Genomic DNA, 197,914 nt, shown 5'->3' on the forward strand with positions numbered 1-197,914 from the left:
AAGGGTCAGGCGCAAAACCTATCGGACCAGAAGACAGGCTCGCGCCGATGTGTTCGATTACATTGAGAGGTTCTACAATCCAACGCGTCGCCACTTGACCATCGGCTATCTAAGCCCTATGACCTTCGAGGAGCGAGCTATGAAAGCTTAAGTTGCCGTCCACGAAACCGGCAGCAGCTCACGCCCTTCTTCATGCCCAAAGCATCCAGGTGGTGGGGCCGGATGACGGTCCGCGCCCCCATGTGGATCAGGCCTATAACGGCACGACAGTCCTCAACATCGGTACACCCAACGGGGCGGGTGTCTCCCATGACATCTATACCGAATTCACGGCAGGGGATCTGATCCTCAACAACTCGGCCACCAATGTGAGTACCCAGCTCGGGGGATGGATCGAGGGCAACCCGAATCTTGCGCCGGGCCGGGTGGCGGAGCTTTGGATCGGCGAGGTCGTGGGTGGCAGTCAGACCCGGCTCAACGGCATTCTCGAAGTTGGCGGCCAGAGCATGGATGTGGTGCTGGCCAATGAGTTCGGCATCACCTGTAACGGTTGCGGTTTCGTGAATACGGGGCGCACGACGCTTACGACCGGGACACCGCGCCTTGGCTCGGATGGATCGCTTTCGGGCTTTGATGTCAAACAGGGCACGGTGACGATCGGATCGGGGGGGCTGAACCCGGAAGGTCGTCTGTCTCTGGCCGATACCTCCCGCGTCGATGTGATTGCGCGTGCGGCCGCCATTTATGGCGCGATGCGGGCGGACCAGCTGAACGTGGTCGCAGGTGCCAATGTCGTCGATTACAACTGGTCTTACGATCCGCAAACCGGTGCGGTCACGGGCATTGTGGAACAGGCGGGAACCGGCACAGCGCCGGCTCTGGCTGTGGACGTGGCGGCTCTGGGCGGCATGTACGCCAATGCCATTCAGATGGTGGCGACCGAGAATGGGGTAGGGGTGCGTCTCGACGGGGAAATGGCCTCTTCCACCGATATCGCGTTGCGTGCGGATGGCCAGCTGACCCTTGGCGCGCCTTCGGGTGGGCATGTTCCCCAGATCAAGGCCAAAGAGCGGATAATCGTTCGCAATCAGGGCCCGCTGCTTCTGGAGGGGTCGATCACCTCCGAGAATGGCAACCTGATTGATATTCGCACCTCGGATGGCACGCTCACCTTCACCGGTCAGGCCGATGGCGGGGCGATCACGCTCGAAAGTGCGGGGCTTGCCAATATCACGGCGGCGATCACCGCCTCGGAAGCGTTCCGGGTTACATCGCTTGACGGGGCTGTGACCCTGGGCGAGGGGTCTGAGCTGTCTGCGGCTTCCATGGATGTCGATGCGGCGGCAAGCGTTGCGCTGAACGGCAAGGCTGCGGCCACGGGAGCGATCACGGCTGATGCGGGCATGGTGCTGACCACCGGAACAGCTTCCGAACTGTCCGGCAACAGCATCGCCCTGAGCGGACAAGGCGTTGCGAGCTCCGGGAATGCCTCGGCGTCAGAGGCGCTGACGGTCGTGGCAAGAACCGGCGGGATCAGCAACAGCGGTTCTCTGTCCGGCACGGATGTGACGCTCAGCTCTGCGGCAAGTCTGCAAAACAGCGGCAAAATCTCGGCGAGCGATCTGGCCCGGCTGACGGCGGCCACCACGCTTGTCACCGGAAGCGCGTCCGAGGTCTTTGGCGCCGATGTCACGCTCTCCGGCACCTCGGCAAAGCTTGATGGGGTGATGAAGGCGGACGATGCGCTGGATATCGTGACGACCCTCGGGGATATGATTGCGGATGGCACTCTGGCCGGGAACACGGTGGTGCTGACCTCAGCCGCCGATCTGACCAATAATGGTGCGATTGCCGGAACGGTTTCCGCCGCACTTGTGGCAACGGATGCGTTGAGCACGAGCACCGGCTCGGAAATCTCGGGTGGCGATATTGATCTGGTCGGGACTTCGATCTCCACGCATGGCGATGTCGTTGCGGCCATCACCCTCACTCTCGATGCCGGGACCGGCGGGATTGACAATGGCGGCGCACTGATCGGGACCGTCACAACGCTTACGTCGGATGCGGGGATCGTGAACCGTGGCACGGTGACGGGGACAAACAATGCAACCTTGACCGCTGTCACCTCGCTGCAAACCGATGCGGGGTCTGCTGTTTACGGCGATGCCATCGCCCTGAACGGGGCGAGCGTCACCACCGGTGGAGTGGTGAATGCCGGGCAAACGCTTGCCGTAACGGCAGGTTCCGGCGGGGTGACCAACAGTGGCAGTCTGAGTGCGACCCACACCACGATCACCTCCGCCAGCACGATCGGCAATACCGGCATCGTCTCGGCTGGAACGTCCCTGACGCTCGATGCCGCAACCTCTGTGACCAATGCCGCCACACTGATATCCGGTGACGATCTGGCGATCTACGCCGATCATATCCTCAACAATGGCGGGGTGATCTGGGCCAATGACAGCATCACTTTGGCTGCCAATGCCGCCCTTGATCCGGCGGGTCTGGTTCAGAACACCAATGGCCGGATCGAGGCCTTTCAGGGCGATCTGACGATCCGCGCCGATGAGGTGGCCAATCTGGGGACCGCTCCGACCATCGGGGCAAGTGAAATCATCAAATGGCTTGAGCAGGGGAACAGTGAACCTTTTGATCCCATTGCTGAACTCCTGACCTTGGTTGATCCGGTTTATCTTGATGCGGACGGTCAAATCTTGCCGGCATACGCTGCGCAATACGCCGCGCTGTTTGCCGATCTGATCAATGGCGGAGAGAGCCTGTCGTCTGCGGCGCAGTCCATTCTGCGCGCCGATGTAACGACACCGAGCGGGACGGCCCTGAGCAGTGAGTTTGCAGGCCGCTGGGGCGCGTTGACGGCCAAGGCCAATTCTGCCGGGGTTTCCGATCCCGCTGCGGATGTCATGTCCTATGTCGACCCGGCGATCTTCGGTGCCGATGGCGCTGTGTTGCCTCAGTATGCACAGGCCTATGCCGCGTTCTGGGATGTTCTGGCTTCCGGCGGCACCAGTGTCAGCGACGAGGTGAAGGCGATCCTCGATCCGTCCGCACTTATGGTGGAGAGCAGCACGACGGATCCGGTGACGGGCGTGGTGACCACGGTCTACTCCAATGATCTCGTGAGCGACGTGACCGATGTCTGGGCCGAGATGACGCTCGGGTCCAGTGCTGCCTATGACATTGTGAAGATCCTCTATCAGGACCGGTTCAACGACGATGGTGTGTTGGCCGAAATCGTCGCGGGCGGCACGGTCGATATCGAGGCCGGTGAGGTGCGCAATATCTTTGGCAACATATCTGCCGGAGAAGACCTGTTCATCACGGCCAACACGGTGACCAATCAGGCCATGGGCGCCAGTCAGGTTCTGTTGGAGGTCCATAAAAAACCGGGTTGCTTCACCTGTCACGAGGGCGAGGTAGATTTTTACGATACCTTCGGAGGACGTATCGAGGCCGTTGGCAATGTTTCCATTGCGGGCAGCCTGACCAATGTGACCCTCAACTCGTCCGAACTGACGTTGCAGGACGTCATGGATGAGATGAATGCGTATCTCCAGGCACAGCAGGCGGCAGGCGATGCCGATCTGGCGGGTGTTCCGCGGGTGTCCGGGAAAAATCTGGAGTTCCACGATCGGCGTACGGATGATTACACGGCGCCGGTCGAGGGTAACGGCACGGATATCCGGGATGTGGCGGCGGTCGATATCGGTTCCTCGACAACCGTCGATACAGGTGGTGGCACGCCCACGGTCATTCCCATTGATCCGGGTCGCTACAGCACCACCGTCGAAACCGTGACTTCGGTGACACCGTCTCTCACTCCGACCGCTCCGTTGGAGGCGCTTCTGGCGGCGGGTCTCAACACTATTGCCGAAACGGACCCGGAGTTCACGCAATACGGCAATTACATCACGTCTAACTACATGATGGATGTGGATCGTCTTCAGTACCGTGACGATCTGATCAACAACACATCCGAAACCATTCTGGCCGCTCTGAGCAAGGCGGATGTCATCGCGGATGTGGGAAACCTCGATTATCTCAATCAGCCGATTGAAGTTCCGTCACGTGATGGGACCGGCCTGACCACGATCTATCCTGCGGCCACCAGCTTTGAGCTCGATGGCACAGGGGCGCTGATCCGCGGGACCAATGTGGTGATCTCGGGCGATGCCATTGACAATTCGGGCGCGATCCAGGCCTCGGTCGATGCCTCCATCACGGCCAACACGATCACCGGCACAGGTGGTTCCATTACCGCAGATGCCGGGGAAGTGGCGCTCACGGCCCTTGGCAGCATCGCCTTTGAAGATGTGAAGATCGACGGGGCCAGTGTCGATATCATCGCGGGTCAGGATTTTACCGGCAAGGGCGTGTCGATCTCGTCTGAGACAGACACATCCATCTTCGCCATCACGGGGGTGACGCTCACCGCCCTTGAGAACGACTATGAGATCAATCGTGGAAACACGGTTACCAATCCGTTTACCGGGCAAACCACGACCACCACAACCTCGACCCTGACAGCCACCGAGCAGGTCACCTCGTCCCTGACCACCGGCGGTGATCTCTCGATCATCACCTCGGGCGATCTGACCTTGGCCGGGTTGCAAGGTGAGATCGGCGGCAATACCACGCTTTCGGCGGGTGGCGATCTGCTTCTGACAGCCGTGCAATCCACGGCGGAGTTCCATTCCGGCAACCGCAAGAACGGCACCGACATCCAGTCCGTCACCAGCCATGTGACCACGCTGAACACGGGCGGCGATTTTACCGCCAGCTCGGGCGGGTCCGCTATTCTCGTTGGCACACAGATCGACGCAGGTGGCACTGTCCAACTGGCTGCGGCCGAAGATGTGGTGCTCGCCGCCGCGCAGGACATCTACACCTATGAGACGCGCAGCTCGAAAAAGAGCGGCCTCTTCGGTTTCAAGAAGAAATCCTCCTCCCATTCCATCACCGAGATCACCAATGAAGGCGTGCGGATCGCGGCCTCGGGCAATGTGGATATCATCGCGGAAACGGGCGATCTGACCACGGCGGGCACGGCCTTCGTCTCCGGCAATGGCGATATCAGTCTCTCCGCCGTGGAGGACGATATCTATGCGGGCACCTACACGGATGTCTTCCAGGAAGAAAAGAAGAAATCCAGCAGCCTCTTCTGGGGCCTGATCAGTTCGTCCAGCCAGAAGAACTCCGTCGATCAGTTCAACACCGGCACCGATGCGCTGGCCGCGCTCGATCTGAGCCTGGTCTCCGGCGCGGACACGACCCTTGTGGGCGCAACGCTTTCTGCGGGCCAGAATCTCAACATCGACACCGGCGGCGACTTCTCCGTGCAGGCCGCCATCGACAGCCAGCGCTCCGAATTCTTCTCGTCGAACATGGGCCTCGTCACCATGACGACGATCCAGGAGCGCAGCTTTGTCGAAACCGCGGTGTTCACGCAATTGCTCGCCGGTCAGGCGCTGAACCTCGGCATCGGCGGGCAGGCGGAGCTGACGCTCTATGAACAGGCCGGCGTCGATGCGCCCGCGCCCGAAGACCTCTACCCCGAGGAACTTCTCGCCCTCGAAGGCCTCAACCTGCTCACGCAAGACCTCGCGAACGAGTATTTCTACGACGAACAGACCCAACTCAGCCCCGCCTTCAAGGCGCTGGTCAGTATTGCGATTGCTGTCGTTGCTCCGCAGATCATTGCGGGGCTAGGCAGTGTAACAGGTGTCACGACAGCGGCAGGAACGGTTGCCGGAACGACTGTGACAACCACGACGACCGCCTTTGGAACCACGGCGGTCACGACGTCGGCCACGGGCGCGGTCCTGTCGACCACCTACAGTCTTTCCGCTCTGGGGTCGGGCGCGAGCGCATTCGCCTCATCCTTCATCGTGAACACCGCTGACGGGATTGTCTCCGGCGACTTCGACCTCGGTGAAATCCTTGAGGGCGCCGTCTTCTCCGGCGTCTCGGCAGGGCTTGCCGCCGGGATCAATCTTGATACGACGTTCAATATAGAGACCAGCGGTCTGGGCGACATCATTCCGGGGTTCGGGTCGGGGCAACTGAGCTGGGGGGAACTTCTGGAAAACGGTCTGGACGGGGTGATTTCCTCGGGGCTTTCCAGCGCGGTCTACGGCACGGATTTCGGTGAGGGCGTTCTCAGTTCCATCGTGAGCTATGTGGCGAACGGCGTCGCAGGCGCGGCGATTGAGGAGGTCGCGACTGTCTACGGGCACGACATCTTCAGCGTCGAAAAGCTGGTTGCCAAGGCAACGATCAACTGCCTCGCCGCCGAAGCCAAGGGGGCGAGCTGTGCGTCGGGGGCGCTTGGATCGCTGGTCACCGATTTCGTTGTGGGCACGGGGTCGGGTCTTGGTGCGAATTCTGTTGAAGAATACCGGGATCGTCTGGAATTGATTGCTGCAATTGCCGGGTATTTCACCTCTGGCGGGGATGCTGCCAACGTACATGCTGCTGCCGATGCCGCACTTCTTGACCTCGATAACAATGCTTGTGGAACAGGAATATGTGTTCTCATCGTGGCGGCAATTGTCGCCGCGCTGACTGCGGCCGATTATGCGCTCACCGCTTACGATGCCTATCAACTGACGGAAAAAGGTCTGGCCTGCGACGCCGGGGATCAGGCGGCCTGTGACGCAGTCGCGGAGATGGTCGTTCAGTTCGGCATCGAGACGTCAATCGAAATGACTGCCGGGCAGATTATCCCGGGCAGCAAGGTCGGCATGAAGATCATCGCGGCCATTCGCAAACGCGGCGATTCGGATTTGATCTATGCGGCGGAACGGGCTATTGATGAGGCGGGAGGGGCCACAAATACGGGAGCGATACCTGACGATTGGCGACCGATCAGTGGTGTGGGCGCGCAGGTAAATACTCCCAGAGGATTCGCGTCATACCGTACTCCTGATGGTGACATTGTTCACGTTTCGCCGGAGGGCCTGCGGTATGGAGCCGATCCGAAGTTTGGAAATCGTGTTGACCATGTACTTGACCATACGACCCCCAACCCAAACAAACCGGTTCACTCAGTGTTCAATGTGCAGGGTGATGATGCATTGAGCCTTGTTGATGAGGCTTGGACGAACAGGACTGGCGCGGGAACGCTTCAGGCCAATGGCAACCGAACTTGGACAGTTGATCTTGGACGCCCTGTCGGAACGAATGGTCAGACTTCTGTGCAAATAGTTGTCAGGGACGGTACTAGCGAAATAATTACGGCGTTTCCACAATGACTGATATCATTTGTCCATTTTGCCATGAAGATCGGGTTTGGCGTGTCGCTTTAGCTAATGAACCGGGGGATGCCTTTCCTCACGCCTTTTGCTATGAATGCGACACGTTTTGGGAGAACGGTGATGTAATCGATGATACATCAGGGCGCACATTCAAGCTTTATATGCAGGAGCGGGGGCGTGTGATGGATTACGGTCTAATAAAGCGAGGCCCACCAGCTGTTGCGCCTGAAAAACCCAACCCTCATTCTTCGTCTTGAGGCTGTTCTTGCACACCGTCAGGTTCAGGCCCTGATGTTTTGGCGTAGCGATCGCACAGTAATGCGTGCCTTGGTTAACTCCCGCCTCCACATCTTCCTGACATACCTTCTTACCCTTCTCACAGCGGTGCATCTGGCGTTTATGCCTGCACAGGCTGGGGGATATCGGCTGTCCGGGCCCGCCGCCGGGATTGGTCTTGAAGACATCCTTGGCGAGATCCCTGAAAACTCCGTTTTGAACAATGCGCTGATTTCGGGGTTCGGCAATGGCAATCTCACCATGGCCAATATCCTCGAAGGCGCGTTGGACGGGGCGATTTCCTCCGGGCTTTCCAGTGCGGTCTACGGCACGGACTTCATGGAAGGCTTCTCAAGCTCTCTCGTCAACACAGTTGTGAACCTCACCCTCGCCGACGTGCAGTTTGAAATCGGAGAGCTGTTCAAGGGCGGCGCGAACGGTGGAGAAGGCTCTCTCGGCCACGCGCTTCTGCACGGCCTCGCAGGCTGTGCGGCCGCCGAAGCCCAGGGCGCCGATTGCGCGGCAGGTGCCGCGGGTGGGATCGCAGCAAGCCTGATTTCAAAGATGTCTGAGGCTGGCGATCTCTCAGTCGAGGAGACACAGCGCCTTGCCTCACTATCTGGCGCGATTGCCGGGTTCGTGTTTTCCGGTGGAGAGGCACAGAATGTCACGGCTGGTTCTTCAGTCTCCGTGTCAGCGGTTTTGAACAATTACCTCAAACACACTGATTTGGCCGAAATGCTCGAAGAGCTTGCTGAATGCCGTGCACAGGAAGGTGGGTGTTCTCGAGACGAGGAGCGGGCCATTGCGCTGCATTACGCGAATGTCGGCCTGATGAATGACAAAGAACTGGCCGCGACTTGCTACACGAATGAGTGCATCGACCGCTTCATGGCGGAGGCCGCGACATATGACGAGGTGATCTCGGCCTTGCGGGATAACAGCCCGATTGCCGCCAGCTACCTGAGCCATTCGGGAAGCCTCTTCGTCTCGGGGCCGGCACAGGAACAACTCGCCCGCAACATCGACTTCATGAACGGTTATGAAGACTATAGCGCGGTGCAGTGCGATGCCCTGTCAGAAGAGGCCTGCGCAACGGCGTATACGGAAGCTTATGCGGACTATCTGGGCGATGCTGAAATCGCCGAAACGGTGAAGGAGTTTATTGCTTTTGTCACAGGTGCTGCGGTGCTCGGCCCCTCCGTGTGCCGTGTCACGCCGCGCGTGTGTCTCGCTCTCGGAGTTGCTGATGTGGTTGAATGCGCTTCGGGCAACCTTCTGGCCTGCTCTCCTGGCCCCAGCTTCCCAAAGACGCGCGTGGGTGCTACAAATAATGGAGGAGCGCTTCGTGTGACTGCCGCCAACCCTTCGGTAAGCGAGTTACGGGCTGCTGAACACATGGCTGGTCTAGGTCGAAACGTTGAGCTTCGTGATCCAGTTGGGACGCGAGCAGGGGGAGGCACGTCGGACTTGTTGGTAGATGGCGTACCTTACGATGTCTATACACCGACATCGGCCAACCCAAACCGGATCATATCTGCTGTTGCGAAGAAGAATGATCAAGCTACTGGCGTTGTGGTTGATCTTTCGAATTCGCCAGTAACCCGTGAACAATTGGGCGATGTACTTGCAAGGGTGAACGGTGCTGGCGCAACGAACATTACTGACATTGTGATCATTGGGAAGTAAGCGAAATGCCGTCAATCGCATGCAAGTGTGGATACCGATTGGATTTTGGGCAGGTGCCCAACCCAACCGAATGGCTGGTGATCTCAGATACCCGCTTTGAAGGATTTGTTGGTAGTGTTGATGCGGAAGAACTCTACGCAGAATTTGAGCACTTCTTGAAATGTCCGAAGTGTGGTCGTCTTTGGATATATTGGGATGGGTTCAAAAACCCGCCTACGTGCTATGATCCTTCGGGTGAATAGGTTGCCCGAGTTTTAGATTGCGTCGTTGAAGTTCGTGGTATCGAGGTTCTGTTTATGAAGTAGACGGCCCCGCTGCCTGCGAGCGCATTCGCCTCATCCGTCATTGTGGACACCGCTGACGGCCTTGTCTCCGGCGACTTCGACCTCGGTGAAATCCTTGAAGGCGCCGTCTTCTCCGTCGTCTCGAAGGCGCTTGTCGCCGGGATCAATCTTGATACGACGTTCAATATAGACACCAGCGGTCTGGGCGACATCATTCCGGGGTTCGGGTCGGGGCAACTGAGCTGGGGGAGCTTCTGGAAAACGGCCTGGACGGGGTGATTTCCTCGGGGCTTTCCAGCGCGGTCTACGGCACGGACTTCATGGAAGGCTTTTCCTCGGCGCTCCTCGGGTCCGTCGTCAACCTCACTGGTGCCTCGTCTGCGGGAACAGCTGCTGTTCCACCTGATCGGCAAGTTCTACGAGCGCAGGTTGATCATCGTGTCAACCAATCAGGCCTTCGGCGAATGGCCCAGCGTGTTTGGTGACGCAAAATGACAACCGCGTTGCTCGACCGGCTTACGCACCGCGCCTGCGGCTTGCTCCGATCGTCGAAACCGGGAAAGAAAGCTGGCGCTTCAAGAACTGAACCGCTCCCCTCTAAACCCCCCAGGCCCGGCGCTGTGTCGTTTTCGTTTAACGCAGCGGCGCCGGGCCTGCTCAACACAAAGGGGGCAATGGTGCACGCCGAGAAAGGGGCAAGCTTCAATGCCGATTGATAATTAAGTATTCTCGTGTGCTTGGGGGATGGTACTGAATGGAGCCGCTCAAACCGCCATTTTGAGCTACGATCCTTTTCCTCAGAAGCCTGCATCCTGCGCCGAGCGCTTCGGGGTGTGTGAGGAGCGCAAAACTTGCAGATTTGCATTTTTCAGCACAATGATTTTGCATGTTTTGCAAATCTGCCAGAACTTGCTTTGAAAGAATATTTCGCTGTCATATGGTGCCCGCGAAATGACGAGGAGGCTTACCCGTGAAAGACATCATTAAAGAACTTCACGATCGCCGCGACGACGCCCGCCTGGGAGGGGGACAGCGTCGCATCGACAGCCAGCATGCCAAGGGCAAGCTGACGGCGCGTGAACGGATCGAACTTCTGCTCGACGAGGGCAGTTTCGAAGAGTTCGACATGTTCAAAACCCATCGCTGTGCCGAATTTGGCATGCAGGACAGCAAGTTCTACGGCGATGGCGTGATTACCGGTTGGGGCACGATCAACGGTCGCATGGTCTATGTCTTCTCGCAGGACTTCACCGTGTTTGGCGGCTCCCTGTCGGAGACACACGCGGAGAAGATCTGCAAGATCATGGATATGGCGGTGCAGAACGGCGCGCCGGTGATCGGTCTCAACGACTCGGGTGGCGCTCGGATTCAGGAAGGCGTCGACTCGCTGGCGGGCTATGCCGAAGTGTTCCAGCGCAATATCATGGCCTCGGGCGTGGTGCCGCAGATCTCCGTGATCATGGGGCCCTGTGCGGGCGGTGCGGTGTATTCCCCGGCGATGACCGACTTCATCTTCATGGTGCGCGACACGTCCTACATGTTCGTCACTGGTCCGGACGTGGTGAAAACCGTGACCAACGAAGTGGTGACCGCCGAGGAACTGGGCGGGGCGTCGACCCACACGAAGAAATCCTCCGTTGCCGACGGCGCGTTCGACAATGACATCGAAGCCCTCACCGAAGTGCGTCGTCTGGTCGATTTCCTGCCGCTCAACAACCGCGAGAAACCGCCGGTGCGCCCGTTCTTCGATGCGCCCGACCGGATCGACGATGCGCTCGACACGATCGTCCCGGACAATGCGAACACGCCTTACGACATGAAGGAAGTGATCCACACGATCGCGGACGAGGGCGATTTCTACGAGATTCAGGAAGATTACGCGAAGAACATCATCACCGGCTTCATCCGCCTCGAAGGCCAGACGGTCGGTGTGGTGGCGAACCAGCCGATGGTGCTCGCGGGCTGCCTCGACATCGACAGCTCCCGCAAGGCGGCGCGTTTCGTGCGCTTCTGCGATGCGTTTGAAATTCCGGTGCTGACGCTCGTCGATGTGCCGGGCTTCCTTCCGGGCACCTCGCAGGAATACGGCGGCGTCATCAAGCACGGTGCGAAGCTGCTATTCGCCTATGGCGAAGCGACCGTGCCGAAAGTGACCGTGATCACCCGCAAGGCCTATGGCGGTGCCTATGACGTGATGTCTTCGAAACACCTGCGGGGAGATTTCAACTACGCCTGGCCGACCGCCGAGATCGCCGTGATGGGCGCGAAGGGCGCGACCGAGATTCTTTATCGCTCGGAACTGGGCGATCCGGAGAAGATCGCGGCCCGTACCGCCGATTATGAAAACCGTTTCGCCAACCCGTTTGTGGCGGCCGAGCGGGGCTTCATCGACGAGGTGATCCAGCCGCGTTCCACCCGTAAACGTGTGGCCCGTGCTTTTGCTGCCCTGCGCAACAAGAAGCTCGAAAACCCGTGGAAGAAGCACGACAACATCCCGCTCTGAACGCGGGGGTCTGACCTCATGGCCTGCCAACGCTGGCATATCCTGAAAGAGCAGGGCGCGCTGACTTTGGCGCGCCGTCTACCCGCGCGTTTCGATGTCGCCGTCATGGCGGTGATCGAAGGCGGCGCGGGGCTGCGCAAATCACGCATTGCCGCGCAGGTGCGTCAGGATATGTGGCGCAGCCTGCAAAACCTCCGGGGCTTTGCTCCGGTGGTGCGGGTGGCGGAACGTGGGGGAAACCTTGAGATCACCGCCGGCGGTACGGTCGCCGGACGGTTCCCGAAATCCGAAACCGAGGCGTGTATTCGCACGCTTCTCGAAAGTGAAGACCACCGCGCCCGTTGGGTTCGGTTTGCCAGGGAGGCCCGAAGATGATCGCACGTTTGTCCGCGCTTGCCGCGCTGGCCTCCGGTATGGCCTTCGCCGCCTTTGCCGAACTCGCTCCGCTTGAGGCGCAGGAGTTGAGCGTGCCCTCGGGCCAGCCGGTGGAATTCTATGAAGCCGTGATGGATCAGCCAGCCATGGGGCTGACCGCCCGGTTCCGTTTCCTTGCGCCCGAGTTGGCCACCTATCTGGAGCGCCTGTCTTACGAAGAGCTGGAGGCCGATCTGGCCGCGCTCTGTGTGAGCTACGCTCTGCCGCGCATAGGTACGCCGGAAGCCGCGATGATCGTGATTTCCCTGTCTTCTGCGCCCACCGAATTCGGCACCCCCGACCCGGATGTGGCGCAGGTTTTTGAGGCCTATCGCCCCGCAGGCGACCATTGCGAATGGGAGGCGTTCTGAGATGGCCCCAAAATTCCACATGTTCTCTAACGGTCCGCGTCCGGTCGCGCCGTTTTCGCATGCGGTGGAGGACGATGGCTGGGTCATCCTGACTGGCCAGATGCCGACCGACCCGGCGGCCCCCGATGCGCCGCTGCCCGAAGGCATCGCGGCCCAGACCCGGCGGGTGATGGACAATCTCCTGCTTATTCTCGGTGAATTGGGCCTTGGTGCCGAACATATCGTGCAGTGCCGCTGCTTTCTGACCGCGTTCGAACGCGATTACGCCCTGTTCAACGAGACCTACAAAAGCTACTTCTCCCCTGAGAGGCTTCCGGCACGCACCACGGTGGGCGTGACCGCGCTGGCCGTGGGGGCGCTGGTCGAGATCGACCTGATCGCCCGCAGACCGCAGGAGGGCGAAAGCTGATGGCACGCGATTACATATTGAAACACAAGGGATTTCCGGGGCGGCTTCCGGGTACGGATTACCAATTCACGATCCGGCGGGCAAACCCTAAGGGCGTAACGCCGCTCAAGGGGCTGGAACGCTACAAGGACCGCAAATCGGCCGACAAGCGTGCCGACGCGGCCTTTATGGCGGCGCTTTGGGCGCATTTCGGCGAAGAGGAATTCGAACGCGGCAATCTCGATGCCGGGCGGCTCTCGTGGCTGTTTGGCCGCGAGGTGGTGCCGGCCGATCCCGAAGATTTCGATCCGGCCTCCTACGAGGCGCTTTTGAAAATTGACGTCAAGCGGGCCATGGCCGCTTTCCCGGAGGTGTTTGCCGAAGGTGCGGATGACGAAGGCGAGGAGATGCCGGACTGGGACGCCATGTGGAATGGCGACGACATGGATGATGACGGGGAGTTGAACGGCTGATGCGCGGGTTTTCGCTTGGCATTCCGGGGTTTGCGCGAACTGCTGCCGAAACGGGCGAGCAGGGCGGAGCGACCCTTGTGAGCACAGGCGGACTGCCCCATCTTGATCACAGGGCGCACGGGACCAGCAACCCGGCGACCTGTTCTGAAAACCGTTACCCTTCCCCTCTGGCGAGGTCCGTGCTTCCCCCGCATGGCCCTCGCCATTCTTTCTTCGGCGCATGGCCGGGGGCGGGCTTTGGGGCGGCTCTTGTGTGTGGGCGTTCTTCCGCCGAGGGGCTTGACGCGGCATTTCGCGTCTATGCCTCCGCTGCGGATTGCGCTAGAATCTGCCCAGTTACAACCATCTCAAGAGCAGAAAAATGCGCAAATCCATTCTCATTTCCGCCTTCGTCTCCGTCGCGGCTCTCGCGGGTTGCATGCAGACCGACGGTGAACGTGCCCTCGCAGGCGCGGCCGCAGGCGCCGTCGTCGCCGACGCAACTGACAACAACGTGCTCACCGGTGCTGCCCTCGGCGCGCTCGCGGGCACCTATTGCGACGACGCGGGCGTTTGCCGCTAATTCCATTCGTCTGACCGGCGCGGTTTCGCGCCGCGATGCCATGAAATCGAAAAGCTCTCCGGGCCTGTCGGTCCGGGGGGCTTTTTTCGTGACTTTAACCCATGATCCGAGTTCTGGCCCCGCGCATGCGGCCCGTCGGAGAGGACTGATTTGAGAAAGGGAGAGGGCAGGACATGTTCGACAAGATCCTGATTGCGAACCGCGGCGAGATCGCTTGCCGGGTGATGAAAACCGCCAAGAAAATGGGGATCAAGACGGTCGCCATTTATTCGGACGCGGACAAGAACGCGCTTCATGTGGCGATGGCCGACGAGGCGGTGCACATCGGTCCGCCGCCGGCGAACCAGTCCTATATCGTCATCGACAAGGTGATGGACGCGATCAAACAGACCGGCGCGCAGGCTGTGCATCCGGGCTACGGTTTCCTGTCCGAGAACTCCAAATTCGCCGAGGCTCTGGCAGATGCGGGCGTCGCTTTCGTTGGCCCGCCGGTGAAAGCCATCGAAGCCATGGGTGACAAAATCACCTCGAAAAAGATCGCGCAGGAAGCCGGTGTGAACACGGTTCCCGGCTACATGGGGCTGATCGAGGATGCCGACGAGGCGGTAAAGATTTCCAAGGAAATCGGCTATCCGGTGATGATCAAGGCCTCTGCCGGTGGTGGCGGGAAAGGTATGCGGATCGCGTGGAATGACGAGGAGGCACGGGAGGGCTTCCAGTCGTCCAAGAACGAGGCTGCCTCGTCCTTCGGCGACGACCGGATTTTCATCGAGAAATTCGTGACCCAGCCGCGTCACATCGAGATTCAGGTGCTGTGCGATGCGCATGGCAACGGCATTTACCTCAACGAGCGTGAATGTTCGATCCAGCGCCGCAACCAGAAGGTGATCGAAGAGGCGCCGTCGCCCTTCCTCGATGAGGCGACACGCAAAGCCATGGGCGATCAGGCGGTCGCGCTCGCCAAGGCCGTGGGCTACACTTCTGCCGGGACTGTGGAATTCATCGTCGATGGCAAGCGCAACTTCTACTTCCTCGAAATGAACACCCGTTTGCAGGTAGAACACCCGGTGACAGAGCTGATCACCGGTATCGACCTGGTCGAACAGATGATCCGCATCGCCAATGGCGAGCCGTTGTCGATCACTCAGGACGATGTGAAGATCAACGGCTGGGCGATGGAAAGCCGTCTCTATGCCGAGGACCCGTATCGCAACTTTCTGCCCTCCATCGGGCGCTTGTCGAAATACCGTCCGCCGGAAGAGATCGCCACGAAAACCAACATCGTGCGCAATGACACCGGCGTCTACGAGGGCGGTGAGATTTCGATGTATTACGACCCGATGATCGCCAAGCTCTGTACCTGGGGGCCGAACCGCGAGACGGCGATCGAGAACATGCGAAATGCGCTCGACGCGTTCGAGGTCGAGGGCATCGGCCACAACCTGCCGTTCCTTTCTGCCGTGATGGATCATCCGAAATTCGTCTCGGGCGACATCACCACGGCCTTCATTGCCGAGGAATATCCCGACGGCTTCCAGGGCGTCGATCTGCCCTATGAAGAGCTTGAGCGGATCGCTGCGGCGACGGCGGCGATGTACCGGGTGGCCGAGGTGCGCCGTGCGCGGATTTCCGGTCGGATGGACAACCACGAACGCCATGTCGGCGGTGACTGGGTGGTGCAGATCGGCGAGTACGATTTTCCCGTGCATGTCGAGGCGGACAAGCGCGGTTCCACCGTGCTGGTGAACAACACCCGCCACCGCATCGAAAGCACATGGACGCCGGGTCAGACCCTTGCCCTGATCGACATGGAACATGGCACTCTGACCCTCAAGGTCGGCAAGATTCCGGGCGGTTTCCGCATCCGCAACCGTGGCGCGGATCTCAAGGTCTACGTGCGCAGCCCGCGTGCGGCCGAACTGTCGAAATTCATGATCGAGAAGCTGCCGCCGGACACCTCGAAACTTCTCCTGTGCCCGATGCCGGGGCTGCTGGTGAAGGTCAATGTCGAGGTTGGCGACGAGGTCCAGGAGGGCCAGGCGCTCTGCACCGTCGAAGCAATGAAAATGGAAAACATCTTGCGCGCCGAGCGCAAGGGGATCGTCTCCAAAATCAACGCAGGGCCGGGCGACAGCCTTGCCGTCGATGAAGTGATCATGGAGTTCGAATAATCCATGACGGATGTGATGGAATACTGGTTCTTATTCGCGTGCTTATACGTGATTGTCCTTGTGGCTGTCTTCAGCGGCCACAAGGACGGTCAGGTCGCGGGATCCGTATTCCATCGCTTCATCTGGCTGATCTTGATTCCGCTGTTGGGGCTTATGCTTGCCTTGTTCGGCGGAATTAAAGTCGTGCTCTCGCCCGACGAAAAACTGTGGCAGGCCATCATTGCCGGGTCTGTCATCGCGGCGGGGTGGTTGACCTCGGCGATCTTCAATGAGCTTTCGAAAGCTCAAGGCAAAGAAGAGCGGTTGCGCGACTATCACAAGGCGATCTTTGCCGAGATTGGAAATGTCCTGTCCACTCTGTCTCAGGATGACGGAATTGAAACGCTCACGAAGATGAAGCAGAACAGTTCGTTTATTCCTTTTGTCCCCAAGGAACACCACGACCACATCTTTGATGCCCTTGTGACGGATATAGACGTTCTCCCCCGCCAGACAATTGACGTGATTGTTGCGTATTATTCCGTTGTAAAAGGTATTTCGGCGCTTGCAGAAGATATGCGGGGAGAGAAGTTTGCCAATCTGGAGCAGGACAGGCGTATCCTGATTTATTCCGATTATCTGGAAATGCGCAAACAAGCACTGGCATATGGTGAATATGCTCTGCGCTTGATCAAAGCCTATGCCGAAGGGGGAAGTGTCGCTGCAGATCGTGAGATTGCAGCCGTGAAGCTTAGTAACCGGGGCGCGGACCTGTCCGCCCGGTCACAGGGATAGGGGTGTAGGGGATGTCTTTTTCATTCGCCATATCCGCGTTCTCCTGTGAATTGGGGTATAACCGCCGTTACGCTTCTCTTCCTCATATAAGTGAATATGGGGTGTTCATCAAGCGAACTCAAGAAGTGCCGGGGGCGCAGAGCGTCGCGTACCTGCGGCACTTTGCGGGAACGGCTGGACAAATGTTCTCCATTTGTTCTAATCTTGGCGCAGCGTCTCTCTCCTGTCTGCCCGGTCATGTCTCAGCTTCCGCCTCTGCGCGTCTCAACCCTGTTCTTCGATATGAACAGCTACTACGCCTCCGTGGCGCAGGCCGAGGAGCCTGCGCTGATGGGGCGGCCCGTGGGGGTTCTGACAACGGATGCGCCGAACGCCGCCTGTATCGCGGCGAGTGTCGAGGCGAAACGACACGGCGTGCGCATGGGCACGCGGCAGGACGAAGCGCGCAGGCTCTGTCCGGGGATCGTCTTTCGTCCGGTCAAACACGATATCTGCGTCGACTATCATCATGCGATTTTGCAGGCGGTCGAAACGGTCATTCCGGTGCACCGGGTCTGGTCGATCGACGAATGCTCCTGTCTTTTAACCGGTTCGGAGCAGGAATTGTCGCGGGCTCTGGAAATCGGACGGGATTTGCAGCACGCGGTACTGACACAAGTCAGCCCGGCCTTGCGCTGTTCCGTCGGTTTGGGGCCTACCCGGCTCTTGGCGAAAGTTGCTGCCGAGTTGGAAAAGCCGATGGGGCTTCACTGGCTCACACCGGAGGTTCTTCCCGACAGGATCGCACATCTGGCGCTGGACGACTTGCCGGGGGTGTCCTGGCGGATGAAAGCCCGGCTGGAGGCCGCCGGAATTCCGGATGTGGTGACGCTCTATCGCATCGCACCGAAACGCGCACGGGCGATCTGGGGCAATGTCGCGGGGGAGCGGTTCATCCGCGAGTTGCGCGGCGAAACGGTGGTTTGGCCGGAGACCAAACGTGGCATGATCGGCCATGGGCAGGTGCTCACAGGGCCGAATGCGACGCCCGAGGGCGCGCGGCTCGTCACCCGGCGTCTGCTGATCAAGGCCGCATCCCGTCTGCGCCGGGAAGGGTTCTGCGCCCGCAGCCTGTCGGTCAGTGTGAAATGCAAATCCGGGTCACGGCAGCGTCGGGACGGCACGATCCGGGCGACGCAGGACACGTTCTTTCTGCTGGATGTTCTGGCGGGCTACTGGGCGGAACTGCTCCTTTGTCCACGTCCGAAAGCCGTCTCTGTCATGTTGGGCGGGTTGATCTCGCAAGCGCGGGTGATGGACGATCTCTTCGCGCCCTCAGAGGACCGCGCACCACTCTGTCTTGCCATCGACCGGCTCAACCAGCGCTTCGGTCAGGATACGGTGCGCTATGGCCTCTTGCCGCCGCACCACGTGCCCTACACGGGGGCGAAAATCGCCTTCGGGCGCATTCCTCTGGCGGAGGATTTTCGCGAATAGCACCTGCGCCCGTCACGATCCGTTGTTTGCGGTACGTGACGGTTGGTGAAGCCGATGTGCGGGAGGCTTCCCATGGCTGACGTCGCCCTGAAACCGGTGCAGGACAGTGCCACCGTCGGTGGCGGTCTGGATTTTGTGACGGTGATTTTCCGCACGGAACTGGAGATGTTGCGCTTGCAGGCACGCTCCATGGCGCGGTTTCTCAAGCCCGAAGATGTCAATTCCATCCTGATCGTTCTGAACGACGAGGATGAGGAGGCTTGCCAGCGCGGGGTGGAGGCTATGCTGGCGGAATGGGGGCACTTGGCCGAGCGCGTGCAGATCATTGCCGGATCATCCTTGCTGCGTCCGGTGAAGGGCGGCGTGCTGGCGCATCTGGAACGGTTTTGGGCCAGCGGCCCGCGCTGTGCCTGGCGGCCGTATCGGGACCGTATTCAGGGCAAGCCACGGGTGGTCTATGGCTGGGCGCGAAACAATGGCTGGCTGATGCAGCAGGCCTTCAAGCTTTTGGCTGCTTATCGGGCGACGGGGGATTATATCGTCATTCTGGATGCCAAGAATTTTTTCATCCGCTCCACAGATGCCTCGGAATTCGTGGATGCGGACGGACGTCCCCGTGTCGAACCTGCGACGCAAGAGACGAATTACCTCGAATGGGCCGCGAAATCCGCCCGGCGAATTGGTTCAGCCGTGCCGCAAAGAACGTCGATTCCGCCCTCCCTGACGCCGATTGTGCACCGGCGGGAGGACATGGTCAGGGCCGTCGGGCGTCTGGAAGAAACGCTTGGCGCTTTGGAATGTTTCTTTGCGCGACGCAGTGCGAAATCGACGGAATTCATGTTGTTGTATGCCGCGATGTCACCCGACAGTTCCGACTGGATGAAGGCATTTTCAGTGCGTCGGGATGCACCGATTTACCGTATCTTAAATACTGAAGAGGTCGGTGCAACACTGGATGCGATTGCGAAAGAGCCCCGCGCGCTGTTGTCATTGCATCGCAAATATTTGCGATCCCTGGACGCCGAAACGCAGGAAAGGCTGTTGTCCTACCTGCGCGAGATCGGTCTGGTGCGGGATGGGGAAGCGACGGGAGGTTTCTTCGATGTTTGAGACCTACCGCCCGCTTTCGATCTCCTGTTGCCGCAGCGGTGTCTTGTCGATGGCGCGGGTGATCTCGCGCACGTCCCAGGGTGCTGGTTTACGGAGCATCACGCGCCCGTCCTTGTCGACGATGACAAGGGCGAAGCCACGCGGGCGGAGCGCTGTGCGGATCGGGGCGCGGGCGTCTGGGTCGGTGTCGGTGAGGATCACCACATCGCGGTCCAGAAGCGGCTCGGGACGTGCTTCCAGCAAAAGGAGCTGGTCGCTGAACGATGGGTCCAGCGGACTGTCGGCGAAGACGACGAGGACGCGGTTCTGCCATTTGAACTCGGAAAGTTCGGTGTCTCCGGCGCTTTGGATTAGCGGTGCGTCTGCCACGTCTTCTTGCGCCAGAAGCGGGGCGGGGATCAGGAAAAGCGCTGCGATGGCGGCGAGATAGATTTGTTTCATCGGTCCTCCCGGTGTGCCTTCTATATAGGGGGACGGGACGGCCAAACCAAGGTTGAACGTGCCCCTTCGGGGGGGACGATGCGAAAACGGGAAGGAGCCTGACGATGACGGACAGGAAAAAATGGGAAGAGGTGGCCGAGAAGGAGCTTCGAGGCAAGCCGCTTGAGAGCCTTGAGTGGAACACACTTGAGGGGATCAAGGTCAAGCCGCTCTATGCCGAGGACGACCTTGAGGGCATGGATCATCTCGGCAACACACCGGGGATGGAGCCTTTCACCCGGGGTGTGAAGGCGACGATGTATGCGGGCCGCCCCTGGACCATCCGGCAATATGCGGGCTTCTCGACCGCCGAGGAATCGAACGCGTTTTACCGCAAGGCGCTGGCCGCCGGTCAGCAGGGGGTCTCTGTTGCTTTCGATCTGGCCACGCACCGGGGCTACGATTCCGATCACCCGCGCGTGGTGGGCGATGTCGGCAAGGCCGGTGTGGCGATCGACTCTGTCGAGGACATGAAAATCCTGTTCGACGGCATTCCTTTGGACAAGGTCTCCGTGTCGATGACGATGAACGGCGCGGTGATCCCGATCCTCGCCAATTTCATCGTGACGGGCGAGGAACAGGGCCATGATCGCGCGTTGCTTGCGGGGACCATTCAGAACGACATTCTGAAAGAATTCATGGTGCGCAACACCTATATCTACCCGCCGGAACCCTCGATGAAGATCATCGCGGACATCATCGAATTCACCGCGAACGAGATGCCGAAATTCAACTCGATCTCGATCTCCGGCTACCACATGCAGGAAGCGGGGGCGAACCTCGTGCAGGAACTCGCGTTCACGCTTGCCGACGGGCGCGAATATGTCCGCACCGCGATCAAGGCGGGGATGGATGTGGACAAGTTCGCCGGTCGTCTGTCGTTCTTCTTTGCCATCGGCATGAACTTCTTCATGGAGGCTGCGAAGCTGCGCGCCGCGCGTTATCTCTGGACGCGCGTGATGGAGGAGTTCGAACCGAAGCTCTCCAAGTCCAAAATGCTCCGCACTCACTGTCAGACCTCGGGCGTGTCCTTGCAGGAGCAAGATCCCTATAACAACGTGATCCGCACCGCCTATGAAGCGATGTCGGCGGCACTTGGCGGCACGCAATCGCTGCACACCAATGCTCTGGACGAGGCCATCGCGCTTCCGACCGAGTTCTCGGCGCGCATTGCCCGGAACACGCAGCTCATATTGCAGGAAGAGACCGGGATCACCAACGTCGTCGATCCGCTCGCGGGGTCTTACTACGTTGAGAGCCTCACCAAGGAACTGGCCGACAAGGCTTGGGCTCTGATGGAAGAGATCGAAGAGATGGGCGGCATGACCAAGGCCGTCAACTCCGGCATGCCGAAGCTTCGGATCGAGGAAACCGCAGCCAAACGTCAGGCCATGATCGACCGTGGCGAAGAGGTAATTGTCGGCGTCAACAAATACCGCAAGGACAAGGAAGACCCGATCGACATTCTCGACGTGGACAACGTGGCCGTGCGCAACAGCCAGATTGCCCGCCTCGACAAGATCAAAGCCAGCCGCGATGCCGCCAAGGTCGAAGAGACGCTTGGTGCGCTGGAGCGGGCGGCGAAATCCGGCGAGGGCAACCTCCTCGCGCTGGCGGTCGAGGCCGCCCGTGCCCGTGCAACCGTTGGGGAGATTTCGATGGCCATGGAGAAAGCATTCGGACGTCACCGGGCCGAGGTGAAAACGCTGGCGGGCGTCTATGGCGCCGCCTACGAGGGGGACGAGGGTTTTGCCCAGATCCAGAAAGACGTCGAAACCTTCGCCGAGAAAGCCGGGCGTCGTCCGCGCATGCTCGTCGTCAAGATGGGTCAGGACGGCCATGACCGGGGCGCGAAAGTCATCGCCACCGCCTTTGCCGATATCGGCTTTGATGTCGATGTTGGCCCGCTGTTCCAGACGCCGGAGGAGGCCGCGCAAGACGCCATCGACAACGACGTGCATATCGTGGGCATCTCCTCGCAGGCCGCAGGTCACAAGACCTTGGCGCCGAAGCTCATTGAGGCCCTGAAAGAGCAGGGCGCCGAAGACATCATCGTGATCTGCGGTGGTGTGATCCCGCAGCAGGATTACCAGTTCCTCTATGACGCAGGCGTCAAGGCGATCTTCGGGCCGGGCACCAACATCCCGGCGGCGGCGCGTCAGATTCTCGACCTGATTTCGACGGAATAAGCGTCTGAGCTGAGTATTTCAGCCAAGAAAAAGGGCCGGGGGATCGTTCCTCCGGCCCTTTCGTTTTGCAATGAGAGGCACTTAATGTGCGGGTTCCTGCACCTCAGAGGCGGTGACTTCGGCCTCTTTCAGGGCCGGTTTGGCATCCGCCGCAGGGGCGAGTTTGAGCACGACAAAACCGATGATCGCGGAGATGATCGAGCCGGAGAGCACGCCGATGCGCACTTCGTTCATATGGAACGCATCCTCGAAGGACAGCCCGCCGATGAAGAGCGACATGGTGAAACCGATCCCCGCCAGCGCCGCGACACCATAGATATGGAGCCAAGTCGCGCCGAAGGGTTTCTTGGCTACGCCAAATTTCACCAAAATCCAGGTCATTCCGAAGACGCCGATCTGTTTGCCAAGGATGAGACCCAGAGCGATGCCCCGCGGCAGCGGTGAGAACACATCGGCAAGGGTCACGCCCGAGAGCACCACGCCCGCGTTGGCAAAGGCGAAGACCGGCACGATCAGGAAGAACACATAGGGAGAAAGCGCGTTTTCAAGCGCATGCAACGGCGACTTGCCCCATTTGTCCTTGATCGGGATGAAGAAGGCGGTGATCACGCCCGCGAGCGTTGCATGCACGCCGGATTTCAGCACCAGCACCCAGAGCACCGTCCCCAACAGGATGATTGGCGCGATCCGGTGAATGCCGGAGCGATTGAGGTAGAACATGATCGCCAAGGGGATGACCGCGAGGAACAGGTAATCGAGATGCAATTCGGCGGTGTAGAAGAACGCGATGATCAGGATCGCACCGAGGTCATCGAGGATCGCCAGCGTCAAAAGAAAGACCTTGAGCGACGATGGCACCCGATCCCCCACCAGCGCCAGAATGCCAAGCGCGAAGGCGATGTCAGTCGCTGCCGGAATGGCCCAGCCGGAATGGGTTTCGGGCGAGGAGATATTGAGGGCGAAATAGACTAGGGCGGGCATGATCATGCCGCCCACGGCGGCCATGCCGGGCAGAACCACGTCGCGCGGGTTCTTGAGTTTGCCTTCCATCAGTTCGTGTTTGAGCTCAAGTCCGACGAGCAGAAAGAACACCGCCATCAACCCGTCGTTGATCCAAAGGATCAGGGGTTTGGAGAGGCCGGTGTCTCCGAGTTGAACGGTGAAATACGACGACAATGCGCCATCGTAATACGGATAAAGCGAGGAATTGGCCACGAACATGGCAGCGACGGCGGCTACCATGAGCACGATACCGCCTGAAATCTCACTGTCGAAGAACTGTTCCAATTTGCGCAGGAGCATTGTCTTTTTCTGGTCTTTCCTGAAAGTTGAGTTAAGGGTGGGTCATATGGAGATGGGGACTCGTTTCCCCGGTTTCAATAAGGGCAATAGCAATGACCTACCGGATTGATCATCTGGTGATTTCCGCTTCCGATCTGGAGCAGGGCAAGGATGCGATGGAGGCTTTGCTCGACGTCGAATTCGGCCCGGGCGGGGTGCATAAGGACATGGGAACGCATAACGTGCTGCTGGCCATGGCGCGCCCGGATGGCAGCGATGCCTATCTTGAGGTGATCGCCCCCGATCCGGCGGCGAAGCGTCCCGATTTTCCCCGTTGGTTCGATCTCGATAACTTTGGCGGGCCGCCCCGGCTTACCAACTGGGTCGTGTCCTGCCCCGATCTCGAAGAGGCCTGGGAACTGGCCCCCGCCGATGTCGGGCGGATCATGTCGTTTCAGCGGGGTGCATATGCCTGGCGAATGATCGTGCCGGAGACGGGCGTTCTGCCTTTTGACAATTGTTTTCCGGCGTTGATCGAATGGCACTCGTCACGGCCCGTGCCGGGGCTGCCCGATCCGGGACTGGCCTTTCGTCGACTGAAAATCATGCACCCGGAACCGGAAGAGTTGCGCGAGGCGCTCGCGCCTTTTATCTCCGCCATGGAGCATGTTCGAATTGTGCAAGCCGAAACGCCGGGCCTTATGGCCGAGATCGGCACGCCGTCAGGGGAGATCTGGGTCGCATGACAGAAAAACCGCATTTGCGTGTGGCGCGGGCGGATGACGCCCTCGCACTCAGGGCCATCATGGCACCGGTGATCGCGGAGTCTACCGCGTCGTTTTCCTCTGTGGAGCGCGACGAAGCGGGCTGGGTGGCGATGATCGGTGATCGTCTGGCGCGCGGTCGGGCGTTTTACGTCGCCAAGATCAGGGGCGAGGTGGTGGGCTACGCGACTTATGATCAGTTCCGTCCGGGTAACAACGGCTATCGCTTTACCATGGAGCATTCCGTCTATCTGAGCGACGCGGCGCAGGGGTTTGGTCTTGGGCGGACGCTGATGCTCATGGTCGAACAGCACGCGCGCGAGGCCGGGCATCATTCGATGATCGGGGTCATCGACGCCGACAATGCCGCCTCCATCGCCTTTCACAAGGCGCTCGGCTATGTCGAAGCAGGGCGTATCCCGCAGGCGGGGTTCAAATTCGACCGCTGGCTCGATGTGCTTTTTCTACAGAAATTCCTTTGAACTCACGGATTTGTCGCGGGACTTGACCGGGTTTCCCGGATAAACTGCCCCCATGTCGATCTGGACCCGGATATTGGATGCGCTCAAGGCGCTTCGGGCGGGCGAAAGCCTTGCCTCGGTGTTCGAGCAGTTCCGCTCGGACCCGGAACGGCGCGTGGGCTTTACTATTGCGGTGATCGCGCTGGGCGCGAAAATGGCCAAGGCTGACGGGCTTGTGACCCGCGACGAGGTGACGGCGTTTCGTGAGGTGTTCCAGATCGCGAAAGAGGACGAGGCCGCCGCTGCGCGGGTGTTCAACCTCGCCCGTCAGGACGTGGCAGGCTTCGAGGATTACGCCAAAAGCGTCAAGAAGATGTATGGCGATGAATGCCGCCCGCTGATGGATCTCATGGACGGGCTGTTCCATATCGCCATGGCCGATGGCGAATATCATCCGGGCGAGGACGCTTTTCTGACCCGTGTGGCGGAGATTTTCGACGTTGACCCGCGTGCCTTCCGGGCGCTTCGGGCGCGCTACGTGCCTGACGCGGTGCGTGACCCTTACGATGTGCTGGGGGTCGATCCTTCGGCCTCGTATGATGAAATCAAGAAGGCCTATCGCGCCCTTGTGCGTGAAACCCATCCTGACCGGATGATCGCCCGCGGTGTGCCGGAAGAGGCGGTCAGGCTCGCCTCCGACCGGCTGGTGGAAATCAATGCCGCCTGGGAAGAGATCGAGGCGGAGCGGGCGGCATGAAAATCAGGATCGCCACCTATAACGTCGAATGGTTCGACAACCTGTTCGACAACAAGGGGCGGCCTCTGGCAGACGATGAGTGGTCGGCGCGACACAATGTGACGCGTGAGATGCAACTCGAAGCTCTGGGCAAGGTGTTCACTGCGATGGATGCCGATGCGATCATGGTGATCGAAGCCCCTGACACTAACCGCCGTCGCGACACGCGCCGGGCGCTCGAACAATTTGCGGATTGGGCGGGACTGCGAGCGATGGCGGTGGAAATGGGCTATGTGAACGAAACCCAGCAGGAAATCGCGCTGATGTACGACCCGCTGGTGCTGCGCGCGCGGCACGATCCGATGGGCGCGCCTGCGGGATTGGGCGAGGCCTTTGAGCCGCCTGCGTTCAATTCGATCTATCGGCTGGACCTCGACACCGACCGGGATCGCGAAGAGGTGCGATTTTCCAAGCCGCCGCTGGAACTGGCGATGGAGGTGCGGGAGACCGGCTTTGCCTTTCGCATGATCGGAGTGCATGTGAAATCCAAGGCGCCTCATGGCGCGCGCAGGCGGGACGACGTGATCCGCATTTCCATCGAGAACCGGCGCAAGCAACTGGCGCAATGCATCTGGCTGCGTGAACGGGTGGAGGGACATCTGGAGGCGGGAGAGTCCCTGATCGTTCTGGGGGATTTTAATGACGGTCCGGGGCTCGACGAATATGAAAAGCTCTTCGGGCGCTCGGGCGTCGAGATCGTCATGGGGCGCGAGGACCCGGATGTGCCACCGGAGATGCGGCTTTGCGATCCGAACGCGACCGAGGCGCTTGCCAGACGCGGCAATCAGGGGCCGACCTCCGCGCGTTTCTATATCGACGAGGAGGAGCGTTACCTCTCCGCTTTGCTCGATTATGTGATGATCTCACAGGACCTGAAAGACGGTGCGAAATGGCGCATCTGGCACCCGTTCGACAATCCTCTGTGTTTCCAGACACCGGAATTGCAGCATGCGCTCCTGACCGCTTCGGACCATTTCCCGGTGACGGTTGACCTCGATCTGCCCTGAGATCTGCGACACCGGGGTGAAATCGTCATGAAGAGCGCTTATATGAGAGCCATGAAACGGATTGCTCTGATCATGATGTTGCTGGCGGGGCCTTTGGCCGCGGAAGACGCCGCGCCTTCCGAAGGATCGGAAGGCTGGAACATGCTGCGCGAGGGCTCAAGGCTTTTGTTGCAACAGTTGTTCGAGGAGATGGGACCGGCGCTTGAGGACCTTGAGGGTTTCGTCGACGATCTAAACGCCTATGAAGCGCCTGAGATTTTGCCCAATGGCGATATTCTGATCCGGCGCAAGCCGGACCGACCGGAGGACGAAGCGCCGGAACGCGTGGTGCCCGATGCGCCGGAAGGGGCGATTGACATCTGAACGTCACGCCTGAGTGTGACGCACTTCCGTTTTGGCCCCGAGACTGGCGGCCAGCGATTGGAAACGGGCATCGGTGACCTCGCCGAACAGGTCCTCCGCCTCGGGGGTGAGTGTCAGGATCAGTTCTTTCTTCTTCGGGAAATAATCGAGCTTCGCCAGATTGTTCGGGGCATCCACGGTTAGCATCGCACCAAACCGCATGGCTTTGCCAAGAACCTCCGCATCGCGGATTTCCCGGTCCGACAGCATATCGATCAGATCGGCAAAGGGCGTGTTTTCGCGTGAGTTCTTGTAGCGATGGAGCAGCGCCAGCCCGAGGAAAATCCGTTCGTTATGAGTTAGCCCGCCGAGATTGGCGCGCGTGGCATTGTCGAAACAGACCTCCGCCCGGTAATCCGGATGCGCCCGCCATGTCACATCGTGTAAAAGGCAGGCGGCGCGGATCAGCCGCATCTTTTCATATTGCCGGGCGCGGAATATCGGTTCGATGAAGGCATGCAGACGCTTGCCGAAACCCGGCATGCGCGCGTCCTTCTGTTCGGAAAACCGGCAGGCCTCGATCAGCGGGTCGCGGGCGCGCACGCTCTCGGGCATCTGCTCAAACAAAAGCCCCTCGCGAATGCCGTAGGAGGAGATGCAAATCTCTTTCGGATGAAAGGTACGCACGAGCTGGCGCAGCACCTCGGCGGCAATCGGTACAAGCGACATGCGGGCCGAGGAGGTGCCGGTTCTGGCGCGCAGATCGGCCATGTCGCTTTTGCGGATGAATTTGATCGTGTCGGTGACCGAGCGGCTCGACATCCGGTATTCGTGGAGCACATGCAGCGGATAATTGCGCCGCTCCATGTCGATCCGGGCAATGGCACGCCATGAGCCGCCCACCAGATAAATCCGCTTGTGATCTGTGCCCATGGTGGCGGCCAGATCCTTCATGATCGGTGCGATGTGGTCTTTGAGCCCTTTACGCCCGCCCTTGAGCCCCTGAAGTTTCAGCGGGCCGAGCGGTGAGGTGACACGTTTTCCAACGGTGCCTTTCGAGACGATCGCCAGTTCCATCGAGGAGCCGCCGATGTCGCAGACGAGCCCGTCCGCCTCCGGCCAGCCCAGAAGCACGCCCTGCGCCGTGAGCCGCGCCTCTTCCTCGCCGTCGATGACCCAAAGGCTGAGGCCGGTCTCCCGCTCGATCTCCTCCCGAAACGCGGGACCGTCCTCAGCCTCCCTTACCGCGGCGGTCGCAACCGCCGTCAGTGGTGGGATTCCCATGCCTTGCGCCAGTTTCTGAAATCGGCGGATCGCGGACAGGGCGCGGATTTTGCCCTCCGGGTTGAGCCGTCCGGTTTCCCGAAGCCCCGCGCCCAAGCCGCACATGATCTTTTCGTTGTAGAAATAGGCGGGGCTGCGCGCCGCGCCGTCGAAGACGACCAGCCGTACAGAGTTAGAGCCGACATCGACCACGCCGACCCGCGACAGGGCTCGGGCCTCTTGGTCGAGAAACAGCGGACGCCCGAAAATGCCCCAATCCTGTTGCGCAGGCTCGGTGCGAGGAAGGTCGGTCATATCAGTCACAAGCGTGTCCTCTGGCTCATCCAAGGGGACAGTGCCAAATGCTCCGGCCTTCGTCAATCGCATGATTTTTGAGCGAAAACAAAACTTTCCGGAGAGTTCAGTCGTCTTTCGGGAAAAACTGTGCCGCGAGGCTGCGGGAGATCGGTTTGCCCGACCGCAGCGCGGCGTCGTCCAGCGTTTCCACCAGTCGGCGCGCGGCCTCCGCCGAGCGTTCCATGCGCTTGACCAGCCATGGGATCAGCGTGCCGGGCACGGCGATCTGCCGGTCGTCGAACTGTTTGACCAGCATGGCGGTGAGCAGCATGTCGTCGGGCGCTTCGATCCGCGCCACCGTGGTGCCCTGCATGCGCGACGCCAAATCGGGCAGGCCGAGCGTCCAGTGGTTCGGTGCGCTCTGGGCGGTCAGCAAAAGCCGTCCGCCCTCGGCGAGGGTGAGGTTGTGCAGATGGAACAACGCCTCTTCCGCGCGGCGCGGATCGGGCAGGGTGGAGAGACGGTCGGCATCCTCGACCACGACGAAACGACGTGCGGCGAGGGCGGGGATGTTCGCGTCGTCCAAGGTGTCGCCGGGAACGATCACGGCCCCATGGTCGCTGGCCCAGACATGCGCCATATGGGTCTTGCCGGCCCCCTCCGGGCCGACCAGCACCAGCTTGCCCGAGGGCCAGTTGTCCACGGCGTCGAGGGTGGCCATGGCCACGGCATTCGAGGGCGAGACGAAAAACGCATCGCGCCCCAGCGCCTGACGCACTGGCAAATCGAGGATGAGCTGTTCGGCCATGTCAGAGATCGTCGTCTGTCGGGGGCGGGGCGTTGGCTTCGAGGCCACGGTAGAGCCGACTGTCGTGGTATTGGTCGATGGCGAAGCGTGCAACGACCCCGAGGGCTGCGGCGACAGGGACCGCGACCAGCATGCCGACGAAACCGAAGAGCGTACCGAAGGCCGAGAGGGCGAAAATCAGCCAGACCGGGTGCAACCCGACCGAGGAACCGACGAGGTTCGGGGTCAGGATATTGCCCTCGACGAACTGGCCGACGGCGAAGATTGCCGCGACTGCGATGATCCACTGCCATTCGCCCCAGAACTGGAACAGTGCAAGGCCGATGGACAGGATGCCGCCGACGATGGCGCCGACATAGGGGATGAAGGTCAGAGCACCGGCAATGGCGCCCGCGACGAGACCGAATTTCAACCCAACCAGCATGAGCCCCACGGCGTAGAACGTACCGAGGATCAGACAGACCGTCCCCTGACCACGGATGAAGGAGGCGAGCGTGCGGTCGATGTCGGAGGCGAGACGCCGGATCACCGGGGCGTGGTCGCGTGGCAGGAGTTTGTCGACTTCCGCCACCATGCGATCCCAGTCCATCAGCAGGTAAAAGGTGATGACAGGGACGAGCACGAGCAGCATCACCACGTTGAACAGGCTCATGGCCGAGGCCAGCGCCCCCGAGAGCAACTCGCCGCCTTTCGACTGGATGGTCTCGCCGATCTGCGCCAGTGTCTGACGCAACTGGCTGCTTTCATCGAGCAGGACGGGGAATTTTGCGGTCAGAAAATTTTGCAGGTTGTTGATCAGGTCCGGTGCGGTGTTCACCAGATCCGTGGCCTGTTTGACCAGGGTCGGAATGACGAGCAGCGCAGTCAGGACGAAGAGTACCGCGGCGACAAGTGTGATCACGATGGTCGCCGCGATCCGGCTCAGCCCCCATGATTCGAGGCGATCCGCCACCGGATCGAGCATATAGGCCACCGCCATGCTGAGCACGAAGGGCAGGATGACATCCCCCATAAGCCACAAAAGCGCTAGGAAGACCACCGCAGCGATGCCCCAGTACCTCATCTGATCCCGAACAGGTAACGCCATACTCGCCTTTCCATGTTTCCCTTCATATCGCCCGCGCGGAGATGGGTTTCAAGGGGAAGTACATATGTAAGGACAAGTCTCTTTTAACCGGCTTGACGACAGGCCGAGCGGTGACGGCTTTGGGGCGGTCCTGACTGGAGCATCCGGGCAAGAGTGTCGGATTGAGGTGTCTGAGGCGCGAGAGTAAGCGGAAGGAATGGGATCTGATCCTGATATACACGTTTCGTGCGCAAGTTTCCCGTCCCCTGCGGCTTGTCTGACCCAAGGCGATGGCATAGACCGTTGCAAACACTGATCACTCAAGGGCTTTCCGCATGCGTCTGTCGCGCTATTTCCTTCCGGTTCTGAAAGAAACTCCCGCCGAGGCGTCGATTGCGTCGCACCGTCTGATGCTGCGTGCTGGCATGATCCGGCAACAGGCGGCGGGGATCTATTCCTGGCTGCCTCTGGGCTACAAGGTGCTCAAGAAGGTCGAGCAGATCGTCCACGAAGAGCAACAGCGCGCGGGTCATATCCCGCTTCTCATGCCAACTCTGCAATCGGCGGACCTGTGGCGCGAAAGCGGGCGCTATGACGATTATGGCGAGGAGATGTTGCGCATCACCGACCGTCAGGGGCGCGAGATGCTTTACGGCCCCACCAACGAAGAGATGATCACCGACATCTTCCGCTCTTATGTCAAGTCTTACAAGGACTTGCCGCTGACGCTCTATCATATCCAGTGGAAATTCCGTGACGAGATGCGGCCCCGGTTCGGTGTCATGCGCGGGCGCGAATTCCTGATGAAGGACGGATACAACTTTGACCTGACCGTCGAGGATGCGTTGCATGCCTACAACCGCCACCTCGTCAGCTATATTCGCACCTATGAGCGCATGGGGCTTCAGGCCATTCCGATGCGTGCCGACTCCGGTCCGATTGGCGGCGATGACACCCATGAATTCCTCGTGCTGGCCGAAACCGGTGAATCTGAGGTGTTCTACGACAGCGCGGTGACCGACATCAAACTCGGCAAGCGCGAGATTGATTATGACAGCGTCGAGCAATGCCGCGCCGTGATGGAAGAATTCACCTCGCTTTACGCACGCACCGACGAGACCCATGACGAAACGCTGTTCAACGAGGTGCCCGAAGAGCGCCGCCGCGCCGCGCGCGGGATCGAAGTCGGGCAGATTTTCTTCTTCGGCACGAAATATTCCGAAGCCATGGGCGCGACCGTGCAGGGGCCGGATGGTAAACCCGTGCCGGTGCAGATGGGGTCCCACGGGATCGGCGTCTCGCGTCTTTTGGGCGCTCTCATTGAGGCGAACCATGACGACAAGGGGATCATCTGGCCAGAAGGCGTGACGCCGTTCCATGTCGGGATCGTCAACCTGAAACAGGGTGACGACGCGGCCGATGCGGCCTGTGAGGCGCTGTATAAATCCTTTGAAGCGCTGGGACTTGAGCCGCTTTACGATGACCGGTCCGAACGCGCGGGCGCGAAATTCGCCACCATGGACCTGATCGGTCTGCCCTGGCGGATCACCGTCGGGCCGCGCGGGCTTGCGAACGGCGTAGTCGAAGTGACCTCGCGCCGCACCGGCGAGAGCGAAGAGATGACGCCGGAAATGGCGGTCGAGAAGATTGCGAAAATCTACGCCGGGCTCTGAGGCTTTATCGGCGAGAATTCGCACGTTTTGAAATCGGGGGCGGGGACGGGTTTGTCTCCCGCCCCCGAATCCTTTTAGCCTCTCTGCATCAATTTCCGCACAAGACGGAAGAGAGGCAGCCATGTTGAGAGCAATCGCCCTTGCGGGCGGCCTGTTGGGGGCCGCCGTTGTGTCCCAGTTTCCCGAGTTCACCCAGCAATATACGCAGCGCCTCGCCGGTCAGGTCGAGGCTCTCGGTGTCGTCATCGCCGATTTCGACGCCTCCGCGCACAAGGCGGAAATGACCCGGGAGGAAGCGCTGGCCTCCATGGGAGGATCGGTGTTTCTCGAAAACCGCCGCCGGGACATGCGGGAGACCATCGACCGGCATGGGCGCCTGTCTGAGGATCTCACCGCATTGCGCACCGCCTCGCCGCTGGAGCGGTTGACGATGCCGCAGCGGGTTACCGATACGAAACTCGCTCGCGCGACGTTCGACGACTTCCGCCCGGCCTTGCCACTTACGCTTGAGGGCGGAATTTCCGCGCTTGCGGGGTATTTCGGTGGCTGGGCCCTGCTCACGGGGCTTCTGGCGCTTCTGCTTTGGCCGTTCCGGCGGAGCAAGTCGCGCGCCGGTCTCACCTTCTGATCTCACAATGATCACCGCAACTCACGCAGGCGTCACCCCGCCTGCGCTTGACCTTTGGTGCGTCAAAGGGTTTGGTCTGGCAAACCTGTGAGGAGCCTCCCCGTGGACGCGGCCAGAACGACCAAGCCCTTTTCCCGCTTCGAGTGGAAAATCGCCTTTGCCTATCTGCGCGCGCGGCGCGAAGAGGGCGGCGTGTCGGTAATGACATGGATTTCGCTGATCGGCATTACGCTTGCCGTGGCAGCACTGATCATCACGCTCGCCGTGCGCACCGGGTTTCGAAACGAATTCGTCGATACGATCCTCGGTTCCAACGCCCATGTGACGGTCTATTCCTCGATCTACGTGACGCCGGAGGGGACGACCTCGCGCGCCATCGAGGACTATGACGACTGGGCCGCCAGGCTGCGCGACGTGCCGGGGGTGACCCGTGCCGCCCCTCTGGTGCGCGGACAGGTTATGGCCTCTGTGAGCGGGCGCAATGCCGGGGTCGAGGTCTATGGGATTTCGCCTGAGAACCTGATGACCATCCCGCGCGTGGCAATTTCGCCGGACGAGCATTGGGGGGATGTCTCGCGGTTTTCCGAGGGCATCGCCATCGGGTCCGGCGTGGCGCGTGAGTTGGGCGTTTCGGTCGGCGACAAGATCAAGCTGATCTCCCCGGACGGTGCCAAGACTGCTTTTGGCACAAGCCCGCGCGTGTCCTCCTTCGAGGTCGTCTATGTCTTTTCCGCCGGGCGTTATGATATCGACAAGACACGCGCTTACCTGCCTTTCGCAGAGGCGCAGAAGTTCTTCAACCGCGATGGTGCCGCCGATGAGATCGAGGTGATGATCGAGCATCCGGATCAGGTCGACGAGATCACCGTGCCGCTCCTGAAGGCGGTCGGTGAGCGTGGCATGGTCTGGACCTGGCGTGATGCCTCGGGGACCTTCCTGCGCGCCCTCGACATCGAGGACAATGTGATGTTCGTTATCCTCTCGGTGCTGGTCCTCATCGCCTCGATGAACATCGTTTCCGGGTTGATCATGCTGGTGAAGAACAAAGGCCGTGACATCGGCATCCTGCGCACCGTGGGGCTCACCGAAGGCTCCGTGTTGCGGGTGTTCTTCATCTGTGGCGCGATCACCGGTGTGCTCGGCACGATCTTCGGTGTGATCCTCGGTTCGCTCTTTGCGATTTATATCGACCAGGTGCTGAGCTTCGTGAACTGGCTCAATGGCGGCGGGGCCTGGGACCCGTCGATCCGGGGCATTTACGAACTGCCCGCCGAGCTGCGTTCCGTCGATATTTTCAAGGCGGTCGCGCTGTCGCTCGGTCTGTCTTTCATCGTCACGATCTTCCCGGCCCGGCGCGCGGCGCGGATGAACCCTGTGGAGGCGCTGCGTTATGAGTGACATGCTGTCCCTGAACCAGATCCGAAAGACTTATAATGCTGGAAAACCCAACGAAGTCGAGGTGTTGCGCGGGGTCGATCTGACTGTCGCACGCGGCGAGATCGTCGGGCTGATCGCGCCCTCGGGGGCCGGGAAGTCGACGCTTCTGCACATTGCGGGGCTTCTCGATCTGCCCGACAGCGGTACGGTGCAGATTGCGGGTCAGGACATGACCGGGCAGGGCGACAAGGCGCGCACCGCCATGCGCCGTGCGGGGGTGGGCTTCATCTACCAGTTCCATCACCTGTTGCCGGAGTTCACCGCGCTCGACAACGTGATCCTGCCGCAGCTCGCCAATGCCGTGCCGGAGCGGGAAGCTTCCGAGCGGGCCATGGGGTTGCTGGAGAAAGTCGGGGTTGGCAAACGCGCCTCCCATCGGCCTTCGGCGCTTTCGGGCGGCGAACAGCAGCGCGTCGCCTTCTGTCGCGCGCTGGCCAACACGCCGGGGCTTCTGCTTGCGGACGAGCCGACCGGGAACCTCGATCCGGAGACTTCCGATCTGGTGTTTGACGTGCTGATGGGGCTGGTGCGTGAAGAGGGGCTTTCGGCGCTGATCGCCACGCACAACCTCGCACTGGCGGCGAAAATGGACCGGGTGGTGCGGCTCGATGCGGGGCAGATCGTTCCGGCCTAGGAGGTTTCCCTGAGAAAGCGCGCCCGTTCATGTGCATAGCCCAATCCGCCCCCGGCATGCAGCTTGCGCGCCAGTGCAAGGCCGCTGAAAATCGGGAATGCGTGCGCGGCCTCTGAGGGAGGCACAAGTGTCAAAAGCGGCTGCGCGATCTCGTCTGTCAGTCCGAATTCGCTATGTTCTGCAATCCCTTGCGCAAAACAGGCGATGTCTTCGATCACCGCATTGGCGCGTCGCCCTGACAGATCAATCGCGGTGACACCATCGGGGCCAAGGATCAGGTTGCCGGGCCAGTAATCGCCATGACCGCCGCTGATCGTCAGAGATTCGGGGGTGTCCTTGAGCATGGTGCGTACCTGTGCCACCACATCAGCCGCAGGACCCTCGGCGCAATCCGCGAGCTTGCGCAGGATACGTTCCATCGGAAACGGGCCCTCGCGCCGATCCGTGCGCGTGGCTTCCGACAACCACAGTCGCCCGGCCTCCACCACCTCGGCAATGGTACCGCCCGCGCGCAGGTGCTCCAGCCCGTTTCGACCTGCGATAAAAGACATGACGAAAAACCCGGCTTTCGGGGCGATATGAAGGACTTGCGGAACATGAGCCGAGCGGCCCTTGAGGATTTCCGCCATCTGCCTGAGAGCCGATGTCTGACCGTTCACTGCGCGGATTTTTTCGCTGTGCCAGATCAACTTTGCAATCGCCGGACGGCCGTCCCAGGTGAGACGAAACACGGCGCGCTGGCCATAGGTTTGAAAGGCTTCGACATCTGTCGCGCGTACGGCCAGATGGGGCCGCGCGTCAAACAGGTTTTGTAACCGCCGGTGGGCGGCCACCAGATCGAGCGTATCAAAGGAACGGGCCATGGCGCGACTATGGCGGGCGCCGACCGGAGCGTCAAAGGCTTTGCTCCCCGGTCGGCACAAGGTCGGACCTGTGTCGGGCTTTTGTCTCCACCCGCGCGAGGGCATGCAGGATTGCCCGTGTTCAGTTGCCCACGATGTTGTTGTAAATCCCCATCGCGGAAATCACGATGGCGGCGTCGCGGGCGATCTTGTAGACCGTGTCGCCGGAGACCACGTAGCGGTCGCCTTTCGGATCGGGAAGGCCGTAGCGGTCGTAATCGCGGATCACCCGGTAGCCGTCGGGCAGACGGTCGCCGCGCCCGTAACGGTGATGGGCGGCCTGTTTGCCATAGCATTGTTGATCGAGCCCGGGAGGCAGAGTGCTGCGCTTGCCCTCGCGGATCTGTTTCGCGATCCCCGGCGGAAGGTCGCAACCCGCCGGAATATGGCCCGGATTGTGAGCGACGATACGGTCGGCGTGCTTGTTCTTGTTCGGATTTGCAAACGTCGGGCTCGCCGCCAAGAGCGAGAGCGCGATGAGAGCAGTGGTTTTCAAGCGGGTCATGGAACGCCTCTGAATATTGTTTTCAGCAGGTATAACGTGCCGCAAGGAAAAAGGGTTCCTCCGATTTTCCGGTGGGCGGAAGGGTGCTAAGGAGCGGGGATTTTTGCCGGCGCTCAGTCTGCCGGAGTGATCGGCGTGATCTGTGCGGTGGTCTTGGTGAACTGCGGGCTGTGCAGCGGATCGTCGGACTCGGCCAGCGCCGGGAAGGACATTAGGGCGGCGAAGGTGAGGGCGAGGGATTTGAGAAAGTTTTGCATCGAAGGGACTCCTTGTGTGCAAGCTCTGTGTGAGCGTTAACACGAGATAAGGCGATTGTGGCGGATTGACGCAAGTAGGCGCGCGGGAATGTGAAGGCAGGGTGAGGTTTGTGTGAGAGGGCTTTGAGAGGAGCGGTGTACAGCACGGGGTGCCCTTGCGATTGCTTCAGCAATCGCCAAGCATCCTGCCCGCCATACTATGTGTTGTTTGCCTTCGGCAAAACGGCGGGATGCTTGCGTACCCCACCACGGGCAGGAGGCTTGGGGTCAGGCATTGAGTTCGTAAAGCTCGCCTGTTTTTTTATGCTGAATTAGTGGCCGTGGAATACGCTGCGCAAAATTTGGAACGAGCAGCCTTTGTCTAGATGAACCAAAGCCGATTCCAGCAACACAATTCACTAGTTTTGCACCAGCTATCTTGTTTGTTCCGAAGTTGGTTGAAGTTGGAGAAAACCGAAATATTTGCGCCCTAATTTCCAATTCTGTATTTAGTTCGGCCACAGGGTTTCGAAAGTCGATTTCTAAAAACTTTTTACCCTTCTTCTTCCGAAAGGTTGCGAGATTGTGATGAAAGTCGATGTCCCAAAAGTTGTTAGGGTTAGCAGCAATTTGGTTGTTAGTAATTCGAAGTTCTGGCCAAAATTTGTTGTCAGGAAAATAAAGGCTTAGTGAACGTTCACCTTCAATAATGTCGTAGGTAATTAAAGGGAGATCATAATAGGTGAATATTTTCGGAGTATTGATGTAAGTATTTCCGCCGACGATAAAACTTGGTTCAGTTTCAGCGGAGATTAGTGTCCCACGAATCTGACCAGTTTTTATGTTGTGAGGAGTGAATTTCAGGTCATATTGCTTTTGTCGCGTTAGCTTTGCGACTTCCGTATGATGGGAAGGACATAGAGCAATCATATGTTCGGGATCATTATGTTGCTTTTCTGACCAAGGTATAATGTGATGGTATTCGACAAAGGGTGCTCCGCAAACGCAGCAGCCGAAACCAGCTTCTTGACGGAGTTGGCGTCTAACTCCCGCAGGAATATATCTCTCCATCATTCCCCTTCTCGAAAGTAAGACTTTCGAGAATCCTAATTACACATCCAATTCCTCAACAAACCGTGCATTTTCCTGAATGTACTGGAACCGCAACTCCGGTTTTTTCCCCATCAGACGCTCCACCAGATCGGCGGTTTCGCCCGGTTCGTCTTCGTCAATCGTCACCCGGATCAGTTTACGCGTGGCCGGGTCCATCGTGGTTTCTTTCAAATCCTTGGCGTCCATTTCACCGAGGCCTTTGAAGCGGGAAACGTCAATTTTGCCTTTGCCGCCAAGGCCTTTCTCAAGCCACATGTCCCGTTCCGCCTCGTCGAGGCAGTAGACGCGTTTGGCCCCCTGAGTCAGGCGGTAGAGCGGCGGGCAGGCGAGAAAGAGGTGGCCCTGGTCGATGAGCGGGCGCATCTGGGTGTAGAAGAAGGTCATCAAAAGCGAGGCGATATGGGCGCCGTCGACATCGGCGTCGGTCATGATGATGACGCGCTCGTAACGCAGATCGTCGACGTTGAACCGCGTGCCCATGCCGACACCGAGCGCCTCGCAAAGGTCGGAGATTTCCTGATTGGACGTGAGCTTGTTCGAGGCGGCGCCCAGCACGTTCAAAATCTTGCCCTTCAAAGGCAACAAAGCCTGCGTTTCGCGTTTGCGCGCGCCCTTGGCGGAGCCGCCGGCGCTGTCGCCCTCGACGATAAACAGCTCGGTGTTGGAGCGATCTTTCGAGGTGCAGTCGGTGAGCTTGCCCGGTAGGCGCAGTTTCTTGGTCGCGGATTTGCGCTGGGTTTCTTTTTCCTGACGGCGGCGCATGCGTTCTTCGGCGCGCAGCACGAGGAAATCGAGGATCGCACCGGCGGATTTGGTGTCGGCGGCGAGCCAGTTGTCGAAATGGTCGCGGACGGAGTTTTCGACGAGGCGGGCGGCCTCGGTGGTGGCGAGGCGGTCTTTGGTCTGGCCGACGAATTCCGGGTCCGCAATGAAACAGGACACCAAAGCACAGCCGCCGGTGAGCAGATCGTCGCGGGTGATGTCCTTGGCTTTCTTGTTGCCGACAAGTTCACCATAGGCGCGCACGCCCTTGAGGACGGCGGCCCAGAAGCCCGCCTCATGCGTGCCGCCTTCGGGGGTGGGGACGGTGTTACAATAGGACTGGATGAACCCGTCGCGCGACGGCGTCCAGTTGATCGCCCACTCGACCTTGCCGGGCACACCGAAGCGGGGCTGGAACTCGACCACACCGGCGAAGGGGCGGTCGGAATAGGTGGTCACCGCGCCGAGCGTCTCGGACAGGTAATCCGCCAGTCCTCCGGGGAAATGGAACGTGGCCTCGGTCGGCGTCTCGCCATCGTCGATCTCGCTCTTCCAGCGGATTTCAACGCCGGAGAAGAGGTAGGCCTTGGAGCGCGCCAGCGTGAAAAGGCGCTTGGGTTTGAAGCGGTGATGACCGAAAATCTGCTCGTCGGCGTGGAATTTCACCGAGGTGCCGCGCCGGTTCGGGGCGGCGCCGATTTTCTCGACCGGCCCCTGCGGGATGCCGCGGGAGAAGCGTTGTTCGAACAGTTCCTTGTTCTTGGCGACCTGCACCACCATGAGATCGGAGAGGGCGTTCACCACAGAGGAGCCAACGCCGTGCAGACCGCCGGAGGTCTGATAGGCTTTGCCGGAGAATTTACCACCGGCGTGGAGCGTACAGAGGATGACTTCGAGCGCGGATTTGCCGGGGAATTTCGGGTGCGGATCAACGGGAATGCCTCGACCGTTGTCCACGATGGTGACGGAGTGATCGGCGTGCAGCGTGATCTCGATGCGATTGGCGTGACCGGCGACGGCCTCGTCCATGGAGTTGTCGAGAATTTCGGCCACGAGGTGATGCAACGCGCGTTCGTCCGTGCCGCCGATATACATGCCCGGGCGTTTGCGGACGGGTTCCAGACCTTCGAGCACCTCGATGGAAGAGGCGTCATAGGCGGGTTCGGAACCTGTGAGTAGATCGTCGGACATGGGGCTTTGCTCGATTCTTATGTTTGCCGGGTTGGTCAAGGATTAGACCATCGGGCGGCAAAAGGCGCAAGCGGTTGAGGGGATAAGGCTGAAAACCTTGCCTCAGATCAAGGAAAGGGGAAGGGTTTTCGTGTAACAGGGATGTGACAAGCGCACAGTTTGCCAAACAATGGAGATATGCCCATATGACGACGTCCAACACGCCCGCCACCGAAACCTCTGTGTCCGTTGAAACCGTCAATGGCACATCCGCCGCGCCGCAATCCTCCGTGGCAACCGACGTACAGGCCGAAGCACAGGCCGGGGCGCAGGATACAGCCGTTGTGCAGGGCGGGCCGAAGCATTTCCCGACAGTGACCCCGGACAAGATCCGCGCAGCGTTTGAGAGCGGCAAATATCCATACCGCAAAAAGATGACCCGCACGGAATACGAGCGCACCAAGGTGGCGCTTCAGGCGGAGCTTCTAAAGGCGCAGCTCTGGGCCCAGCAGACCGGGGACAAATATGTGCTTCTGTTCGAAGGGCGCGATGCGGCGGGCAAGGGTGGCACGATCAAGCGCTTCATGGAGCATATGAACCCGCGGCATGCCCGTGTCGTGGCGCTGAACAAGCCGACGGAGACCGAGAAGGGCCAGTGGTTCTTTCAGCGCTACATCGAACATTTGCCGACCTCGGGCGAGTTCGTGCTCTATGACCGCTCGTGGTACAACCGCGCAGGCGTGGAGCGGGTGATGGGGTTCTGTACGCCGAACGAATATCTCGAATTCATGCGTCAGACGCCGGAGTTCGAGCGGATGCTGAGCCGCTCGGGGATCAAGCTCTACAAATACTGGTTCTCGGTGACGCAGGCCGAACAGCAACGCCGGTTCAAGGCACGGGAAACCGACCCGCTGAAACAGTGGAAGCTGTCGCCGATCGACAAGGCCTCGCTGGACAAATGGGACGATTATACCGAGGCGAAGGAGGCGATGTTCTTTTACACGGACACGGCGGATGCGCCCTGGATCATCGTGAAATCGAACGACAAGAAACGCGCTCGGATCGAATGCATGAAGCATTTCCTGATGACGATCGACTATCCGGACAAGGACGAGGCGCTGATCGGCGAACCCGATCCGCTGATCGTCGGTCACGCGGGCCATGTGGTGCACAAAAGCGAGCACATCCTAGGTACGGCGCTGCATCCGGATGCACGGCGGGGCCGGAACGGTAAGGCGTAAGGTCAGTCATATTTATATTTGGATGCGGCCAACTGTAGGAAAGCCCCGTCTCGGTCGAGGCGGGGCTTTTGTCGTGTTCATTCGTATCGTGAAAGCATTTCGCGAAAGGTTTGAGTGGAGGCTTTTAACGATCGTTTTTGCGGGAGGCTTGAGCAATCGCGGCTTTCCAGAACCCCGGGTCTTCGTAGTCGGTCGGATCGGGAATGCCTGCGAGGTGAAAGGCTTCTCGGCGCTCGACACAGGTGCCGCAGCGGCCACAGTGACGCGTGCCGCCTTTGTAGCAGGACCATGTGTCGGCAAAGGGTGTGTCCACGGCGGTCCCGGCTGTCACGATATCGGCTTTGGTTTTATGAACGAAGGGCGTGGAGAGGCGGATGTCGGCATAGCCGTCCAGAGCTGCGCGTTGCATGGTCTCAAAGCTTTCCGTGAAGGCCGGGCGACAATCGGGATAAATGAAATGATCGCCGCCATGAACTGCCGTGGCGACGGCTTCGTCACCCTGCGCCGCAGCGACCCCGAAAGCGATGGTCAGCATGATGGCGTTGCGATTGGGGACGACCGTGATCTTCATCGTCTCTTCGGCGTAATGTCCGTCCGGCACATCAATATCATCGGTAAGCGCGGAACCGGTGAGCGCAGCACCTATGGGGCGCATGTCGATGATCTGATGCGACACATTGAGGCGCTGGGCGGCGCGTGCGGCATAGTCCAGTTCCTTGGCGTGACGCTGGCCGTAGTCAAAGGAGACAAGACGAGAAAGATCGCCCTTTGCAGCAAGCACATGGGCGAGGGAAACGGAGTCCAATCCGCCGGAGCAGATGACGAGGGTTTTCATGGTGCGGGTCCTTGTTTTGTAACCGGGTAGGCTGCGACCGGTGGAGCTTATGTGCGGGTCCAGAGGACGAGATGCAAGCGGGATCACCCGTTTGCGGCGGCGAATTTGCTCATCAGGTATGGTCCGGAGGTTACGCTGCCCGAAGCTGGACCTGAGAGCGGTTTGATTTCGGCATGCCAGTTCGGTTGATGGAAATAGGCAATCGACATCCGGGTTTTGGTGGCCCAGTCGGGCGGCGTGACGACCCGGTGCAGCGTCGAGGTCCAGCGCCCATTGGTCCAGAGCGCCATCAGATCGCCGATGTTGATCACGAAAGCGCCGTCCACCGGCGGAATGCCGCGCCAAGTGCCCTCGGGCGTGAGGATTTCGAGACCGCGCGAGCCGGGTTCGGGCAGGAGGATGGTGAGGGAACCGTAATCCGTATGCGCTCCGGCGCGGAGCTGGTTCTCTTTGGGTGCCTTGTCCTGTGCCGGGTAGTTCAGCGCGCGCATCCCTGAGATCGGCGTCGAAATAAAGGGTGCGAAATGATCGGCGGGCAGGTCGAGCGCCACCGCGAAAACCTCCATGATCCGGGCGGCGAGGGTTTCCATCTCGGCATAATAGGTGCGCCATGCGTCCTTGAAACCGGGAAGTGCGGGGAAGGGCGTTGGTGCATAGCAGAAGGCCAGCGCATCCGGGTCGGTCTCTCCCGGCGGAATGGCGGCAGGGCCACCGTTGAAGCTTTCCTTGAGATCGGGCGGCGTGTCCTCTCCGCGGGATTTCGCCAGAGCCTCGGTGCCGGGGCCGAGATAGCCGTAGGGGCCACCGGGGGTGGGGGCGACCTTGTGTTTGTCCTCGGGCGATTGTGCGAAAAAGGTGCGGGCGTGCGACCAGAGGTTTTCGATCACCTCGTCGGGCACGCCATGGCCCGTGACGGCAAGAAAGCCGGTTTCGCGACAGATGCGATCCACTTCGGCTCCGATGGCGGCGCGGCCCTCCGGATCGGCGGCAGCGAAGGCAGCGAGGTCGAGCAAGGGGAAATCGGTCATGGTGTGGGCTTTCTGTTGTGTTACCTCGATAGAAAAGCTGCCGGTAGAGACTGTCAATTTGTTGCATGCCGCGCAGCCTGCACAGGGCGGTTGCGCTGCGGGACAGGCCCCATAATTGAGCAGGTCTGGTCCCATGACAGAGCATTGCGGAGTGTGGATGAGTGCGGCGCATGAATGGACAGACGAACCTTATCCTGCGCGCAGCCACATCCGGGGATGTGTCAGACATCACAAAGCTGGTGACGGAGGCCTTCGCGCAATACACGCCGCTGATCGGTAAACCGCCGGCCCCTGCGCTCTACGACTATGCGGAGATCGTCGCGCGGGGACGCGTGACGCTGGCGCTTGCCGGTCAGGCGATGCTGGGCGTGATCTACATCTATCCGGAAGAGGAAGGGGCGATGATGCTCGACGTGCTCGCGGTGTCGGAAGCGGCTCGGGGGCGGGGGATTGCGACAGGGTTGATCCGGGCCGCCGAGGATCAGGCCCGCGCGGAGGGAGCGCGGCTCATGCGGGTCTATACCAATGTGGCGATGACGGGGCCGCAGGCGCTCTATCCGAAGCTTGGCTACCGTGAGACCCATCGCGGAGAGAGCGACGGCTATAGTCGCATTCATTACGAGAAGGCGCTTTGAGCGGTGTCAGTCGTCTTCCTCGCCAAACCCATGCATGCGCTTGGCCCATTGAAAGGCCACGATCATCCCCTTGAACCGCGGTAAAAGATAGAGCGAAAGGGCGACCGTGCCGGTGGCGAAAATCGCGACAAGCACGAGAGGGTCGGGGCGGAAGGCCACGAACACCCAGCCGAGCAGGGGCGCCATCAAATGGCCGACGATCAGGATGGTGAGATAGGCCGGCCCGTCATCGGCGCGGTGATGCGACAGGTCTTCACCACAGACCGGGCATTCGTTGCGCACGGTCAGATAGCCTTTCATCATCGGCCCGCCACCACAACAGGGACAGCGGCGTTTCCAGCCACGCAGCAGCGCCGGGCGCAACTCGCGCTCGCCATCGGCGGATTGGATCGGGTCGGTCGAATAGCCCTGAGGGATATCGGTCATAGTATGTGCGCCTTCATGTGCGGTTCGGGCGAAAGTCTAAGGGAAAGCAACATCCATCGTGCCGCGCAGATTGTCCTTGCGGCGCGATGTCGCGCGGGGATTTCCGCCACGCTCTCCTCCGCAGGCCAGCTTGGCATGTTTTTTTTATCGAGGCTACCGTTCACGGCGCTGTGATGCGGGATTTCGCCGGAGGGGCGACGGAAACACCGGGAAGGTGCGTTTGTATCTCTGAAAGCGCGGCTTGATGGGGAGTTCAAAAGGGCCGCGTGAGGGTAGCTTTGAATGAGGATGAAAGACATGAAACGTAAAAGCATTGTTTCCGCCGTCGCACTGATCGCCGTTCTGGGCGGTTCCTCCGTGGCACTGGCCGCGGGCATGGGGCAGCAGGATCGGATGATGCGCATGGGTGGCGCTCATGGCCAGATGGGTCAGATGGGCCAGATGAACGGTCAGCGGGGCTTTGGTCCCTTCGGCCCGGATTTCGATTTCGCGACGGTCGATGCCGATGAAGACGGCAAGATCACCCAAGAGGAAATCGACGCCTTCCGCGCAGCGCAATTCGCCAAGGTCGACACCAATGGTGATGGCACCGTGGACGCGGACGAGCTTTATGCCCGTCAGGAGGCCCAGCGGGTCGAACGGATGAAAGCCCGTGCCGCGGCAATGATCGAAGCGCGCGACACCGACGATGACGGTCTGTTGAGTGCCAAGGAAATGCAGGGTCCGGGTAAGGGAACTGTGTTCGACAGGCTCGATCGCGACAATGACGGCGCTCTGAGCGAAGAGGAACTCTCCGCGATGACCCGTGGGATGCAGGGCCGCCAAGGTGGTCAGATGCAGGGTAAACAGGGCCGCATGGGTGGACAAATGGGCGCTCAGATGGGTGGCCAGATGCAGGAAGGCCGCATGGGCATGATGGGCCATCCGGGCATGGGCTACGGCCCAATGAATGGCCAGGGCTACGGTCCGATGTACGGCCAAGGCTACGGTGCGATGCAAGGCCAACCGGGCATGGGCTATGGCCCGATGAACGGGCAGGGTTATGGCGCTATGCAAGGGCAGCCGGGCATGGGCTATGGCCCGATGAACGGGCAGGGCTACGGTGCGATGCAAGGTCAGCCAGGTATGGGCTATGGTCCGATGAACGGGCAGGGTTATGGGCCGATGTATGGCCAGCAGGCGCCGATGATGCAGCAAGCCCCGGCGCAGGACGCGCCTGAGGCGGAAGGCAACTGAGGCCGATGAGACAGGATCGGGGGCGTCCGCGCCCCCGGTCAAGGACGTGATGGACCTGCCCCTACGTTTGCGCTACGCAGAACCGGTGATGACCATGCCCTTCGACGCCCTCAATGATGTTTCCGACGAAGCCCTGCTCGTTGCCTTCGGCAATGGCGACAGGGCTGCGGCCCGGGCCTTGACGCTGCGGTTGACGCCGCGGGTTGTGGGTTATGCCGCACGGCTTCTGAAAGATCGCGAAGAGGCCGAAGATGTGGCGCAGGACGCCATGCTGCGGCTCTGGAAGATCGCGCCTGAGTGGCGCCAGGGCGAGGCGCAAGTGACGACATGGCTCTACCGTGTGGTCACCAACCTGTGCACCGACCGGCTGCGGAAGCGACGTGGCAAGGGGCTCGACGAGATCGCCGAGCCGGAAGACGGGCGGCCCTCGCAGGACGCGGTGCTGATGCAGCGTCAGAGGGTCGATGCCTTGCAGATGGCGCTCGACAGCTTGCCGGAGCGGCAGCGTGAGGCGGTGGTATTGAGACATATCGAAGGTCTGGGCAATCCGGAGATTGCCGAGGTTCTGGAGATCAGCGTCGAGGCGGTCGAAAGTCTGACCGCCCGGGGCAAGAGAGCGCTGGCGGCGGCCTTGGCCTCGCAACGCGAGATATTGGGGTTCGAAAATGACGGATCGTGACGACAAACGGATGGTTGAGTTCCCGGAGCGGGAACTGGAAGCGCTTTTCGCGGAGGCGCGGCGTGAGACGATGTTGCCGTCTGGCGGGCTAATGGAGCGTATCCTCGCCGATGCCGAGGCCATGATCGACACGCGCGAGGCGACCGAGGCGGCGCGTCTCAAGACCTTGCGCGGAACCCCCGCGAAACCGCGTCATCCGCTGGTTGCGGCCATGGTGGCGGCGCTGGGTGGCTGGCGTGCGGTGGCGGGGCTGGCAACGGCAGGTGTGGCCGGTCTGGCGATCGGTCTCGGGACGCCTGCGGCGGTGACCTCGCTTGCGACGGGAGCCTATGTGTCCGGGGAAGAGAACTATGATACGGCGACGAGCGGTTACGGGATCGACGCCCTGCTCCCGAGCTTTTACGAACTGGCGGTGGAAGGATAAGCGATGACGGATGAGCGAAACCCCACCCCCACTGCGACCGGAAAGGGCGTGCATTGGAGCCGCATCGTGCTGGTGCTGTCTCTGGCGTTGAACGTCGCGATTCTCGGGATTGTCGGTGGGGCCTTGTTGCGTTGGAACGCCGGTATGGACCGGGCGCGGACGCTGCAGGCACGCGATTTCGGTTTCGGCCCGTTCGTGGGCGCGTTGGAGAGCGGGGACCGGCGGGAGCTTGGGCGTGCATTTGCTCACAGCGCGGGCGATCCGCGGGCAGCGCGGCAAAAGGTCGGGGCGATGTTCGATGCAATGATCAGTGCGCTGAAGGCCGACGATTTCGATGCGACGGGTTTCGAGGCCCTGCTTTCCGAACAACAGCAGGAATTCGCTCGAGGACAACAGATCGGTGCTCGCCTCGTGGCGCAGCAGATCGCAGAGATGAGTGTCGAGGAGCGCAAGGCCTATGCCGCCCGCCTCGAAGCGATGCTGCGCAACCCGCCACGCCCGCCGCATGAGGCAGGTGAGCGGGGATCGCGAAACGGTCCGAGCCATTGATATGGTCGTCTGAGATGGCAAGGGCGCCTGTTTGAGGCGCCTTTTCCATGTCCTAAGGCTGGTTCAGGCGGCGTAGGAACCGAGCGTGACCTGATTGCGGCCCTCCGCCTTGGCGGCATAGAGCGCACGGTCGGCGATGGCGAGCAGCGTGTCGACATCCGGTGTGGCCGCACCCTGATCGCCGCCCATGGCAAGCCCGATGGAGACGGAGATGCTGATCGGGGCCTGGTCCGGGGCGAGCGCGATCGGGCGTGCACAGATCCCGGCACGCATCCGCTCGGCCACGGCGCGGGCTTCCATCAGCGAGGTCATCGGCATGCAGATCAGGAATTCTTCGCCACCGAAACGGGACACGAGATCCATGCTGCGCAGGTTGTCGGACAGTCGCCGCGCCACCTCGATCAGAACCGCATCGCCCGTGGCATGACCCCAGGTGTCGTTCACGGATTTGAACCGGTCGACGTCGATCAGCATGAGGGCGAAATGCTGGCCGCTCTCGCGCGCCTCGCGGGCGATCTTGTCCAGATGGGGCAGGGCGTAATGCCGGTTGTAAAGCCCGGTGAGCTTGTCCCGCGTCGCCAGTCGCAGCCCCTCGTCGAGGGTCAGGCGGAGCAGGTCGGTCTCTTTCTTGCGCCGCATCTGACTGCGCAGGCGCAGGGCCATTTCCTCAGGATCGGCGCCGCGCACGATCAGATCGTTGGCCCCCAGATCAAGTGCCATAAGCGCCTCGCGTCGGTCCTGCGGGCCATGCACCACGACGATACCGGCATCGCGTGTAGCTTCGCGGGCGCGCAGATCGGAGATCAGCCGCAGCCCGTCACCGTCCCCCGCCCCGGTGGAAATCACGTAGAGATCGGCAATGTCACCATGATAGATGCTTTCGAGAAGATGATCGGCGCGTTCAATAGCGACCTCGTCATGCACCATGCCCTTGAGCCCGGCGCGCCAGCCCATCGCCTCCTCGGCGGTGGTCCCGATCAGGATGATCTTGCCGGGGGCTTCGTAATGTCCATGCGCTTCGGAAAATCCGAGAGCATGGGCGGTTTCGTTGCGCCGGCGCAGTTCCTCGGACGTGGCGGAGGCGCGCATCAGGGCACGCACCCGCGCGGTCAGGGTGAGTTCGTCGAGCGGTTTGGACAGCACTTCGTCGGCCCCGGCTTTCAGCGCGGCGATTTTTGCCTCCGGGTTTTGCGCGGGCGTCAGGATGGCGACGGGAATATGCGCGGTCACCGGATCGGCCTTGAGCCGTGTGCAGGTCTCGAACCCCGACATGTCGCCGAGATCGACATCCAGCAGGATCAGATTGGGCCGCTCCGCACGCGCCTGCGTGAGCGTCCCCGCGCCGGTTGTGGCCTGAGAGACGTCATAGAAGGCGGACGCGAGCTTGACCTTCAGGATGATCCTGTTGGTTGGCACGTTGTCAGCGATCAGAATTCTACCCGCCATTGGGGTTCCTTTTGTGCTGTGGCTGTGGTGTCTATGCACCATGGCTCATCTGATTTTTGTTGTGGTTCGGGTGTTGCGTTTGGTTAATAAGTGTCTCTGACAAAGGTTAAAAAAGTGTTTCCATCCCCTTGGAGTAATCCCCAGATGCAGCAGGAATCCGCCGAAGTCATCGGCCTGAAAGTCTTGGCCTGGCTCGCCTCGGAAGAGGAGATTTTTCCAGTTTTTCTGGGCTCTAGCGGTGTTTCGGCGGGAGAGTTGATGGCCCGGGCCGGAGAGGTTGAAATCCTGACGGCGGTTCTCGATTTCGTGACCATGGACGATGCCTGGGTGCATGCCTGCGCGGCGGCTACAGGGCTTGATCCACATGATCCGATGCGCGCACGTCAAGCCCTGCCGGGCGGGGCGCAGATCAACTGGACCTGAGGGCGTATGATGCGTGCGATTGAGGCGATCCTGTTCGACAAGGACGGTACCCTGATGGATTTTCAGGCCAGTTGGGGGCCTTGGGCGGCCTCGGTGATCGCTCGAATCTGTGGGGAGGATACGGTACTCAGCGATGCGGTGGCGCAGGCGCTCGGCTTCGATTCCATGGCCCGGAGATTTCATCCGGACAGCGCCGTGATCGCGGGCACGCCGCAGGAGGTGCTGGACCTGCTCGGTCCGTTTTTTCCGGACGCCTCGCTGGAGACGATCCTGTCATGGCTGGAACCGGACCCGGCGGATTTCGTCCCGTCCCCGGTGGCGGGGCTGGTCGAGACCTGCGGAATATTACAGGCGCGGGGGCTGCGTCTGGGTGTGGTGACTAATGATTTCGAGGCGGCAGGGCACGATCATCTGAGGCAGATGGGCGTTGCGGATTTCTTTGCCACCGTGGTCGGTTACGATAGTGGATTTGGCGGCAAACCGGAGCCGGGACCCTGTCTCGGGGCGGCGGACCGTCTGGGTGTGGCGGCGGGGGCCTGTGTCATGGTCGGCGACAGCTTGCACGATCTGGAAGCGGCCCGCCGTGCGGGGATGATCCCGGTCGCTGTATTGACCGGGGTGGCCGGAGCGGAGGAGCTTTCACCCCATGCGGAGGTGGTGCTTGAGACCGTTGCAGGGCTGCCAGGGTGGCTGTCGGGGCGGTAGTATTGTTGCCGGGGAATTCTGGAATTCGACCGATTTCCCGGCGAATTTGAAATAATTTTAAGCACATGGTCCACGGCATGTCCGGAGGTATTGGTAATTTCTTAAGAGAGCAGCCGTAACAATCCCACCTGTAGTTCTGGGAGGCATGGGTATCATGCATGGGATGATCAATCGCGCGATCCAGTGTTTCATGCGCGATACATACGGTGGACAGACCTGGCAGGCGGTTGCGGAAGGTGCCGATCTCGGTTTCGACAATTTCGAGGCCATGCTGAGCTATCCCGATCAGTTGACGATTGACGTTCTGGGCCGTGCGGCGCGCCAGCTTCACAAACCTGTCGAGACCTTTCTAGAGGATCTGGGAACCTATCTCGTGTCCCATCCGAATGTCGAGGCGATCCGCCGTCTGCTGCGTTTCGGTGGCGAAAACTTCACGGAATTCCTGTTTTCCCTCAATGAACTGGAGGGACGCGCGAAACTCGCCCTGCCGGATCTGGAAATGCCGACGCTGCGGGTCGAGGACTGTGGCGATGGCACCTTCCGGCTCAGTTGTCTGAGTGCAATGCCGGGGTTCGGCTATGCGATGGTGGGCGTGATGCGGGCCATGGCGGACGACTATGGCGCGCTGGTGTTTCTGGAACATCAGGGTTGGATGGATTCGGGTGAGGAAATCATCACGATCAACCTGCTTGAGGCCGCTTATGCGGAGGGCCGTGCTTTCGAGCTGTCTGAACGGATCGGAGGTGAGGTGTGAGGGAGATGAGATTCGATCCGACCCCGCTGATCGCCTTCATGCCGATGAGCCTGATGTATGACGATGCGGGGACGATCCGGTATGTCGCGCCGACGCTGGCGAAGCTACGCGATCCCGAGACACTGATCGGGGCGCATATCTCTGACGTGTTCTCCGTGCGCGACAACGGGCGCGGCAATGGCGAGGGTCCGATCCCGGTGGGAACAAAGCTCTATCTCAACTTCCTGTCGGGCATTTCGACGCCCCTTAAGGGGATGGCGGCGGCAATTCCGGGCATCGGACTGAACCTTCTCAACCTGTCCTTCGGCATTTCCATTGTCGATGCGGTGGCCGATTACCGGCTGACCTCCGGCGATTTCGCCCATACCGATCTGGCGATCGAGATGCTTTATCTGGTGGAGGCGAAATCGGCGGTCCTCGAAGAGACGAAACAGCTGAACGCGCGCTTGCAGGGGGCAAAGGTTGCGGCCGAGGAGCAGGCCTATACCGACACGCTGACTGGTCTCAGGAACCGCCGTGCGATGGATCATGTGATGGAGCGGATGCTGCGCTCGGGCGTGCCCTTCGCGATCATGCATCTCGATCTCGACTATTTCAAATCGGTCAATGACACGCTTGGTCATGTGGCGGGCGATACCGTGTTGCAGCGGGTGGCGAAGATTCTTCTGGAAGAGACCCGGGGCGACGACATGGTCGCGCGTGTCGGCGGCGACGAATTCATCCTGATCCTCAACAAATTCATGGAGCATGAAGGCCTCATGCGCACGGGAGAGCGCATCATCGCGCGGCTGCAAGAGCCGATCCCTTATCAGGACGAATTGTGCCGGATCTCGGGCTCTGTGGGGATCACCACCACGGAGTTCTACGATGCCCCCAATGCAGATGCGATGATCCACGACGCGGATCTTGCGCTTTACAGTTCGAAATACGAGGGGCGTGCGCAGGCGACCATGTTCGACCCCAAAGTGCATCAGGGCTGTGTGAGCGATCACGTGCCACAGCATGCGCGTGGGGAATCCGCTGCATGAGCGCGCGCCGATCAGGAGAAATGCGTGTTTCGCAAATTTTTCCCTTGCACGCCCCCCGCGCATCTCATAAATACCCGCTCACGCCAAGCGCGGTCCGTTCGTCTATCGGTTAGGACGCCAGGTTTTCAACCTGGAAAGAGGGGTTCGATTCCCCTACGGACTGCCACTTTCCCCGATTTTTACATCGAACCAAAACGCTGAAATGCGCTGCACGGTGCTTTTTGCTCTGTGTCTATCAGGAGGCGTGCTCCGTAACATGCGCGGTGGGGGCATGGTTTTGTGGCGGGTTAGATGAGATGCGGCCTGTCCATTGCTCGGGATAGGAGATGTCTCCCAGAGCAACCTGGATCGGAAGCCGCCCACGGCGTTCTATGTTAAGGGACATATGTCCGAAACGAAAAGCATGTAGTTGCATGGCAATCCGCAACCCAAATGACAGTCGCTTCTGACGGTCATGCCGGATTGGCGTGAAATACAAGAGTACCTGCCAACCCAAAAGCTGAACACTTTCCAGTCGAAGCGTCGTTATGGAATGCTGTCAGGAAAACTGTACCAGCCAAACCGGGTCCTTCAGGGCGTGTGCCATGCTTCGCGCCGATGGTCATTGGCCAGAGTTATCGCCACGGCATTCCTTCCCTTTCGACCACCAGTTGCGATGAGTCGGGCCGGACCGCGAGAGGTGGGGCCATGTAGCACCCGATGACACTCGCGAAACGCACCGCCGTTCACAACGGGATCTATTCTTCGCGACAACGACCGGTCACTTCGCGACATTTCCATGTGAATTCGAGGGGAGAAAGGTACAGTTTACGAAGCTTCTCCCGGCAATTGGCGCTGCGACCGCATAGATAACCAACCGATATAGATAACCAAAGCAAGTGCCTTGCCGGGCTGTCGAACAGCACCCGTGTCGGCGCAGGTACCCCCCGCACCGCCGGGGTTTTACCAGTAGAGGAATAGAGACCCATGCCCATCCATAAACTCTTGGCGTATAAGCTGCCTCTGCAATGGAACCAAGCTCCAGCGACTGGCACACCACAGCCCAGCTTCACCTATTCGTCCGCAACGATGCCGACCGATACGCTGCTTATTGACGACAGTAACGGCACTGCCGACGATACCTTCAATGATGAAGCTCCTTCTTCGGTTCCGGACCCGTACGATTATGGAACCCAAGTGGTCCAGGCCGATTTGTTCGGCTATAATGTCACCGGCGGGGTGGCGTCCTCCCAAGCGTACATAACTTTGACGGGAAGCGATGGCTCGGTGATCAAAGCCTATGCCATCACAATAAACGCAGGCAGGCTTACAGGATCAGGGGAAACGGTTACTTATCTCGAAAACATCTATGTGACCACGGAGCCGCTTGTGGACGGGGTTACCTATACCAGAGAGCCTATCACGAATTTTATCGACGCCGCCAACGGCACCGTCGCCTATGCGGATCTTGTTGCCTGCTTTTCCTCCGGCACCGAAATCACGACGGAAACCGGCGTGATGCGGGTAGAGGAACTGCGCGTCGACGATATGGTCCTGACGGCAGATCACGGTTATAGACCGGTGCGCTGGATCGGGTCGCGCCGCCTCGGCGCGGCGGATCTGGCGCTGCGCCCCAACCTGCGACCGATCCACATCGCCACAGGCGCGCTCGGTCGGAACCTGCCCGAGCGCGATCTGACCGTCTCGCCCCAACACCGCATGCTGGTGCGCTCGCGCATTGCCGAACGGATGTTTTCCAGCCGCGAGGCGCTGATCGCGGCCAAGCATCTGTTGGGCCTGCCCGGGATTTCGGAGGCCGACGGGTCCGACGGCGTAACCTACTGGCACATCCTGTTCGACGACCATGAGGTCATTTATGCGAATGGTGCGCTGACCGAGAGCCTCTATACCGGACCCGAGGCGATAAAGATGATGACGCCCGAGCAAAAGGCGGAAATCACCGCGCTCTTTCCCGCGATTGTCGGGATCGACCCAGCGAAGATGCAGGGCAACCCGCGTCCACCCCGGCGGCTGGTCCCCGGTCGCCTCGGTCGGAGCTTTGCCCGCCGCACCGCAAAAACAGGCCACGCCCTCATCGAATGAGGCGTGCTAAAGCGCCCTGCCGTTGATCTGAGCTATCAGATAAAGGCGAGGCGCGTGCGGCGTTTAGATGTTGCGTGGCGTCCACCCAAAAGCTGAGATCGAGGCTTGTGCGGGTTTGGCCGGACAAACTGACACAACTGCGGACAAAGTCGAGCGGGAACAGAACACGGCTTTCCCGAACTGTTACGGGGGTCCTATGCAATGGGCCAAGTGCCGCAAGGTTCCGGAAGGATTGTGTGCAGCTAACCTGAGGGGCCTGTTTACACGGCACGACGCCGATTCTTAAATGTCATGCTCTCAACCTTGACCGATCATGAGGCTGTGCCGCAAGCGGCTGCGGTTGACTTTCCTCTGACCTTCGATCCGGGCGATAAGGTAAGAAAGGCAAAGCGTGAACGGTGTGTCCGCATGCCTCTGCGGCTTGTATCAACAAGTTTTTATTTCAAAGGCTTATTGGGAAAAATGGCAGTCCGTAGGGGAATCGAACCCCTCTTTCCAGGTTGAAAACCTGGCGTCCTAACCGATAGACGAACGGACCGCGCTTGGCGTGAGCGGGTATTTATGAGAACCGCGCGGAGCGTGCAAGAGGGATTCTCACAGAAATTTGCAGTTTTTTTGACAGGGGTGTTTTGACCCGGAGCATCAGGCCTCCGCAGCGTCTTCGAGACGGAGCTGTACAGACTGCCGCCCGCCCCATGTGTTGAGTTCGAGCCGGCCCGCAAGGTGAAACCGCGCGCCGCCATGGCGTTCGAGCGTCGGGCCGAGCGGGCTGTCGAAAGCGCCGAAACAAATGGCGTCAAGCCGGGGGCCTTGCCCTTCCGAGAAACTGATTTTCAGGTGGTTTGCGCCGACCCGCTTGGCGAAATGGAGCGCGCAGGAGGGGAAGGCGAAACGCGGAGCCGGGGCGGATGCGCCATAGGGGCCGGCGGCCTCCAATTGGGCGATCAACTCAGGTGTGGCGGCGCCGGGCATGAGCAAGCCATCGAGTTTCAGGTCCGACGGTCCCATCTCTCCTGCCCCCTGCTTTGCCAGAAGTTCGGCCAGCCGTTCCATCGCGGGTTCCAACTGGTCGCGCATCACGGTGAGACCGGCGGCCATCTTGTGCCCGCCGCCCTTGACCAAAAGCCCCTCAGCGGCGAGGCGCTGGATCGAGGCCCCGAGATCGACGCCCGACACGGACCGCCCGGAGCCTTTGCCGACGCCATCCTCATCGAAACCGATGACCACGGCGGGGCGGTTTGTGGCCTCCTTGAGACGGGAAGCGACGATGCCGACGACGCCGGGATGCCAGCCGTTTCCGGCGGCCCAGACCAGCGGGGCGTCGAGCCCGCGCTGTTCCGCTTGCAACAGCGCCTCGTCGCGCACGGCGCTCTCAATCTCGCGGCGCTCGGTGTTGAGCGCGTCGAGCCGTTCGGCCAAGGCCTGTGCCTCATGCGGGTCGTCGGTGGAGAGAAGGCGCGCGCCGAGGTCGGCGGCCCCGATCCGCCCTCCGGCGTTGATCCGGGGGCCCAAAAGGAAGCCGAGGGAATAGGACGTGGGGGCCGTGTCCATCCGCGCGACATCGGCAAGCGCGCGCAGGCCGATGCGATTACGCTGCGCCATGACTTTGAGACCTTGCCGGACGAGCGCACGGTTCACCCCGATCAGGGGGGCGACATCGGCGACGGTGGCCAGTGCCACGAGGTCGAGCATGGCCATGAGATCGGGGCCTTTTTGCCCGTCGGCGCGCATTTGCCGTCCGACCTCGACCAGCATGAGAAACACGACGGAGGCGGCGCAGAGATGTGCCAGATCGCCGCTTTCGTCCTGTCGGTTCGGGTTCACCACGGCCACACAGTCGGGCAGGGTCTCGCCGCCCAGGTGGTGATCCAGAATCACGACATCCGCATTCTTTGCGGCGGCGATGGCATCATGCGAAAGCGTACCGCAATCGACACAGACGATCAGGTCGTGGTCGCGGGCAAGCCCCTCCATCGCGGGCTCATTGGGACCATAGCCCTCGTCGATCCGGTCGGGGATATAGAGCGTCGCAGGGCGGCCCATCTGGCGCAGCCATGTGATCAAAAGCCCCGCCGAGGTGCCACCATCCACATCGTAATCGGCGAACACCGCGATTTTCTCGCCGCGTTTCACGGCGTCCAGAAAACGCGTGGCGGCCACGCCCATGTCCTTGAGTGTGAGAGGGTCCGGTAAAAGATCCTTGAGTTTCGGATCGAGGAATTGCGCGGCCTCTTCCGGAGCCACGCCACGCCGGGCAAGCGTTTGGCACAGGGCCAGAGGCAGACGGGTCTGCTGCGCCAGAAGCTCCGCCTGACGATCGAGATCGGCGGAGGGGCCGATCCAGCGACGGCCGGTGAGAGAAGCGGAGACATTGAGAAAATCGGTCATATCCCGACTATATCGCCGACGGAGCGGGCGGATGCAAACTCGCCGTGCAGATGACTGACGGCGCTGTTGTGAATCTCTTCGGCGTTCATGGCGGGCAGGGCAGCCCAGGAGGTGTCCGCATTGGCCGCAAAGGCGGCGCAGGCGTCATGGGCCAGCGTGACGGAAAAGCCGAGATTGGCCGCCATGCGGGTGGTGGTGGACACGCAATGCGGGGTCGTGAGCCCACAGATCACCAGATACGTTTCGCCGAGTGCGGTGAGCCGGGATTCGAGATCGGTGCCGATGAAGGCGGAATTGACGGATTTCTCAAGGATGGCTTCACCCGGTTTCGGTGTGACCTCGGGTTTGAAGGTCAGGCCCGTGCCGGAGAGGGGCGAGCCGGGCGTTTTCGAGACATGGCGGATGTGAATGACGGTCCAGCCGGTGGCGCGGGCGTGGATCAAAAGCCGCCCGGCATTGGCTTCGGCATCTGGATTGTTGCGTGCGCCCCATACGGGATCGTTGAAGCCGGTTTGAATGTCGATGAGGATCAGTGCGGTCATGAAAAACTCCCGCCAGCGTCGGGCTGGCGGGAGTGATCTTGGCGGGTCTTACCGGTGAGGGCAACGCCCCGATCCGCGTTAAGATCAGTCCTGACGCGGCTTGGTCGGGTTGCGATAGGTCATGCGACGGATCGAACCGGTTTTCGACCGCATCAGGATGGTTTCCGTGGTGAGGAAGCCCGGTTCGCGTTTGATGCCGTGGACGATGGAGCCGTTGGTCACGCCGGTGGCGGCGAAGATTACATCGGAGGTGACGAGTTCATCGCGCGCGTAAATCTTGTCAAGATCGGTGATGCCCGCCTTGGCGGCGCGGCCCCGTTCGTCATCGTTGCGGAACAACAGCTTGCCCCACATCTGGCCGCCCATGCATTTCAGTGCGGAAGCCGCGAGCACACCCTCGGGCGCGCCGCCGGACCCCATGTACATGTCGATGCCGGTGGAGGGCTCGGCACAGTGGATGACCCCCGCGACGTCGCCATCGGTGATCATGCGGATTGCGGCGCCGGTGGCGCGCAGCTCGGCGAGCATCTCTTCGTGACGGGGACGTTCGAGCACGCAGAGCGTGATGTCCTTCGGTGCGACACCCTTGGCCTTGGCCAGCGCTTCGACGCGCTCGGTCGGGGTCATGTCGAGGGAGACGACGTCTTTCGGATAGCCCGGCCCGATGGCGAGCTTTTCCATGTAGACGTCGGGGGCGTGCAGAAGCGTGCCGCGCGGGGCCATGGCGATCACGGTGAGTGCGTTCGGCATGTCTTTCGCGGTGAGCGTGGTGCCTTCGAGCGGGTCGAGGGCGATGTCGACGGCCGGGCCGTTGCCGTTGCCGACATTCTCGCCGATGTAGAGCATGGGGGCTTCGTCGCGCTCGCCCTCGCCGATGACCACGACGCCCTGAATGTCGAGCTTGTTGAGCTGATCGCGCATGGCGTTGACGGCGGCCTGGTCGGCGGCTTTCTCATCGCCGTGACCGACGTAATCGGCAGAGGCGATGGCGGCCTGTTCCGCCACGCGGGCGAGGCCAAGGGAGAGCATACGGTCGAAGAAATTGGGCGCTTGCGACATGAGTCTTACGGGTCCTTTTCGGGCGGACGGAGATTTTTGTTCCTCTTCATGACCACATGTTCCGGGGCGGGGCAAGGCGGGCGCGGGCCTGTGTGCGCTAACACCTGAATTGTTTGCGCTAACGCATTGGCGCAGCGTAACAATTTCGCGTCGCTTGGGTAAAATTTTCATGTTGAAGCGCAAAAAGAGGCCGCGGAAGCGGCTCCTTGAAACCTTACCGGGCCGGGTGGGATCAGACGTTTTCGATGCGGATCGCGACCGGCTCGGAGGCCAGCACGGAAGTGGCTTTCATACCTTCGAGCGCGGCATCGAGTGAGGCGCGGGAGGTGGCGTCGGTGACGATGAGCACGGGGGCGACCTCGGGGTTGGCGTCCTGGCCGTATTGCCGCATCCGGTCGATGGAGACGCCCGCATCGCCCAACGCGGCGGCGATTTTCGCCAGCGCACCGGGTTTGTCCAGAAGCGACATGCGCAGGTAGAAGGGAGCGGGGGTGGCGGCCACGGCAGGGATGGCTTTCTCAAGGGCTGCGGCGGGCACACCGAAGGTCGGCACGCGGATGCCACGGGCAATATCGAGCACGTCGGACATGACGGCGGAGGCGGTGGGGCCTTCACCTGCACCCGCGCCGCGCAGCACGATCTGGCCGACCTCGTCGCCTTCGAGCACCACCATGTTGGTGGCATTTTCCAACTGGCCGAGGGGAGAGAGTGCGGGCACGAGGCAGGGAGTCATGCGCTGTTCAAGGCCCCGGCCGGTCATCTGGGCGATGCCCAGAAGTTTGATACGATAGCCCATGTCGGCGGCGTGGCGGATGTCCTCGATGGTGATGCGTTCGATCCCTTCGAGCACCATATTGTCGAAATCCACCTGCGTGCCAAACCCGATGGCGGCCAGAAGCGCCAGTTTATGCCCGGCGTCGATCCCGCCCACGTCGAGAGTCGGATCGGCTTCGAGATAGCCGAGAGCCTTGGCGGCCGCGAAGACCTCGTCATAGCTGAGGCCCTCGTTCTCCATCCGGGTCAGGATGTAGTTGCAGGTGCCGTTCATCACGCCCGCAATGCGTTCGATCCGGTTGCCGGCAAGGCCCTCGGTCAGCGCCTTGATCACCGGGATGCCGCCTGCGACGGCAGCCTCGAAGCGCAGCACGGCGCCTTTCGCCTCGGCCTTCTCGGCCAGCATCTGGCCGTGATGGGCAAGCATGGCCTTGTTGGCGGTGACGACATCCTTGCCAACGGCGAGCGCGGCCTCAGTCGCAGCTTTGGCGGGGCCGTCGGAGCCGCCCATGAGTTCGACGAAAAGATCGACATCCTCGCGAAGCGCAAGCGCGACCGGGTCGTCCTCCCAGGCATAGCCGGAAATATCCACGCCGCGGTCCTTGTCGCGCGAGCGGGCGGAGACGGCGGTGATCACCACGGGACGACCGCTGCGTTCGGCAATCAGATTGGCCTTGCGCTGAATGATCTTGATCACGCCTACGCCGACGGTGCCAAGACCTGCAATGCCGAGGCGCAGGGGGGCTTGGGGTGACGTTGATTTCGGCATGGGAGGCTCCGCTCAAGGATGTGTGAAAAAACCTGTCCGCCGTGATAGCGGCGAATACGGGGGGGTGCAACTGTCCGCCGCCGGGGCGAAGGCTCAATTGTTGCGGGCAAGCGTGGCCAGAAGCCGCGCGCGGTCGGTTTCGTTCAACACGGCGGTGGTCGAGAGGGTTTGAGCGCGGGCAGTCAGCGCACGGGCGCGTGCCTCCGTGGTGGTGGCGGACTGCACCGCGCCGTCATATGCGGTGTCGTTGTCGACAGGGGCGAGCGCGGGTGTCGAGATCAGGGAGGGCCAGGGCAACGAGGTGTCGGCGGAAGCGATCCGTCCTGACAGATCCGGGCGCTCGGCACAGGCGATCAACGCGGCCAGAGGCAGGGCGAGTAACGAAAGGCGAAAAGCGGAGCGCGTCATGTGAAATCCGAAACCTGTTGCGAAGGGAGCTTACAGTGCGGCGCGGGCGGGGACAATGCGGCTTTCCCTTTGAGACGAGGCGGGCTAAAGCGGAAAGGCGTTGAAGGAGTATGCCATGACCGCGATCCAATCCGATCTGTTTCTGACGCCCTCGCCGATGCGCCGGGGCAGCGCTGTGGCCTTGCTGGGCCTGCTGGGGGCGCTGCTGCTGCGGGTTGCGCTCGGCGCTGAGGAGATGGAGGGAGGCTGGATGGTCATGCTGATCGCCATGGCCGCGGCGGTGCTCTGGGTTGCCTGGCGTCTCTGGCAGGCGACGGGCGTGCGGCTCGTGCTCACGGAGGAGTATCTCAGAGAAGAGGGCGGGCGCGTTCTGTGTCGTCTCGACGAGATCGAGAAGGTCGAACGCGGCACTTTTGCCTTCAAGCCGTCGAACGGGTTTCTGATCCGCCTGAAAACGTCGGGCGCGCGGGTCTGGGCGCCGGGGCTGTGGTGGCGCTTCGGGCGGCGTTTGGGAGTCGGTGGTGTAACCCCCGCAGGTCAGGGCAAGGCGATGGCGGATGTGATCGCGGCGCGGATCGGTGGGGCGGGGCGGATCGACTGAGGCGGTTGCGCCGGGGGATTACCACCACCAGTAATAGCCGCCGCCGCCGTGACGATCAGACCCACCGCCGGAAGTGTTCGTCCCGGTGTTGGAGCCGCTTGTGTCGACGTCGCTGTCGTCGGAATCCTCATGGGTGGCATTGTTCACCTCTTCCGTGCCGTCGTCATAGATCACCTGAGAGGCGAAGCGCGGTTTCGTGGTCACGATATCGGCAAAGGCCATCTCCGGCAGGCCGACCCGGAACAAAGGCGTCCATGTGCGTTGGGTCTCCACGACCAGAACTTCCTCACCATCGGCCAGAAGCGGCAGGCGGCTTTCGACCTGAGACAGAGAGCCATCGGTAAGTTTCGTGTAGCTGCCGGTCGCATAGGACCAGACCAGCTCGTGGCTTTCGTCGCCTTCGTCGTCGACGATGAACTTGACGGCGGAAACACGCATGTCGATGTCGCCATCGTTGTTGAGGAAGCGGTAAAGATCTGCGAGCCCCCCCATGAAGGTGTCGTCGATCGTGTCGGTTTGACGTGAGAGATAATCGGAGATGGTGTAATTTGCCTTATTCGCGCGCGCCTTGGCCTCGAAAGCGGCGAAGAAGGTATAGCAGAACATCAGGGTGATGATCAGTGCCGGCCCCACGAAGATGGCTTCGAGGGCGACCGAGCCGTCTTCGTCGCGGGAGAACCTGCGGGCGAAGGGGCGAAGGGGATTTTTCGGGAGAAACGGGTGAACGGAGAACATCATCATCTCCCTTAGCTGTTGGGTTCGTTCACGAAACCGGAGGTGGCCACGATGGCGTAGCCGGAGCCTTCGGTCCGTTGCATGGCGGCCCCGAGCCAGGTGGTCGGAAAGATCGGATCGACGTTGACGCAGGCGCGTACCAGCATGAGCTCGTTTTCCCCGCCGTCCGAGAAGGTTGTGGAGGGAACTACATTGGCGGAGCGGTCGATGCATTCGGCGATGTAGGTTGGGCGGGAGAAATTCCACGCATCGACCGGTTCGAGCGCGATGTGAATATTGTCCTCGCACTTGCGCACGTAGCGGGAGTATTCGCAGGTGGCCGCTTTCAGTGACTGAAGCGTGACATTTGGCATATTCCCGAGGCGCACATCACGCACAGCCCGGTCGAGGCCGCGGTCCAGCATGGAGGAAGAGACGGTATAATAGCCGATCTCATAACCGCCCATGATGATAAAGGCGAAGATCGGAAAGATCAGAACGAATTCGATGGTCGAATTGCCGTCCTCATTGCGGGCGTGACGTCGGCGAACCCGGTTCAGTTTGCGCAGGAGTTTCATTCGACCAGCCTCAGTTCGGTGATTTTGCTCGCGATGGCGGAGAAAGCCTCGGAAATTTCAACCCCGTCTACGTCATAGTAATGCGCATCCGAGGAAGCGCAGGATTGCAGAACCTGCTGGCCCGCGCTCGGGGCCTCGAAACCGATGGCGAAGATGATGATGCCTGCCTCTTTGGCGGCGGTGCAAATCTCATTCAGACGGTTGTTCTTGGTCGAGGTGCCGTAGCTGATGCGTGTTTTGTCCCGCCAGTCGTAATAGTCGTCGCTGTCGCCGGAGGCGAGGTAGCGGGCATAGGCATGGTTGTAGACGGTCATCTCCGACCAGACTTCGGCCCATGTCATTTCCCGGATGTTGCCGGAGGCGAGCGTGTAGGGCAGCGAGGTCGAGACGTTTTTGTTGTCGATGCGGGTGTAGCGCATGGTGGTGGTGCAGTTGTAACCGTAATAATAGGAGCAACTGGTACGTTCCGCGCTGACGTAGATGCGACCGTTTGTGTCCTCGTAAACGCCGGTCGATTCGTCGTCGTCGCGATAGGGGTCGGGAATGAGATACTGGTTGGTGTGAGATCCGTCCGTCATCACCACCATGTATTTCTGGGCATCCGCATTGGCGGCCGGGTGGGCGCTGGCCGTGGTGCCTGCGGTCACGGTTTGCGCGCTCTCATCAAGCAGGGCCGCGCCCCATTTCACGCCAAGGTCGATCGAGGTGTTGCCATTGGCCGTGAGCGACTGAATGAATGTGTCGATGGTTGATTTGTCGTTGGAGAACGGCAGGATTTCACGACTGCTTTCCGGGGGGCAGGTTTCCTGCGACAGGGCCATATCGAGATTGTTCCAGTCCGAACTGAAAGCATCGAAATCCATCGTCTGATCATAATAGCGTCCGGTTCCGCCGGAGGCATAATCTATTGCCGTCGTCGAGAAATCGTCTTCTTCGAAATTGATGCAGTGGGATTGGTGATGCGCATTCAGCAGGTCGAGCTTGTCGAGAATGCTGCGACCGGCATTCACCTGTGTGGCATAGGGGATGACCGAAATCGCGATCTCGTCGCTTGCGGCATTCTCGAAAACGGTCTGGGTGAAATCTGTGGCCGCGGATTTCAGGTTGCTCAGTCGGCTGTAGCTGTTCATCGACCCCGACACGTCGAGCACGAGGGAAATTTCCAGACCGGAGAGACCCTGTTCCGCAACGCTTTCGCTTGCCATGGAGAGGGAATCGACGGAGGCGAATTTCATGAAATAGGTGGGGATCGTGGCTGCGATCGAGGCGGAAACCTGACGTCCGTCGCCTAGCGGAACAACGGAAATTTCATCTTCCAGCAAATATTGGCTCAGCCCAGCTTTCGCGAAATAGTCGATGATCACGTCCTTCGGATCGTTGGTGTTCTCGAGGTTGGTAGCCGCAAGTACGGCGCGGTCGAGCGTATTCTGCAATTCGGTTCGAAGCGTTTCATGACGCACGATGTCGATGCCGATCCCGGCCAGAAGCAGCAGGATGACAAAGGAGAACAAACCAAAAATTGCGAGCGAGCCCTCCTCGTCGCGCATATGGCTCTGCGCATCGAGTTTGCGCAGGTGATGGGACGTGGCCCGCAAGACTTCCGAGACCGGCGCGTGTCGCATGTTCTGACGCTCCGCGCGGCCGGTGGCATGGCCCCGGCCCGTGTAAAAATGCCCCGCTTCGCGGCGCGTGATCCTATTCAACATGACACCGTCTCTCAATCGGAGTGGCGCCCCCATATTCCCCAGTGTGCATGGTGTCCGGCCGGGGTTGTCCCGTGCATGACAGACGCCACACGCCGGTATTCTGATCCGCCGGAAACCACGGGTAAAGCACGGAAGGGCTCTGCCCTGAAATGGTCATATTGGGTGGTGCATCGCGGGAAAATTCCGGGAAAGCCATCGGGGGCTTTGGTGGCGCGTCTCGCGCGGTCTTGGTTTTGCCGCATTTCGACAAGATTGCGCCGAATTTGCGCCGTGATTTCGCCGTAATGCGATTCGGAGCCGGTTTATGGACGTCCCCGTGCGGGGACTCTGGACGTTGCGCGGGCGAGGGGCGATACTCGCGCCATGTCACTGCCCCCGGGATTCTTGGATGAGCTGCGATCGCGCCTGTCGCTGACCGATGTGGTCGGTCGCAAAGTCATGTGGGATCAGCGCAAATCGAACCCCGGCAAGGGCGATATGTGGGCGCCGTGCCCGTTCCACCACGAGAAGACCGCCTCTTTCCATGTGAACGACAAGGACGGTTACTATTATTGCTTTGGTTGCCATGCCAAGGGCGATGCGATTACCTTTGTGCGCGAGACGGAAAACGTCGGCTTCATGGAGGCGATCGAAATCCTTGCGCAGGAAGCCGGGATGCCGGTGCCGAAGAGCGACCCGAAAGCGCAGGAGAAATCCGACAAACGTGCGGAACTCGCCGAGGTCAACGAGGCGGCGAACCGGTTTTTCCGGCTCTGCCTGTCGCAACAGGGCGGCACCGCGGCGCGTGCCTATCTCGACAAACGCGGCATGAAGCCCGAGACGCGGGAACGCTTCGAGATTGGTTTTGCGCCTTCGGGCAATGCGCTTTTGCGCGCACTTAGGGATCAGGGCATCTCCACCGAACTGGCGGTGGAGGCCGGGGTGGTCGCGAAGCCCGACGACGGACGCGAGCCCTATGATTTCTTCCGCGACAGGATCGTCTTTCCCATTCGCGATGCGCGCGGGCGGCTGATTTCCTTCGGCGGGCGGGCGATGGACCCGAATGCACGGGCGAAATATCTCAATGGTCCCGAGCGGCTTTTGTTCGACAAGGGCAACGCGCTTTACAACCACAAAGAGGCGCGCGCGGCTTGTGGGCGCGGTCAGACGCTTGTGGTGGCCGAGGGCTACATGGACGTGATCGCGCTGGCCGAGGCGGGGTTCGAGGCGACGGTTGCGCCTCTGGGAACGGCGATCACCGACCGGCAATTGCAGCTCATGTGGCGGATGTCCGACGAGCCGGTGATTGCGCTCGATGGCGACAAGGCGGGGCTTCGGGCCGCGTATCGGGTGATTGATCTGGCCATGCCTTTGCTTGAGGCCGGGAAGGGGCTGCGCTTTGCCATTCTGCCGGAGGGGCAGGACCCCGATGAGTTGATCAAGGCCAAGGGGCCGGACGCGATGCAGGAGGTGCTCGATGGCGCCCTGCCGATGGTCGCTCTGCTGTGGCGGCGGGAGACCGAGGGCAAGGTGTTCGACAGCCCGGAACGACGTGCCGCCCTCGACAAATCCCTGCGCGAGACCATCCGGCCCATTACAGACGCTTCGATCAAACGCCATTACGGCGAGATTCTCAATGACATGCGCCGCGATCTGTTCCGCGGCAAACGCGACGATGGCCCGCGTCGGGCCTGGACGCCGAACGGGCGCGGGCGGTTCGGGAAACAGGTTGCGGTGCCGACCGAGGGGCTGAAGGCCTCGCTGATTGTTTCCGGCGACGAGGCGCAGGCCGACCTGATGCGTGAGGCGGTGGTGCTTGCGGTGCTGATCGCCAATCCGGGGTTGGCGTTGGAATTTTTGTCGCAACTGGAGGCGTTGACGCCCCGTTCGGAGGATCATGCGCTGTTGCTCCACGCGGTGCTGACCCATGCCGAAGAAGAGGATGTCGGGGCACTCAGGGAAAATGTGATCGCGATGGCGGGGCAGGGGGCTCTTGACCGGTTGATGTCGCATCCCCATGTGCAAATCGCGCCCCCTGTGCGACGGCCCGACCGCGAGGTGGCGCAGATGTGCCTCACGGAGGAGCTGGCGAAGCTCAAGGCGCGACGCGGCTATCAGGCGGAGTTGGCCGAAGGCTTGGAAGAGATGCTGGCCGCCGATGATGAAAAGCTGACCTGGCGTCTGCGTCAGGCGGCCGAGGCGCGCAACCGGGCCACGAAGGCGGAGGCGGAAGACAGGACGGAATTCGACATCGCGGAAAACGGGCTTGAGCTGTCGCGGGACGAGCGGGATGCGTTTCGGGCACTTTTGAACCGAATCGCACCGGAACGTGGCAAGTGAGCCGCAAAGACAGCGGGCGTTGCGTGGAGACGCCCTGTGCCACTGGTGCAGGGATGGTTAAGGAAATATGGGTATTCGGGTGGCGAATCATTGATTCGCATGACATGATTCGGGTTTGAGCAGGCGCTGAGTCGGGCAAAGGTCTTGTGGCGGGCGGGTAAACCCGCATCGACAGGGCCGCTGACACGCCAGTGACAGGGCCATCGGGACCGCATTCGGAACCCGCCAGAGTTTAGGGGAGAGCCGCATGGCAGCCAAAGACAATGACGACGCCAAGAGTGACGATCAGGACCAGGACGTGATGCTCGACGTGAGCCAGACCGCGGTCAAGAAGATGATCGCCGAGGCGCGTGAGAAAGGCTACATCACCTACGATCAGCTCAACAAGGTCCTGCCACCGGAGCAGGTGAGTTCCGAGCAGATCGAGGACGTGATGTCGATGCTCTCCGAGATGGGCATCAACGTCATCGAAGACGAAGAGGTCGAGGACGACGACAGCGCGGATGGCGGAGATGCCAAGGGCGGCGAACTCGTGGCGACCAGCGGTTCGCGCGAAGTCGCGATGGCCTCTTCCGAGACCGAAAAGCTTGACCGCACGGATGACCCGGTGCGCATGTACCTGCGCGAGATGGGCTCGGTCGAACTGCTGTCGCGCGAGGGCGAGATTGCGATTGCGAAGCGCATTGAGGCCGGGCGCAACACGATGATCGCGGGGCTGTGCGAAAGCCCGCTGACCTTCCAGGCGATCACCATCTGGCATGACGAACTTCTGTCCGAGGACATTCTTCTGCGCGATGTCATTGACCTTGAGGCCACCTTTGGCGGCGGTGTCGATGAGGACGAGGATGAGGAAAATGTCGTCGAGGGACTGAATGCCGAAGCCTCCGCCTCCGACACTAAGGAAAAGGAGCAGGAATACGACGCCGATGGAAACCCGATTTCCTCCGATGAGGATGACGAGGACGACGAGCAGGCGAATATGTCGCTCGCCGCGATGGAAGCTGCGCTGAAACCGCAGGTGCTTGAAACGCTCGCGCGGATTTCCGAAGACTTCGCCCGTCTCTCCGAGATGCAGGACCTGCGGATGTCGGCGACACTCAACGAGGACGGATCGTTTTCGGAAGGGGCGGAGGCCGAGTATCAGAAACTGCGCTCCGAGATCGTGGTTCTGGTGAACTCGCTGCATCTGCACAACAACCGGATCGAAGCGCTGATCGACCAGCTCTACGGCATCAACAAGCGCGTCATGTCCATCGACAGCGCCATGGTGAAGCTCGCCGATCAGGCGCGGATCAACCGGCGCGAATTCATCGAGGATTACCGCGGCTCGGAACTGGACCCGACCTGGCTTGATCGCATGGCGGAAAAGCCGGGGCGTGGCTGGCAGATGTTCATCGAACGCTTCTCCGACAAGGTCGAGGAGCTGCGCTCCGACATGGCCATGGTCGGCCAGTATGTCGGTGTGGATATTTCCGAATTCCGCCGCATCGTGGCGCAGGTCCAGAAGGGCGAGAAAGAGGCACGTCAGGCCAAGAAGGAAATGGTCGAGGCCAACCTGCGTCTCGTGATCTCGATTGCCAAGAAATACACCAACCGCGGGTTGCAATTCCTTGATCTCATTCAGGAAGGCAACATTGGCCTGATGAAGGCGGTCGATAAATTCGAATACCGTCGCGGCTATAAATTCTCCACCTATGCGACCTGGTGGATCAGGCAGGCGATCACGCGGAGCATCGCGGATCAGGCCCGCACGATCCGTATTCCGGTGCACATGATCGAGACGATCAACAAGTTGGTCCGGACCGGTCGCCAGATGTTGCACGAGATCGGTCGCGAACCGACGCCGGAAGAACTGGCCGAAAAGCTGCAAATGCCGCTCGAAAAGGTCCGCAAGGTGATGAAAATCGCCAAGGAGCCGATTTCGCTGGAGACGCCGATCGGCGACGAGGAAGACAGCCAGCTTGGCGATTTCATCGAGGACAAGAACGCGGTCTTGCCCTTGGATGCGGCCATTCAGGAGAACCTCAAAGAGACCACCACCCGCGTGCTGGCCTCGCTCACGCCCCGCGAAGAACGCGTGCTGCGGATGCGGTTCGGGATCGGCATGAACACCGACCACACGCTCGAAGAGGTGGGTCAACAGTTCAGCGTGACGCGGGAACGTATCCGTCAGATCGAGGCGAAGGCTTTGCGGAAGCTGAAGCACCCGAGCCGGTCGCGGAAACTGCGGTCGTTCTTGGATCAGTAAGTATATATGCGCAAAGTTACACCTCTGACGCGCAAGCGTGCCTTTGCCACCATTAAGGTCGTGGCAAAGGCGATGATGGAAGGTGAACATGCGATTTCATATTCTGATTTAGCCGTAAGGTTAGGGATGCCGAATGAAACGGGAAGAGGACTTGGGCCTATTCTCGATGAAGCTGCTCACATGTGTATTGAGCATAACTTGCCCGATGTTTCTGCTGTAGTGGTCACTAAAGAGAGTTTGTTGAGGGGAGAACCCATGCCTTCGATGGACTCCTTTGTTGATGGTATGTGGCCAATTACTGGAGTGATGATCGAGGATGTTCCCATAATCCAAGCTCAAGTTAGAGAATTTAATTGGAGAGAAGTGCGCCAATTAAATTTGTAAGTGCTGACGACGCTAACTGGTGCGCGGAACAAGGCCGCAAGCCGCCGCGCATCGGTCATGCTGAAAGCATGCCTTCGGCATGACCCGTCCGGCGGTCTGGCGATTTTGTAGGCGCTACGCCACGTTCAAATGTCCGACGGATTTGGCGGGCATAAAGCGCCCTGTGCAACCGTTTCATCGCCAGCCCCCGGTCAGGCGATGCGCGGCTTGCACTTGGGCGGCAAGGGCTTCAAACTGCCGCCCAAACAGGAGGTTCCATGTCCCTTTTCTCGAAACTCTTCGGTGGCAAACCGCAACGCGACGCCGCCCAGAAATCCTCCGCAAAGCCCGAGCTGTACGGCAAGGATTACCGCATTTTCCCGGAGCCGCAGAAAGCGGAAGGCGGTTATCGCATCGCGGCACGGATCGAGAAGGAGTTCGACGGCGAGACACGCGCGCATATGATGATCCGGGCGGATACGATGAGCGATCTGGATGATGCGCGGCAGGAAAGCCTGCGCAAGGCGCAGATTTTCATCGACCAGATGGGCGACAGTATTTTCGACGATCCCCGGATGTGAGGCCCCGCCCGGGCAAGGGCTGGGCCTGAGTGTTCAGAGCGCGGCTTTGACCGTCTCGGCGATCGGCTCGGTCGGGTGGCCGATCAGTTTGGACAGCGTGTGGCTCGCGTCGAACAGCGCGCCTTTGGCGGCTTTCGCATCCGAATCCGCGAGAATGGCGGCGAAACCGGCGGGCAGACCTGCGCCGACCAGTGCCTCCGCGAAAGCGGCCTCAGTCATGTCGGTGTATGTGATCTCTTTGCCGGAAGCTTCCGACACGATGGTGGCATATTCCGCAAGCGTGTAGCCCTCATCCCCCGCCAGTTCCAGAACCTCTCCGTCATGACCGCCCGCAAGCACGATGGCCGCCGCTTCGGCGTAATCCTTGCGCGGGGCAGTCGAGAGTTTTCCCTCACCGGCGGCGCCGAAATGTTGGCCGAGGTCGAGGTCCTGCCCCAATGTCATGGTGATGTTCTCGGAATACCAGCCATTGCGCAGGAGCGTGAAGGGGAGGTCGCTGTCCTTGAGCATCGCTTCGGTCGCGAGGTGCTCTTCGGCCAGTGCCATGCCTCCAGTGTCCGCTTTCAAGAGCGAGGTATAAGCGATGAACCCCACGCCCGCAGCCTTCGCGGCCTCGATGACATTGCCATGCTGGACCGCGCGTTGGCCGACTTCTGACGACGAGATCAGGAGCAGACGATCCACGCCGTCAAAAGCGGTAGTGAGGGCGGCGACATCGGTGTAATCGGCGCGCCGGGTGGCGATGCCCTTGGCGGCATAGGCGTCGGCGGCTTTCTCGGAGCGCACGAGGGCAAGGATGTCGTCTTTGGAGACGAGGGTGGCGAGATGATCGACGACGAGTTGGCCAAGCTGGCCGGAGGCGCCGGTGACGAGATAGGTTGTCATATCCATTCCCTTTTGGATTCGTTTCGAGTACAAGTCTCAGATAGAGACCTTATGTTTCCCTGAAAAGGAGGCACTTTTTCGGGACAAGGTAACATGAAGGTAACCCCTGAATAGGAACCCAAAGCGATGCGCGACATTCCGATGAGCCGTCTGGAAGAATGGAAGGCGATGGGGTTCGACCCGCAAAACTGCCCTGTGCGGCAGGTGCTCGACCATGTGGCGGCGAAATGGACTTCGTTGATCCTGCTGGAACTGGAAAATGGGCCGCAAAGGTTCAATGCGCTGGGACGTGCCCTGCCGGATATTTCCAAACGCATGCTGACACGATCCCTGCGCGAACTGGAGCGCGACGGGTTGGTCGCGCGCGAGGTGTTCGACACGAAGCCGCCCTCGGTCACGTACCGGCTGACCGATCTCGGGCGTTCATTCCTCGGGCCGCTGCATGGGTTGATCGACTGGGCCGGTGCGAAAATGCCCGAGATTGAGGCGGCCAGGGACGCTTTCGACCGAAACTGACCGCTTATCCACAAGAAATTCGGCAATATTGAAACTCGATTAAGCTTTCGTGCGTTGGTCTGGGACAACTGCACGGGAGAGCTGTCATGACACGTATCGCCAAGGCGTTAATCGCCTTTTCCATCGTTCTTTCCGCCGTCGCCCTGTTTGTGCCCTTCGGCAGGCTGGACAATGTCGTGCAGGGGGCGTTCGTGGTGAGCGATGCACCGTTGACACAGGCCGAAAGCGGTGAGGATGTCATCGTCATCAAGGTTCCTGCCGAAGATTTGCAACGCTGTATCAACACGCTGGATCAGGTATTTCTCGGGCCGGTCACGGATGCATCGGTGCAAAGCGTCTCCCTGAGCGCGGACCAAAGCGGGCCGATTGTGCGTTGCGAAGCGGAAGGCTGATCCACACGTTTCCATTGTAAGCCCGTCAGGGTAAACAGTCCTCAAGGTTGTGCGGAGGGCTTCGAAATGACGTGCGTATGGAACTGGAAGATAGGTGGATCGACAGGCGTTTTGGGTACCGTCGTTTTGTCTGCAATGCTCACGGGCATTGCGCCCGCGCAGGCAGAAGATGAGCCTCTGTTCTCCTGCGCCTTTTCCAATGGAAAAGCTGTGACGCTGATGGCGGATGAGCAAAGGGTAACCTATATTTTCGGACACCCGGACCAGCCGCCGGAGCTTGTACTGCAACGCCCCTATGCAGAGGTAGAGGTGACGCCCTGGCCTGGGGTCGGTGGGGCGATCTGGGAGGAATTGCGTCTGATGAATGGCGATGTGAGTTATATGCTCTGGGGTGCGCTCGACCGGATGACGGATGAGCATGAGCGAAGCGCGGGAATTGTCGTCGAGCGGGACGGGGAGGAATTGGCCCGTTTCGAGTGCTTGCCGGAGACGCTCGACTATGCGGTTTTTACCTTCGCCGATGCCTATGAGGCGGCGGGTTATTGCTGGGATTTCGATGCGCAAATCTGGCAGGAGAGCTGCGAATGAGCCACCGTCTTTTTGAGATCGCGACTTCGGGTCCCGGTCTTTATGAATTCACCGCCGATCTAGGGCGCTGGGTGGCAGGGGAGGGGCCGATGGAGGCCCTGCTCACACTGATGGTGCAGCACACCTCCGCCTCTTTGCTCATTCAGGAAAACGCCGATCCGGAGGTGCAGACGGATCTTCGGGCCTATTTCCATCGCCTCGTGCCTCCGACCAGCGATCCGTCCATGTCTTATCTGACGCATACCTATGAAGGGCCGGACGATATGCCGGCTCATATCAAGGCGGCGCTTCTGCCAACGACATGCACAATTCCCGTTCTGAATGGACGTATGATGCTTGGAACATGGCAAGGAATTTACCTTTTCGAACATCGGGACAGGCCGCATGTGCGCCGGGTTATGGCGCTCCTCCGTTGAATTGACGTATTCCACAACATCTAGCGCTGAAAATTTGATCTACCCAAATTCTGGGCGACCCCCTATAGTGCCTGTGGATAACTGGGGCGAAGACCCCAGACGAGGCGGTGAAGAAGTGATGAAGGGGACGCCAGGATGCGTTGTCCGTTTTGCGGAAATATAGATACCCAGGTGAAAGACAGCCGTCCGGCCGAGGATCATGTGGCGATCCGGCGGCGGCGGTTCTGCCCGGCCTGTGGTGGGCGGTTTACCACTTATGAACGCGTTCAGCTGCGCGATCTGGTGGTGGTGAAATCCAACGGGCGGCGCGAGGATTTCGACCGTGACAAACTGGAACGGTCGATCCGTATCGCGGCGCAGAAACGTCCGATCGAACCGGAGCGTCTGGACCAGATGATCTCCGGCATCGTGCGACGTCTGGAGAGCATGGGCGAAACGGATATTCCGTCGAAAACCATCGGCGAGATCGTCATGGAAAGCCTCGCCCGGATCGACACTGTGGCCTATGTCCGCTTTGCCTCGGTCTACAAGAACTTCCAGGCTGCCGATGACTTCGACAAGTTTGTCAGTGAGTTGCGTCCCGACGCCAAATCCGACGAATGAACATCCCTGACGATTTGCGCCATATGCGCCACGCGCTGTCTTTGGCGGCGCGCGGGCTTGGTCGCACTTGGCCGAACCCGGCGGTGGGCTGTGTCATTGTGCGCGACGGGCGTGTTGTCGGGCGTGGCTGGACCCAGCCGGGCGGACGTCCCCATGCCGAGGTTGTGGCTCTGCGTCAGGCGGGCGAAGCCGCGCGCGGAGCGACCGCTTATGTGACGCTCGAACCCTGTTCTCATCACGGAAAGACGCCTCCGTGTTCCGAGGCGCTGATCGCGGCGGGCCTGTCCCGTGTCGTGGTCGCGCTGGGGGACCCCGATCCTCGCGTGAACGGGCGGGGTTTTGAGATTTTGCAAGATGCGGGGGTCGATGTGGTGACGGGGCTTTGCGAAGACGAGGCCCGAAAGCAACAGCAGGGCTTTCTGTCGAAAGTGACTTTGGGGCGCCCGATGGTGACGTTGAAACTCGCCATGTCATGGGACGGGCGGATCGCGACGTCGAGCGGCGAGAGTCAGTGGATCACCGGTCCGATGGCCCGCCGCCGCGTCCATGCGATGCGGGCCAGCCACGATGCGGTGCTGGTCGGTGGCGGGACGGCGCGGGCGGACGATCCGACGCTGACGATCCGGGGGCTTGGTGTCGCGCATCAGCCGGTGCGGTTGGTGATGTCGCGCAGGCTCGATCTGCCGCTCGACAGTCATCTCGCGCACACGGCGGGCGAAGTGCCGGTCTGGATCCTGCACGGGTCGGATGCCGCACCGGAACGGGTCTCGGCCTGGACCGGGCTTGGGGCGGAACTGATCGAAGTGCCGGTCACGCAGGGTCAGCTCGATGCCGAAGCGGCCTTGCAGGCTTTGGGTGCGCGCGGTTTGACGCGGGTGTTTTGCGAAGGCGGCGGGGCGCTGGCGGCCTCGCTCCTCTCTGCGGGGCTGGCCGATCATGTCGTCCTGTTCACCGCGGGCCTCGGCATCGGGGCGGAGGGACGTCCGGGGTTGGGCGCACTTGGACTCGACCGCCTGGCGGATGCACCGCGTTATCGGCTTGAAAAGATTGAACGGGTAGGGCCGGATGCCCTGAGCCTGTGGTCGAAACTTAGCTGAGCCCCAAGGTGGCAGCGCGGAGTTGACGCAGCTTGGCCAGCGCGGTTTGCGCCCAGCGGCTGCGACCTTTCGGGGCCTGCGCCAGATACTCCAGTGCCTCTTCCGGGGAGAGCGGCGCGCCATTTTTCGGATCGAAATAGCGCGGATAATCAATGAGAACCGCATGGGCGAGGCTCATGAGATCGGGCCGTACGGCGCGCCGTGCCGGTATAGGGCCAATATCTGTGGTCAGCCCCCATCCGGCATAAAAGGGCGCGCCGGTGCAGGTGACAGGCTTGCCGCGTAAAAGCGCCTCGAAACCAATGAGCGAGGTCATGGTCCAGACTGCATCGCAGGCGTCGATCAGAGCGAGCGGAGCGACTTCCGTTGCGATGACATCGGCGATCCGGGCGGCCTCAGGCAGCTTGCCGCGTCGCAGACCGGCTTCGACATCCGGATGGGGTTTGTAGACCAGCACCGCTTCGGGATGTGCGTTGCGCGCTGTTTGCAAAAGCGCAAGATTGCTCGAAACCTCCCCTGCGCCGAGGGTGATCGAGGCATCGTCTTCGACCTGTCCGGCGACGAGAATGCGGTAGCCTGCAGGCAGGGCGGGCAGATCGCCCCCGACATTGTATTTGCTCAACCGCGATGCCTTGAGACGGGAAAGAAAGCGTTCGACCCGGGCGCGCTGCGCGTCGCTGAGCGGGCTGCGTTCGGCAATCAACGCCTCAAGACGGGAGGGTCGGGTTGGATCGAAGTAAATCCCCTTGTCATCGAGCACGAGGGAGAGCGGTCGCACCAAGGCGGCCCCGAGACCGCGCGAACGCAGGAAACCGTCTTCGAGCCGCAGATCGGCACCGGCGGCGGCCCCCCATGCGATGTGGCGCCGGCCCTCGGCCTTTTCGCGGGCGATCACGTCGGGGTCGTCGCTGATCGTCAGCGAGGCCCGCCCAAGATAGCGCCGCAGAAACCCGTGTTTCCAGCGCAGGATTCCGGAGGCGACATAGCCCGACGTGTCTTCGCGCGTCGCACGTTCGCGCGCTTCGAGTCGGGCCAGAACGTCTTCGATCTCAAGCGTTGTGTCGCCCGAATGCCATGTGGTGGCCTGCATCAGTGCGGCGAGAAACAGTTGCGCGCGGGTCAGGCGATGGGTGCTGTGCGGGTCCGGGCTTTCGTCCTCCGTCAGCCCGAATCCGCCATACCAGGGCCGTCCGAACACGCGGGGTCGGTGCCCGGCAAGGATCGCGTCGAACCCGTAACCCGACGAATGGGTGTAGACGGCGGTGGAGGCTTCGAGCAGGCGATAGAGATTGGCGTGAGCGGGTAAAACCGTGAGGCGCGGGTCTTCCGTGTCGCTGAAATAGCCGTCGTCGCAGCCGAGAATGACGACACGGGCGTTCAGAAGTTCCGTTTGGGCAAAGACCAGCATTTCGGCCATGTCGGCCTCGGACGGGGCGTTGCCTGTGCTGCGGGGCTGGTCCAGAACCAGTACGAATGGAACATCCGGGGTCAGATCTGGATCGCATATGGCGCTGGATCGGGACAATTTCAACGAAACCAGCCAGTCGATTGCCTGACGCGCGCGCGCGAGTGCCGCGCTGTCGTCCAGCGGAGTGTCGCGTGCCAGATCGTGCCAGCTCAAGGGGGCACAGGAGAGATCGGTTTCGGCGTGAAGGCGTTCAATCAGAAGCGGAGGCTGAAACGAGAGCCGCCCCGGCGGGGAGGCCGGGGCGGAAGAATTGCGGTCGGTCAACAGGCCGACCATGTGATCATTCGCCGAGGGAGGCGAGGGTGTCGGCGGAACTGACCGTGCCGGTGATCGCTCCCAGAGTTTTCTGCCACTGGGTGAACGGCGCTTCGGTGACATAAAGGGTGTCGCCGTCGCGAATTAGGAAGTCGCGGGCCAGGAACAAGCCATTCGGCTGGGTCAGGTCGAGCACATAGATCAGGCGTTGGGCACCCACGATGTCGTCACGCCCGAGCACCTGTTTGGCAATGGTTTCGGGTTCGTTGCGGAAGACGAAAACACCGGTCGGGTCGGCAGAGTTCGTACGCAGACCGCCGACCTGTGCTATGGCTTCGAGTGCGGAGAGATTGCGGCTTTCGAAGGGGATCACGCTTTGCCCGCCGGTGGCGCCGAGCGCAGTGAAAGAGCGCGGATCGGCCTCGACGAGGATGCGGTCGCCGTCACGTAGCGGAATGTCGTATTTCGGATTGTCGTAGAGATCCTGAAACCAGACCACCCCGGATTTCGTGCCACGGATCACCTTGACCTGCGCGACATCGGGTTCGACGGAGGGACCGCCCGCATGGGCCAGCATGGAGGTGAGGCGACGGGTCGGGCGCTGGATCGGGTAAACGCCCTGACCGGAGATTTTGCCGGTGATGGTCACGGTGGCCCCATCGCCCGCCGCACGGGTCACCATGACCTGCGGATCGGGGGTTTGCGTGTCGAGTTTTTCGGTGATCAGCCGACGGATCGCTTCGGGGCTGTTGCCAGCGGCTTTGATGCGCCCGGCATAGGGCACGAAGATGAAGCCTGCGCCATCGACCTGTACCTCGGACAGGACGGTGGCATTGGCGCCTGCTCCGGCGAGCAGTCCGTCATCGACATTTTCCCAGATGGTGAGGGAAAGCACATCGCCTGGCGCGATGGTGTCGGAGCCGATCACACCGGCGTTCTGGAAGGCGGCGGAGAAGCCAAGCTGCTGATTGATCGCGGTGACGGCGTTGACGCGGTCGTTGACGGAAACCACGAAGGCATCGCCCTGTTCCAGCACGGAGCCCGCGAAAATCTCCTTCTTGGTCGGGCCAGAACGGGGCAGGGCACAGGCAGACAGGCTTGCCGTCACGGCGGCCAGCGCAACGGCGCGGGTCATGCGCGATGTCAGAATCTTCACTGCTTGATCTCCTCTGCCCCATATTTTTATCGGGTTTGGTCGGGAGATTAACCAATGCCGAGTCGAAAATCCACTTTTTGTAGAGCGATGGAAGGCGCAGTGAAGGTGGTGTTGCGAGAAGGTCGCGCCTGTCGCAGAGGCTGTGTCAGCCGTGAAACCCGCCTCAGCATCTAGTGGTGCGCGCGGGGTTTTCCGGGCACAAATCGGCCATGATTGTACTGAATTGCACTTATTTGACGAGGCGCAGCGGTTGGCGTGGTGGGGTCTTGCCGCTCAGGAGGGCCACATCGGGGGCCTCGGGGGCCAGCATCAGATCGACCACGAGCCGCATGAGTTGGCGCCGCCCGCGCTTGGAATAGAAACCACCGGGCACCTGCGAGGTTTCGAGAAGAAACTGACGATAATCGCGATAGGCGCGTGTGTCGGGTCGTTCGGGATAGGCGAAAAACGCCTCAAGCGGCTGATGTGAAACGAATTCCGGCTTGTCGTAGACCGCACGGCCAAGGATGCGCAGCGGGATGCCGAGAGAGAGCACTTGCTGGCCCGCGGTGGAGTTGACGGTCACGGCGGAGCGCGCACTCAGCAGCAGCTTTTGCAACTTGCCGCCTCGCACATAATGCACCCTCTGCTCGATGCCGTATTCGGCGGCGATGCGCCGGATCTCATGGCGCAGGTTGCGTCGGTCGTTCTCCAGCGGATGGGCCTTGAAGACAAGGTGATGGTGGCGCGGCGCGCCTTTGGCGAAGCCTTCGATCACATCGGCGACGAATTCCGGCATGGTGGAATAGGGGCTGTGGACCTGAAAACTCGTGTCATGTTCGAGTTGCAGAAGCGCGATGTGGAACGGGTGGCCCGCCCCGAGAATGGCACGGGTGTGTCTGGCACGAGAGACCCAGTGTTGCGGCATCAGGATCAGGCGTTTGAAGTACAACAGGAATTCGCGCGTCACCGGTAATTCGCGATGTCCGCGGTAATGGCGAAAGGCAGAGTTCCGGAACATCACGAACCAATGGTAGAGCGCGCCGTAAAAGATGTGCTGGCGCATGTCGCCCCATTGTGCGGGCGGGTCGATATTGTCGTGGTCGATGTTCTCAAGGGCTGTGCGCATCTGAGCGACCGAAAGGGACATGAGCGCGGAATTGCCGTTGGAACCGCCGCGCTCGTAGGTGACCCAATAGGGGCGAATATAGCCCTCTTCGAAGACATGGATGGTCAGGCCGAGGGCGCGGGCGCGCTCGATGGCCAGCGCATGAACCGGGCGGGTGTCGCCATAAAGCACGATGTCGGTGATGCCCTTGTCGCGGACAATCTTTTCGAACCTCTCGGGCCAAATCTCGGGCGGGTCGGTGTAGGCGATGAAGCTTTTGGTTGAAAACCAGAAGGCGCGGTCGCCGGCGTTGAAGCCCACACGCCAGACCTGAGCACCCGCCGCCATCAGCATCTTGCCCAGCCCCCAGAAAAACGGCCCGTGCGGTCCCTGAAGCATCAGGAACACGCGGGTGTCGGCGTTTTTCGTGGGGGCTTGGTTCGGCATGGGGCGGTTTTGCGGTACTCGGTTGCGGTTTGTCGTGGTTAATCTGTGATTAGCTACAAATTCGGGCGGATTTGTGACCCGAAGGGCGCAGGTGTGGGGCTTGCGTGCCCACTGTAGCGTCGAAGCCGTTAACAAAGCCTCTGCACGCTTGCGGGCAGGCGGTTGGGGCGTTACCTCTGAGCGCAATGAAAAGACACAGCGCATGGAGGCGTCATGTTCACAGGGATCATCACCGATGTCGGCACCGTGCTGGAACTGGAGAAGCGCGGCGATCTGCGGGCGCGGATCGGTTGTGCCTATGATGTGGACGGGATCGAGATCGGCGCGTCGATTGCCTGTGACGGTGTATGTCTGACGGTGATCGCGCTCGGCACCGATCCTCAGAACTGGTTCGACGTGGAAATTTCCGCCGAAAGCGTGTCGAAAACCAACATCGGCGGCTGGGAGGTCGGCAAGCGGTTGAACCTCGAACGGGCATTGAAGCTGGGCGACGAACTGGGCGGGCATATCGTGTCGGGTCATGTCGATGGGGTAGCGGTGATCACCGAGATGAAAGACGAAGGCGACAGCACGCGGATCACCTTTGAAGCTCCCGAGGCGCTTGCGCGTTTCATCGCGCCGAAAGGCTCGGTGGCGCTCAATGGCACCTCCCTGACGGTGAACGAGGTTGAGGGCACCTCCTTTGGCATCAACGTCATCCCACACACGCAGGAGGTCACGACATGGGGCGTGGCCAAGGTGGGCGATAGGGTGAACCTGGAAATTGACACGCTGGCGCGTTATGTTGCCCGGCTTCAGGAGTGGCAGGCATGAGCGCTCCGATGCATGGCGTGGGGCACAACGGTGGTCCCTCGATGGAAGGTGGCGTGAGCTATCGTCGGTTTGTGTGGAAGAAGGCGCGCAAGGGCCTGATGGGAGAGAGCCTGCCCATCGAGGTGATCCGCATGCGTGTGCGCCGGGCCGAAGAACTTGGCCTGCCGTATAAATCCTACGCCTCGATCCGGGCATCGACCGGGCGCGATGTGGTGGGTTTTCTGTTCTCCTCCAACGCGCTGCGACTTGTGCGTCTGGGAGACCGGCTTGCTCCGGCCTATGCTGACAAGCTGGCGCGGATGAAAGCTGAGCGCATTGTGGCCGCGCATCACCCGTTGGTGCCGGAACTGATCGAGGAATTTGAGGGCATCGACAGGGCCGGGCAGGCACCGCGTCCCTATGCGCAATGGGGGCAGCAAAAGGCCGTTTTGGCCAAGCTCCTAGGACCAAAGCTGCCGCGTGACGGGCTTGTCCTCATCTCGGAAGCGCCGTTCGAGGCGGAATGGGTCGAGGCAGGCAAACTCGCCGGTCGGATCGACGGGCCGCTGTTTTTCGGAAGCTGAGGCGGCACGCGCGCGAATTGCGCAGAAATGCCGGACGATTGTGCGTGGCATGAGGCTGGCCTTTGTCCGCGCAAAGCTGTACGGAAAAGCGACCGAATTCCCAGAAGGCCCGCCGAGACGACCATGTCCGAGACACCGAAGACCGACAGCGATAGCTATCAAGACGCCATCTCCCCGATTGAGGAGATCATCGAAGACGCCCGCAACGGGCGGATGTTCATCCTTGTGGACCATGAAGATCGCGAGAACGAGGGCGATCTGGTGATCCCGTCGCAAATGGCGACGCCCGAGGCGATCAATTTCATGGCCACTTACGGGCGCGGGCTGATCTGTGTCACTCTTACCGGCGAGCGGATCGACGCGCTGGGGCTGCCGATGATGGCGTCGAACAACTCCTCGCGTCACGAAACCGCCTTCACCGTATCCATCGAGGCGCGCGAGGGCGTGTCGACCGGCATTTCTGCCCATGACCGCGCGCGCACCGTCGCTGTGGCGATTGATCCGTCGAAAACCGCAGCCGACATCGCAACACCGGGGCATATCTTCCCGCTGCGTGCCCGCGATGGCGGGGTTCTTGTGCGGGCGGGACATACCGAGGCCGGTGTGGATGTCGCCCGTCTGGCGGGGCTTCTGCCCAGCTCGGTGATCTGCGAGATCATGAACGAAGACGGCACCATGTCGCGCCTGCCCGATCTTGTGAGTTTTGCCCAGAAGCACAATCTCAAGATCGGCACCATCTCCGATCTGATCGCCTATCGCCGTCGCCACGACAACCTCGTGACGAAATCCTCCTCCCGCAAGGTCACTTCGGCTTTTGGCGGCGAATGGGATATGCAGCTCTATACCGACGATCTTCAGGGAGCCGAGCATATTGTGCTCTCGAAAGGTGACATCACCGATGGCGCGCCGGTTCTCGTGCGGGTGCATAACCTCAATCCGCTCGAAGACGTGCTGGGCATCGGGCGCACCTCGCGTGAGATGGAAGGCGCGATGGAGCTGATCGCCGAGGAGGGCCGGGGTGTGGTTGTGCTTCTGCGCGACACCACGATGAAAATGGTCGAAGAGGGTGAGGCCTCGCCACAGACGCTGCGGCAATACGGGCTCGGCGCGCAGATCCTTGCGGCGCTCGGCCTGCACAAGCTCATCCTCGTCAGCGACAGCCCGCAGCCGAAAGCGCCGGGGCTTGAGGCTTTCGGGCTTGAGATCATCGGCATGCGCAAGATCACGGAAGGGATGTGACCCATGGCCGCCAATGAACAGCATTACACACTCGACCTGCCGTCTTTCGATCAGCCGGTAAAAATCCTGATCGTCGTCGCCCCTTACTATAAGGACATCGCCGACGAACTGGTCGCGGGCGCGAAGGCCACTGTGGAGGCCGTGAACGGTACTTGGGAGCTGATCGAAGTGCCGGGCGCGCTCGAAGTGCCGACCGCGATTTCCATCGCGGACAAACTGTCGAATTTCGACGGTTACGTGGCGCTGGGCTGTGTGATCCGCGGCGAAACCACCCATTATGATACTGTCTGCAACGACAGCTCGCGGGCGCTGCAACTGATGGGCCTTCAGGGTCTGTGCATCGGCAATGGCATCCTGACCGTCGAGAATCGCGAACAGGCGGTGGTGCGGGCGGAAGCCAAAGGCCAGAACAAAGGCGGCGGAGCTGCGGCTGCGGCCTTGCATCTCATCGCGCTTTCGCGCAAATGGGCCGCTCCGAGTAAGGGCGTGGGATTCCATACCGACGCGATCAAGCTTGCCGGCCAGCCTGACGAGAGCAAAAAAGCATGACTGACGAGAACGAACACCTGAAACCGCCGACGAAGCGCGAGATGAAATCCGCCGCCCGGCTCTATGCCGTGCAGGCACTGTTTCAGATGGAAGCGGCCGATATGACCGTGGATAAGGTGCGCCGTCAGTTCTACGATCATTTCTTCGGGTTGAAGACCGAGGAAGAGGGCGAATTCATCGACGGCGACAGCGATCTGTTTCACGAGATCACCGAGATTGCGGTGAACGATCAGGCCAGGGTCGACCAGATGACCGATCGGGCTCTGGTGGCGAAATGGCCGATCGCGCGCATCGACCCGACGCTTCGGGCGCTGTTTCGGGCCGCAGGCGCAGAGCTTCTGTCCGGGCGCACGCCGCCGAAGGTTGTGATCGTCGAGTTCGTCGATGTGGCGAAAGCCTTCTACCCCGACGGGCGCGAACCGAAATTCGTCAACGCGGTGCTGGATCATATGGCCCGCGAAGCGCGTCCCGAAGCGTTTTAACGCGAAGGGAAGACTCGCGAGCACTCGAACATGTGAGGCTCGACCGAAGGCCTTTTAAGGCCGCGTGAGAATTTGTCTCACAGAAACAAACGCCCCCTCGCCGGGGCGTTTTTCGGTTTCGGGATGTGACGGAATGGAACTGGAAAAGCCCGCTTCTTGTGCTACAATTCTTGAATATGTTCCCGGTTGGAGTGCTGCCATGCCCAAGCTTGTCAAACTTTACATCACCCAGGTGCTGATCGGCTTTGCCATTGCGGCGGCTTTCGTTGGCGCGCTTCTCTATTTCAACGTCGCCAATCTCTGGCATCTGGTGACCCATAACGAGGCCGGTATCATCGCCGTGATCGTGCTGTGGTTTGCCAATGGGATCGTCTTCTCCGGCGTGCAATTCGCCATCACGATCATGCGCATGGCGGAACGTGAGAATGACGGGCAAGGCGGCAAGCGCGACGAGATTCCCCTCATGGCAATGGAGCCGATTCCGGTCGAGGCGAAACGTCGCCATTGAGGTCGTCGCTGAGTCTTTGATCTGCAATGAAGAAAAACGCGTCCTTTGGGGGCGCGTTTTGCATTTTTGCCTTTGTGGTAAAGGCGGTATGTCGAATGGCCTTCAAGGAAGGCGGCGGGGGACCACAGCATCCGTAGCAGCGCGTTGCTCCCGAAGCCTGAATAATCAGGTGGGCGCCAGGTAACCGGACCAGGGCCCGGACAGAGCCAGCTCCCATTCGGTTGCGTAAGGCCACCGGAGTCTTGCGCCCATGTGTACGAGAAGAGCAGATCCCGCCTGAGCCCCGAGATAGGGCTTTGTCGAAGTGACGACAAGGGGTGGGCGTTGAAAATCCCGCGAGACTGCGGCAGGCTCTCCGTTATGACCGACAGCTTCCTCATCTCCGCCCAACCCGGCCAGCTTTTGGCGCGCGGCGTTTGCCGCCATCTGCGGTCGCACGATTTCGCCTGTGTCGAGGAATGGGTGCCCATCAGGGGCCTGCGCGTCGATGTGCTGGCGCTCGGGCCAAAAGGCGAGGTCTGGGTGATCGAATGCAAATCCTCGCGCGCCGATTTCATGACGGATGCGAAATGGCAGGGCTATCTCGATTGGTGCGACCGATATTTCTTTGCCGTCGATCTCGATTTCCCGACTGAGATTCTTCCACCCGAGGCGGGATTGATCCTTGCCGATGCCTATCAGGCGGAGATCATTCGCATGCCGGAAGAAGACAAACTGCCGCCTGCGCGGCGCAAATCGGTGCATCTCAAGGCCGCGCGCGATGCGGCGGCGCGTCTTCAGGGCTATCGCGATCCGGGTGTTGCTGCGCTGTTCGGGGGAGAGGGCTGACCCGCTTATTCCGCCAGTTTACTTCGCGAGTTTTCTGGCCTGAGCGGCGGCGGCCATCAGTTCCTCGGCGATCTCTTCGGCTTCTTCCGGTTCGAAATCCATCGGTATCTCGATGCCACCCGTGGCCTCGATGAACATGCGCACCATGCCGAGCGAGGTCGGCCCGATTTGCAGATTGGCTTCGATGTCGCGTTCCGAATTAATGCCCATGGATAATGGCTCCTTTTGCATTGAATAGCGTTTAAGGCTTTGGCCCTTTCGAGGCAAGGGGAGGTATATACTTGACTCAGTCAATTAAATGCCACATCCCTCTCCTATGGATCATGTTTCTGCCCTGCGCGCGTTCAACCGTGACTACACCGTCAAACTCGGTCTGCTCGACCGTTCATATCTGGACTCCGGCCTTACCCTGTCTCAGGTTCGGGTGTTGCAGGAGGTCGGTTTTGCGGGGGAGGAAGGCGCTCTGGCCCGCGATATCGCCCTGCGGATCGGGGCGGATGAGGGGTATCTGAGCCGTATTCTCTCGGGTTTTGTCGCAAAGGGTTGGGTGTGTCGGGCGGCGGACCCGGAGGACGGGCGGCGCAAGCGGCTTTGGCTGATAGTGGCGGGGCAGACGGCCTTTGCGCCACTGGAGGCCGCGTCGCGCGCCAGTATGGAGGCCTTGCTCGCACCTGTGACGGAGGCCGGGCGGGACCGTATCTGTGCCGCGTTGAGCGAGGTGCAGACCCGGTTGAACGCCACCCCGACGGAAATCACCGTGCGCGGACTGGAAAGCGGAGATCTCGGCTGGGTGGTCGAGGCGCATGGACGGCTCTACGCCCGTGACGAGGGATATAACCTCGAATTCGAAGGGCTGGTCGCCGGGATACTCGCCGATTTCATCGCCCATCCGAAGCCGATGGACCGGGCGTTCATTGCCGTCGATGCGTTGGGGCAGCGTCTGGGGTGCACCTTTGTGGTGGAAGACGTGCCGGGCATCGCACGTCTGCGCCTCGTCCTGCTGGAACCGCAGGCGCGCGGGCAGGGGCTGGGGCGACGATTGCTCGACATGGCGTTGGATCATGCCCGGGCGCAGGGCTGTCACAAGATGGTGCTTTGGACCCATGAAAGCCACCGTGCCGCCTGTGAGATGTACGCGAAAGCGGGATTCACGCTGGTCTCTTCCGAGCCTGCACAGGCCTTTGGCACGCAGGTGGTCGATCAGGTCTGGGAGAAAGAGCTTTTGAGCTGAGTGGTATTTTCTCGCAATCTGCCTCTTGCATTCATCTGCCCGTCTCGTTAAATCCCCCGTCAGTGCCGCCTTAGCTCAGTTGGTTAGAGCGCCTGATTGTGGATCAGGAGGTCCCCCGTTCGAGCCGGGGAGGTGGTACCACCCTTTTTCCCTTACATAGTTCAAACACAGTTCGCTCCGAACTGGGTTTTCGCTTGGCCTGTCCTGTTGTGGCTGGGTGATCGGGCACTGTTTGCAGGAAATCTGCAATCGCAGCTTTTGAGCATTGCTGCCAACGCGCTGTGCGGTGTGACAGGGCGGGGTCTGGGCTCATCTCCCCATTATCTCTGAAAAATTCGAGTGCGACAAAATGTAGCAGAATGGAAAAATTTGTGTTATCCTTTCAAAAAGGGAGGAAAAAATGCATCTTTATTTCGTGGGGTTCGCCTACGCGGCCCTTGTCATGTCTCCAGTTCTGTTTTTCACGCTGGCTGCGCGCGAGTTGAACTGGGGGCGACAATAGACCGAAGGCACTCCGGCAGTGCGCATGGCGCTGCTTTTATGGCACTTCGGGTCGGACAAACTTGATCGGGGGGGACGAGCGCCGCAGGCTGAGGGAGGAGCAGCCTCGGCGCTCGGTTTTTACTGCGCTGAGCGTTTCAGGGGCTGACGGAGATGCGCTGGCGCAATGCACCGCTGTCGGCTTCGAAAATCAGAATCTCATCACCGGATACCACCGCGATCCAGTCGGAGCCGCGGGTCACGGCCTCTGGCGTGATGCCCTCGGGCAGGGCCAGATGGTCCGGCCAGGGCACGGACGGTGCATCCATCGACGGGAAACGGGTGACAAGGAGCGCGATCAGCACTAGAAACCCGGCAATCATCACCACCAGAAGTGTCGTGACCAGCCGCCGCAGAAGCGTCAGCCGGGCCGCGTCTTTCGGATCAATCTCAAGGTTGCTCATGCCCGTGTCCACTGTCGCATTCACCATCGCGGAAAACCCGCCCAAGCGTCTTGATAAGGCGATTGCCCGCGATGTGCCAGAAGAAGCGGTGCTGTCACGCTCGCGTCTGGCGAAATTGCTGGCCGATGGAGCGATCAAGGTGAACGGCGCGGTGGTGACGGATCAGAAGGGCAAGGTGACGGAAGGCGACCGGGTCGAAATCACGATCGAAGAGGCCGCCGAGGCGGAGGTCGTGGCCGAGGACATCCCGCTCGATGTGATCTATGAGGATGACGATCTGATCGTGGTGAACAAGCCGGTGGGCATGGTCGTGCATCCGGCACCGGGCTCGCCCTCCGGCACTCTGGTCAATGCGCTGATGTTTCATTGCGGTGACAGCCTGTCGGGGATTGGCGGCGAAAAGCGTCCGGGCATCGTGCACCGGATCGACAAGGATACGTCGGGGCTTCTGGTCGCAGCGAAATCCGACAAGGCGCACCAGGGCCTTGCCAAACAGTTCGAAAAACACACGGTCGAGCGCAAATATGACGCGCTGGTCTATGGTGCGCCGGACCCGATGGATCCGCGTCTGCGCGGTGTGAAGGGCGTGAGTTTCGAAGGGTCCAACATTCTGCGCATAACCTCCTTTCTGGGCCGTCATAAAACGGATCGTCAGAAACAGGCGGTGTCCTTCACCGAGGGCCGTCATGCGGTGACGCGGGCGCGGGTGGTGGAACTGTTTGGCACGCCGCCGCAGCTTGCGCTCGTCGAGTGTTGGCTGGAAACCGGGCGCACCCACCAAATCCGGGTGCATATGGCGCACGCGGGGCATGGGTTGGTCGGCGATCAGACCTATGGTGGACGGCGCAAGCTGAACCACAAGGCGCTGTCCGAGCGGGCGCGGGCGGCGGTGGAGGATTTTCCGCGTCAGGCGCTCCATGCCGCCGTTTTGGGTTTTGTCCACCCGGTCACCGGCGAAGAGATGCGTTTCGAGGCACCGCTGCCGGAGGATATGCAGGTGTTGATCGACAGCCTGTGAGAAGCCTGTAACAGAGACCACTTTGGCGTGATTTCTCTGAAATCTGCTGGCTGGTCAGCGGAACTGCGGTCATCATTCGTTCAGACCTTATGAACAGGAAAACACTCACACGCCTCTTGAAAGCGCTAACAGCCCTTCCCAAATGGGATGTTAAGCCTTATAACATAGGCGTATGATGTGGGAGAGATGTGAGACATGAGTAACTATGCAAATCTGCCGGCTCCGAGTCCTGAACAGGGGCTGAACCGCTATCTGCAGGAAATTCGGAAGTTCCCGATGCTGGAACCCGAAGAGGAATACATGCTCGCCAAGCGCTGGGTCGATCACGAAGACAGCAGTGCAGCCCATAAGCTCGTGACCTCGCACCTGCGGCTCGCGGCCAAGATTGCCATGGGCTATCGCGGCTACGGTCTGCCGCAGGCGGAAGTGATCTCCGAGGCGAATGTGGGCCTGATGCAGGCCGTCAAACGGTTCGATCCGGAGAAGGGTTTTCGTCTGGCGACCTATGCGATGTGGTGGATCCGTGCGAGCATTCAGGAATATATCCTGCGTTCCTGGTCTCTGGTGAAACTCGGCACCACTTCGGCGCAGAAGAAGCTTTTCTTCAACCTGCGCAAGGCCAAGGCGCGGATCGGTGCTTTTGAAGAGGGCGATCTTCACCCGGACAATGTCAAACAGATCGCGCATGATCTGGGCGTGACAGAGGACGAAGTGATTTCGATGAACCGCCGTATGTCGGGCGGCGATGCTTCGCTGAACGCCACGGTCGGCAGCGACGAGGAAGGCTCCGCGCAATGGCAGGACTGGCTTGAGGACGAAAGCGCCAACACCGCCGCCGAATACGAGGCGCGTGACGAGATGGAAACCCGTCGTGAATTGCTCGCCCGCGCAATGGATGTGCTCAACGAGCGTGAGAAAGACATCCTCATGGAGCGTCGCCTGAAGGATCAGCCGATGACGCTTGAGGAGCTTTCGAGCAAATACGACGTGTCACGCGAACGTATCCGCCAGATCGAGGTGCGCGCCTTCGAGAAACTGCAAAAACGCATGCAGGAACTGGCGCGGGAACAGGGTCTGTTGGAGCAGGTCTGAGATCTCTCACGCAGAATATACAGGGGCGGTCCAACGGGCCGCCCTTTTCATTCGGTTCATGGCCGCGCATGATGGGGTGTCATTGCGGAAAGGGAGGAGACGATGAGCAAACCTCTGCGTTTTGGTGTCCTTGGGGCATCGGACTTTGCGCTGCGTCACATGGCGCGGGCGATTCATGAGGCGGAGGGCGCGGTGTTTGCGGCACTGGCCACCTCATCGGAGGACAAGGCCACACCGTTTCGCGCCTTCGCCCCGGATATCGCGGTTTTTACGGATTACGATGCGATGCTGGCCTCGGAGGGGATCGACGCGGTCTATATCCCGCTGCCCAACCATCTGCATGTGGACTGGAGCCTGAAGGCGATGGAGGCAGGCAAGCATGTGCTCTGCGAAAAGCCCATCGCGATGAAGGCCGCCGAGATCGACCGGCTGATCGCCAAACGCGATGAGACCGGGCTTTTGTGTGCGGAGGCCTTCATGATTGTGCATCACCCGCAATTGCAAAGGGTGCGCGATCTGTTGGCGGCGGGGGAGATCGGCCGGCTGGAGCGGGTCGAGGTCGGGTTTTCCTTCGACAATCCGGATGTGACCAATATTCGCAACCGGCCGGAAACCGGCGGCGGGGCCTTGGGTGACATTGGTGTCTATGCCTTTGGCTGTGCACGTTTTGCGACCGGGGAGGAGCCCGTTGCAATCACCCATGCGGAGATCACCCGCGAGAATGGCGTCGATGTCACGGCGGAGGTTTCCGCGCGCTTTCCGTCCTTTGGCTATCACGGGTATGTCTCCATGCGCATGGCGCCGTTTCAGGAGGCGCGGTTCCATGGTCGCAGTGGTGTGATCGTTGTGAAAACGCCATTCAACGCCGGGGTGGCCGGGCTGGCGGAGATCGAGATTACGGACGGGCAGGGCACACGCCGGGTCGAGAGCTTTCCGACCGTGCGGCAGTATGTAATGCAGGTCGAGAACTTTGTGTGCTCCGCGACGGAGGGGGCGTCGTACCCGTGGAGCCTTGAGGATGCCAAGGGCACACAGGCGATGATCGACGCGGTTTTCAAAGCCGCATTTGATGCGGATCAAGGCTGAACCGGGCGACTCGCGCTATTCTTAAGGTGTTGGAAAGGCAAGAAAAGGAGGACACATGAAAATGTTCCACGCTTCTGGCTCTAACAACAAGGAGGATCCGCCGCAATAACCGGCACCTCCGGCTTAGGTCTCTCGGATCCGTGGAGGGATGTCCGAGGTCAGGGCCGGGGTAGACGGTTCAAGGGATCCGACGGGTGCTGCCGATTGAGGCTTTGAGACCCCGGATGAAGCGAGACGGAGGAGCATGTGCCCCCTCGCTCAAAGGGCCAACACCCGGAAGATTCCTGTCCCGTGAGGGGGGAAATCCTCAGGGAGGTACACGTGGTAAGGGCGCCCAGTTCGGGCGCCCGTGTTGTTTTGGAGCCTGTCGTGTGGGACGGCTCTTGTTCCATCCTTGGCGCAGCGCCATATGAGAGAGATGACACGTTTTCCCGTCTTTGCGTTCAGCACGATTATCGGATTGGTCCTGAGCCTGCCCGCGCAGGCTGAAGACACGCAAGAGGCGCGGTGTGTCATCCTGTTGCATGGTTTGACGCGGACCGATGCTTCCATGCGGATCATGGAGCACGCGCTTGAAGCGGTGGGGTATAAAACCGTCAATCAGGAGTACCCGTCCCGCGAGGCCCCTGTCGCCATTCTGGCCGATGCGGCGCTGCGCGCGGCGCGGGACGGCTGCGCCCCGGACACCGCGCCCGATGTGGTGACCCATTCCATGGGGGCGATCCTGTTGCGCAGTTTCGCCGCCGACCATCCGGAGATGGACTGGGGGCGCGTGGTCATGCTCGGCCCGCCCAATCACGGCTCGGAGATCATCGACACCTTCGGGGATTATGCCGCCTTCGCTGCCGCCAACGGTCCTGCGGGATTGCAACTCGGAACCGACGGTTTGCCGGACAGCCTGCCGCCCCTGCCTTTCGAGACCGGGGTGATCGCCGGGAGCCAGTCGATCAATCCCGTGCTCTCAGCGGTGGTCGAGGGCGAGGACGATGGCAAAGTCTCCATCGAGAGCACGAAAGTGGACGGAATGACGGCGCATCTCACCTTGCCGGTGACGCATACCTTCATGGCGCAGAACCCGCGCGTCATCATGCAAACGATCAGCTTCCTTGAGACCGGCGCTTTCGAGCCCGATCTGAGCGCGGGGGAAGCGCTCCGCCGTCTTTGGGCGTTGGGGGTCGAATAAAGTTTCGAGTAAAGTTTACTGTGGCAGAACCTGCCGCAGCACCCGCATCATATTGTCACCCATGACGGCGGTGATTTCCGTCTCCGACAGCCCCTGATCCAGCATTGCCTGCGTCAGGGTCGCCAGTTCCGAGGTGTCGAACTCGGTTTCCACCGCCCCGTCGAAATCGGAACCGAGCGCCACATGGTCCACACCCACGACGTCAATGGCGGCTTCGATGGTTTTGGCGATGCCCTGAGGCGAGGCGTCACAGGTCACATCCTGCCAATAGCCGATGCCGATCACACCTCCGGTCGCGGCGATCTCGCGCATCAGATCGTCGGGGAAATTGCGCTTGACCGGGCAATGGGAATGGATGCCGGAATGCGAGACAATCACCGGCCCATCGGTCATCGCCAGAACATCGCGCGCCATTTGCGGCGAGGCGTGCGCGAGGTCGATCACCATGTGTTTTTCAACCATGCCTTCGACCACCGCACGGCCGAAATCGGTCAGCCCGTGATCCTCCTCGCCATGCAGCGACCCGCCAAGCGCGTTGTCAAAAAAATGCGTGAGCCCCATGAGGCGAAAGCCCGCGTCATAGATGCGGTCGAGATTGGCGATCTCTCCCTCAAGCACATGCCCGCCCTCGGCGCCCAGAATGCCGCCAATCACTTCGGCCCCTTCCGCGCGCGCGGCCAGAACGGCGTCCAGATCGGAAACGCTGCGGATCACCCGCACCTGATCGGGGGCTTTCTCCGCGTAACCGTTCAGCCGGTCCGCCATGTAAAGCCCGCGCTCGGTCAGATCGAACCAGCTTTTCGCCGGCCAAAGCTCGGCCACCGCCAGAAGCGTGATATTGTCGCGTGCTTCCGCCGAATTGTGCTCGTAATTCTGCCCGGCGGGGCTTTTGGTCACGGTGGTGAAAACCTGCACCGCGACATTGCCTTCGTGCAACCGGGGAATGTCGACCTGGCCGCGGTCGCCGCGTTTCAGGAGATCGCGATTCCACATCAGGCTGTCGGCGTGCAGGTCCCCGATCACGAGGCGGTCGTGCAGCGCCTGTGCCTCCGGCGAAACGGGGTAGGGCGCATGGGCCACCACGGGGTTTTGTCCCTTTTCTACGATTCCCGGCAACACGCCGAAAAACACCACCGCCGCGATGACGATCAAAGCCGCGATGATCCGTCCGATCCATTTGAGCATGAAATTTTCCTCCCGTTTTGACAAAGCCTAGGAGGTGTTGCTCCGGCGACAAAACGAAACCTCGCGTCAGCATGGGGTTGCGTGGATGATTTTGGTCCGTCGCCGTTCACGCTAGACTGTGTGGAGAGAGTAAAGGAATCACTCAAAGGACATCCTATGACCGACCCGCATGAATTCGATCACGTGATGCCCGATCTCGGCGGCAAAAAGGCGAAGCGACCCGAGGAAATCTCCGAAAACATGGGCGCACGCATTCTCTATTCGCTCATCATCTGGGTGATGATGAGCTTCGCCTCGACTATCATCGGTGTGCTTGCCGTGTTGCAGGCGATCATCATGCTGGTCAACGGCAAGAAACCGAACGAGAGGGTGGCCGATGCGGGGACCGATGTGGGCATCTGGTTTGCGAAAGCCACGCGTTATATTACCGGCGACAGTGAGGTGAAACCCTGGCCCTGGACGGAGCTGGACTGATCCATGGCGGGGGGCTGGGCCAAAGACGGGGCGGTGAGCCAACAGATCGAGGCCTCGATCAGCGACGAACTGGCCCGGATGAAGCAACAGCGCGCGCCTGTGGGCGAGAGTTTCACGGAATGCGCCGAATGCGGAGAGGAGATTCCGGAAGCGCGCCGCAAGGCGATCCCCGGCATCAAACTCTGCATCGAATGTCAGCGCGAACGCGATAGCGCCTATAAACCGCGCGGCGGCATCAACCGGCGAGGCTCGAAAGACAGCCAGTTGAAGTGATCAGGCGAGGTCCAGCCGCATGATGTGCTGCGGTCCGAACCCGCCGTCGAGATAGAGCGCGCCGGTGTCGAAGAACCCGCCCTTGAGATAAGCCTTGCGTGCATTCGGATTGCGGCAATTCACGGTCAGGTAACAGGCGTAAGCCCCCGGATATTGCGCTTGCAGATAGGGTTTGAGCGCCCGGCAGGCGGCGGAGGCATGGCCCTTGCCCTGTGCGGCATGGTCGATCATGAACTGGCGCAGGCCGATGACACCTTCGGGCGCGAAATCGTGGTGATCGGCATAGTCCCTGTCGATGGCAAAAAAGCCAACGGGCTTCCCGTCGGACAGGATCACATGACCGTCACGCGCTGCGCCCGTGGACATGGTGATCGTGGGTAGATCGGCAAAGCCCGCCTGATCGGGCGGCAAGGAAAACCCCGCGAGACGGTTCAGGTCTTTGCCGGGGAGGGGGGAAAGCGTGACGCTCACTCCATCGCTTCCAATTCATCAATGAAACCGGAGATCATCGACAGGCCCTTGTCCCAGAATTTCGGGTCGGAGGCGTCGAGGCCGAAGGGCTTGAGAAGTTCCTTATGGTGTTTCGAGCCGCCGGATTTGAGCATGTCGAAATACTTGTCCTGAAAACCCTCGGGTTGCTCGGTATAGGCCGCATAGAGCGCGTTCACCAAGCCGTCGCCAAACGCATAAGCGTAGACGTAGAAGGGCGAGTGGACAAAATGCGGGATGTAGGACCAGTAGACCTCGTATTCCGGCATGAATTCGAACGCCGGGCCGAGAGATTCGCCCTGCACCGACATCCAGATTTTGTTGATGTCCTCAGGCGTGAGTTCTCCGCCGCGCCGCGCCTCGTGCAGTTTGCATTCGAAATCGTAGAAGGCGATCTGGCGCACGACCGTGTTGATCATGTCTTCGACCTTGCCAGCGAGCATGACCTTGCGCTCGGCCTCGGTCCTCGCGCCCTTGAGCATCTTCTGGAAGGTCAGCATTTCGCCGAATACCGAGGCGGTTTCCGCAAGCGTCAGGGGCGTATCGGCGAGCAATTCGCCTTGCCCTGCGGCCAGAACCTGATGCACGCCATGGCCCAGCTCATGCGCCAGCGTCATCACATCGCGCGGTTTGCCGAGGTAGTTGAGCATCACATAGGGGTGCGCGTCGGTCACGGTCGGATGCGCGAAGGCCCCCGGCGCTTTGCCCGGTTTCACGCCCGCGTCGATCCAGCCCTTGGTGAAGAACGGCTCGGCAATCTCCGCCATGCGCGGATCGAAACCGGCATAGGCGTCCATCACGGTCTTGCGCGCCTCGTCCCAGCCGACCGTGCGGGTTTCCTCCATCGGCAGCGGCGCGTTGCGGTCCCAGACCTGCAATTTGTCAAGGCCGAGCCAGCCGCGTTTCAGCTCATAGTAACGATGTGACAGTTTCGGATAGGCCGCGACTACCGCGTCGCGCAGCGCTTGCACCACCTCGGGTTCGACATCGTTCGACAGGTGGCGGCCCGTTTGCGGTGTCGGCATGCCGCGCCATTTGTCCTCGATCTGGCCCATTTTGGCCAAAGTATTGTGAACACGGGAGAAAATCTTGATGTTCTCACCAAGGACCTTGCCGATCTCGCGCGCCGCCGCCTCGCGCACGGAGCGGTCCTGTTCGGTCATCAGCGTGGTGGTGGCCTCGATCCCGAGCGTCTCGCCGTTCACCTCGAATTTCAGGTCCGCGACGGTTTCGTCGAACAGCTTGTTCCAGGCGGACGCGCCGACGACCGACATATCGTGTTCGTAGCGCTCAAGCTCGTCGGAAAGCTGATAGGGCCGCATCTTGCGCATCCGCTCGAAAATCGGCCGGTAGCGCGCGAGCCCTTCGTGTTTCAGCATCGCTTCGAGCGTTTCGTCAGGGATGCGGTTCACTTCGAGCGAGAAAAACACCAGAGGGGCGGTGAAACTGGTGATCTTGTCCTGAATGTCGGAAAAGAATTTCGCCCGCGCGCCATCGACGGTGTTCTGATAGTAGAGCAGCCCGGCGAAGGAGCCGAGACGCCCGGCCACCTGCGAAATTCGCTCGTTGCGCAGGATGCATTCATACATCCCTTCGCCATCGAGTTCGGCGAGCTTGCCCTCGTAATCCTTGGCGAAACTGGTGCAATGCTCTTCGAGCCAGTCGAGATCGCGTTTCACCTCCGGCGCGTCGGTCGCGGGGTAGAGATCGGTGAGGTCCCAGTCCGGCAGGTCTCCGAAAGCGTTATGCCCGCTCTGGGCGTTCTGATCGAAAACCGGTTGGGGAAAGGTGAACCGCATCGCATCGCTCCTCATGTTGTTTTCCAACAGATAGGGCGTCCGGTGCGCGGATGCAAAGGATCAGGCGGATTGCCCGGAAAAAAGCGCCGCAAGACGGTCGTAGAAGAGTTCGCGGATCGCCGGGTTCTCCATCGGAATCTCGTGCCGCCCGCCCGGAACCTCGACCAGTTCGCAGGATGGCCAGCGCGCCGCGAAATCGCGTACCGCAGCGGTGTTGACGATTTTCTCGTCGAGACCGAGAAAACACAGGCCCGGCACCTCGGGCAGGGTCTGCTCGAAAGCCCAGTCGTTTTCCGCGATGGCCTGCGTGACCCATCGTGATGATGGTCCGCCCAACGAGAGATCGGGGTGCTCCACCACCTGCCGCGTCATGTAATCGAACATGTCACGATCTGAGGTCAGAAGATTATCGGGAAAGCCGTGCCAGACCATGTAGCTTTCGGGCCGGGTGCCCGGCGCGCGCATGTTTTGCAAGCCAAGAGTATTCAGCACCGGGGAGACAAACCGCACCAGCAATTTTTGCCAGGCCGACAGGCCGATGCCCCACATCGGCGCGGAAAATCCGGCGGCCTTGAAGGGCTTGCCTTCGATCAGTGCCCGCACCCCGATGGCTCCGCCCATGGAATGTCCGATCAGGAACCAGGGCTTCGGCATGGCTTTCTCTTCGGCCAGTTCGATGACCGCATCGAGGTCCTTCTGGTAGTCCTTGAAATCCTCGACATGGCCGATGCGGCGGTCTTTCAACAGACGATCCGCGAGGCCTTGACCGCGCCAGTCGATGGCCAGACTGGCAAAGCCGCGGGCGGCGAAATCCGCCGCGCCGCGTCCGTATTTCTCGACGCATTCGGTGCGCCCGGGCAGGATGAACACCGTGCCCTTCGCACCTTCGTGGGGCCAAAGCCCGACACGGATGCGCACCCCGTCCGAGGCGGTGAGCCAGAAGGCTTCGCCGCCTTCCGGCCCGTCTGCCAGATCGTGAAACAGGGGGGCGCGTTCTGCCATTACGACAGCGCAGAGCCGAGTTGCATGGCAAGACCCATGTCGCCGTCGATCGACAGCTTGCCCTGCATGAAAGCCGCGGTCGGGTTGACGTCGCCTTCCATCATACCCTGAAAGGTGTCGAGATCGGCGGTCAGCGTCACATCGGCGGCGTCATCGGCGGCGCGCACACCGTCCGCGTCGACCATGATGGCGCCTTCGCCCTCGATCACGAATTTCGCAACGCCGGCGCTGAAACCGTCGATTTTCTCGGACAGGGCTTCCACGGCCTTGGTAATGATGTCGCTCATGTGTATTTCCTCCGGTTGTCTGGCGCGCCATGCGATCAGGTCTGCCACTTATTTGTGACTATGAACATGGGCCCCAGAAAGCTACAATCCAGATCGTTATGAAGAGATTACGACAGTTTCTCAAATGTGCCGTTGCGTTCTGGCTCTTTTTCGGGGCGTCGGTTGCTTTTGCCACGGATGCGGCGCGGCTCGATACGCTGTTCGGGGAACTGTCGCAGGCCGATCCCCATGACGCCTCCCGCATCGAACAGGCAATCGCGCTGGAGCTGTCGCGCTCCGGCTCCGATGCCATGGATCTTTTGCTGGAGCGGGGCCGTTCGGCGATGGAGGCGGGAGATATTCATGGTGCCATCGGCCATCTGACCGCACTTGTGGATCACGCTCCGGAGTTTACCGAAGGTTACAATGCCCGCGCCACCGCCTATTTCATGGCAGGTCTGTACGGTCCGGCGCTTCAGGACATTGGCGAGGTGCTGTCACGCGAGCCACGGCATTTCGGGGCGCTCTCCGGCCTTGCTCTGATTCTCGAAGAGACCGGTGACGCGGCAAGGGCCCTGGCCGTTCTGCGAAAGATCGAAGAAATTCATCCGAATATGGAAGGTCTTTCGGCCCGTATCGCCGGGCTTGAACTGGCGCTTGATGGTGTGGCGCTCTAAGTATCCTCTGAAACGATAAACAGGACGACACCCGATGGGGGATGCGATGGGCGGCGGCCGGATCACGGCTGTGCTGGGCCCGACCAACACAGGCAAGACGCATTACGCAATCGAGCGGATGCTGGCGCACCGCACCGGGGTGATCGGTCTGCCTCTGCGGTTGCTGGCGCGCGAGGTTTACGACCGGATCGTTGCCGCGCGTGGGCCGTCCGTTGTGGCTTTGGTCACGGGCGAAGAGCGCATCGTGCCGCCGCGCACGCAATACTGGGTCTGTACGGTCGAGGCGATGCCGACCGGCATGGGGGCGGATTTTCTCGCGGTCGATGAGATCCAGCTCTGCGCCGATCCCGAGCGCGGCCATGTGTTCACCGACCGCCTTTTGCACGCGCGGGGCCTGCACGAGACCCTGTTCATGGGCTCCGATTCCATGCGCTCCGTGATCGCCCAGCTTGTGCCGAAGGCGCAGTTCATGCGCCGGGAGAGATTCTCCCGTCTGACCTATTCAGGTTCGAAAAAGATAAGTCGAATGCCCGCGCGGGCGGCCATCGTCGGGTTTTCTGTTGATGATGTCTATGCCATCGCCGAGCTTTTGCGCCGTCAAAAGGGCGGGGCAGCGGTGGTCATGGGGGCGTTGAGCCCCCGGACCCGCAATGCTCAGGTCGAGATGTATCAGAACGGCGATGTGGATTACCTCGTCGCCACCGACGCCATCGGCATGGGGCTCAATCTCGATGTAACGCATGTCGCCTTTTCCTCGACGATCAAGTTCGACGGACGGCGGATGCGGTATCTCATGCCCAACGAACTGGCCCAGATCGCGGGTCGGGCCGGGCGCTATCAGACCGACGGCACCTTCGGGGTGACGGGGGAGGCGGAGCCGTTCGACGCGGAGGTGATCGAGGCCATTGAGGAACACCGTTTCACCCCGCAGAAGAAACTCAACTGGCGCAACCCGCGGCTGGAATTCGGCACGGTCGACCGGCTGATCGCGTCTCTTGAAATGTCGCCCACCAACCCGGCGTTGGTGAAAGCGCGGGAGGCTGACGATCTTCTGGCGCTCAAGACGCTTTCCACCCTGCGCACGGTGCGCCCGCGTCTGCGCACGGCGCGGGATACGAAACTTTTGTGGGACGTATGTCGCATTCCCGATTTCCGGGGAATCAGCCATGGTGAACACACGTCGCTTCTTGAGCGGATATTTGAATTTTTACACGAATATGGGCGGGTTCCCGACGATTGGCTGGCCACACAGGTCAAACGCATTGACCGAACCGAGGGCAATATCGACACTCTGTCTAAAAGACTCGCCTATATCCGGACTTGGACCTATGTTGCGCAGCGCGAAAACTGGGTCGATGACGAAAGCCATTGGCGCGAGGCGACCCGCGCTGTAGAAGACCGATTGTCGGATGCGCTGCATGGCGCACTGACGCAAAGATTTGTGGACCGGCGGACGAGTGTGCTCCTTCGGCGGCTCAAACAGAAGGAGGGCCTTGTGGCCGACGTGAACGACAAGGGTGAAGTGACGGTCGAGGGCGAATTCGTCGGCCGTCTTGAGGGGTTCCGCTTTATTCAGGATAAAGCCGCCACCCCGGATGAGGCGAAGACCCTCGGGCAAGCCGCCATGGCCGCACTTGCGCCGGAATTCAATCTGCGCGCCGACCGGTTTTACAATGCACCCGACACAGAAATGGACTTCACCGATCAGGGTGGTCTGATGTGGGGTGAACATGCCGTGGGCAAGCTGGTGGCGGGCGACGATGCCCTGAAACCGCGTGCCGTAGCGTTTGTGGACGAGGGCGTGGCAACGGATGTGGCCGAGAAGGTCCAGCGCCGCTTGCAGCATTTCATCGACCGCAAGGTGGCGACGCTGTTCGAACCGCTTCTGAACATGTCGCGCGACGAGACGCTGACCGGGCTGGCCCGTGGTTTTGCTTTCCGCCTGGTTGAGAACCTTGGCGTGATCCCGCGCGAGCAGATCGCACAAGAGGTCAAGGAACTGGATCAGGACGCCCGTGGCGCGCTGCGCAAGCACGGTGTGCGGTTCGGTCAGTACACGATTTTCATGCCGCTTCTCTTGAAACCCGCGCCGACGCGTTTGCGACTTCTGCTCTGGGCACTGAACGCGAAATTCGATGAATTCCCCGATGCGCCGCCGCCGGGTCTGGTGACCATTCCCGCTGTCGATCACGTGCCGGATGGCTATTATCCGATGTCCGGCTACCGGCTTTCCGGCCAACGTGCGATCCGTATCGACATGCTGGAACGTCTCGCCGATCTCCTGCGCTCGCAGGACAGCCGGGCGGGGTTCGAGGCCAACCCGGACATGCTGTCGATCACCGGTATGACGCTCGAACAATTCGCCGACCTGATGGAAGGTCTGGGCTACAAAGCCGACAAGAATGAACGCGTCAAGATGAAGACGGTGGATCAGGTCCTGTCCGACGACGCCATGCCTGCTGGCGAGCCCGAAGTGCCGGAGGCTGCCGATCTTTCCGGTATGGCTGCCGAGATCCCGGACGAGGGCGAAGCGCCATCGGCGGAGATTGCGGACCCTGTACCCGCCGAGGACGAGGCCTCCGAGTTCGATGAGACCGAACTGCCCGAAGGCGTGGCGGTGGATGCCGGTGTCGTCGAGGAAGAGACGGAAATCTTCTACACGTTCACCTGGGGCGGCAATCGCAATGCCAACCGTGGTCCGCGTCGTCAGCAGTCCGGCGGCGAACGTCCGCAGGGCAAGAAGGGGGGCGGCAAGCCGCAGGGCAAGAAAGGCGGCAAGCCGCGCCGCGACGGGAGCAAAGGCCAGAGCGGCAACCAGCCCAAGACCTTCTCCGCCCGTCCGCCGAAGAAAGAAAAAGCCATCGACCCGGACAACCCGTTCGCGGCTCTGATGGCACTGAAGGACAAGAAGTAAGTCCCTATGGAAAAGCGGGAGACCATTCGTCTCGACAAGTGGCTTTGGTATGCCCGCTTTTTCAAGACGCGCGGCCTTGCGACGAAGACCGTCACCGGTGGTCATGTGCGGGTCAATTCCACCAAAGTGGCGAAAGCGGCGACCTCTGTGGGCGCTGGCGATGTGCTGACCTTCCCGCAGGGGCGTGACATCCGGGTGATCCGTCTTGTCGCCTGTGGCACACGGCGCGGACCCGCGCCCGAGGCACAAACGCTTTACGAGGATATCAGTCCGCCCGCCCCGTCGAAGGACCCTGTTCCACCCGTGCCACGGTTCGAGGGAAAAGGTCGTCCGACAAAGAAAGATCGTCGCATGACGGACCTTTCGCGCCCGGACATGCTTGATTGATGGCCCGCTTGGGGCTAGCTAGGGCGCAAGTAATCAGATTTGGATGAGCCGCAATGACCTACGTCGTTATCGACAACTGCATCGCCTGCAAATACACCGATTGCGTGGAAGTCTGCCCCGTGGATTGTTTCTACGAGGGCGAGAACATGCTGGTGATCCATCCCGATGAATGTATTGACTGCGGTGTCTGCGAACCGGAATGCCCGGCCGATGCGATCCGTCCGGATACTGAGCCGGACATGGAGAAATGGGTCGAGCTGAACCGTAAATATGCCGAGCTCTGGCCGGTGATCCTCGAAAAGAAAGACCCGATGCCGGGTTACGAGGAAAGAGATGGCGAGACCGGAAAGCTGGAGAAATACTTCTCCGAAGCACCGGGCGAGGGCTCCTGAAACCGGCTTGTACCGTCTTTTCACACCGTCATTATTGCAGGCGTAAAGCTGATTCGCCTGAGTGAGAGGGGCCTTGCGGCCCCTTTGTCATGCCCGGTTCCGCGCCAGAGCGGACATTAACACCTTGGAATCTCATGTAACCCCCTGAAATGCGGGGGGAACTCCTTGGCAAAGTTGCGCGACTCTTTCTTTTGGCCGGATTTTGTGGTATCAAGGGTAAACCATGACAGGGCATATCGACCTCAACCCCCGAAAGCAGAGCTTTTTTAGGGGATTGAGTTTTTCGCGCCTCATACCCGTCGCCAAGCGCTTTGAAAAAGAGTGTGCGGCGACATTGTTCTTTGGACCTTCGGGTTGGCGGCTTTTGTGTGTGCCGCGAGGGCTGGGAATGGGACGGGAAAGCGTGTGCCCGCGTGGTGAGAACGGTCCCGTCTGAGGAAAAAACCTGCAAATGAGCAAGACCAAGAAATCCGAATTTCGTCCCAACGATTTCGTTGTTTACCCGGCCCATGGCGTCGGTCAGATCATGTCGATCGAGGAACAGGAAATCGCGGGCATGTCCCTCGAACTTTTCGTCATCGCCTTTGAGAAAGACAAGATGACGCTCCGCGTGCCGACCAACAAGGCCGTCGAATCCGGGCTGCGCTCGCTGTCCTCGCCGGAACTGGTACAGGACGCGATGAAGACCCTGAGAGGCAAGGCCAAGGTGAAACGCGCCATGTGGTCCCGCCGTGCTCAGGAGTATGAGCAAAAGATCAACTCCGGCGATCTGATCGCCATTGCCGAAGTGGTGCGCGATCTGCACCGCACCGACGATCAGCGCGAGCAGAGCTATTCCGAGCGTCAGCTTTACGAGGCGGCCCTCGACCGCCTGACCCGCGAAGTGGCTGCCGTTTCGGGCACCAACGAGACGGAAGCCCAGAAGAAGGTGGACGACGTGCTTGTAAACCGCGCCGCCTGAGGCACGGGTGTTTCGACTTGAAAACCGCCGCCGGGGAGACCTCGCGGCGGTTTTTCCGTTACAGCGCCGAGAAGACGGTGAGTGCGGCGATCTCGGTAATCAGTTGGGTCGCGCCAAGTACATCCCCGGTTTGGCCGCCGATCTTGGTCTTGGCGATCCGCGCGGCAACATAGGTTGTTACCACGACGGCAGAGGCGGCGGCGACCGTGGGGGCGAACCCCACGACAAGCCATGACAGCATGAACGCCACCACGGCGCCGAGGCTCGCGGCATCGCGCGGCGGGCGACCCGTCGTGACCGACAAGCCGTCGCTGCGTGCGGGCGGCATCAGGGCCATGAGATAGGGCAGGGCGGCGCGCGAAAGCATGGCGCTGGCTATCATTGCGGTGACGATCAGGTCGTCATGGGCCAGCGTCGAGAGCGCCGTGAAGCGCAGGAGAAGCGCGAGAATGAGAGCGATCACGCCATAGGCACCGATCCGGCTGTCGCGCATGATCTCAAGACGCCGTGCGCGGTTGAACCCGCCCCAGAAACCGTCGGCGCAATCGGCCAGCCCGTCCTCATGCATGGCCCCCGTTGTGATCACCAGAGCGGCCAGCGCCAATCCCGCGATCATCCCGGCTCCAAGCCCCAGCCAGCCGGCAATGGTGGCCACGGCCCCGGCCACGAGACCGACGGCCAGACCTGCCAAGGGAAAGGCCCATGCGGCCTCGGCGCTGCGCGTGAAGCTGGCCCGCACCGGAATACGGGTCAGGAGAGCAAGAGCGGTGGCGATATCGGCGGTTTCGGGGCTGAAACGTCGGGTCATGACGTCCTCCTCCTTAATCGGTTCTGTCCTTGGGCTCTTTCCGGGGATAGAAGCTCGATGAGCCAAAGACAATGAAGGAGATTTGGGGCATGGCATTTTCCGATCTTGCGGGGTTCGAAGCGCTTCTGAAAGCGGCGCCGGGGCCGGATTTGGAGGCAAAGGCCGAGGCAGAAGCCCGCAACGCTCAGTTGACGAAACCGGCGGGCTCGCTCGGGCGGCTTGAAGAGATCGGGATCTGGTATGCCTCCTGGCGCGGCGCGGCGCGACCGAAGGTGACCCGCCCGCAGGTGGCGATTTTCGCGGGCAATCATGGTGTGACGGCGCGCGGCGTCTCGGCCTTCCCGGCGGAGGTCACGGTGCAGATGGTGGCGAATTTCGAACATGGCGGCGCAGCGATCAACCAACTCGCGCGCAATGCGGGCGCGGTCATGTCGATCCATCCCATTGAACTGGACCGCCCGACGGCGGATTTCACCGAAGCACCCGCGATGAGCGAGGCGGAATGCGTGGCTGCGCTCAAGGTCGGCTGGGATGCCGTCGATCCGCAGGCCGATCTGCTGGTCGTGGGCGAAATGGGCATCGGCAACACCACATCGGCGGCGGCGATTGCCAATGCTCTGTTTGGTGGCACGGCAGCCGACTGGGTCGGGCGCGGCACCGGTGTCGATGACGCCGGGTTGAAGATCAAGGAGGAGGTCTGTGCTGCGGGCGTGGCGCTTCATGGGGACAAGACGCCTTTGGAAATTCTTGCGGCTCTGGGTGGGCGCGAAGTGGCGGCCATGGCAGGCGGCATCGCCCGGGCGCGGCACCTGCGCATCCCTGTGGTGCTCGACGGTTTCATTTGCTGTGCGGCTGCGGCAACGCTGGAGCGGGCGGTGCCGGGGGCGCTCGATCACTGTCTTGCAGGTCACGTTTCGGCGGAGGTGGCGCACCCGGCGGTGCTCCGCGCCCTTGTCAAGGAGCCGCTTCTGTCCATGAGAATGCGCCTCGGTGAAGGCTCGGGGGCGGGGCTCGCGATCCCTCTGATCAGGGCGGCGGTCGAATGCCTGTCGGGCATGGCGACCTTTGCCGAGGCGGGTGTGTCGGGCAAATAAGCGCCTCTAAGGCTTTCCAGACAGCGCGGCACCTCAGGCCGCGCTGTTCTTATTGCGGTTCCGTTCGAGCTGGCTGACCAGTGCCGCTTCGAAATCCTTGTCGAGCGTTTTCGCGCGTTCGATATAGGCGGCGTTTTCCGAAACCGGGATATTGGGTTCCCAAAGTTCCGCCAGAGCGCGCATGGTTTCGCGATCGTGCTGATAATAGGCCTGTTCGGTCATTGCTGCGTCATATTCCGAAAAGCCCATTTCTTCGAGCACATAACGCCCGGCGCGCAGACTACTGTCGAACATTTCACGCACGATCTTGTCGGCCCCGGCCTTGTAAAGCTCGTAAACATGCACCCGGTCGCGGGCGCGAACGATGATAAAAAGGTCGTCGCGCAGCGACCGGGCGTATTTCACAAGCTGGGTCGAAGCGGCTGGATCGTCGAGGGAAATCACCAGAATGCGGGCGCTGTCGATCCCGGCGGCATGGAGCAGTTCGGGACGTGTCGGATCGCCGAAAAAGCCTTTGAAACCGAATTTGCGCATCAACTGGATGGTTTTGAGATCGTGGTCGAGCACGGTCGTCTGAAACCCCGAAGCCTGCACCAGACGATTGACGACCTGACCGAAGCGACCGAGACCGGCGATGATGATCTTTTGCTGATCGTCGATTTCATCGGCGGGTTGGTCCTCCGCCCGCTCGGAGAGTTTCGCCCGCAGGTAATCGTGCAACATGAAGAACAGCGGCGTGAACAGCAGGGACAGGGCAATGACCAGCAGCACGCGCTCGCCAAGATAGGATGTCAGCACACCCTGTTGCAGCGAAAACGTGGTCAGAACCATGCCGAATTCCCCGGCTTGCGCCAGCGACAGGGTGAAAAGCCATTGCGCCCGTTTGCGCAGTTTGAAAATCCGTCCGATGGCGTAGAGGATCAGCCCTTTCAGGACCATCAGCGCCACGGTCAGGCCGACGATGGTCAGCGGATCGCGAAACAGTACGGTGAAATTGATCCCCGCGCCCACGGCGATGAAGAACAGGCCCAGAAGGAGCCCCTTGAACGGCTCAATGGAACTTTCCAGCTCATGCCGGAATTCCGAGTTCGCAAGCACCACCCCGGCCAGAAATGTGCCGAGCGCAGGAGAGAGGCCGACCGCATTCATCAGAAGGGCGATGCCGATGACGATCAAAAGCGCGACGGCGGTGTAGATTTCCCGCATATTGGCGGCATGGATATAGCGAAACAACGGGCGGGTGAGGAACACGCCCGCAAGGATGATCGCCGCCACCGCGCCAAGGGTCACCAGCGTCACCCCCCAACCGGGCAGACCCGCCACAAGAGAAGCGCCATGGCCCACGGTATCATGCGCGGCCTCGGAACCGCGACGGATCGAACCGTCCGGGTTGAGCGACAGTTGCGAACTGGTGGCGAGAAGAGGCATCAGCGCCAGCATCGGGATCACCGCGATGTCCTGCATCAGCAGCACGGAGAAACTTGCGCGACCGCCGCTGGTGTGGATCAGTTTCTTCTCCGAGAGGGTCTGGAGCACCACGGCGGTTGAGGACAGAGACAGGATCATGCCGAGTGCCAGACCCGTTTGCCAACTCTGCCCGACCCAGATCGCCACCCCCATGATCGCCGCTCCCGTGACGATGATTTGCAGCCCGCCGAGGCCCAATAGTTTGTGCCGCATGTTCCAAAGGGCGCGGGGATCGAGTTCCAACCCAATCAGAAACAGCATCATCACCACACCGAATTCGGCGAAATGCAACAGATCGGTGGTTTCGGAATGCTGGATCATCCCGAACAGAGGCCCGATCGCCATGCCCGCCAGAAGATAGCCCAGAACAGACCCGAGCCCGAGACGCCGCGCAAGCGGAACGGCCACCACCATGGCGGCAAGATAGATCACGGCTTGCGTCAAAGCGCCGTCCATTGAGGGGTCCTTTCGTCGGGCCACAGGGGATTTGTGCACCCATAGTTGCGTTTCACCACACAGAGGTAAAGGTTTCCCGGCCATCGGCAAGCGTCAGATGACATTTTCCGAACATGCAGGAGATGGGAGTGTATGGGTGGAGCTTATCCACCGATCTCAAGCGTGACTGCGCGACCGTTTTTCACATAGGTGAGGTTGTCGGAGCCGATGGATTGCACACGCCCGCCATCGAGCTTGTCGCCCACCTTCACCTTGGCGAACCGTCCCGAAGGCAGACGCACCAGCGCGCGGCGATCCGAGCTCGATCCGTAAACTCCCATCAGGTTCAGTTTGCGCAGGTTGATCGCGTTGCTGACCGTTGCGGCGCGGGCGACATTGGCGGGACCAGCCTGGGGAATGGAGGTTGCGGGCACCTGGGCGGTGACCTTCTCCGCCGTGGAACTACGGGGCGTAGCGGCATCGGCAGCGGCCGCAGCGGCAGCTTCGGCGGCGCGGGCTGCGGCCGCGAGCTTGTCGAAATTCTGGGGCCGGGCTTTCGGAAGCAGCGAGGCTGTGACCACGGGCGCGGTACGCGCCGCTTCGTTTTCGCCTGAGGCGCGTGCATCTTCCTGAGCGATTTCCTGAGCCGAGGCGGGGCGCAGATGCGGCGCGATCCGTCCCAGCTCCGCACGGGTCAGACCGCCGAGATTGGCCTTCTCATTGTTCTCGACCAAGGTTTCGGGGCGCAGTCTGGGGCGGAACTCCGCCAGAGCCTGCCGGACCGGATCGTTTTCGTTTGCCAAAGGCGGGGCAAGCGCGGCTTCCACCGCCTCATTCACAGCACTGCCGGGGCGCGGTTTCGGCGTGGATGCCGGGCGACCGGCGTAGACCACGATGCCGTCCGGTGTCACCGTGCCTTCGGGTGTGGCGCGGATGAAGCCGTCTTCGTCGTAATTGTAGCGCGTGCCCGGCGGTGCCGGAGGCAGGGCGGCGCGCGGTGCCGCCTCGCCGATATGGCGGGCGGCTTCGGGCAGGGCCACGGCATCCTGAGAGGCAATGTCATGGTCGATGGAGGCGGTGTAGAGCGCGGAGAGATCGTCCTCGGCGCTGTCGCCTGTATCGGCTTCGGGGGCAAGAGGCCAGATGCCGGTCGCCGCATAACGGGCGACAAGGGCCTCCCGGTCGAGAGTGTCGTCCACGATGGTTTCCGCAGGCGGCGCGGGCACGGTGGCCTGTTCCAGAAGCTCAGGCGTCAACTCGGGTTCTTCTTCGTCCGCCGACACTTCCGTCATGCCGTCTGTCTGTGCCAGATCGGTTTCCCCGGCACTGTCCGCCGTGTTGTCCTGAGCGGGGGCGTCGCCGGGCAGAACAGTGCTGGTCTGGGACGTGGAACTGGTTTGTTGCGGCTCATCTTCGGGCAAAAGACCTGCGATCAGCCCGACCAGAAGCAGAAGGGCGACCAGAGCCCCGGTCAGCATCAGACCAAGATGGCGCGGCTTGTTGCGGATCTCGCGGTTGCGGCGACGCGCACCGAAAACGGTCAGCGCCTCCGCCTCGTTCTGGGTGTTTTCCACCCGGTCGAGACCTGCGGCGCGATCCGACAGCGGGGCAATGTCATCGCCTGCGGTGATCGCGACCCTGGGAAGGGGGGCTGTTCCGATGTCGGCGGGAGGCGTGGCCTTACGGGCTGTCTGAGCCGTTCTTTTCGCTGATGCCTTCGGCGCAAGCGCCGAGAGAGATTTCAGAGCACCGAACGCGGCTGTGCTACGAGGGGGCGTCGTCGGTTGCTCGACCACAGGCTCGACCGGTTTGTGCGCCGTTACTGGGGGCACCGGGGCTGGCATCGGCGGCGGTTCGGGTAGCGGATCGGTCTTGCCCGGACGCGGTGCCTTCAGTTTCGGTTCTTTCGACTCGTCAACCGGCACCTCGCCGGAGGTCACTGCGACATGGGGATGTTCGACGATCTTTTGCGCCGGTGTGTTTTCCGGATCGGGGGCCTGTGTCTCGGTGGTTTTTTGCGGTGCGTCTTGTTGCGGGACCTCGGCTGCCTTGCTGGCCGGGCCAAGCGGTTTGCTCGTCGCGCCTTTCGCCGGGACCGAAGACAGAGACGCTAGGACGCGCGAGGGTCGAGCCAGAAGGCGTGGTGCCCTGGGCTCGCTCGGGGACTCGGCCGCCTTACCCTCGCTTTCGCGACGGCTTTGGAAAGGTGTCGCGTTTGCCGTATTTTCGGTGCCGAGCGTTTCGGCCTTTTCATCCGACCTGCTGTCTTCCGACGGGAAGCCCGTCGCACGCGGCGACGGCGTGTCTTCGAGGGTTTCCGGGGAAGTGTTTTCCGGGGCGTCGGTTTTGGCGTCGGTTTCCGGGCGCACCGCCACGCGGACAGGTTCCGGCAGCGGGGGGATGCCGGATAGCAAATCTCGTTGTTTCGGGGGCTGTGTGTCCTCTGCCTCGGGTGCGCTTGCGTCAGTGGGGAACACCGGTTCGGGAAGGCTCTTGACCGTTTCGGTGGTCTCGGTTTGGGGGTCTGTTTCCATCTCCGAGGCGCTGTCCTCCGCGAAGAGCTGAGGCGCCTCGGGGGCCACGCCGGCAGGCGTCAGGAGCTCCGGCAAGCTCAGAGGTTCGGGCGGCAGGATAGGGCGCTGCGGCAGGATGCGCATTGCTTCGCGGTCCGGCTGAACGGCGGTGTCCGGTCCGATCAGCGCATCGGCACTGCGCGCACGTCCGAAAAACGGCTCCCCCTCGAAATCGCCCGCCTCCGGCATGGCAACGAAAGATATCGGGTTGAAGCGGTGTTCCGTTGCAAAATTCTCGGCCTCATCGAGCGTCTCGCGGGCAAGTACGGCGATCTGCAGGGTCTTGCCCGTCACGGTGCTGTCCCAGACCAGTTGGTCGAGCGCATAGGGCGTGGCCCCGTCAAGCGCCGTGCGGATTGCGGTATCGCGGGCCTGTGGCCCGGGATCGGGCAGCGCGCGATAGAGAATCTGGCTGTTGGGGATCAGCAGCTTGGTGGCGAGGCCTGCCGTGGAAACAGAGGTCGCCCGCTTGCGCAACTCGGCCAGTTCCGCCGCCATGTCGGGCGCATCGAGCGCCACCTCTCCCATGACCAGCCATCCGCTTGATGTGCGGTGCAAAAGCGTAATGCCGTCATGGCTGAGATTCAGGGCAAAATTCGGTTTCATTTCCGTGTGCTGGCTCGACTGGTCCCGGGGTCACGGCGCACCCTAACGCAGCTTGCCGGGCATGCAAAGGGAAACCCGGTCACGGCAGGTGCAGAGGCGCTCCGTCTGGCGAAACCTTGCCGGGTCAGCGCATCCACAACCCGGCTTTCTTGATCTGATTGCGGATCATCTGTTCGCGGCGGGGCAGATTTTCGCGATCGAACATGGCGCGGATTTTCTCGCCCTTCGGCTGATAGACGAGGCGCTTGATCGGCTCGTATTCCTTGAGCACCTTCTTGATCCAGTTGGGATGGGTCACCTCGCGCAGGACCTCGACCACGCGATCGTCTTCCCGCGCGAACAGCAGCGGGAAGGTGCGGTAATGACAGGAAATCGCCCCGTCGAGCGTGTCCTCGGGCAGCGTCCGCCGCGCGCCGCCGAAGGAATGGATCACCAGCGGCAGGGCAACCTGATCGAGCCAGGGATCGAAGACCTGAAGGCTCGCGGCCTCGGGCGGGTTGTCGCGGATTTCCAGAGCGTAATCGAGAAACCGCTGACCGAATTTGCGCGGGCACTCATAGAAAAAGAACCCGGCATTGAAATAGAGATAGCGCTTCCAGTATTCGTCCGGCTGATCGAGATCGAGCGAGCTTTCGAAATCGAGTTCGAAGAGGTCGTAGAGCGATTTCCAGATTTCGGTATAGCCCGGCCCGTAAAGTTCGATCTGCGGCCATGTGCCCTCGACCTTGAGCGAGGCGCAGGGGCGGGAGAAATCGAAGGGCACCGATGAGAGCGGCCCGGTGATCAGCGTGTCGCTGTCGAAGAACACGAACGGCTCGCCCTCGGGCAGCGCCAGAAGCGCTTCGATCTTGTTGCCATAAGGGTAGATCTGCCCGAAATGCCGGCTCTCGAAGGGCAGTATCTCCGCGTCGAGCCGTTTGAACGCGTCCAGAAGATCGGCCTGTTTCATCCGGGGATCGTCGGCCCATTTTTCGCCCGGTTGCGGCTCTGCGATGAAGAGCTTGCCTTTGAAACCGGGGTCCATTGCTCTGAGCGAGGCCGCGAACAACAGCGCCTCATACATCAGCCGACCGTCCTGACCGATAACGACAACGTTGAACGATGTGGGGTTTTGGGGCTTACTGGGCATGGAAGAACTCTGATCGGGACAGCACATTGGAACACCTGCGGGAGACTATAGGGCGGATCACTATTGATCAAAAGGTGCTAATTCCCTCGAAGTAAAAGGATTGTTTCCATGTTGCCAGTAAGGAGCACGGTTTCGGGCGTTTTGGCTCTTTGCGCGCTCGCGCAGGGCGCTTTCGCGGAGAATTTCACCACCGCCGCAGAGGTCAGGCCGATCCTGCAAGCGACCAGAGCGCAATGGTTGGCGGTGCGCAACTATGATGGCAAGGACCTGTTGTATTTCACCAATCTGCTGAGCTGGCGCTGCGGGCTGACGGAGATTTTCTATTCGGTCAACGGCGCGGAGATGGTCTCTTTCGCGATGGAGCCCTGCTATCTCGACACGGCCCAGCCCAATACGCTCAAGGCGGAAACACTCGACGCAATTCTGGTCAGTTTCCCGCCCGGCACGGTCGAGACCGTCGATCTCAATGTGATCTTCGACGACGGCACAGCGGAACAGGCGCATTACGAGCGGGCGGCGATTGAGATTCAGTGAGCACAGGTGCGCAATACAAGCAGCGTATGAGAAAACAGTATCACACACGCACTGTTGGCGATGAGCGTCACACATGGGATGTGCATCGTCTGCTCCGCCTTGCCAGAGGGCGCCAGACGGAGACGATACCGCTCTCCGCGATCACTGAACTTGACGCGCTTTGGTGGTATCGGGAGGTGGACGATCTTCCGACTCCTCGCTCCATTGCGCATCACATACGACTTATGCAGGAGGCCGATCTGCGCTGGCCGATCCTGCTCTGCGCGGACGGACGGCTGATGGATGGCATGCATCGCGTGCTCAAGGCTCTGGTCGAGGGGCACAGGGAGATTCAGGCCGTGCGCTTTGATCCGACACCAGAGCCCGATTTTGTGAACGCCGATGTCGATGCGCTGCCATATCCCGATGAGGAGATTTGACCGTTCGCGTCAATCTCAGCGGAAAATCTCTTCCATGAAAGCCACCATCGCGCGCCAGCTTCGGGCCGTGGCCTTGGCGTCGAAGCCGAAGCCCGGTTGTGCGCCCGGTGTGGCCGCAGGATTTGTGAATGCGTGCCCGGTGTGACCATAGGCATGCACCTGCCAGCGCGCGCCGCGCTCGGTCATTTCCTGCCCGAAGGCCAGCACACTTTCCGGTTTTGCCAGCGGATCGTCCCAACCGTGCAGCACGAGTACCTCTGCGGGGATTTTCACATCCGGCGCGCTTGCGGCGCGGTCGAGAATGCCGTGGAAGGACACGACGCCGCCGATCTCGACGCCCTCGCGCGCCAGATCGAGCACGGCCTTGCCGCCAAAGCAATAGCCGATCGCGGCGGTGCGTTCGGCATCCACGAGTTCCTGCGCCTTCAGCGCCTCAAGCGCCACAACCATACGCGCGGCGAGCATCGCGCGCTCCGCGTCCAGTCGGTCCTTGGCGGCATGGGCCTCTGCCGGATCGGTGGTGGTCCAGCCCTGACCGTAATAGTCGATGGCGAAGCCGACATACCCCAGAGCGGCAAGCTCCTGCGCGCGCTGTTCCTCGAATTGCGCACGACCGCGAAACGCCGGGGCGACAAGCACGCCGGGCCGCGGGCCCTCAATGGCGGCGTCCCAGTGCAGCGTGCCGATGAACGGGCCACCGATGTCGCCTTTGCCGCCATCATAGCGAATTTCCATGCTGCGCAGATCCATGCCCGTTCCTTCCCTGTGGTGTCACGCGCAGTCTGAGGGTTTTCGTTGCGGTTTCAAGCTTCTTCACGAACTGGCGCAGGGGCTGTGTGCATGGCCCCGTCCGGATCGCTGACGGGATCGGCGGCGGTGTCGAGCGACAGCGCATGGATCAGTCGCCCATCTGGCAGACGCAGCGTTTCGCAATCGGGCGCGCTGTCGATCCAGTTCGCGCCGGGGGTAAACCCCTTGAGAGCAAGAGACATGCCGCGGCGCGAAAGCGTGGCCCCGAGATGTTCAATCGCATGGGCGAAACTGTCGCATCGTGTCTCGAAAACAAACTGCCGCCGCATGGGCACCCGGCGCTTGCGGAGCGGGTCAGGCGCTTACTGGTAAACAAATTGGGGGTAGCCGGCCTCCTGAGGTTCTCACGCTGGTCTTGTCGTCACCCGCAGAGAGCGTTCTGGACGACTTGGCAGGCGAGGGGCTGGCCGATATCGGCCTTTACGCCGTGGCCTGCCTCTGTCTGCCCCTGTGGGTACTGCCGCCGATCTTCGACCGACCGTCGCGGATCTGTGCAAGCACCCGTGACGACACCCCATTGCGACGGCGCGGCGTGAACTGCGGTCACGCCCCTTCGCATAGGCGCGACATGGACCGCGCCGAACTTGGCCGCGTCTTCGGGCGCGGCCATTTTTCGTATCTACCGGAAGATTTCGCCGGTATTTGCGTTCAAATACAGGCGGTTGGCGACCGTCGCACCGCCGCAATAGGTGAAGTAAATGGGTTGGTTGCGATGGTTGGAAGACTTCACCCAGCCGCCTATGTCGCGGAAGTCGCGTTCGGTGCATCGGCGTTGAGCGATCAGCAATTGGGCCGCTTCTGCGAACGCGGTTCGGTACCGCGCGAAGTCGTCGGACCCGGCTACCAATTCTTCAATTCCCGAAGCATCCGCAGCTGGATCGGGCGGGCGGGTTTCGGATAGGTATTCCATCGAAACCCATTCGGCGAACTGCCCGTCAGCAATGCCGTTTGCATCGTCGCACGCGGCGTTCCCTGTATCGACGTATTCGCTTCGGCCACCGACGCACGACGCGTCGTAGGGCTGCGTGACCCGCGCCCAACCGTCGTGTTCTTCATGCACGGTCACACCTTCGCGGAAGAACAATCGCCCAACGACACCGCAGCTTTCCGACGGGCATGTGCGACGGTTCAAGCGTTCGGAAGCAACCCAAAGCCGTTCGTCACCTTCCGGCGCAGCCCATGGGCGCTCATTCACTTCCGGCATGGCAGTTTTCGCAGTTTCCGGCGATGGCCCGGTCACGCCGATAAGAACGAAGCAACCGACGAAAGACGCCAAAGCAACCCAACGGCTCTTGAACGGCTTGAAAGGGTAGATCACCCCCGCCAAAGATACGATTGACGCGAGCGCCAACACTAAAACAACCACAGAATTCCCGCCCAAGCTCTTATCCTCTATAGTGATTCAATGCTGTGACCCTAACGCGGATAACGTGTTTGCTTGGCGTTTTACGGGCGAAGCTGGAAGGCACCCGACTTTGCGGAGTGCGACGAGAGATCACGCTTTCGTGAGCGTTCGTCGTGCCGATGCAGGGAACTGACGCGTTAGGCGGCGATTAGACAACGCAGCCTTCCCGCCAAAATATCCAATGAAATCAAAGATAAGTGGTGGGCGACCCTGGAATCGAACCAGGCATGAGTCTCCTCGGCGGAGTTACAGTCCGCTGCCGCACCTTGCAGCCCGTCGCCCACTTTCACGCTGATCCGCGATTATTCACCGACCGTTTGCGTTCGTGTGGGCGGTGGATACAAGTGTGGTCGGGGGGCGTCAACAGGAAAATTGCTTGTGCTCGGAGATTGCGCGCGGCAGGAAGGGGAAACACGTCAAAGCGGGACATCAGAGCCATGAAAAAACCCAAATGGGTCGTCGAGAAAGAGCAAGCCAAACGCAAGGCGGCGCAGGAAACCGTCTGGCTTTTCGGATTGCATGCGGTGCGCGATGCGCTTGCGAACCCGGCCCGCGAAAAGCTGCGGCTTCTGGTGACGAAAAACGCGATGGCCAAGCTCGAAGCGGAGATTGCGGCCTCTGGTATCACCCCCGAGGAGATCGACCCGCGCAAATTCCACGATCCGCGCAACCACGGCGTGCCGGTCGATCCGGCCTCGGTCCATCAGGGTGCGCTCCTTGAGGTGAAACCTTTGAGTTGGGGTTCAGTCGAGGAAGTCTGCCTCGCGGCGGGCGAGGGTGCGCCGACGGTGGTTCTGCTCGATCAGGTGACCGATCCGCATAACGTGGGGGCGATTTTGCGCTCCGCCGAGGTGTTCGGCGCCGAAGCCGTCATCGCCACCGCACGCCACGCCGCCCCCGAGACCGGGGCGCTCGCGAAAACCGCCTCCGGCGCGCTGGAGCGGCAGCCCTACCTGCGGGTGCGCAATCTCTCGGAGACGATCGTCAAACTTCAGGAACTGGGGTTCACCTGTCTCGGTCTCGATGGCGAGGCGGAGGTGACGATTGATGCGGCGCTGGGCGATCTTAAGGGGCGTCCCGTGGCATTGGTGATGGGGGCCGAAGGGCCGGGGCTGCGGCAGAAAACCCGTGAAACCGTGGACGGGCTGGTGAAAATCCCCTTCGCGCGGGATTTCGGGTCGCTCAACGTCTCGAACGCCGCTGCTGTGGCGCTTTATGCCGCGTCCATGCGGGGCTGAAACACCGGGGAAAGCGCCCTGAGTTCACCATCGAGTTCACTCTGTGTTCACGTTTTTCTTACATGCTCTTCCATGTCGGGAACGACCACCTATTTGATATGGTGAGACGCGCATATTGGAACACGCGCGTTGTTCTCACTGTCCCTCGTTCCATACCTGTGCCCGGGCCTAGCGCCCGGGCTTTTTTTGTCAGTTTTGCCAGGGCACAAATTAAACCCGCGCCGGAGCTTTTTATACCTGAATGCAATCGAAGCTGAGGCCCGAGTTTTCTGTTTCGGCATGTTGGGGCTGACTGCGACACAGTCGGGCTTTTTTCTTTTTCAGAACGCGCTACTATCCTCACCATGCAACATGTTGACCAATTGACCGACACCGATATCGCCCGCATTCTCGGAGACACGAAAGTGATCGCCCTCGTCGGCGCGTCGCCCCGGCCCGAACGTCCCTCGCATCAGGTCGGGGAGTTTTTGGCCGCACGTGGGTATAAGGTGATCCCGGTCAATCCGGGACAGGTGGGGAAAGAGCTTTTCGGCCAGACCGTCGTCGCCTCTCTGTCGGAAATCGACGAGCCGGTGGACATGGTGGACATCTTCCGCCGCTCCGACGAGGTGATGCATGTGGTCGAGGATTCGCTTAAGCACCTCAAGGGGCTGAAATACATCTGGATGCAGCTTGGTATCGTCAACGACAAGGCCGCCGCTCTGGCCCATGCGCAGGGGGCCGAGGTGGTGATGGATCGCTGCCCGGCGATTGAAATTCCGCGGCTGGGGCTTTGAGTATTTAAACCATCAGAAAGCCAGCAGCATCAGCCGCGTGAGGCTTTCTCTGCGATGCCCGAAAGCCCTTGGCGACGGGCAAGCTCAGTCAGCACATCGTCAAGCGGAACATCGCGCGCGGCCAGCATGACCAGCATGTGATAGAGCACGTCTGCGGCCTCATAAGTGAGGTTTTCACGGTCGTTTTTCACTGCGGCGATGATCGCTTCCACGGCTTCTTCACCGAATTTTTCGGCGCATTTCTCCGGCCCTTTGGCGAGGAGTTTTGCGGTCCAAGAGCTTTCTGGATCGGCGGATTTTCGGGATTTGATGACCTGTTCGAGATCGTGCAACACAGACATATATGGTCCTCAGTTGAGACGCATGGGGATGCCCCGGGCGGCCATGTATTCCTTGGCCTCCTGGATTGTATAATCCCCGAAATGGAAAATGGAGGCGGCGAGCACGGCGCTGGCGTGGCCTTCGGTGACACCCTCGACCAGGTGATCGAGATTGCCGACGCCGCCGGAGGCGATGACCGGGATATTTACGGCATCGGCAATGGTGCGGGTCATCGGGATATTGAAGCCTGCCCGTGTGCCGTCGCGGTCCATGGAGGTCAACAGAATCTCGCCCGCGCCCTTCTTCTCGATCAGTTTGGCAAATTCCACGGCGTCAATCGGGTGACCGTCCTTGTCGAGCGCGGCTTTGCGGCCGCCATGGGTGAAGATCGCCCATTTCGTCGGGTTGCCCTCGGTATCCCACTCGATGGTCTTGGCGTCGATGGCGCAGACGATGCACTGGCTGCCGAAGTGATCGGCAGCACGCGCGATCACGTCCGGATCGGCCACGGCGGCCGAGTTGAATGACACCTTGTCGGCGCCTGCGAGCAGGAGGTTGCGCACGTCTTCGGTGGTGCGCACGCCGCCGCCGATGGTGAGCGGCATGAAACATTGCTCGGCGGTGCGGGTGGCAAGATCGTACATCGTGCCACGGTTTTCGTGCGTCGCGTGGATGTCGAGGAAACACAGCTCATCCGCGCCCGCCGCGTCATAGGCGCGCGCGCTTTCAACGGGATCGCCCGCGTCAATCAGGTCCACGAAATTCACGCCTTTCACCACGCGGCCATCGGCCACGTCGAGGCAGGGGATGATGCGGGTCTTGAGCATGCGCGTTTGCCTTTGAATTATAGGGCAGGGGGTACTCGCACCCCCTCTGGCCTTCGGCCATTCACCCCCGAGGATATTTCGGGACGAAAGAAAGACGGGTTCGTCTTAGTCCCCGGGGCCGGGCAATGCAATCGCCTGTCAGCTTTTGAGGATTTTGAGTGCTTCTTTCAGGTCAATCGCTCCATCGTAAAGCGCGCGGCCTGAGATCGCCCCGTTCAAAGGCGCGCCGCAGTTTTTGAGGTTTTCGAGATCGGCAATCGAGGACACGCCGCCCGACGCGATCACCGGGATCGACACGGCATTGGCGAGTGCTGCGGTTTCCTCAATGTTCGGCCCCTGCATCGCGCCGTCGCGGTTGATGTCGGTGTAGATGATTGCCGAGACGCCCGCGTCCTCGAAGCTTTTTGCGAGATCGGTGGCGTTCACATTGGTCTCTTCGGCCCAGCCCTTTGTCGCGACCATGCCCTTGCGCGCGTCGATGCCCACGGCGACATGGCCGGGGAAGGCGCGTGCCGCTTCGCGCACCAGATCGGGGTTTTCGACCGCCACGGTGCCGAGGATCACACGCTCAAGCCCCTTGGAAAGCCACATCTCGATGGTCTTCATATCGCGAATGCCGCCGCCCAATTGCGCGGGAACCTTGCATTGCTTGAGAATTTCCTCGACCGGGGCGGCGTTCACCGGTTCGCCCGCAAACGCGCCATTGAGGTCAACGAGGTGCAGCCATTCACAACCAGCCGCCACGAATTCCAGCGCCTGCGCCGCCGGGTTCTCGTTGAACACCGTGGCTTTCTCCATCTCGCCTTTGTAAAGCCGCACGGCGTTGCCGTCTTTCAGGTCGATGGCGGGGTAGAGGATCATGGGCGGGCGCTCCTGTCGTGAAACTGTTGCGCTCCCTTTGGCATGATTGTGCCGGAAATGCAAAACCCGCTTTGGCGCAATGTGCCGTTGCGTTAGTCTTGCCAGGAAACCGGTGTCCCGATCAGGATGCGGGCATCTCTGTGAGATATATTGGGAGGATATATCATGAAGCGATTTGCAACCGCAGCTCTGGCTGCGCTGACCCTTGCGGTCCCTGCCTTTGCCGCCGATCCGGTGGAAGGGACCTGGAAAACCGAGGTGGACGACGGGCATTACGCCTATATCGCCATCAAACCCTGTGGGGCGCAGATTTGCGGCACCATCGCCAAGGCGTTCGATGCCAAAGGCCCGGTCCAGTCCGACAATATCGGCAAACCGATCGTCTGGGACATGGTTCCGCAAGGCGGCGGCGCTTACAAAAATGGCAAGATTTGGCAGCCCTCGACGGGCAAGGTCTACAATTCCAAAATGACGCTGTCCGGCAATACCCTGACGGTCAAAGGCTGCGTCGGGCCGATCTGCAAGGGGCAGACATGGAGCCGTGTGCAGTAAACGCTTGATTCGAAACATGAAAGGGGCCTCTCGTGGGCCCCTTTGTCTTCTTCATGGTCTAAATACTCGCTCTCTACGGTTTCCAGCCGAGGAAGTTCGACACGATCCGGAGACCTGCCCGCTGGCTTTTCTCAGGATGAAATTGTGTACCGATCATGTTGCCCTTCGCCACGATGGCGGTGACTTCCTCGCCGTAATTCACATAGGCCAGACGATGCGCCGGGTCCGCCACCTTGAAATGGTAGGAATGGACGAAATAGGCGTGATCACCGGTGGCCACGCCGTTGAGCACCGGGTGATCCCCTTCGATATGCAGGTTGTTCCAGCCCATATGCGGCACTTTCAGCGCCGGGTCGGAGGGAGTGATCTTGACCACTTCGCCCCCGATCCAGTCGAAGCCCTTGGTTTTTTCATACTCAAGACCGCGAGTCGCCAGCATCTGCATGCCGATGCAGATGCCCATGAAGGGGCGGCCCTTCTGGGTCACCGCCTCCGAGATCGCTTCAAAAAGCCCTGTGTAATCGAAGAGCTGTTTCTTGCAGGCCGGAAAGGCGCCATCGCCCGGCAGGACGATGCGGTCGGCTTTCGCCACCACATCGGGTTCCGAGGTTACGACGATGGTGCCCTCACCGCGCTCGCGCGCCATGCGCTCGAACGCCTTGTGGGCAGAATGGAGATTGCCGCTGTCGTAATCGACGAGTGCTGTCAGCATGTCTTTGTCTCTTCAGGTGCGGATGCGCTCAGAGTGCACCCTTGGTCGAGGGCAGGCTGTCCGCCATACGCGGGTCGATTTCAAGCGCCATGCGCAACGCACGGGCGACCGATTTGAACGCGGCCTCGGCGATGTGGTGTGAATTGATCCCGTGGACCTTGTCGATGTGTAGGGTGATGCCGCCGTTCGTGGACAGCGCCTGAAAGAACTCGCGCACCAGTTCCGTATCAAAAGCGCCGATCTTGTCGGTCGGGAAATCGACATTCCAGACAAGGAAAGGCCGAGCCGAGAGATCGAGCGCGCAGGCGACCTGCGTGTCGTCCATGGCAAGCGCGAAGTGGCCGTAGCGATAGATGCCCTTCTTGTCGCCGACTGCGCGTGCGAGGGCCTGACCCAGCGCGATGCCCGTGTCCTCGACCGTGTGGTGATCGTCGATATGCGTGTCGCCCTTGGCGCGGACGGTCATGTCGATCAGCGAGTGGCGCGACAACTGGTCGAGCATGTGGTCGAAAAATCCCACGCCCGTCTGGTTGTCGTATTTGCCCGTGCCGTCGAGGTCGATCTCGACGGTAATCTCGGTTTCCGCGGTCTTGCGGCTGATCGTGGCTTTGCGCATGGGCTGTCCCTTTTCTCGCTTCATGCCGCTTATACGCGCCTCATGGCGGATTTGCCAATGGGCACGCCGCTTAAAGCGGTATGCATAAGGGGGCAGTATTTCTGGGCGTTTGGCGGGAGTGTTCGTGAAAATCAAAAAGCCTCCCGGAAGGGAGGCTTTTTCGAAGAATTGGAGCGGGTGATGAGATTCGAACTCACGACATTTACCTTGGCAAGGTAACGCTCTACCCCTGAGCTACACCCGCTCGCGTCCAGCCTGTGACATCGGCTCGGTTATGTCTCTCCGGTGGGTGACCGGAGGGAAGTTGGAGCGGGTGATGAGATTCGAACTCACGACATTTACCTTGGCAAGGTAACGCTCTACCCCTGAGCTACACCCGCGTCCTTCGGGTGAGGCGTGAGATATGAAATCCCGCCGGGTGCTGCAAGAGGAAAATCGCGCTTTCGGCGGATTTTTTCGCCCCGCGCGCAAAGGTCCCGGCTTTGGATCGAATATGTCAGCCCGCGCACGCAGCCGTGACCGGTGCGGCCAAGCTGTCGCAGGGACTTATGATATTTTTTGAATATATCTTTGATGTGGATTAAGGACAGAGCCCGCAAGTCGGGGTCTGATCCGGATCGGTTTCAAGCTCCGGCCGCCCTGGCCAGACAAGATTTCTCAGGTGCCCTCATGACGACCTCTAAAACCCATATCATGATCCTCGGCAGCGGTTTCGGCGCGCTGACCGCCGTGCGCGAAATCCGGAAAAAGAAGGTGCGCGCGCGCATCACCGTGGTGTCGCCGAACAACCATCTCACCTATCTGCCCAGTCTGATCTGGATGCCCTCGGGGCTTCGGAGTGCCGCCGACATCGACGTCGATCTGACGAAATTCTTTGCCCGCGAACAGGTCGACTGGCTCAAGGGACGGGTGGTCAATGTCCGCGACGAAGGCCGTACGGTCGACGTGGAGACAGATCGGGAGACCATCGTCGTCACCAATGACGTGCTGATCATCGCAACCGGCGGACGCTATCTCAAGAAACTGCCGGGCCTCGCAGAACATGCGATCATCCCCTGCGAAGGGGCCACCAAGGGCCAGCTTATCCACGACCGCATTCGCGACATGGAGGGCGGCACCATCGCCATGGGGTTCGGCACCAACCCGAAAGAGCCGCAGGCGGTGCGTGGCGGGCCGATGTTTGAATTCCTCTTCGGCATCGACACCATGCTGCGCCAACAGGGGCGACGGGACAAATTCCGCCTCGTGTTCTTCAACGGTTCGGACCGTCCGGGTCAAAGGCTTGGACCAAAGGCGGTCGACGGGCTTTTGCGCGAGATGTGGAAGCGCGACATTTCGGTGCATATCGGGGCCAAACCCCTGCGTATCGAGGCCGACAGGATCGTCACCGAGCGCGAGGAAATTCCCGCCGATCTGGTGCTCTTCATGTCCGGGCTGACCGGGCCTCTGTGGCTCGACAATACCGATTTGCCGCGCTCTTCAGGCGGGTTCATTCAGGCGGATGAGAAATGCCGGGTGGTCGGCTGGCCGAAGACTTATGTGGTGGGTGACACCGGGTCATATCCCGGCCCCGAATGGCTCGCCAAACAGGCGCATCAGGCCGATCTTCAGGCCGAGGCGGCGGTGGCCAACATCGTCGACGAGTTGGCGGGACGGGAACCGAGCCATAATTTCAAGGCGGAGCTTGTCTGCATTGTCGACTCGGTCAACAAGGGCATCCTTGTCTTCCGCAATCACAAACTGGCACTCACCCTGCCAAAATGTCGGGTGTTCCACTGGGCCAAGCGGTTTTTTGAGCGGCATTATCTCAAGGCCTATCGGAACTGAGAAAAGGGGGCCAGGCGGCCCCCTTCGTTTAGAAAATCGCCATCAGGATGTCAGCGACCGAGAGCACCAGAAGCAGGGCGAAGGTTGAGAGGATGCCGTATTTGCGGCCCCATTCCTTGTCGCCGCCCTGCATCCCGTAGGCGTGCAGCGCACGGGAGACGATCAGGACGATCCCGGCGAGATGAACGAGGAGGGCAGGTGCGCCCATGACCTCGAAACCCGCGATCAGGATCAGTGTCAACGGCGCATATTCATTGAAATTGCCATGCGCCCGGATGCGGCGATTGAGCGTGTCATCGCCGCCGTCGCCAAGCGCCTGTCGCAGGGTAATGCGCTGTTTGATCACGTAGAGCGACAGGTAAAGATAAAGCAGTCCGGCGAGGCCGGCGTAGAAAGCAGTCAGTGTCAGGGTCATTTCGATGTCTTCGGTTGGAGGATATCTGAACGATTTTTGTGCGATTGTAGCGAAACATATGCCGAAATCATTGTGTGTTGCCGCACAGTCCATGCGCAGGGGCTGCTCCGTGACCTGTCGTCGCGGGGCAGTTCTGGCCGTCGTCTCAGCCGTCGCTCAGCGACGTGCGCGGGTAATGGATCGTGTTGTGAAACTGCGCGATTTCGCCGGTGAGGTTGCGGTAACCATGTGGCTGATCGGCTGCAAAGCGCAGGCCATCGCCTGATCGCAAGACCTGCCAGTCGCCGTCCCGGAGCACCTCCATCGCGCCACGGGTGACGAAGACGTCTTCGACCACACCGCTGTCGTGCGGTTCCGAGACATGGCTCTGACCGGGTTCGAGCGTCATCAGGAAGGTTTCGGACCCGAAGACAGGGTCGAAGGGGAAGACCGTCTGATAGCCGATCGTCGCACCGAGCGCTTTGGGATGGGGCAGGGCGGGGGTGAAGCTTCCGGTGGTCTGCACCCGGTCTTCGAGAAAGGCGGTGAGCGGCAGGTGAAACCCTTTCGCGATCTTCCAGAGTGTTGCAAGCGTCGGAGAGGATTCTCCGCGTTCGATTTGGCCCAGCATGGCCTTGCTCACCCCCGTCATCTCTGCGGTCCGGGCAAGGCTGAGGCCTGCACGCATACGGGCAGCCTTGAGATTGATCTGGATTTTCTCTTCGCTCATGAGGGTCCGTGCGCGGCTCTCGCATTGTCTCTTGTGCGCTATAACGTCCATACGTTATAGCGATCATGGCCGTTATAACGCACGACTTGCGGCCTGCCAAACGCTTCCTGCCCAAACCTCGTGGAAAGGCTGCCCATGTTCGGACTGAAACTCTCTCATATCGTCGCGGGCGCGGTCGCCGTGCTTCTGGGCTATACCAGCAGCGCGGCGATCATCTTTCAGGCCATCGACACGCTCGGCGCGACACAGGCCGAGGCGAACAGTTGGATGCTGGTGCTGGGGCTCGGTATGGGACTGTCGACCCTGATCCTTGCGTTGCGCTACCGGATGCCGATCCTCACGGCCTGGTCGACACCGGGGGCGGCGCTTCTGGCGGTCAGCCTTGCGGGGGTGTCTGTGCCCGAGGCCATCGGTGCCTTTGTCTTTTGTGCCGTGCTTCTGACCCTGACCGGCGTCACCGGCTGGTTCGAGAAAATCTCCCATCTGATCCCCGAGGCCATCGGCAATGCCATGCTCGCGGGCATCCTGTTCCGTTTCGGTCTCGGCGTGTTTGCGTCGATGGAGGAGAACCTGCCGCTGGTGATCTCCATGTGCGCCACTTATCTCGCCGGGCGGCGGTTCTTTGCGCGCTTCGCCATTCCGGCGGTGCTTCTGGTCGGGGTCGTGTTCTGTGCCCTCACGGGGGCGTTCGACACCAGTCAGCATGTGGCCTTCGAGATCGCGAAACCGGTCTTTGTCATGCCGGAGTTCTCGCTGGCCGTGCTGATCGGGGTGGGGGTGCCGCTTTATATCGTCACCATGAGCTCGCAAAACGTCCCCGGCGTGGTGACGCTCAAGGCCGCGGGTTACGCGCCGCCGGTCTCAAACGCGATCACGGTGACGGGGCTGACCTCCCTGATCCTCGCCCCCTTCGGCGGCTATGCCTTCAACCTCGCGGCCATCACGGCAGCCATCGTTGCCGGACCCGAGGCGGATGAGAACCCGGTGACGCGCTACAAGGCCGCCGTGGCGACCGGTGTGATCTATTGCATCGTGGGGCTTCTGGGGGCGGCGGTGATCGGTCTGTTCCTGATCGCGCCGAAAGCTTTGGTGGTCACTGTCGCGGGGCTGGCACTTTTGAACACGATCTCCGCCAGCCTCACAGCGGCGCTCAGGGAGCCGGATCAGCGCGAGGCCGGTCTTGTCACCTTCATGACCACAGTTTCGGGGATCACATTCCTTGGCATCGGCGCGCCGCTCTGGGCGTTGATCTTTGGCGGGCTGACATCCTTGGTGCTGACACGCAAGACATGAAAAAAGCCCCGCTTAAAGCGTCCTGCCTTTAACCTGAGACATCAGATAAAGGCAGGGCGCGTGCAACGTTCGTATGATGCACGGCGTTCGGCCAAAAGCTGTGCTTCAGTTTTTTGGTCGAACGCTTTAGCGGGGCTTTTCCTTTTATCGTTCTAAGTCTCACTCGAACTCGACCAGCAAATCCTTGGCGTCGATCTGACTGCCCGGGGTGACGTGGATCGCCTTGACCGTGCCGTCCTGATCGGAGGTGATCGAGGTTTCCATCTTCATCGCCTCGATGGTCAGGAGCACATCGCCCTTCTTCACCGTCTGGCCGGTCGTGACCGCAACCGTGGCGACAACGCCCGGCATCGGCGCGCCGATGTGTTTCGGGTTGCCGACCTCGGCCTTCGGGTTCGCCTTGACGGAGGCGACGGCGGAGCGGTCCTTGATCCGCACCGTGCGCGGTTGGCCGTTCAGTTCGAAGAACAGTTTCACCTCGCCCGTCTCGGTGATGTCGGAGATCGCCTGACAGCGGATTTCAAGCGTTACGCCGGGGTCGATGGTGGCGGAAATCTCCTCGCCCTCTTCCATGCCGTAGAAGAAGTTCTTGGTCGGCAGGGTGCGCACCGGCCCGTATTGTTCGTGGCGGGTGACGTAATCGGTGAAGACTTTCGGGTACATCAGGTAGCCGTTGAAATCCTCGTCGTCGAACTCGACATCCGGGAACTTCGCGGCAAGTTCGGCGCGCAGCGCGTCGAAATCGGCGGGTTTGAGGTGTTTGCCCGGACGTTCGAGATTGGGTTTCTCCTTGCCCAGCACTTTCTTGACGATGGTGTCGGGGAAACCGCCCGGCGGCTGGCCGAGATTGCCGCGCATCATGTCGATCACGGAATCCGGGAAGGCCACATCGACCTTCGGGTCCTCGACCTGCGCGCGGGTGAGGCCTTGCGACACCATCATCAGTGCCATGTCACCCACGACCTTGGACGAGGGCGTCACTTTCACGATATCGCCGAACATCATGTTCACATCGGCATAGGCTTGCGCCACCTCATGCCAGCGCTCTTCGAGACCCAGAGAACGGGCCTGCGCCTTGAGATTGGTGAACTGACCGCCCGGCATTTCGTGCAGGTAGACCTCGGAGGCGGGGGCCTGAAGGCTCGATTCAAAGGCTGCGTAATGGGCGCGCACGGCCTCCCAATAGTTCGACATTTCCCGGATCGCGCCGACATTGAGCCCGGTATTGCGCTCGTGGAAGCGCAGCGCTTCGACGATGGAGCCAAGCGTCGGCTGGGAGGTGTTGCCGGAGAGCGAATCCATCGCCGCGTCCACCGCATCGACACCGGCCTCGGCCGCCGCCAAAACGGTCGCGATGGCGGCACCCGAGGTGTCATGGGTGTGGAAATGGATCGGCAGGCCGACCTCTTCCTTGAGCGCCTTGACGAGCATCCCTGCCTGTGTCGGTTTCAACAGGCCCGCCATATCCTTGAGGCCCAGCACATGCGCGCCTGCAGCCTCAAGTTCCTTGGCCATTTTGACATAGTAGTCGAGCGTGTATTTCGGTCGTGTCGGGTCCAGAAGATCGCCGGTATAGCAGATTGTGCCCTCACAGACCTTGCCGGATTCAATGACCGCATCCATTGCGACGCGCATGTTCTCGACCCAGTTGAGACTGTCGAAGACGCGGAACACATCGACGCCGGTCTCGGCGGCCTGGCGCACAAATTCCTGCACCACATTGTCGGGGTAGTTGGTGTAGCCCACGCCGTTCGAGGCGCGCAAAAGCATTTGCGTCATGATGTTCGGCATGCGCTCGCGAATGTCGCGCAGGCGTTGCCAGGGGCATTCCTGCAAGAAGCGGTAAGCCACATCGAACGTCGCCCCGCCCCAGCATTCGACGGAGAACAGCTCCGACAGGTTCGCCGCATAGGCGGGGGCGGCGTTGATCATGTCGATCGACCGCATCCGGGTCGCCAGAAGCGACTGGTGTCCGTCGCGCATCGTGGTGTCGGTGATCAGCAGTTTCTTTTGCCCGAGCATCCAGTCCGCCACCGCCTGTGCACCGTGCTCATCAAGCAATTGCCGCGTGCCCATGGGCGGGTTTTCCGCCCTGAGTTTCGGCACCACGGGTTTGCGGGCATCTGCGGCGGGTTTGGCGCGACCCAACGTCTCCGGGTGGCCGTTCACCGTGATCTCGGCGAGATAGGTCAGGATTTTCGTCGCCCGGTCGCGGCGCTGTTTGAAGTCGAAAAGCTCGGGCGTCGTGTCGATGAATTTCGTGGTGTACTCGTTCGACAGGAACGTGGGGTGTTTGAGCAGGTTTTCGACAAAGGCAATGTTGGTCTGCACGCCCCGGATGCGGAATTCGCGCAACGCCCGGTCCATGCGGGCAATCGCGGCTTCGGGCGTGCGCGCCCAGGCGGTCACTTTTGTGAGCAGGCTGTCGTAATAGCGCGTGATCACAGCCCCCGAATAGGCTGTGCCGCCATCGAGACGAATACCCATGCCGGTTGCGGAGCGATAGGTGGTGATCCGGCCATAGTCGGGGATGAAATTGTTCGTCGGGTCCTCGGTCGTCACACGACATTGCAACGCATGGCCGTCGAGCTTGACGTCATACTGGCTGGCGACGCCTGTCGCTTCCATGAGGCTCTTGCCCTCGGCAATCAGGATTTGCGCCCGAACGATGTCGATGCCGGTGACCTCCTCGGTCACCGTATGCTCCACCTGCACGCGGGGGTTCACCTCGATGAAGTAGAACTTGCCGCTTTCCATATCCATCAGGAATTCGACGGTGCCCGCGCATTCGTAATTCACATGCTCACAGATGCGCTTGCCGAGGTGACAGAGCTCTTCGCGCTGCGCAGGCGAGAGATAGGGGGCAGGGGCGCGCTCGACAACTTTCTGATTGCGGCGCTGTACGGAGCAATCGCGCTCGTAGAGATGGTAGATATGGCCGTGCTGGTCGCCGAGGATTTGCACCTCGACGTGACGCGCCTTGATGATCATCTTCTCCAGATAGCCCTCGCCATTGCCGAATGCGGCTTCGGCCTCGCGGCGGCCTTCCCTGACCTTTTCCTCAAGCTCTTCGGCGTTCATGATCGGCCGCATCCCGCGCCCGCCGCCGCCCCAGGAGGCCTTGAGCATCAGCGGGAAGCCAATCTCGGCAGCTTCCTTGCGGATCGCGTCGAAATCGTCGCCAAGCACTTCGGTCGCCGGGATCACCGGCACGCCCGCCTCGATCGCCACCTTGCGTGCAGAAGCCTTGTCGCCCAACTGCCGCATGGTCTTGGCCTTCGGGCCGATGAAGGTGATGCCCGCCTCGGTGCAGGCATCGACGAAATCGGGGTTCTCGGAGAGGAGGCCATAGCCCGGGTGGATTGCATCGGCGCCCGAAAGCTTCGCCACCCGGATGATCTCCGGGATCGAAAGATAGGCGGCCACCGGCCCCATGCCTTCGCCGATCTTATAGGCCTCGTCCGCCTTGAAACGGTGCAGCGAAAGCTTGTCCTCTTCGGCATAGATCGCGACGGTACGCTTGCCCAACTCGTTGGCGGCGCGCATCACCCGGATGGCGATCTCTCCCCGGTTTGCGATCAGAACTTTTTGAAAATCGGCCATGGCAAGCTTCCCCTCTTGCTGCTTTTCCCATCAGGTTAGGGATTTCTGCGGTGCAGTAAATCCCCAAATCCCCGGAATGGACCGGTTATGGCTGAGATGGGTGAAAAGAAAAACCGATTTTTTGACGCAGCTCTGTAATGACAGGGAAATTTGCATGATTTGCAAATCAAATTCAGTTCCTTAGCAAAGGTGTTTTGCCGAGATGGGGGGCTTTGCAAAGGCTTTCGCCGGAGAATCACCCCTCCGAGGCATGTCCTGCGGCACTGCGCGAGCGCAATGGAATTTCCTTGAGGAACAGAGCGAGTGCGAGGCCACAGAGCGCAAGTCCCGCCGCGATCCAGTAGACCGGGTGCAGGGCACTGGAGATCGTGTTGCCGATCAGCGCGCGCGTGGCCTCGGGAAGTTGGGCAAGCACCTGTGGACCGAGTTCCGTGACATTGGACAGGCCTTCGACATGAGCCTCTCCCATCAGCGCGGTCATGCGGCTGGCAAACAGCGCGCCGAACAAAGCCACAGCGATGGAGGCCCCCACCTGGCGGAACATCAGCCCGGCTGCGGTGGCAGTGCCGATCTGATGGCGATGAACGGCGTTCTGCACGGCGGTGGTTGTCACCGGGAAAATGCAGCCCATCCCCATGCCAAGCCCGGCGAGCGACAACCAGAGCGACCATGGGGCCATCTCCGGTGACAGGCGCGTGAGCGACAAAAGCGAGAGGGTCGCGAAGGTCAGACCAATGACCGGCAGGAAACGATAGCGCCCTGTGCGGCTCATGTATTGGCCGGAGACGGTGGAGGCGGCGAGGATGCCGAAGGTCATCGGAATGAGTTGCAGTCCCGATTGCGTGGCGCTCGCCCCCTTGGCCATTTGCAGGAAGACCGGGATGAAGGTCAGCGCCCCGAACATCAGCGCGCCGGAGACAAAGGAAATCGCGGAAGAGATGGTGAAGACATTCATCTTGAAAAGCCCGATGGGCAGGATCGGCTCGGAGGCTTTCTGTTCGATCAGGACAAAGCCGAGGGTCGAGGCAAAAAACAGTGTGATCAGTGTCAGCCCGATGGGAGAGCTCAGGGCGAACTCCTTGCCGCCCAGAGCGGTGAGCAGCACGATGGACGACAGCGACAGGGTGAGCGCCAGAGCGCCCGCGTAGTCGATCTTGTGTCCGACGCGCTCCGGGTGAGCCTTGAAGCCGAAGATGAAGCCCGCGAGCGCCAGCGCGCCAAAGGGCAGGTTGATGAAGAAGATCCAGTGCCAGGACAGTGCATCGACAAACCAGCCGCCCAGAAGCGGACCGGCGACGGAGGACACACCGAAGACACCCGCAAAAACGCCTTGCACCTTGCCGCGTTCCTTCGGCGGAATCACGTCGCCGATGATCGAGAGCGCAAGGACGAACAGCCCGCCGCCGCCAAGGCCCTGAAGCGCGCGGGCCGCGATGAGGAAGCCCATGGAGCCGGAAAGGCCGCAAAGTACGGAGCCGGTGAGAAACACCGTCACCGAGAAGATCACCACATTGCGCCGCCCATAGAGATCGCCAAGCTTACCGTAAAGCGGCGCGACCACGGTGGAGGCGAGGATATAGGCCGTGACCACCCAGGACAGATGCTCCAGCCCGCCGAGATCGGCGACGATGGTCGGCAGCGCGGTCGAAACGATGGTCTGATCGAGCGAGGCCAGCAGCAAAAGCACCGCGACGGAGGCGATGACCAGACCGACGGAACTGTGCTCCGGGGCGCGCGGGACCTCTTGGGTGGGGGACAGGCTGTGCGTTTGCGACATGGGAACTCCTTTGGCCCCGGTCTTTGCGGGGGCTTTGGCAGGGAGGTAGCGCCTGCATCAATATGTGTCAATAGCACATAAGTGTGACTATCATGTATTTGACATTCACACATGGTTATGCGACGTGACCTTTCATGAGCACGGATGACACCCTTTCCCAGACTTCCCCCGACCCGCGTGTCCGCGCGGGCGTGCCGGATTTTCTGCACGACGAGGGCTTTTCCGATGCGGCCATCGAGGCGTTGCTGGCGCTCGATCTGTCACTCTTCCAATGGCGACGCATGGCGGAGAAGGGCGAATTCAAGGGCAAGGTGCTTGAGGGGACGAGCGAAAAACTCGAACCCGCGATTCTTCAGGGTCTCTTGTCGATCGCGCAGATTTCCGCCGGTCTCGGGCGCGATGTGGCGGAGCCGCCGACCATCGGTATGGTGGCAGAGGTCATGGCGGTCGATCCGTCGCGCGCCTCGCGCATCGTCTCCGAACTGGTGTCGCGCGGCTATGTCACCCGGCAGGCGGTGCAGGAGGACGCGCGCAAATCCGTTCTGGTCATGACACCGAAAGCGCGCGCCTTTCTGCGGGATTTCACCCTGTCGAAATGGCGGCTGTTCTCTCAGGCTTTTCTCGGCTGGTCCGGGGAGGAGATCGCGACATTCTCCGATCTCTTCGGGCGTTATGTTTCCGGCCTTCTGACCGCCGTGTCCGCGCCCGCAGGCGATGATGAGAACAATTGAAGAACGCGCTTTTCCTCGCCGGCGTCCTTCTGTATTCTTTCCCTCATGAGCAGTTTCAACGAAGACGACGCCTTCGAGGCGGCGGTAAGCCGCCCCTCCCTGTCCCAACTCGCGATGCAAGGCGCACGCGAGGCAGCTTTTGGTGCGCCCAAGAGTACTAAGTATCTGGATGATTTGAATCCTGCGCAACGTGAAGCTGTGGAGGCACTTGAGGGGCCGGTCCTTATCCTTGCTGGAGCGGGTACCGGGAAAACCAAGACGCTGATGGCACGCGTTGCGCATCTGATTACAACGGACAGCGCACGTGAAAATGAAATCCTTGCTGTGACCTTTACCAACAAGGCGGCGAAGGAGATGCAGGATCGGCTCAGACGGACTCCATTTAGTTTGAATGAGCCCGTTCGCTGGATGGGAACTTTTCACTCAATCAGCGCGAAACTCCTGCGTCGCCATGCGGAGCTTGTGGGGCTCAAGTCCAATTTCACCATTCTCGACACGGACGACACGATCCGTTTGCTGAAACAACTGATCTCGGCGGCGGGCATCGACGAGAAACGCTGGCCCGCGCGACAACTCGCCGGCATGATCGACAGTTGGAAGAACCGGGCCCTCACGCCCTCTGCCGTGTCCGGCGGAGAGGGGAGTGAATTCAATGGCATGGGTGTCAAACTTTATGCGCAGTACCAGGAGCGTTTGCTGACGCTCAACGCCGTCGATTTCGGCGATCTGCTGCTGCATATGGTGGTGATTTTCCAGAAACACCCGGATCTTCTGGCGCAGTATCAGCGTTGGTTCAAATACATCCTCGTCGACGAGTATCAGGACACGAACGTCGCGCAATATCTCTGGCTGCGACTTCTCGCTGGCGGGCACAAGAATATCTGTTGCGTCGGCGATGACGATCAGTCGATCTACGGCTGGCGCGGTGCCGAGGTGGGCAATATCCTGCGGTTCGAAAAGGATTTTCCGGGGGCGAAGGTCGTTCGTCTGGAACAGAACTATCGTTCCACTCCGCACATTCTCGCCGCCGCCTCTTCGGTGATCGCGGGGAACAAGGACCGTCTCGGCAAGGAGCTTTGGACCTCCGAGACCGAGGGTGAAAAGGTCCGGCTCATCGGACATTGGGATGGCGAGGAAGAGGCGCGCTGGGTCGGCGAAGAGATCGAGGCGCTGCATGGTGGGACGCGCGCGCGGCTGCGCAAATATTCCCTCGACGACATCGCCATTCTCGTGCGCGCCTCGCATCAGATGCGCGCTTTTGAGGACCGTTTCCTCTCCATCGGTCTGCCCTACCGCGTGATCGGTGGGCCGCGGTTCTATGAGCGGATGGAGATCCGCGACGCCATGGCCTATTTCCGCATCGTCACCCAGCTGGAGGACGATCTGGCCTTTGAGCGCATCATCAACACGCCGAAACGCGGCGTGGGTGACAAGGCGCTGCAAGACATCCAGATCACCGCGCGCAGCAATGGCGTCTCGCTGCTCGAAGGGGCGAAGATCGCGGTGGACGAGGGGCTTTTGAAAGGCAAGGCCAGGTCCGGGGTGGCGCAGCTCATCGCCGATATTGAGCGCTGGTCTTCTCTGAATGGGCCGCGAATTCGGTATGCCGTTGAAGAGGACGATGAGCCATTCGAAGAAGACGTGTTGTTTGAGGATGAGCGCACGTCGGATGATGAATTGAGCGTGTTCGAAGATATTGGTTACTTTGGCGAGAGAGCGCGTCCTGCCCGCCCCAAACTCGAAGAAGAAGACGCGCTGGTCGAGGATGTCGCCTATGACCCCGCCGAGATCGGTCATATCGAACTGGCCGAGAAAATTCTCGACGAGTCCGGCTATACCGCCATGTGGCAGAATGACAAGAGCCCTGAGGCGCCGGGACGGTTGGAGAACCTCAAGGAACTGATCAAGGCGCTGGAACAATTCGACAATCTCGCAGGGTTCCTCGAACATGTCGCGCTGATCATGGACAATGACAGCGGCGAGGACGGCGAGAAGGTCACGATCATGACGCTGCACGGCGCCAAGGGGCTCGAATTCCCGGTTGTGTTCCTGCCCGGCTGGGAGGAGGGGCTGTTTCCCTCGCAGCGTTCGATGGATGAGAACGGCACCAAGGGCTTGGAGGAGGAGCGGCGGCTGGCTTACGTCGGCATCACGCGCGCCGAGGAACTGTGCACCATTTCCTTCGCCGCCAATCGCCGGGTTTATGGACAGTGGCAATCGCAGCTCGCCTCGCGTTTCATCGACGAATTGCCGGTGGATCATGTGGATGTGGAGACGCCTTCGGGGCTCTACGGCGGCCAGCGCAGTCCGGCGACGTCTTACGAGGCCAGCCCTTCGACCTCTTTCGAGCAGCGGGCCTCCAAGGCCGATGTCTACAATTCGCCGGGGTGGAAGCGCATGCAGGACCGGGCGCAACGCGCCGGTTCCCCGCGCAGCCCAGTGACGATTGACATGAAGGCCAATGCGTCTTTCACCCTTGGCGACCGGGTGTTTCACAAGAAATTCGGCTATGGCGAGGTGATGGAGATCGAGGGCGACAAGCTCGCCATCGAATTCGATCGCGCCGGGACGAAGAAACTTGTGGCAGGATTCGTGGTGCCTGCCGATCAGGCGGGGGATGTGCCGTTTTGAGACGTTTCCTGTGTCGGAATTCAGCCTGTTGATCCCAGGTTAATCTTTGCCACTTAAAATAGCGCCATATCAAAGAGATGAGGCGCCATGATCATCACCATCGAAGCTCTCGACAGTCAGTTCGCGGCAGCGACCGGTTCGAACGTGAATTCGGGATCAGGCACCTCGCAATTCGACCATCCGCCGACCTCGACAAACGCGTTGATCATCGAATCGCAACCGGGCGCTTTAGCTGTTGGAAAACCACGAATTGATCGCCTGTGAGGGAGTGGTTTGCGAAAGCCTTTACCTAGGGCAGGTGGCGCGCGTTGTTCTGGGAGGAGGGAGGCCCATCCTCCGGGCGGTGTGGATGCGGGGTCGGCTGAGAGCTTTCCCGATCTGTTCATGGGGCGTCTGGCACAGAGCCCGGCCCGGCCTTTTCTGACCTCGAAACAGGGCAGTGCATTGATCCGCCTGATTTCCGGCGCACCGGCGCGTGAGCGGGTGATGTTGCTGCGTCCGGGGCAAAAGGATGCTCGGCCTTACCGTTTCGACCCGATGAAATATGTCGGGGCGCCCGGGCTCGTGGGATTGCCAGCGTTTGAGCGGGTGTTGGAGCGGGCTGCCCGATCTCATGCCTGAACGGTTGGAACCTCAGGGGCGCTCCGCATGGTGGAACAGTCTCCCTTTCATGCGATGAAATTTGAACGATAACGAGGAATGACAAAAAGCAAGACACCCGCGCCCAGGGAGGAGGAGGGGCGCGGGTGTCTCTTGGTATCGGGCCCCAAGGGAGGAGGAGAGGACCCGTATTCTGAAAAAGAAATGCGGCGGTGCCAGGGAGGAGGAAGGCACCGCCGCCTTCAGTCACGGCCCCTCAGGGAGGAGGAGAGAGAGACCGATCTCTTGTGGGCTTTCGCCCGGTATAGGTGCGACGATGCAGGGAGGAGGTCGCATCGCCGCTCTGGTCTTCAGAGCCAAGGGAGGAGGAGAGGCCCCGAATTCCGATATCTGTTGCGGCAGCCCCAGGGAGGAGGAGGGGACTGCCGCAGGTATCAGGGCCCAGGGAGGAGGAGAGGGCCGTGATGTCTATTCTTTATTGGCCGTAAGCGGCCTCGTAAGCCACGGCCCGGATTGACGCGCGGGACATTCCGAGGTCGGCGAGTTCGCGGTCCTTCAGGCCCGACAACTCAAGCACGGTCTCACGATAAACCCGATAACGCGCGAAACGTTCCGCGAGGGATTTGAACAGCCCGCCGAAAGAGGCGGAGGACGCCGGAGCGGCACTGCGAATGTCGTTTGCGTAAGCCATAAGACTTTCAACCTTAGATGTGCGTGCGGGATAGCCCGCGGTTTGCGCCGCCGTGTCCTGTCCTCACTGGCATTTCGCCAACGTCTCGCTTCGGAGACAAACCGCTTTGGAGCGATCAAGGGTGCAAGCCTCGGCTGCTTTCGTTGAATTCAATATCGGGGAATTGCTGCGAATGCACAATCCGCCCTGTCGGCATTGCCGCTATGCAGAAAATGCATGACCAATGCTGACCTATTTTTCGTGTCGGAGAGCGCATATCAGGCCTTTGGCTTCAAACCGCTGTGGAAATAGGGCAGCAAAGGGCCTATTTCGGAGAGGACCGGAAGTGGCGGAAAGGAAAGCATATGTCCGCGGATCAAGACAGGATTATGACGGCGCTCAAGGGCGTGCAACTGCCGGATGGCTCGTCGCTGGTGGAGCGCGACCTTGTTCGGGCGCTGAGCGTCAGGGACGGCGTGGTCAGCTTCGTGATCGAGGCTCCGGATGCGGCGATGGCGCAGGCCATGGGCGGGGTCGAGGTGGCGGCGCGTGCCAAACTCGAATCGCTGCCCGGCGTGACAAAGGTCTCCATCGTGACCACGGCGCATGGACCTGCGGCGAAACCTGCCGTACCCGCCGGAGAGCCGCCGAGCCTGAAGATCGGGCGCCATCCGACCCCGCAACAGGGCAAACAGGGCGTGCCGGGGGTCCGGCACATCATCGCCATCGCTTCGGGCAAGGGCGGGGTGGGGAAATCCACCGTCTCTGCCAACCTCGCTGTGGCGCTCGCGCGTCAGGGTCGCAAGGTCGGGCTTCTGGATGCCGATATCTACGGTCCGTCGCAGCCGCGCATGATGGGCATCAACAAACGCCCGGCCTCTCCGGATGGTCAAACCATCGAGCCGCTTCATGCCCATGGTGTGACGCTGATGTCCATCGGGTTCATGATCCCGGACGGCGAGGCTGTCGTCTGGCGCGGGCCGATGTTGATGGGGGCGATGCAGCAGATGCTAGGACAGGTGGCATGGGGGGAGCTGGATGTTTTGCTGATCGACATGCCGCCGGGCACCGGTGACGTGCAGCTCACGCTGGGCCAGAAAACCGAACTCACGGGCGCGCTGGTGGTCTCGACGCCACAGGACGTGGCGCTGATCGACGCGCGGCGCGGGATTTCCATGTTCGAAAAGCTGAACGTGCCAGTGTTGGGCTTGATCGAGAATATGTCGACCTATGTCTGTCCGAACTGCGGGCATGAGGAACATATCTTCGGTCATGGTGGGGTTGCGGAAGAGGCCGCTAAACTCGATGTGCCGCTTCTGGCCGAACTGCCACTGGCGCTCGAAGCGCGTCTGGCGGGTGACAGAGGAGTGCCGGTCGCGGCCACGGACAGCCCGCTTGCCGAGCCTTACAGAAAACTTGCCGAGCGTCTGGTGCAACTCGGGCTGGCCTGACGGCTGTGATGGACGGCTGTGATGGACGGTGTGAGTGAACAGGGGCCTATCGGGCCCCTTTTGCTTGTCTGGTGTTGAGGCTGTGGTCGCTCTGAGCTCGATCTTGGGATGGGACTTCATGGAACTTCTGGGAATTCATGGTCGATGCAATCAAAACGAATCACTTTTCTGTGGATAACTCTGTGGGTTTGTGGAGAAGTCTGTGAGTTCTGTGGATTTCTTGAGTTTTCGCAGGGAAAACCTGTGGGAAAGTATTCTCTCTAAATATGGTTATTTTAGGGTAGTATTTATCTATATATGCTCTCATTTTTGTGAGTGGCGCTTCTATACTTAGATGCGCCCTGTCTTGAAAAGCAAGATCTGGGGGCTGTGGAGAAAAAATCCGTTGATTACCATGAATTCCCGTGTCATCTTCAATTCACGCGATGAGACGGGAATGAGCGGCGCATCCAAGACCGCGAATAAAGACCCATAAGTCAGGTTCATACAGGCACCCAGACTCATCGGAACAAAGAGATCCGGCGCGCGAGCGAGCAGACATCCCCCCAGGTGGCGCGCGCAGTCCGGACAGCCCGTAACATCGGGACGAGGGCGGCGGATTGAGCGGTGGCAGCAGCTCATTCCGCCGTTTCGCTTAAAAGGCCCCGCGCAACTGATGTGGGGTAGGGACAGGTAAAGGAGCGCCCCGGTGGTCGGGATGTTTATCGGCGAACACACCTTCAAGGTGGATGGAAAGGGACGCGTGTCGATCCCCGCCGATTTTCGTCGCGAACTGGAGCTTGGCGATCCGCTGGCCACCGAGACCGGTCGTCCCCGCATGGTCATCGTCTACGGTCATGACAAACAGAAACAACTGATCGTGCACACCTATGAGGGTTACCGGACACTGGCCGCCGACATCGCGCGCCTGCCGCGTGGCTCGGAAAAGCGCAAGATCATGGAGCGCATGATCCTCAACCGTGCCCGCCCGACCGAAGTGGACAATGATGGCCGTCTGGTGTTGCCGCAGCCGTTGCGTGACAAGATCGGCCTCGACGGCACGGCCTATTTCGCCGGCATGGGTGAAACTTTCGAGATCTGGAAGCCGGAGACTCATGAAGCGGTCGATGCGATGATCTCCGAGAAGTGGCTGGAAGAGCAGGGCGAGGATTTCGATCCGCTAAGCCTTCTGGACGATCTGGAGGTCTGAGATGACCTCCGATGAGAAAAAGCCGCATATCCCCGTCCTTCTGAACCCGCTTCTGCGTGAATGCGCGCCCATCGCGGGGCGCTGGCTCGATGGTACTTTTGGGGCGGGGGGCTATACCAAGGGCCTTATCGCAGAGGGCGCGGAGCACGTTATCGGCGTCGATCGTGACCCTCTGGCGCATGAAATGGCCGCTAAATGGATCAACGAGCCGCCTTACACAGGCAAGATTGACCTCGTTCTGGGCACTTTCGGCGAGATGGACCAATATGCGACGGGTCTCGACGGTGTGGTGCTCGATCTCGGCGTGTCCTCGATGCAGCTCGACCAGCCTGAGCGCGGGTTTTCCTTCATGAAGGACGGGCCGCTCGACATGCGCATGTCCCAGGACGGGCCGACGGCGGCGGATTTCGTCAACACGGCTTCGGAGGCGGAAATCGCCGAAGTGCTGTTCCACTACGGTGAGGAAAAGCAGTCCCGCAAGATCGCCCGCGCCATCGTCAAGGACCGCGAGACCACGCCGTTTACCACAACGCTGCAACTCGCGAACCTCATCGAGCGCCTCCTGCCGCGCAAGAAACCCGGTCAGAGCCATCCGGCGACCCGCAGCTTTCAGGCCATTCGCATCGCGGTGAACGACGAATTCGGACAGCTCATCGAGGGGCTGGAAGCCGCCGAACGGGCACTCAGACCCGGCGGGCAACTGGCGGTGGTGAGCTTTCACTCTCTGGAGGACCGGGTGGTCAAACGCTTCTTTCAGGAAAGGGCCTCGACGGGCGGTGGCGGCTCGCGCTATGCTCCTGAACAAGAGGTGAAAACACCCGGTTTCGAGCAGCTTTCCAAAGCCATCGGTCCCGACGCGGACGAGCTTGAGTTGAACCCGCGTGCGCGCTCTGCGCGGCTGCGGGTCGGTCGGCGTACCGCAGCCCCGGCAAAGCCGGTGGACCGTGCGGCGATGGGCCTGCCGAAACCCGTTTTAAGGTCGGTATCGTGAGGCAAGAGTAAAGAGATGCGTGGGCTTTATCTGATATTGGCAGGATTGGTGGTCATGGCGCTCGGCGTCTGGGCCTATCAGGAAAATTACGCGACCCAGCATGTTCTGCGCGAGGTCAGCCAGATTCAGCGTGAAATCGGGCACCAGCGCGAAGAGCTGGCCGTGCTCAAGGCCGAATGGGCCTATCTCAACCGCCCCGAGCGTCTGCGTGATTTGGCGGAAATCAATTTCGACCGTCTCGGGCTTTTGCCGTTCCAGCCGGAGCAATTCGGACGTGTCGACCAGATCGCCTTCCCGCAGAAAGAAGACCTGATTTTGGATCTGTCCGACGCCGTTGACGTGGTCGGCTCTCTGGAGGCCATCGAGCCATGAGCATCCGCACCCCGCTTCGCCCGCTTGCCCGTGTTCTTGCCGCTCGCTCGCGAGGCGAAAACCCCGATGCCATCGAGCGCGAGAACCTGCGCCTGCGCCACGAGGAAATGCGCGATCGCTCGCGGCTCCGGGCCGAGGGGCGGCTTCTGGTTCTGGGCCTGTGTTTCGTGTCTGCTTTCGTCGTCGTGGGTGCCCGCATGGGGCAGGTGGCCGCCACAGTCCCCGAAGAGCCGCGCGCGGAGGCCTCCGGCACACCGATCCTCGCGCAACGTGCCGACATCGTCGACCGCAATGGCCGCATCCTTGCGACCAACCGCGTAACCAATTCTCTCTACGCCCAGCCGCAGGAAATGATCGACCCGGTCCATGCCGCCGAAGAACTGGTGCGCATCTTTCCCGATCTCGACCGCGAGCGTCTGATCCGCGATTTCACCGGCAAGCGCAAGTTCCTATGGATCAAGAAAAAAATCGCCCCCGAACAACAGCAGGCCGTGCATGACATCGGTGAGCCGGGTCTGTTGTTCGGTCCGCGCGAGGAACGGCTTTACCCCAATGGCAAGCTGGCCGCGCATGTATTGGGCGGCACCAAATTTGGCCGCGAAGGTGTGATGAGCGCCGAGATCGTCGGGCAGGCCGGGATCGAGAAACAGATGGACGCCTATCTGCGCGATCCCGCGAATGGCGATCAGCCGCTCCAGCTTTCGATCGACCTGACGGTGCAGAGTACGGTGCGCGAAGTGCTCGACGGTGGCATGCGGATGCTCGGCGCAAAGGGTGCGGCGGCGGTGATGATGGACATTCACACCGGCGAGATCATTTCGCTTGTCTCCCTGCCGGATTTCGATCCGAACTCGCGCCCGGAATTCTTCGAGGGCAAGGACCCGAGCGCCAACCCGCGTTTCAATCGTGCGGTGCAGGGCGTTTATGAGCTGGGCTCGACCTTCAAGATTTTTGCCGCCGCCCAAGCGATGGAGCTTGGCCTCGCAACGCCAGAGACGCAAATCCCCGCCACCCCGCCATTCCGCTGGGGCAAGTTTCGGATCGGCGAATTCGAAGGCCACAATTACGGGCCTTTCCTGTCGCTCAAGGGGATGATCATGAAATCCTCCAACGTCGCGACGGCCCATGTCGCGCAACAGATCGGCGTGGAGCGACAACAGGCCTTCCTCAAATCCCTCGGCTTTTTCGAACCGACCGCCGTGGAGCTGTCCGAAGCGCCCTCCGGTAAGCCTTTGTTGCCGGCGCACTGGTCCGAGCTGTCGACGCTGACCATCGGCTATGGCCACGGGCTCTCGGCCTCGCCGCTGCATCTGGCGACGGCCTATTCCTCGCTGTTGAATGGCGGCACAAAGGTGACGCCGACGCTGCTGAAACACGAAGGTTATGTCGCAAAGGGAGAGCGTATCGTGCGCGAGGACGTCTCCGCCGCCGCCCGCGACATGCTGCGTGCCGTGGTGGCCGATCCGGCGGGCACGGCCTCCTTTGCCGAAGTGCCCGGCTACCGCATCGGCGGCAAGACCGGCACCGCCGACAAGCCGAAACCGACGGGCGGCTATTACGAGGACAAGACGATCAACACGTTCGCTGCCGTCTATCCGGTGGACGATCCGAAATACGTGCTGATCGTAACGCTGGATGAGGCGGTGGAGACCTCCGGGCCGAAACCGCGCCGCACGGCCGGCTGGACCGCCGTTCCGGTGGCGGGCGAAGTCATTCGTCGCACCGCGCCGCTCATGGGGCTGCGTCCCGAGATTGAAACCCCCTCGCAAGCTGGGCTAACACTGACCGCGACGCATTAGAGAAAGGCGCGGGCATGATGAAATCTCTTTCGGAACTCGGATTGACCGCACAGGGCGGGCGTGAGGCGCAGATCACCGGCCTCTCCGTCGACAGTCGCCGGGTGCAGGACGGGCATCTTTTCGCCGCTCTCCCCGGTGCGCGGGCGCATGGGGCGGAGTTTCTGCCTATGGCCCTCTCGATGGGCGCGCGCGCGGTTCTGACCGACCCGGAAGGCGCCCGTATCGCCGCCGGTGCGATTGCCGAATACGATCCGGCCTTGGTTGTGGTCGAAGATCCGCGTCAGGCGCTGGCCTATGCCGCCGCGCTCTATTACGGTGCGCAGCCCGAGGTGATGGTGGCGGTGACCGGCACCAATGGCAAGACTTCGGTTGCGACTTTCACCCGACAGATATGGCAGCTTCTGGGGGCGCGTGCGATCAATGTCGGCACCACCGGCGTTGAGGGCGACTGGCAGGCCCCGAGCCCGCACACCACGCCGGAACCGATCACGCTGCACCGGATGCTATCCGAGGCCGAGCACGCCGGTGTCACCCATGGCGCGATGGAAGCAAGCTCTCACGGTCTGGCGCAACGCCGCCTAGATGGTGTGCGCCTCTCCGCTGCCGCTTTTACCAATTTCACCCAGGATCATCTGGACTATCACGCCACGTTTGATGCCTATTTTTCCGCCAAGGCCGGGCTCTTTACCCGCGTTCTGCCGGAAGACGGCGTGGCCGTGGTCAATATCGACGACGCCAAGGGTATGGAGATCGAGGGGCTTTGCGCCGAGCGCGGCATCGACGTGATGCGGGTCGGGCGTTCGGATGCCGCCGATCTGCGCATCATCGGCCAGCGGTTCGATGCGACGGGGCAGGATCTGCGCGTCGATTTCGTCGGCAATATCTACCAGATCCGCCTCGATCTCATCGGCGGGTTTCAGGCCGAAAACGTCATGGCTGCCGCCGGGCTTGTCATGGCTTGTGGCGCGGACCCGGAGGAGGTCTTTTCCTGCCTGCCCGAACTGACCGGCGTGCGGGGCCGGATGCAACATGCCGCCACCCGTGACAATGGCGCGGCGGTGTTTGTCGATTATGCCCACACGCCCGATGCGGTGTCGACCGCGATCAAGGCGCTGCGCCCCCATGTCATGGGCCGGATCATCGCCATTGTCGGTGCGGGCGGGGATCGCGACAAGACCAAACGCCCGCTGATGGGCAAGGCTGCCGCCGAGAACGCCGATCTGGTGATCGTGACGGATGACAACCCGCGTTCCGAGGACCCGGCCTCGATCCGGGCCGAAGTTCTTGCGGGCGCGCCCGAGGCGATGGAGGTCGGTGACCGCGCCGAGGCGATTCTGCGCGGCGTCGATGCGCTGCAACCGGGCGATGCTTTGCTGATTTGTGGCAAGGGGCACGAGAGCGGTCAGACCGTGGGGGATACGGTCTTCCCCTTTGACGATGTGGAGCAGGCCTCTCTGGCGGTCTCCGCACTGGACGGCGCGCTGTGATGGCGCTCTGGACTTCGGATGAGGCGGCGCAAGCCACGGGTGGTCGCGCGACGCAAGCCTTTGAGATCACGGGCGTGTCCATCGACACGCGGACGATTCGACCCGGTGATTTGTTTGTGGCGCTCAAGGATGTGCGGGACGGGCACGAGTTCGTGGCGCAGGCTTTGGACAAGGGCGCTGTGGCGGCTCTGGTGTCGCGCATCCCCGAGGGGATCGCGGAAGATGCGCCGCTCCTGATTGTGGACGATGTACTTCCGGCGCTCGAACGGCTTGGCGCGGCGGCGCGCGCACGGGTTCAGGGCAAGGTGATCGGTGTCACCGGCTCCGTCGGCAAGACTTCGACCAAGGAAATGCTCCGTGCGATCTTGTCGGGGCAGGGCAAGACCCATGCGGCGGAAGCCAGTTACAACAACCACTGGGGTGTGCCTTTGACGCTGGCGCGCATGCCCGCCGATACGGAATTTGCCGTCATTGAAATCGGCATGAACCACCCCGGAGAGATCGCGCCGCTCGCCCGCCTTACCCGCCCCGATGTGGCGATGATCACCACGGTCGCCCCCGCCCATATGGCGGCTTTTGAGAGCCTTGAGGGCATCGCGCGCGAAAAAGCCGATATTTTCAAAGGCCTCGTGCCGGGTGGGGTTGCGGTGTTCAACGGCGATCTGGATGTCAGCGATATTTTGGGTGTCGCCTGGGATGGCAACACGCTCCGCTTTGGCGAGGACGAGGCCTGCGCCGCGCGGCTCACCTCCGTCGAGCTTTCCGATGGCGCGACACAGGGCAGTGCGGTGATCGACACGACACATCTGGATTTCCGGCTCTCCACCGCCGGGCGGCATTTCGCGGCCAATGCCGTGGGTTGCCTCGCCGTGGCTTATGCACTGGGGCTCGATCTCGAAAAAGCCGCCGCCGATCTGGTGCTCTGGGCGCCGCCCGAGGGGCGCGGCGCGCGTGAAGAGGTACGGCTTGCGGTCGGTGCGCCGGTGGAACTGATTGACGATGCGTTCAACGCCAATCCGACGTCCATGGCCGCGGCCCTCGAAGTGCTCGCCAAGGCCGAACCGCATGATACCGGACGCCGGATCGCCATTCTGGGCGATATGCTGGAGCTCGGGCAAAAGGAACGCGCCATTCACGAGGGACTCGCAGCGCTGCCGTGGTTTGCCACCGTCGATGCGGTGCATTGCGTCGGCCCCTTGATGCACGCGCTTTACGATGTGCTGCCGGAGGTCCGGCGCGGCATCTGGTTCAAGACCGCGAAAGAGGCGATCCCGGCGCTGCAAACCCTCGTCGGTCCCGGCGATGTCGTGCTTGTGAAAGGCTCGAAAGGATCGAAGGTCAGCCTTCTGGTTGACGCGCTGCGCGAATTGGGACAAGTGCCGCAGCAAAGAGACGAAAGGTGAGTTGAGCGTATGTTGTATTGGATTTCGGGCCTCTCGGACGGGGGCGACCTGTTCAACCTGTTTCGCTACATCACCATGCGATCTGGCGGGGCGTTCTTCACGGCGCTGATTTTCGCGATGTTCTTCGGGCGTCCGCTGATCAACCTGTTGCGTCGCCGTCAGGGCAAGGGCCAGCCGATCCGCGATGACGGCCCGGAGACGCATTTCGCGAAGGCGGGAACGCCGACCATGGGGGGCTTGCTGATCCTTACGGCTTTGCTGGTCTCGACGTTCTTGTGGGCGCGGCTCGACAACCCCTATGTCTGGATCGTGATGTTCGTGACCTTCGGCTATGGTCTGATCGGGTTCGCCGATGACTATGCCAAGGTGTCGAAGGCCAACACCAAGGGCGTTCCGGGCAAGGTGCGTCTGGCGCTTGGTTTCCTGATCGCCTTCATCGCTGCGGTCTGGTCCACCATGGTGCACCCGGACGAATTGCAATTCCAACTGGCGCTGCCGGTGTTCAAGGATCTGCTGATCAACCTGTGGTGGTTCTTCATCCCCTTCGCAATGATCGTTATCGTGGGCGCGGCCAATGCGGTGAACCTCACCGACGGGCTCGACGGTTTGGCGATCATGCCGGTGATGATCGCCGCTGGCACTCTGGGCGCGATCGCCTATGTGGTGGGCCGCGTCGACTTCACCGAGTATCTCGGCCTGCATTACGTGCCGGGGACGGGGGAAATTCTTGTGTTTACTGCCGCTTTGATCGGCGGCGGGCTCGGGTTCCTGTGGTTCAACGCGCCGCCTGCCGCCGTGTTCATGGGCGACACCGGGTCTCTGGCGCTTGGCGGGTCTCTCGGCGCGATTGCCGTTGCGACGAAACACGAGATCGTGCTGGCAATTGTCGGCGGGCTGTTTGTGGTTGAGGCCTTGTCGGTGATTATTCAGGTGGCTTATTTCAAGCGTACCGGAAAACGCGTGTTCTTGATGGCGCCGATCCATCACCATTATGAGAAAAAGGGCTGGTCGGAACCGACCATCGTGATCCGGTTCTGGATCATCTCACTGGTGCTGGCGCTGATCGGTCTGGCGACGCTGAAACTGCGGTAAGCCACGCGAAGGAACAGAGGGGGCCACGGCCCCCTTTTTTTGAGTATTTGAACCAAGAAGAAGGATAGGGCGCGATGATCCCTGTGCTCGGATACGAAGGTAAGAAAGTAGCCGTTCTGGGCCTTGGGCGCTCCGGTCTGGCGACAGCACGCGCGCTGGAGGCCGGTGGGGCAGAGGCGCTGTGCTGGGACGACTCGATCGAGGCGCGGGAGCGGGCGGAAGCCGAGGGGTTTGTCATTCATGATCTGCATAAAGCGGCTGCCTTTGAGGGCGTGTCCTGCCTCGTCGTCTCCCCCGGCATTCCGCATCTTTATCCCGAGCCGAACAAGGTGATCGCGCTGGCTTGGGACGTGGGCGTGCCGGTCGACAATGACATTGGGCTGTTCTTTCGCTCGCTGGGGCAGGGCGAGTGGATGGAGCATGATACACCGCCGCGCGTCATCGCCGTGACCGGATCGAACGGCAAGTCCACCACTTCGGCGCTCATTCACCACATTTTCGAGGAAAACGGCACGCCCTGTCAGTTGGCGGGCAACATCGGGCGCGGGGTTCTCGACATCGAGCCGCCGGAAGATGGCGAAGTGATCGTGCTGGAACTGTCCTCTTATCAGACCGATCTGGCCCGTGCGCTGACGCCCGATGTGGCGGTGTTCACCAATCTCTCGCCCGACCATCTTGACCGTCACGGCGGCATGGGCGGCTATTTCGCGGCCAAGCGGCGGCTGTTTGCAGAGGGCGGGCCGGATCGCGCGGTGATCGGGGTCGATGAGAAGGAAGGCCGGTATCTGGCGAACCAGATGGTCGAAGACCCGGAGGACATGCGGCTCATTCGGGTGTCTTCGGGCCAGAAGCTTGGCGGTCCCGGCTGGAACGTCTTCGCGCGCAAGGGTTTCCTGTCCGAGTATCGCAAGGGCAAGCAGACCGCCTCCATTGACCTGCGCGAGATGGACGGCTTGCCCGGCGCGCACAACCATCAGAACGCCTGTGCCGCCTATGCCGCCGCAAGGGCGCTGAACCTGTCTCCGAAGGGCATCGAGGCGGCACTCCGGAGTTTCAAGGGTCTGCCGCATCGCTCGCAGCTTGTGCGGGAATTGAACGGTGTGCGTTATGTGAACGACTCGAAGGCGACCAATGTGGATGCCGCTGCCAAGGCGCTTCAGGCTTTTCCGCGCATCCGCTGGATCGCCGGCGGGCTTGGCAAGGAGGGCGGGATCGAGGCCTTACAGCCCTTCCTCGGGGCGGTCTCGAAAGCCTATCTCATTGGTTTCTCGGCCCGCGATTTCGCGCTGCAAATCGGCGACACGCCCTATGAGATTTGCGAAACCATGGACGTGGCCGTGGCCAAAGCGGCGGCAGAGGCGGAAGAGGGCGAGACCGTCTTGCTCGCCCCCGCCGCGGCCTCTTTCGATCAGTTCCCGAATTTCGAGAAACGCGGAGAGGCTTTTGCGGCTGAGGTCGAAAAACTCTGAGGCGGATCAAATCCAGCCCAGAGCCACCCACCACAGGTAATCGAGCGGGATGAAGACCAAAAAGGTCAGCGCCGCCAAGGACAGTGTCATCTTCATCAGGTGGCGCGTGCTTTCGCCGGCAAGCCCCATGGCGACAATCAGCGGCCCGACCTGATAAGGGAAGATCACGGTTGAAAACCCGATGACCTGGGTCATCAAAACGCTCTCAAGCGAAAATCCGGTGGCCTGCGACAGTTCCTCCGCCAAGGGTGTCAGGACGGCGGGGACACCCGGCATCGTGGTGAACACCGAGGTTAGCGCACCGAGGGCTGACAGCGAGTAGAAGTTCTGGAAATCATGGCCGACGGACAGCGGTAGAACACCGACAACCTGATGCGCGATGATGGTACCGAGGCCTGAGCTGTTGACCACCGCCCCCAAGGCCAGCGCCCCCGCGACGAACATCAGCATGCCGAAATCGACCGCGCCTTTGAACACTGGCGGAGGCACGAGGCCGAGGCGCGGGATCAGGAGCACCAGCGTGGTGGCCAACCCGATCCATGCGGCGTTGATATGGTGCAACTGGTCGGTGGCCCAGAAGCCGATGGTGGCCAGAAGGATCACCATCAGGATCATCTGCTTGCGCGACGACGTTGGCGTATCCTTGGTGACTTCGGTGGGTTTCGGCGCCACCGAGGCCGGAAAGAAATAGAGCGTCAGAAGAACCAAAGCGATGGATTTCAACACGCCCAGAACCGGGTAATGCAGCAGCAGGTAATCGGCATAGGAAAACTCCATTCCGAAGATTTTATCGGCCATACCCGAAAGCACGATGTTCGGGATGTTCGAGGGCAGGATCGCAAAACTCGGCATGTTGGTGCCGAATGCGATGATCACGGCGACACCGATGCGCCCCTTGGAGCCTTTCTCAAGTCCGAGCATATCGGAAAGCGCCATGCCCACGGGTACCAGAACGGCGGAGCGGCCCAAGGAGGAAGGCATGACGAAGCCCAAGGCCATGCCGATCACCATCAGCCCGCCGATCAGCATCGGATAGCTTTTCGACAGATGCGGTCGGGCGACCTCGCCGATCTTGGCGCCAAGGCCGGAATGGGTGATCGCAGCCCCGATGACAAAGCCCGCGATGATCAGCCACATCGCGGTGGAGGTGAAGCCGGAGAAGACCACATCGGGCGCGGCAAGCCCCGGCAACAAAAGTGCGGTAAAGAAGAACAGCGAGGCGAGATAGCCCGGCACGAGCCCTGTGGCCCAAAGCCCCAGCGTCACAAGCACAATGGCGAAGATCAGCGCCTGATTGGCGGCGAATATTCCCGGCACGGTGAGAGCGATCGCAAGCGCGATCAGGGTGATGACCGTGATGACGGCCTCTCTGAAGTAGGTTCGGAAATAGGTCATGAGCAGTCCTGAATATCGAATACGTCAGGCCCGCGCTGGCGGCGGGCGCGCTTTGCATAAAGATGTAGGAAAAATGTCGGATATGCGGTAGAGCGACATTATGCCAAAACATATCGAATATCAGCCAAACCCGGATGAGGCCCCCTCCGGCGAGGGTTTCGATCTCACGCCCGGTCGTCCGGTGATCGCGAAGATCGCCCGTCTGGACAGTGGTTTTGCCGTTGAACCGCACGCCCATCCCCGCGCCCAGCTTGCCATGTGTTACGATGGGGTCATGCGGATGCAGGCGGGGAAGGACGTCTGGATCGTGCCACATAAACACGCGATCTGGATCCCCGGCGGGGTAGAGCATCAGCTCACCACCCAGACGCCGCTTCTGGGGCATCACCTCTATGTCGCGCCGAAATTCGCGACCCGCCCGAACCTGCCGCAAAACTGTACCGTTGTGCGCACAACGCCTTTGCTGCGCGGTGTGGTGACGCGGATGACCGAGGGCGGATTGACGACGGCGGAGACGCGGCGGCTGGCCTGGGTGGCTCTGGACGAAATCGGACGGCTGAAACCGGCGGCCATGCACTTGCCGGGCGGGCGCGATCCGCGTCTGGCGGCGGCCATGGGCATCTTCCTGCGCCACCCGCAAGAGCGTCGGGGACTGGCGGAGATCGCCCATGAGGTCGGCACGTCTGAGAGGACCTTGGCGCGGCTTTTCGTGACGGAAACCGGCAAAAGTTTTCGCGACTGGCGCGCCCGGCGACGGATTTTGTTTGCTTTGGAACGATTGGAGCAGGGCGAAAGCAGTACCGATCTTGCGGCGCATTTGGGCTATTCCAGCCCCTCGGCATTTATTGCGGCGTTCAAACGCGATCTGGGCGCACCGCCTTCCGCGTTCCGGTGAAGGTGCGCGGAAACGCTCCCCTGCCGGAAACGCGTAAAGCCGGGGAGGTTATTGCGAGGCCTCGACTACCCCGCCGGGCGAAACGAAACGACCGGTTTCCGACCAGACATAGGCGGCATAACAGGGCTCGGCGGTCACGTCACAATTTGCGCCATGTTCCGGCAACAGAAGGACCGGCCGGTTCGCGCGGCCCTGCGGGGTGACGATCAGTGTGGCATAAGCCAGAAATTCAAACCGGCTATAGCCGCCATCGGGTTGCGAGACGAAGAGGTGGACATAGCTCCCGCCCGTTCCACCGTTGAACATCGTAGCGGAACTGGAACAGGAAAACCGCCATTCCTCGACAATCGGATCGGTGATGCCGTCACCGTTGAAGTCGGTGGTGCGGCTGATGGCTTCCGCGGGGGCGTCGAATGCGCCGTTCTCAAACCCGGTGCAGCGGGCGCGCAGCGTTTCGACGAAATCCGAATAAGTGTCGGAGAATGTCGCCGGGGTCTGGGCTGAAAGTGGGGCAGCGGCGAGGCCAGCCAGGAGCATCGCCGGAAAAAGACGTTTCTTCATGAAATTTGCCTTTCGAAAGCAGTTTTAACAAGGGAGTGACGCGGCAGTCGTCAGGCGGTGTTGGGGCTCACCGCACATCTGATTGCAACACGCCTGTCACACCAGCGCTCAATACTCCAACGCATCCAGCGTCGTCTTCAACAATCTCGCAGACGCCCCCAGTGCCTCGTGCTCGCCGTCGTCCAGTTCCGGAAACAGGTCGGAGACCACGCCCTGTCCGCCGACGATGCGGGGAATGGATAGGGCCACGTCGCTGACCCCTTCGACTTTCGGCGTCACGATGGAGACCGACAGGACGGTTTGCTCGTCACGGGCGATGGCGCGCACAAGGCGTTCCAGCCCCGCGCCGATGCCGTACCAGGTCGCGCCTTTGCCATTGATGATCGTATAGGCGGCGTTGCGCACGCCGTCGTCGATCCGCGCCTTCACCCCTTCGGTCAGAGGCACGCGCATCTGGGCGGCGAAATCCTTGACCGACAGCGTTCCCGCCCGTGCAGAGGACCAGCACAGCACCTCGCTGTCGCCATGTTCGCCAAGCACATAAGCATGAACCGAGCGCGGTGAGACGCCGAGGTGTTCGCCGATCAGGTGGCGAAAGCGTGCGGTGTCGAGGATCGTGCCCGAGCCGATCACGCGCTCAGGCGGCAGGCCGGAGAGCCGCGTGGCGATCTGGGTCATGATGTCGACCGGATTGGTTGCCACGAGCAGGATCGCATCAGGGGCGGCGTCGAGAACCTTGCCGATGATCTGGCGGAACACCTCGGCGTTGCGGGTGAGAAGCTCAAGCCGGCTCTCGCCCGGTTTCTGTCCGACGCCCGCGGCCAGGATCACCACGCCCGCGCCCTTGAGATCGCCGTAATCCCCCGCCATGACCACGCTGGAGGAGGCGAAGGGGACGGCATGGGCGATGTCCTCGGCCTGCGCGCGGGCGAGGGCGGTGTTGTAATCGACGAAGACGATCTTGCTCGCGGTGCCTTTCAGGGCGATGGCATAGCCTGCGGCGGAGCCGACCATGCCCGCGCCGACGATCCCGATTTTCATGTGCGATCTCCGTGGTTGCAGGGAAAGGGAATGGAGTTAGCGCCACCATGCGCAGATTCCCTTGAACGATCAATGACGGTAATCAATTCACGATTTTGCATGAGAGGTGCGGTTTTGGGCAAAACCCCGCTTTCCTGCGTCGTGTGGGGATGGGAGGCGCAATCTGTAGTGGCGCGCGGGTGCGAATGCCGCTATCCTGATCGCTATAGACCCGGAAAATCGGGCATGAGGCAGATGTAGGCGGTATCATGACAGAGATGGTGTATGGCTCGGCGCCGATGCGCGTGGGAGAGCCGATCCTGCCGCGTTGGTGGCGGACAATCGACAAATGGACGCTGTCCTGCGTCTTCATCCTCTTCGGCATCGGGCTTTTGCTCGGGCTGGCGGCCTCGCCGCCTCTGGCCGAAAAGAACCACTTCACCGATATGTTCCACTACGTCAAGCGTCAGGCGTTTTTCGGCGGTGTCGGTCTCGTCGTCATGATGGGCATCACCATGATGGACCCCGCCCGCGTGCGCCGGATCGCCGTGGTCGGTTTCGCCATCGCCATGGTATCGCTTCTGTTCCTGCCGTTCTTCGGCACGGATTTCGGCAAGGGTGCGACGCGGTGGTTCTCGCTGGGCTTCGCTTCGGTGCAGCCGTCGGAATTCCTCAAACCCGCTTTCGTCATCACCGCCGCCTGGATGATGGCCGCCGCCCATGAGATCGGCGGACCTCCGGGGCGGCTTTACTCCTTCCTCCTGGCGTCGCTGATCGTCATCCTGCTGGCTCTGCAACCGGATTTCGGGCAGGCCTCGCTCATCCTCTTCGCCTGGGGTGTGATGTATTTCGTCTCCGGCGCGCCGCTCACACTTCTGATGGGCATTGCGGGTCTGGTCGTGGCGGGCGGCACCTTCGCCTATCACAACTCGGAACACTTCGCGCGTCGCATCGACGGGTTCCTCGATCCGACGATAGACCCGACAACCCAGATCGGTTATGCCACCAACGCCATTCGCGAGGGCGGAATTTTCGGCGTGGGCGTGGGCGAGGGCACGGTGAAATGGTCGCTGCCGGATGCGCATACCGATTTCATCATCGCGGTTGCGGCCGAGGAATACGGGCTCATTCTGGTCGGCATCATCATCGCGCTTTACGCCACGATCACCGTGCGATCCCTGTGGCGGCTGCTGCGGGAACGCGATCCGTTCATCCGGCTGGCGGGCACTGGACTTGCCTGCGCCTTCGGCATTCAGGCCTTCATCAACATGGGCGTCGCGGTGCGGCTTTTGCCCGCCAAGGGAATGACGCTTCCTTTCGTGTCCTACGGTGGCTCGTCCGTGATCGCATCGGGTATTGCGCTTGGCGCGCTTCTGGCCTTTACCCGCACCCGCCCGCAGGGCGAAATCGGCGACATCCTGATCCGGCGCGGGCGTTGAGCGCCAGCGCAACTTTGAAAACAACAAGAGACTGACATGACCCAACAAGCCCCCCTTCTCGTCATCGCCGCCGGCGGTACCGGCGGGCATATGTTCCCGGCACAGTCGCTGGCCGAAGTGATGCTGGCGCGGGGCTGGCGGGTGAAACTATCGACCGATGCACGCGGTGCGCGCTATACCGGCGCTTTCCCGAAAGCGGTCGAGATCGACACCGTGCCGTCGGCCACCTTCGCGCGCGGCGGGATTGCGGCCAAGGCGCTCGTGCCGTTTCGCATCGCGGGTGGGGTGTTCTCGGCGCTCACCAAATTCGCCTCCGACAAGCCTGCCGTTGTGGTGGGATTCGGCGGCTATCCGGCGATTCCGGCGGTGGCGGCGGCGACACTTCTGAAATTGCCCCGGATGATCCACGAACAGAACGGCGTTCTGGGGCGGGTCAATCAGGTCTTTGCCAAGCGCGTGAACAAGGTGGCTTGCGGCACATGGCCCACGGAGCTTCCTGAGGGGGTCGAGGGCATTTACACAGGCAATCCGGTGCGCGCGGCGATCCTTGAAAAACATGGCGCGCCCTATATTCCGCCCGGAGATTACCCGATGGAAATCCTTGTGATGGGCGGCTCGCAAGGTGCACGCATCCTCTCCGATGTGGTGCCGGAGGCCATTGCCCGCCTGCCGGAACACATGCTGAGAAATCTCAGGATCAGCCAGCAGGCCCGTGCCGAAGATCTCGACCGGGTTGTCGAATTTTACCATGCGCATGGCATTCAGGCCGATGTGCAGACCTTTATCCATGATGTGCCGAAGCGGATGAGCGAGAGCCAGCTGGTGATCTCGCGCTCGGGCGCCTCGACCGTGGCCGATGTGTCGGTGATCGGGCGGCCTTCGATCTGGGTGCCTCTGGCGGCGGCGATCCGGGATGAGCAGACCGCCAACGCGCGCGGCCTCGTGGATGCGAATGCGGCAATCATGATCCCCGAAAGTCAACTGACCCCCGACAGCCTTGCCGAGCAGATCCACAACGTGCTGGCTCACCCGGAAGGTGCGACGATGATGGCCCATGCGGCGCTTTCGGTCTCCAAACCGATGGCGGCAGAAGAACTGGCGGCTCTGGTCGAAGAGCTGGCTTTTCGCAAACAATAACGACAGCCCCCGAGGGCGACAGACGAGTGAGACGAAAAAGATGAACGCTTCCGTGACCAAACTCCCCACCGAGATGGGCCCGATCCACTTTGTCGGCATCGGCGGCATCGGTATGTCGGGCATTGCCGAGGTGCTTTTGAACCATGGCTACCGGGTGCAGGGATCTGATCTCAAGGCGTCGAAAATCACGGATCGCCTCAAGGAGCTGGGTGCAGTGATCTACGAGGGGCAGCGGGCGGAAAATCTCGACAACGCGGAGGTCGTGGTGATTTCCAGCGCGATCAAACCGGGCAACCCGGAGCTTGATGCCGCCCGCGCCAAGGGTCTTCCGGTGGTGCGCCGCGCCGAGATGCTCGCGGAACTCATGCGTCTCAAGTCGAATGTCGCCGTGGCAGGCACCCACGGCAAGACCACGACCACCACGCTGGTTGCGGAGCTTCTGGTCGCGGGCGGTATCGACCCGACGGTGATCAACGGCGGTATCATTCACGCCTACGGCTCGAACGCCCGGATGGGGCAGGGCGACTGGATGGTGGTGGAGGCTGACGAGTCCGACGGCACGTTCAACCGTCTGCCTGCGACCATTGCCATCGTCACGAACATCGACCCGGAGCATATGGAGCACTGGGGTACGATCGAGAACCTGCGTCAGGGCTTCTACGATTTCGTCTCAGGCATCCCCTTTTACGGCCTCGCGGTCTGCTGCACCGACCACCCGGAGGTGCAGAGCCTTGTCGGCAAGATCACCGACCGCCGCGTTGTCACCTATGGCTTCAACGCCCAAGCCGATGTGCGCGCCGTCAACCTGACCTACAAGAAGGGTGTGGCGCATTTCGACATCGTTCTCGCCGCCGACGAGATGGTGATCGAGGGTTGTACGCTCCCGATGCCGGGCGATCACAACGTCTCCAACGCTCTGGCCGCCGTCGCCGTGGCGCGGCATCTCGGCATGAAGGCCGAAGAGATCAAACAGGCGCTGGCAAACTTTGGCGGTGTGAACCGTCGGTTCACCCGCGTGGGCGAGGTGAACGGGGTCACCATCATCGACGATTACGGCCACCACCCGGTGGAGATCGCCGCCGTCCTGAAAGCTGCACGTCAGGCTTGTGACGGGCGCGTCATCGCGGTGCATCAGCCGCACCGCTATTCGCGTCTGCATAGCCTGTTCGACGATTTTTGCACCTGTTTCAACGAGGCCGATGTCGTGGGCATCGCCGAGGTCTATGCCGCCGGCGAAGATCCGATCCCCGGCGCGTCGCGTGACGATCTGGTGGCCGGTCTGATCCGCCACGGCCATCGCCACGCCCGCGCCGTGACCTGCGAGGACGATCTCGAACGGCTGGTGCGCGAGCAGACCCGACCGGGCGATATGGTCGTCTGTCTCGGGGCCGGAACAATCTCCGCCTGGGCGCATAACCTGCCGGAGCGGCTGTCGAAATCCTGAACCTGCGGTTCTTCGCAGCTATTTGATCGGGCGCATTGGCCGAAGCGGACCGTGTCGCTAAAGTCGTTTCGACATGTTTCTGGCTGCGGGAGGAGACCCATGTCCGATCATCTCAAACGCCGCATCGGTCCCGGATTGCTCACCGCTTACGGTGTCGGCGTCATGGTCGGTGCGGGGATTTATGTTCTGGTGGGAACGGTCGCCGCCGAGGCCGGGCTTTACGCGCCCGTGGCTTTTCTTCTGGCCGGTCTGATCGCCGCACCTTCCGCACTGTCCTATGCCGAGCTTTCGACCCGCATCCCGGAGGCCGCAGGCGAGGCCGCCTATGTCGAGGCGGGCACCGGATCGCGCGTGCTCGGCGTACTCGTCGGGCTCGCCATCGTCGCGGGGGGCACCGTGTCGGCGGCGGCGGTGTTGCGCGGCGGTGCAGGCTATCTCACGAGTTTCGTTGATGTTCCTTTCAACGCGGCGATTGTGGGGCTGGGCCTCGCGCTGATCGCAATCGCCCTCATCGGTGTATTGGAAAGCCTTGCCGTGGCCGCTTTGTTCACCGTCATCGAGGTCGGCGGGTTGGCGATGGTGATCTGGGCCGGCTGGCACGCGCCGGTGTCGCCCGATTTCATCACGCCCGCCGCGCCCTATTTTCCGGGGATCGGCGTGGCCGCGACGTTGGCGTTTTTCGCCTTCATCGGGTTTGAGGACATCGTCAACATGGCCGAGGAGGTCAAGCGCCCCGAACGCACGCTGCCCATAGCCATCATCGCCTCCCTGATCATCACCACCTTGCTCTATGCCGGGGTCACGATCACCGCCGTGCGCGCTGTGCCGCTCGAAAATCTCGGCGGTTCCGAGCGCCCGCTGGCGCTGGTCTATGAGGCCGGGGGTGGAAAAGGGATCGTGCTGTCCGCCATCGCCGCCACTGCCGCGCTCAATGGCGTTCTGGCGCAGATGGTCATGGCCGCCCGCGTGCTCTTCGGTCTGGGCAAGCGGGGCGGGGCGCTTGGGGTCTTTCATCATGCCCATCCGCGGTTCGGCACGCCGGTTTTCGCCACGCTGCTGATCGGTGCGCTGGTGTTGATCGCGGCGCTCAGCCTGCCGGTTTCCGATCTGGCGGGGGTGACCTCGACCATCCTGCTCGTGGTCTTCACCTTGGTGAACGGGGCGCTCATTCTCCTGAAACGCCGCAGCCCGAAAGCGCCCTTCCGCGTGGCCAACTGGGTGCCGGTCGTCGGTTTGATCTTTGCCGTACTTGCGCTTCTGGCCTTTGTCTTGGGCGGGCTGTCGTGAGTCTCTTGCAGGAACCGCTGGTCGCGCTCGCAATCTGGGCGCTTGCCACCATGGCCCTCGCTCCGTTACCCTTGCGCCACCAGATTCTTCCGGGTCTCGCACTTTTGCTCGTGCTGCCCGTGCTGTTGATCTGGACCGGTCGTGTCCATGGATACCTGCCGGTTGTAATTGGTTTAGCTGCTGCCGTGTCTTTGTTTCGAAAGCCGCTCAAGGTGCTGTGGAAGCGTCTTGTGCGGCGGATCAGATAGGAAGAAGGCCGCATGACCCTGTCCCTCACCCTTGCCTGTTTCTGGGCGGTGCTTGCCAATGTGATCGCGATGTTCCCGTCGCGTCGCAACCATTGGCCCGCAGCCTATGGGCTGATCGCTCTGGGGGTTCCCCTGCTGGGTTATGTCACCTATGAGAACGGTCCATGGATCGGCCTCGTCGTCTTCGCGGCGGGTGTGTCGATCCTGCGCTGGCCCGTGGTGTATCTGGGCCGGTGGGTGAGACGGACAATGGCGAAGGACCCTGCGGAATAGGGCAAATCCCCTGTTCCGGTTTGCGCCGAAAGCCCTTAGCATTGCGAGAGATTGATGCGATTGGGGCGGGCCGGGTTTGGATATTTCTGAGATTAAGGACAGAAAGTCGCTTGAGGCGTGGTTGCAGGGGCGAAACCGGGAGGATGCGATTGCGATTGCTGCACGGGCTGCACTGCGGGTGTTGCCGGTTTTTTGGGTTTGGAGCTTATCTGATCTGGCGCGACCAAGTAATATTGCCTTGCCGGTTTTGCGATCTGCATTGACCTCTGCGGTTGTTGCAGTGTCTCCAACCCCGCAGATAAGAAATGTAACCACAAAAATCCTTGATGTTGTTCGAGACGAGTATAGGGCCCTGAGCGTCGACGCTCCACGCCCGACCCGAGGGACCGCCGCTGCCATTGATGCCGGTGGTGCTGTCTTCACAGTCCTCATTGCCGCGGATAGCCATAGCGGAGGCATCGAATATCCGCGTCGGGGTGTTTCTGCTGTCGGCTCTGCAGCTTCCGCTGCTGCTATAATTGCGGCTGATGCTGAGGATTTGTTCTGGGCGGGCGAGCGGAGAGATTGTCTGGTTCTGGAAGCGAGGGATGATGTTTTCGCCTCTCCGCTGTGGGATGATGAAAATCCATTTTTACAGATGTGGGAGGATGTGCAGGCGCAGGTGGCGCAGGTAGGTCGTGACGCGAGTATGTGGCTCTTCTGGCTCGACTGGTATGCCGCCATGCTCGACCCCATCTCCAATCCGCCCGATTGGGCACTCTACGAGCAGGTCGCCCTGATAGAAGATGAAATCTGGAAAGACGGCCCGGAAGCTATTGCCAAACGGATTGCGGAGATCGAGGCTGCACGACAACCCAAGGCCAATCCGGCAGAGCGGCTTGCGGCTCAAAGGCTCTTACATGCGGCACTGAGTGATTTCTCTTTCGATCAGGCCGCCCGGTTGATGCGCATGGTGCCTTTCGCGGAGGATGTGAAGTTCATTCGCGATCCTGAGAAATTGGCACGCTATCTCGGCGACGCCGAAGAGCTGCGCGACGATATCGAGACGTTCAGCGCGGCGCTCAAGGCCGAAGGCGCCGCGATGCAGGGGGCGGGCTATGTCGCGACCTATCTCGACCGGCTGCTCGAAGAGTTCTCCAAAACCCGCCAGACCGAGGCGTTGAATGTCGGCAAAATCGTCAAACTGGGCAAAACGCTTGATGCGGCGCGATTGGATGAGGTCACATGTCGTGAATTTGGCACGATGCGGATGGGGGCTTTGGCGGAGATCGTCGACCAGCTGAGCGACATGACCCGTCAACATTTCAGTGAGACCCTGCTGCGTTTTGCGCCTCTCGAAGAATTAGAGCTTGAGGCGGAGACGAGCGCTTGGGAATATCTTAATGAAATGCGCCAAGCGCTTGAGGGGTTTAAGGTTGGGCAGGGTGGAATTCCACTGCACGAGGGAGATCTGGCTGTGCTGCGCGATCTTGCCGATGATGCGGAGCGTGCGATGCGTGGGTTGGACAGTGCGTCCGGTCCGGCGAAGTCCTCCTTCCTCAAAGAGGTCAACTATCGTCTGGCCTTGTTGACGGTCACCGTGGCACTCGGCAAAACGCGCGTGAAAGAGATCACAGGGCCAGCGTTCAAAGGCGTTGACGAAATCCTGAAGGGGATGAAGAGGGCAAAAGGTTTGTCGGAACTTTGGGAGTTGCTACAAAAAATCTGGGAGTAACGACCTTCCCCCCATCCCCCAATCTGCTATGACGTTCTAAACCCGACCCAAAAGAGCCACACATGACCCAGACCTATCCCACCCCCCGTGGCAAGCTGACCGAGAACCGGGTGCTTTCCGATCTCACGTGGCTGCGTGTGGGCGGGCCGGCGGATGCGTTGTTTCAGCCCGCTGATCTTGCGGATTTGCAGGGGTTTCTGGCCGCTTTAGACCCGTCCGTTGCGGTGTTTCCCATGGGGGTTGGCTCGAACCTCATTGTGCGGGACGGCGGTATTCGTGCCGTGGTGATCCGCATGGGGCGGGGATTCAATCACATCAATATCTACGGAAACCGGGTGACGGCGGGTGTGGCCGCGTTGGATGCCCATGTGGCGCGCAAGGCGGCAGAGGCGGGGCTCGATCTGACCTTCCTGCGCACCATTCCCGGCGCCATCGGCGGTGCGGTGCGGATGAATGCGGGGTGCTACGGCTCATATGTGGCCGATCATTTCGTCTCGGCCAGAGCGGTGACGCGGGAAGGGGCGCTTGTGACGCTCACCGCTGACGATTTGAATTTCCAATACCGGCAGACCGATCTGCCCGAGGGCTGGGTGATCGTCGAGGCGACGTTTGAAGCTGAAAGTGCCGATCCGGAGGTGCTTGCCGCGCGGATGGAAGAGCAGCTTGCCAAGCGTGACGCCACCCAGCCGGTGAAGGAGCGCTCTGCGGGGTCCACTTTCCGCAACCCGGCAGGTTTCAGCTCAACGGGCAAGGCCGATGACGTGCATGATCTCAAGGCCTGGAAGGTGATCGACGACGCGGGGCTTCGGGGCTTTTCCATCGGCGGCGCGCAGATGAGCGAGAAGCATTCGAACTTCATGATCAACACGGGTGAGGCTTCTGCGCACGATCTCGAACTTTTGGGCGAGACGGTGCGAAAAAAGGTATTTCAAAACGCGGGTCTCACGTTACAATGGGAAATCAAACGCATCGGTGAATTTTCCGGGGAACCGATCCCGGACGGTCTTGCCGAAGCGCAAAAATCCGGCGCATAAGTGCCATAAGCGTTCGGAGCAGGACGCAAAGACAGACCCCGAAACGGGGCGTTTTCCAAGGGTCGCGAGAAGACGGTCCTGAACATATTGAGGCGAGTGGACATGTCGAGCAGGCAGTCCCCGAAAGTGGCCGTGATCAAAGGCGGGCCTTCGTCAGAGCGCGAAGTGTCCTTGTCTTCAGGGCGTGAATGCGCCGAGGCGCTTCGGGGTGAAGGATTTGAAGTGATCGAGATCGACGCGGGCGAGGACCTTTGCGCCCGACTGGCCGCGTGTCAGCCCGATGTCGTGTTCAACGCGCTCCATGGTCGTTTCGGTGAAGACGGCTGTGTGCAGGGGTTGCTCGAATGGATGCGCATTCCCTATACGCATTCCGGCGTTCTTGCCTCCGCTCTCGCCATGGACAAGGAAAAGACCAAGGAAGTCTACCGTGCTGCGGGCCTTCCCATCGTGCCGTCGCTTTTGGCTTCCCGCTTCGAGGTTGAGGCCGGGCACGTGATGGAACCACCCTATGTGGTAAAGCCCTATAACGAGGGTTCCTCCGTCGGTGTCTATATCGTGCGTGAAGGTTCCAACGCGCCGCGCCTGTCGCAGGAAATGCCCCCCGTCGTCATGGTCGAGAAATATGCGCCGGGGCGTGAGCTGACCTGCTCCGTGATGGGCGACAAGGCGCTCTGCGTCACCGATATTCTCACCGATGGCTGGTACGACTACGACGCCAAGTACAAGGCGGGCGGTTCGCGCCATGTCTGTCCGGCCGACATTCCCGCCGAGATCACCGCCGCCTGTCAGGACTATGCTCTGCGCGCCCATAAGGCGCTCGGTTGCCGGGGTGTGTCGCGCACCGATTTCCGTTGGGACGAGGCGAAAGGCCTCGATGGTCTCGTGCTTCTGGAAACCAACACACAGCCGGGTATGACGCCCACCTCTCTGTCGCCCGAACAGGCGCAGAAGAGCGGCATCAGTTTTGGCCGGTTCTGCGCCTGGATGGTGGAGGATGCCTCATGCGACCGGTAGACCCCATCGACTTCGCCAAGGGCCCAACCGCAGGCGGCTCCGCCCGCGTGTCCGAGGCCGTGGCCCGGGCGATCCGTGCCCGCCGGGGCGATGACAGCGTACCTCAGCGTCCGCGTGATCCGGCACCTTCGCGCACGGCTTACCGGATGAACCGCCTTTGGCTCACGCCGTCTTTCCGTTTCTTTCTGCGTCGCATTGCGCCGCTGGCTGCGGTGGCGGCCTGTGTCGGGCTGTGGTTTGCTTCCGAGGAGCATCGCACCGCCTTCACCGATCAGATCGTTCTGATGAAAAGCGAGATTCAGAACCGCCCCGAGTTCATGGTGAAACTCATGGCGATCGACGGGGCGTCTGAGGCGCTCGCCGAGGATATTCGCGAGATCGTTGCGATGGATTTCCCGATTTCCTCCTTCGATCTCGATCTGCCCGGTATGCTCGAACAGGTTGAAGACCTCGATGCCGTGGCCTCCGCCGGGCTGCATGTGCGCGCCGGCGGGATTTTGCAGATTGACATCACCGAGCGCACCCCCGCTGTGATCTGGCGCTCGGATGCCGGGCTTGAAATGCTCGACGCCGAGGGGCACCGGGTGGCTGCGTTGCCGCACCGGGGCGACCGTCCCGACCTGCCGCTGATTGCGGGTGAGGGGGCGGAACGTGAGGTGGTCGAGGCGCTGGCGATCCTCAAGGCCGCAGGTCCCCTCCTGCCACGGATGCGTGGGCTTGTGCGCGTGGGCGAGCGGCGCTGGAACGTCGTTCTGGACCGCGATCAGGTGATCATGCTGCCGGAAGAGAAACCGCTTGGTGCGCTGGCGCAGGTGGTGGCGCTGGATCAGGCCAAGGACCTTTTGGGGCGCGATGTGGCGATTGTCGACATGCGCCGCCCGACCCGACCGACAGTGCGACTGACCGAGGCTGCTCAGGACGAACTCAAACGCCTTCGTGGCGTCGAACTTGGAGTGTCTTACAGATGACCGATTTGTACGAGGCCCAGCGGGCCATGCGGAACATGCGCAAGGCCGCTCTGCAACGTGGTGTGATCGCCATTCTCGATGTCGGCACCTCCAAGATCGCCTGTCTGGTGCTGCGCTTCGATGGGGAGCGGTTCATGGGCGGCGACGGGGTTGGCGCGCTGGCGGGGCAGTCCTCCTTCCGGGTGATCGGGGCGGCGACCACGCGCTCGCGCGGGGTGCGCTTCGGCGAGATCGAGTCGATGCCGGAAACCGAACGCGCCATCCGCACCGCCGTGCAGGCGGCGCAGAAAATGGCCCAGACCCGTGTCGATCACGTCATCGCCTGTTTCTCGGGTGGCAATCCGCGCTCCTATGGCATCGCCGGGCAAGTGGATGTCGAATATGAGACCGTCTCGGAACAGGACGTGGCCCGCGTGCTGGCCGCCTCCGATGTGCCCGATTACGGCACACATCGCGAAGTGCTGCACGCCCAGCCGGTGAATTTCCAGCTCGATCACCGCTCCGGCCTCAAGGACCCGCGCGGTCAGATCGGCCAGACGCTGGCCGTCGACATGCATATGCTGACGGTGGATACGGCGACGATCCAGAACCTTCTCTATTGCATCAAGCGCTGCGATCTCGAAGTGGCGGGTCTCGCCTCCGGGGCTTATGTCTCCGGCATTTCCGCCCTTGTCGAGGATGAGCAGGAACTGGGGGCGGCCTGTGTCGATCTCGGCGGCGGGGCGACCGATGTGTCGATCTTCATGAAGAAACACATGATCTATGCCGATAGCGTGCGCATGGGTGGCGAGCATGTGACCTCCGACATCGCCATGGGGCTGCAAATTCCCTTCGCCACCGCCGAGCGGATCAAGACCTTCTACGGCGGGCTGGTCGCCACCGGCATGGATGATCGCGAAATGATCGAAGTGGGTGGCGAAAGCGGCGACTGGGAGAAAGACCGTCGCACCGTGTCGCGTGCCGAGCTGATCGGCATCATCCGGCCGCGTGTCGAGGAAATCCTCGAAGGCGTGCGCGAATGTCTCGATGCGGCGGGGTTCGAACATATGCCAAGCCAGCAGATCGTGCTCACGGGGGGCGGCTCGCAAATTCCGGGTCTCGATACGTTGGCGCCGAAAATCCTCGGCCAGAACGTGCGCATCGGACGGCCTTTGCGGGTTCAGGGCCTGCCGCAGGCGGCGACCGGCGCGGCCTTTGCCTCCGCCGTGGGGCTTTGCCTTTTCGCGGCCAATCCGCAGGATGAATGGTGGGATTTCGAAATTCCGGCGGAACGCTATCCGGCGCGCTCGCTCAAACGTGCGATGCGGTGGTTCAAGGACAACTGGTAAGCGATTGCGAAGCGACGCGGGGCTGTGGTAAAGTCTCCGCATAAAGGGCAAAGGCCCCCGCGCGCCGCGTGAGACAGATAAGGATGGCCGAGCAGGGCCCAGACAAGATGAATGATTTGCGGAGCCGGTAAGCTCCGGGCGGGTGTGCCTCTGCGCTCGCCCTTGGGTTCTGTCGGCTTCTTTCCCCTAAATCTGCCGGTTTGCGCAAAATCCCGCCGAAAATAGTGGGCTGTTGCCCCATATTTTGTGGCAAGTTCGTGTTTTTGGGATGACGGGCCGCATGAAAACCCATAGGATTTATCGTGAATAGGTAAATTTTGCTCCGATTCAGGGGCGGGGACAGTCGGGGAAGAGCGCAGAAGGCGCGATGACCCTGAGCAAAGAACACAGGCGGTACTCATGGCTTTGAATCTGACGATGCCCGAGCGGGACGAGTTGAAACCGAAAATCACGGTATTTGGTGTCGGTGGGGCCGGCGGCAACGCGGTCAACAACATGATCGAGAAACAGCTCGAAGGTGTCGACTTCGTCGTGGCGAACACCGACGCCCAGGCGCTGCAACATGCCAAGGCACAACACCGCATCCAGATGGGGGTGAAAGTGACCGAGGGTCTGGGCGCGGGGGCGCGTCCTTCCGTCGGCGCTGCGGCAGCCGAAGAGAGCATCGAACAGATCGTCGATCATCTGGCTGGCGCGCATATGTGCTTCATTACCGCCGGTATGGGCGGCGGCACCGGCACGGGCGCGGCCCCGATCATTGCGCAAGCCGCGCGTGAGCTGGGCGTTCTGACCGTCGGTGTCGTGACCAAACCCTTCCAGTTCGAAGGGGCGAAGCGCATGCGCCAGGCCGATGAGGGCGTCGAGCAGCTTCAGAAGATGGTCGACACGCTAATCGTGATCCCGAACCAGAACCTGTTCCGCCTCGCCAACGAGAAAACCACCTTCACCGAAGCCTTCTCCATGGCCGATGACGTGCTCTATCAGGGCGTCAAAGGTATCTCCGATCTGATGGTCCGTCCGGGCCTCATCAACCTCGACTTTGCCGACGTGCGTTCCGTGATGGACGAGATGGGCAAGGCGATGATGGGTACAGGCGACGCGACCGGCGAAGACCGTGCCATTCAGGCCGCCGAGAAGGCAATCGCCAACCCGCTTCTGGACGAAATTTCGCTCAAGGGTGCGAAAGGCGTGCTGATCAACATCACCGGTGGCTACGACCTGACCTTGTTCGAGCTTGACGAAGCGGCCAACCGTATCCGTGAAGAGGTCGATCCGGACGCCAATATCATCGTCGGTTCCACGCTTGACACCGACATGGATGGCGCGATGCGTGTGTCTGTCGTTGCCACGGGCATCGACGCCGCGCAGGTCATCGAGGACATGCCGGTGCCGCGCCGCCGTCTGGCCGAGCCGCTGCAAGCGCCGGAAGTGGTGGAAGAGAAAATGGAACAGGCCGCTCCGGCTGCCGTGGCAGCCGCCGCCGCTGTCGAGCACAGCGAACCGGCCCAACCGACCCTCGACGTGTTCGATCCGCAAGTGAGCCACCGTCGCGCCGAGGCTCAGGACGAATTCCGGGCACTCGACGACGATCTGCCGCCGCCGGTCTATCAGCCGCGCCCGCAGCCAGCGCCGCAGCCCGCGATGCATGAGCCGGAGGCCGAGAGCTTTGTTGCGCCGCGCGCGCCCGCGCCGGGGACGCCCTCTCCGGAGGCTCTGGCACGTCTGCAGGCCGCTGTGTCGAAACAACCCCGTGCCGACATGCGTCCGCAACAGCACCAGCCGACCCAGCAGCAGCCCACCGCAGAAGCCAAGGGTGGTCGCTTCGGGATCAATTCGCTGATCGGTCGCATGACCGGCCACAATGAGCAGGAGACCCGTCCGGCAGCGCCGCAACCGCAGGCCCGTTTCGCGGCCCAACCGCAGGTCCGCCCGCAGGTGCATCAGGCCTATGACGAGGATCAGGACCCGAACCCGGAACAGGAAAAGATCGAAATTCCGGCCTTCCTGCGCCGTCAGGCAAACTGACATAAACCTGTGATTGCGGGGCTGTGAGCTTTCGTTGCCGCGATCACATTCACGAAGATCACAAGACGAAAAAGGCCACCTTCGGGTGGTCTTTTTCTTTTGTTTCAAAGAGCTTGCCGCAATGCAGCGATGGGGTGCGCGGGTTTCTGCCTTTCTGGCAGTGGCCATGTTTCAATCGGTTACAAAGATTGAGTTGAGCTTGGGGAACCGCATTGGTTAGGTGCGGGTAAATCAAGCGCACAGGCGTAGTGAAACGCAAAATCCACTGCGCGTAAGACGGTAAAGAGATGTGAGGCCAATGGCGCAGAGCACAGTTGCAAAACGAATTCGCTTCGAGGGCGTGGGGCTCCACTCCGGCGCTCCCGTGCGCATGGATGTGATGCCCGCCCCCGCCAACAGTGGCATCTCCTTCCTGCGCTCCGACATCAAAGCGGATGCCAACGATGCCCGCGATGCGCTGATCCCGGCACGCTGGGATGCGGTCGTGCCCTCGCAGCTTTGTACCCTGATCCGCAATGACGACGGGGTGGAGCTTTCGACCATCGAACATATCATGGCGGCTCTGGCGGGCTGCGGTGTCAGCAATGCGGTGATCGCCGTCGATGGCCCGGAAGTCCCGATTCTCGATGGGTCCGCAGCACCTTTCGTCGATGCTATCCTCGCCACCGGTCTGCGCCGTCAGGACGGCCCGACCCGTGCGCTGAAAATTCTCAAGCCGGTCGAACTTGTCACGGATACGGCACGGGCACGGCTTGAGCCGTCCGATACGATGGAAATCGACTTTCACATCGACTTTGCCGACCCGGCGATCGGGGTGCAGAACAAGCATCTGGTGATGGCCAACGGTGCTTTCGTGCGTGAGCTGTCGAATTGCCGCACCTTCTGCCGCAAGGCGGATGTGGATTACATGCGCGAAAACGGGCTGGCTCTTGGTGGCACCTTCGAGAACGCCGTGGTGGTCGATGGCGACGAGATTCTGTCTCCGGGCGGTCTGCGTCACGACGATGAACCCGTGCGTCACAAGATGCTCGACGCTTTGGGCGATCTCTACCTTGCGGGCGCGCCGATCCTCGGGCGCTATGTGGGCGAGAAATCCGGCCATGCGGTGACCAACAAGCTCTTGCGCAAACTGTTCGACACGCCCGGCGCATGGGCCTTTGTGACTGTCGATACCGCGACGGCCGCGCGGCTTCCGGGGGCGGGTGTCAGCCCTGCCGATCTGGCAGTCTGCGCCTGATTGCGGCTGTGATGTTTGCGGTTTCCGTAGCGCGAAGCCATCGGAAACACGAGATACAAAGCACACTCTCCGTGCCGTGATGACTTTTCCGCCGTTAAGGCGTTTTGCACCGGATTTTTCTGTGCTAGGAGTGTGGGCACGACCCGGTGAAACGGGCGGTGAACGGTGAGGGTAGGGCCTTTCATGACGGCACGTAAAACAGGCAAACTGGCTTTAACGCTCGGACTTTCCACGGCTTTCCTGACGGCCTGTGGGGAGTATGCCCCGCGCGAAAACCTTGAAGGTTACCCGGCCAAGGACATCTACGAACGCGCGGAATACGAAATCACGCAAAAGGATTTCGACGATGCGGCCTTCTATTTCGGGGAGGTCGAGCGGCTTTATCCCTATTCCGACTGGGCCAAACGCGCCCTGATCATGCAGGCCTTTTCCTATCATCGCGATCGCGATTACGAGAACGCCCGTGTTTCCGCGCAGCGTTTCCTCGATTTCTACCCCGCGGATGAAGATGCGGCCTATGCGCAATATCTTCTGGCGTTGTCCTATTACGACCAGATCGACGATGTGGGCCGGGATCAGGGCCTGACCTTTCAGGCGCTACAGGCGCTGCGTGTGGTGATCGAGCGCTACCCGAACAGCGAATATGCACGTTCGGCGATTCTGAAATTCGATCTCGCCTTCGACCACCTTGCGGCGAAGGAGATGGAGATCGGGCGCTATTACCTCAAACACAAACACTACGTTGCGGCGGTCAATCGTTTCCGCGTGGTGGTGGAACAGTTCCAGACCACGCAGCACACGCCCGAGGCACTGCACCGGCTGGTGGAAAGCTACCTGTCGCTGGGGCTCACGGAAGAGGCACAGACCGCAGGCGCGATTCTGGGTCACAACTACCAGTCCACACCTTGGTATCAGGACAGCTACAAACTGCTGACCGGGCAGGGGCTGGAACCGAAAGTCTTCGAGAACAACTGGCTTGGCGCGATCTATCGTCAGATGATCCGCGGCGAATGGCTCTGAGGCTCAGATCCCGATGCTGAGAAGTCTCGATATCCGGGACATGCTGATCATCGACCGGCTGGAATTGGAGTTTCAGCCGGGCCTCAATGTTCTGACCGGAGAGACCGGCGCGGGGAAATCCATTCTTCTGGACAGTCTTGGCTTTGTCCTCGGTTGGCGCGGGCGTGCCGATCTGGTGCGCACGGGAGCGGCGCAGGGCGAGGTCACGGCAGTGTTCGATCTGCCGAAAGGCCATGACGCCGAGGAAGTGCTCGCCGAACTGGGGATCGAGCCGGAAGATGGCGAGTTGATCCTGCGCCGGGTGAACAGTTCCGACGGGCGCAAGACCGCTTGGGTCAACGACCGGCGGGTCTCCGGCGATGTGCTGCGACGGCTCTCGGATGTGTTGGTCGAGTTGCACGGGCAACATGACGACCGTGGCCTGTTGAATCCGCGCGGGCACCGGCTTTTGCTTGATGCCTTCGGTGGGCTGGAGCCGCTGCTGGAGACCTCCCGAAAGGCATGGAAAGCCCTGAGTGCGGCGCGTAAGGCGCTGACTGAGGCGGAGACCCGTCAGGCGGCTTTGAAATCCGAAGAGGACTTCCTGCGTCATGCGGTGAGCGAGCTGGATGCGCTGAACCCAGAACCCGGTGAAGAGGCCAAGCTTGACGCCGAGCGTCGCCTCATGCAATCGGCGGAAAAGATTGCGGCGGATGTGGCCAAGGCCCACCAAGCGATGTCCTACGATGGCGGCGAGGGCATGCTGACGGATGCGCTCAAATGGCTCGAAGGTGCGTCTGAGCGCGCCGAAGGGCGCTTGGATGCGGCGATTGACGCTTTGGGCAGGGCGCTCAACGAATTGGCAGAGGCGCAATCGGGCGTTGAAGATTGCATCGAGGCGCTGCAATTCAACCCGCATGAGCTTGAGATGGTCGAAGAACGGCTGTTCGCCATTCGCGGGCTGGCGCGCAAACACAATGTTCTTCCCGATGAGTTGGGGAATTTTGCCGAAGGGCTGCGTGAGAAACTCGCGGCGCTCGATGGTGGCGAGGGCGATCTCGTCAGGCTCGGTAAAGCGGTGCGCGAGGCGGAAAGCGCCTATGATGCGGCCACCTCCGAACTGACTGATGCGCGGCGGAAAGCGGCGCAGGAACTGGATGCGATGATGGGGCGTGAACTGGCTCCGCTCAAGATGGAGCGGGCGGTGTTTTCGACCGAGATCACGGAAGGCGATGCGGGACCGGAGGGGCGCGATGCCGTGGCCTTCACGGTGGCCACCAACCCCGGCGCGCCTGCCGGGCCGCTCAACAAGATCGCCTCTGGCGGCGAGTTGTCGCGCTTTTTGCTGGCGCTCAAAGTCTGTCTCACCCGTGATCAGACCGGGGTCACGATGATTTTCGACGAGATCGACCGAGGTGTCGGCGGCGCGACCGCCGATGCGGTGGGGCGTCGTCTCAAGGCGCTCTCGGAAGAGGGACAGGTGCTCGTGGTGACCCACAGCCCGCAGGTGGCTGCGCTTGGCGGGCATCACTGGCGCGTGGCGAAACGGGTAGAAGGCGGTATGACCCTGTCGGAGGTCACACCGCTCGATGCGGGCAAGCGGATCGACGAACTGGCGCGAATGCTGTCCGGTGACACGATCACGGAGGCTGCGCGGGAGGCCGCTCGCGCGCTTCTGGCGGGCTAAAGCCCTCTCGCAAAACGCTTTAGGCGCTTTCACGGAAGTTTAACGATGTATCACTAGGCTCTCGCGTATCCGAGTGATCTTGTTTCATGGAAAGGCGCGGAAGGGGAAAACCTTTTCCGCGCCAGTCTTGTCTTATGGGGCAGGGCCCTCAGGGCACGAGCTTGCCCGGGTTGAGAATATTCTTCGGGTCCATCGCCGCCTTGATCTGCCCCATCAGCCCCCAGGCCGCGCCGTGTTCCTCTGCCATGAGGCCTTTCTTGCCCATGCCTATGCCGTGCTCGCCGGTGATCGTGCCGCCAAGCGCGAGCGCGCGTTCGGCCATGCGATGGGCCAGCTCCTTGGCCAGTTTGATCTCCTCGGGATCGTTTGGGTCGACCAGAAGGATCGCATGGAAATTGCCGTCGCCGACATGGCCCAGAATCGGGCCGTCAATAGGCGAGGCGGCAATGTCGGCGGCGGTGTCCTCAACCGCCTGCGCCAGTTTCGAGATCGGCACGGAAATATCCGTCACCACCGCTTTCGCGCCTTTGCGCAGCGCCAGACAGGCCCAATAGGCATGGTGGCGCATGGTCCAGAGCGCGGTGCGATCCTCTGCCTTCGAGGCCCATTGGAAATCTGAACCGCCGAACTCATGGACGATTTCGCCGAACATTTCGACCTGCTCGGCCACACCGCTTTCCGAACCGTGGAACTCGACGAAAAGATGCGGTTTCAGAGGAAATTCGGCGCCGGAATACTTGTTCACCGCATCGACGCTTTCCGCGTCGAGAAATTCGATCCGGGCCATCGGCAGACCGATCTGGATGGTTGCGATCACCGCCTGCACCGCCGGGGTGATCTCGTCAAAGGAACAGACCGCCGCCGAGATCGCCTCCGGTTGACCATGAAGCCGCACGGTCATTTCCGTGATCAGCCCGAGCGTGCCCTCGGAGCCCACGAAAAGCGAGGTGAGATCATAGCCCGAGGCGGATTTGCGTGCCCGCGATCCGGTGTGGATGACCGTGCCATCGGCCAGCACCACTTCAAGCCCGATGACATTCTCCTTCATCGTGCCGTATTTCACCGCCGTGGTGCCTGAGGCCCGCGTCATCGCCATGCCGCCCAGAGACGCATTTGCCCCCGGATCGACCGGGAACATCAGCCCCGTGGTACGCAATTCCAGGTTCAGCGCTTCGCGGGTGATCCCCGGCTGCACCACCGCGTCCATATCGGCGTCGTTGATCCGGATCACCCGGTTCATCCGCGAGAAATCCACGCTCAGGCCCCCCTTGGCCGCAAGCGTCTGTCCTTCGAGCGAGGTGCCCGCGCCGAAGGCCGTGACCGGCACCTCATGGGCGTGACAGATATTCATCAGACGAGAGACCTCTTCGGTCGTCTCGGGATAGGCCACGACCTCCGGCGGGGTCAGCGGGAACCACGTTTCAGACAACCCGTGCTGGTTCAGTTCGGACTTGGATCGGGTGAGCCGACCCTCTAGAACGGTGGAAAGCTCGGCATATACGGTCTCGGAGATCATGGTCGACTCGCTGTCTGTTTGGGTCCGGCGACCATAAAGGAAGCCGCCGGTGGGGAAAAGCGGACCGACACGACAGCTCACTCCGGGGCGACAAGAGGACAGGGGAACGGGCATGTCTGAGGAAAAACCGACCTATCCGGCCAAGGCGCTGATCGAGATCCGGGACGGGCTTCGCGAGACCCTTGCCCTGATGCGCCAGCGCGGTCCGAGCCAGATTCAGTTCTGGTTCATTGCGCTGGTGATCGGCATCGCTTCGGGTGGGGCTGCGCTGTTCTTTCGTCTCGGCATCGAAAAGCTTCAGGCCTTTCTCTATGGCACGCATGACCTGCGGCATTTGCATACCGTGGCGCGCGATCTGCCGTGGTTCTGGGTTCTGGCCCTGCCGGTGATCGGCGGGCTGGTGGTCGGGATCATCCTCAACTGGTTCACCCCCGACGGGCGTGTGCGTTCGGTGGCCGATGTGATCGAAGGCGCGGCGCTCAACGACGGGCGGGTCGAGAAACGCGCGGGGCTGGCCTCTGCCGCCGCCTCATTGATCACGCTTTCCACCGGTGGTTCTTCGGGTCGCGAAGGGCCGGTCGTGCACCTCGCCGGCGTCATCGCCACATGGGTCTCCAACAGGTTGCACGCGGACGGTATCACCGGGCGCGATCTTCTGGGCTGTGCCGTGGCCGCTGCCGTCTCCGCTTCGTTCAACGCCCCCATTGCGGGGGCTTTGTTTGCGCTCGAAGTGGTGTTGCGCCATTTCGCGGTGCATGCCTTTGCCCCCATTGCCATCGCCTCCGTTGCGGGGACGGTGATCAACCGGCTGGAATTCGGTGGCGTCACCGAGTTCACGCTCGCAGATGACGGGGTGCTGTCCTTTTATGTCGAACTTCCGGCCTTTCTCATGCTTGGGCTGCTCTCCGGTCTGGTCGCCGTTCTTCTGATGCGCACGATTTTCATGGCCGACGATTTCGGGTCTTGGGTGCAGGAAAAGCTGCACTTGCCGCCGGTGCTGCGTCCGGCGGCGGCAGGGCTTTTGCTCGGTGTGATCGCGATCTTTTTCCCGCATATCATCGGTGTCGGCTATGAAACCACCTCTGCCGCGTTGACCGGACATCTGATCCTCTGGCAGGCGGTGGTCTATGCCGTGCTCAAGGTCATCGCTGTCGCGATCACCATGGCCGGACGGATGGGCGGGGGCGTGTTTTCCCCCGCGCTGATGGTCGGATCGCTCACCGGGCTGGCCTTTGGTCTGATCGCGACGGGGCTGTTCCCGGACGTCTCCGGTACGGTGACGCTTTACGCACTTGCGGGCATGGGGGCGGTGGCGGCCGCTGTTCTTGGCGCGCCGATCTCCACCACGTTGATTGTCTTCGAACTGACCGGTGACTGGCAGACCGGGCTTGCCGTGATGGTCGCAGTGTCGCTGTCGACCGCGCTGGCCTCGCGTCTCGTCGATCGCTCCTTCTTTCTCACCCAGCTTGAGAGGCGGGGCGTGCATCTCGCCGCCGGACCGCAGGCCTATCTCCTGGCCACCGTGCGGGTGCATCAGTGTTATCGCAAGCCAGACGCGCCGCGCGCCGCCTCGGAGGAGGCGTGCAAAGACTTGATCACGCAGGGGATTTACGTCTCACCCAACGCCACGCTGGAGCGCGCCATGCCTCTGTTCGAGAAGAACAACCTGATCTTCGTGCCGGTGGTGACGCTGCATGAAGACACCGGGCCGGAGCTGCACGGCGCTCTGTTTCAGGTCGATGCGCTTCGGGTGTTCTCGCGCAAACTGGCGGAAACGGCGGCGGAAGAGCATTCGTAAAAAAAACGCGGCCTCAAAGGGCCGCGTTTCGTGAGTATTTACGCCATCAGAAAGCCTCAGAGCTGTTCCACCGCAGCTTTTTGCGGGTAGAAGGCGACAAAGCCCTGGACTTCGGAGGCGCGGGGTTTTGGCTCTTCGTAGGACCATGCGGCGTTGGCGATCACGACGGACTTTGTATGAATATCGAAGTGTTTCGCCTCACCCTTGAACGGGCAGACGGAGACGGTGTCGGTCGGTTCGAGAAATGCCATGGCGAGGTCTTCGCGCGGAAAATAGATCACGGGAGGAAAATCGCCCTCGCTCAGTTCCAGCGCCCGGTCGGTTTCCCCCAACACGGCCCCGCCTGCGCGCACGACCCATTTTCCGGTCGCCGGGCGGATTGTGATATGATCTCCCATGGTCTCGTCCTTTTGTTCGTCTTCTTATCTGTTTTCGCACAGACCTTATCAGGGTTATTGCGTCAGGTATATGTCAGACAGGTGCAACCGCTTGCCGCAGCCATGCACGGGCGGGGTCAGAAAGCCTGTCGTGAAGCTTGTCCCAGACGGCCTCGTGATAATCGTTGATCCAGTCACGCTCCCAAGGTGCCAACTCGTCGGCTAGGATCAGTCTGCGGTCGATGGGTACCCATGTCAGCGTTTCGAAGCTCAGCATATCGCGCCCGGGATCGGCGCTGTCGAGAGCGGGGGCGGTTTGCACCACGATAAGGTTTTCGATGCGGATGCCATAGGCCCCCTCGCGGTAATAACCCGGCTCGTTCGACAGGATCATCCCCTCGCGCAGGGGCAGGGTGGAGAGCCGCGAAATCCGCTGTGGACCCTCGTGGACGGAGAGATAGGCGCCGACGCCGTGGCCGGTGCCGTGATCGTAATCGCGCCCCATCCGCCACAGGGCCGCACGGGCCAGCGCGTCGAGATGCGCGCCCGCAACCCCGCGCGGAAAGCGTGCCGTGGAGATCGCGATCATGCCCTGCAACACGGCGGTGAATGCCGCGCGTTCCTCCGCTCCCGGATCGCCCAGAGCGACGGTGCGGGTGATGTCGGTGGTGCCGTCCTGATACTGTGCGCCGCTGTCGATCAGCAGAATCTCTCCTTCTTTGAGGGCGCGGTTGGTGTCCTCCGTCACCCGGTAATGCACGATGGCCCCGTTCGGCCCTGAGCCGCAGATCGTGTCGAAGGAAATCTCCTTGAGCTGGTTCGTAGCGGCTCGGCAGGCTTCGAGCTGTTTGACCACCTCGATCTCGGTCAGGTCCTCGGGCGTCTGCTCCGACAGCCACGCAAGAAACTCGACCATGGCCGCCCCGTCCCTGAGGTGTGCCTCGCGCGTGCCCGCGATCTCCTCAGGCGTCTTGCAGGCTTTCGGCAGGATACAAGGATCATCGCCGGTCACGATCTCCGCCTGTTTCATCAGGGTTTTGACCGCCTGCGGCGCGGAGCCGGGATCGACCAGAACCTTGCCCGTCAACTCGCCCAGAGCGTCGGAGAACTCGGAGCGGGGCCGGAGCGAAATCCGCGGATCCGGTCCGAGGTGGTCGTATTTCGATGCACTGTCAAAGAGTTGTAATCGGCCAGTGGTGGTCAGAATGGCAAAGGCCTGCACCACCGGGTTGTGCGCGATGTCCGATCCTCGAATGTTCAGAAGCCAGGAAATGCTGTCGGGCAGGGTGAGCACCACGGCTTCCGCGCCCTGTGCGGCGACTGCCGCACCGATCTCGGCGAATTTCTCTTCGGAGGTTTTGCCGGAGAGTTCAAACGGCTGATGGCTCACCGGTTCGGCGGGACGCTCGGGGCGGTCCTTCCAGATGCGGTTAACCAGATTGGGGCTGGCGATCAGTTCTTTGCCGGTCCCTTCGAGCGCGCGGCGCAGCGTTTCGATCTCCCGGATCGTGTGCAGCCACGGATCAAACCCGATCTTCTCTGCGTCGCTGTCGAGAAGCCAATCGGCCAGTGTCGTTGCGGGCCAGTCGACGTATTCGAAAACCTTCGGGTCGCATTGCGCGCGCACCTGTACCGTGTAGCGCCCGTCGGTGAACATCGCAGCACGCCCCTCCAGCACCACGGCAAAGCCCGCCGATCCGGTGAAGCCCGTGAGCCAGGCCAGTCGTTCATCGCAGGGGGCGACATATTCGCCCTGATGGGCATCGGCGCGTGGCACGATGAACGCATCGAGGCCGACCTCGTGCATCTCATGGCGCAGGGAGGTGACCCGCGGTGCGGCCTGTTCCGGTCGGGAGGTCACGTCAAAACTCTGGAACATTTTTCAATGGTCCTTTCGGTTGTTCAAATTGTGGACAGCCCCGCTCAGGAGGCGCGGCGCATACCCATGACACGGGCGCGGGCGCGCGGATCGCTGTCGAAGAGCGAGGCGAGCTGTTCGGTCATCGCACCTGCAAGCTGTTCCGCGTCGGTGATGGTAACGGCGCGGTTGTAATAGCGCGTCACGTCATGGCCGATACCGATGGCCAAGAGTTCCACCTGACGGCGTTTCTCGACCATGGCGATCACGTCGCGCAGGTGTTTTTCCAGATAATTTGCGGGGTTGACCGAGAGCGTGCTGTCATCGACCGGTGCACCGTCGGAGATCACCATGAGGATTTTGCGGGCCTCGGGGCGCGCGCTGATCCGCCGATGCGCCCATTCAAGCGCCTCGCCGTCGATGTTTTCCTTGAGCAGGCCCTCTTTCATCATCAGGCCGAGATTGGCCCGCGTCCGGCGCATCGGCGCGTCGGCGGATTTGTAGATGATGTGGCGCAGATCGTTGAGGCGGCCCGGCTGTTGCGGACGCCCGGCGGCGAGCCATTCCTCACGCGACAGCCCGCCTTTCCACGCCCGCGTGGTAAAGCCCAGCACCTCGACCTTGACATTGCAACGCTCCAGTGTGCGCGCCAGAACATCGGCACAGATCGCCGCGATCGAGATCGGGCGCCCGCGCATCGAGCCGGAGTTGTCCAAGAGAAGCGTCACCACCGTGTCGCGGAACTCGGTGTCTTTCTCGACCTTGAAGCTGAGCGGTGTGGTCGGGTTCGCCACCACCCGCGCCAGACGTCCGGCGTCGAGAATGCCCTCTTCGAGGTCGAATTCCCAAGAGCGGTTCTGTTGCGCCTGAAGACGGCGTTGCAGCTTGTTGGCGAGCCGCGAAACAGCGCCTTTCAGCGGCTCAAGCTGTTGGTCGAGATAGGCGCGCAGGCGTTCGAGCTCGGCGGGTTCCGCGAGTTCTTCCGCCTTGATCTCTTCGTCATGGGCGGTGGTGAACACCTGATAATTCGGGTCGGCATCGGAGACGGGCGCGGGTTGCGGCGGTTCCACATCCGCTTCGTCCTGCGGCAGCTCGACTTCTTCGGAAAACTCCTCGTCGGCCATGTCGTCGGAGGACACGGAGGCCTCCTGCATGTCCTGTTGTTCTTCCTGCGTGTCCTCGGCGCTCGCCTCGTTGTCGTCGTCCTGTTCCTGTTCCTCGCCCTGACTGTCCGGTTCTTCCTCCTGCTCGTCGGTCTCGGCGGACTGGTCCTCTTCGGGATCGACCTCATCCGGGTCGTCGCCGAGTTGGTCGCCATAGCCAAGTTCCTCGATCACACGGCGGGCGAGACGGGCAAAGCCCTGTTGATCCTCCAAGAGGCTGTCGAGGTCCTCGAACGTGTCTTGCGTCTGGCCGTCGATGAAATCGCGCCAGAGATCGAGGATGTTTTCGGCTGCGTCCGGCATGATGCGCCCGGTGGCCTTTTCGCGCAGGTAATAGCCCATGGCCTGCGCCAGCGGCGCGTCCTCGCGCCGGGTGATGCCGTCATAGCCGCGCCGCAGCGCCTCGTTGCCGATCTTGGCGTCGATATTGCCAGCCGTGCCGGGCATGTAACGCGCGCCCGCCGCCTCGCAACGCGCGCTTTCCAGTGCATTATAGATGTCGAAGGCCATCTGGCCCGGTGGGGCGTAGCGCTGGAAGGTGCTCTGGTCGTGAAACTTGTGGCGCAGCGCCAGTGCATCGGCGGTGCCGCGCGCGATCAGCACCTCTTCCTTCGACATCCGCCGTGACACTTGCGGCAGGCGCATGGTGTCGCCCGAGAGGCCCGAGGGGTCCATCGTATAGGTGACGGTCAACTCGCTGTCGTCGGCCAGCACTTTGGTCGCTTCCGCGAGCGCTTTCTTGAAGGGATCCGCCGGGTTGTCGATGGGCTTTTTCATGGCCTCGTTAAATCACGCGGCGGGGGGGCGGGCAAGTGAAAGAGATGCGCAACAGGGTCGGCGCGAGGTCGCACAGGTTTTGTGTTATTGCGCGCATAAGTTGGCATTGAGGTCGGGGTTTGTGCGGTTTTATTGGTGACATAAGGGCACGCTTCTCCCCCGTTTGTCTCACCAACCGGCGTGCCGAGAAAAGGAATTCATCATGTCCAACCCCAAAATCGCCATCGTCATCGGCTCCACCCGCGACGCCCGTTTCGCCGACAAACCGGCCCAATGGCTTCTGGCCAAAGCGAAGGAACTGTCCTCCGATCTCGATTTCGAACTGGTCGATCTGAAAGACTTCGATCTGCCGCTGTTCAACGAAATGGCGTCCAACCTCTGGATGCCCTCCTCGGATCAGAACGCGATCAAATGGCAGGAGAAGATGGCCGAATTCGACGGCTATATTTTCGTGACCCCGGAATACAACTCCTCGATCCCGGCCTCGCTGAAAAACGCGCTGGATCAGGCCGGTAAGGAATGGGTGCGTAAACCCGCTGCCGTCTTTGGTTACGGTGCCGTGGGTGCTGCTCGTGCGGTCGAGCATCTTCGTGCTGTGGTGATCAACCTGCAAATGGTGCCGGTGCGCTCCGCCGTCTACATTTCCGGCTCCGATTTCTTCAAGGTTTCTCCGCTTGGCGCCAATGCCGAGATGAGCGAGATCGAAGCGGGCATTCTGCCCTCCGTCGAAGCTATGCTGGGCGATCTCGCCTGGTGGACCAAGGCGACGAAGGCTGCGCGTGAAGCGTAATTCTCACAAGACTACGCATATTTTCAGTTTCTAAGGTTATCAGGCAGAAAGGCCCGCGTGAGCGGGTCTTTTTCTTTGCCATGACGGCTGGTCAGCCCCCCAGTAACATCGCTCGGCATTGCCGGATGTTGCGTGCGGCCAGTTCCGCCGCCCGGTCGGCCTCCTCCATGTCGAAGGAAAACCGGGACAGGGCGAGCAACTCGGTCTGGGACACATGCCCTGCAATGCGCAATTCCTCGTAGGAGGGGGCGGCCTCCGGGGCGATGACGGCGGCCAGAAGATCCTGCATTTCGCGCTTGAGCGCCATCAACTCTCGGTCCTCGCGATGGGCCGCCTCGGCGGAAAGACGCCCGGCGCAATAGGCGAAGTCGCGGGCGAGCGGGTTGTCGGCTGGGAGAGCCGCCCCCTGCGCCGCAGCACTCCAGAGCGTGGACAAAAGCAGCGCCGATAGGGCCTTTTTGAACGAGAACTTGTGGATAAGCTGGATCATGGCCTTTCTCTGTCATCAGATTGTTACATTGAGGCTAAGAGCGTTTTGTGAGTCTGGCAAGAATTTTGTATATACGTTCGATATACTTTTTTTTGAGGTGACCTGTTTTCGGGATTGAGCCGGGGCATTGGCCGAGAGCGATCCCGGTCTGATGCCGGATCGCCGCTACGTGTAAGAGAGGGGCCGATCAGGGAAACGCATGTAAGAGACGCGCGGTATAAATTTTGCCACAGTGTGCGTTGCAATAAGCCTTTGATGACAAAGAAAAAGCGGACCCGAAGGTCCGCTTTCAAGAAACCGATGTGGCGGTAATTATCCGGCCAGAGAGACCGCCGACTCGGGCAGTTCCTCGTCGAAACAGCGCTGGTAGAACTCGGCCACGGTCTGACGCTCCAGCTCGTCGCATTTGTTGAGGAAGGTCAGGCGGAAGGCATAGCCGATGTTGCGGAAAATCTCCGCGTTCTGCGCCCAGGTGATCACGGTCCGCGGGCTCATGACGGTCGACAGATCGCCGTTCATGAAGGCGGTGCGGGTGAGATCGGCGACGGCAACCATCTGGTTGATCTGCTTGCGGCCCTTCTCATTGTTGTAATGTGGCGCTTTGGACAGGACGATGGCGGCCTCGGCATCATGGCTCAGGTAGTTGAGTGTGGCCACGAGGGACCAACGGTCCATCTGCGCCTGGTTGATCTGTTGCGTGCCGTGGTAAAGCCCGGTGGTATCGCCCAGACCCACGGTGTTGGCGGTGGCGAACAGCCGGAAATAGGGGTTCGGCGTGATCACCTCGTTCTGGTCGAGAAGCGTCAGCTTGCCGTCCGCTTCCAGAACGCGCTGGATCACGAACATCACATCCGCGCGGCCTGCATCGTATTCGTCGAACACGATGGCGCAAGGGTTGCGCAGCGCCCAGGGCAGGATGCCTTCCTGAAACACGGTGATCTGCTTGCCGTCGACGAGCTTGATCGCGTCTTTCCCGATCAGGTCGATCCGGGAGATATGGCTGTCGAGGTTGACGCGCACGGAGGGCCAGTTGAGGCGCGCGGCCACCTGTTCGATATGGGTGGATTTGCCGGTGCCGTGATAGCCCTGGATCATCACGCGACGGTTGTGGGAGAACCCCGCAAGGATCGCCAGTGTGGTGTCCGGGTCGAATTTATAGGTCGGGTCAAGCTCGGGGACGCGATCGGTGGGCTCGGCGAAGCCTTTGACGGTCATATCGGTGTCGATGCCAAAGACATCGCGAACGGAAATGACTTCGGTGGGTTTTGCGGTCGCGTCCATGATCTTGCCCATTCGTTTCATCGGGTTTCATTTCTTAACTGACTTCGTGCCCTATCGGGACGGCAGGTGCAAGGGGCAGTCCGCCGCATATCCGGTGCAATCCCTGTGCACAACCTCACGCCAGTGTGAGTGGTTGTGAAGACGGAGCGTGATCCGGGACCGGTTTCCCGCCGTAGCCTTCATAACCTCGACACTGGGTCGGGGCATAAAGGGAGAGACCTTATGAAACGCACTATCCTTGCCGCCGCAACCGCAACGCTTCTTGCGACCACGGCCTTTGCCGCCGACACGATGAAAAACCCGATGGTCGGGGGCGCGGAGATGTATGCCGACAAGACCATCGTCGAAAATGCCGTGAATTCCGCCGATCACACGACGCTTGTGGCCGCCGTGCAGGCGGCCGGTCTCGTCGAGACCCTGTCGGGAGAAGGGCCCTTCACCGTTTTCGCGCCGACCAACGCGGCCTTTGCGATGCTGCCTGAGGGTACGGTCGAGACGCTCCTGAAACCGGAGAACAAGGATCAGTTGACCAAGATCCTGACCTGCCATGTGGTGGCCGCAGATGTGATGTCCGAAGCTCTCGTCGGCATGATCGAAGACGATGGCGGCGTGCATGATGTGCCGACCGTGGGCGGTTGCACGCTCAAGGCCATGGTCAAGGACGGCATGGTGATGATCGAGGATGAGCAGGGGAGCCTGGCCACGGTGACCATCGCCGATGTGGACCAGTCGAATGGCGTGATCCATGTGATCGACAAGGTTCTTCTCCCGGCGATGTAAGGTCCGGAAGGTTGAAGAGATCGGGCGGGGCGCTTCATTGAGGCGCCCCGTTTTTTTGCGATCTCCGCCTTGGCCCGGAGGCCGGTCGCGTCTAGATTGCTCCACACATAAAGTTTTAAGCGGGGACAATAATATGAGTGGCCTTCTGGCTCTTCTGGACGATGTCGCGGGGATCGCGAAAGTGGCGGCGGCGCAGGTCGATGACGTGGCCGGGCAGGCGGCGAAGGCTTCGGCCAAGGCGGCGGGCGCGGTGATCGACGATGCGGCTGTGACGCCGAAATACCTCCACGGTTTTGCCCCCGCGCGCGAGTTGCCCATCGTCGGCAAGATCGCCCTCGGCTCGATCCGCAACAAGCTCGTGATCCTTTTGCCGCTGGCGCTTCTGTTGTCGAGTTTTGCCCCTTGGCTAATCACGCCCCTGTTGATGCTCGGCGGCTCGTATCTGTGTTTCGAAGGTGCGGAAAAGGTCTATCACCTGTTCAAACCGCACACGCCCCATGCCGACGGGCAGGTGCTCAATGGCGACCCGTCCCATCTTGAGGAACAGAAGGTCGCGGGGGCGGTGAAGACCGATTTCATCCTTTCGGCGGAAATCATGACCATCATCCTCGCGGCCCTGGATCCGGGTCAGTCGATCTGGTTCGAAGCCGGGGCGCTCGCGCTTGCGGGGATCATCATCACCGCCGTTGTCTATGGCGGTGTGGCGCTGATCGTGAAGGCGGACGATTTCGGACTCTGGCTCAGCCGTGTCGGACGGCTTTCCACCACCCGCGCCTTGGGTCGGGGGATCGTGAAATTCATGCCGCTCTTCATGAAGCTTCTGATGATCGTCGGCACGGCGGCGATGATCTGGGTCGGTGGCTCCATCGTGATCCACGGGCTGCACGAACTTGGCATGCATCATCCCTATGAAGACATTCACCATCTGGCCGAGGGCGCAGCCCGGATAATCGGCTCCGCCACCGGCTTTGTCAGTTGGTTCGTGACCGCCTTTTTCGATGGTATCTTCGGACTGATCTACGGGCTGATCCTGATCCCCATCGTGGCGAAGCTGATCAATCCGCTGATCCGGGCCGTGACCGGTAAAACATCGAAAGCGCATTGAGTATTTAAAGCGTTTTGCTTTTTATCTGAGACAGGGAAAAAGCAAAACGCAGTGCCTCGTATAAGCGTTGCGAGCGCTTCACATTAAATCTGTGATTCAGATTTTATGCGAAACGCTTTAGCCCATCAGAAAGCCGAAACTCCTGAGCTGATGTAATGGTTTTCCGATGGCTCAAATACTCAAAAAGCCCCGCCTTGGCGGGGCTTTTCATACTCTGAAACAGATGGCTCACTTGAACCAGCGGCTGTCCTTGAGCTGATCCCAGGCCCAGACCACCTGTTGCAACTGCTCTTCCTGCGAGCGGTCGCCGCCGTTCACATCCGGGTGCAGGATCTTGATCAGCGACTTGTACTGTTTCTTGATTTCCGCCTTGGTCCAGTGGTCCTTGGCTTCGAGAATGTCGATGGCCTGACGCTCCACCGGCGGCAGCTTGCGGGTCGGTGCGCTGGGGTCGGTCTTGCCGGGGTTGCGCGTGGCGTTGTCGCCCAGAACCTCATGCGCGTCGTCGATGCCGAGCCGTTCCCAGGCCCTCTGTTCCACTGATTTACGTCCGAAGGGCTGGGTCGGGCGGTCGCCCGTCTGCGACGACTTGTAGGCCGCGTCCATTTCCTCTTCGGTGGCGTTGGTGAAGAAATTCCACTTCAGGTTATATTCGCGGACGTGTTCCTTGCAGAACCATTTGTACTCATCCAGATGATCCGGCGAGCGCGGTGCGCGATATTGACCGGGCTCGTTGCAGCCCTCCCACTCGCATTTGCGTTTCGAGGTCTCGAACGCGCCAGACATGCCGCGCCGTCCTCCGCGCTTGTTCTTTTTCGCGGAAGATACCGACATATCAAAACCGAAAGGATCTTTTTTATCCATCTGCCTCAACCTTTTCGACTCGGACGCAAGACTTTAGATGAGAAAGGCAAAATGGGAAAGGGGCAGAGGATGAAGATTGCCGATCAGATGCGTGACCGCCTTGAGGAGGCCTTTGCGCCCCGTGTGTTGGAAGTCGTGGACGACAGCGCCCGCCATGCCGGGCATGCGGGTGTCGAAGGAACATCGGGGGAGACGCATTTCAACGTGAAGATCCGCGCCGAAGCCTTCGCCGGTCAGTCCCGTGTGGCGCGTCATCGCATGGTGCACAGGGCGCTGGGCGATTTGGTGCCGCGCATTCACGCTTTGGCGCTCGATCTCGATGTCTGATCCGAAACCGGATCAGGACTCCCGGTCTTCCGCGATTTCCTCGGCCACATCCGGCGAGACCTTGCGTGCGGTGGCCCCGGCGCCTTTTTCCACCTTGGCGGGGAAGGGCACGGCGGGCGGCGGTGTGTCCCGGTCGGCCACAGGCGACCGGCGTGTGGGTTTGCTTTCGACCTCATCGGCGATCTCTTCCGTTTCCGGATAGGCGTTGAAGACCCGGCTGACCTGTGCCGCATCCATCTCCCGGCGGAACACCAGAACCGTGTGATAATTCACGGTTTTCGAGGTGATCCCGGCGCGCTCTTCCATCGGTACGAGATCGGCGCGCAAGTACTCCCAGCCTTCCGCGCCCTTTTCGTTGAGCAGGCTCTGCATGGCCTGTGCGATGCGCGCTTCCGGGGTTTTCGCGCCCTTGCTTTTCTCGCCTTTGCGGGGGGCGGGCACGGTCAGATATTCGTAACGGGGCATCGCGGTCTCCTTGCCTTTGGTGGCAAGGTTTAGCGGCTCGGGAACGGCGGTCAAGCACCCTGAGCGGCGGGGCGCCTATTCGGTCAGGAATGTACCATACTCCGGCATCTCCGCCGCGACGCTCCCGACATCGCTATCATGACGGAAGATTGCCGGTTACGCCGCCTTGTTCGCCAGCGAAATGGCGCGGCCTGCCTGAGCCGGGCGGGGCAGGGTGGCGTGCGCCCGTTTCAATGCGGCGAGTTTGTCCGCGATCTCCGGCGGGAAGGGCACCACACGCGGCCCCGACATATCAATATGCAGCAAAAGCTCCTCGGCGGTGGCGGCGATCCAGCCGTCCTCGTGATGGATTTCGTGGAACATCACCATGCGTTTGGCGTCGAACTCCAGAAGCTGTGTGTGCACCCGCACCCGGTCGCCGAGTTTCAACTCGCGCTTGTAGCAGATATGCACTTCCGCCGTGTAACTGGTGTGGCGCTCCGCCTTGGCGTAGGTCTCGCCCAGCCCCAGAAGCGGGTACAACTGATCGCCGCCCTGATCCATGATCACGGCGTAATAGGCCATGTTGATGTGACCGTTATAATCCACCCAATCGGGGCGAACGTCGATGAGCGAGGAAATATGCGGGGCGGGGAGTGTCATCTTGTGCTCCTGACATGAAAAAGCCGCCTTGAGCGGCGGCTTTTCGTGTTTGGGATGGGCTCAGAGACCCAGCTTGGCCTTGACCAACTCGTCTACCGCTTTTGGGTTGGCCTTGCCGCCGGTGGCTTTCATCACCTGACCGACGAACCAGCCCGCGAGTTTCGGGTTGGCTTGGGCTTTCTCGACCTGCGCCGGGTTGGCGGCGATGATCTCATCCACGGCGGCCTCGATTGCGCCGGTGTCCGTCACCTGTTTCATGCCGCGCGCTTCGACGATCTCGGCGGGGTTGCCGCCCTCGGTGTAGACGATCTCGAAGAGGTCTTTCGCGATCTTGCCGGAGATCGTATCCGCCTTGATCAGCTTGACGATCTCGCCGAGTTGCTCGGGGGAAACCGGGCTCTCGGAAATATCCGTGTCGTCTTTCTTGAGGCGGCCGAAGAGTTCGTTGATCACCCAGTTGGCCGACAGCTTGCCGTCTTCGCCCACGGCCACGACCTTCTCGAAGAAGTCCGCGTTTACCGTGTCGGCGGTCAGTACGCCCGCGTCATATTCCGACAGACCGAAGTCTTTGACGAACCGCGCCTTTTTTTCATCCGGAAGTTCCGGCAGAGATTTCGCGATGTCATCGACCCACGCCTGTTCGATTTCCAGCGGCAGAAGATCGGGACAGGGGAAATAGCGGTAGTCATGCGCCTCTTCTTTCGAGCGCATGGAACGGGTCTCGCCCTTCACCGCATCGTAGAGGCGGGTTTCCTGATCGACCGTGCCGCCGTCTTCGAGAATGGCGATCTGGCGACGCGCCTCGTACTCGATGGCCTGCTGAATGAAGCGGGTCGAGTTCATGTTCTTGATCTCGCAGCGGGTGCCGAGATGGGAGAAATCCTGCGTTTCCTGATATTTCTCGTACTGCCCCGGACGACACACAGACACGTTCACGTCGGCGCGCAGGTTGCCGTTTTGCATGTTGCCATCACAAGTGCCGAGATAGCGCAAAATTTGGCGTAGTTTCAGCACGTAAGCGGCGGCTTCTTCCGGGCCGCGAATGTCCGGGCGCGAGACGATTTCCATCAGCGCCACGCCCGTGCGGTTCAGGTCCACGAAGGACATCGTCGGGTCCATATCGTGAATGGACTTGCCCGCGTCCTGTTCGAGGTGAATGCGCTCGATCCGCACACGGCGCGCCACGCCGGGCTCCATATCGACGATCACTTCGCCCTCTCCCACGATCGGGTGATAGAGCTGGGAAATCTGATAGCCCTGCGGCAGGTCGGGGTAGAAATAGTTCTTGCGATCAAAAGCCGAGAACAGGTTGATCTCCGCCTTGAGACCGAGCCCGGTGCGCACCGCCTGTTCGACGCAATATTCATTGATCACCGGCAGCATGCCCGGCATGGCCGCGTCCACGAAGGACACATGCGAATTTGGCTCCGCGCCGAACCCGGTGGAGGCGCCGGAAAACAGTTTGGCCTCGGAGCTGACCTGCGCGTGGATTTCCATCCCGATCACGAGTTCCCAGTCTTCTTTCGCACCGGAGATGACCTTCGGTTTCGGAGCGGAATATTCGAGATGATCCAGCATGCGCATGTCCTTTAAAGCGAGGGCTCCCCGGCGTTCTAGGCGCTCTCTTGCCGGGGGGCAAGAGGGCGGCTTTGCAAACCGGACGCTCTGAGTCATATTGCCGGGCAGGGTAAAGCGAGTTTGAGGTTCCGCATGCGGATGTCCAAATGGGTGGTGGCGCTAGTTCTGTGTCTGCCTTTTCTGGGGGCGGGGACGCGCGCCAGTGCGGAAGACGTGCCGGGGGGAGAACTGATCGAGAACCTGCCCGACCAGATCGCCTTTGCCCGTGCGCCCATGGAGGCAAGCCCCGTTCCCGCCCCGCGCCCCTATGTGGTCCGCATGCCGAAACTGCGCTGGAAGAACCAGACGAAAGGCCCGGCCTGGACCCGCGCGGCGATGAAAGCGGTTCTGTCTCATGGGCAAGGGCTTGTGGATACCGTTCCGGCGGATATTGCCGCGTGGTGTCCGGGGTATGCCACGCAGGATGAAAACGGCCGCGCGGCCTTCTGGGCCGGTTTGCTTTCGACGCTCTCCTATCACGAAAGCACATGGCGCGAGACGGCGGTGGGCGGCGGCGGGCAGTGGTTCGGCCTCGTGCAAATCTCGCCTGCGACCGCGCGCCACTACAATTGCCGGGCGGGCACCGGCGAGGCGCTGAAGGACGGGGGGAGCAATCTGTCCTGTGCGATCCGTATCATGAGCCGGACGGTGGCCCGCGACGGGGTGGTGAGCCGGGGCATGCGAGGCGTCGCTGCGGACTGGGGGCCGTTTCATTCCGAAATCAAGCGCAGCGATATGCAGCGCTGGGTGCGGGCGCAATCCTTTTGCCGTCCGGTGCTGAAAAGCTCGCCGCTGCCGCTGCCGCGCCCGGTGACCATCGCTGCGGAAGAAACCTTCCTCAGCCGACCTTTCTGAGCGCCTGCGCCTCCCAGGCTTTCAACTCGTAGCGCGACAGCGCGGCCTGGCGGGTTTCCAGCTCCGGGAACAGGGTCAGAATTTCGGCCCGCGCCGCCGCGTCCACCGCCTTGAGTGCCTCGCATCCCGGATGGAGACTTTCGGTCGGGCAGGTTTCGGCGAAAATGATCTCGTGGCGGTCGAGCAGAAGGTGGAAGTAATCGACATGACCGCCTTGGACGCGCCTGATGGTGTCGTCATTCACCAGATGTTTGGCCGCCACCAGCACATCGCGCTCGCCGAACAGCATTTCGGCCATGGGGCCGCGGATCAGCATGCGGTGGTTCGGGCTGACGGTGAGATCGCGCAGGTTGCCGAGTGTCCCCGCCTTGATCCGGATCGACGCCAGTGCGCCCTCCGCCGCCACCCGGCGCGATCCGATCCAGCGGATTTCCTGTGGCCCGTGATCGAGCGTGTGCACCCGGTCGCCGACCCGCAATGTTTCGATGAAACGCGGTCCCTCGGGCGTGTCGATCAGGGTGCCGCGTGCGAAACAGACGGCGGATGCGATTTCCGCTTCCGCGAAGGTGTTGTTCTCGTCGACTTCGAAAACGCCGTCGCCTTCCTCTTCGGCATCAATCGTTCCGTCGCCATTGTAATCGTTGTCGTTTTCATGACTGAGCCAGATCGGAAATGCGTCCTGAATATCGACTCCCGGCGTGATGAAAAGCGCCGAGAGGTTGGGCGCGTTCGGATCGTCCGAGGTGAAATTCGAGGCGCTGAAATAGAGGTAATTGTCGCCCATGTGATGAACGGAGGTGTTGATGTCCTGACCGTTGTCGTTCGAGCCGCCACCCCACCACCAGTGACCGCCGCCGCTCGACTGATAGTCATAGTCGTAAAGCACCTCGCCGTTCACATAATCGGCTGCATTGGCATAGACGGTGATGCCCGTCACCTCACTCGCGTTGGTCAACACGCCATCATGCACATTCTCGATCGTGAACACCACAACCGCATCATCGTTGAAAACACTGGTGCCGCCGGTCAGATAAGCGCCGTCATTTTCGTCGCCGCGTGGATCGTAAGACTGTCCCACTGGATTGTTTACGATGGAGGAGCCCATCACGATGAGTTCTTCTGTCGGCATTGCTGCTCTGCCCGTATGTTGTCGGGGACTGTGCCCCGGTCTGCCTCGATGCGCCTTTGCGATCTCCCGCCCTTCGGGCTTCGGTCGCGTTTTCGGTCGCTTGCGTTTTGCTCCGGTCGGTGTTCTTGTCTGGCCCGATCCGTGGCATGACGCTTTGGGCCGAGTTTCCGGGCAGAGGGCCTTTCTGTCCAGTGTTTTCTGGGATTTGCGAAAAAGCGTCGCCCTTTGTGTCGCCACGGCACCGTTTGGCCTGAAAAAGGTTTGCTGGGAAAAGGAGGTTCTCATGCCTGCATTGCGTTCCGATATCGACCCCGACGGGTTGCTCGAATTTTCTGTGGTCTTCACCGACCGCTCGCTCAACCATATGTCGAAGGCCTTTCAAAAGGTCATGACCGACATCCACGCCACGCTCTGTGAGGTCTACAATGCCGACAGTGCCGTGGTCGTGCCGGGCGGCGGCACCTACGCGATGGAGGCGGTGGCGCGCCAGATCGCGGACGGTGAGGATGTGATGGTGATCCGCAACGGATTCTTCTCCTTCCGCTGGTCGCAGATTTTTGACGCGGGAAGTATCCCGGCCTCGCAAACCGTGCTGAAGGCCCGCCGGATCGGCAATGAACCCAATGCCGCCTTCCTTCCGGCCCCTCTGGAAGAGGCCGTGGCGAAGATCCGCGAGGTGAAACCCGCAGCCGTCTTCGCGCCCCATGTCGAAACCGCCTCCGGCATGATCCTGCCGGACGCCTATATCCGCACGCTGGCCGAGGCCGTGCATGAGCATGGCGGGTTGATGGTGCTCGATTGCATCGCCTCGGGCTGTGCCTGGGTCGACATGAAGGACACCGGCGTCGATATCCTGATCTCCGCGCCGCAAAAGGGCTGGTCGGCGCAGCCCTCTGCCGGGCTCGTGATGCTCAACGACCGCGCTGTCGAGGTGGTGAAATCCCGGCAAAGCTCCTCCTTCGCCATCGACCTTGGCAAATGGCTGACCATCATGGAGGCCTATACCGGCGGCGGACATGCCTATCACGCTACCATGCCGACGGATGCGCTACGCGCTTTCCGTGACGCGATGCTGGAAACGAAAGACTACGGTTTCGCCAGGCTGTCGGAAGCGCAATGGGAGCTGGGGCGGCGCGTGCGGCACCTGCTCGCCGAGCGCGGGTTCAAATCCGTCGCCGCAGAGGGCGTCGAAGCGCCGGGCGTGGTGGTCTGCTACACCGACGATCCCGCGATCAAGACGGGTGCGGCCTTTGCCGCCCATGGGGTGCAAATCGCCGCCGGGGTGCCCCTGCAATGCGATGAGGGCGAAGGGTTCTCGACCTTCCGGCTCGGGCTTTTCGGTCTCGACAAACTCTATGACGTGGACGCCACGGTCGCGCGTTTGGAGGCTGTTCTGGACGAGGTGCTCGGCTGATCTCTCCTTTGTGCTTCTAAATACTCAAAACGGCGCGCGGAGATAACCCGTGCGCCGTGAGTATTTCCGGCAGCAAAGGAGACAGAGGCTCAGATCGGGCCGAGACCGGCCTGCATCACCTTCATCCGCACGGGTTTCACGTCATGCACTGCCTTGAGACCCCAGAGGCGCACCATCTGGAGAATATCGCTCTCGGAGCGCGTGACCCGGTTGAACAGGTCCACGACGCGGGCACGTTTCGAGATGTCATTCAGGCGGTTGCGCGCATAGGTGTCGAGCATCCCTTGCGTGCCGGGATCGGAACGATGCGCTTCGGCCAGTGTCAGAAGCTCGGCCAGATCGTTGAGGGAGGTGTTCAGCCCCTGCGCGCCGATGGGAGGCAGGGCATGTGCCGCCTCGGCGATGATTGCGACACGTTCCGAGGCCAGCCGGTCGGCAACGCGAGTGATGATCGGGAAGATCGCCCGGCCCGAGGCCAGTTCGAGGTTGCCGAACAGACCGGCGGAGCGCTCGGTCATCACCGAATTGAACTCATCGGGCTCCATGTTCAGAAGCTCGGTCGCATAAGCGCCCTTGTTCATCCAGACGATGGCGGAGGCGGGTTTGCCGTCGATGTCCGGCAGCGGCACCATGGTGAAGGGGCCACCCTCGCGGTAAATCTCGGTCGAGACATTGTGGTGTGGCAGATCGTGCGTGGCGGTAAAGGCCAGAGATTTCTGGCCGTAACGCGTGGTTTTCACCCCGATCCCGGCGGCCTCGCGCACCGGGCTGTCGCGCCCGTCGGCGGCCACCACGAGTTTCGCGCGCACCATGGTTCCGTCCGTAAGCGTCACCATCGCCTCGCTCGTGCGGGTCAGCAGGCTTTTGAAACCGACGCCATAGCGCAGTTCGACATTGGGAATGTCCGGCACTGCGCGGGCCAGTTCGCGGCGGATCACCCAGTTGAGAAAGTTCCAGCCAAAGGGTTCGTCGCCGGTTTCGCGGCCCTCGAATTGTCGTTCGGTGCGGATCGTGGCAGGACGGCCCACCGTGTCGACGATGCGTAGCGCTTCGAGCGGGGTGGCATGGGGCGCGAGCGCCTCCCAGATGCCGATTTTCTCGAAGAGATCGCGGGCCGGGCGCAGGAAGGCGGTGGAGCGCAGGTCGGAACTGGCTTCGTCGCCGGTGACGACGGGCGGGGTTGGATCGACCATCAGGGTGCGAAAGCCCGAAGCGCCAAAGGCGGCCGCTGCGATCAGCCCGGCGATGCCGCCGCCTGAGACGAGAACGTCGACTGTGTCCTGAGAGGAAATCTGGGCGGACTGTGGGGCGGACATGGGACCTCCTTTGCGCCATGAGCGTCTGTCGCCCAAGAGATAGGCGCAAAGGAGGGAAATGTCCAAGGGGCAGGCTGTCTCAGGGGGTCGCAGACGACAGCCCGGGTCGGATCACTTTCCGACGGTCAGGATGAGGAGGGCGATGTAGATCAGCGGCACGGTGGCCACGGCGGTTACGCCCAGAACCCAGGGGCCGATCGCGAACATGCCATAGATGACGGCGGCGATCACGACGACGACGAACAAGAGGAACAGGGCAACGCCACGCGGGGTGGCAATGCCGTCCTCATGGTGGTCGTGGGTGTCGATGGAAATGGACGTGTCGATGACGGCGTCGGTCATGTGCGTGCTCCGGCTTGTTCGGTTTTCTGGTTCTGGCAAGTCTGTAGAAGTCTGTGCGTGGAGTTGCGCGGGTTTTGTGCGCATTTGTGTACCGAAGACAGATACAGGGCCGTGTGCATTTCGGTCACGGCGGCGCTTTGTCGCAGGCGAGGCGATTTGTCAATGCCCGGAGGGCTCAGCCCATCAGGGCGTGCAGGAAGCCCGGGAGATCGTCTGTGTGGTGATGGATATGCGGTGCCGGCGGGTCGAGCGGCGCGGGCGCGACATGCACGGTCTTCATCCCGAGCGCATGCGGCACTTCGAGGTTGCGCGGGTCGTCTTCGAACATGGCGGCGGCTTTCGGCTCTACCTTGTCGCGCCCGAGCACCGTGTCAAAGGCCGCCGCCTGAGGTTTCGGGTGGAAATCCGCGTGTTCGATGCCATAAACCGCGTTGAAAATCCCTGTGAGCCCGCGCGCCTCCAGCACCCGTTCGGCATAGGGGGCCGAACCGTTGGTGAAGACGATCTTGCGCCCGGGAAGGGCGGTGATCGCGGCTTTCAATTCGGCATCACGGGTGAGCCCGGAGAAGTCGATGTCATGCACATAGCTCAGATAGGGCAGCGGATCGGTGCCGTGTTTCGCCATCATCCCCGAGAGCGTCGTGCCGAATTCGCGCCAGTAGTCGTGCCGCAGTCGGTTGGCCTCCGCCGCGCTCAGTTGCAGTTCGCGGGCGACCCAATCGGTCATCTTCACCTCGATCTGCGCAAAAAGCGCCGCCTCGGGCGGGTAAAGCGTATTGTCGAGGTCGAAGACCCAAGTTTTTACGTGGGAGAAGTGATCGGCTACCATGCGGCCTTGTTAGGCGTTGGGGCTGGCACATGCAAGCCGCGACCATGTTAGCGCTTGATCGTGGGGGCAGGGGCTGTCTATGGTCATGGCCTGATGCCGATTGAGAAAAGTGATTTCCGATGAAAGACCCGCGCACCAGCCAGAAAGACGCTTATGAGATGATCCTCGAAGCGATCGATACCGGGATTTACCGCCCCGGTGACCGGCTTGTGGAAAGCGAACTGGCGGAGCGTTTCGGTGTGTCGCGGACGCCTGTGCGCGAGGCGTTGCAGCGGCTCGAAACCCAGTCGATGCTGAGCCGGGACGGGCGGTCTCTGATTGTTGCCTCTCTCGATCACAACCAGATGGCCGATCTCTATGTGGTGCGCACCGAGCTTGAGGGGCTGGCCGCACGTCTTGCCGCCCGCCACGCGACGCCCGAAGAGGTTCGCGTGCTGCGCGATATGGTCGAGGAGGACCGCGCCCTGATCGGTCATCCGGACGATATGTCCCGCGCCAACCGCCGCTTCCACAAACAGATCCATCTGGCCTCGCATAACAAATATCTCGTGCAGCAACTCGATCTGGTGCACCGCTCAATGGCGCTTCTGGCGAGCACCTCTCTGGCCGCCGAAGGGCGGGGCGAGGAGGCGATCAAGGAACACGATCTTATCGTGTCCGCCATCGAGGCAGGCGACGGCGAGGCGGCGCATAAGGCGTTGTCCGATCACATTTCCAAGGCCTTTGTGACCCGCCTGAAGATCGACGCCGAAAAGGAACGCTGATCAGGCGCTTTCGGGCGGCGCAATGAAGCGGGGTATCTCGGCGAAAGCGGCGGTATGGGCCCAGTCCGGTGCGTCGGGCGTGTTGACGGTGCCAGGATGCGTCACGCCCTTGTCTTGCGAAACTGCGGCGGGATCGGATTTGGGGGCAGGGCGCAGGCGCTCCGGTTCAAAGGTGATGGTCGCCGCGTTCAGCGCACGCCTGAGCGCCGGGCTTTCCGATCTGCGTGTCATGTCGAGGCCGAAGGTCAGACGTCGCCCCGGAACGGGCAGGGCCCCGAAGGCCTGATCCTCGACATTTGCGCCCTCTGCGAAATCGACAGGGGCTTCGGCGGCTTCGGCCAGAGCGATAGGGCCTGTGGTCGGATAGCGGATCAAAGGTGTCTGGATAGAGCGGGATGGCTCGGAGGGGACACGGTGCGACTGGCTCAGTAGAAACGGAACAGGGTGTGTCGGCGCAGGTGGCGGCGTTTGTGTGGCAAGGGCATGTGCGGTCTGTCCCTCAAGATGATCCTCATCGAGGCCGGGATCGTGCACGCCATGAGCGGTCTTGTCCCAGTAATAAGGCTTGGTGATCATTTCCCAGAGCCCTTTGAGCGCGGCAAGCGTCGCGAGCGGATAATAAAGATGCAGGGTCGGCACCCAGGGCCAGAGCCATTTGTGTTTGGGTGTGGAGGTCGCGACCATGCCGGTGGCGACCGTAATTGCCTCCGACAAAAGGAAAATCCCACCGAGGACCACCAGAAGATCGTGCGGCAGAACCGCCCGCATCGGATGCGGAAGGCCCAGCGGGAACATCCAGAAGGACCACAGGAAGGGTGCCAAAACGAACTGGCTGAGTGTGCCCAGAAACAGCGCCTGAACGCCGAAGAACCGCCACGCGCCGAGATCGGCCCAGAGGCGGCGCGGGTTGCGCATATGGACGGCATAGGTCATCGCATAACCCTTGAGCCAGCGTGAGCGCTGCTTGACCCAGGGCCAGAGGCGGCAGTTTGCCTCCTCCTCTGTGACCGTATGCAACAGCTCCGTGCGGTAACCGTGGCGGGCCAGACGAATGCCGAGATCGGCGTCCTCGGTGACGTTATGGGCGTCCCATCCGCCCAGTTCCTCGATCGCTTCGCGTCGGAAAAACAGCGTGGTGCCCCCCAGAGGTACGGTCAGGCCGAGCTTTTCATAGCCCGGCAGGATGACCCGGAACCAGCTTGCATATTCCACGGTGAAACATCGCGATAGCCAGTTGGTGCGGGCATTGTAGAAATCGAGGATACCCTGCACACAGGCGACCTCGGGTCCGGTCTGGGCGAAATGCGCAACGACCTTGTGAATCTGATCGCGTTCGGGCGCGTCCTCGGCATCATAAATGCCGACAATCGAGCCGCGGCAGAAATCGAGGGCGAAGTTCAGGGCCCTAGGCTTGGTCTTCACCCCGCCGCGGGGCACGATGATCTGCCGCATCCAGCGCGGCAGATCGGTTTGGGCGATGGCCTGTTGAGTGACCGTGTCGTCCTCTTCGACCACGAGACATATGTCCAGAAGCTCGCGCGGATAATTCAGCCGCGACAGGCGTTTGATCAGCCGGGTGGCGATCTCGCGCTCCTTGAACAGTGGCACCATGACGGAGACGATGGGCAGGGTGGTTTGGGCACGCCGGGAGGAAAAGGTGGATTTGCGGAACCGTGCGGTCTTGGCCTGCGCGAAAGCGGCGGCGAGGCGCAATCCGGTCGCGATGAGCAGGGTCATCACCGCCCAGCCGGTCAGAAGGATCGAAGCGGCCAGAGGCGCGAGCAGAAATAACAGGGCTCCGAGCGCACCGAGTGAGGACAGCATTCCGGTCAGTTTGCGCACATCCATTTCGCGACAGCTTTCATGCGCCGCGACGCGGGTTTCGGCGGCGTCGGCCAGACGACGCTGGCGCGAGCGCAGCAGGGCTTCGTGCAGGGCGGTTTCCGAGGTCACGGCCATGCGCACCGGCCCGAACAGCGCGGTCAGTTGGGGGCGCATGCTTTCGAATTGTTCTGGGCGACAGGAGGCGACGATCACCGTGCCTCCGGCCTGTCGCCAGGGCAAAAGCCCCTTGCGCAGACAGGCATCAGCACCGAGCCGGTCGATTAGCCGCACATCCGGCGGCATGCGTATCAGATTGGCGACCTCGGCGCGATACTGCCGTCCGAGTGCCTCATAAAGTGTGGCCTCGTTCACCATGCCATGCGCAAGGAGGATGTCGCCGATCCGAGTATCTTCGCGCTGGCGCAGCACGGTGCTGCGCAACAGGTCCCCGGGCGCGAGCGCGCCCATTTCGACGAGGATTTGTCCGATCGGTTTCTGGCTCTGTTGGGGAGCGGGATCGGCAGTGACGGAGGCCGCGTCATGGCGTCGGCTGTCGTACCGGGCCAAAGCCGGAAAGAGAGAATACCTGTCAAAAGACATCGGCTGCCACGCCCCCGGTCAAGACTGTTTCTGCTAAATGGAGTTTCGGGCAGAGTGCTTCCGGCCCCCGTGTGCAAAACTTGGGGGAGACAGGGTTAACAGGGGGTTAACCAAAACGGTAAATGTGATTGATTTTCGTGGCGACAGAAAAAAGGCGGGGAAACCCCGCCTTTTCCTTTATCTGTTTCTCGCGATGTGTTCCGCGATCAGGCGGTTGCGCCTGCACGCTCGGCCATGGCGGCGGCGAAGCGTTCGAACAGGTAATAGCTGTCCATCGGTCCCGGAGAAGCCTCCGGGTGGTATTGCACGGAGAACACCGGTTTGCCCTCGACCGCGATGCCGCAGTTTGAGCCGTCGAACAGCGACACATGAGTCTCTTTCACACCGGCGGGCAGGGTCTGGGTGTCCACAGTGAAGCCGTGGTTCATCGAGGTGATTTCCACCTTGCCGGTGTCAAGATCCTTCACGGGGTGGTTGGCGCCGTGGTGGCCGTGGTTCATCTTGATCGTCTTGGCGCCGAGCGCCAGAGCCAGCATCTGATGCCCAAGGCAAATCCCGAAGACCGGCAGGTCTTTCTCCAGCACGCCTTTGATCATCGGCACGGCATATTCACCCGTCGCTGCCGGATCGCCCGGACCGTTGGAGAGGAACACGCCATCTGGATTGTGCGCAAGAACCTCTTCGGCGGTGGCGGTGGCCGGAAGCACGGTCACGTCGCAGCCCGCGCTTGCCAGACAGCGCAGAATGTTGCGTTTCGCGCCGAAGTCGACGGCTACGACCTTGAACCCTTCGCTTTCGCGTTTCGGGAACCCGTCCGGCCAGGACCAGCGCATTTCGTCCCATTTGTAGGACTGCGTACAGCTCACACCCTTGGCGAGATCGAGCCCGACAAGGCCCGGGAACTCGCGTGCCTGTTTCACCAGCGCCTCAATGTCGAACTTGCCCTCCGGGTCATGGGCAATCGCGACGTGGGGCGCGCCTTGTTGCCGGATCGCGCGGGTGAGCCGCCGGGTGTCGATGCCGCCCATGCCGATACGTCCGCGTTTTTCGAGCCAGGGGCCAAGTTCGTCCTGCGCGCGCCAGTTCGACGGTTCGGTCGGGTCCCATTTGACGATCATACCCGCAGCCACCGGATCGGCGGTCTCGTCATCCTCGGCGTTGACGCCGACATTGCCGATATGCGGGAAGGTGAAGGTCACGACCTGACCCGCGTAGGAGGGATCGGTCATGATTTCCTGATAGCCGGTCATCGCGGTATTAAAACACAGCTCGGCGGTGGTGGTGCCTGTCGCGCCGAAGCCCTTCCCATAGAAGATGGTTCCGTCGGCCAGGGCCAGACAAGCGGTTGGTTTTCCGGTGGTTTGACCAGATGCCATGACACGACTCTCCTATATGGGCAAAATTGGCCGGAACCTAAGGAAAGGGGCTCCCGGCGTCAAGCACAGCGGAGATGCTTTTTGCCGGCTTTTCTGCGACGCAGCGTTTTCAGTATGTTATCGCTCTCATCAATGGTTGAGATGGGGCGCGGCTTTCGTTATGTTGGCGACTTGCGATATGACCAGGGGATGAGGCCCATATGGATATGCGAAGCCGGCTGAGTGCCGCACTGAAAACGGCGATGAAGGAAAAGGACAGCGAGCGGCTTGCGACGCTGCGCCTAATCAACGCTGCGATCAAGGACCGCGAGATTGCCAATCGCGGCGAGGGGGAAGATGTGGCTGTCACCGACAGCGACATTCTCGCCATCCTCGGCAAGATGGTGAAACAGCGTCAGGAAAGCGCCAAGGCCTTTGAAGAGGGCGGGCGTCTGGAACTGGCCGACAAAGAGCGCTCCGAGATCGCGGTGATCGAAGAATTCCTGCCGCGTCAGCTCTCCGAGGCGGAGGTGAAAGCCGCAATCGAGGCGGCGATTGCCGAGACCGGCGCCGAAAGCATTCGCGACATGGGCAAGGTCATGGGCGCGCTCAAGGCGAAATACACCGGCCAGATGGATTTCGGTGCTGCCGGTGCGCTGATCAAGGCGCAGCTGAGCTGAGGTCACTGGGCGAACACGTCCGAAGAGTTTGAAGCCGCCCCTCGGGGCGGTTTTTTTTGAGTATTTACACCATCAGAAAACCGTCAGGGTTTCAATTGGTTGAGCACGTCTGCCAGCTCATCGTGCAGGGCCTTGCGTTCCTCGGGGCTGAGAAACGCGCCAAGTTCGACCTCTCGGCTCTCACCGGCACCCTTCAGGGTCAGATAGTTCTCCACCCTGCTATGCTCGGGGTGCAGGGTAAGGCGCAGCCAATAGGGGTTGGTCTCCCAGATGAGCGGAGCGCCTTTTTCAGGCCAGTGGGTCAGGGCGATGCGGTCGGGCCAGATCAGCATCTCTTCGCGCAACCGCTCACGGTCGGAGCGACGAAGCGCCGTCCAGAGGGCCGCGAGCACGATCAGCATGAAACTCAGAAGCACCCAGAAGGCCACAGTGCCGATGAAAGGCACGATGGGGATCAGCCCGCCTGTGAACATGATCCAGATCGCCGTGGAAAACCCTTTGCCCCGCAGGCTGCGATAAGGCCAGAGGTCCAGCCGCCAAAGCGGCGCGCCGGTCTCGGGGGAGCCGGTCGGAACGGTGTCGTAGGATGGGGTCCAGCGGTAGGGCATGTGCGTGTCATTTTGCCCGACAGCCTAAGCGCAAATCGTCCCTCCGCATAGCCCTCAAAGCGTTACGCATTGATCGGTTGGGGCGTCGTCGAATTCCCGCCCGCGCGGAACCAGTTTGCCGATGCGCTTGCCGTCGAAGGTGTAATAGGCCTTCACCCGCTGTTCGGGGGCGGCATAGGCGCCGATGGCGCTGTGTTCGAGCACCGCGACAAAGCTTGTGGTCTCGTCTGTGCCGAAGAAGCGCGTGACCCGTTCGGCCTCCCGGCTGGCCCATTTCGAGCGCACGATGCGGTCGATTTCCTCGGCCAGCGCGTCAATGCGCGCGGGGCTTGGGGCGTGAGCGACGAACAGAGGTTCCGGGCAGGCGATCAGCATCGCCACCCGTGTCTCTCGCATCCGGGTATCATAAATCTTCGAGAATTGCGGCATATGCCAGCGGTCGGAAATCTCCGTCGCGCGCGGCATCTCTCCGGTGTCCCGGGGCTTGAATATATAGGCAAACATTACGGGCTCCTGCTCATCCCTGTTGCAGGTCTAGCGGGGTATTGAGCGCAAACCGTGGCCCGGACGGGGCGGAGGCGGTCTTATGTCTTAACTGGTTAACGCCGGTCCGGGAACCGCATGAAAAAGGCCCCGCGTGGGGGCCTTTCATGTGATGTGCTCTTGCTCAGTGCGAATGCTGGTGATCCCAGTCTTCGCGCTTGGGCAGGGTCTCGAACGTATGCTCCGGCGGCGGAGAGGGCAGGGTCCACTCCAGAGTGTCGGCATATTCGTTCCAGTAGTTATTTTCCGTCACGCGACGTCCGGCGAGCAGGGTGTAGAACACGATGCCGATGAACAACAGGAAGGAGGCAAAGGACAAAAGCGCGCCGTAGGACGAGATCTTGTTCCAATAGGCAAAGGCCTCCGGATAGTCGATATAGCGGCGCGGCATGCCCTGACGGCCGAGGAAGTGCTGCGGGAAGAAGGTCAGGTTCACGCCGATGAAGAACATCCAGAAGTGAATCTTGCCCGCAAGTTCCGGGTATTGCCGTCCCGACATCTTGCCGATGTAGAAATAGATCCCGGCAAAGATACAGAAGGCTGCGCCCATCGACATGGTGTAGTGGAAATGCGCCACCACATAATAGGTGTCATGATAGGCCCGGTCGACGCCTGCCTGCGACAGGACGACACCCGTCACACCGCCGATGGTGAAGAGGATCAGGAAGCCGAAGGCAAAGAGCATCGGCGTCTTGAACTCGATGGAGCCGCCCCACATGGTCGCGATCCAGGAGAAAATCTTGACCCCCGTCGGTACGGCGATGACCATGGTGGCCATCATGAAATAGGTCTGCTGCGACAGCGACAGGCCGACCGTGTACATGTGATGCGCCCAAACGACGAAGCCCAGAACCCCGATCGCGATCAGTGCCCAGACCATCGGCAGGTAGCCGAAGACCGGTTTTTTCGAGAAAGTCGCGATGATGTGGGAAATCAGGCCGAAGCCGGGAAGCACCACGATATAGACTTCCGGGTGACCGAAGAACCAGAGGATATGCTGATAGAGGATCGGGTCGCCGCCGCCTGCGGGCTGGAAGAAGGAGGTGCCGAAATTGCGGTCGGTCAGCAGCATGGTGATCGCGCCCGCCAGAACCGGCAGGGACAGGAGGATCAGCCAGGAGGTGACGAAGATCGACCAGGCGAAGAGCGGCACCTTGAACATGGTCATACCGGGTGCGCGCATATTCAGCATCGTGGTAATCATGTTGATCGCGCCGAGGATGGAGCTTGCGCCCGAGACGTGCACGGCAAAGATCGCGAGGTCCATGGAATATCCGGCTTCCGAGGTCGAGAGCGGCGGGTAGAGCACCCAGCCCACGCCGGAGCCGGCCTGACTGTTGCCGCCGGGAGCCAGAAGCGACGCGATGCCGAGCGCCACGCCACAGACATAAAGCCAGTAGGACAGGTTGTTGAGGCGCGGGAAGGCCATGTCCGGCGCACCGATCTGAAGCGGCATGAAATAATTGCCGAAACCGCCAAAAAGCGCCGGGATGACGACGAAGAACATCATCAGCACGCCGTGATAGGTGATCATCACGTTCCACAGATGGCCGTTCGGTGTACAGTCTTCCGCCCCGAAGCCGGACAGGAGACGTGCCGCCGCCTCGCCGGATTCGTTGAGGCACATGAACTGCACCCCCGGCTCCATCAGTTCGAGCCGCATGTAAACGGTGAAACAGACCGAGATGAACCCGACCACGGCTGCCGTGATCAGATAGAGAATCCCGATATCCTTGTGATTCGTGGACAAGAACCAGCGGGTGAAGAACCCGCGGGTGTCCTCATGACCATGAATGGCGGCATCTGCCATGCTTTCCTCCCTATTCCTCTCCGGGGGCTTCCCCCGGTCGTGCGTCGTCCGCGCCGTTCCGTCCGCCCTCTTTGCGGGGGTCTGTGCGACAGAATGACACATATTTCTTAGAGGCTTATATTTCAGAGAGCAAATTCTTTGCGCATATTGGTGCAGAAAAATGTGCGAGAACGCTGACAGTCTCGTTCTCGTACCATGGGGTTGTCAGCGTGCAGGTGTGCCGTCCGTTGCGAGAAGCGGGTCTTGGGACGGTGCCTCCGGGGCGTTTCAGATCAAAATATCCGTGACGGTGTCGAGAACACCACCCAGAACTCCGCCGAGCAAACCGCCCAGAAGATTGCCGCCGAGCAGATCGCCGACCAAAGGAAGTTCGATGTCGTCGATCAAATCGTCGCTATCCGGCCATTCGAAGTCGTCTTGGAAATCGTCGTAGTCCTGCTGGATTTCTGTGGCAAGCTCTTCGGCCTCCAGTTTGAGGGCTTCAATGTCCTCCTCCGTCAGCTCATAGCCAACCAGATCCTCCAGACTGAGATTCCTGACATAATCTGCCCCGGCGACCAAAAGCGAACTGTTGAACAGGCTGCCTGCGGTTCCGGTGCCGACAAGCCAGCCGCTCGTTCCTCCCGCAGGGGCGACCTGAGCCGGATCATTCATGGTGCTCAGGGTCACGGGAATGTCCTCCTCATAGAGGAGTGCAAAAGGATCTTCGAGCGGCTCCTCCGCCAGCACTTCTGCCTCCGTCGGCTCCGTTGTGTTTTCTTGTGTTGCCGCCTGGTCGCTCCGAGCGGCGGAGGGCGTCTCTTCGCTTTCGAAAGAGGGAACATCCGAGGTCAGGGTGATATGTTGCAGGGTGGCGATCAGACTGTCTGTTGGGCGAAATGCAGAGGGGAGGGGGATGTGGGACACCATGATTTCTCGCTTCTTCACTTGAGGAGGGGCGCGGGGAAGTAGATTTCAAACCATCCAAAAGAACAAGTCTAAAGAATGTATTCTCTTGCGCAATTGGCAAAGCTTTCTGATGCGATCGAGCCGTGAAATAGCGGTCACTCTTTTGATTTACTAAATGATTTCATAGTATTAATATATTTGTTTAGCAAAAAAACGCCGCTCCGGGTGGAGCGGCGCCTGATCAGCTTCGTGAAATCCGGCTTATTCCGAAGCAGGAGCCTCTTCGGCAGGGGCTTCTTCCGCAGCTTCCGGTGCGGCGGAGAAGGTGGCGAGATAAGCGACCACGTCGGAGGCGTCCTTCAGTTTGAAGGTCATCTTGGAGCGACCGGAGCCGCCATGGGTGTCGATGAACTTGGTCGGATCGACGGCATATTCGGTGATCAGCTCCTCAGTCCAGACCATCCCGGTCGCGCCCACGGCGAGGATACCGTCGCCATATTTGAAATCGGGGTAGGACGCCACCGGGCGCCCGATGACACCGTAAAGGTTCGGGCCGGTCTTGCCGCCCTTGACGATGGTTTCGCCCGCATCCGACACGATCATGTGGCAGGCCTTGCACTTGTTGAAGTCCTTGGCGCCTTTGTCCGGATCGCCTGCGACGGCTGCGGCGGAGGTTGCCAACAGGGCGGCGGCTGTGAAGGCAAAAAGCTTGGTCATTTGGTTCTCTCTCCCGAGTGATTCATGTGTCCGGTTCTCACCATAGTGAGTTGAGATCGTGATACCAGTACGAGCTTGTCGCACTTTGATCCTGCTCAAATTCGTCCTGCGATTTAGAATTGATCTAATCGTTTCGGCATTTACTGCCCGAACACCTGGTTAAAGGCGTGCCGCAGCGCGATGTCGACGTCCTCCATCGTCACCGGCAGTCCGAGATCGACCAGAGAGGTCACGCCGTGCTCGCGGATGCCGCAGGGCACGATGCCATCGAAATGGCTCAGGTCCGGTTCAACATTGATCGACAAGCCGTGAAACGACACCCATTTGCGCACCCGCAATCCGATGGCCGCGATCTTGTCCTCGGGTTTCGCGCCGGTAATCGTCAGCGGCTTGTCGTCGCGCACCACCCAGACGCCGACGCGCCCCTTGCGGATCTCGCCCGTGACGTTGAACTCGGCCAGCGCCGCGATCACCCAGGCCTCCATGTCGGCGACGAATTTACGCACGTCCTTACCGCGCTTGTTCAGGTCGAGCATGGCATAGGCCACCCGTTGTCCCGGCCCGTGATACGTGTACTGCCCGCCACGTTTGCTCTCGTAGACCGGGAAACGATCGGGATCGACCAGGTCTTCGCGCTTGGCCGAGGTGCCGGCGGTGTAAAGCGGCGGGTGTTCCACCAGCCAGATCAGTTCCTCGGCCTCCCCCTTGGCAATGGCCTCGGCACGGGCTTCCATCTCGGCCACGGCAAAGTCGTAATCGGTCAGCCCTTCGGAAATTCGCCATTCCACCATCACATGTCTCCGCGTTTAGGTCCGAGCTGAGATGTAGCCTCTGGGAGCCGAAGGCGAAAGAGCGATGGCGCAGGGCAGGGCGTTCGAAAAGAAAAATAGGACAGCCCTTCTACGGGTCCGGGAAAAAAATCCTACGAATCTCACGGGGCCGTGATAGGCTTTCCCCAGTTTTTTTGTATTTGACGGGGAAATCCGATGCGATTCAAACATGTCATTTCCGCAGCTTTGGCCGCCATCATGGTGATGGGGACCGCGTCGCGCGTTCAGGCCGATGGTGGCGATTTTATTGCAGGGGCCGTGATTGGCGGTCTTCTGGGGGCTGCCAGTCAGCAACAGAAAAAGCAAACCACCACCACACGTTCCTATCGTTCGCGCCTGCCCTCGACGCAGGAGGGCAAGGAGATTCAGGCCTCTCTCAATTATTTCGGCTTCAACGCCGGTGCCGTGGACGGTCAGCTCGGGCAAAAGACCCGCAACGCCGTGTCCTCCTATCAGACCTATCTCGGATATCCGGTGACGGGGCAGCTTACGCCCTTCGAGCAGGAGTTGCTGATCTCATCTTATAACCGTGCCCAGGCCGGTGGTGCCCAGACCGCACAGCTCGTCGCAGCCAATCCTGATGGCACACGCGGTCTTCTGAAACAATATCGCTCCGAAATGGCCAGTGGCGGGGCGGAGGTGGCTACCATGGCAGCTGCACCGACGACCACCGTTGTGGTCAACCCGGTGATGCCGCAAGCCGCGCCCGGCGCGACACAGGGCGGCATGCCGAGCTTTGCCGCCGCCACGCCGGAAAGCGCGATGCCCAATTTCCTCGGCAATGACGTCACCGTGTCGCTGGCGTCGCATTGCAACAAGGTCTCGCTTCTGACCAACACCAACGGCGGTTTTGTGACCGAAGCCTCGATGTCCGACCCGAACCAGGCGCTCAACGAACAGTTCTGTCTCGCGCGCACCTACGCGATCTCGCAGGGCGAGGACATGATTGCCAAGGTGCAGGGCTTCACCCCGCAACAGATCGCCACGCAATGCGAGGGGCTGGTGCCTGCGATGACCAAGCAGATCGCCGCCCTCTCGCTCAAGCCGCGCGATCAGGTTCTGGCGGACACGTCGTCCTTCGTGCTCGCCTCCGGCATGTCCCCGGCGCAGCTCTCAGGGACGGCGAAAATCTGTCTCTCCGTCGGCTATCGCACCGACAAGATGGACGTGGCTTTGGCGTCTTCGCTCCTGCTGGTGGCGATGGGGGAACGCGCTTACGGCGAGTTGCTGGGCCATCACCTGAGCCAGGGTGTTGGAGTCAGCCAGCGTCCGGATCTGGCACAGGCCTGGTATGAGGACAGTCTCACGGCCGTTGAGACCGGCATGCCCGCCGTCTTTGCTCCGGGGCAACCGGAACGCACAGGGCTGTTGCGCAAGGCGACCTACGCTGTCTCCGGCGCCCCGACATCCGCACCGCTCACCCCGGTTCCGGCCAGCACCACGCTGCCGAGTTTTGCGGTTACGGAATAAGGCTCCGACAGGGGGCAGGCCACTGCTGGAATGGCTTTCGGGGGAGGTGGAAAAAAATTCGCCTCCCCCTTCATTTTCCTCTTCACTTCCCCGAACCGCTTCGCTACATAGCCCCTCACCAGCCAAGACAGTGCGGTCGTGGCGGAATTGGTAGACGCGCAGCGTTGAGGTCGCTGTGGGGTAACTCCCGTGGAAGTTCGAGTCTTCTCGACCGCACCATTTCACATTTTGCTGTGAAATTCTCAAAAAACTCAAATATAACAGACGCTTGCGGAGTTCGATAACCGTTTTTACGGTCATAGGCCAAG

General features: G+C 61.1%; 187 protein-coding genes, 7 tRNA genes and 1 pseudogene. 116 read left to right on the forward strand and 79 right to left on the reverse strand.

From position 1 onward, the window contains the following. The 15 genes and pseudogenes from C8N42_RS11475 to C8N42_RS11545 all read left to right on the forward strand — a co-directional run. The coding region (locus tag C8N42_RS11475) for an IS3 family transposase (protein ID WP_146168267.1) at positions 1–151 on the forward strand (151 nt) is incomplete at its 5' end. Positions 152–212: 61 nt separating this feature from the next. Next, positions 213–7,271 (forward strand): two-partner secretion domain-containing protein, encoded by a 7,059-nt coding sequence (locus C8N42_RS11480; protein ID WP_245890076.1) that lies wholly within the window; start codon positions 213–215, stop codon positions 7,269–7,271. A gap of 222 nt (positions 7,272–7,493) precedes the next feature. Beyond that, on the forward strand, positions 7,494–9,239 hold the full coding sequence (locus tag C8N42_RS11485) for a CdiA C-terminal domain-containing protein (protein ID WP_146168268.1): 1,746 nt from the start codon (positions 7,494–7,496) through the stop codon (positions 9,237–9,239). Between the two features lie 347 nt (positions 9,240–9,586). Continuing rightward, positions 9,587–9,802, forward strand: a complete 216-nt coding sequence (locus C8N42_RS11490; protein ID WP_107816719.1) for a hypothetical protein — start codon at positions 9,587–9,589, stop codon at positions 9,800–9,802. Between the two features lie 108 nt (positions 9,803–9,910). Continuing rightward, a pseudogene (locus C8N42_RS11495) lies at positions 9,911–10,109 on the forward strand (ATP-binding protein); the annotation flags it as partial. 384 nt (positions 10,110–10,493) lie between these two features. Further along, on the forward strand, positions 10,494–12,026 hold the full coding sequence (locus C8N42_RS11500) for an acyl-CoA carboxylase subunit beta (RefSeq protein WP_107816720.1): 1,533 nt from the start codon (positions 10,494–10,496) through the stop codon (positions 12,024–12,026). 18 nt (positions 12,027–12,044) lie between these two features. Continuing rightward, positions 12,045–12,401 (forward strand): hypothetical protein, encoded by a 357-nt coding sequence (locus C8N42_RS11505; RefSeq protein WP_107816721.1) that lies wholly within the window; start codon positions 12,045–12,047, stop codon positions 12,399–12,401. After that, the gene (locus tag C8N42_RS11510) at positions 12,398–12,811 is read left to right on the forward strand and encodes a DUF6497 family protein (protein WP_245890079.1); all 414 of its coding nucleotides are present in this window, start codon (positions 12,398–12,400) and stop codon (positions 12,809–12,811) included. The genes C8N42_RS11505 and C8N42_RS11510 overlap by 4 nt, the downstream gene beginning before the upstream one ends. A 1-nt stretch (position 12,812) precedes the next feature. Continuing rightward, positions 12,813–13,220 (forward strand): RidA family protein, encoded by a 408-nt coding sequence (locus tag C8N42_RS11515; protein ID WP_107816722.1) that lies wholly within the window; start codon positions 12,813–12,815, stop codon positions 13,218–13,220. Positions 13,221–13,234: 14 nt separating this feature from the next. Beyond that, positions 13,235–13,672, forward strand: a complete 438-nt coding sequence (locus C8N42_RS11520) for a hypothetical protein (protein WP_107816890.1) — start codon at positions 13,235–13,237, stop codon at positions 13,670–13,672. A gap of 361 nt (positions 13,673–14,033) precedes the next feature. Further along, positions 14,034–14,234: a lipoprotein gene (locus C8N42_RS11525; RefSeq protein ID WP_107816723.1), complete on the forward strand. Its 201-nt coding sequence runs from the start codon at positions 14,034–14,036 to the stop codon at positions 14,232–14,234. Between the two features lie 173 nt (positions 14,235–14,407). Further along, positions 14,408–16,405, forward strand: a complete 1,998-nt coding sequence (locus C8N42_RS11530; RefSeq protein WP_107816724.1) for an acetyl-CoA carboxylase biotin carboxylase subunit — start codon at positions 14,408–14,410, stop codon at positions 16,403–16,405. Between the two features lie 3 nt (positions 16,406–16,408). Continuing rightward, positions 16,409–17,179, forward strand: a complete 771-nt coding sequence (locus C8N42_RS11535; protein WP_107816725.1) for a hypothetical protein — start codon at positions 16,409–16,411, stop codon at positions 17,177–17,179. Positions 17,180–17,416: 237 nt separating this feature from the next. Further along, positions 17,417–18,655 carry a Y-family DNA polymerase gene (locus C8N42_RS11540; RefSeq protein ID WP_170109282.1) on the forward strand — a complete coding sequence of 413 codons (1,239 nt, stop codon included), beginning with the start codon at positions 17,417–17,419 and terminating at the stop codon, positions 18,653–18,655. Positions 18,656–18,727: 72 nt separating this feature from the next. After that, complete coding sequence (locus C8N42_RS11545) at positions 18,728–19,765, forward strand: DUF6492 family protein (protein ID WP_107816727.1); 1,038 nt, start codon at positions 18,728–18,730, stop codon at positions 19,763–19,765. Between the two features lie 3 nt (positions 19,766–19,768). On the opposite strand, the gene C8N42_RS11550 is transcribed toward C8N42_RS11545, so the two are convergent. Continuing rightward, a complete protein-coding gene (locus C8N42_RS11550; RefSeq protein ID WP_107816728.1) occupies positions 19,769–20,206 on the reverse strand; it encodes a DUF4174 domain-containing protein in 438 nt (145 codons plus the stop codon). Between the two features lie 104 nt (positions 20,207–20,310). Between C8N42_RS11550 and scpA the strand changes: the two genes are divergently transcribed. After that, positions 20,311–22,434, forward strand: a complete 2,124-nt coding sequence (scpA, locus tag C8N42_RS11555; RefSeq protein ID WP_107816729.1) for a methylmalonyl-CoA mutase — start codon at positions 20,311–20,313, stop codon at positions 22,432–22,434. 81 nt (positions 22,435–22,515) lie between these two features. Here the strand turns inward: scpA and nhaA are convergent, their stop codons facing one another. Next, a complete protein-coding gene (gene nhaA, locus C8N42_RS11560) occupies positions 22,516–23,736 on the reverse strand; it encodes a Na+/H+ antiporter NhaA (protein ID WP_107816730.1) in 1,221 nt (406 codons plus the stop codon). 92 nt (positions 23,737–23,828) lie between these two features. Here nhaA and C8N42_RS11565 point away from each other — a divergent pair, with 92 nt between their 5' ends. The 5 genes from C8N42_RS11565 to C8N42_RS11585 are packed head-to-tail and all read left to right on the forward strand — an operon-like array spanning position 23,829 to position 27,106. Then, a complete protein-coding gene (locus C8N42_RS11565) occupies positions 23,829–24,461 on the forward strand; it encodes a VOC family protein (protein ID WP_107816731.1) in 633 nt (210 codons plus the stop codon). After that, entirely contained in the window at positions 24,458–24,961 is a 504-nt protein-coding gene (locus tag C8N42_RS11570; RefSeq protein WP_107816732.1) for a GNAT family N-acetyltransferase, read from the forward strand. The genes C8N42_RS11565 and C8N42_RS11570 overlap by 4 nt, the downstream gene beginning before the upstream one ends. Before the next feature lie 52 nt (positions 24,962–25,013). Beyond that, complete coding sequence (locus C8N42_RS11575) at positions 25,014–25,697, forward strand: molecular chaperone DjiA (RefSeq protein WP_107816733.1); 684 nt, start codon at positions 25,014–25,016, stop codon at positions 25,695–25,697. 2 nt (positions 25,698–25,699) lie between these two features. Further along, positions 25,700–26,743, forward strand: a complete 1,044-nt coding sequence (locus tag C8N42_RS11580; protein WP_170109294.1) for an endonuclease/exonuclease/phosphatase family protein — start codon at positions 25,700–25,702, stop codon at positions 26,741–26,743. Positions 26,744–26,785: 42 nt separating this feature from the next. Then, entirely contained in the window at positions 26,786–27,106 is a 321-nt protein-coding gene (locus C8N42_RS11585; protein ID WP_245890082.1) for an AAA+ family ATPase, read from the forward strand. Between the two features lie 3 nt (positions 27,107–27,109). On the opposite strand, the gene C8N42_RS11590 is transcribed toward C8N42_RS11585, so the two are convergent. From C8N42_RS11590 to C8N42_RS11600, 3 genes are all read right to left on the reverse strand, one after another. Next, the gene (locus C8N42_RS11590) at positions 27,110–28,663 is read right to left on the reverse strand and encodes a Ppx/GppA family phosphatase (protein ID WP_107816736.1); all 1,554 of its coding nucleotides are present in this window, start codon (positions 28,661–28,663) and stop codon (positions 27,110–27,112) included. 106 nt (positions 28,664–28,769) lie between these two features. Then, a complete protein-coding gene (locus C8N42_RS11595; RefSeq protein WP_107816737.1) occupies positions 28,770–29,453 on the reverse strand; it encodes a P-loop NTPase family protein in 684 nt (227 codons plus the stop codon). Between the two features lies 1 nt (position 29,454). Further along, complete coding sequence (locus C8N42_RS11600; protein WP_107816738.1) at positions 29,455–30,540, reverse strand: AI-2E family transporter; 1,086 nt, start codon at positions 30,538–30,540, stop codon at positions 29,455–29,457. A gap of 314 nt (positions 30,541–30,854) precedes the next feature. Between C8N42_RS11600 and proS the strand changes: the two genes are divergently transcribed. The 4 genes from proS (at position 30,855) to C8N42_RS11620 (ending at position 34,891) form a co-directional block, all read left to right on the forward strand. After that, positions 30,855–32,192 carry a proline--tRNA ligase gene (gene proS / locus C8N42_RS11605; protein WP_107816739.1) on the forward strand — a complete coding sequence of 446 codons (1,338 nt, stop codon included), beginning with the start codon at positions 30,855–30,857 and terminating at the stop codon, positions 32,190–32,192. Between the two features lie 121 nt (positions 32,193–32,313). Continuing rightward, a complete protein-coding gene (locus C8N42_RS11610) occupies positions 32,314–32,820 on the forward strand; it encodes a DUF2937 family protein (protein ID WP_107816740.1) in 507 nt (168 codons plus the stop codon). Between the two features lie 102 nt (positions 32,821–32,922). Then, positions 32,923–34,218 carry a lipoprotein-releasing ABC transporter permease subunit gene (locus tag C8N42_RS11615; protein WP_107816741.1) on the forward strand — a complete coding sequence of 432 codons (1,296 nt, stop codon included), beginning with the start codon at positions 32,923–32,925 and terminating at the stop codon, positions 34,216–34,218. Then, on the forward strand, positions 34,211–34,891 hold the full coding sequence (locus C8N42_RS11620) for an ABC transporter ATP-binding protein (protein WP_107816742.1): 681 nt from the start codon (positions 34,211–34,213) through the stop codon (positions 34,889–34,891). The genes C8N42_RS11615 and C8N42_RS11620 overlap by 8 nt, the downstream gene beginning before the upstream one ends. On the opposite strand, the gene C8N42_RS11625 is transcribed toward C8N42_RS11620, so the two are convergent. From C8N42_RS11625 to parE, 5 genes are all read right to left on the reverse strand, one after another. Next, the gene (locus tag C8N42_RS11625; protein ID WP_170109283.1) at positions 34,888–35,754 is read right to left on the reverse strand and encodes a phosphotransferase; all 867 of its coding nucleotides are present in this window, start codon (positions 35,752–35,754) and stop codon (positions 34,888–34,890) included. The genes C8N42_RS11620 and C8N42_RS11625 overlap by 4 nt on opposite strands. Before the next feature lie 121 nt (positions 35,755–35,875). Then, positions 35,876–36,298, reverse strand: coding sequence for an RcnB family protein (locus C8N42_RS11630; RefSeq protein ID WP_107816744.1), 423 nt, complete (start codon positions 36,296–36,298; stop codon positions 35,876–35,878). Between the two features lie 113 nt (positions 36,299–36,411). Next, a complete protein-coding gene (locus C8N42_RS21615) occupies positions 36,412–36,555 on the reverse strand; it encodes a hypothetical protein (protein ID WP_170109284.1) in 144 nt (47 codons plus the stop codon). Positions 36,556–36,822: 267 nt separating this feature from the next. Beyond that, the gene (locus C8N42_RS11635) at positions 36,823–37,608 is read right to left on the reverse strand and encodes an HNH endonuclease (RefSeq protein ID WP_107816745.1); all 786 of its coding nucleotides are present in this window, start codon (positions 37,606–37,608) and stop codon (positions 36,823–36,825) included. Positions 37,609–37,644: 36 nt separating this feature from the next. Further along, positions 37,645–39,600: a DNA topoisomerase IV subunit B gene (gene parE, locus C8N42_RS11640; protein WP_107816746.1), complete on the reverse strand. Its 1,956-nt coding sequence runs from the start codon at positions 39,598–39,600 to the stop codon at positions 37,645–37,647. Between the two features lie 185 nt (positions 39,601–39,785). Here parE and ppk2 point away from each other — a divergent pair, with 185 nt between their 5' ends. Further along, entirely contained in the window at positions 39,786–40,820 is a 1,035-nt protein-coding gene (gene ppk2 / locus C8N42_RS11645) for a polyphosphate kinase 2 (RefSeq protein WP_107816747.1), read from the forward strand. A 124-nt stretch (positions 40,821–40,944) separates the two neighbouring features. Here ppk2 and queC read toward each other — a convergent pair whose 3' ends face one another. Both queC and C8N42_RS11655 read right to left on the reverse strand, forming a co-directional pair. Further along, positions 40,945–41,655, reverse strand: coding sequence for a 7-cyano-7-deazaguanine synthase QueC (gene queC / locus C8N42_RS11650; RefSeq protein WP_107816748.1), 711 nt, complete (start codon positions 41,653–41,655; stop codon positions 40,945–40,947). An 83-nt stretch (positions 41,656–41,738) separates the two neighbouring features. Beyond that, the gene (locus C8N42_RS11655) at positions 41,739–42,683 is read right to left on the reverse strand and encodes an isopenicillin N synthase family dioxygenase (RefSeq protein ID WP_107816749.1); all 945 of its coding nucleotides are present in this window, start codon (positions 42,681–42,683) and stop codon (positions 41,739–41,741) included. Between the two features lie 170 nt (positions 42,684–42,853). On the opposite strand from C8N42_RS11655, the gene C8N42_RS11660 reads away from it, so the two are divergent. Beyond that, the gene (locus tag C8N42_RS11660) at positions 42,854–43,318 is read left to right on the forward strand and encodes a GNAT family N-acetyltransferase (protein ID WP_107816750.1); all 465 of its coding nucleotides are present in this window, start codon (positions 42,854–42,856) and stop codon (positions 43,316–43,318) included. A gap of 6 nt (positions 43,319–43,324) precedes the next feature. Here the strand turns inward: C8N42_RS11660 and C8N42_RS11665 are convergent, their stop codons facing one another. Next, a complete protein-coding gene (locus tag C8N42_RS11665; protein WP_107816751.1) occupies positions 43,325–43,744 on the reverse strand; it encodes a DUF983 domain-containing protein in 420 nt (139 codons plus the stop codon). A gap of 297 nt (positions 43,745–44,041) precedes the next feature. On the opposite strand from C8N42_RS11665, the gene C8N42_RS11670 reads away from it, so the two are divergent. From C8N42_RS11670 to C8N42_RS11685, 4 genes are all read left to right on the forward strand, one after another. Further along, positions 44,042–44,980 carry an EF-hand domain-containing protein gene (locus tag C8N42_RS11670; protein WP_170109285.1) on the forward strand — a complete coding sequence of 313 codons (939 nt, stop codon included), beginning with the start codon at positions 44,042–44,044 and terminating at the stop codon, positions 44,978–44,980. Positions 44,981–45,068: 88 nt separating this feature from the next. Continuing rightward, entirely contained in the window at positions 45,069–45,659 is a 591-nt protein-coding gene (locus C8N42_RS11675) for an RNA polymerase sigma factor (RefSeq protein ID WP_107816891.1), read from the forward strand. Continuing rightward, positions 45,646–46,083, forward strand: a complete 438-nt coding sequence (locus C8N42_RS11680) for a dihydroorotate dehydrogenase (RefSeq protein WP_107816753.1) — start codon at positions 45,646–45,648, stop codon at positions 46,081–46,083. Before C8N42_RS11675 ends, C8N42_RS11680 begins: the two co-directional genes overlap by 14 nt. Positions 46,084–46,086: 3 nt before the next feature. Then, a complete protein-coding gene (locus C8N42_RS11685; protein ID WP_107816754.1) occupies positions 46,087–46,632 on the forward strand; it encodes a periplasmic heavy metal sensor in 546 nt (181 codons plus the stop codon). Positions 46,633–46,695: 63 nt separating this feature from the next. On the opposite strand, the gene C8N42_RS11690 is transcribed toward C8N42_RS11685, so the two are convergent. Then, positions 46,696–48,078 carry a diguanylate cyclase gene (locus C8N42_RS11690; protein ID WP_170109286.1) on the reverse strand — a complete coding sequence of 461 codons (1,383 nt, stop codon included), beginning with the start codon at positions 48,076–48,078 and terminating at the stop codon, positions 46,696–46,698. Between the two features lie 144 nt (positions 48,079–48,222). On the opposite strand from C8N42_RS11690, the gene C8N42_RS11695 reads away from it, so the two are divergent. The 6 genes from C8N42_RS11695 (at position 48,223) to C8N42_RS11720 (ending at position 53,070) form a co-directional block, all read left to right on the forward strand. Further along, a complete protein-coding gene (locus tag C8N42_RS11695; RefSeq protein WP_107816756.1) occupies positions 48,223–48,501 on the forward strand; it encodes a DUF3572 domain-containing protein in 279 nt (92 codons plus the stop codon). Between the two features lie 6 nt (positions 48,502–48,507). Next, positions 48,508–49,206, forward strand: coding sequence for an HAD family hydrolase (locus tag C8N42_RS11700; protein WP_245890084.1), 699 nt, complete (start codon positions 48,508–48,510; stop codon positions 49,204–49,206). A 154-nt stretch (positions 49,207–49,360) separates the two neighbouring features. Then, entirely contained in the window at positions 49,361–49,960 is a 600-nt protein-coding gene (locus C8N42_RS11705) for a heme NO-binding domain-containing protein (protein WP_107816758.1), read from the forward strand. 5 nt (positions 49,961–49,965) lie between these two features. Further along, entirely contained in the window at positions 49,966–50,988 is a 1,023-nt protein-coding gene (locus C8N42_RS11710; RefSeq protein WP_342747970.1) for a GGDEF domain-containing protein, read from the forward strand. Between the two features lie 91 nt (positions 50,989–51,079). Continuing rightward, a tRNA-Glu gene (locus C8N42_RS11715) sits at positions 51,080–51,154 on the forward strand. An 800-nt stretch (positions 51,155–51,954) separates the two neighbouring features. After that, positions 51,955–53,070, forward strand: coding sequence for a Hint domain-containing protein (locus C8N42_RS11720; protein WP_107816760.1), 1,116 nt, complete (start codon positions 51,955–51,957; stop codon positions 53,068–53,070). Positions 53,071–53,533: 463 nt separating this feature from the next. On the opposite strand, the gene C8N42_RS11725 is transcribed toward C8N42_RS11720, so the two are convergent. The 6 genes from C8N42_RS11725 to C8N42_RS11750 all read right to left on the reverse strand — a co-directional run bounded on the left by C8N42_RS11725 (position 53,534) and on the right by C8N42_RS11750 (position 59,010). Beyond that, positions 53,534–53,608, reverse strand: a tRNA-Glu gene (locus tag C8N42_RS11725). Between the two features lie 104 nt (positions 53,609–53,712). Next, a complete protein-coding gene (gene recJ, locus C8N42_RS11730; protein WP_107816761.1) occupies positions 53,713–55,458 on the reverse strand; it encodes a single-stranded-DNA-specific exonuclease RecJ in 1,746 nt (581 codons plus the stop codon). Then, positions 55,455–56,000, reverse strand: a complete 546-nt coding sequence (locus C8N42_RS11735; protein WP_107816762.1) for a cysteine hydrolase family protein — start codon at positions 55,998–56,000, stop codon at positions 55,455–55,457. The genes recJ and C8N42_RS11735 overlap by 4 nt, the downstream gene beginning before the upstream one ends. 84 nt (positions 56,001–56,084) lie before the next feature. After that, positions 56,085–57,059 (reverse strand): class II fructose-bisphosphatase, encoded by a 975-nt coding sequence (gene glpX / locus C8N42_RS11740; RefSeq protein WP_107816763.1) that lies wholly within the window; start codon positions 57,057–57,059, stop codon positions 56,085–56,087. Between the two features lie 232 nt (positions 57,060–57,291). Beyond that, the gene (locus C8N42_RS11745) at positions 57,292–58,602 is read right to left on the reverse strand and encodes a homoserine dehydrogenase (protein ID WP_107816764.1); all 1,311 of its coding nucleotides are present in this window, start codon (positions 58,600–58,602) and stop codon (positions 57,292–57,294) included. A gap of 93 nt (positions 58,603–58,695) precedes the next feature. After that, positions 58,696–59,010: a hypothetical protein gene (locus C8N42_RS11750; protein ID WP_107816765.1), complete on the reverse strand. Its 315-nt coding sequence runs from the start codon at positions 59,008–59,010 to the stop codon at positions 58,696–58,698. A 115-nt stretch (positions 59,011–59,125) separates the two neighbouring features. Here C8N42_RS11750 and C8N42_RS11755 point away from each other — a divergent pair, with 115 nt between their 5' ends. Continuing rightward, the gene (locus C8N42_RS11755) at positions 59,126–59,611 is read left to right on the forward strand and encodes a hypothetical protein (RefSeq protein ID WP_107816766.1); all 486 of its coding nucleotides are present in this window, start codon (positions 59,126–59,128) and stop codon (positions 59,609–59,611) included. Between the two features lie 18 nt (positions 59,612–59,629). Here C8N42_RS11755 and C8N42_RS11760 read toward each other — a convergent pair whose 3' ends face one another. Genes C8N42_RS11760 through C8N42_RS11770 form a run of 3 tightly spaced genes read right to left on the reverse strand, consistent with a single transcriptional unit; the run spans position 59,630 to position 62,609 of the window. Next, complete coding sequence (locus C8N42_RS11760; protein WP_107816767.1) at positions 59,630–60,352, reverse strand: TadE/TadG family type IV pilus assembly protein; 723 nt, start codon at positions 60,350–60,352, stop codon at positions 59,630–59,632. 5 nt (positions 60,353–60,357) lie between these two features. Further along, complete coding sequence (locus C8N42_RS11765) at positions 60,358–60,903, reverse strand: TadE/TadG family type IV pilus assembly protein (RefSeq protein ID WP_107816768.1); 546 nt, start codon at positions 60,901–60,903, stop codon at positions 60,358–60,360. Then, positions 60,900–62,609: a pilus assembly protein TadG-related protein gene (locus tag C8N42_RS11770; protein WP_170109287.1), complete on the reverse strand. Its 1,710-nt coding sequence runs from the start codon at positions 62,607–62,609 to the stop codon at positions 60,900–60,902. The genes C8N42_RS11765 and C8N42_RS11770 overlap by 4 nt, the downstream gene beginning before the upstream one ends. Positions 62,610–62,972: 363 nt before the next feature. Here C8N42_RS11770 and dnaG point away from each other — a divergent pair, with 363 nt between their 5' ends. The 4 genes from dnaG to C8N42_RS11790 all read left to right on the forward strand — a co-directional run bounded on the left by dnaG (position 62,973) and on the right by C8N42_RS11790 (position 68,120). Further along, positions 62,973–64,928 carry a DNA primase gene (gene dnaG / locus C8N42_RS11775; protein WP_107816770.1) on the forward strand — a complete coding sequence of 652 codons (1,956 nt, stop codon included), beginning with the start codon at positions 62,973–62,975 and terminating at the stop codon, positions 64,926–64,928. A 247-nt stretch (positions 64,929–65,175) separates the two neighbouring features. Continuing rightward, positions 65,176–67,176 (forward strand): RNA polymerase sigma factor RpoD, encoded by a 2,001-nt coding sequence (rpoD, locus tag C8N42_RS11780; protein WP_107816771.1) that lies wholly within the window; start codon positions 65,176–65,178, stop codon positions 67,174–67,176. 6 nt (positions 67,177–67,182) lie between these two features. Next, a complete protein-coding gene (locus C8N42_RS21385; RefSeq protein ID WP_146168269.1) occupies positions 67,183–67,560 on the forward strand; it encodes a hypothetical protein in 378 nt (125 codons plus the stop codon). 257 nt (positions 67,561–67,817) lie between these two features. Beyond that, the gene (locus C8N42_RS11790) at positions 67,818–68,120 is read left to right on the forward strand and encodes an HlyU family transcriptional regulator (protein ID WP_107816773.1); all 303 of its coding nucleotides are present in this window, start codon (positions 67,818–67,820) and stop codon (positions 68,118–68,120) included. 33 nt (positions 68,121–68,153) lie between these two features. Here the strand turns inward: C8N42_RS11790 and C8N42_RS11795 are convergent, their stop codons facing one another. Beyond that, complete coding sequence (locus C8N42_RS11795; RefSeq protein WP_107816774.1) at positions 68,154–69,005, reverse strand: SDR family oxidoreductase; 852 nt, start codon at positions 69,003–69,005, stop codon at positions 68,154–68,156. A 126-nt stretch (positions 69,006–69,131) separates the two neighbouring features. Here C8N42_RS11795 and C8N42_RS11800 point away from each other — a divergent pair, with 126 nt between their 5' ends. From C8N42_RS11800 to ribD, 6 genes are all read left to right on the forward strand, one after another. Continuing rightward, positions 69,132–69,521, forward strand: a complete 390-nt coding sequence (locus C8N42_RS11800; protein WP_107816775.1) for a winged helix-turn-helix transcriptional regulator — start codon at positions 69,132–69,134, stop codon at positions 69,519–69,521. A gap of 86 nt (positions 69,522–69,607) precedes the next feature. Next, entirely contained in the window at positions 69,608–69,913 is a 306-nt protein-coding gene (locus C8N42_RS11805) for a hypothetical protein (protein WP_107816776.1), read from the forward strand. Positions 69,914–70,039: 126 nt separating this feature from the next. Further along, on the forward strand, positions 70,040–70,501 hold the full coding sequence (locus C8N42_RS11810; RefSeq protein ID WP_146168270.1) for a hypothetical protein: 462 nt from the start codon (positions 70,040–70,042) through the stop codon (positions 70,499–70,501). After that, on the forward strand, positions 70,498–70,917 hold the full coding sequence (locus C8N42_RS11815) for a secondary thiamine-phosphate synthase enzyme YjbQ (RefSeq protein WP_107816778.1): 420 nt from the start codon (positions 70,498–70,500) through the stop codon (positions 70,915–70,917). Before C8N42_RS11810 ends, C8N42_RS11815 begins: the two co-directional genes overlap by 4 nt. Positions 70,918–71,052: 135 nt before the next feature. After that, complete coding sequence (gene nrdR, locus C8N42_RS11820; protein WP_107816779.1) at positions 71,053–71,520, forward strand: transcriptional regulator NrdR; 468 nt, start codon at positions 71,053–71,055, stop codon at positions 71,518–71,520. Continuing rightward, positions 71,517–72,617, forward strand: a complete 1,101-nt coding sequence (ribD, locus tag C8N42_RS11825; protein ID WP_107816780.1) for a bifunctional diaminohydroxyphosphoribosylaminopyrimidine deaminase/5-amino-6-(5-phosphoribosylamino)uracil reductase RibD — start codon at positions 71,517–71,519, stop codon at positions 72,615–72,617. Before nrdR ends, ribD begins: the two co-directional genes overlap by 4 nt. Here the strand turns inward: ribD and C8N42_RS11830 are convergent. The 3 genes from C8N42_RS11830 to C8N42_RS11840 form a co-directional block, all read right to left on the reverse strand. Next, positions 72,610–74,361 (reverse strand): capsular polysaccharide biosynthesis protein, encoded by a 1,752-nt coding sequence (locus C8N42_RS11830; RefSeq protein ID WP_170109288.1) that lies wholly within the window; start codon positions 74,359–74,361, stop codon positions 72,610–72,612. The two genes, ribD and C8N42_RS11830, sit on opposite strands and share 8 nt — an antisense overlap. Before the next feature lie 4 nt (positions 74,362–74,365). Then, positions 74,366–75,496, reverse strand: coding sequence for a polysaccharide biosynthesis/export family protein (locus tag C8N42_RS11835; RefSeq protein WP_245890086.1), 1,131 nt, complete (start codon positions 75,494–75,496; stop codon positions 74,366–74,368). Positions 75,497–75,725: 229 nt separating this feature from the next. Further along, positions 75,726–77,030: a capsule biosynthesis protein gene (locus C8N42_RS11840; RefSeq protein WP_107816782.1), complete on the reverse strand. Its 1,305-nt coding sequence runs from the start codon at positions 77,028–77,030 to the stop codon at positions 75,726–75,728. A gap of 213 nt (positions 77,031–77,243) precedes the next feature. Here C8N42_RS11840 and C8N42_RS11845 point away from each other — a divergent pair, with 213 nt between their 5' ends. The 7 genes from C8N42_RS11845 to C8N42_RS11875 all read left to right on the forward strand — a co-directional run bounded on the left by C8N42_RS11845 (position 77,244) and on the right by C8N42_RS11875 (position 82,012). Continuing rightward, positions 77,244–77,843 carry a riboflavin synthase gene (locus C8N42_RS11845; protein ID WP_107816783.1) on the forward strand — a complete coding sequence of 200 codons (600 nt, stop codon included), beginning with the start codon at positions 77,244–77,246 and terminating at the stop codon, positions 77,841–77,843. Continuing rightward, entirely contained in the window at positions 77,840–78,406 is a 567-nt protein-coding gene (locus C8N42_RS11850; protein ID WP_107816784.1) for a hypothetical protein, read from the forward strand. The genes C8N42_RS11845 and C8N42_RS11850 overlap by 4 nt, the downstream gene beginning before the upstream one ends. 123 nt (positions 78,407–78,529) lie before the next feature. After that, complete coding sequence (ribB, locus tag C8N42_RS11855) at positions 78,530–79,645, forward strand: 3,4-dihydroxy-2-butanone-4-phosphate synthase (RefSeq protein WP_107816785.1); 1,116 nt, start codon at positions 78,530–78,532, stop codon at positions 79,643–79,645. A 3-nt stretch (positions 79,646–79,648) separates the two neighbouring features. Continuing rightward, entirely contained in the window at positions 79,649–80,194 is a 546-nt protein-coding gene (locus C8N42_RS11860; RefSeq protein ID WP_107816786.1) for a 6,7-dimethyl-8-ribityllumazine synthase, read from the forward strand. Then, on the forward strand, positions 80,191–80,676 hold the full coding sequence (nusB, locus tag C8N42_RS11865; protein WP_107816787.1) for a transcription antitermination factor NusB: 486 nt from the start codon (positions 80,191–80,193) through the stop codon (positions 80,674–80,676). Before C8N42_RS11860 ends, nusB begins: the two co-directional genes overlap by 4 nt. A 199-nt stretch (positions 80,677–80,875) precedes the next feature. Further along, positions 80,876–81,184 carry a hypothetical protein gene (locus C8N42_RS11870; protein ID WP_107816893.1) on the forward strand — a complete coding sequence of 103 codons (309 nt, stop codon included), beginning with the start codon at positions 80,876–80,878 and terminating at the stop codon, positions 81,182–81,184. A 360-nt stretch (positions 81,185–81,544) separates the two neighbouring features. Further along, positions 81,545–82,012 (forward strand): MmcB family DNA repair protein, encoded by a 468-nt coding sequence (locus tag C8N42_RS11875; RefSeq protein ID WP_107816788.1) that lies wholly within the window; start codon positions 81,545–81,547, stop codon positions 82,010–82,012. Positions 82,013–82,030: 18 nt separating this feature from the next. On the opposite strand, the gene C8N42_RS11880 is transcribed toward C8N42_RS11875, so the two are convergent. Next, entirely contained in the window at positions 82,031–82,222 is a 192-nt protein-coding gene (locus C8N42_RS11880) for a DUF6324 family protein (RefSeq protein ID WP_107816789.1), read from the reverse strand. A gap of 106 nt (positions 82,223–82,328) precedes the next feature. Between C8N42_RS11880 and C8N42_RS11885 the strand changes: the two genes are divergently transcribed. Further along, positions 82,329–83,243 carry a bifunctional helix-turn-helix transcriptional regulator/GNAT family N-acetyltransferase gene (locus C8N42_RS11885; RefSeq protein ID WP_170109289.1) on the forward strand — a complete coding sequence of 305 codons (915 nt, stop codon included), beginning with the start codon at positions 82,329–82,331 and terminating at the stop codon, positions 83,241–83,243. A gap of 64 nt (positions 83,244–83,307) precedes the next feature. Then, positions 83,308–83,384 (forward strand) — tRNA-His (locus tag C8N42_RS11890). Between the two features lie 497 nt (positions 83,385–83,881). Here C8N42_RS11890 and C8N42_RS11895 read toward each other — a convergent pair. Next, positions 83,882–84,187: a DUF6476 family protein gene (locus tag C8N42_RS11895; protein WP_107816791.1), complete on the reverse strand. Its 306-nt coding sequence runs from the start codon at positions 84,185–84,187 to the stop codon at positions 83,882–83,884. Here C8N42_RS11895 and C8N42_RS11900 point away from each other — a divergent pair. The 4 genes from C8N42_RS11900 to C8N42_RS11915 all read left to right on the forward strand — a co-directional run bounded on the left by C8N42_RS11900 (position 84,186) and on the right by C8N42_RS11915 (position 88,566). After that, complete coding sequence (locus C8N42_RS11900) at positions 84,186–85,205, forward strand: RluA family pseudouridine synthase (RefSeq protein WP_107816792.1); 1,020 nt, start codon at positions 84,186–84,188, stop codon at positions 85,203–85,205. The genes C8N42_RS11895 and C8N42_RS11900 overlap by 2 nt on opposite strands. Before the next feature lie 195 nt (positions 85,206–85,400). After that, a complete protein-coding gene (rpoH, locus tag C8N42_RS11905; protein WP_107816793.1) occupies positions 85,401–86,297 on the forward strand; it encodes an RNA polymerase sigma factor RpoH in 897 nt (298 codons plus the stop codon). Positions 86,298–86,399: 102 nt separating this feature from the next. Then, positions 86,400–87,383: a Gfo/Idh/MocA family protein gene (locus tag C8N42_RS11910; protein WP_107816794.1), complete on the forward strand. Its 984-nt coding sequence runs from the start codon at positions 86,400–86,402 to the stop codon at positions 87,381–87,383. A gap of 418 nt (positions 87,384–87,801) precedes the next feature. Further along, entirely contained in the window at positions 87,802–88,566 is a 765-nt protein-coding gene (locus C8N42_RS11915) for an esterase/lipase family protein (RefSeq protein WP_245890089.1), read from the forward strand. Positions 88,567–88,581: 15 nt separating this feature from the next. On the opposite strand, the gene C8N42_RS11920 is transcribed toward C8N42_RS11915, so the two are convergent. Then, the gene (locus C8N42_RS11920) at positions 88,582–89,751 is read right to left on the reverse strand and encodes a dipeptidase (RefSeq protein WP_107816795.1); all 1,170 of its coding nucleotides are present in this window, start codon (positions 89,749–89,751) and stop codon (positions 88,582–88,584) included. Between the two features lie 156 nt (positions 89,752–89,907). On the opposite strand from C8N42_RS11920, the gene C8N42_RS11925 reads away from it, so the two are divergent. Next, a complete protein-coding gene (locus tag C8N42_RS11925; RefSeq protein WP_107816796.1) occupies positions 89,908–90,225 on the forward strand; it encodes a DUF4389 domain-containing protein in 318 nt (105 codons plus the stop codon). A gap of 3 nt (positions 90,226–90,228) precedes the next feature. After that, positions 90,229–90,498: a DksA/TraR family C4-type zinc finger protein gene (locus C8N42_RS11930; RefSeq protein WP_107816797.1), complete on the forward strand. Its 270-nt coding sequence runs from the start codon at positions 90,229–90,231 to the stop codon at positions 90,496–90,498. On the opposite strand, the gene C8N42_RS11935 is transcribed toward C8N42_RS11930, so the two are convergent. The 4 genes from C8N42_RS11935 to C8N42_RS11950 are packed head-to-tail and all read right to left on the reverse strand — an operon-like array spanning position 90,499 to position 94,075. Beyond that, positions 90,499–90,969 carry a GNAT family N-acetyltransferase gene (locus C8N42_RS11935; protein ID WP_107816798.1) on the reverse strand — a complete coding sequence of 157 codons (471 nt, stop codon included), beginning with the start codon at positions 90,967–90,969 and terminating at the stop codon, positions 90,499–90,501. Further along, positions 90,966–92,786: a M3 family oligoendopeptidase gene (locus C8N42_RS11940; protein WP_107816799.1), complete on the reverse strand. Its 1,821-nt coding sequence runs from the start codon at positions 92,784–92,786 to the stop codon at positions 90,966–90,968. The genes C8N42_RS11935 and C8N42_RS11940 overlap by 4 nt, the downstream gene beginning before the upstream one ends. A gap of 60 nt (positions 92,787–92,846) precedes the next feature. Then, positions 92,847–93,788, reverse strand: coding sequence for an alpha/beta hydrolase (locus C8N42_RS11945; RefSeq protein ID WP_107816800.1), 942 nt, complete (start codon positions 93,786–93,788; stop codon positions 92,847–92,849). Next, on the reverse strand, positions 93,788–94,075 hold the full coding sequence (locus tag C8N42_RS11950) for an SCP2 sterol-binding domain-containing protein (protein WP_107816801.1): 288 nt from the start codon (positions 94,073–94,075) through the stop codon (positions 93,788–93,790). Before C8N42_RS11950 ends, C8N42_RS11945 begins: the two co-directional genes overlap by 1 nt. A 98-nt stretch (positions 94,076–94,173) precedes the next feature. Between C8N42_RS11950 and C8N42_RS11955 the strand changes: the two genes are divergently transcribed. From C8N42_RS11955 to C8N42_RS11975, 5 genes are all read left to right on the forward strand, one after another. Then, positions 94,174–94,731 (forward strand): tetratricopeptide repeat protein, encoded by a 558-nt coding sequence (locus C8N42_RS11955; RefSeq protein ID WP_107816802.1) that lies wholly within the window; start codon positions 94,174–94,176, stop codon positions 94,729–94,731. A gap of 34 nt (positions 94,732–94,765) precedes the next feature. Further along, the gene (locus C8N42_RS11960) at positions 94,766–97,645 is read left to right on the forward strand and encodes a helicase-related protein (protein WP_107816803.1); all 2,880 of its coding nucleotides are present in this window, start codon (positions 94,766–94,768) and stop codon (positions 97,643–97,645) included. 6 nt (positions 97,646–97,651) lie between these two features. Next, positions 97,652–98,032, forward strand: a complete 381-nt coding sequence (locus tag C8N42_RS11965) for an RNA-binding S4 domain-containing protein (RefSeq protein WP_107816804.1) — start codon at positions 97,652–97,654, stop codon at positions 98,030–98,032. A gap of 53 nt (positions 98,033–98,085) precedes the next feature. Further along, positions 98,086–98,424, forward strand: coding sequence for a ferredoxin FdxA (gene fdxA, locus C8N42_RS11970; protein ID WP_107816805.1), 339 nt, complete (start codon positions 98,086–98,088; stop codon positions 98,422–98,424). 451 nt (positions 98,425–98,875) lie between these two features. Continuing rightward, complete coding sequence (locus C8N42_RS11975; protein WP_107816806.1) at positions 98,876–99,385, forward strand: CarD family transcriptional regulator; 510 nt, start codon at positions 98,876–98,878, stop codon at positions 99,383–99,385. Positions 99,386–99,443: 58 nt separating this feature from the next. Here C8N42_RS11975 and cobS (C8N42_RS11980) read toward each other — a convergent pair whose 3' ends face one another. Continuing rightward, positions 99,444–100,193, reverse strand: a complete 750-nt coding sequence (gene cobS, locus C8N42_RS11980) for an adenosylcobinamide-GDP ribazoletransferase (RefSeq protein WP_107816807.1) — start codon at positions 100,191–100,193, stop codon at positions 99,444–99,446. Between the two features lie 89 nt (positions 100,194–100,282). Here cobS (C8N42_RS11980) and cobT (C8N42_RS11985) point away from each other — a divergent pair, with 89 nt between their 5' ends. Continuing rightward, the gene (gene cobT / locus C8N42_RS11985; protein WP_107816808.1) at positions 100,283–101,287 is read left to right on the forward strand and encodes a nicotinate-nucleotide--dimethylbenzimidazole phosphoribosyltransferase; all 1,005 of its coding nucleotides are present in this window, start codon (positions 100,283–100,285) and stop codon (positions 101,285–101,287) included. A gap of 33 nt (positions 101,288–101,320) precedes the next feature. On the opposite strand, the gene C8N42_RS11990 is transcribed toward cobT (C8N42_RS11985), so the two are convergent. The 3 genes from C8N42_RS11990 to C8N42_RS12000 all read right to left on the reverse strand — a co-directional run bounded on the left by C8N42_RS11990 (position 101,321) and on the right by C8N42_RS12000 (position 107,497). Then, positions 101,321–103,210 carry a monovalent cation:proton antiporter-2 (CPA2) family protein gene (locus tag C8N42_RS11990; protein WP_107816809.1) on the reverse strand — a complete coding sequence of 630 codons (1,890 nt, stop codon included), beginning with the start codon at positions 103,208–103,210 and terminating at the stop codon, positions 101,321–101,323. A 143-nt stretch (positions 103,211–103,353) separates the two neighbouring features. After that, positions 103,354–106,368 (reverse strand): hypothetical protein, encoded by a 3,015-nt coding sequence (locus tag C8N42_RS11995; protein WP_107816810.1) that lies wholly within the window; start codon positions 106,366–106,368, stop codon positions 103,354–103,356. A 124-nt stretch (positions 106,369–106,492) separates the two neighbouring features. Next, entirely contained in the window at positions 106,493–107,497 is a 1,005-nt protein-coding gene (locus C8N42_RS12000; RefSeq protein ID WP_107816811.1) for a hypothetical protein, read from the reverse strand. A 108-nt stretch (positions 107,498–107,605) separates the two neighbouring features. Between C8N42_RS12000 and C8N42_RS12005 the strand changes: the two genes are divergently transcribed. After that, the gene (locus C8N42_RS12005) at positions 107,606–108,031 is read left to right on the forward strand and encodes a hypothetical protein (protein WP_107816812.1); all 426 of its coding nucleotides are present in this window, start codon (positions 107,606–107,608) and stop codon (positions 108,029–108,031) included. Positions 108,032–108,057: 26 nt separating this feature from the next. Then, complete coding sequence (locus C8N42_RS12010; protein WP_107816813.1) at positions 108,058–108,450, forward strand: hypothetical protein; 393 nt, start codon at positions 108,058–108,060, stop codon at positions 108,448–108,450. 15 nt (positions 108,451–108,465) lie between these two features. Here C8N42_RS12010 and C8N42_RS12015 read toward each other — a convergent pair whose 3' ends face one another. The 4 genes from C8N42_RS12015 to C8N42_RS21620 all read right to left on the reverse strand — a co-directional run bounded on the left by C8N42_RS12015 (position 108,466) and on the right by C8N42_RS21620 (position 110,947). After that, positions 108,466–109,200 (reverse strand): dienelactone hydrolase family protein, encoded by a 735-nt coding sequence (locus C8N42_RS12015; protein ID WP_107816814.1) that lies wholly within the window; start codon positions 109,198–109,200, stop codon positions 108,466–108,468. A gap of 53 nt (positions 109,201–109,253) precedes the next feature. Further along, complete coding sequence (locus C8N42_RS12020) at positions 109,254–109,529, reverse strand: hypothetical protein (protein ID WP_107816815.1); 276 nt, start codon at positions 109,527–109,529, stop codon at positions 109,254–109,256. Positions 109,530–109,879: 350 nt separating this feature from the next. Next, positions 109,880–110,641, reverse strand: a complete 762-nt coding sequence (locus C8N42_RS12025; RefSeq protein ID WP_211309184.1) for an SH3 domain-containing protein — start codon at positions 110,639–110,641, stop codon at positions 109,880–109,882. 222 nt (positions 110,642–110,863) lie between these two features. Next, positions 110,864–110,947, reverse strand: a tRNA-Tyr gene (locus C8N42_RS21620). Positions 110,948–111,102: 155 nt separating this feature from the next. On the opposite strand from C8N42_RS21620, the gene rlmB reads away from it, so the two are divergent. Further along, entirely contained in the window at positions 111,103–111,903 is an 801-nt protein-coding gene (gene rlmB, locus C8N42_RS12030; protein ID WP_107816816.1) for a 23S rRNA (guanosine(2251)-2'-O)-methyltransferase RlmB, read from the forward strand. Positions 111,904–112,247: 344 nt separating this feature from the next. After that, complete coding sequence (locus C8N42_RS12035) at positions 112,248–112,679, forward strand: CoA-binding protein (RefSeq protein WP_107816817.1); 432 nt, start codon at positions 112,248–112,250, stop codon at positions 112,677–112,679. Between the two features lie 29 nt (positions 112,680–112,708). Here C8N42_RS12035 and C8N42_RS12040 read toward each other — a convergent pair whose 3' ends face one another. From C8N42_RS12040 to hisA, 3 genes are all read right to left on the reverse strand, one after another. Further along, complete coding sequence (locus C8N42_RS12040; protein ID WP_107816818.1) at positions 112,709–113,020, reverse strand: phosphoribosyl-ATP diphosphatase; 312 nt, start codon at positions 113,018–113,020, stop codon at positions 112,709–112,711. A gap of 9 nt (positions 113,021–113,029) precedes the next feature. Next, entirely contained in the window at positions 113,030–113,827 is a 798-nt protein-coding gene (hisF, locus tag C8N42_RS12045) for an imidazole glycerol phosphate synthase subunit HisF (protein ID WP_107816819.1), read from the reverse strand. 138 nt (positions 113,828–113,965) lie between these two features. Further along, entirely contained in the window at positions 113,966–114,688 is a 723-nt protein-coding gene (gene hisA, locus C8N42_RS12050; protein WP_107816820.1) for a 1-(5-phosphoribosyl)-5-[(5-phosphoribosylamino)methylideneamino]imidazole-4-carboxamide isomerase, read from the reverse strand. Between the two features lie 165 nt (positions 114,689–114,853). Between hisA and C8N42_RS12055 the strand changes: the two genes are divergently transcribed. Then, complete coding sequence (locus C8N42_RS12055; protein ID WP_107816821.1) at positions 114,854–115,240, forward strand: DUF2147 domain-containing protein; 387 nt, start codon at positions 114,854–114,856, stop codon at positions 115,238–115,240. A gap of 73 nt (positions 115,241–115,313) precedes the next feature. Here the strand turns inward: C8N42_RS12055 and hisH are convergent, their stop codons facing one another. From hisH to C8N42_RS12075, 4 genes are all read right to left on the reverse strand, one after another. Then, a complete protein-coding gene (gene hisH / locus C8N42_RS12060) occupies positions 115,314–115,952 on the reverse strand; it encodes an imidazole glycerol phosphate synthase subunit HisH (RefSeq protein ID WP_107816822.1) in 639 nt (212 codons plus the stop codon). A gap of 28 nt (positions 115,953–115,980) precedes the next feature. Beyond that, positions 115,981–116,568, reverse strand: a complete 588-nt coding sequence (gene hisB, locus C8N42_RS12065; protein ID WP_107816823.1) for an imidazoleglycerol-phosphate dehydratase HisB — start codon at positions 116,566–116,568, stop codon at positions 115,981–115,983. Positions 116,569–116,737: 169 nt separating this feature from the next. Next, positions 116,738–116,812 (reverse strand) — tRNA-Gly (locus C8N42_RS12070). 61 nt (positions 116,813–116,873) lie between these two features. Beyond that, positions 116,874–116,948, reverse strand: a tRNA-Gly gene (locus C8N42_RS12075). 289 nt (positions 116,949–117,237) lie between these two features. Here C8N42_RS12075 and C8N42_RS12080 point away from each other — a divergent pair. Further along, on the forward strand, positions 117,238–118,395 hold the full coding sequence (locus C8N42_RS12080; RefSeq protein ID WP_107816824.1) for an NAD(P)/FAD-dependent oxidoreductase: 1,158 nt from the start codon (positions 117,238–117,240) through the stop codon (positions 118,393–118,395). Between the two features lie 28 nt (positions 118,396–118,423). On the opposite strand, the gene C8N42_RS12085 is transcribed toward C8N42_RS12080, so the two are convergent. Both C8N42_RS12085 and C8N42_RS12090 read right to left on the reverse strand, forming a co-directional pair. Next, positions 118,424–118,810: an MAPEG family protein gene (locus C8N42_RS12085; protein WP_170109290.1), complete on the reverse strand. Its 387-nt coding sequence runs from the start codon at positions 118,808–118,810 to the stop codon at positions 118,424–118,426. A 145-nt stretch (positions 118,811–118,955) separates the two neighbouring features. Then, complete coding sequence (locus C8N42_RS12090; RefSeq protein WP_107816826.1) at positions 118,956–119,519, reverse strand: helix-turn-helix domain-containing protein; 564 nt, start codon at positions 119,517–119,519, stop codon at positions 118,956–118,958. 135 nt (positions 119,520–119,654) lie between these two features. On the opposite strand from C8N42_RS12090, the gene C8N42_RS12095 reads away from it, so the two are divergent. Next, positions 119,655–120,812 carry a benzoate/H(+) symporter BenE family transporter gene (locus C8N42_RS12095; protein ID WP_107816827.1) on the forward strand — a complete coding sequence of 386 codons (1,158 nt, stop codon included), beginning with the start codon at positions 119,655–119,657 and terminating at the stop codon, positions 120,810–120,812. Between the two features lie 159 nt (positions 120,813–120,971). Here the strand turns inward: C8N42_RS12095 and C8N42_RS12100 are convergent, their stop codons facing one another. Together C8N42_RS12100 and C8N42_RS12105 are read right to left on the reverse strand one after the other, a co-directional pair. After that, positions 120,972–124,415, reverse strand: coding sequence for a pyruvate carboxylase (locus C8N42_RS12100; protein WP_107816828.1), 3,444 nt, complete (start codon positions 124,413–124,415; stop codon positions 120,972–120,974). A gap of 235 nt (positions 124,416–124,650) precedes the next feature. Further along, a complete protein-coding gene (locus tag C8N42_RS12105; RefSeq protein WP_107816829.1) occupies positions 124,651–126,192 on the reverse strand; it encodes an MDR family MFS transporter in 1,542 nt (513 codons plus the stop codon). A gap of 134 nt (positions 126,193–126,326) precedes the next feature. Here C8N42_RS12105 and C8N42_RS12110 point away from each other — a divergent pair, with 134 nt between their 5' ends. The 4 genes from C8N42_RS12110 to C8N42_RS12120 all read left to right on the forward strand — a co-directional run bounded on the left by C8N42_RS12110 (position 126,327) and on the right by C8N42_RS12120 (position 130,175). Continuing rightward, positions 126,327–126,923 (forward strand): MarR family winged helix-turn-helix transcriptional regulator, encoded by a 597-nt coding sequence (locus C8N42_RS12110; protein WP_107816830.1) that lies wholly within the window; start codon positions 126,327–126,329, stop codon positions 126,921–126,923. A gap of 45 nt (positions 126,924–126,968) precedes the next feature. Beyond that, the gene (locus tag C8N42_RS12115) at positions 126,969–129,554 is read left to right on the forward strand and encodes an ATP-dependent helicase (protein WP_107816831.1); all 2,586 of its coding nucleotides are present in this window, start codon (positions 126,969–126,971) and stop codon (positions 129,552–129,554) included. A gap of 87 nt (positions 129,555–129,641) precedes the next feature. Then, a complete protein-coding gene (locus C8N42_RS21625; RefSeq protein ID WP_170109291.1) occupies positions 129,642–129,818 on the forward strand; it encodes a hypothetical protein in 177 nt (58 codons plus the stop codon). A gap of 81 nt (positions 129,819–129,899) precedes the next feature. Then, complete coding sequence (locus tag C8N42_RS12120) at positions 129,900–130,175, forward strand: hypothetical protein (protein WP_107816832.1); 276 nt, start codon at positions 129,900–129,902, stop codon at positions 130,173–130,175. Between the two features lie 454 nt (positions 130,176–130,629). On the opposite strand, the gene C8N42_RS12125 is transcribed toward C8N42_RS12120, so the two are convergent. Beyond that, entirely contained in the window at positions 130,630–130,845 is a 216-nt protein-coding gene (locus tag C8N42_RS12125; protein ID WP_107816833.1) for a DUF1127 domain-containing protein, read from the reverse strand. 344 nt (positions 130,846–131,189) lie between these two features. Here C8N42_RS12125 and C8N42_RS12130 point away from each other — a divergent pair, with 344 nt between their 5' ends. The 9 genes from C8N42_RS12130 (at position 131,190) to murD (ending at position 142,077) form a co-directional block, all read left to right on the forward strand. Then, the gene (locus tag C8N42_RS12130) at positions 131,190–132,275 is read left to right on the forward strand and encodes an Mrp/NBP35 family ATP-binding protein (protein ID WP_107816834.1); all 1,086 of its coding nucleotides are present in this window, start codon (positions 131,190–131,192) and stop codon (positions 132,273–132,275) included. A 697-nt stretch (positions 132,276–132,972) separates the two neighbouring features. After that, positions 132,973–133,464 carry a division/cell wall cluster transcriptional repressor MraZ gene (gene mraZ / locus C8N42_RS12135; RefSeq protein WP_342747971.1) on the forward strand — a complete coding sequence of 164 codons (492 nt, stop codon included), beginning with the start codon at positions 132,973–132,975 and terminating at the stop codon, positions 133,462–133,464. 1 nt (position 133,465) lies between these two features. Continuing rightward, the gene (gene rsmH, locus C8N42_RS12140) at positions 133,466–134,455 is read left to right on the forward strand and encodes a 16S rRNA (cytosine(1402)-N(4))-methyltransferase RsmH (RefSeq protein ID WP_107816836.1); all 990 of its coding nucleotides are present in this window, start codon (positions 133,466–133,468) and stop codon (positions 134,453–134,455) included. A 15-nt stretch (positions 134,456–134,470) separates the two neighbouring features. Further along, positions 134,471–134,827: a cell division protein FtsL gene (gene ftsL / locus C8N42_RS12145; RefSeq protein ID WP_107816837.1), complete on the forward strand. Its 357-nt coding sequence runs from the start codon at positions 134,471–134,473 to the stop codon at positions 134,825–134,827. Further along, entirely contained in the window at positions 134,824–136,626 is a 1,803-nt protein-coding gene (locus tag C8N42_RS12150; RefSeq protein WP_107816838.1) for a peptidoglycan D,D-transpeptidase FtsI family protein, read from the forward strand. The genes ftsL and C8N42_RS12150 overlap by 4 nt, the downstream gene beginning before the upstream one ends. 14 nt (positions 136,627–136,640) lie before the next feature. Next, positions 136,641–138,113 (forward strand): UDP-N-acetylmuramoyl-L-alanyl-D-glutamate--2,6-diaminopimelate ligase, encoded by a 1,473-nt coding sequence (locus C8N42_RS12155; RefSeq protein ID WP_107816839.1) that lies wholly within the window; start codon positions 136,641–136,643, stop codon positions 138,111–138,113. Beyond that, positions 138,113–139,516 carry a UDP-N-acetylmuramoyl-tripeptide--D-alanyl-D-alanine ligase gene (locus C8N42_RS12160; RefSeq protein ID WP_107816840.1) on the forward strand — a complete coding sequence of 468 codons (1,404 nt, stop codon included), beginning with the start codon at positions 138,113–138,115 and terminating at the stop codon, positions 139,514–139,516. The genes C8N42_RS12155 and C8N42_RS12160 overlap by 1 nt, the downstream gene beginning before the upstream one ends. Before the next feature lie 9 nt (positions 139,517–139,525). After that, positions 139,526–140,608, forward strand: a complete 1,083-nt coding sequence (gene mraY / locus C8N42_RS12165) for a phospho-N-acetylmuramoyl-pentapeptide-transferase (protein ID WP_107816841.1) — start codon at positions 139,526–139,528, stop codon at positions 140,606–140,608. 74 nt (positions 140,609–140,682) lie between these two features. Next, the gene (gene murD, locus C8N42_RS12170; protein WP_107816842.1) at positions 140,683–142,077 is read left to right on the forward strand and encodes a UDP-N-acetylmuramoyl-L-alanine--D-glutamate ligase; all 1,395 of its coding nucleotides are present in this window, start codon (positions 140,683–140,685) and stop codon (positions 142,075–142,077) included. 6 nt (positions 142,078–142,083) lie between these two features. Here the strand turns inward: murD and C8N42_RS12175 are convergent, their stop codons facing one another. Beyond that, a complete protein-coding gene (locus tag C8N42_RS12175) occupies positions 142,084–143,472 on the reverse strand; it encodes an SLC13 family permease (RefSeq protein ID WP_107816843.1) in 1,389 nt (462 codons plus the stop codon). Positions 143,473–143,572: 100 nt separating this feature from the next. On the opposite strand from C8N42_RS12175, the gene C8N42_RS12180 reads away from it, so the two are divergent. Then, positions 143,573–144,367: an AraC family transcriptional regulator gene (locus tag C8N42_RS12180; protein ID WP_107816844.1), complete on the forward strand. Its 795-nt coding sequence runs from the start codon at positions 143,573–143,575 to the stop codon at positions 144,365–144,367. A 48-nt stretch (positions 144,368–144,415) separates the two neighbouring features. On the opposite strand, the gene C8N42_RS12185 is transcribed toward C8N42_RS12180, so the two are convergent. Both C8N42_RS12185 and C8N42_RS12190 read right to left on the reverse strand, forming a co-directional pair. Continuing rightward, entirely contained in the window at positions 144,416–144,928 is a 513-nt protein-coding gene (locus tag C8N42_RS12185) for a hypothetical protein (protein ID WP_107816845.1), read from the reverse strand. A gap of 108 nt (positions 144,929–145,036) precedes the next feature. After that, complete coding sequence (locus C8N42_RS12190; protein ID WP_107816846.1) at positions 145,037–145,969, reverse strand: L-lactate dehydrogenase; 933 nt, start codon at positions 145,967–145,969, stop codon at positions 145,037–145,039. Positions 145,970–146,217: 248 nt separating this feature from the next. Here C8N42_RS12190 and ftsW point away from each other — a divergent pair, with 248 nt between their 5' ends. The 15 genes from ftsW (at position 146,218) to recN (ending at position 163,782) form a co-directional block, all read left to right on the forward strand. Next, the gene (gene ftsW, locus C8N42_RS12195) at positions 146,218–147,387 is read left to right on the forward strand and encodes a putative lipid II flippase FtsW (protein ID WP_107816847.1); all 1,170 of its coding nucleotides are present in this window, start codon (positions 146,218–146,220) and stop codon (positions 147,385–147,387) included. 36 nt (positions 147,388–147,423) lie between these two features. Continuing rightward, complete coding sequence (gene murG / locus C8N42_RS12200) at positions 147,424–148,524, forward strand: undecaprenyldiphospho-muramoylpentapeptide beta-N-acetylglucosaminyltransferase (protein ID WP_107816848.1); 1,101 nt, start codon at positions 147,424–147,426, stop codon at positions 148,522–148,524. A gap of 40 nt (positions 148,525–148,564) precedes the next feature. Further along, entirely contained in the window at positions 148,565–149,968 is a 1,404-nt protein-coding gene (gene murC / locus C8N42_RS12205; RefSeq protein WP_107816849.1) for a UDP-N-acetylmuramate--L-alanine ligase, read from the forward strand. A 99-nt stretch (positions 149,969–150,067) separates the two neighbouring features. Next, positions 150,068–151,255, forward strand: coding sequence for an APC family permease (locus C8N42_RS12210; protein ID WP_107816850.1), 1,188 nt, complete (start codon positions 150,068–150,070; stop codon positions 151,253–151,255). Continuing rightward, entirely contained in the window at positions 151,252–151,503 is a 252-nt protein-coding gene (locus C8N42_RS12215) for a DUF2484 family protein (protein WP_245890092.1), read from the forward strand. Before C8N42_RS12210 ends, C8N42_RS12215 begins: the two co-directional genes overlap by 4 nt. 12 nt (positions 151,504–151,515) lie before the next feature. After that, a complete protein-coding gene (locus C8N42_RS12220) occupies positions 151,516–151,776 on the forward strand; it encodes a DUF2484 family protein (protein ID WP_107816851.1) in 261 nt (86 codons plus the stop codon). 76 nt (positions 151,777–151,852) lie between these two features. Next, complete coding sequence (locus tag C8N42_RS12225; RefSeq protein ID WP_146168271.1) at positions 151,853–153,490, forward strand: hypothetical protein; 1,638 nt, start codon at positions 151,853–151,855, stop codon at positions 153,488–153,490. A gap of 62 nt (positions 153,491–153,552) precedes the next feature. Beyond that, a complete protein-coding gene (murB, locus tag C8N42_RS12230; RefSeq protein WP_107816853.1) occupies positions 153,553–154,524 on the forward strand; it encodes a UDP-N-acetylmuramate dehydrogenase in 972 nt (323 codons plus the stop codon). A 102-nt stretch (positions 154,525–154,626) separates the two neighbouring features. Continuing rightward, positions 154,627–155,538 (forward strand): D-alanine--D-alanine ligase, encoded by a 912-nt coding sequence (locus C8N42_RS12235; protein WP_211309185.1) that lies wholly within the window; start codon positions 154,627–154,629, stop codon positions 155,536–155,538. Further along, on the forward strand, positions 155,526–156,506 hold the full coding sequence (locus C8N42_RS12240) for a cell division protein FtsQ/DivIB (RefSeq protein ID WP_107816854.1): 981 nt from the start codon (positions 155,526–155,528) through the stop codon (positions 156,504–156,506). Before C8N42_RS12235 ends, C8N42_RS12240 begins: the two co-directional genes overlap by 13 nt. Further along, positions 156,503–157,834 (forward strand): cell division protein FtsA, encoded by a 1,332-nt coding sequence (gene ftsA / locus C8N42_RS12245; protein WP_107816855.1) that lies wholly within the window; start codon positions 156,503–156,505, stop codon positions 157,832–157,834. Before C8N42_RS12240 ends, ftsA begins: the two co-directional genes overlap by 4 nt. 399 nt (positions 157,835–158,233) lie before the next feature. Beyond that, complete coding sequence (gene ftsZ, locus C8N42_RS12250) at positions 158,234–159,859, forward strand: cell division protein FtsZ (RefSeq protein WP_107816856.1); 1,626 nt, start codon at positions 158,234–158,236, stop codon at positions 159,857–159,859. 298 nt (positions 159,860–160,157) lie between these two features. Beyond that, positions 160,158–161,096 carry a UDP-3-O-acyl-N-acetylglucosamine deacetylase gene (gene lpxC / locus C8N42_RS12255; RefSeq protein WP_107816857.1) on the forward strand — a complete coding sequence of 313 codons (939 nt, stop codon included), beginning with the start codon at positions 160,158–160,160 and terminating at the stop codon, positions 161,094–161,096. 183 nt (positions 161,097–161,279) lie between these two features. Then, positions 161,280–162,116 carry an outer membrane protein assembly factor BamD gene (locus C8N42_RS12260; protein ID WP_107816858.1) on the forward strand — a complete coding sequence of 279 codons (837 nt, stop codon included), beginning with the start codon at positions 161,280–161,282 and terminating at the stop codon, positions 162,114–162,116. Between the two features lie 13 nt (positions 162,117–162,129). Beyond that, positions 162,130–163,782, forward strand: coding sequence for a DNA repair protein RecN (gene recN / locus C8N42_RS12265; protein ID WP_107816859.1), 1,653 nt, complete (start codon positions 162,130–162,132; stop codon positions 163,780–163,782). A 148-nt stretch (positions 163,783–163,930) separates the two neighbouring features. Here the strand turns inward: recN and C8N42_RS12270 are convergent, their stop codons facing one another. After that, complete coding sequence (locus C8N42_RS12270) at positions 163,931–165,298, reverse strand: FAD-binding oxidoreductase (protein WP_107816860.1); 1,368 nt, start codon at positions 165,296–165,298, stop codon at positions 163,931–163,933. Positions 165,299–165,410: 112 nt separating this feature from the next. Between C8N42_RS12270 and C8N42_RS12275 the strand changes: the two genes are divergently transcribed. After that, positions 165,411–167,096 carry a chloride channel protein gene (locus C8N42_RS12275; protein WP_107816861.1) on the forward strand — a complete coding sequence of 562 codons (1,686 nt, stop codon included), beginning with the start codon at positions 165,411–165,413 and terminating at the stop codon, positions 167,094–167,096. A gap of 56 nt (positions 167,097–167,152) precedes the next feature. Here C8N42_RS12275 and C8N42_RS12280 read toward each other — a convergent pair whose 3' ends face one another. The 3 genes from C8N42_RS12280 to cobT (C8N42_RS12290) form a co-directional block, all read right to left on the reverse strand. Then, entirely contained in the window at positions 167,153–167,494 is a 342-nt protein-coding gene (locus C8N42_RS12280) for a DUF427 domain-containing protein (RefSeq protein ID WP_107816862.1), read from the reverse strand. A gap of 73 nt (positions 167,495–167,567) precedes the next feature. Further along, complete coding sequence (locus C8N42_RS12285) at positions 167,568–169,352, reverse strand: aminopeptidase P family protein (protein ID WP_107816863.1); 1,785 nt, start codon at positions 169,350–169,352, stop codon at positions 167,568–167,570. 44 nt (positions 169,353–169,396) lie between these two features. Continuing rightward, positions 169,397–171,271 carry a cobaltochelatase subunit CobT gene (cobT, locus tag C8N42_RS12290; protein ID WP_107816864.1) on the reverse strand — a complete coding sequence of 625 codons (1,875 nt, stop codon included), beginning with the start codon at positions 171,269–171,271 and terminating at the stop codon, positions 169,397–169,399. A 202-nt stretch (positions 171,272–171,473) separates the two neighbouring features. On the opposite strand from cobT (C8N42_RS12290), the gene C8N42_RS12295 reads away from it, so the two are divergent. Beyond that, a complete protein-coding gene (locus tag C8N42_RS12295) occupies positions 171,474–172,061 on the forward strand; it encodes an NADPH-dependent FMN reductase (RefSeq protein ID WP_107816865.1) in 588 nt (195 codons plus the stop codon). Positions 172,062–172,152: 91 nt separating this feature from the next. Here the strand turns inward: C8N42_RS12295 and C8N42_RS12300 are convergent, their stop codons facing one another. Continuing rightward, a complete protein-coding gene (locus C8N42_RS12300) occupies positions 172,153–172,551 on the reverse strand; it encodes a hypothetical protein (RefSeq protein ID WP_107816866.1) in 399 nt (132 codons plus the stop codon). Between the two features lie 312 nt (positions 172,552–172,863). After that, on the reverse strand, positions 172,864–173,844 hold the full coding sequence (gene cobS / locus C8N42_RS12305; RefSeq protein WP_107816898.1) for a cobaltochelatase subunit CobS: 981 nt from the start codon (positions 173,842–173,844) through the stop codon (positions 172,864–172,866). A gap of 210 nt (positions 173,845–174,054) precedes the next feature. Between cobS (C8N42_RS12305) and C8N42_RS12310 the strand changes: the two genes are divergently transcribed. Then, positions 174,055–174,612 (forward strand): fasciclin domain-containing protein, encoded by a 558-nt coding sequence (locus C8N42_RS12310; protein ID WP_107816867.1) that lies wholly within the window; start codon positions 174,055–174,057, stop codon positions 174,610–174,612. Positions 174,613–174,745: 133 nt separating this feature from the next. Then, the gene (locus C8N42_RS12315; protein WP_107816868.1) at positions 174,746–175,717 is read left to right on the forward strand and encodes a DUF808 domain-containing protein; all 972 of its coding nucleotides are present in this window, start codon (positions 174,746–174,748) and stop codon (positions 175,715–175,717) included. A gap of 228 nt (positions 175,718–175,945) precedes the next feature. On the opposite strand, the gene C8N42_RS12320 is transcribed toward C8N42_RS12315, so the two are convergent. Further along, complete coding sequence (locus tag C8N42_RS12320) at positions 175,946–176,581, reverse strand: DnaJ domain-containing protein (protein ID WP_107816869.1); 636 nt, start codon at positions 176,579–176,581, stop codon at positions 175,946–175,948. Between the two features lie 69 nt (positions 176,582–176,650). Here C8N42_RS12320 and C8N42_RS12325 point away from each other — a divergent pair, with 69 nt between their 5' ends. Further along, on the forward strand, positions 176,651–176,908 hold the full coding sequence (locus C8N42_RS12325; RefSeq protein ID WP_107816870.1) for a BolA family protein: 258 nt from the start codon (positions 176,651–176,653) through the stop codon (positions 176,906–176,908). Between the two features lie 12 nt (positions 176,909–176,920). Here C8N42_RS12325 and C8N42_RS12330 read toward each other — a convergent pair whose 3' ends face one another. From C8N42_RS12330 to gatB, 3 genes are all read right to left on the reverse strand, one after another. Next, the gene (locus tag C8N42_RS12330) at positions 176,921–177,373 is read right to left on the reverse strand and encodes a DUF4177 domain-containing protein (RefSeq protein ID WP_107816871.1); all 453 of its coding nucleotides are present in this window, start codon (positions 177,371–177,373) and stop codon (positions 176,921–176,923) included. Between the two features lie 156 nt (positions 177,374–177,529). After that, entirely contained in the window at positions 177,530–178,015 is a 486-nt protein-coding gene (locus C8N42_RS12335; RefSeq protein WP_107816872.1) for a thioesterase family protein, read from the reverse strand. 60 nt (positions 178,016–178,075) lie between these two features. Then, positions 178,076–179,593 (reverse strand): Asp-tRNA(Asn)/Glu-tRNA(Gln) amidotransferase subunit GatB, encoded by a 1,518-nt coding sequence (gatB, locus tag C8N42_RS12340; RefSeq protein ID WP_107816873.1) that lies wholly within the window; start codon positions 179,591–179,593, stop codon positions 178,076–178,078. Positions 179,594–179,725: 132 nt separating this feature from the next. Between gatB and C8N42_RS12345 the strand changes: the two genes are divergently transcribed. Further along, complete coding sequence (locus C8N42_RS12345) at positions 179,726–180,487, forward strand: transglycosylase SLT domain-containing protein (RefSeq protein WP_245890094.1); 762 nt, start codon at positions 179,726–179,728, stop codon at positions 180,485–180,487. Here C8N42_RS12345 and C8N42_RS12350 read toward each other — a convergent pair. Continuing rightward, the gene (locus C8N42_RS12350) at positions 180,471–181,616 is read right to left on the reverse strand and encodes a Hint domain-containing protein (RefSeq protein WP_245890096.1); all 1,146 of its coding nucleotides are present in this window, start codon (positions 181,614–181,616) and stop codon (positions 180,471–180,473) included. The genes C8N42_RS12345 and C8N42_RS12350 overlap by 17 nt on opposite strands. 283 nt (positions 181,617–181,899) lie before the next feature. On the opposite strand from C8N42_RS12350, the gene C8N42_RS12355 reads away from it, so the two are divergent. Beyond that, positions 181,900–183,030, forward strand: a complete 1,131-nt coding sequence (locus C8N42_RS12355) for an aminotransferase class V-fold PLP-dependent enzyme (RefSeq protein ID WP_107816874.1) — start codon at positions 181,900–181,902, stop codon at positions 183,028–183,030. Between the two features lie 89 nt (positions 183,031–183,119). On the opposite strand, the gene C8N42_RS12360 is transcribed toward C8N42_RS12355, so the two are convergent. The 3 genes from C8N42_RS12360 to C8N42_RS12370 form a co-directional block, all read right to left on the reverse strand. Further along, positions 183,120–184,346 carry an FAD-dependent monooxygenase gene (locus C8N42_RS12360; protein WP_107816875.1) on the reverse strand — a complete coding sequence of 409 codons (1,227 nt, stop codon included), beginning with the start codon at positions 184,344–184,346 and terminating at the stop codon, positions 183,120–183,122. A 111-nt stretch (positions 184,347–184,457) separates the two neighbouring features. Beyond that, complete coding sequence (locus tag C8N42_RS12365; RefSeq protein WP_107816876.1) at positions 184,458–184,688, reverse strand: hypothetical protein; 231 nt, start codon at positions 184,686–184,688, stop codon at positions 184,458–184,460. A 175-nt stretch (positions 184,689–184,863) separates the two neighbouring features. After that, positions 184,864–185,517: a pyrimidine 5'-nucleotidase gene (locus tag C8N42_RS12370; RefSeq protein ID WP_107816877.1), complete on the reverse strand. Its 654-nt coding sequence runs from the start codon at positions 185,515–185,517 to the stop codon at positions 184,864–184,866. A gap of 119 nt (positions 185,518–185,636) precedes the next feature. Here C8N42_RS12370 and C8N42_RS12375 point away from each other — a divergent pair, with 119 nt between their 5' ends. Beyond that, positions 185,637–186,281 carry a GntR family transcriptional regulator gene (locus C8N42_RS12375; protein ID WP_107816878.1) on the forward strand — a complete coding sequence of 215 codons (645 nt, stop codon included), beginning with the start codon at positions 185,637–185,639 and terminating at the stop codon, positions 186,279–186,281. Here the strand turns inward: C8N42_RS12375 and C8N42_RS12380 are convergent, their stop codons facing one another. Continuing rightward, positions 186,282–188,705 carry a glycosyltransferase family 2 protein gene (locus C8N42_RS12380; protein WP_245890098.1) on the reverse strand — a complete coding sequence of 808 codons (2,424 nt, stop codon included), beginning with the start codon at positions 188,703–188,705 and terminating at the stop codon, positions 186,282–186,284. Between the two features lie 206 nt (positions 188,706–188,911). Then, on the reverse strand, positions 188,912–190,081 hold the full coding sequence (carA, locus tag C8N42_RS12385) for a glutamine-hydrolyzing carbamoyl-phosphate synthase small subunit (protein ID WP_107816880.1): 1,170 nt from the start codon (positions 190,079–190,081) through the stop codon (positions 188,912–188,914). Positions 190,082–190,281: 200 nt separating this feature from the next. Here carA and C8N42_RS12390 point away from each other — a divergent pair, with 200 nt between their 5' ends. Continuing rightward, a complete protein-coding gene (locus C8N42_RS12390) occupies positions 190,282–190,740 on the forward strand; it encodes a GatB/YqeY domain-containing protein (protein ID WP_107816881.1) in 459 nt (152 codons plus the stop codon). A gap of 83 nt (positions 190,741–190,823) precedes the next feature. Here the strand turns inward: C8N42_RS12390 and C8N42_RS12395 are convergent, their stop codons facing one another. From C8N42_RS12395 to lipB, 6 genes are all read right to left on the reverse strand, one after another. After that, positions 190,824–191,348 carry a DUF2244 domain-containing protein gene (locus tag C8N42_RS12395; RefSeq protein ID WP_107816882.1) on the reverse strand — a complete coding sequence of 175 codons (525 nt, stop codon included), beginning with the start codon at positions 191,346–191,348 and terminating at the stop codon, positions 190,824–190,826. A gap of 54 nt (positions 191,349–191,402) precedes the next feature. After that, positions 191,403–191,852 (reverse strand): hypothetical protein, encoded by a 450-nt coding sequence (locus tag C8N42_RS12400; RefSeq protein ID WP_107816883.1) that lies wholly within the window; start codon positions 191,850–191,852, stop codon positions 191,403–191,405. A 163-nt stretch (positions 191,853–192,015) separates the two neighbouring features. After that, positions 192,016–193,701, reverse strand: coding sequence for a cytochrome c oxidase subunit I (gene ctaD / locus C8N42_RS12405; RefSeq protein WP_107816884.1), 1,686 nt, complete (start codon positions 193,699–193,701; stop codon positions 192,016–192,018). A gap of 267 nt (positions 193,702–193,968) precedes the next feature. Beyond that, positions 193,969–194,610, reverse strand: coding sequence for a hypothetical protein (locus C8N42_RS12410; protein WP_107816885.1), 642 nt, complete (start codon positions 194,608–194,610; stop codon positions 193,969–193,971). 240 nt (positions 194,611–194,850) lie between these two features. Beyond that, the gene (locus tag C8N42_RS12415) at positions 194,851–195,306 is read right to left on the reverse strand and encodes a c-type cytochrome (protein ID WP_107816886.1); all 456 of its coding nucleotides are present in this window, start codon (positions 195,304–195,306) and stop codon (positions 194,851–194,853) included. Between the two features lie 140 nt (positions 195,307–195,446). Then, positions 195,447–196,097 carry a lipoyl(octanoyl) transferase LipB gene (gene lipB, locus C8N42_RS12420; RefSeq protein ID WP_107816887.1) on the reverse strand — a complete coding sequence of 217 codons (651 nt, stop codon included), beginning with the start codon at positions 196,095–196,097 and terminating at the stop codon, positions 195,447–195,449. 195 nt (positions 196,098–196,292) lie between these two features. On the opposite strand from lipB, the gene C8N42_RS12425 reads away from it, so the two are divergent. Further along, positions 196,293–197,606: a peptidoglycan-binding domain-containing protein gene (locus tag C8N42_RS12425; protein ID WP_107816888.1), complete on the forward strand. Its 1,314-nt coding sequence runs from the start codon at positions 196,293–196,295 to the stop codon at positions 197,604–197,606. A gap of 132 nt (positions 197,607–197,738) precedes the next feature. Beyond that, positions 197,739–197,825 (forward strand) — tRNA-Leu (locus tag C8N42_RS12430). Positions 197,826–197,914: the final 89 nt, after the last annotated feature.

Source organism: Celeribacter persicus, assembly GCF_003050785.1.
GTDB lineage: Bacteria > Pseudomonadota > Alphaproteobacteria > Rhodobacterales > Rhodobacteraceae > Celeribacter > Celeribacter persicus.

Excerpts from the sequence above, each read along its gene's own strand:
- C8N42_RS12425 (WP_107816888.1), top strand. The coding sequence starts at position 196,293 with ATGCGATTCAAACATGTCATTTCCGCAGCTTTGGCCGCCATCATGGTG.
- C8N42_RS12310 (WP_107816867.1), top strand. The coding sequence starts at position 174,055 with ATGAAACGCACTATCCTTGCCGCCGCAACCGCAACGCTTCTTGCGACC.
- C8N42_RS12315 (WP_107816868.1), top strand. The coding sequence starts at position 174,746 with ATGAGTGGCCTTCTGGCTCTTCTGGACGATGTCGCGGGGATCGCGAAA.
- C8N42_RS11680 (WP_107816753.1), top strand. The coding sequence starts at position 45,646 with ATGACGGATCGTGACGACAAACGGATGGTTGAGTTCCCGGAGCGGGAA.
- C8N42_RS11695 (WP_107816756.1), top strand. The coding sequence starts at position 48,223 with ATGCAGCAGGAATCCGCCGAAGTCATCGGCCTGAAAGTCTTGGCCTGG.
- C8N42_RS11790 (WP_107816773.1), top strand. The coding sequence starts at position 67,818 with ATGTCCCTTTTCTCGAAACTCTTCGGTGGCAAACCGCAACGCGACGCC.
- ppk2 (WP_107816747.1), top strand. The coding sequence starts at position 39,786 with ATGACGACGTCCAACACGCCCGCCACCGAAACCTCTGTGTCCGTTGAA.
- C8N42_RS12365 (WP_107816876.1), bottom strand. The coding sequence starts at position 184,688 with ATGACCGACGCCGTCATCGACACGTCCATTTCCATCGACACCCACGAC.
- C8N42_RS12055 (WP_107816821.1), top strand. The coding sequence starts at position 114,854 with ATGAAGCGATTTGCAACCGCAGCTCTGGCTGCGCTGACCCTTGCGGTC.
- C8N42_RS11860 (WP_107816786.1), top strand. The coding sequence starts at position 79,649 with ATGGCCGCCAATGAACAGCATTACACACTCGACCTGCCGTCTTTCGAT.
- ribB (WP_107816785.1), top strand. The coding sequence starts at position 78,530 with ATGTCCGAGACACCGAAGACCGACAGCGATAGCTATCAAGACGCCATC.
- C8N42_RS12380 (WP_245890098.1), bottom strand. The coding sequence starts at position 188,705 with ATGTCTTTTGACAGGTATTCTCTCTTTCCGGCTTTGGCCCGGTACGAC.
- C8N42_RS12350 (WP_245890096.1), bottom strand. The coding sequence starts at position 181,616 with ATGCCGACAGAAGAACTCATCGTGATGGGCTCCTCCATCGTAAACAAT.
- C8N42_RS11850 (WP_107816784.1), top strand. The coding sequence starts at position 77,840 with ATGAGCGCTCCGATGCATGGCGTGGGGCACAACGGTGGTCCCTCGATG.
- C8N42_RS12320 (WP_107816869.1), bottom strand. The coding sequence starts at position 176,581 with ATGGATAAAAAAGATCCTTTCGGTTTTGATATGTCGGTATCTTCCGCG.
- C8N42_RS11545 (WP_107816727.1), top strand. The coding sequence starts at position 18,728 with ATGGCTGACGTCGCCCTGAAACCGGTGCAGGACAGTGCCACCGTCGGT.
- C8N42_RS11815 (WP_107816778.1), top strand. The coding sequence starts at position 70,498 with ATGAGCCACCGTCTTTTTGAGATCGCGACTTCGGGTCCCGGTCTTTAT.
- C8N42_RS11910 (WP_107816794.1), top strand. The coding sequence starts at position 86,400 with ATGAGCAAACCTCTGCGTTTTGGTGTCCTTGGGGCATCGGACTTTGCG.
- C8N42_RS11750 (WP_107816765.1), bottom strand. The coding sequence starts at position 59,010 with ATGACGCGCTCCGCTTTTCGCCTTTCGTTACTCGCCCTGCCTCTGGCC.
- dnaG (WP_107816770.1), top strand. The coding sequence starts at position 62,973 with ATGTCACTGCCCCCGGGATTCTTGGATGAGCTGCGATCGCGCCTGTCG.
- C8N42_RS12375 (WP_107816878.1), top strand. The coding sequence starts at position 185,637 with ATGAAAGACCCGCGCACCAGCCAGAAAGACGCTTATGAGATGATCCTC.
- hisH (WP_107816822.1), bottom strand. The coding sequence starts at position 115,952 with ATGCTGACAGCACTCGTCGATTACGACAGCGGCAATCTCCATTCTGCC.
- C8N42_RS12220 (WP_107816851.1), top strand. The coding sequence starts at position 151,516 with ATGACCCTGTCCCTCACCCTTGCCTGTTTCTGGGCGGTGCTTGCCAAT.
- C8N42_RS11590 (WP_107816736.1), bottom strand. The coding sequence starts at position 28,663 with ATGACCGACCTTCCTCGCACCGAGCCTGCGCAACAGGATTGGGGCATT.
- C8N42_RS12260 (WP_107816858.1), top strand. The coding sequence starts at position 161,280 with ATGACGGCACGTAAAACAGGCAAACTGGCTTTAACGCTCGGACTTTCC.
- C8N42_RS11745 (WP_107816764.1), bottom strand. The coding sequence starts at position 58,602 with ATGCCGAAATCAACGTCACCCCAAGCCCCCCTGCGCCTCGGCATTGCA.
- C8N42_RS11700 (WP_245890084.1), top strand. The coding sequence starts at position 48,508 with ATGATGCGTGCGATTGAGGCGATCCTGTTCGACAAGGACGGTACCCTG.
- C8N42_RS12100 (WP_107816828.1), bottom strand. The coding sequence starts at position 124,415 with ATGGCCGATTTTCAAAAAGTTCTGATCGCAAACCGGGGAGAGATCGCC.
- C8N42_RS12175 (WP_107816843.1), bottom strand. The coding sequence starts at position 143,472 with ATGACCTATTTCCGAACCTACTTCAGAGAGGCCGTCATCACGGTCATC.
- C8N42_RS12390 (WP_107816881.1), top strand. The coding sequence starts at position 190,282 with ATGGATATGCGAAGCCGGCTGAGTGCCGCACTGAAAACGGCGATGAAG.
- C8N42_RS12395 (WP_107816882.1), bottom strand. The coding sequence starts at position 191,348 with ATGCCCTACCGCTGGACCCCATCCTACGACACCGTTCCGACCGGCTCC.
- parE (WP_107816746.1), bottom strand. The coding sequence starts at position 39,600 with ATGTCCGACGATCTACTCACAGGTTCCGAACCCGCCTATGACGCCTCT.
- C8N42_RS11830 (WP_170109288.1), bottom strand. The coding sequence starts at position 74,361 with ATGGTCGGCCTGTTGACCGACCGCAATTCTTCCGCCCCGGCCTCCCCG.
- C8N42_RS11900 (WP_107816792.1), top strand. The coding sequence starts at position 84,186 with ATGCCCGTGTCCACTGTCGCATTCACCATCGCGGAAAACCCGCCCAAG.
- C8N42_RS11975 (WP_107816806.1), top strand. The coding sequence starts at position 98,876 with ATGAGCAAGACCAAGAAATCCGAATTTCGTCCCAACGATTTCGTTGTT.
- C8N42_RS12000 (WP_107816811.1), bottom strand. The coding sequence starts at position 107,497 with ATGCCCAGTAAGCCCCAAAACCCCACATCGTTCAACGTTGTCGTTATC.
- ftsZ (WP_107816856.1), top strand. The coding sequence starts at position 158,234 with ATGGCTTTGAATCTGACGATGCCCGAGCGGGACGAGTTGAAACCGAAA.
- C8N42_RS12185 (WP_107816845.1), bottom strand. The coding sequence starts at position 144,928 with ATGAAGAAACGTCTTTTTCCGGCGATGCTCCTGGCTGGCCTCGCCGCT.
- C8N42_RS12240 (WP_107816854.1), top strand. The coding sequence starts at position 155,526 with ATGCGACCGGTAGACCCCATCGACTTCGCCAAGGGCCCAACCGCAGGC.
- C8N42_RS11950 (WP_107816801.1), bottom strand. The coding sequence starts at position 94,075 with ATGAGCGACATCATTACCAAGGCCGTGGAAGCCCTGTCCGAGAAAATC.
- C8N42_RS11960 (WP_107816803.1), top strand. The coding sequence starts at position 94,766 with ATGGGGGATGCGATGGGCGGCGGCCGGATCACGGCTGTGCTGGGCCCG.
- C8N42_RS11635 (WP_107816745.1), bottom strand. The coding sequence starts at position 37,608 with ATGATGGAGAGATATATTCCTGCGGGAGTTAGACGCCAACTCCGTCAA.
- recJ (WP_107816761.1), bottom strand. The coding sequence starts at position 55,458 with ATGACCGATTTTCTCAATGTCTCCGCTTCTCTCACCGGCCGTCGCTGG.
- C8N42_RS12415 (WP_107816886.1), bottom strand. The coding sequence starts at position 195,306 with ATGACCAAGCTTTTTGCCTTCACAGCCGCCGCCCTGTTGGCAACCTCC.
- murB (WP_107816853.1), top strand. The coding sequence starts at position 153,553 with ATGACCCAGACCTATCCCACCCCCCGTGGCAAGCTGACCGAGAACCGG.
- C8N42_RS12150 (WP_107816838.1), top strand. The coding sequence starts at position 134,824 with ATGAGCATCCGCACCCCGCTTCGCCCGCTTGCCCGTGTTCTTGCCGCT.
- C8N42_RS11655 (WP_107816749.1), bottom strand. The coding sequence starts at position 42,683 with ATGACCGATTTCCCCTTGCTCGACCTCGCTGCCTTCGCTGCCGCCGAT.
- C8N42_RS11540 (WP_170109282.1), top strand. The coding sequence starts at position 17,417 with ATGTCTCAGCTTCCGCCTCTGCGCGTCTCAACCCTGTTCTTCGATATG.
- C8N42_RS11920 (WP_107816795.1), bottom strand. The coding sequence starts at position 89,751 with ATGCTCAAATGGATCGGACGGATCATCGCGGCTTTGATCGTCATCGCG.
- ftsA (WP_107816855.1), top strand. The coding sequence starts at position 156,503 with ATGACCGATTTGTACGAGGCCCAGCGGGCCATGCGGAACATGCGCAAG.
- C8N42_RS11965 (WP_107816804.1), top strand. The coding sequence starts at position 97,652 with ATGGAAAAGCGGGAGACCATTCGTCTCGACAAGTGGCTTTGGTATGCC.
- murG (WP_107816848.1), top strand. The coding sequence starts at position 147,424 with ATGACCCAACAAGCCCCCCTTCTCGTCATCGCCGCCGGCGGTACCGGC.
- C8N42_RS11535 (WP_107816725.1), top strand. The coding sequence starts at position 16,409 with ATGACGGATGTGATGGAATACTGGTTCTTATTCGCGTGCTTATACGTG.
- C8N42_RS21625 (WP_170109291.1), top strand. The coding sequence starts at position 129,642 with ATGATCATCACCATCGAAGCTCTCGACAGTCAGTTCGCGGCAGCGACC.
- C8N42_RS11505 (WP_107816721.1), top strand. The coding sequence starts at position 12,045 with ATGGCCTGCCAACGCTGGCATATCCTGAAAGAGCAGGGCGCGCTGACT.
- glpX (WP_107816763.1), bottom strand. The coding sequence starts at position 57,059 with ATGTCGCAAGCGCCCAATTTCTTCGACCGTATGCTCTCCCTTGGCCTC.
- C8N42_RS11765 (WP_107816768.1), bottom strand. The coding sequence starts at position 60,903 with ATGAAACTCCTGCGCAAACTGAACCGGGTTCGCCGACGTCACGCCCGC.
- C8N42_RS12280 (WP_107816862.1), bottom strand. The coding sequence starts at position 167,494 with ATGGGAGATCATATCACAATCCGCCCGGCGACCGGAAAATGGGTCGTG.
- C8N42_RS12080 (WP_107816824.1), top strand. The coding sequence starts at position 117,238 with ATGACGACCTCTAAAACCCATATCATGATCCTCGGCAGCGGTTTCGGC.
- C8N42_RS12155 (WP_107816839.1), top strand. The coding sequence starts at position 136,641 with ATGATGAAATCTCTTTCGGAACTCGGATTGACCGCACAGGGCGGGCGT.
- murD (WP_107816842.1), top strand. The coding sequence starts at position 140,683 with ATGATCCCTGTGCTCGGATACGAAGGTAAGAAAGTAGCCGTTCTGGGC.
- C8N42_RS11840 (WP_107816782.1), bottom strand. The coding sequence starts at position 77,030 with ATGCCGAACCAAGCCCCCACGAAAAACGCCGACACCCGCGTGTTCCTG.
- C8N42_RS12090 (WP_107816826.1), bottom strand. The coding sequence starts at position 119,519 with ATGAGCGAAGAGAAAATCCAGATCAATCTCAAGGCTGCCCGTATGCGT.
- C8N42_RS21615 (WP_170109284.1), bottom strand. The coding sequence starts at position 36,555 with ATGCAAAACTTTCTCAAATCCCTCGCCCTCACCTTCGCCGCCCTAATG.
- C8N42_RS11800 (WP_107816775.1), top strand. The coding sequence starts at position 69,132 with ATGCGCGACATTCCGATGAGCCGTCTGGAAGAATGGAAGGCGATGGGG.
- gatB (WP_107816873.1), bottom strand. The coding sequence starts at position 179,593 with ATGCTGGATCATCTCGAATATTCCGCTCCGAAACCGAAGGTCATCTCC.
- C8N42_RS12410 (WP_107816885.1), bottom strand. The coding sequence starts at position 194,610 with ATGGTGTCCCACATCCCCCTCCCCTCTGCATTTCGCCCAACAGACAGT.
- C8N42_RS11565 (WP_107816731.1), top strand. The coding sequence starts at position 23,829 with ATGACCTACCGGATTGATCATCTGGTGATTTCCGCTTCCGATCTGGAG.
- murC (WP_107816849.1), top strand. The coding sequence starts at position 148,565 with ATGAACGCTTCCGTGACCAAACTCCCCACCGAGATGGGCCCGATCCAC.
- C8N42_RS12360 (WP_107816875.1), bottom strand. The coding sequence starts at position 184,346 with ATGTCCGCCCCACAGTCCGCCCAGATTTCCTCTCAGGACACAGTCGAC.
- lipB (WP_107816887.1), bottom strand. The coding sequence starts at position 196,097 with ATGGTGGAATGGCGAATTTCCGAAGGGCTGACCGATTACGACTTTGCC.
- C8N42_RS11955 (WP_107816802.1), top strand. The coding sequence starts at position 94,174 with ATGAAGAGATTACGACAGTTTCTCAAATGTGCCGTTGCGTTCTGGCTC.
- C8N42_RS12355 (WP_107816874.1), top strand. The coding sequence starts at position 181,900 with ATGCCTGCATTGCGTTCCGATATCGACCCCGACGGGTTGCTCGAATTT.
- C8N42_RS11925 (WP_107816796.1), top strand. The coding sequence starts at position 89,908 with ATGACCGACCCGCATGAATTCGATCACGTGATGCCCGATCTCGGCGGC.
- C8N42_RS11660 (WP_107816750.1), top strand. The coding sequence starts at position 42,854 with ATGAATGGACAGACGAACCTTATCCTGCGCGCAGCCACATCCGGGGAT.
- C8N42_RS12335 (WP_107816872.1), bottom strand. The coding sequence starts at position 178,015 with ATGACACTCCCCGCCCCGCATATTTCCTCGCTCATCGACGTTCGCCCC.
- C8N42_RS12040 (WP_107816818.1), bottom strand. The coding sequence starts at position 113,020 with ATGTCTGTGTTGCACGATCTCGAACAGGTCATCAAATCCCGAAAATCC.
- C8N42_RS11895 (WP_107816791.1), bottom strand. The coding sequence starts at position 84,187 with ATGAGCAACCTTGAGATTGATCCGAAAGACGCGGCCCGGCTGACGCTT.
- C8N42_RS12300 (WP_107816866.1), bottom strand. The coding sequence starts at position 172,551 with ATGATCCAGCTTATCCACAAGTTCTCGTTCAAAAAGGCCCTATCGGCG.
- C8N42_RS21385 (WP_146168269.1), top strand. The coding sequence starts at position 67,183 with ATGCGCAAAGTTACACCTCTGACGCGCAAGCGTGCCTTTGCCACCATT.
- C8N42_RS12330 (WP_107816871.1), bottom strand. The coding sequence starts at position 177,373 with ATGCCCCGTTACGAATATCTGACCGTGCCCGCCCCCCGCAAAGGCGAG.
- hisA (WP_107816820.1), bottom strand. The coding sequence starts at position 114,688 with ATGATCCTCTACCCCGCCATCGACCTGAAAGACGGCAACGCCGTGCGG.
- C8N42_RS12285 (WP_107816863.1), bottom strand. The coding sequence starts at position 169,352 with ATGTTCCAGAGTTTTGACGTGACCTCCCGACCGGAACAGGCCGCACCG.
- C8N42_RS11885 (WP_170109289.1), top strand. The coding sequence starts at position 82,329 with ATGGATCATGTTTCTGCCCTGCGCGCGTTCAACCGTGACTACACCGTC.
- C8N42_RS11805 (WP_107816776.1), top strand. The coding sequence starts at position 69,608 with ATGACACGTATCGCCAAGGCGTTAATCGCCTTTTCCATCGTTCTTTCC.
- C8N42_RS12095 (WP_107816827.1), top strand. The coding sequence starts at position 119,655 with ATGTTCGGACTGAAACTCTCTCATATCGTCGCGGGCGCGGTCGCCGTG.
- C8N42_RS11870 (WP_107816893.1), top strand. The coding sequence starts at position 80,876 with ATGCCCAAGCTTGTCAAACTTTACATCACCCAGGTGCTGATCGGCTTT.
- C8N42_RS11550 (WP_107816728.1), bottom strand. The coding sequence starts at position 20,206 with ATGAAACAAATCTATCTCGCCGCCATCGCAGCGCTTTTCCTGATCCCC.
- C8N42_RS11990 (WP_107816809.1), bottom strand. The coding sequence starts at position 103,210 with ATGGACGGCGCTTTGACGCAAGCCGTGATCTATCTTGCCGCCATGGTG.
- C8N42_RS12105 (WP_107816829.1), bottom strand. The coding sequence starts at position 126,192 with ATGTCGCAAACGCACAGCCTGTCCCCCACCCAAGAGGTCCCGCGCGCC.
- C8N42_RS11705 (WP_107816758.1), top strand. The coding sequence starts at position 49,361 with ATGCATGGGATGATCAATCGCGCGATCCAGTGTTTCATGCGCGATACA.
- C8N42_RS11760 (WP_107816767.1), bottom strand. The coding sequence starts at position 60,352 with ATGATGATGTTCTCCGTTCACCCGTTTCTCCCGAAAAATCCCCTTCGC.
- mraY (WP_107816841.1), top strand. The coding sequence starts at position 139,526 with ATGTTGTATTGGATTTCGGGCCTCTCGGACGGGGGCGACCTGTTCAAC.
- C8N42_RS11570 (WP_107816732.1), top strand. The coding sequence starts at position 24,458 with ATGACAGAAAAACCGCATTTGCGTGTGGCGCGGGCGGATGACGCCCTC.
- C8N42_RS12400 (WP_107816883.1), bottom strand. The coding sequence starts at position 191,852 with ATGTTTGCCTATATATTCAAGCCCCGGGACACCGGAGAGATGCCGCGC.
- C8N42_RS11685 (WP_107816754.1), top strand. The coding sequence starts at position 46,087 with ATGACGGATGAGCGAAACCCCACCCCCACTGCGACCGGAAAGGGCGTG.
- C8N42_RS11710 (WP_342747970.1), top strand. The coding sequence starts at position 49,966 with ATGAGATTCGATCCGACCCCGCTGATCGCCTTCATGCCGATGAGCCTG.
- hisB (WP_107816823.1), bottom strand. The coding sequence starts at position 116,568 with ATGCGCAAAGCCACGATCAGCCGCAAGACCGCGGAAACCGAGATTACC.
- C8N42_RS11930 (WP_107816797.1), top strand. The coding sequence starts at position 90,229 with ATGGCGGGGGGCTGGGCCAAAGACGGGGCGGTGAGCCAACAGATCGAG.
- ctaD (WP_107816884.1), bottom strand. The coding sequence starts at position 193,701 with ATGGCAGATGCCGCCATTCATGGTCATGAGGACACCCGCGGGTTCTTC.
- C8N42_RS11720 (WP_107816760.1), top strand. The coding sequence starts at position 51,955 with ATGCCCATCCATAAACTCTTGGCGTATAAGCTGCCTCTGCAATGGAAC.
- C8N42_RS12275 (WP_107816861.1), top strand. The coding sequence starts at position 165,411 with ATGTCTGAGGAAAAACCGACCTATCCGGCCAAGGCGCTGATCGAGATC.
- C8N42_RS11515 (WP_107816722.1), top strand. The coding sequence starts at position 12,813 with ATGGCCCCAAAATTCCACATGTTCTCTAACGGTCCGCGTCCGGTCGCG.
- C8N42_RS12325 (WP_107816870.1), top strand. The coding sequence starts at position 176,651 with ATGAAGATTGCCGATCAGATGCGTGACCGCCTTGAGGAGGCCTTTGCG.
- C8N42_RS12160 (WP_107816840.1), top strand. The coding sequence starts at position 138,113 with ATGGCGCTCTGGACTTCGGATGAGGCGGCGCAAGCCACGGGTGGTCGC.
- hisF (WP_107816819.1), bottom strand. The coding sequence starts at position 113,827 with ATGCTCAAGACCCGCATCATCCCCTGCCTCGACGTGGCCGATGGCCGC.
- C8N42_RS12020 (WP_107816815.1), bottom strand. The coding sequence starts at position 109,529 with ATGCGGCGGCAGTTTGTTTTCGAGACACGATGCGACAGTTTCGCCCAT.
- C8N42_RS12085 (WP_170109290.1), bottom strand. The coding sequence starts at position 118,810 with ATGACCCTGACACTGACTGCTTTCTACGCCGGCCTCGCCGGACTGCTT.
- C8N42_RS11670 (WP_170109285.1), top strand. The coding sequence starts at position 44,042 with ATGAAACGTAAAAGCATTGTTTCCGCCGTCGCACTGATCGCCGTTCTG.
- ftsW (WP_107816847.1), top strand. The coding sequence starts at position 146,218 with ATGACAGAGATGGTGTATGGCTCGGCGCCGATGCGCGTGGGAGAGCCG.
- C8N42_RS11510 (WP_245890079.1), top strand. The coding sequence starts at position 12,398 with ATGATCGCACGTTTGTCCGCGCTTGCCGCGCTGGCCTCCGGTATGGCC.
- nrdR (WP_107816779.1), top strand. The coding sequence starts at position 71,053 with ATGCGTTGTCCGTTTTGCGGAAATATAGATACCCAGGTGAAAGACAGC.
- cobS (WP_107816807.1), bottom strand. The coding sequence starts at position 100,193 with ATGACCCGACGTTTCAGCCCCGAAACCGCCGATATCGCCACCGCTCTT.
- C8N42_RS11770 (WP_170109287.1), bottom strand. The coding sequence starts at position 62,609 with ATGTTGAATAGGATCACGCGCCGCGAAGCGGGGCATTTTTACACGGGC.
- cobS (WP_107816898.1), bottom strand. The coding sequence starts at position 173,844 with ATGGGCAAGATCATGGACGCGACCGCAAAACCCACCGAAGTCATTTCC.
- nhaA (WP_107816730.1), bottom strand. The coding sequence starts at position 23,736 with ATGCTCCTGCGCAAATTGGAACAGTTCTTCGACAGTGAGATTTCAGGC.
- C8N42_RS12370 (WP_107816877.1), bottom strand. The coding sequence starts at position 185,517 with ATGGTAGCCGATCACTTCTCCCACGTAAAAACTTGGGTCTTCGACCTC.
- C8N42_RS11630 (WP_107816744.1), bottom strand. The coding sequence starts at position 36,298 with ATGACCCGCTTGAAAACCACTGCTCTCATCGCGCTCTCGCTCTTGGCG.
- C8N42_RS12295 (WP_107816865.1), top strand. The coding sequence starts at position 171,474 with ATGTCCAACCCCAAAATCGCCATCGTCATCGGCTCCACCCGCGACGCC.
- proS (WP_107816739.1), top strand. The coding sequence starts at position 30,855 with ATGCGTCTGTCGCGCTATTTCCTTCCGGTTCTGAAAGAAACTCCCGCC.
- C8N42_RS12015 (WP_107816814.1), bottom strand. The coding sequence starts at position 109,200 with ATGGATCTGCGCAGCATGGAAATTCGCTATGATGGCGGCAAAGGCGAC.
- C8N42_RS12010 (WP_107816813.1), top strand. The coding sequence starts at position 108,058 with ATGAGAAAACAGTATCACACACGCACTGTTGGCGATGAGCGTCACACA.
- rpoH (WP_107816793.1), top strand. The coding sequence starts at position 85,401 with ATGAGTAACTATGCAAATCTGCCGGCTCCGAGTCCTGAACAGGGGCTG.
- C8N42_RS12005 (WP_107816812.1), top strand. The coding sequence starts at position 107,606 with ATGTTGCCAGTAAGGAGCACGGTTTCGGGCGTTTTGGCTCTTTGCGCG.
- C8N42_RS11610 (WP_107816740.1), top strand. The coding sequence starts at position 32,314 with ATGTTGAGAGCAATCGCCCTTGCGGGCGGCCTGTTGGGGGCCGCCGTT.
- C8N42_RS11620 (WP_107816742.1), top strand. The coding sequence starts at position 34,211 with ATGAGTGACATGCTGTCCCTGAACCAGATCCGAAAGACTTATAATGCT.
- queC (WP_107816748.1), bottom strand. The coding sequence starts at position 41,655 with ATGAAAACCCTCGTCATCTGCTCCGGCGGATTGGACTCCGTTTCCCTC.
- carA (WP_107816880.1), bottom strand. The coding sequence starts at position 190,081 with ATGGCATCTGGTCAAACCACCGGAAAACCAACCGCTTGTCTGGCCCTG.
- C8N42_RS12180 (WP_107816844.1), top strand. The coding sequence starts at position 143,573 with ATGCCAAAACATATCGAATATCAGCCAAACCCGGATGAGGCCCCCTCC.
- C8N42_RS12190 (WP_107816846.1), bottom strand. The coding sequence starts at position 145,969 with ATGAAAATCGGGATCGTCGGCGCGGGCATGGTCGGCTCCGCCGCAGGC.
- C8N42_RS12115 (WP_107816831.1), top strand. The coding sequence starts at position 126,969 with ATGAGCAGTTTCAACGAAGACGACGCCTTCGAGGCGGCGGTAAGCCGC.
- fdxA (WP_107816805.1), top strand. The coding sequence starts at position 98,086 with ATGACCTACGTCGTTATCGACAACTGCATCGCCTGCAAATACACCGAT.
- C8N42_RS12270 (WP_107816860.1), bottom strand. The coding sequence starts at position 165,298 with ATGATCTCCGAGACCGTATATGCCGAGCTTTCCACCGTTCTAGAGGGT.
- C8N42_RS11625 (WP_170109283.1), bottom strand. The coding sequence starts at position 35,754 with ATGGCCCGTTCCTTTGATACGCTCGATCTGGTGGCCGCCCACCGGCGG.
- C8N42_RS11600 (WP_107816738.1), bottom strand. The coding sequence starts at position 30,540 with ATGGCGTTACCTGTTCGGGATCAGATGAGGTACTGGGGCATCGCTGCG.
- C8N42_RS11995 (WP_107816810.1), bottom strand. The coding sequence starts at position 106,368 with ATGAAACCGAATTTTGCCCTGAATCTCAGCCATGACGGCATTACGCTT.
- C8N42_RS11585 (WP_245890082.1), top strand. The coding sequence starts at position 26,786 with ATGAGAGCCATGAAACGGATTGCTCTGATCATGATGTTGCTGGCGGGG.
- nusB (WP_107816787.1), top strand. The coding sequence starts at position 80,191 with ATGACTGACGAGAACGAACACCTGAAACCGCCGACGAAGCGCGAGATG.
- rlmB (WP_107816816.1), top strand. The coding sequence starts at position 111,103 with ATGAAAAAACCCAAATGGGTCGTCGAGAAAGAGCAAGCCAAACGCAAG.
- C8N42_RS11875 (WP_107816788.1), top strand. The coding sequence starts at position 81,545 with ATGACCGACAGCTTCCTCATCTCCGCCCAACCCGGCCAGCTTTTGGCG.
- C8N42_RS11940 (WP_107816799.1), bottom strand. The coding sequence starts at position 92,786 with ATGCGGTTCACCTTTCCCCAACCGGTTTTCGATCAGAACGCCCAGAGC.
- C8N42_RS11795 (WP_107816774.1), bottom strand. The coding sequence starts at position 69,005 with ATGACAACCTATCTCGTCACCGGCGCCTCCGGCCAGCTTGGCCAACTC.
- C8N42_RS11945 (WP_107816800.1), bottom strand. The coding sequence starts at position 93,788 with ATGGCAGAACGCGCCCCCCTGTTTCACGATCTGGCAGACGGGCCGGAA.
- C8N42_RS12125 (WP_107816833.1), bottom strand. The coding sequence starts at position 130,845 with ATGGCTTACGCAAACGACATTCGCAGTGCCGCTCCGGCGTCCTCCGCC.
- recN (WP_107816859.1), top strand. The coding sequence starts at position 162,130 with ATGCTGAGAAGTCTCGATATCCGGGACATGCTGATCATCGACCGGCTG.
- C8N42_RS11595 (WP_107816737.1), bottom strand. The coding sequence starts at position 29,453 with ATGGCCGAACAGCTCATCCTCGATTTGCCAGTGCGTCAGGCGCTGGGG.
- rsmH (WP_107816836.1), top strand. The coding sequence starts at position 133,466 with ATGACCTCCGATGAGAAAAAGCCGCATATCCCCGTCCTTCTGAACCCG.
- C8N42_RS11690 (WP_170109286.1), bottom strand. The coding sequence starts at position 48,078 with ATGGCGGGTAGAATTCTGATCGCTGACAACGTGCCAACCAACAGGATC.
- C8N42_RS12130 (WP_107816834.1), top strand. The coding sequence starts at position 131,190 with ATGTCCGCGGATCAAGACAGGATTATGACGGCGCTCAAGGGCGTGCAA.
- lpxC (WP_107816857.1), top strand. The coding sequence starts at position 160,158 with ATGGCGCAGAGCACAGTTGCAAAACGAATTCGCTTCGAGGGCGTGGGG.
- C8N42_RS11575 (WP_107816733.1), top strand. The coding sequence starts at position 25,014 with ATGTCGATCTGGACCCGGATATTGGATGCGCTCAAGGCGCTTCGGGCG.
- C8N42_RS11755 (WP_107816766.1), top strand. The coding sequence starts at position 59,126 with ATGACCGCGATCCAATCCGATCTGTTTCTGACGCCCTCGCCGATGCGC.
- C8N42_RS11915 (WP_245890089.1), top strand. The coding sequence starts at position 87,802 with ATGACACGTTTTCCCGTCTTTGCGTTCAGCACGATTATCGGATTGGTC.
- rpoD (WP_107816771.1), top strand. The coding sequence starts at position 65,176 with ATGGCAGCCAAAGACAATGACGACGCCAAGAGTGACGATCAGGACCAG.
- C8N42_RS11845 (WP_107816783.1), top strand. The coding sequence starts at position 77,244 with ATGTTCACAGGGATCATCACCGATGTCGGCACCGTGCTGGAACTGGAG.
- C8N42_RS11530 (WP_107816724.1), top strand. The coding sequence starts at position 14,408 with ATGTTCGACAAGATCCTGATTGCGAACCGCGGCGAGATCGCTTGCCGG.
- C8N42_RS11675 (WP_107816891.1), top strand. The coding sequence starts at position 45,069 with ATGACCATGCCCTTCGACGCCCTCAATGATGTTTCCGACGAAGCCCTG.
- C8N42_RS11735 (WP_107816762.1), bottom strand. The coding sequence starts at position 56,000 with ATGACCGCACTGATCCTCATCGACATTCAAACCGGCTTCAACGATCCC.
- C8N42_RS12110 (WP_107816830.1), top strand. The coding sequence starts at position 126,327 with ATGAGCACGGATGACACCCTTTCCCAGACTTCCCCCGACCCGCGTGTC.
- ftsL (WP_107816837.1), top strand. The coding sequence starts at position 134,471 with ATGCGTGGGCTTTATCTGATATTGGCAGGATTGGTGGTCATGGCGCTC.
- cobT (WP_107816864.1), bottom strand. The coding sequence starts at position 171,271 with ATGAAAAAGCCCATCGACAACCCGGCGGATCCCTTCAAGAAAGCGCTC.
- mraZ (WP_342747971.1), top strand. The coding sequence starts at position 132,973 with ATGTTTATCGGCGAACACACCTTCAAGGTGGATGGAAAGGGACGCGTG.
- ribD (WP_107816780.1), top strand. The coding sequence starts at position 71,517 with ATGAACATCCCTGACGATTTGCGCCATATGCGCCACGCGCTGTCTTTG.
- C8N42_RS11880 (WP_107816789.1), bottom strand. The coding sequence starts at position 82,222 with ATGGGCATTAATTCGGAACGCGACATCGAAGCCAATCTGCAAATCGGG.
- cobT (WP_107816808.1), top strand. The coding sequence starts at position 100,283 with ATGGCATTTTCCGATCTTGCGGGGTTCGAAGCGCTTCTGAAAGCGGCG.
- C8N42_RS12235 (WP_211309185.1), top strand. The coding sequence starts at position 154,627 with ATGTCGAGCAGGCAGTCCCCGAAAGTGGCCGTGATCAAAGGCGGGCCT.
- C8N42_RS11525 (WP_107816723.1), top strand. The coding sequence starts at position 14,034 with ATGCGCAAATCCATTCTCATTTCCGCCTTCGTCTCCGTCGCGGCTCTC.
- scpA (WP_107816729.1), top strand. The coding sequence starts at position 20,311 with ATGACGGACAGGAAAAAATGGGAAGAGGTGGCCGAGAAGGAGCTTCGA.
- C8N42_RS12210 (WP_107816850.1), top strand. The coding sequence starts at position 150,068 with ATGTCCGATCATCTCAAACGCCGCATCGGTCCCGGATTGCTCACCGCT.
- C8N42_RS12345 (WP_245890094.1), top strand. The coding sequence starts at position 179,726 with ATGCGGATGTCCAAATGGGTGGTGGCGCTAGTTCTGTGTCTGCCTTTT.
- C8N42_RS12035 (WP_107816817.1), top strand. The coding sequence starts at position 112,248 with ATGCAACATGTTGACCAATTGACCGACACCGATATCGCCCGCATTCTC.
- C8N42_RS11665 (WP_107816751.1), bottom strand. The coding sequence starts at position 43,744 with ATGACCGATATCCCTCAGGGCTATTCGACCGACCCGATCCAATCCGCC.